Source organism: Pseudoflavonifractor sp. HNCC25GI2, assembly GCF_058136395.1.
Genome location: NZ_JBYUOW010000004.1, coordinates 110380 through 317629 on the forward strand (window position 1 = coordinate 110380; position 207250 = coordinate 317629).

At 59.0% G+C, this 207250-nt stretch carries 207 protein-coding genes, 1 other RNA gene, 3 pseudogenes and 2 riboswitches (1 of these 213 cut by a window edge); of the genes and pseudogenes, 168 read left to right on the plus strand and 43 right to left on the minus strand.

The annotated features are described in order from the left end of the window. Positions 1–14: the 5' portion of a helix-turn-helix domain-containing protein gene (locus AC3YUO_RS07125; protein WP_489962338.1), read on the minus strand. It extends 361 nt beyond the left edge of the window; 14 of the gene's 375 nt are visible here — the first part of the coding sequence; its start codon is at positions 12–14; the stop codon falls past the left edge of the window. A 245-nt stretch (positions 15–259) separates the two neighbouring features. On the opposite strand from AC3YUO_RS07125, the gene AC3YUO_RS07130 reads away from it, so the two are divergent. After that, positions 260–1198, plus strand: a complete 939-nt coding sequence (locus AC3YUO_RS07130) for a LysR family transcriptional regulator (RefSeq protein ID WP_489962339.1) — start codon at positions 260–262, stop codon at positions 1196–1198. Between the two features lie 38 nt (positions 1199–1236). Continuing rightward, the gene (locus AC3YUO_RS07135; protein WP_489962340.1) at positions 1237–2067 is read left to right on the plus strand and encodes a formate/nitrite transporter family protein; all 831 of its coding nucleotides are present in this window, start codon (positions 1237–1239) and stop codon (positions 2065–2067) included. 42 nt (positions 2068–2109) lie between these two features. Here AC3YUO_RS07135 and AC3YUO_RS07140 read toward each other — a convergent pair whose 3' ends face one another. Continuing rightward, entirely contained in the window at positions 2110–2466 is a 357-nt protein-coding gene (locus tag AC3YUO_RS07140) for a hypothetical protein (protein WP_489962341.1), read from the minus strand. A gap of 11 nt (positions 2467–2477) precedes the next feature. After that, complete coding sequence (locus AC3YUO_RS07145; protein ID WP_489962342.1) at positions 2478–3191, minus strand: helix-turn-helix domain-containing protein; 714 nt, start codon at positions 3189–3191, stop codon at positions 2478–2480. A 476-nt stretch (positions 3192–3667) separates the two neighbouring features. On the opposite strand from AC3YUO_RS07145, the gene epsC reads away from it, so the two are divergent. Beyond that, positions 3668–4357: a serine O-acetyltransferase EpsC gene (gene epsC / locus AC3YUO_RS07150; RefSeq protein ID WP_489962343.1), complete on the plus strand. Its 690-nt coding sequence runs from the start codon at positions 3668–3670 to the stop codon at positions 4355–4357. A gap of 27 nt (positions 4358–4384) precedes the next feature. Beyond that, on the plus strand, positions 4385–5833 hold the full coding sequence (gene cysS, locus AC3YUO_RS07155) for a cysteine--tRNA ligase (protein ID WP_489962344.1): 1449 nt from the start codon (positions 4385–4387) through the stop codon (positions 5831–5833). 82 nt (positions 5834–5915) lie between these two features. Here cysS and AC3YUO_RS07160 read toward each other — a convergent pair whose 3' ends face one another. Beyond that, positions 5916–7310, minus strand: a complete 1395-nt coding sequence (locus tag AC3YUO_RS07160) for an S-layer homology domain-containing protein (protein ID WP_489962345.1) — start codon at positions 7308–7310, stop codon at positions 5916–5918. 170 nt (positions 7311–7480) lie between these two features. Here AC3YUO_RS07160 and AC3YUO_RS07165 point away from each other — a divergent pair, with 170 nt between their 5' ends. Both AC3YUO_RS07165 and rbr read left to right on the plus strand, forming a co-directional pair. After that, entirely contained in the window at positions 7481–9055 is a 1575-nt protein-coding gene (locus tag AC3YUO_RS07165) for a M15 family metallopeptidase (protein WP_489962346.1), read from the plus strand. Between the two features lie 147 nt (positions 9056–9202). Next, positions 9203–9739 carry a rubrerythrin gene (rbr, locus tag AC3YUO_RS07170; protein WP_489962347.1) on the plus strand — a complete coding sequence of 179 codons (537 nt, stop codon included), beginning with the start codon at positions 9203–9205 and terminating at the stop codon, positions 9737–9739. A 188-nt stretch (positions 9740–9927) separates the two neighbouring features. Here the strand turns inward: rbr and AC3YUO_RS07175 are convergent, their stop codons facing one another. The 8 genes from AC3YUO_RS07175 to AC3YUO_RS07210 all read right to left on the minus strand — a co-directional run bounded on the left by AC3YUO_RS07175 (position 9928) and on the right by AC3YUO_RS07210 (position 17730). After that, on the minus strand, positions 9928–11376 hold the full coding sequence (locus AC3YUO_RS07175; protein WP_489962348.1) for an OmpA family protein: 1449 nt from the start codon (positions 11374–11376) through the stop codon (positions 9928–9930). Positions 11377–11397: 21 nt separating this feature from the next. Then, positions 11398–12330, minus strand: coding sequence for a hypothetical protein (locus tag AC3YUO_RS07180; RefSeq protein WP_489962349.1), 933 nt, complete (start codon positions 12328–12330; stop codon positions 11398–11400). A gap of 58 nt (positions 12331–12388) precedes the next feature. Continuing rightward, on the minus strand, positions 12389–12889 hold the full coding sequence (locus tag AC3YUO_RS07185; protein WP_489962350.1) for a hypothetical protein: 501 nt from the start codon (positions 12887–12889) through the stop codon (positions 12389–12391). Positions 12890–12902: 13 nt separating this feature from the next. Continuing rightward, positions 12903–14879 carry an RNA polymerase sigma factor gene (locus tag AC3YUO_RS07190; protein WP_489962351.1) on the minus strand — a complete coding sequence of 659 codons (1977 nt, stop codon included), beginning with the start codon at positions 14877–14879 and terminating at the stop codon, positions 12903–12905. Further along, complete coding sequence (locus AC3YUO_RS07195) at positions 14869–15135, minus strand: hypothetical protein (protein ID WP_489962352.1); 267 nt, start codon at positions 15133–15135, stop codon at positions 14869–14871. The genes AC3YUO_RS07190 and AC3YUO_RS07195 overlap by 11 nt, the downstream gene beginning before the upstream one ends. 190 nt (positions 15136–15325) lie before the next feature. Beyond that, positions 15326–16048: an amino acid ABC transporter ATP-binding protein gene (locus AC3YUO_RS07200; protein ID WP_489962353.1), complete on the minus strand. Its 723-nt coding sequence runs from the start codon at positions 16046–16048 to the stop codon at positions 15326–15328. Continuing rightward, complete coding sequence (locus tag AC3YUO_RS07205; protein ID WP_489962354.1) at positions 16035–16796, minus strand: amino acid ABC transporter permease; 762 nt, start codon at positions 16794–16796, stop codon at positions 16035–16037. Before AC3YUO_RS07205 ends, AC3YUO_RS07200 begins: the two co-directional genes overlap by 14 nt. Positions 16797–16890: 94 nt before the next feature. After that, a complete protein-coding gene (locus AC3YUO_RS07210) occupies positions 16891–17730 on the minus strand; it encodes an ABC transporter substrate-binding protein (protein WP_489962355.1) in 840 nt (279 codons plus the stop codon). A 390-nt stretch (positions 17731–18120) separates the two neighbouring features. On the opposite strand from AC3YUO_RS07210, the gene AC3YUO_RS07215 reads away from it, so the two are divergent. The 3 genes from AC3YUO_RS07215 to AC3YUO_RS07225 all read left to right on the plus strand — a co-directional run bounded on the left by AC3YUO_RS07215 (position 18121) and on the right by AC3YUO_RS07225 (position 22353). After that, positions 18121–19959, plus strand: coding sequence for an LTA synthase family protein (locus tag AC3YUO_RS07215; RefSeq protein WP_489962356.1), 1839 nt, complete (start codon positions 18121–18123; stop codon positions 19957–19959). A gap of 136 nt (positions 19960–20095) precedes the next feature. Next, a complete protein-coding gene (locus AC3YUO_RS07220) occupies positions 20096–20653 on the plus strand; it encodes an RNA polymerase sigma factor (protein WP_489962357.1) in 558 nt (185 codons plus the stop codon). Next, positions 20650–22353: a hypothetical protein gene (locus AC3YUO_RS07225; RefSeq protein WP_489962358.1), complete on the plus strand. Its 1704-nt coding sequence runs from the start codon at positions 20650–20652 to the stop codon at positions 22351–22353. The genes AC3YUO_RS07220 and AC3YUO_RS07225 overlap by 4 nt, the downstream gene beginning before the upstream one ends. Positions 22354–22399: 46 nt before the next feature. Here the strand turns inward: AC3YUO_RS07225 and spoVAE are convergent, their stop codons facing one another. Both spoVAE and spoVAD read right to left on the minus strand, forming a co-directional pair. After that, on the minus strand, positions 22400–22756 hold the full coding sequence (gene spoVAE, locus AC3YUO_RS07230) for a stage V sporulation protein AE (RefSeq protein ID WP_489962359.1): 357 nt from the start codon (positions 22754–22756) through the stop codon (positions 22400–22402). A 27-nt stretch (positions 22757–22783) separates the two neighbouring features. After that, positions 22784–23794, minus strand: coding sequence for a stage V sporulation protein AD (gene spoVAD / locus AC3YUO_RS07235; RefSeq protein WP_489962360.1), 1011 nt, complete (start codon positions 23792–23794; stop codon positions 22784–22786). A gap of 153 nt (positions 23795–23947) precedes the next feature. On the opposite strand from spoVAD, the gene AC3YUO_RS07240 reads away from it, so the two are divergent. The 3 genes from AC3YUO_RS07240 (at position 23948) to recO (ending at position 26619) form a co-directional block, all read left to right on the plus strand. Beyond that, positions 23948–25576 carry a gamma-glutamyltransferase family protein gene (locus AC3YUO_RS07240; RefSeq protein WP_489962361.1) on the plus strand — a complete coding sequence of 543 codons (1629 nt, stop codon included), beginning with the start codon at positions 23948–23950 and terminating at the stop codon, positions 25574–25576. An 85-nt stretch (positions 25577–25661) separates the two neighbouring features. After that, on the plus strand, positions 25662–25820 hold the full coding sequence (locus AC3YUO_RS07245) for a hypothetical protein (RefSeq protein ID WP_489962362.1): 159 nt from the start codon (positions 25662–25664) through the stop codon (positions 25818–25820). A gap of 40 nt (positions 25821–25860) precedes the next feature. After that, entirely contained in the window at positions 25861–26619 is a 759-nt protein-coding gene (recO, locus tag AC3YUO_RS07250; protein WP_489962363.1) for a DNA repair protein RecO, read from the plus strand. A gap of 62 nt (positions 26620–26681) precedes the next feature. On the opposite strand, the gene rpmF is transcribed toward recO, so the two are convergent. Both rpmF and AC3YUO_RS07260 read right to left on the minus strand, forming a co-directional pair. Beyond that, entirely contained in the window at positions 26682–26870 is a 189-nt protein-coding gene (gene rpmF / locus AC3YUO_RS07255; protein WP_118641420.1) for a 50S ribosomal protein L32, read from the minus strand. A gap of 48 nt (positions 26871–26918) precedes the next feature. Continuing rightward, a complete protein-coding gene (locus AC3YUO_RS07260) occupies positions 26919–27422 on the minus strand; it encodes a YceD family protein (RefSeq protein ID WP_489962364.1) in 504 nt (167 codons plus the stop codon). A gap of 168 nt (positions 27423–27590) precedes the next feature. Between AC3YUO_RS07260 and AC3YUO_RS07265 the strand changes: the two genes are divergently transcribed. The 12 genes from AC3YUO_RS07265 to ispF all read left to right on the plus strand — a co-directional run bounded on the left by AC3YUO_RS07265 (position 27591) and on the right by ispF (position 38018). Next, positions 27591–28592 (plus strand): RluA family pseudouridine synthase, encoded by a 1002-nt coding sequence (locus AC3YUO_RS07265; RefSeq protein WP_489962365.1) that lies wholly within the window; start codon positions 27591–27593, stop codon positions 28590–28592. Positions 28593–28706: 114 nt separating this feature from the next. After that, positions 28707–29663: a hypothetical protein gene (locus AC3YUO_RS07270; protein ID WP_489962366.1), complete on the plus strand. Its 957-nt coding sequence runs from the start codon at positions 28707–28709 to the stop codon at positions 29661–29663. Between the two features lie 12 nt (positions 29664–29675). After that, positions 29676–29906 (plus strand): helix-turn-helix domain-containing protein, encoded by a 231-nt coding sequence (locus AC3YUO_RS07275; RefSeq protein WP_489962367.1) that lies wholly within the window; start codon positions 29676–29678, stop codon positions 29904–29906. Further along, positions 29893–30867: a hypothetical protein gene (locus AC3YUO_RS07280; RefSeq protein WP_489962368.1), complete on the plus strand. Its 975-nt coding sequence runs from the start codon at positions 29893–29895 to the stop codon at positions 30865–30867. Before AC3YUO_RS07275 ends, AC3YUO_RS07280 begins: the two co-directional genes overlap by 14 nt. Positions 30868–31127: 260 nt before the next feature. Beyond that, on the plus strand, positions 31128–32333 hold the full coding sequence (locus AC3YUO_RS07285) for an ABC transporter ATP-binding protein (protein ID WP_489962369.1): 1206 nt from the start codon (positions 31128–31130) through the stop codon (positions 32331–32333). Next, a complete protein-coding gene (locus AC3YUO_RS07290; protein WP_489962370.1) occupies positions 32323–33195 on the plus strand; it encodes an ABC transporter permease in 873 nt (290 codons plus the stop codon). The genes AC3YUO_RS07285 and AC3YUO_RS07290 overlap by 11 nt, the downstream gene beginning before the upstream one ends. Beyond that, positions 33192–34112, plus strand: a complete 921-nt coding sequence (locus AC3YUO_RS07295; protein ID WP_489962371.1) for an ABC transporter permease — start codon at positions 33192–33194, stop codon at positions 34110–34112. Before AC3YUO_RS07290 ends, AC3YUO_RS07295 begins: the two co-directional genes overlap by 4 nt. A 26-nt stretch (positions 34113–34138) precedes the next feature. After that, positions 34139–35275 (plus strand): ABC transporter substrate-binding protein, encoded by a 1137-nt coding sequence (locus AC3YUO_RS07300; protein WP_489962372.1) that lies wholly within the window; start codon positions 34139–34141, stop codon positions 35273–35275. 227 nt (positions 35276–35502) lie between these two features. Then, entirely contained in the window at positions 35503–35661 is a 159-nt protein-coding gene (locus tag AC3YUO_RS07305; protein ID WP_489962373.1) for a hypothetical protein, read from the plus strand. A 594-nt stretch (positions 35662–36255) separates the two neighbouring features. Beyond that, positions 36256–36735 carry a CarD family transcriptional regulator gene (locus AC3YUO_RS07310; protein ID WP_489962374.1) on the plus strand — a complete coding sequence of 160 codons (480 nt, stop codon included), beginning with the start codon at positions 36256–36258 and terminating at the stop codon, positions 36733–36735. 60 nt (positions 36736–36795) lie between these two features. Continuing rightward, a complete protein-coding gene (gene ispD / locus AC3YUO_RS07315) occupies positions 36796–37536 on the plus strand; it encodes a 2-C-methyl-D-erythritol 4-phosphate cytidylyltransferase (RefSeq protein ID WP_489962375.1) in 741 nt (246 codons plus the stop codon). Further along, complete coding sequence (gene ispF / locus AC3YUO_RS07320) at positions 37536–38018, plus strand: 2-C-methyl-D-erythritol 2,4-cyclodiphosphate synthase (protein WP_489962534.1); 483 nt, start codon at positions 37536–37538, stop codon at positions 38016–38018. Before ispD ends, ispF begins: the two co-directional genes overlap by 1 nt. A 61-nt stretch (positions 38019–38079) precedes the next feature. On the opposite strand, the gene AC3YUO_RS07325 is transcribed toward ispF, so the two are convergent. Beyond that, positions 38080–38697 (minus strand): NUDIX hydrolase N-terminal domain-containing protein, encoded by a 618-nt coding sequence (locus AC3YUO_RS07325; protein ID WP_489962376.1) that lies wholly within the window; start codon positions 38695–38697, stop codon positions 38080–38082. Between the two features lie 179 nt (positions 38698–38876). Between AC3YUO_RS07325 and AC3YUO_RS07330 the strand changes: the two genes are divergently transcribed. The 25 genes from AC3YUO_RS07330 (at position 38877) to spoIVA (ending at position 62099) form a co-directional block, all read left to right on the plus strand. Next, the gene (locus tag AC3YUO_RS07330; RefSeq protein ID WP_489962377.1) at positions 38877–39131 is read left to right on the plus strand and encodes a putative Se/S carrier protein; all 255 of its coding nucleotides are present in this window, start codon (positions 38877–38879) and stop codon (positions 39129–39131) included. Next, positions 39128–40252, plus strand: a complete 1125-nt coding sequence (locus tag AC3YUO_RS07335) for an aminotransferase class V-fold PLP-dependent enzyme (protein ID WP_489962378.1) — start codon at positions 39128–39130, stop codon at positions 40250–40252. The genes AC3YUO_RS07330 and AC3YUO_RS07335 overlap by 4 nt, the downstream gene beginning before the upstream one ends. A 29-nt stretch (positions 40253–40281) precedes the next feature. Beyond that, the gene (locus tag AC3YUO_RS07340; protein WP_489962379.1) at positions 40282–40473 is read left to right on the plus strand and encodes a hypothetical protein; all 192 of its coding nucleotides are present in this window, start codon (positions 40282–40284) and stop codon (positions 40471–40473) included. Between the two features lie 100 nt (positions 40474–40573). Further along, a complete protein-coding gene (gene cdaA, locus AC3YUO_RS07345) occupies positions 40574–41464 on the plus strand; it encodes a diadenylate cyclase CdaA (RefSeq protein ID WP_489962380.1) in 891 nt (296 codons plus the stop codon). After that, entirely contained in the window at positions 41461–42702 is a 1242-nt protein-coding gene (locus AC3YUO_RS07350; protein WP_489962381.1) for a CdaR family protein, read from the plus strand. Before cdaA ends, AC3YUO_RS07350 begins: the two co-directional genes overlap by 4 nt. A 23-nt stretch (positions 42703–42725) precedes the next feature. After that, entirely contained in the window at positions 42726–43148 is a 423-nt protein-coding gene (locus AC3YUO_RS07355) for a SoxR reducing system RseC family protein (protein WP_489962382.1), read from the plus strand. A 10-nt stretch (positions 43149–43158) separates the two neighbouring features. After that, positions 43159–44025 (plus strand): DUF5685 family protein, encoded by an 867-nt coding sequence (locus AC3YUO_RS07360; protein ID WP_489962383.1) that lies wholly within the window; start codon positions 43159–43161, stop codon positions 44023–44025. After that, entirely contained in the window at positions 44022–44642 is a 621-nt protein-coding gene (locus AC3YUO_RS07365; protein WP_489962384.1) for a J domain-containing protein, read from the plus strand. Before AC3YUO_RS07360 ends, AC3YUO_RS07365 begins: the two co-directional genes overlap by 4 nt. Position 44643: 1 nt before the next feature. Further along, entirely contained in the window at positions 44644–45174 is a 531-nt protein-coding gene (locus AC3YUO_RS07370) for a hypothetical protein (protein WP_489962385.1), read from the plus strand. 31 nt (positions 45175–45205) lie between these two features. Further along, on the plus strand, positions 45206–46084 hold the full coding sequence (locus tag AC3YUO_RS07375; RefSeq protein WP_489962386.1) for a YicC/YloC family endoribonuclease: 879 nt from the start codon (positions 45206–45208) through the stop codon (positions 46082–46084). A gap of 12 nt (positions 46085–46096) precedes the next feature. After that, complete coding sequence (remA, locus tag AC3YUO_RS07380) at positions 46097–46366, plus strand: extracellular matrix/biofilm regulator RemA (protein ID WP_489962387.1); 270 nt, start codon at positions 46097–46099, stop codon at positions 46364–46366. After that, a complete protein-coding gene (gene gmk / locus AC3YUO_RS07385; RefSeq protein ID WP_489962388.1) occupies positions 46357–46971 on the plus strand; it encodes a guanylate kinase in 615 nt (204 codons plus the stop codon). Before remA ends, gmk begins: the two co-directional genes overlap by 10 nt. A 52-nt stretch (positions 46972–47023) precedes the next feature. After that, the gene (gene rpoZ / locus AC3YUO_RS07390) at positions 47024–47212 is read left to right on the plus strand and encodes a DNA-directed RNA polymerase subunit omega (protein ID WP_489962535.1); all 189 of its coding nucleotides are present in this window, start codon (positions 47024–47026) and stop codon (positions 47210–47212) included. 71 nt (positions 47213–47283) lie between these two features. After that, a complete protein-coding gene (priA, locus tag AC3YUO_RS07395; RefSeq protein WP_489962389.1) occupies positions 47284–49749 on the plus strand; it encodes a replication restart helicase PriA in 2466 nt (821 codons plus the stop codon). A 27-nt stretch (positions 49750–49776) separates the two neighbouring features. Continuing rightward, positions 49777–50274 (plus strand): peptide deformylase, encoded by a 498-nt coding sequence (gene def, locus AC3YUO_RS07400; protein ID WP_118641446.1) that lies wholly within the window; start codon positions 49777–49779, stop codon positions 50272–50274. Continuing rightward, positions 50271–51194 (plus strand): methionyl-tRNA formyltransferase, encoded by a 924-nt coding sequence (gene fmt / locus AC3YUO_RS07405; RefSeq protein WP_489962390.1) that lies wholly within the window; start codon positions 50271–50273, stop codon positions 51192–51194. The genes def and fmt overlap by 4 nt, the downstream gene beginning before the upstream one ends. Positions 51195–51245: 51 nt before the next feature. Next, positions 51246–52586: a 16S rRNA (cytosine(967)-C(5))-methyltransferase RsmB gene (gene rsmB, locus AC3YUO_RS07410; RefSeq protein WP_489962391.1), complete on the plus strand. Its 1341-nt coding sequence runs from the start codon at positions 51246–51248 to the stop codon at positions 52584–52586. Beyond that, positions 52579–53610, plus strand: a complete 1032-nt coding sequence (gene rlmN, locus AC3YUO_RS07415) for a dual-specificity RNA methyltransferase RlmN (RefSeq protein WP_489962392.1) — start codon at positions 52579–52581, stop codon at positions 53608–53610. The genes rsmB and rlmN overlap by 8 nt, the downstream gene beginning before the upstream one ends. A 47-nt stretch (positions 53611–53657) precedes the next feature. Continuing rightward, on the plus strand, positions 53658–54383 hold the full coding sequence (locus AC3YUO_RS07420) for a Stp1/IreP family PP2C-type Ser/Thr phosphatase (protein ID WP_489962393.1): 726 nt from the start codon (positions 53658–53660) through the stop codon (positions 54381–54383). A gap of 39 nt (positions 54384–54422) precedes the next feature. Beyond that, positions 54423–56417: a Stk1 family PASTA domain-containing Ser/Thr kinase gene (gene pknB, locus AC3YUO_RS07425; RefSeq protein ID WP_489962394.1), complete on the plus strand. Its 1995-nt coding sequence runs from the start codon at positions 54423–54425 to the stop codon at positions 56415–56417. Further along, the gene (gene rsgA, locus AC3YUO_RS07430) at positions 56417–57307 is read left to right on the plus strand and encodes a ribosome small subunit-dependent GTPase A (protein ID WP_489962395.1); all 891 of its coding nucleotides are present in this window, start codon (positions 56417–56419) and stop codon (positions 57305–57307) included. Before pknB ends, rsgA begins: the two co-directional genes overlap by 1 nt. A gap of 288 nt (positions 57308–57595) precedes the next feature. Continuing rightward, positions 57596–59122, plus strand: coding sequence for a DUF3794 and LysM peptidoglycan-binding domain-containing protein (locus tag AC3YUO_RS07435; protein WP_489962396.1), 1527 nt, complete (start codon positions 57596–57598; stop codon positions 59120–59122). Positions 59123–59381: 259 nt separating this feature from the next. Further along, positions 59382–60155, plus strand: coding sequence for an SDR family oxidoreductase (locus AC3YUO_RS07440; protein ID WP_489962397.1), 774 nt, complete (start codon positions 59382–59384; stop codon positions 60153–60155). A 15-nt stretch (positions 60156–60170) separates the two neighbouring features. Next, positions 60171–60509 (plus strand): nuclear transport factor 2 family protein, encoded by a 339-nt coding sequence (locus AC3YUO_RS07445; protein WP_489962398.1) that lies wholly within the window; start codon positions 60171–60173, stop codon positions 60507–60509. A 111-nt stretch (positions 60510–60620) separates the two neighbouring features. Next, entirely contained in the window at positions 60621–62099 is a 1479-nt protein-coding gene (gene spoIVA, locus AC3YUO_RS07450) for a stage IV sporulation protein A (RefSeq protein ID WP_489962399.1), read from the plus strand. Positions 62100–62160: 61 nt separating this feature from the next. Here the strand turns inward: spoIVA and AC3YUO_RS07455 are convergent, their stop codons facing one another. Beyond that, complete coding sequence (locus AC3YUO_RS07455) at positions 62161–63402, minus strand: 6-phosphofructokinase (RefSeq protein ID WP_489962400.1); 1242 nt, start codon at positions 63400–63402, stop codon at positions 62161–62163. 145 nt (positions 63403–63547) lie between these two features. On the opposite strand from AC3YUO_RS07455, the gene fba reads away from it, so the two are divergent. The 6 genes from fba (at position 63548) to tyrS (ending at position 68875) form a co-directional block, all read left to right on the plus strand. Further along, positions 63548–64516, plus strand: coding sequence for a class II fructose-1,6-bisphosphate aldolase (fba, locus tag AC3YUO_RS07460; protein ID WP_489962401.1), 969 nt, complete (start codon positions 63548–63550; stop codon positions 64514–64516). A gap of 148 nt (positions 64517–64664) precedes the next feature. After that, on the plus strand, positions 64665–64961 hold the full coding sequence (locus AC3YUO_RS07465) for an ArsR/SmtB family transcription factor (RefSeq protein WP_489962402.1): 297 nt from the start codon (positions 64665–64667) through the stop codon (positions 64959–64961). Positions 64962–65042: 81 nt separating this feature from the next. Continuing rightward, a complete protein-coding gene (locus AC3YUO_RS07470; RefSeq protein WP_489962403.1) occupies positions 65043–66059 on the plus strand; it encodes a permease in 1017 nt (338 codons plus the stop codon). Positions 66060–66075: 16 nt separating this feature from the next. Then, complete coding sequence (locus tag AC3YUO_RS07475) at positions 66076–66444, plus strand: thioredoxin family protein (protein WP_489962404.1); 369 nt, start codon at positions 66076–66078, stop codon at positions 66442–66444. Between the two features lie 301 nt (positions 66445–66745). After that, positions 66746–67597 carry a DMT family transporter gene (locus AC3YUO_RS07480; RefSeq protein WP_489962405.1) on the plus strand — a complete coding sequence of 284 codons (852 nt, stop codon included), beginning with the start codon at positions 66746–66748 and terminating at the stop codon, positions 67595–67597. Positions 67598–67651: 54 nt separating this feature from the next. Then, on the plus strand, positions 67652–68875 hold the full coding sequence (gene tyrS / locus AC3YUO_RS07485; protein WP_489962406.1) for a tyrosine--tRNA ligase: 1224 nt from the start codon (positions 67652–67654) through the stop codon (positions 68873–68875). A gap of 90 nt (positions 68876–68965) precedes the next feature. Here tyrS and AC3YUO_RS07490 read toward each other — a convergent pair whose 3' ends face one another. Further along, positions 68966–70162, minus strand: a complete 1197-nt coding sequence (locus AC3YUO_RS07490) for an acetate/propionate family kinase (protein WP_489962407.1) — start codon at positions 70160–70162, stop codon at positions 68966–68968. Positions 70163–70324: 162 nt separating this feature from the next. Here AC3YUO_RS07490 and AC3YUO_RS07495 point away from each other — a divergent pair, with 162 nt between their 5' ends. Both AC3YUO_RS07495 and AC3YUO_RS07500 read left to right on the plus strand, forming a co-directional pair. Beyond that, positions 70325–71533 (plus strand): tRNA(Met) cytidine acetate ligase, encoded by a 1209-nt coding sequence (locus tag AC3YUO_RS07495; protein WP_489962408.1) that lies wholly within the window; start codon positions 70325–70327, stop codon positions 71531–71533. Positions 71534–71568: 35 nt separating this feature from the next. Then, complete coding sequence (locus tag AC3YUO_RS07500; protein WP_489962409.1) at positions 71569–72669, plus strand: DUF3810 domain-containing protein; 1101 nt, start codon at positions 71569–71571, stop codon at positions 72667–72669. 53 nt (positions 72670–72722) lie between these two features. Here AC3YUO_RS07500 and AC3YUO_RS07505 read toward each other — a convergent pair whose 3' ends face one another. Continuing rightward, positions 72723–74153: a sodium-dependent transporter gene (locus AC3YUO_RS07505; RefSeq protein ID WP_118641462.1), complete on the minus strand. Its 1431-nt coding sequence runs from the start codon at positions 74151–74153 to the stop codon at positions 72723–72725. A 274-nt stretch (positions 74154–74427) separates the two neighbouring features. Here AC3YUO_RS07505 and AC3YUO_RS07510 point away from each other — a divergent pair, with 274 nt between their 5' ends. Next, positions 74428–75600 carry an NAD(P)-dependent malic enzyme gene (locus AC3YUO_RS07510; protein WP_489962410.1) on the plus strand — a complete coding sequence of 391 codons (1173 nt, stop codon included), beginning with the start codon at positions 74428–74430 and terminating at the stop codon, positions 75598–75600. A gap of 66 nt (positions 75601–75666) precedes the next feature. Here the strand turns inward: AC3YUO_RS07510 and AC3YUO_RS07515 are convergent, their stop codons facing one another. From AC3YUO_RS07515 to AC3YUO_RS07525, 3 genes are all read right to left on the minus strand, one after another. Continuing rightward, entirely contained in the window at positions 75667–76215 is a 549-nt protein-coding gene (locus AC3YUO_RS07515; protein ID WP_489962411.1) for a nitroreductase family protein, read from the minus strand. 103 nt (positions 76216–76318) lie between these two features. Further along, positions 76319–77776 carry a hypothetical protein gene (locus AC3YUO_RS07520; protein WP_489962412.1) on the minus strand — a complete coding sequence of 486 codons (1458 nt, stop codon included), beginning with the start codon at positions 77774–77776 and terminating at the stop codon, positions 76319–76321. Further along, positions 77769–78272: an RNA polymerase sigma factor gene (locus AC3YUO_RS07525; protein ID WP_489962413.1), complete on the minus strand. Its 504-nt coding sequence runs from the start codon at positions 78270–78272 to the stop codon at positions 77769–77771. Before AC3YUO_RS07525 ends, AC3YUO_RS07520 begins: the two co-directional genes overlap by 8 nt. Before the next feature lie 137 nt (positions 78273–78409). Here AC3YUO_RS07525 and ruvC point away from each other — a divergent pair, with 137 nt between their 5' ends. The 13 genes from ruvC (at position 78410) to AC3YUO_RS07590 (ending at position 87184) form a co-directional block, all read left to right on the plus strand. After that, a complete protein-coding gene (gene ruvC / locus AC3YUO_RS07530) occupies positions 78410–78931 on the plus strand; it encodes a crossover junction endodeoxyribonuclease RuvC (RefSeq protein WP_489962414.1) in 522 nt (173 codons plus the stop codon). A 5-nt stretch (positions 78932–78936) separates the two neighbouring features. Continuing rightward, entirely contained in the window at positions 78937–79368 is a 432-nt protein-coding gene (locus tag AC3YUO_RS07535) for a hypothetical protein (protein ID WP_489962415.1), read from the plus strand. Positions 79369–79401: 33 nt separating this feature from the next. Further along, entirely contained in the window at positions 79402–80010 is a 609-nt protein-coding gene (ruvA, locus tag AC3YUO_RS07540; RefSeq protein ID WP_118641466.1) for a Holliday junction branch migration protein RuvA, read from the plus strand. 47 nt (positions 80011–80057) lie between these two features. Then, entirely contained in the window at positions 80058–80378 is a 321-nt protein-coding gene (locus AC3YUO_RS07545; protein ID WP_489962416.1) for a DUF3784 domain-containing protein, read from the plus strand. Between the two features lie 13 nt (positions 80379–80391). Next, positions 80392–80724, plus strand: coding sequence for a DUF6054 family protein (locus AC3YUO_RS07550; protein ID WP_489962417.1), 333 nt, complete (start codon positions 80392–80394; stop codon positions 80722–80724). Positions 80725–80742: 18 nt separating this feature from the next. Continuing rightward, entirely contained in the window at positions 80743–81813 is a 1071-nt protein-coding gene (gene ruvB / locus AC3YUO_RS07555; RefSeq protein ID WP_489962418.1) for a Holliday junction branch migration DNA helicase RuvB, read from the plus strand. Positions 81814–81828: 15 nt separating this feature from the next. Continuing rightward, the gene (locus tag AC3YUO_RS07560) at positions 81829–82251 is read left to right on the plus strand and encodes a YrvL family regulatory protein (protein WP_489962419.1); all 423 of its coding nucleotides are present in this window, start codon (positions 81829–81831) and stop codon (positions 82249–82251) included. Between the two features lie 56 nt (positions 82252–82307). Then, positions 82308–82658: an SdpI family protein gene (locus tag AC3YUO_RS07565; RefSeq protein ID WP_489962420.1), complete on the plus strand. Its 351-nt coding sequence runs from the start codon at positions 82308–82310 to the stop codon at positions 82656–82658. 5 nt (positions 82659–82663) lie between these two features. Beyond that, positions 82664–84022, plus strand: coding sequence for a phosphoglucosamine mutase (glmM, locus tag AC3YUO_RS07570; RefSeq protein WP_489962421.1), 1359 nt, complete (start codon positions 82664–82666; stop codon positions 84020–84022). 186 nt (positions 84023–84208) lie between these two features. Then, a complete protein-coding gene (locus AC3YUO_RS07575) occupies positions 84209–84874 on the plus strand; it encodes a sigma-70 family RNA polymerase sigma factor (protein WP_489962422.1) in 666 nt (221 codons plus the stop codon). Between the two features lie 64 nt (positions 84875–84938). Further along, positions 84939–85220: a zinc-ribbon domain containing protein gene (locus AC3YUO_RS07580; protein ID WP_489962423.1), complete on the plus strand. Its 282-nt coding sequence runs from the start codon at positions 84939–84941 to the stop codon at positions 85218–85220. A 159-nt stretch (positions 85221–85379) separates the two neighbouring features. Further along, positions 85380–85757 (plus strand): helix-turn-helix domain-containing protein, encoded by a 378-nt coding sequence (locus tag AC3YUO_RS07585; RefSeq protein WP_489962424.1) that lies wholly within the window; start codon positions 85380–85382, stop codon positions 85755–85757. 307 nt (positions 85758–86064) lie between these two features. Further along, a riboswitch (NiCo riboswitch) is annotated at positions 86065–86163 on the plus strand. Between the two features lie 100 nt (positions 86164–86263). Beyond that, a complete protein-coding gene (locus tag AC3YUO_RS07590; protein WP_489962426.1) occupies positions 86264–87184 on the plus strand; it encodes a cation diffusion facilitator family transporter in 921 nt (306 codons plus the stop codon). Between the two features lie 64 nt (positions 87185–87248). Here AC3YUO_RS07590 and AC3YUO_RS07595 read toward each other — a convergent pair whose 3' ends face one another. After that, entirely contained in the window at positions 87249–89381 is a 2133-nt protein-coding gene (locus AC3YUO_RS07595; protein WP_489962427.1) for an LTA synthase family protein, read from the minus strand. 342 nt (positions 89382–89723) lie between these two features. Between AC3YUO_RS07595 and AC3YUO_RS07600 the strand changes: the two genes are divergently transcribed. The 39 genes from AC3YUO_RS07600 (at position 89724) to AC3YUO_RS07790 (ending at position 127874) form a co-directional block, all read left to right on the plus strand. Further along, on the plus strand, positions 89724–90263 hold the full coding sequence (locus AC3YUO_RS07600; protein WP_489962428.1) for a DUF8052 family protein: 540 nt from the start codon (positions 89724–89726) through the stop codon (positions 90261–90263). After that, on the plus strand, positions 90260–91993 hold the full coding sequence (locus AC3YUO_RS07605; protein WP_489962429.1) for a carbon starvation CstA family protein: 1734 nt from the start codon (positions 90260–90262) through the stop codon (positions 91991–91993). The genes AC3YUO_RS07600 and AC3YUO_RS07605 overlap by 4 nt, the downstream gene beginning before the upstream one ends. 149 nt (positions 91994–92142) lie before the next feature. Beyond that, positions 92143–92835, plus strand: coding sequence for a hypothetical protein (locus AC3YUO_RS07610; protein ID WP_489962430.1), 693 nt, complete (start codon positions 92143–92145; stop codon positions 92833–92835). Positions 92836–93065: 230 nt separating this feature from the next. Beyond that, entirely contained in the window at positions 93066–93539 is a 474-nt protein-coding gene (greA, locus tag AC3YUO_RS07615) for a transcription elongation factor GreA (RefSeq protein WP_489962431.1), read from the plus strand. Positions 93540–93590: 51 nt separating this feature from the next. Then, positions 93591–95522: a lysine--tRNA ligase gene (lysS, locus tag AC3YUO_RS07620; RefSeq protein WP_489962432.1), complete on the plus strand. Its 1932-nt coding sequence runs from the start codon at positions 93591–93593 to the stop codon at positions 95520–95522. Between the two features lie 202 nt (positions 95523–95724). After that, positions 95725–96159 (plus strand): MarR family winged helix-turn-helix transcriptional regulator, encoded by a 435-nt coding sequence (locus AC3YUO_RS07625; RefSeq protein ID WP_489962433.1) that lies wholly within the window; start codon positions 95725–95727, stop codon positions 96157–96159. Continuing rightward, on the plus strand, positions 96156–96830 hold the full coding sequence (locus tag AC3YUO_RS07630; protein WP_489962434.1) for a YczE/YyaS/YitT family protein: 675 nt from the start codon (positions 96156–96158) through the stop codon (positions 96828–96830). Before AC3YUO_RS07625 ends, AC3YUO_RS07630 begins: the two co-directional genes overlap by 4 nt. A 102-nt stretch (positions 96831–96932) precedes the next feature. After that, positions 96933–97136 carry a DUF1858 domain-containing protein gene (locus tag AC3YUO_RS07635; protein ID WP_118643168.1) on the plus strand — a complete coding sequence of 68 codons (204 nt, stop codon included), beginning with the start codon at positions 96933–96935 and terminating at the stop codon, positions 97134–97136. Positions 97137–97214: 78 nt separating this feature from the next. Then, the gene (locus tag AC3YUO_RS07640) at positions 97215–97802 is read left to right on the plus strand and encodes a flavodoxin family protein (RefSeq protein WP_489962435.1); all 588 of its coding nucleotides are present in this window, start codon (positions 97215–97217) and stop codon (positions 97800–97802) included. Continuing rightward, positions 97799–98494, plus strand: coding sequence for a tRNA (adenine(22)-N(1))-methyltransferase (locus tag AC3YUO_RS07645; RefSeq protein ID WP_489962436.1), 696 nt, complete (start codon positions 97799–97801; stop codon positions 98492–98494). Before AC3YUO_RS07640 ends, AC3YUO_RS07645 begins: the two co-directional genes overlap by 4 nt. Further along, entirely contained in the window at positions 98485–99285 is an 801-nt protein-coding gene (locus tag AC3YUO_RS07650) for a Nif3-like dinuclear metal center hexameric protein (protein WP_489962437.1), read from the plus strand. Before AC3YUO_RS07645 ends, AC3YUO_RS07650 begins: the two co-directional genes overlap by 10 nt. Continuing rightward, a complete protein-coding gene (locus tag AC3YUO_RS07655) occupies positions 99278–100945 on the plus strand; it encodes a hypothetical protein (RefSeq protein ID WP_489962438.1) in 1668 nt (555 codons plus the stop codon). Before AC3YUO_RS07650 ends, AC3YUO_RS07655 begins: the two co-directional genes overlap by 8 nt. Positions 100946–101087: 142 nt before the next feature. After that, on the plus strand, positions 101088–101429 hold the full coding sequence (rplS, locus tag AC3YUO_RS07660; RefSeq protein WP_489962439.1) for a 50S ribosomal protein L19: 342 nt from the start codon (positions 101088–101090) through the stop codon (positions 101427–101429). A 65-nt stretch (positions 101430–101494) separates the two neighbouring features. Continuing rightward, positions 101495–102373, plus strand: a complete 879-nt coding sequence (gene ylqF, locus AC3YUO_RS07665; RefSeq protein WP_489962440.1) for a ribosome biogenesis GTPase YlqF — start codon at positions 101495–101497, stop codon at positions 102371–102373. Positions 102374–102387: 14 nt separating this feature from the next. Continuing rightward, entirely contained in the window at positions 102388–102993 is a 606-nt protein-coding gene (rnhB, locus tag AC3YUO_RS07670) for a ribonuclease HII (protein ID WP_489962441.1), read from the plus strand. 8 nt (positions 102994–103001) lie between these two features. Beyond that, positions 103002–103361: a YraN family protein gene (locus AC3YUO_RS07675; RefSeq protein ID WP_489962442.1), complete on the plus strand. Its 360-nt coding sequence runs from the start codon at positions 103002–103004 to the stop codon at positions 103359–103361. A 117-nt stretch (positions 103362–103478) separates the two neighbouring features. Further along, positions 103479–104963, plus strand: coding sequence for a threonine synthase (gene thrC, locus AC3YUO_RS07680; RefSeq protein ID WP_489962443.1), 1485 nt, complete (start codon positions 103479–103481; stop codon positions 104961–104963). A gap of 4 nt (positions 104964–104967) precedes the next feature. Then, positions 104968–105654: a metallophosphoesterase gene (locus AC3YUO_RS07685; protein ID WP_489962444.1), complete on the plus strand. Its 687-nt coding sequence runs from the start codon at positions 104968–104970 to the stop codon at positions 105652–105654. A gap of 141 nt (positions 105655–105795) precedes the next feature. Then, positions 105796–107151, plus strand: a complete 1356-nt coding sequence (gene tig / locus AC3YUO_RS07690) for a trigger factor (protein ID WP_489962445.1) — start codon at positions 105796–105798, stop codon at positions 107149–107151. A 172-nt stretch (positions 107152–107323) separates the two neighbouring features. Beyond that, positions 107324–107905, plus strand: coding sequence for an ATP-dependent Clp endopeptidase proteolytic subunit ClpP (gene clpP / locus AC3YUO_RS07695; protein ID WP_118642745.1), 582 nt, complete (start codon positions 107324–107326; stop codon positions 107903–107905). Between the two features lie 40 nt (positions 107906–107945). Further along, positions 107946–109262, plus strand: a complete 1317-nt coding sequence (gene clpX / locus AC3YUO_RS07700) for an ATP-dependent Clp protease ATP-binding subunit ClpX (RefSeq protein ID WP_489962446.1) — start codon at positions 107946–107948, stop codon at positions 109260–109262. A 145-nt stretch (positions 109263–109407) separates the two neighbouring features. Then, the gene (gene lon / locus AC3YUO_RS07705) at positions 109408–111801 is read left to right on the plus strand and encodes an endopeptidase La (RefSeq protein WP_489962536.1); all 2394 of its coding nucleotides are present in this window, start codon (positions 109408–109410) and stop codon (positions 111799–111801) included. A gap of 9 nt (positions 111802–111810) precedes the next feature. Next, a complete protein-coding gene (yihA, locus tag AC3YUO_RS07710; RefSeq protein WP_489962447.1) occupies positions 111811–112407 on the plus strand; it encodes a ribosome biogenesis GTP-binding protein YihA/YsxC in 597 nt (198 codons plus the stop codon). Positions 112408–112611: 204 nt separating this feature from the next. After that, positions 112612–113253, plus strand: coding sequence for a cytidylate kinase-like family protein (locus AC3YUO_RS07715; RefSeq protein ID WP_489962448.1), 642 nt, complete (start codon positions 112612–112614; stop codon positions 113251–113253). Further along, positions 113250–114596 (plus strand): MATE family efflux transporter, encoded by a 1347-nt coding sequence (locus AC3YUO_RS07720; RefSeq protein WP_489962449.1) that lies wholly within the window; start codon positions 113250–113252, stop codon positions 114594–114596. The genes AC3YUO_RS07715 and AC3YUO_RS07720 overlap by 4 nt, the downstream gene beginning before the upstream one ends. Positions 114597–114685: 89 nt before the next feature. Beyond that, the gene (locus tag AC3YUO_RS07725) at positions 114686–115486 is read left to right on the plus strand and encodes a segregation and condensation protein A (protein ID WP_489962450.1); all 801 of its coding nucleotides are present in this window, start codon (positions 114686–114688) and stop codon (positions 115484–115486) included. 19 nt (positions 115487–115505) lie between these two features. Beyond that, positions 115506–116138, plus strand: coding sequence for an SMC-Scp complex subunit ScpB (gene scpB / locus AC3YUO_RS07730; RefSeq protein ID WP_489962451.1), 633 nt, complete (start codon positions 115506–115508; stop codon positions 116136–116138). Beyond that, entirely contained in the window at positions 116135–116767 is a 633-nt protein-coding gene (locus tag AC3YUO_RS07735; RefSeq protein ID WP_489962452.1) for a DUF2953 domain-containing protein, read from the plus strand. Before scpB ends, AC3YUO_RS07735 begins: the two co-directional genes overlap by 4 nt. Before the next feature lie 2 nt (positions 116768–116769). After that, entirely contained in the window at positions 116770–117195 is a 426-nt protein-coding gene (gene ytfJ, locus AC3YUO_RS07740) for a GerW family sporulation protein (protein WP_489962453.1), read from the plus strand. A 97-nt stretch (positions 117196–117292) separates the two neighbouring features. Next, positions 117293–118393, plus strand: coding sequence for a D-alanyl-D-alanine carboxypeptidase family protein (locus tag AC3YUO_RS07745; protein ID WP_489962537.1), 1101 nt, complete (start codon positions 117293–117295; stop codon positions 118391–118393). A gap of 25 nt (positions 118394–118418) precedes the next feature. After that, a complete protein-coding gene (locus AC3YUO_RS07750) occupies positions 118419–119138 on the plus strand; it encodes a pseudouridine synthase (RefSeq protein WP_489962454.1) in 720 nt (239 codons plus the stop codon). 129 nt (positions 119139–119267) lie between these two features. Continuing rightward, entirely contained in the window at positions 119268–120131 is an 864-nt protein-coding gene (locus tag AC3YUO_RS07755; protein ID WP_489962455.1) for a MurR/RpiR family transcriptional regulator, read from the plus strand. An 11-nt stretch (positions 120132–120142) separates the two neighbouring features. Further along, positions 120143–121399 carry a BaiN/RdsA family NAD(P)/FAD-dependent oxidoreductase gene (locus AC3YUO_RS07760; RefSeq protein ID WP_489962538.1) on the plus strand — a complete coding sequence of 419 codons (1257 nt, stop codon included), beginning with the start codon at positions 120143–120145 and terminating at the stop codon, positions 121397–121399. A 21-nt stretch (positions 121400–121420) separates the two neighbouring features. Beyond that, on the plus strand, positions 121421–122098 hold the full coding sequence (gene cmk / locus AC3YUO_RS07765) for a (d)CMP kinase (protein WP_489962456.1): 678 nt from the start codon (positions 121421–121423) through the stop codon (positions 122096–122098). After that, entirely contained in the window at positions 122095–122742 is a 648-nt protein-coding gene (locus tag AC3YUO_RS07770; protein WP_489962457.1) for a lysophospholipid acyltransferase family protein, read from the plus strand. Before cmk ends, AC3YUO_RS07770 begins: the two co-directional genes overlap by 4 nt. Beyond that, positions 122739–124700, plus strand: a complete 1962-nt coding sequence (locus AC3YUO_RS07775) for a bifunctional 4-hydroxy-3-methylbut-2-enyl diphosphate reductase/30S ribosomal protein S1 (protein ID WP_489962458.1) — start codon at positions 122739–122741, stop codon at positions 124698–124700. Before AC3YUO_RS07770 ends, AC3YUO_RS07775 begins: the two co-directional genes overlap by 4 nt. Before the next feature lie 436 nt (positions 124701–125136). Continuing rightward, entirely contained in the window at positions 125137–126438 is a 1302-nt protein-coding gene (locus tag AC3YUO_RS07780; RefSeq protein ID WP_489962459.1) for a TrkH family potassium uptake protein, read from the plus strand. A gap of 30 nt (positions 126439–126468) precedes the next feature. After that, complete coding sequence (locus AC3YUO_RS07785) at positions 126469–127119, plus strand: potassium channel family protein (protein ID WP_489962460.1); 651 nt, start codon at positions 126469–126471, stop codon at positions 127117–127119. Beyond that, positions 127119–127874, plus strand: coding sequence for a TrmH family RNA methyltransferase (locus tag AC3YUO_RS07790; protein ID WP_489962539.1), 756 nt, complete (start codon positions 127119–127121; stop codon positions 127872–127874). Before AC3YUO_RS07785 ends, AC3YUO_RS07790 begins: the two co-directional genes overlap by 1 nt. On the opposite strand, the gene AC3YUO_RS07795 is transcribed toward AC3YUO_RS07790, so the two are convergent. Next, complete coding sequence (locus AC3YUO_RS07795) at positions 127871–129109, minus strand: MFS transporter (protein ID WP_489962461.1); 1239 nt, start codon at positions 129107–129109, stop codon at positions 127871–127873. The genes AC3YUO_RS07790 and AC3YUO_RS07795 overlap by 4 nt on opposite strands. An 86-nt stretch (positions 129110–129195) precedes the next feature. On the opposite strand from AC3YUO_RS07795, the gene dprA reads away from it, so the two are divergent. From dprA to recN, 20 genes are all read left to right on the plus strand, one after another. Next, complete coding sequence (dprA, locus tag AC3YUO_RS07800; protein ID WP_489962462.1) at positions 129196–130416, plus strand: DNA-processing protein DprA; 1221 nt, start codon at positions 129196–129198, stop codon at positions 130414–130416. 93 nt (positions 130417–130509) lie between these two features. Further along, positions 130510–132846, plus strand: coding sequence for a type I DNA topoisomerase (gene topA / locus AC3YUO_RS07805; protein WP_489962463.1), 2337 nt, complete (start codon positions 130510–130512; stop codon positions 132844–132846). Positions 132847–132969: 123 nt separating this feature from the next. Further along, positions 132970–134274: a methylenetetrahydrofolate--tRNA-(uracil(54)-C(5))-methyltransferase (FADH(2)-oxidizing) TrmFO gene (trmFO, locus tag AC3YUO_RS07810; RefSeq protein WP_489962464.1), complete on the plus strand. Its 1305-nt coding sequence runs from the start codon at positions 132970–132972 to the stop codon at positions 134272–134274. Positions 134275–134325: 51 nt separating this feature from the next. Then, positions 134326–135369, plus strand: coding sequence for a phosphate acyltransferase PlsX (gene plsX, locus AC3YUO_RS07815; protein ID WP_489962466.1), 1044 nt, complete (start codon positions 134326–134328; stop codon positions 135367–135369). A gap of 141 nt (positions 135370–135510) precedes the next feature. Then, positions 135511–135996, plus strand: a complete 486-nt coding sequence (locus tag AC3YUO_RS07820) for an RNA polymerase sigma factor (protein WP_489962467.1) — start codon at positions 135511–135513, stop codon at positions 135994–135996. Continuing rightward, on the plus strand, positions 135989–137005 hold the full coding sequence (locus tag AC3YUO_RS07825) for a DUF4179 domain-containing protein (RefSeq protein ID WP_489962468.1): 1017 nt from the start codon (positions 135989–135991) through the stop codon (positions 137003–137005). The genes AC3YUO_RS07820 and AC3YUO_RS07825 overlap by 8 nt, the downstream gene beginning before the upstream one ends. 120 nt (positions 137006–137125) lie before the next feature. Further along, complete coding sequence (locus AC3YUO_RS07830; RefSeq protein ID WP_489962469.1) at positions 137126–137323, plus strand: DUF951 domain-containing protein; 198 nt, start codon at positions 137126–137128, stop codon at positions 137321–137323. A gap of 18 nt (positions 137324–137341) precedes the next feature. Then, complete coding sequence (locus AC3YUO_RS07835; protein WP_489962470.1) at positions 137342–138220, plus strand: B12-binding domain-containing radical SAM protein; 879 nt, start codon at positions 137342–137344, stop codon at positions 138218–138220. Positions 138221–138602: 382 nt separating this feature from the next. After that, on the plus strand, positions 138603–139568 hold the full coding sequence (locus AC3YUO_RS07840; protein ID WP_489962471.1) for a cell wall hydrolase: 966 nt from the start codon (positions 138603–138605) through the stop codon (positions 139566–139568). Between the two features lie 163 nt (positions 139569–139731). After that, positions 139732–140232 carry a transcription antitermination factor NusB gene (nusB, locus tag AC3YUO_RS07845; RefSeq protein WP_489962472.1) on the plus strand — a complete coding sequence of 167 codons (501 nt, stop codon included), beginning with the start codon at positions 139732–139734 and terminating at the stop codon, positions 140230–140232. Then, a complete protein-coding gene (locus AC3YUO_RS07850) occupies positions 140229–141173 on the plus strand; it encodes a tRNA (adenosine(37)-N6)-threonylcarbamoyltransferase complex transferase subunit TsaD (protein ID WP_489962473.1) in 945 nt (314 codons plus the stop codon). Before nusB ends, AC3YUO_RS07850 begins: the two co-directional genes overlap by 4 nt. Further along, complete coding sequence (xseA, locus tag AC3YUO_RS07855; protein ID WP_489962474.1) at positions 141170–142405, plus strand: exodeoxyribonuclease VII large subunit; 1236 nt, start codon at positions 141170–141172, stop codon at positions 142403–142405. The genes AC3YUO_RS07850 and xseA overlap by 4 nt, the downstream gene beginning before the upstream one ends. A gap of 18 nt (positions 142406–142423) precedes the next feature. After that, the gene (locus AC3YUO_RS07860) at positions 142424–142660 is read left to right on the plus strand and encodes an exodeoxyribonuclease VII small subunit (RefSeq protein WP_489962475.1); all 237 of its coding nucleotides are present in this window, start codon (positions 142424–142426) and stop codon (positions 142658–142660) included. A 1-nt stretch (position 142661) separates the two neighbouring features. Next, positions 142662–143540, plus strand: coding sequence for a polyprenyl synthetase family protein (locus tag AC3YUO_RS07865; protein ID WP_489962476.1), 879 nt, complete (start codon positions 142662–142664; stop codon positions 143538–143540). Between the two features lie 20 nt (positions 143541–143560). Next, positions 143561–144019: a divergent PAP2 family protein gene (locus tag AC3YUO_RS07870; protein ID WP_489962477.1), complete on the plus strand. Its 459-nt coding sequence runs from the start codon at positions 143561–143563 to the stop codon at positions 144017–144019. 39 nt (positions 144020–144058) lie between these two features. Beyond that, positions 144059–145915, plus strand: coding sequence for a 1-deoxy-D-xylulose-5-phosphate synthase (gene dxs, locus AC3YUO_RS07875; protein ID WP_489962478.1), 1857 nt, complete (start codon positions 144059–144061; stop codon positions 145913–145915). Beyond that, positions 145908–146717 carry a TlyA family RNA methyltransferase gene (locus tag AC3YUO_RS07880; RefSeq protein WP_489962479.1) on the plus strand — a complete coding sequence of 270 codons (810 nt, stop codon included), beginning with the start codon at positions 145908–145910 and terminating at the stop codon, positions 146715–146717. The genes dxs and AC3YUO_RS07880 overlap by 8 nt, the downstream gene beginning before the upstream one ends. Further along, positions 146714–147586, plus strand: a complete 873-nt coding sequence (locus AC3YUO_RS07885; protein WP_489962480.1) for an NAD(+)/NADH kinase — start codon at positions 146714–146716, stop codon at positions 147584–147586. Before AC3YUO_RS07880 ends, AC3YUO_RS07885 begins: the two co-directional genes overlap by 4 nt. After that, positions 147583–148035, plus strand: coding sequence for an arginine repressor (locus tag AC3YUO_RS07890; protein WP_489962481.1), 453 nt, complete (start codon positions 147583–147585; stop codon positions 148033–148035). The genes AC3YUO_RS07885 and AC3YUO_RS07890 overlap by 4 nt, the downstream gene beginning before the upstream one ends. Before the next feature lie 17 nt (positions 148036–148052). Next, entirely contained in the window at positions 148053–149750 is a 1698-nt protein-coding gene (gene recN, locus AC3YUO_RS07895) for a DNA repair protein RecN (RefSeq protein WP_489962482.1), read from the plus strand. Between the two features lie 84 nt (positions 149751–149834). Here recN and queA read toward each other — a convergent pair whose 3' ends face one another. Together queA and AC3YUO_RS07905 are read right to left on the minus strand one after the other, a co-directional pair. Further along, entirely contained in the window at positions 149835–150857 is a 1023-nt protein-coding gene (queA, locus tag AC3YUO_RS07900) for a tRNA preQ1(34) S-adenosylmethionine ribosyltransferase-isomerase QueA (protein WP_489962483.1), read from the minus strand. A 19-nt stretch (positions 150858–150876) separates the two neighbouring features. Continuing rightward, entirely contained in the window at positions 150877–152643 is a 1767-nt protein-coding gene (locus AC3YUO_RS07905; protein ID WP_489962484.1) for a SpoIID/LytB domain-containing protein, read from the minus strand. A 93-nt stretch (positions 152644–152736) separates the two neighbouring features. Then, positions 152737–152915: riboswitch (Lysine riboswitch) on the plus strand. A 176-nt stretch (positions 152916–153091) separates the two neighbouring features. Between AC3YUO_RS07905 and asd the strand changes: the two genes are divergently transcribed. The 4 genes from asd (at position 153092) to AC3YUO_RS07925 (ending at position 156591) form a co-directional block, all read left to right on the plus strand. Then, positions 153092–154177, plus strand: a complete 1086-nt coding sequence (gene asd / locus AC3YUO_RS07910; RefSeq protein WP_489962485.1) for an aspartate-semialdehyde dehydrogenase — start codon at positions 153092–153094, stop codon at positions 154175–154177. Positions 154178–154213: 36 nt separating this feature from the next. After that, positions 154214–155104 carry a 4-hydroxy-tetrahydrodipicolinate synthase gene (dapA, locus tag AC3YUO_RS07915; RefSeq protein ID WP_489962486.1) on the plus strand — a complete coding sequence of 297 codons (891 nt, stop codon included), beginning with the start codon at positions 154214–154216 and terminating at the stop codon, positions 155102–155104. Between the two features lie 11 nt (positions 155105–155115). Then, positions 155116–155871 carry a 4-hydroxy-tetrahydrodipicolinate reductase gene (dapB, locus tag AC3YUO_RS07920; RefSeq protein WP_489962487.1) on the plus strand — a complete coding sequence of 252 codons (756 nt, stop codon included), beginning with the start codon at positions 155116–155118 and terminating at the stop codon, positions 155869–155871. A gap of 105 nt (positions 155872–155976) precedes the next feature. Beyond that, positions 155977–156591 carry an amidase domain-containing protein gene (locus AC3YUO_RS07925; RefSeq protein ID WP_489962488.1) on the plus strand — a complete coding sequence of 205 codons (615 nt, stop codon included), beginning with the start codon at positions 155977–155979 and terminating at the stop codon, positions 156589–156591. A gap of 48 nt (positions 156592–156639) precedes the next feature. Here AC3YUO_RS07925 and AC3YUO_RS07930 read toward each other — a convergent pair. Further along, positions 156640–157092, minus strand: a pseudogene (locus tag AC3YUO_RS07930) (manganese catalase family protein); the annotation flags it as partial. Positions 157093–157216: 124 nt separating this feature from the next. Between AC3YUO_RS07930 and AC3YUO_RS07935 the strand changes: the two are divergent. The 6 genes from AC3YUO_RS07935 (at position 157217) to AC3YUO_RS07960 (ending at position 164395) form a co-directional block, all read left to right on the plus strand. Beyond that, on the plus strand, positions 157217–158257 hold the full coding sequence (locus tag AC3YUO_RS07935) for an alcohol dehydrogenase (RefSeq protein ID WP_489962489.1): 1041 nt from the start codon (positions 157217–157219) through the stop codon (positions 158255–158257). 22 nt (positions 158258–158279) lie between these two features. Continuing rightward, positions 158280–158741, plus strand: coding sequence for a thioredoxin-dependent thiol peroxidase (gene bcp, locus AC3YUO_RS07940; protein ID WP_489962540.1), 462 nt, complete (start codon positions 158280–158282; stop codon positions 158739–158741). Between the two features lie 70 nt (positions 158742–158811). Continuing rightward, on the plus strand, positions 158812–159567 hold the full coding sequence (gene yaaA, locus AC3YUO_RS07945; RefSeq protein ID WP_489962490.1) for a peroxide stress protein YaaA: 756 nt from the start codon (positions 158812–158814) through the stop codon (positions 159565–159567). Positions 159568–159570: 3 nt separating this feature from the next. Beyond that, positions 159571–160401, plus strand: coding sequence for a TrmH family RNA methyltransferase (locus AC3YUO_RS07950; protein ID WP_489962491.1), 831 nt, complete (start codon positions 159571–159573; stop codon positions 160399–160401). 22 nt (positions 160402–160423) lie between these two features. After that, complete coding sequence (locus AC3YUO_RS07955; RefSeq protein ID WP_489962492.1) at positions 160424–162526, plus strand: ATP-dependent helicase; 2103 nt, start codon at positions 160424–160426, stop codon at positions 162524–162526. A 318-nt stretch (positions 162527–162844) separates the two neighbouring features. Then, positions 162845–164395, plus strand: a complete 1551-nt coding sequence (locus AC3YUO_RS07960; RefSeq protein ID WP_489962493.1) for a recombinase family protein — start codon at positions 162845–162847, stop codon at positions 164393–164395. A 44-nt stretch (positions 164396–164439) separates the two neighbouring features. On the opposite strand, the pseudogene AC3YUO_RS07965 reads toward AC3YUO_RS07960, so the two are convergent. Together AC3YUO_RS07965 and AC3YUO_RS07970 are read right to left on the minus strand one after the other, a co-directional pair. Continuing rightward, positions 164440–164628 (minus strand): annotated as a pseudogene (locus AC3YUO_RS07965) (manganese catalase family protein); the annotation flags it as partial. Then, entirely contained in the window at positions 164629–165093 is a 465-nt protein-coding gene (locus tag AC3YUO_RS07970) for a spore coat protein CotJB (RefSeq protein ID WP_489962494.1), read from the minus strand. Positions 165094–165323: 230 nt separating this feature from the next. On the opposite strand from AC3YUO_RS07970, the gene AC3YUO_RS07975 reads away from it, so the two are divergent. The 11 genes from AC3YUO_RS07975 (at position 165324) to abc-f (ending at position 175998) form a co-directional block, all read left to right on the plus strand. Further along, a complete protein-coding gene (locus AC3YUO_RS07975; RefSeq protein ID WP_489962495.1) occupies positions 165324–166025 on the plus strand; it encodes an N-acetylmuramoyl-L-alanine amidase in 702 nt (233 codons plus the stop codon). A gap of 71 nt (positions 166026–166096) precedes the next feature. Continuing rightward, positions 166097–167470: a DNA repair protein RadA gene (gene radA, locus AC3YUO_RS07980; RefSeq protein ID WP_489962496.1), complete on the plus strand. Its 1374-nt coding sequence runs from the start codon at positions 166097–166099 to the stop codon at positions 167468–167470. 309 nt (positions 167471–167779) lie between these two features. Continuing rightward, the gene (locus tag AC3YUO_RS07985) at positions 167780–168520 is read left to right on the plus strand and encodes a tRNA threonylcarbamoyladenosine dehydratase (RefSeq protein WP_489962497.1); all 741 of its coding nucleotides are present in this window, start codon (positions 167780–167782) and stop codon (positions 168518–168520) included. A gap of 63 nt (positions 168521–168583) precedes the next feature. Then, positions 168584–169729 carry a tRNA guanosine(34) transglycosylase Tgt gene (gene tgt, locus AC3YUO_RS07990; RefSeq protein WP_489962498.1) on the plus strand — a complete coding sequence of 382 codons (1146 nt, stop codon included), beginning with the start codon at positions 168584–168586 and terminating at the stop codon, positions 169727–169729. A gap of 112 nt (positions 169730–169841) precedes the next feature. Continuing rightward, positions 169842–170111 (plus strand): preprotein translocase subunit YajC, encoded by a 270-nt coding sequence (yajC, locus tag AC3YUO_RS07995; protein WP_489962499.1) that lies wholly within the window; start codon positions 169842–169844, stop codon positions 170109–170111. 73 nt (positions 170112–170184) lie between these two features. Further along, on the plus strand, positions 170185–170607 hold the full coding sequence (locus AC3YUO_RS08000) for a TIGR04086 family membrane protein (RefSeq protein ID WP_489962500.1): 423 nt from the start codon (positions 170185–170187) through the stop codon (positions 170605–170607). 83 nt (positions 170608–170690) lie between these two features. Beyond that, entirely contained in the window at positions 170691–170831 is a 141-nt protein-coding gene (gene scfA / locus AC3YUO_RS08005; protein WP_489962501.1) for a six-cysteine ranthipeptide SCIFF, read from the plus strand. A gap of 113 nt (positions 170832–170944) precedes the next feature. Then, positions 170945–172366 carry a thioether cross-link-forming SCIFF peptide maturase gene (gene scfB / locus AC3YUO_RS08010; protein ID WP_489962502.1) on the plus strand — a complete coding sequence of 474 codons (1422 nt, stop codon included), beginning with the start codon at positions 170945–170947 and terminating at the stop codon, positions 172364–172366. A 364-nt stretch (positions 172367–172730) separates the two neighbouring features. Next, a complete protein-coding gene (locus AC3YUO_RS08015) occupies positions 172731–173273 on the plus strand; it encodes a stage II sporulation protein M (protein WP_489962503.1) in 543 nt (180 codons plus the stop codon). A 24-nt stretch (positions 173274–173297) separates the two neighbouring features. Then, positions 173298–174179, plus strand: coding sequence for a site-specific tyrosine recombinase XerD (gene xerD / locus AC3YUO_RS08020; RefSeq protein ID WP_489962504.1), 882 nt, complete (start codon positions 173298–173300; stop codon positions 174177–174179). A gap of 334 nt (positions 174180–174513) precedes the next feature. Further along, on the plus strand, positions 174514–175998 hold the full coding sequence (abc-f, locus tag AC3YUO_RS08025) for a ribosomal protection-like ABC-F family protein (protein ID WP_489962505.1): 1485 nt from the start codon (positions 174514–174516) through the stop codon (positions 175996–175998). A gap of 51 nt (positions 175999–176049) precedes the next feature. On the opposite strand, the gene AC3YUO_RS08030 is transcribed toward abc-f, so the two are convergent. The 5 genes from AC3YUO_RS08030 to nrdR form a co-directional block, all read right to left on the minus strand. Continuing rightward, entirely contained in the window at positions 176050–176526 is a 477-nt protein-coding gene (locus tag AC3YUO_RS08030) for a YbaK/EbsC family protein (protein ID WP_489962506.1), read from the minus strand. Positions 176527–176529: 3 nt separating this feature from the next. Further along, positions 176530–176922, minus strand: coding sequence for a thioesterase family protein (locus AC3YUO_RS08035; RefSeq protein ID WP_489962507.1), 393 nt, complete (start codon positions 176920–176922; stop codon positions 176530–176532). Between the two features lie 71 nt (positions 176923–176993). Then, entirely contained in the window at positions 176994–178274 is a 1281-nt protein-coding gene (locus tag AC3YUO_RS08040; protein ID WP_489962508.1) for a LysM peptidoglycan-binding domain-containing protein, read from the minus strand. Between the two features lie 12 nt (positions 178275–178286). Then, the gene (locus AC3YUO_RS08045) at positions 178287–179027 is read right to left on the minus strand and encodes an N-acetylmuramoyl-L-alanine amidase (protein ID WP_489962509.1); all 741 of its coding nucleotides are present in this window, start codon (positions 179025–179027) and stop codon (positions 178287–178289) included. A gap of 164 nt (positions 179028–179191) precedes the next feature. After that, positions 179192–179647 carry a transcriptional regulator NrdR gene (gene nrdR, locus AC3YUO_RS08050; protein WP_489962510.1) on the minus strand — a complete coding sequence of 152 codons (456 nt, stop codon included), beginning with the start codon at positions 179645–179647 and terminating at the stop codon, positions 179192–179194. Positions 179648–179913: 266 nt separating this feature from the next. On the opposite strand from nrdR, the gene purF reads away from it, so the two are divergent. Further along, positions 179914–181314 (plus strand): amidophosphoribosyltransferase, encoded by a 1401-nt coding sequence (gene purF / locus AC3YUO_RS08055; RefSeq protein ID WP_489962511.1) that lies wholly within the window; start codon positions 179914–179916, stop codon positions 181312–181314. Positions 181315–181356: 42 nt separating this feature from the next. Here the strand turns inward: purF and AC3YUO_RS08060 are convergent, their stop codons facing one another. The 3 genes from AC3YUO_RS08060 to AC3YUO_RS08070 form a co-directional block, all read right to left on the minus strand. Further along, the gene (locus AC3YUO_RS08060) at positions 181357–183120 is read right to left on the minus strand and encodes an Rqc2 family fibronectin-binding protein (protein ID WP_489962512.1); all 1764 of its coding nucleotides are present in this window, start codon (positions 183118–183120) and stop codon (positions 181357–181359) included. A gap of 45 nt (positions 183121–183165) precedes the next feature. Next, complete coding sequence (locus tag AC3YUO_RS08065; RefSeq protein ID WP_489962513.1) at positions 183166–183576, minus strand: Mini-ribonuclease 3; 411 nt, start codon at positions 183574–183576, stop codon at positions 183166–183168. Between the two features lie 81 nt (positions 183577–183657). Continuing rightward, positions 183658–184290 carry a Crp/Fnr family transcriptional regulator gene (locus AC3YUO_RS08070; RefSeq protein ID WP_489962514.1) on the minus strand — a complete coding sequence of 211 codons (633 nt, stop codon included), beginning with the start codon at positions 184288–184290 and terminating at the stop codon, positions 183658–183660. Positions 184291–184404: 114 nt separating this feature from the next. On the opposite strand from AC3YUO_RS08070, the gene leuC reads away from it, so the two are divergent. From leuC to AC3YUO_RS08100, 6 genes are all read left to right on the plus strand, one after another. Further along, the gene (leuC, locus tag AC3YUO_RS08075; RefSeq protein ID WP_489962515.1) at positions 184405–185667 is read left to right on the plus strand and encodes a 3-isopropylmalate dehydratase large subunit; all 1263 of its coding nucleotides are present in this window, start codon (positions 184405–184407) and stop codon (positions 185665–185667) included. A 125-nt stretch (positions 185668–185792) separates the two neighbouring features. Next, entirely contained in the window at positions 185793–186278 is a 486-nt protein-coding gene (locus AC3YUO_RS08080; RefSeq protein ID WP_489962516.1) for a 3-isopropylmalate dehydratase small subunit, read from the plus strand. Further along, entirely contained in the window at positions 186275–187351 is a 1077-nt protein-coding gene (gene leuB, locus AC3YUO_RS08085; RefSeq protein ID WP_489962517.1) for a 3-isopropylmalate dehydrogenase, read from the plus strand. The genes AC3YUO_RS08080 and leuB overlap by 4 nt, the downstream gene beginning before the upstream one ends. Before the next feature lie 176 nt (positions 187352–187527). Further along, positions 187528–188727, plus strand: coding sequence for a pyridoxal phosphate-dependent aminotransferase (locus AC3YUO_RS08090; protein ID WP_489962518.1), 1200 nt, complete (start codon positions 187528–187530; stop codon positions 188725–188727). 212 nt (positions 188728–188939) lie between these two features. Further along, positions 188940–190376: an adenylosuccinate lyase gene (gene purB, locus AC3YUO_RS08095; protein ID WP_489962519.1), complete on the plus strand. Its 1437-nt coding sequence runs from the start codon at positions 188940–188942 to the stop codon at positions 190374–190376. Positions 190377–190449: 73 nt separating this feature from the next. Next, a complete protein-coding gene (locus AC3YUO_RS08100; RefSeq protein WP_489962541.1) occupies positions 190450–191688 on the plus strand; it encodes an AI-2E family transporter in 1239 nt (412 codons plus the stop codon). Positions 191689–191737: 49 nt separating this feature from the next. On the opposite strand, the gene AC3YUO_RS08105 is transcribed toward AC3YUO_RS08100, so the two are convergent. Both AC3YUO_RS08105 and rnpB read right to left on the minus strand, forming a co-directional pair. After that, entirely contained in the window at positions 191738–193498 is a 1761-nt protein-coding gene (locus AC3YUO_RS08105) for a carbohydrate-binding domain-containing protein (protein ID WP_489962520.1), read from the minus strand. A 135-nt stretch (positions 193499–193633) separates the two neighbouring features. Continuing rightward, positions 193634–193990: RNase P RNA component class A (rnpB, locus tag AC3YUO_RS08110), an RNA gene on the minus strand. A gap of 154 nt (positions 193991–194144) precedes the next feature. On the opposite strand from rnpB, the gene murD reads away from it, so the two are divergent. From murD to AC3YUO_RS08160, 10 genes are all read left to right on the plus strand, one after another. Beyond that, positions 194145–195530, plus strand: coding sequence for a UDP-N-acetylmuramoyl-L-alanine--D-glutamate ligase (murD, locus tag AC3YUO_RS08115; RefSeq protein ID WP_489962521.1), 1386 nt, complete (start codon positions 194145–194147; stop codon positions 195528–195530). Positions 195531–195543: 13 nt separating this feature from the next. Beyond that, entirely contained in the window at positions 195544–196584 is a 1041-nt protein-coding gene (locus AC3YUO_RS08120; RefSeq protein WP_489962522.1) for a M42 family metallopeptidase, read from the plus strand. After that, positions 196577–197608, plus strand: a complete 1032-nt coding sequence (locus AC3YUO_RS08125) for a M42 family metallopeptidase (RefSeq protein ID WP_489962523.1) — start codon at positions 196577–196579, stop codon at positions 197606–197608. Before AC3YUO_RS08120 ends, AC3YUO_RS08125 begins: the two co-directional genes overlap by 8 nt. Further along, positions 197605–198075 (plus strand): hypothetical protein, encoded by a 471-nt coding sequence (locus tag AC3YUO_RS08130; protein ID WP_489962524.1) that lies wholly within the window; start codon positions 197605–197607, stop codon positions 198073–198075. The genes AC3YUO_RS08125 and AC3YUO_RS08130 overlap by 4 nt, the downstream gene beginning before the upstream one ends. Before the next feature lie 11 nt (positions 198076–198086). Next, positions 198087–199088 (plus strand): M42 family metallopeptidase, encoded by a 1002-nt coding sequence (locus tag AC3YUO_RS08135; protein WP_489962525.1) that lies wholly within the window; start codon positions 198087–198089, stop codon positions 199086–199088. Between the two features lie 55 nt (positions 199089–199143). Continuing rightward, the gene (locus AC3YUO_RS08140) at positions 199144–200400 is read left to right on the plus strand and encodes a methionine gamma-lyase family protein (protein ID WP_489962526.1); all 1257 of its coding nucleotides are present in this window, start codon (positions 199144–199146) and stop codon (positions 200398–200400) included. A gap of 107 nt (positions 200401–200507) precedes the next feature. After that, the gene (gene yunB, locus AC3YUO_RS08145; protein ID WP_489962527.1) at positions 200508–201161 is read left to right on the plus strand and encodes a sporulation protein YunB; all 654 of its coding nucleotides are present in this window, start codon (positions 200508–200510) and stop codon (positions 201159–201161) included. Positions 201162–201185: 24 nt separating this feature from the next. After that, entirely contained in the window at positions 201186–201917 is a 732-nt protein-coding gene (locus AC3YUO_RS08150) for a VanZ family protein (RefSeq protein ID WP_489962528.1), read from the plus strand. Continuing rightward, positions 201880–203853 (plus strand): NAD-dependent DNA ligase LigA, encoded by a 1974-nt coding sequence (ligA, locus tag AC3YUO_RS08155; RefSeq protein WP_489962529.1) that lies wholly within the window; start codon positions 201880–201882, stop codon positions 203851–203853. Before AC3YUO_RS08150 ends, ligA begins: the two co-directional genes overlap by 38 nt. A 52-nt stretch (positions 203854–203905) precedes the next feature. Then, positions 203906–205036 carry a DUF362 domain-containing protein gene (locus AC3YUO_RS08160; RefSeq protein ID WP_489962530.1) on the plus strand — a complete coding sequence of 377 codons (1131 nt, stop codon included), beginning with the start codon at positions 203906–203908 and terminating at the stop codon, positions 205034–205036. A 36-nt stretch (positions 205037–205072) separates the two neighbouring features. Here the strand turns inward: AC3YUO_RS08160 and AC3YUO_RS08165 are convergent, their stop codons facing one another. From AC3YUO_RS08165 to AC3YUO_RS08175, 3 genes and pseudogenes are all read right to left on the minus strand, one after another. Continuing rightward, positions 205073–205429 (minus strand): SdpI family protein, encoded by a 357-nt coding sequence (locus AC3YUO_RS08165; protein WP_489962531.1) that lies wholly within the window; start codon positions 205427–205429, stop codon positions 205073–205075. An 8-nt stretch (positions 205430–205437) separates the two neighbouring features. Continuing rightward, positions 205438–206448, minus strand: coding sequence for a tyrosine recombinase XerC (locus AC3YUO_RS08170; RefSeq protein WP_489962532.1), 1011 nt, complete (start codon positions 206446–206448; stop codon positions 205438–205440). 612 nt (positions 206449–207060) lie between these two features. Beyond that, positions 207061–207144: pseudogene (locus AC3YUO_RS08175) on the minus strand (YebC/PmpR family DNA-binding transcriptional regulator); the annotation flags it as partial. Between the last annotated feature and the right edge of the window lie 106 nt (positions 207145–207250).

Below are 207250 nucleotides of genomic sequence, written 5' to 3' on the forward strand. Positions count from 1 at the left end.
TCTGTGGCTCCCATGATAAGCGCCCCTTTCCGTTTGAGCATAGCACAGGGCGCGTGCGAAATTTGTCGAATTATGGGGAAGAAAAACAATTTATAGGGAAAGAGGACGGAGTTTGGGGAAGCAGCGCAAAATGTTTGACATTTGGGAAAAAAGTTTGTTTTTTAAAGCGGAAAAGGGCGAGGAGGGAGATCAGCCACTGTTTTCCATTCTGAAATTATGATATAATCATTATAATCAATTGGTTATGGGGGTGTTCTCCATGTTTGTAAAGAACCCGGAATATTTCCTGACCATCGTCAAGGAACGGAGTATCTCCCGGGCGGCGGAGCACCTGTATCTCTCCCAGCCTTACCTCAGTCAGTATCTGGCCAAGCTGGAGTCCAATCTGGGCGTGGTGCTGCTGGACCGCTCCCACACCCCGCTGCGCCTCACCCCGGCGGGCGAGGTCTTCCACGCGTACCTGGAGCGGCAGGACTATTTGGATCGGCAACTGGTCAGTGACCTGCGGGATCTGCAGAACAAGAAGCGGCCCATGCTCCACATCGGCGTGTCTCCCTGGCGGGGGTCCACGCTGCTGCCGGATGTGCTGCCTAGGTTTACCAAGGAGTACCCGGATGTGCAGGTGGTGCTGCATGAGGCGCCGGTGCCCGACCTGGCGGATCTGGCGGCGGGCAGCGTCACCGACTTCTGTATCATGCACATTCCCGGTGACCTGACGGACCTGACCTATGAGCTGGTCATGCGGGAGCATGTATTTCTCATTGGAAGCCGGATGCACCCCTTAGTGCGGGAGAGCCACAGCAGCTACGAAGACCCGCAGCCCTTCCCGGATCTGCGCCTTCTGGAGCATGAGCGGATCATCATGCTGCCGCCGGATTGGCGGCTGAGCAAACTGCTGCGCAACACCTTTTCCGTCCATAACGTGGAGCCCCAGAACATTCTCATCACCACCAACAACACCACGGCCATTAACCTGGTGGCCGAAAACATGGGCTTTGCCTTCCTCCAGGAGAGCGGTATTTCCCGTACGCCCTATCTGGACCGGCTGGCCTGCTTTACCATCGGCGACCCGCCGCTTACCTGTCCCATGGCGGTGGTTTATAAAAAGAACGGATTCTTGTCTCCGGCCGCCCGCACCTTTATTGACCTGACCAAGGAATATTACAGTCGCTTTGACCGCAAGGACTGGGACATCTGAACCGAGAAACTATTTGGAGAGGAAAGAGGAAGGATATCATGAATCAGAATCAGTTTTATTCTCCTGCTGAAGTGACCGCCGCATACGCTGCGGCTGGAGCGGACAAAACCAGAAAGCCCACGGTTGTCCTGGTGCTGCTGGGTATTCTGGCCGGTGCGCTTATCGCTCTGGGCAGTGCAGCCACCAACACCGCCATCTACGGCATCGCGGACACCTGGACGGCCCGGACCATTTGCGGCCTGCTGTTTCCCTTCGGCCTGGGCATGGTGGTTATGACCGGAACGGAGCTCTTTACCGGCAACAGCCTCATCACCATTTCGGTTCTGGACCGGCGCTGCTCTGTTCTGGGGATGCTGCGCAACTGGGTGATTGTTTACCTGGCGAACTTTGTTGGTTCTTTTCTGGTGGCTGCGGGCTGTGCCTTCTTCGGCCAGATGAACTACTCCAATGGGCAGCTGGCTGTGTTCACCATGAAGCTGGCTGCGGGCAAGTGTGCGCTGCCTTTCCAGAACGCCCTGGTGCTGGGCTTCTTCTGTAACCTCCTGGTGTGCCTGGGCGTTATGCTGGCTATGTCGGGCAAGGACAACGCCAGCCGGATTATGGGCGCGTTCCTGCCGGTCTGCTACTTCGTCATCTGCGGCTTTGAGCACTGTGTGGCCAACATGTACTACATCCCCGCCGGTCTGCTGGCCAAGAGCGTGCCTGCCTACGCTCAGCTGGCTGCTGAGATGGGTGTGGACCTGTCCGCCCTCACCTGGGGCAATTTCCTGGTGAAAAACCTGGTGCCTGTTACCATCGGCAACGTGCTGGGCGGCGCGGCCCTGGGTGCGCTCATGTGGTTCTGCTACCGGCCCAAAAAGACGGCTTAAGGTTACATAAAAAATCCTCTCTTCTTTGGAAGAGAGGATTTTTTATGTTCCGGCCAGCCTGCGGCGGACCCACAGGTAGCCCAGCGCGCCTGCCTGATAAGCCAGAAAATCCCAGGGGTCAAAGATGGCTCCCGCCTTCCACAGAGGTGCCAGTATCTCCCACACAAAGCCGCAGGCCAGCAGCAGGGGAACCGTCTGCCTCCAGGAGCGGATGGGGGGAAGACGGCCCAGCCGCAGCAGCAGATCCGCCCAGGCGGCCAGAAAGAGTCCGGCAAAGAGGTCGTTGGCGTAGCACACCAGAAACCACTGGACGAAACCAGCGGTCACGTGGCGCAGCCAGAGGCGGTTGACGATGTAAAATCCTGCGGTCCCTGCACACAGCAGAAGGTCCGTCCACAAAGCCCGGCGCCTCACAGGAGGGACAAAACCAGGACGGTGAGGATAATGCCCACCACCACAGCTCCCACCATGCCCCAGAAGGAGAGAGGCTTGCGGTCCGAGGTAAGCTTTAGCTGGCGATGGGAAAGAGAGGTCTGTTCCAGCAGCTCCTCCGGCGTGTCCCCAGCCACGTCCGGATAAAAGAAGAAGTAGCCTTCATAGGAGCCGGCGATCGCCTCCAGAATCTTGTCCACCTGGTGGGGCGATAGCCCATGACCCAGGATGATGGGAGCTTCGTCCGTCAAAGCCTCCGCCTCCAGGGTGTTGAGGGGGTGTGCCAGGGGAGAGTCCTCATCAAAATAGCCGGTGCGGGAGAGCTTCTTCAGCTCGTCCACAGGGCGGACCCACTCGCAGGGCGTGAGCAGGAGCGTATAGCCGCACTCCGATTTGCCCTGCAGGTTAAATCCGCAGGCGGGACAGAATTTGTCCATTGGGGTGACGATTCCGCCGCAGCTGGGGCACAGGGCAGGTGGCCGTTCGTCGGCGTGTTCCTCCCCCAGCAGCAGCCAGTCGGCAGAGACGCCGAACAGCCGGCACATCTCGGTGATGTAGGCCACGTCCGGGTTGGTCTGGCCGCTTTCCCATTTACTTACCGCCTGGCGGGATACGCCCAGCTTTTCTCCCAGCTGCTCCTGGGACAGTCCGGCCTTCTTCCGGGCCAGAGAAATGCGCTCATATAATTCCATGGGCAGCCTCCTTATGGAAGCGCAGCCGCTTCCTTTTTCTGTCACCAAGATACCAAAGATGGGGTCCAAACACAAGAAAAAGAAGCTGGAAGTTTGTCAACCTCAGGTTGACAGGGGCAGATCCGGGCAAAAAAGCCGGGGAAAGGGGGCTTGGACTTGACACCTGGGCCGGGGGATGATAATATAATGTCCTGTAAGCGCGAGGAACGGAAGAGTAGCATCCACGTCAAAGAACAGAGAGGGCCCTTCACCGGCTGAAAGGGGGCCTGCGGCGGCGGGATGTGAAGTGCGTCCGGGAGCGCGGCGGGTAATGCCGCCCGGTTCGGCCCCGATATTGGCCGGATGAGTGAAAAATGAGAGTGGAACCGCGATTTTGTCGCCTCTTATGCCTGTGCCGGGCATGGGAGGTTTTTTTGATCCCCTTCAAACCGGTGCAGGGCCTTGTCAACCCAGTCTGACCGGAAGAAGGAGGAGCCATGTTCAAATCACTCAGCGAGCTGTTGGGGGCCTACCAGCGCCGGGATCCGGCGGCCCGCTCCAAGCTGGAAATCTTTTTGCTGTACCAGGGTGTCCACGCCGTGCTGTATCACCGGCTGGCCCACTGGCTATACTGTCACCACTGCAAGTTTTTGGCCCGGTTTGTCTCCCAGTGGAGCCGCTTCTGGACGGGAATTGAGATTCACCCCGGAGCCAAAATCGGCCGCCGCCTGGTCATTGACCACGGCATGGGCATTGTCATCGGCGAGACCGCCGAGGTGGGAGATGACTGCCTCATCTACCATGGCGTCACCCTGGGCGGCACGGGCAAGGACCACGGCAAGCGCCACCCCACCATTGGCAACAACGTGCTGCTGAGTTGCGGAGCCAAGGTGCTGGGCCCCTTTAAAGTGGGGGACAACGCCCGCATTGCCGCCAACGCGGTGGTGCTCACCGAGGTGCCCCCCGATGCCACCGCCGTGGGCATTCCCGCCCAGATTGTCCGCATTGCCGGACGCACCACCCACTACGCCGACGACGTGGACCAGACCAGCGTGGAAAACCCCACGCTGGAGAAGCTCTCCGCTCTGTCCGCCCGGCTGGAGCTGGTGGAGCGCCTGCTGGATGAGCAGTTCATGGCCGGGAAAGGCCTGTCTGCCTCAGAACGTCCCATACAAACAGAAGAATAAAATGTTCAAATAAGGGAGAAGAACACTATGCTGCTTTATAATTCCGCTACCCATAAGAAGGAAGAGTTCCAGACCCATACCCCCGGCCACGTGGAGATGTATACCTGCGGCCCCACGGTGTATCATTTTGCTCACATCGGTAACCTCCGCTCCTACATCATGGAGGACGTGCTGGAGAAATTCCTGCGCTATGTGGGCTATGACGTCAACCGGGTCATGAACATCACCGACGTGGGCCATCTGGCTTCCGACGCGGACACCGGCGAGGATAAGATGCTCAAGGGTGCCAAGCGGGAGCACAAGACGGTAATGGAGATCGCCCAGTTCTATACCGACGCCTTTTTTGAGGACTGCCGCAAGCTGAACATCCGCCGCCCCGACACCGTCCAGCCCGCCACCGGCTGCATCGACGAGTATATCAAGATCGTCACCGGCCTGCTGGACAAGGGCTACGCCTATGTGGCCGGAGGAAACGTGTATTTCGACTCCTCCAAGCTGGATCGTTACTATGTCTTTAATGACCACGACGAGGAGGATCTGGCCGTGGGCGTCCGGGAGGGCGTAGAGGAGGACACCAACAAGCGCAACAAGAACGACTTTGTCCTCTGGTTCACCAAGTCCAAGTTTGAGGACCAGGCTCTGAAGTGGGATTCTCCCTGGGGCGTGGGCTATCCCGGCTGGCACATTGAGTGCTCCGGTATTTCCCTGAAGTACAACGGAGAGTACCTGGACCTCCACTGCGGCGGCATTGACAACGCTTTCCCCCACCACACCAACGAGATTGCCCAGTCGGAGTCCTATCTGGGCCACCCCTGGTGCAAGCAGTGGTTCCATGTCCACCACCTGAATACCACCACGGGCAAGATGTCCAAGTCCAAGGGTGAATTCCTCACTGTCTCCCTGCTGGAGGAGAAGGGCTACGATCCCCTGGCTTACCGTTTCTTCTGCCTGCAGAGCCACTACCGCAAGGGTCTGGTCTTTTCCTGGGAGAACCTGGACAACGCCGCGGGCGCCTATCAGAAGCTGATTGCCAAGATTGCCGCGCTGAACCCCGAGGACGGGGAGGTGGACCAGGCTGTGCTGGAGGAGTACAAGGCCAAGTTCACCCAGCAGGTGGGTAATGACCTGAACACCTCCATGGGCGTGACCGCCCTCTATGATGCCCTGAAGGCCAAGACCAACGGGGCCACCAAGCTGGCCATTCTGGACAGCTTTGACCAGGTTCTGTCCCTCTCTCTGCTGGACAAGGCGGCCCAGCTCCGCCAGGAGCAGGCCAAGGCCAAGACCGCTCAGTCTGCCGGAGGCTACACTGTGATCGGCGAGGGCGATGCTGCCATCGACGCCCTGGTTCTGGCCAGAGGCGAGGCCAAGAAGGCCAAGAACTTTGCCGAGGCCGACCGTATCCGCGACGAGCTGAAGCAGCAGGGCATTGAGGTGACCGACGTGCCCGGCGGCGCGGTGTGGAAGCGTGTGTAAAGGTGAATAACCTGTCATCTATGAATGGATAAAAAGGAGGCGTCTCTCACAGAGACGCCTCCTTTTTGCTTTTGAGTTACACTTACAATAAATCAAGAACCTGACAGAAGACGGCGGCCGCCTCTCCCCGGGTGAGCTGTCCGCCGGGATGAAGGAGACCGGCGTTGTCACCAGCAAAGAGCCCCAGAGCAGTGATGTTGTCCACAGCCTGCTGTGCCCAGGGAGAGATGTTGGCACTGTCCGCAAAGGCGGGCCCCTCTGCCTCGGGCAGCTGGAGGGCATAATTCAGCATGACCATGGCCTGTTCCCGGCTGATGGGGGCATCCGGGGTAAACCTGTCTTCCCCAGTACCGGCAACGATGCCCAGCGAGGCGGCCCGGAGGATTTCAGCCTGGGCCCAGCAGTCCTCCAAATCGGTGAAAGCAGGGGTTTCGCCCAACGACAGTTCATCCAGCGCCCCTCTGGGTCCCAGGGCAGAGACCAGCATAGCGGTGAATTCCGCCCGGGTGATGGGGGTGTTGGGGCGGAAGTCGCCGCCGCGGGTGTGAAGGGCTACTCCGCTGTCGGCCAGCCGTTCAATGCTGGGTCTGGCCCAGTGACCGGCGATGTCGTCAAAGTAAAAGGAGTTCTGATCCAGCCACTGGAATCCGTAATCCAGGATGGCGGCAGCATCAGTATGGCGGTGAGTGTCGTTATCCGACTTCATGATAACTGCGATGATCCGCCGTCCATCTCGGACCGCAGTGGCAGACAGACAATAGCCAGCCTCGGGAATGGTTCCGGTCTTGAAGCCGTCACAGCCCTCGTAGGCGTAGTCGGTGAGCAGCTTGTTGGTGTTGGCGTAGGTTTTACCGTTGAATTTGACGGAGGGGAGGGAAGTATACTCCAGAATCTGGGGGAACCGGTCGATGAATTCACGGATCAGGATGGCCACCGAGCGGGCGGTGAGGTAGTGGGGAAAGGCACCGTGGCAGTTTTCGTACTCGCCCACCATACCCAGACGCTGAGCGGTCTGGTTCATCCGGGCTACAAAGGCCTCCTCACTGCCGGAGATAAACTCGGCCATGACGATGCAACTGGCGCTGGCGGAGGGGATAAGAATGAGCTTCAACAGTGTCTCCACGCTGACCTGTCCGCCGGAGGGAAGGGCTACCATGGCGGGGTAGCTGGGATCCCGGGACTTTTTGGCGTTTTCGGCGCTGATAGGTACCATGGTATCCAGAGTGAAGCTGCCCGCCTCCAGTTCTTCAAAGATGATGTAGGCAGTCATAATCTTGGTCATGGAGGCGGGGACACGCAGGGAATCGGCGTCCTTGGCGTAGATGGTTTCACCTGTGTCATAGTCGATGACAATGGCGCTTTCAGCGTGGATATTGGGTTCCTGGGGCTGGGCTGCGGAGGCGGGGAAGGTGCTCAGAAGAAGCAGCAGGGCGAGCAGAGCGGAAGTGAGCTTGACGTTCGCGGAGGCTGATTTCACAATAACCCATCTCCTTTTTATAAATCTCCTTACCTTAAATGAAATCGCAAATAGGGAAAAAAGTCAAGTCCTGGGAAAAGAAAGAAAAGCGCTTGCCGACGGAATTGGGGCAAGTTATAATGGAGGGCGATGAGAGGTGTCCACCGCTGCTGTGAAACGGAGGTAGACCAATGACACGGAATCTGACCGCCCTTCTGCTGGCGGGAGCCATGCTGTTTGCTCTGTGCTCCTGCGGACCGGGCAGCCAGCCTGGAGAAGATGTGTCCTCCGGCGGGCTGCCGGGAAGTGCTTCCGCACCGCCCGATCCCGCGCCTGATGGTTCCAAGGAAGAGGAGTCCCCACCTGAGATGGACCCGACACCGGAGAAGCAGCCTCAGACACCTGCGGATACCCTGGTGTGGGAGTCTGATCATGAGCTGGACACGGAGTTTCGGCCGGAGAACCACGGAGGACTGGAGCTTCCGGTGCGGGGGGCCACGGGGTACACTTCGGTGGAATTGGGCTTGTGGGAAATTCGCCCCGATTTGATGCCGAAGCCGGAACCGGAGCCTACACCGGAACCGGAGCCTGCGCTGGGGGAGAATGCCGGTGGCTCTGCCCAGCCAGAGGAAAGCGAACCTGACGGAACCGCTCCGAACGAGCAGACAGGGGAGGAGGGCGCAGAAGTTGGTCCCTCTGAAACGTCTTCTGGACAGGAGGGCACGGCATCGGAGGGAGCCCGACCGGAGCAGAATCCATCCGGATCCGGGGAGGCAAACCAGGAGAGCACGGCAGTACAGGCCGGCGCATCCCAGAGCGGGGGAGCGGCTCAGCCCCAGACCCAGCCTCCCCAGCCGGAACCGGCGCCCGACCCCTTTGCCGGGGCCATGGCCGTGCTGGAACCGGGCACACCCTTTACTATTTTGGAGGAGCAGAAGGACTGGTGGCGTGTACGGTGTGAGCAGGGGACCGGCTGGGTGGAGCACCGGTACTGCATGATCAATCTGCCCGATGTCATTCCCTCCATGGTGTACCACGCCACCAACAGCTTCAGCTCTCTCTACCGTACCAGCGGGAAAACCATTCCCGGCATTACGGGGAAAGCCTTCTATTCCGGCAAAAGCTATAACGAGCGGCTGGGGCGGGAGGAGTACAAAATGCCGGTGCTCTACTCCATGGCGCAGAAAATTGCCCAGGCCCAGCGGGCGGCCCTGGAGGAGGGAAATACCCTGGTGCTCTATGAGGGCTACCGGCCGTACAGCACCCAGAAGGCAGTGCGGGATGCAGTGAGCAAGATGGCGGAGAAGGACCCGGAGGTGAAGGCAGGGGTGAGCGATCCGCCCTGGAGCCGGACCTGGTTTATTTCCAACGGCTACTCCAACCACCAAAAGGGCTTTGCCATCGACGTGAGCCTGGGCAAGGTGTGGGAGACGGAGGTAAAGCAGTGTGGGAGCTGCTCCTATCTGCAGGTGACAGACTATTCCCTCTATGAAATGCCCACCCAGATGCACGAGCTGAGTATGGCAGCAGCTACCTTTACTGCGCCGGTGTCTGTCAATTCCAACACCGCGTGGAAGTCGGCAAAGCTGGCTTCAGGTATGAACGAACCGGCGCTTGGCCTGCAGCGCTATTGTACCGGCGCGGGACTGACGCCCCTCTCCTCAGAGTGGTGGCACTTCAATGATCTGGAGACCAGAAGCCGCGTGCAAAATCGGCCCGGAACGGGCGGCTTTGAAATCAAGGTATGCTTGAGTACTGCACCATAAAAATGAGAAGATTTGCGTGTTTGGAGTTCAAAAAAACTTAAGAAAAGAAAGGAAGAAAATGATTGACAAAGCGATAAAGCTATGATATCCTTTAAATACAGTTAATGATAATTATTACTATTTAATACAAATGAGGAGGACTAAATTATGCCTGAACTGAAGGGAAGCAAGACCGAAGCCAATCTGTGGACCGCGTTTGCCGGCGAGTCCCAGGCCCGCAACAAGTACACCTACTTTGCCTCCAAGGCCAAGAAGGACGGCTATGTCCAGATCTCCAAGATTTTTGAGGAGACTGCCGCCAACGAGAAGGAGCACGCTGAGATTTGGTTCAAGCTGCTGAACGGCATCGGCACCACCGCCGAGAACCTGAAGGCTGCCGCCGAGGGCGAGAACTACGAGTGGACCGACATGTACTCCACCATGGCCAAGGAGGCCAAGGAGGAGGGCTTTGACCACATCGCCTTCCTGTTCGAGGAAGTGGCCAAGATCGAGAAGGAGCACGAGGAGCGCTACCTGAAGCTGCTGGCCAATGTGGAGGGCGGCCTTGTGTTCTCCCGCGACGGCGACATGATCTGGCAGTGCAGCAACTGCGGCCACATCCACGTGGGCAAGCAGGCCCCCGAGGTGTGCCCTGTGTGCGCCCACCCCAAGGATTACTTCCAGCTCAAGGCTGAGAACTACTAATTCGCATCCTTCGGATTTAAAAGAAGGCCGGCATCCACAGGCTGGGCCCTGCAGGATAAGCCCCATAGGTACACAATGTGTACCTATGGGGCTTAATGTTATAGATGGAGATTTGGAGCGGGATGAAACAGCGGCAAGCCATATTTTAAATGGCTTGCCGCTGTAGTTCTATCTGGTTTTGATTTCTGTTACGCGTTCAGCAGTTCCTGCGCAATGGGATCGTTGGCGTCCATGACGATGACCCGCCGGTTTTTGGCACCCTCGCTCTCCACAAATTTGCCGTTGGCATCCCGATCCTGGCCCCGGACAAAGGGATCGGCTTCAAAGCCAAGGCCGATGGTGGTCAGCTGGTTCTCGGGAACACCGAAGGCGCTGACCAGAAGGTTTTTGACCGCCGCAGCCCGGCGGTTGGACAGATCCACTCGATCCTGCTGATCTCCGTCAGTGGCTGTGGTACCGGCCAGCAGAATGGGATGGTCCGGATGGGCAAGGATGACTTCGGCCACGGGCTTAAGTGCCTCCTTGGCAGCCGCCTCATCCAGGAAGACGTCGCTTTCCGCCTTGAACATTACCTGAGTAGAGTTGAGCTCAAAGGGGGTCTCAAAAACCAGAGGCTCCTCCTCCACCGTAACCGATCCGGCGGTACTCTGTTCCTCTGGACCGTGGATTTTGAGGGTATACTGAATGGTGTCCTTTTTATCTGCCCAGACGTAGATGAAATAGGTGGTGTCGGGGGACAGCGCCAGACTCTCTGTGGCCGCCTCTCCGCTCTGATTTGCATTCAGTGTGTAAGCGTGCATCGTTTCACCGTACACATCATAAACACGCAGACAGAAATCTCCGGTTCCAGGGGTTTTATTTACTGTGGTAACCTCGTAGGTGGCGTTCTCCACCGAGTTGGTGGTAAAGGCGTACCACTGGCCCTGGCCGTCGCTCACCTTGCCGGAGAGCTCGGTTTCCAGAGGGATCATGCCTCCGTCGTCCTGGTTAGTGCCGGCGAGGATCTCCTGTCCAGCCACGGCGCCCACCGACTCAGACACGCTGCCGGCGGTGGAATAGCCGGACTTCTGCTCCTCAGGGTCCCGAATGATGAGAGAATAGGAGATGAGGTCCCCCTTATCGGCCCAGATGTAAATGTAATAGGTAGTGCTGGCGGGCAGGTCCAGATCCAGAGTGGAGGCACGTCCCGCCTGATTTGCGTTCAGAGTATACGAGTGCATGACCTCACCATAGGCATCGTAAACGTTCAGGCAGAGGTCGCCGGTATCCAATGTTTTATTTACGGTGGTGATCCGGTAGGTAGCGTTCTCTGTGGTGCTGGTGGTAAAGGCGTACCACAGGCCGCCATCCTGAGTGGTCTTTCCGGTAAGCTTGGTGTTCAGGGGCAGCAGCACCGCGTCATTCTGATTGGTGCCGCCCCGGAGCACCTCAGCGGCTTCACCCATGGACGCAAGACCGTCGGTTACCACAGTCAGCGAGCCGTTGTCCGGCTTACTTACCTCCTGAGAGGAAACGTCCTGTGTAGACTGGGAGCTGTCCGTTCCCTGGGACGAAGTATCTGGTGTAGTTTCCCCACCGCAGGCAGTCAGGGACAAAACCAGCGCTAAGGCCAGCATCCATGCAGCAGTCTTTTTCATGTTTTTTCTCTCCCTTCCCGGTTATCTCTGTACGCCCTCTTCGGGAGCGTGGATTGTCAGAGAGTATTGGATGGTATCGCCCTTATCCGCAGCGAGACGGACGTAGTAGGTGGTTTCAGGGGGCAACTCCAGGTTCAGGGTGGCCGCCCTTCCGCTTTGACTGGCGTCCAGGGTATACTGGTGCATCATATCTCCGTACTGGTCTACCACCGTCAGAATCAGATCGCTGGTCCCACGGGTCATGTTGACGGTGGTCAGGCGGTAGGTGGCGTTCTCAGCGGAATTGGTGGAGAAGGCGTACCACTGGCGCGCTCCCCGGCTCACCTTGCCATCCAGCCGGGCGTTGAGGGGGACGAGCTGGGCATCGTCTTGGTTGGTGGCGGCGAAGATCTCAAGTCCCTCTGCAGCCTCAGGCCCAGGCTGGGCTATGTTGTTTTCCGGCTCCTGACCATCGGGAGTGCGGAGAATGAGAGAATAGGAGATGACATCACCCTTGTCGGCCCAGACCTTCACGTAATAGGTGGTCTCAGGCTGCAGGTCCAGATGCAAGGTAGCAGCCCGTCCTCCCTGGCTGGCGTCCAGCGGGTACTGGTTGAGCTGATTTTCCTCTTCATCATAGACGCTCAGTCTCAAATCGCTGGTTTCCAGTGTCTGATTGACGGAAGTAATGGCGTAGGTAGCATTTTCTGTCTCATCGGTGGTAAAGGAGAACCACTGAGTCTCCTCCTGGGCAGTTTTGCCCTTCAGCTTCGTGTCCAGGGGGATGTCCTGGGCGCTGTCCCGGTCGCTTCCTCCTGTCAGCTCCACCACCTGAGGCTGCTGAGTCTGGGAGCCGGAGGCCGACGTGCTCCCGGACCCCGAGCCGCTGCTGCTTGGTGCTTTCTCCCCGCAGGCGGCCAGCGTCAGCAGCAGCGCAGACGCCAGCGCCAGGGATAACAGGTTCTTTTTTCTCATGTGGTATTTCTCCCTTCTGATATTCCCTCTCTTGTTTTGAGCCTATGGCGGGCAGCGGTCAGGAGTGTTTGGCATCCTCTCTGGCCTGCTTGGCCCGGTTGGAGGCTACGTAACCATCATAGGTGCCTTGATACCGGTTTGCCTGATAGGTGTAAAAAGCTTCTCTCTTTTCAGCCTGATGACGGTTCCAGGCCCGCTTGTTCTGGATCTCCCAAGGAGTCGGACCGGGGGATGGCTTGGGGGCGTTGCTTCCCAAGAGCCAATCGCCTACCGCCTTGCCGGTACTGTCCGCAAAGCGCTCCACCACACCGCCCTGTCTCCGCGGGGCCTGCCGCTGCTGTGGGGTAAGATTCGCCCCGGCGAAGAAGACCAAAAAGCGCTCTCCCAAGGGGACCAGAAATTTGTAGACCAGGTACAGCATGGCCAGCGTGGCAAACAGCTCCAGCAGGCTGCCCTGGCCCTGAAAAAAGGCGTCCACACTATTTAGCCCTAACAGGAACAGGCCGAGCAGCATGAGGTACCGAAAAAACTTTCCCATCAATTTCCCAATGAAGTTCATAAAGAAGCCCTCCTTACTCCAGAATGTGGACGTCCCGCGTGGCAGGCTGTCCCACAGGCATGGAGGTGTCACTGGGCCAATAGGTGGCCGTGGGGTCGATACTGAAGGTCAGGTGCTGTCCGTCATATTGATCCAGTCCCTCTGCATAGGCAACTGAGATGAGGCTTACGGTGCCGCTTCTGGGAGGACTTACCGGGTCGCTGGATTGCAATTCCATCTCCTGGGGGGTATCCAGCACAATGAGGCGGAAGGTCTGGCTGGAGTCGGACCAGGGGGCATTGGGATCGGGACAGCCCTGAAGGGCAATGACTTCTTCGTAGCTGTAAGTGTCAACGGTGCCGGTAAAGACGATGCGGTCTCCATCGGTGGGAAGTTCATTCTCTATACTGCTGTCGGCAGACGAGCCGCCCGGCTGGGACGTTCCCGCTTCTGGCGTCCAACTGTCCAGAGCGGAGAGATCACTGATGTCGTGCCAGGGGATATCGACGAAATCCGGTTTCTCGGGGGCGGAGGCATCCATGCGCCCGGACCACTGTTTCTCCCGCACCAAAGAGCCGTCCTGGAGGGTGATGCGGGTCATATCGGTACTTCCGGTTCCCCCTGCGATCTCCGATAGTCCCAGTCCCGTCCCATCTCCTTGAAGGGATAGCCCGGAGGCGTAGCCGCCGCCTCCGCTGTACTCCTCCAGCGCCTCCTCCGGCTGGATGACCAGGTCGGATTCGGGGTCATACTGGAACAGCCGCACCCGGTTGCTGTAGTCGTCCCCCTCCTGGGAGAGAAGCAGCGTGGGCACCGGGTCGTCAGTCTCCAGCTGGACTAGAGCATAGTGGTAGTGGCCGGTGGGGGTCACAGGATAGGGTGAATAGGAATAGCGGTCCGCCTGGGAGACAATGAGACGGTATTGCTCCAGAGCTTGCTCCAGGGACTGGTCCGCCGGATCCTTCTCCTCAGTCGGAAGGGAAGCGGAGTTATCCGAGATACTCACAGATGAACTGGTACTCTCGCTTGCTCCGACGGAGGGGGCAGACAGGTGGCTGACGCCGTACACTCCGGCGCCGATCACCGCTACAGCGGCAACAGCAACGAGCCCCAGCTTGGCCGCCCCAAGGCCGCCGGTAGCTGCCTTGGCCCCAGTGGCCGCAGCTGCTCCGCCATGGGACGTTGTCCCGGTACTGGCCGCAGAGGAAATTCCGGTGCCAGCCGCTCCGGATGAACCGGCGCTTGCCAGCACATTCTGGAGAATCTGCCCATTGGGCAGCTGGGCCGCCTGGGCCTCCTGCGTACCCATAAGCCACAGCAGGAAAGGAATGGGAGCCAAACCGTAGAGCTTGGTGCCTTTCTTCTCCAGGTCCCGGACCTGGGCCTCAATCTTCCGTCGGCCGTACAGCAGGCGGCTCTTCACGGCGCTCTCCGACGCCCCCAGGGCAGCGGCAATGTCCTTGACCGGCATCTCCTGATAATAGTACATGCCGATGACCGCCCGCTGATCCTCGGGCAATCCGTCAATGATCTCCCGGACCAGCCGAGTTGTCTCTGCCTGGTCCAGCACCTCATCGGGGAGGTTTCCAGCGTCAAAATCTGCAAAGCGTTCCTCAATGGGCGCGTCCGGTTCCTCGCCGGAGGTCAAGTCGGTAAAGAGTAGGGGCTTTTTCTTTTTTAAGTAGTCCCGGGCCGTGTTGGCACCAATCTGCCGCACCCAGGGTGAAAACTTTGTGTCGCCCTGAAAACGGTCCAAATGAGTAAAGGCCTTGACGTAGGTATCCTGAAGAATATCCAGGACGGTATCATCGTCCCGAATCATGGACTTGATGGTGTAGAACACGCCGTTGTAAGTTTTCTCATATAGGGCGGACAGGGCATCCTGATTTCCTTCCCGGGCCAGGGTCACCAGACTGGCCAGTCCGTCGCTCTCTTTTTCTCTTCCAGCCGCACAGAAGGGGCAAGCTTCGCTTCCCTTTGGAATAGGCTTTCCGCACCGGTCACAGTTCATGATGTTCACCTCCGTGTGTTTTTCCTTTTATGAGCCAATTCAGAAGCTCTGCTTTTTTCTTAGGGTCAATAGGAAAGGATTCTACCGCCGTTCGGATGAGTCGACGTATAATCTGGTCCATGTTCGCTTCCTCCATTTCACGAAAGAATTCCAGTTGGTTGTGGCCTGGACACTCATGAAACGAATTGGAAAGCTGCTTGGTTGCACATATTTTAATTTTGGACAAAAAAATTTTGTGCCCTACAAATCTGCTCACAACAGATAAAGGTGCATTCTTAATTTTAACTTTATTTTAGCACATACCGCCAGAGGGCTCAAGAGGAGCGAACAACGCAGGAGAGGTGCTTCGCTGTTGGAAGAAAGGGCGGGGGAGAAAATGTATAAGAATATGCAAAATCCCCGGGCGCGGCTGCGCCCGGGGATTTCAAATGAAATCAATCGGTTGCTTAAAGTACCTTGGACAAAAATTCTCTGGTACGGGCCTCTTTGGGATTGGCAAAGAAGGCGTGGGGCTCATTCTGCTCCAGAATGTGGCCGCCGTCCATGAAGAGAACGCGGCTGCCCACTTCCCGGGCAAAGCCCATCTCGTGGGTGACCACCACCATGGTCATACCCTCCTCGGCCAGCTGCTTCATAACTTCCAGAACCTCGCCAACCATCTCAGGGTCAAGCGCGGAGGTGGGCTCGTCAAAGAGCAGGACCTTGGGCTTCATGGCCAGGGCGCGGACAATGGCGATACGCTGCTTCTGACCGCCGGAGAGCTGGGCGGGGTAGGAATCCGCCTTGTCTGCCAGCCCCACCCGCTTGAGCAGGGTGACGGCAGTCTCATCCGCCTCCTCCTGGCTCATGAGCTTGGTACGCACAGGGGCCAGCGTAATGTTGCGGCGGATGGTCATGTTGGGGAAGAGGTTGAAGTGCTGGAACACCATGCCCATCTGACGGCGAATGAGATCAATGTTGGTCTTGGGGGAGGTGATCTCGGTTCCCTCAAAGGTAATGGAACCCTTAGTGGGGGTTTCCAACAGATTCAGGCAGCGCAGGAAGGTGGATTTACCCGAGCCGGAGGGCCCGATCACCACCACTTTTTCCCCGGGATAAATGTGCTCGGAGATGTCATCCAGGACCAGGTGGTCGCCAAAGGATTTGCTCAGATGCTTAACGTCGATCACTTTGACGCAGCCTCCTTTCCAGTTTGCCCAGCAGCCAGGTGAAGATCATGACCAACACCAGATAGATGATGGCGGCGCCCACCAGGGGGAACATCTGCTCATAAGTACGGTTGGCAACGCCGCGGGCGGCATAGAGCAGCTCCTTGCCGGCGATGACGCTCAAAAGCGAGGTGTCCTTCAGCAGGACAATGAACTCGTTGCCCAGAGCGGGCAGAATGGCTTTGAAGGCCTGGGGAATCACGATGAAACGCATGGTATCAAAATAATTCAGACCCAGGCTCCGCCCGGCTTCCATCTGGCCGCCGTCCACTGCCATCAAGCCGCCGCGTACAATCTCGGAGACGTAGGCGCCCGAGTTAATGCCAAGGCCGAAGATACCAACGGCAGTGGCGTTGCGGCTCCAGGTGAAGACTACAAACATCCAGATCATCAGCTGGAGCACCATAGGAGTGCCGCGGATGATGGTGACGTAGATCTTCATAATCAGGTTGACAAAGCCCAGGAAGAAATTCCGCTGGCCGGGACGCTGTTGATCGTGAGCGGTACGGACAACGGCCACCAGGATACCAAGGGCCACGCCCAGCAGCAGAGCCAGGGCGGTGGCCAGCAGGGTTGTGCCCACACCGTCCAGATACTGCATCCAGCGGTCCTCGTAGACGAAGGCCCGATAGAACTTCATAAAGAAGTCCTGCCAGAATGTCAGTTCGGCGGGATCCAGGGCGGAAAGCTGCGTAAAGAGCTGCTCCATGTATGCTCTCCTTCTTCTCTCTCAAACTCGGAAAACAGCCGGAAAGGGCGGCTTGCGCCGCCCGTTCCGAATGTTTTATTGTGGGAAGGAAAAATTACTCCGCGGAGATGTAGCTGTCCAGGATGGACTGGATGGTGCCGTCAGCAGTCAGCTCGGCGAGAGCGTTGTTGATGGCGTCCAGCAGAGCGGTATTGCCCTTGTTCACGCCGATGGCGTAGTCCTCGTTGGCGTACTCAGTCTCCAGAATGGTCAGGCCGGGGTTGGCGGCCACAAACTCCAGAGCGGGAGCCTGGTCGATGACCACGCAGTCGACCTGGTCGTTCATCAGAGCCTGCACGGCGCTGATACCATTGTCGTAAGCGGCGACGTGGTCGGCGCCGTAATCATCGGTGCAGTAGATCTCGCCGGTGGTGCCGCGCTGGGTGCCGATGAGCTGCTCGCCCAGGTTGTCCAGGGTCACATCGGAGCCCTCTTTGACAATAACAACCTGCACGCCGGTGGCATAGCTGGTGGAGAAGTCCATAACGGCCTCACGCTCAGGATCCACGGAAACGCCAGCCATCACCATGTCGCTCTTGCCCTGCTGAACAGCCAGAAGAGCGGCGTCAAAGTCCATGTCGTCAATGACCAGCTCCAGGCCCAGCTTCTCAGCAATGGCGGCAGCGATGTCGGCGTCAATGCCCACAACGTCGCCGTTGTCGTCGGTCATCTCATAGGGAGGGAAAGCGGCGTTGGTGCTCATGATGAGCTTGCCTTCCTGAATGGTGGTCAGCTCGCCGGTGCTGCTGGTGTCGCCGCTGGAGGAGGCGTCACTCTGAGAGGCGGAGGAATTGTTGCTGGAAGAAGTGCCGGCAGAGCTGGAAGAGCCGTTGCCGCAGGCGGCCAGGCTCATTACCATAGCCAGAGCCATAGCCAAAGCAAGAAACTTTTTCATTGTAAAATCTCCTTTTCAATGGGCCCCAACAGGATTGGGACGTTATTCTGAGTATAACCCAGCGATATATGCATCGTCAATAGATAGATATGCGAAATTTTCACAAGGAGCAAAACTTTTTTTCGGCAGAAGGGCGGAAAATTGTTTTTTAGAAGCGGGAAGAACCGGGGTGAAAGGAAAGAAAAAATTAAAAGTGGACATACGGGGACAAAAGTGGATATGCATTAAAAAATGAATATTTTGAAAGGGTGCAACCTTTGCGGAATTTTTACGTCTGAGGTTAAGAGGGAAAATCTAAAAAATTTATGAACTTCTGTGAGAGGCCCTTGCATTTTTTTCTGGCTACGCTATTCTAATAAAGACGGCGTGTGCCGTGTTGGAGGATAGAAGATGAAGCGACTGCTATATGGGGACACCTTCCCGAGGCTGGTGTCCGACATCAGGGAGCACCCGGGGAAATGGGGCTCCCGTCTTGTGTTTCTGTTGGGACCCTGGGTCTGCCTGTGGATGGTGGAAATCTTAAACCAGAACGATGTGTTTGAGGATTTGTACGGCTGGCAGATTCTGATGAACATGGTGTGGTATTACATCCTGTTCGTGTTTCTTCGCCTGGTGCTGGGGCGCAACCGCCGCGCGGCGGCCCTTGGTGTGACCCTGGCGTTCCTGGTGGGCCTGATTAACCACTACGTTCTGCGCTTCCGGGGGCGGATTCTCTTCCCGGCGGATGTGACTGCCTGGCGTACGGCTGCCAACGTGGCGGAGGGTTTTGATTACTCCATGGACCTCTATATGGTCCAGGCGCTCATTCTGCTGGTGGCCTACCTCTCTCTGGTGTGTATGTGTCCGCCTCAGAAAAAACGGGCCCGGCTGCCCCTGCCGGTGAGCGGTCTGTCCGCCCTGTTCATTGTGGGCTACTGCTACGCCTTCTTCTGCACGGGGATGCTCCCGGCTCTGGGTATTTTCACCCAGCAGTGGGTGACCCAGCGCAACGGGTTTCTGCTGAACTTTACCGTAGCCTTGCGTTATAGCTCCGTGGAGAAGCCGGAGGACTACTCAGAGGAGACGGTACTGGAGCTGATGGAGGAGTACCCGGGGGTGGAGACCGACGAGAGTGTGACCCGTCCTACCAACCTGGTGATCATTATGAATGAGTCCTTTGCGGACTTCTCCATTTTTGACAGCTTTGAAGCCTCGGAGGATCCCACACCTTTCCTTCACTCCCTGGAGGAGAACACCGTCAAGGGCTGGATGTACTCCCCGGTAACCGGCGGCGGAACGGCCACGGTAGAATTTGAGTATCTCACTGGCTTTACCAGCCTCTTCCAACCACCTCATACTGTGGCCTATCAGCTGTATGTGGAGGAGGACATGCCCTCCCTGGCGGCTCTGGCCGGGACCCAGGGCTACGAGACGACGGCCTTCCATCCTTATAAATCCTCCGGCTGGAACCGGGTGGTGGTCTACGACTATATGAACTTTGACCACCAGCTCTATCAGGAGGATGTGATCAACCCCTGGTATGTGCGGGGCTATATCTCCGACCTGTCTGACTATGAGATGCTGTTCCGGACCACGGAGGAACAAGGTACGACCTTTATTTTCAATGTGACCATGCAGAACCACAGCGGCTACGCCCAGGGCTGGAACAATCTGGAGCGCACCATTGACCTGCCCACAGAGCTGTCCGCGGCCGACGGTACGGCGGAGCAGTACTTCGCCCTGGCTAAGGAGAGCGACGAGGCCCTGAAGGAGCTCATTACCTATTATCAGAACCTGGATGAGCCCACTATGGTGGTCTTCTTCGGCGACCACCAGCCGCCGCTGAAAAACGCCTTCTATGAGGAGCTCTACGGCAAGAAGCTCTCCGAGCGCACCACGCAGGAGGTGCTGCAGCAGTACGCGGTCCCCTTCTTCATCTGGGCCAACTACGACATTGAGGAGCAGCAGGATGTGGTCATCAGCCCCAACTATCTGGGTGTACTCACCGCTCAGATGGCGGGATTGCCCATGACCGGATTTATGAACTTCCTCTCCCAGATGTATGAGGAACTGCCTGCCATCACCCCGGTGGGCTTTGTCACCGCCGACGGGCAGTACCTGGAGGAAGAGGAGCTGAGCGAGGAGCAGCAGGAGTGGCTCGATACTTACGAGATTCTCAACTACTGCGGCATGGTGGACCTCTTTGAGGAGGCCCGGCCCATGTTCTGCCTCCACGGAGAAGGAGAATAACAAGGGTACCACCCGGAGCCTATGGCTCCGGGTGGTTTTTTTCTGCCCTCCATGATAAAATGAGTGCAATATTGCAGGCTTAATTTCGTCTGAAAGGGTGAAGGGACCTTCAAGGACGAGAAAGGGGGAGGCACCAGTGGAGGACGGCGCCATTGTGGAGCTCTATTGGCAGCGGGACGAGCGGGCCATCACAGTTTCTGACGAAAAATACGGCGGACTGTGCCGCAGTCTGTCCCAGAATATTCTGGACAGCGTCCAGGACGCGGAGGAGTGTGTCAACGACACCTGGCACCGGGCCTGGAATACCATGCCGCCTCAGCGGCCGGGCTCCCTCCGGGCCTATCTGGCCCGGATTGTGCGCAACCTGTCCATTGACCGCTGGCGGGCTAAACGAAGCCAGAAACGGGGTGAGGGCATGGAGGCGCTGGTGCTGGAGCTGGAGGACTGCGTCCCGGCCGTTCAGAGCGCTGAGGCAGAGTTTGAGGCCAAGGAGACCGCCGCCGCCATCGACCGCTGGCTGGACACCCTGAGCCGGGAGGACCGGGTGGCCTTTGTCCGCCGCTACTGGTACGGGGAGCGGGTGGATGCTCTGGCCGGGCAGTGCGGGTGCACCCCAAAGCAGATGGCCGGACGGCTGTTCCGATTGCGGGGCGGGCTGCGCCGGGCCCTGGAGCGGGAAGGAGTGAGCCTGTGAGTGACAAGAGTGAGCGCCTCTTTGAGGCCATGAGCGAACTGAGCGACGAAAAAATCGACGAGGGGGCCACATACAGACCCAAAAAGAAATCCCACTGGAAGCGGTGGACGGCTCTGGCCGCCTGCCTGGCCATCCTGGTGGTTGGGGTGGGGAGCATTACCGGACTCATTCCCATCTTTCGGATAGGGGCTAACGCCGGAGGCAGCGGCCATGACGAGGCATCCATTTTCATGTCTTATGCCGGGCCGGTGTTTCCCCTGACCCTGAGGGAGGCCAACGACAGCATTACCGCTCAGCGTGACATTACTCTGGATTTTTCCCCCTGGGTGCCCCAGTGGGAGAGCAATGAGGAGCAGCTTTCGGACCGGACCTGGCTGACGGAGGAGGAGCGGCAGGAGGCGCTGGAGCAGTACAACGAGTGGTTCCCGGAGGGCGGGCAGTACCAGTATGACAGCCATATTCTGGTTACTGACGCCTATACCCTGACTAATACCTCGGAGGAGGACCAGACCATTACCCTTCTCTATCCCTTTGCCTCCTCCCTGAACGAACTGGGCTGGAACCGCCCCACCCTGACGGTGGACGGACAGAAGCTGGAGGATAAAATCCATGTAGGGGCCTACTCCGGTTCCTTCGAGGGAGCCTGGAACGGCACCTTGATGGAAGGAGAGGAGGGGGGCAGTTCCAACCTGGACTACGCCGAAAGCTGGGAGGACTACAAGGCCCTCCTCGGCGACGGTAGCTACCTGCAAAACGCCCTGGGTCCGGCCCCTGACGTGAGCAGTGTTCCTGTGGTGGTCTATGAATTTACCGACCCCTACGGTCCGGCACAGGATGAGGAGGCTGGAATCCCCAACCCCTTCCTACGGGTAGGCTTTGACCTGGACTACGACAAAACCACTGTGCTGGCCTACGGCTTCCACGGCGGGCGGTATGACCGGGAGAACGGCACCATGATTCAGGGCTTCTCCATCCCACAGGAGGGTGAGCCCCGGTACGGCCAGACCTTCTATCTGCTGGTAGTAGGGGAGGACGTGTCCAACATGACCGTGGGAGGCTATGTCACCGGAGGAACCGACCCGGACACTGAGGAGCTGGAGGGCTGCGGAGTCACCGTGGAGTGGTACGAGAGCGATTTGGACACCATGCTCCGGGAGATCCTGACCCCGGTGTGGGAGGAGGAAAGCCAGAAGACCTACGAGCAGGACGGCAGCGAGCTTTCCGTAGACTTTGATACCTGGTACCGGGCGTTTCTGGAGCACCTGCTGGCCTATGGGGTTCTGTCCCCCACGGCCATGGAGCGGTACGGTACCGGCTGGCTGGAGGAGCTGGCCAGTGATGTAAACACCATTGATCGGGTGTGCTGGCTGGAGGCGGAGGTTACCGTCCCCGCCGGAGGCAGCGTCACGGTGAGCGCCCAGATGAACAAGGAGGAGAGCGCCGACTTCTACTGCGCCCACACGGAGAATCAGGGTGTGAGCGGCTACGATCTGGTAACTTCCCTGGGATCCAACCTCACTTGTACCGGGCAGACCACCACCCTGGAGGACCGGGGACAGATTGCGATCGTGCGGCAGAACTTCGGCTTTGACCTGGAAAACCGAGTGAAAACCGTGGCCCTGGACCCCGGTACCGAGCACTATTACCTAGAAGTGAAGCGCCTTGCGGGAACGATCCCAGAGGAGCCTCCAGAGTCTTGAACGAACAGAAGGAAAGGGAGACCGCTTAGGCGGTCTCCCTTCTCGTTTATGGTTTCGGTTTGGGCTTACAGACCAGCGCCACCAGAAAACCGAAAAAGATGGCAGCGGTAATTCCTCCCGCCGCGGCGGTGGCCCCTCCAGTGAGGGCGCCCAACAAGCCATTCTCCGCCACTGCTTTCCGAACGCCCTTGGCCAGCAGGTGCCCAAAGCCGGTGAGGGGAACGGTGGCGCCGCAGCCGCCCCAGTCCACCAGGTACTGATATACCCCCAGACCGCTGAGGATTACCCCAGCGGTGACGTAGCAGACCAGGATCCGAGCGGGGGTGAGCTTGGTCTTGTCAATGAGCAGCTGGCCGATGACGCACAGAATGCCGCCGCATAGAAAGGCATTGAAGTATTCCATAAGAACCTCCCAAAGGAACGAGCGGGCTTAGCCCGCGGAAATGGCGATGGCGTGGCAGATGCCGGGGATGGATTCCCCCTGGAAGGAGGAGGTGGGGGAGTGGAGAGCTCCGGTGGGGCAGAAGAGGATGTGCTTCCAGGTCCCTTCCTCCAGCTGCCGCAGCAGGTAGCCCGCCAGCACTGAGGCGCAGCACCCGCAGCCCGACCCGCCGCAGTGGACGTCCTGCTGTTCCAGATCAAAAATGAGCGCGCCGCAGTCCAGATGATTGTTCAGGGAGATGCTCTCCTCCTCCAGCAGCCGCAGCAGCAGGGTGCTGCCCAGGACCCCCAGGTCGCCGGTGATAATTTTGTCATAGAAATCCGGGCTCCGTCCAGTGTCCCGCAGGTGGGCGGCGATGGTCTGGGCGGCGGCCGGAGCCATGGCGGCCCCCATGTTGTTGGTGTCCTTGATGCCCTTGTCCACGATTTTACCGGGGGTGACATGGGTAATCCGGGGGCCTGTCCCTTCCCGGGCCAGCACAATTGCCCCGGAGCCGGTCACCGTCCACTGAGCGGTGGGTGTGCGCTGGCTGCCGTACTCCAGGGGAGTGCGGTACTGCCGCTCGGCGGAGCAGAAGTGGGAGGACACCACCACCGCCGCCCGCTCCCCAAAGCCGCCGTCCAACGTCATGGAGGCCAGAGCCAGCCCTTCTCCCATGGTGGAGCAGGCCCCGTACAGGCCGAAGAAGGGGAGGTCCTGTTCCCGGGCGGCGTAGGAGGAGCCGATGCACTGGTTCAGAAGGTCGCCGGCAAACAGCCAGTCCAGATTGGAGGCCGCCAGTCCCGCCTTCTCCAAAGCCAGGGAGAGAGCCTGCTTCTGCATGGTGCTCTCCGCTTTCTCCCAGGAGGACTGTCCAAAGGCGTCATCCTCGGCAATGGAATCAAAATAGCTTGCCAGCGGCCCCTGGCCCTCCTTCTGACCCACCACGCAGGCCCGGCTGATGAGGAAGGGGGGATTGGCCAGAGCCGCCGTCTGGCCGCCCAGTTTTTTTGTGTTCATATCGCATATCGCTCCGCTTTCTTCAATCTGGAGGATAGTTTGTCCGGCGGCGCAAAAACTATCCTCGCAAGGGAAAAAGAAACTGGATGGCGGGGTGGTCAAGAAAGAGAGATTTTAGTATAATGGACCCAACGACAAAAGGAGTTGATTGCTTTGCCTCAGTTTGATCCCCAGAAGTATGCCTATCCCTCCCGGCGGAATGTGGTCTACGGCCGCCATGCCATGGCCTGCACCTCCGTGCCCCTGGGCGCTCAGATCGGCCTGGATGTGATGAAGGCGGGTGGCAACGCCATGGATGCCGCGGTTGCCATGGCTGCCGCCATGCCGCTGATGGAGCCTACGGGCAACGGCCTGGGCTCAGACTGCTTCGCCCTGGTGTGGGTGGAGAAAGAGAAAAAGCTTTACGGTCTGAATGCCAGCGGGAAGGCTCCTATGGCTCTGTCAGCAAAGCTTGTGAAGGAAAAAGGCTTTGCGGAGATGCCTGAGGCCGGCTGGCTGCCCACCATGGTTCCGGGCGCTCCGGCGGGGTGGGCGGAGCTGAACCGCCGCTTCGGGACCAAGTCCCTGGAGGAGCTTTTTGCCCCCGCTGTGTCTTACGCCCGGGAGGGCTGTCCAGTGGCGGTGAATGTGGAGCCCCAGTGGGAGCAGGACTCCCGGCGCATTGCCAAGGCCATGGAATCCGACCCGGCGCCTCACGCCTACTGGTGGAAGACCTTTATGAAGGAGGACGGTAGCCCCTACAAGGCGGGGGACATCTTCCGCTGGGAGGAGTATGCCCAGACTCTGGAGGAGCTGGCCGCCACGGGCTGTGAGAGCTACTACCGGGGCCCAATCATGGAGAAGATAGTAGCCTTCAGCCGGGAGACCGGGGGCTACTTCTCGGAGGAGGATTTTAGAAGCTACTACCCGGAGTGGGTAGAGCCCATCACCGCCGACTACAAGGGCTATACCGTCTGTGAGATTCCCCCCAACGGCCACGGCATCACCGTGCTTATGGCTCTGAATCTTCTGAAGGGCCTTCCCCTGTCGGAGGAGCGGGACTGTGCCGATACCTATCATAAAATTCTGGAATGTATCAAGCTGGCCTTTGCCGACACCAAGACCTATGTGGCCGATCCCCGGTACATGAGGACCAGGGTGGAGGACCTGCTCTTTGAGGAATATGCCCACCGCCGCCGGGCCCTCATCGGGGACCGGGCCCTGCTGCCGGAGGCGGGAGACCCCTCCTGCGGCGGCACCATCTACTTATGTACCGCCGACCCCTTCGGCAACATGGTGTCCTTTATCCAGAGCAACTACACCACCTTCGGGGCGGGCGTGGCCATCCCCGGCACCGGCATTTCCCTGCAGAACCGGGGGGCCAACTTCTCTCTGGACGAGAACAGCGACAACTGTCTGGCGGGAGGCAAGAAGTCCTACCACACCATCATTCCCGGCTTCCTTATGAAGGACGGGGAGGCGGTGGGCCCCTTCGGAGTCATGGGCGCCTTTATGCAGCCCCAGGGCCACGTGCAGGTGGTGGTGAACACAGTGGACTACCACATGAATCCCCAGGAAGCCCTGGATGCCCCCCGGATGCAGTGGATTGGCGGGCGGCACATCCAGCTGGAGCGGGAGGTGCCCGCCCACATCGGAAAGAAATTGGCGGAAATGGGTCACGAGGTGGAAATTGTAAATACAAACATTTCCATGGGCCGGGGCGAAATCATCTGGCGTACGGAAAACGGTCTTCTTGTGGGCGGAACAGAGCCCAGGTGTGATGGAACCGTGGCCGCCTGGTAAACAGCCGCCGAAATTTACCGCTCATAGGATACGGAAAACTTGCCAGCCTAACCGACAGAAAGAAAAACAGGAGGGCAAGCGAACCGTGGATGAGGAGAGATTGTGGGCGCTGTTTTTTGCCACCGGACTGCCCCAGGCCTACCTGGCTATCCGGGGTGTGGAGAAGGAGCGGGAGGCGCAGACCCTCCTGCCGGAGGCGCGAACCGCCTTTCGGGCCGGGCCGCTGTCCGCCCGGGAAATTTAAGAGCGAAGCCCAGGCTTCGCTACATAGTCGAGGGATTTATATGCATGTTGCCACCAAGGCGCTGGTTCTGCGGGGCGTGGACTATAAGGAATCGGATAAAATTTTGACCCTGCTGACCCAGGACCAGGGCAAGCTTACCGCCTCTGCCCGGGGCTGCCGGAAGAAGGGCAGCCCGCTGGCGGCGGGGTGCCAGCTGCTGAGCTGGGGGGAGTTGGTGCTCTATGACTACCAGGGCCGGTGGACGGTGAAGGAGGCTGCGCCGGAACGGCTGTTCCAAGGAGTGCGGGACGACCTGGATAAGCTGGCCCTGGCCTGCTACTTCGCTGAGGTCATCGAGCTTCTGGCGGTGGAGGGGGAGCCCAATCCACAGCTGCTCTCGCTGATTCTCAACAGCCTTCATGCCCTGGACAAGCTCCATAAGCCTCTGGCCCTGGTGAAGGCGGCCTTCGAGCTGAAGGCTATGTGTCTGGCGGGGTACGAGCCGCTGCTGGAGGGCTGCGCCGTGTGCGGCGCAGAGCAGCCGGAGGAGCCCCGGTTCCACCTGCGGGAGGGGGTGCTCCACTGCGCCCGCTGCCGGGACCAGGTGGGGGAGGGGATCTCCATGCCCATCAACAACCAGGCCCTCCAGGCTATGGAGCACATTGCCTACGGGGACCCCAAGCGGCTCTTTTCCTTCCAGGCGGAGGGGGAGGGCCTGCGGCAGCTGGGGGATTTGACAGAGGCTTACCTCCACACCCAGTTGGAGCGGGGGTTCCGTACGTTGGATTTTTATAAACAGCTGCAGATGGGAACGCCCTAGCATGGAAAAAGGCCTCTGCGTCCATTGGACGCAGAGGCCTTTTCACTACGTTGTCTTTGTGCTTACTGCTGAGCCTCGACCTGGCCAAAGGTGTGGCCGTTGTAGGTCAGACAATTTTTGCACATCCGGTGGGGCAGCCGGTAAGCCCCGCACTTGGGGCAGGTCACGATACCGGGAGTCTCCAGCTTCCAAACGGAGCTGCGCCGCTTATCGCGCCGGGCCTTGGACACTTTTCTCTTAGGAACCGCCATGTTTGACACCTCCTTCGGTTTTCGTGCCAATCGAGGCACTTCGACTACTCACTCAGCATCATTATCCAGCAGCTGCGCAAGGGCCGCCAATCTTGGATCTACTTCAGGTTTGCACCCGCAGGGGCCAAGGTTCAGGTTGGCTCCGCACTTGGCGCACAGCCCTTTGCAGTCGTCTGAGCAAAGGTTTTTGGTATCCATCGCGAGGACAAAGGCCTCAGAAGCCGCCTGGTCCAAATCCAGTTCGGTGCCTTCCAGCAGAAGGATGTCGTCGTTTTCCTCATCCTCCAGCTCCTGAGCCACCAAGCTGTCCAGCTTGACCACCTTTTCCCGGGAAAAGGCTTTCCCGCAGCGGTCGCAGACCAGATCCAGCTGGGTTTCCATGGTCCCCTCCAGCACCAGAGCGCCCGCGTGGTTGGTCACGCTGCCCTGTACCAGAACGGGGTGGGTAATGGGCTTGTATCCATAGAAATCCAGGTCAGACAGGTCCAACTGGAATTGGAACGTTTTTTGCGCGTCGGGCGTATAGATAATCTCACGTAAATCCAGACGCATGACGTTCCTCCCAGGTGCTTGACCTTCTACTCGCATAATGGTACGGAGAGTATTATAAAGAAAATGGCTCAACTTGTCAAACCTTTTTTTGTGATTGACAAAACTATTTTTTTGTGGTCCAATCTTGAGAGAATCCCACATGTTGTACAAAAGGAGTCGTACCGGTCCATGAAGGAGTTTGTCATCGGGAAAAACGACGCCGGACAGCGGCTGGACCGTTGGCTGGCCAAGACGCTGCCCCTGCTGCCCGCGCCCCTGGCCCAGAAGTACATCCGCCTCAAGCGGGTGAAGGTAAACGGAAAAGGGTCCAAACGGGACGTGCGGCTGAATGTGGGGGACGTGCTGCAATTATACATCAACGACGAGTTTTTTGAAAGACCTACCCCGGAAAATGCCTTCTTGTCCCTGTATCAGCCCAAGCTGAATATCCTCTATGAGGACGAGCACATTATGCTGCTGGACAAACGGCCGGGGCTGGTGGTCCACCCGGATGAGAACGAGCGGGTGAACACCCTTCTCACCCACATTCAGGCCTACCTCTACCAGAAGAAGGAGTGGTCCCCCTACTGGGAGAACTCCTTTGCCCCTGCTCTCTGCAACCGCATTGACCGGAACACCGGCGGTATTGTCATTGCCGCCAAGACCGCCGAGGGTCTGCGGGTGATGAACCAGAAGATCAAGGACCGGGAGCTGAGCAAGTACTACCTGTGTGTGGTCCAGGGCCGGATGGAGCCCAGAGAGGGCAAGCTGGAGGGCTACCTCTTCAAGGACGAGGTGAAAAAACAGGTCTACGTCAAGAGCCGTCCTCAGCCCGGGGCCAAGACCGCCATTACCTTATATAAGACGCTGGCGGTGGAGCACGGGCTCTCCCTGGTGGAGTGTGACCTCATCACCGGCCGGACCCACCAGATCCGTGCCCAGTTCGCCGCGGCGGGCCACCCGCTGCTGGGGGACGGGAAGTACGGCAGCGAGCGGGAGAACCGGAAGTACGGCCGTCACGGCCAGGCTCTCTACTCCTACAAGCTGGAGTTCCGCTTTACCACCGACGCCGGGCCGCTGGAGCACCTCAACGGCCGCACCTTCCAGGTGGAGGACGTGGACTTTGTGGCGGAGTATTTCCCCCGTTATCAGTGGAAAGAGACGGACCGGGAACAAGAGAAGAACGTCTGAACCAAGCGGGGCCGCAGGCCCCGCTTTTTCTCGCTAAGAAATTATTGACAAACGATAATTCTTGTGTTATATCTGAATTAGAAATTATCGCAAAACAATAATTGGAGGTGCGCCATGAACCGAAGAAATCTGTTCTTAGTGGCTGGAGCCGCCCTGCTGGGGGCCGCTCTGGCGGTGCTGAGCGGGATGCTGGGCAGTACGGAAGCGGCAGACGCCCTTTCTGCCCCGGCCAGATGGATTGGTTCCGGGCTGCGGGCGCTGTCCCTGTCCGGCTTCTGGGGGAACCTGGCGGCCTGGTTTGTGACCTTTTTGGTGTGTGCTCTGCCGGTGCTGCTGGTTTTGTGGTGCGGCCGGTGGGAGGAGAGCCGGGGGACGGAGGACTGGCTGGCGGGGCTGATGGTGCCCGTCCTCTTTGCCGCTCTCTTTTATGCCGTCAATCCCACCCTGCTCTCCAAGCCCATGGAAGTGATATTCCCTCTGGCGGCGGGCGGATGCCTTCTCTCCCTGCTGGTTGCCTGGCTGGTGCTGAAGCTGCTGCGGGGGATGGAGGACTGTTCCCAGCAACGGCTTCTGGGGGCGCTTCAGCCGCTGCTGGTGGGCGGAGCCATACTGCTGGCCTTCGGCGCGGCCGCAGGTCAGCTGGCGGCCTTCATGACCCGGAGTCAAGAGATCTTCCAGGGCAACACCGGAGACCGGGAGGGGGCCTTCTTTACCAGCGCCGTGCTGCTGGTGTTGGTCCTGCTGGAGCTCACGCCCTATATTATGGGGGCATTCACCCTCCTGTGGGGAGCGGAGCTGGCCCGGACCATGGAGGAGGAGCTGTTCGGCGAGGCGGCGGTGGAGCTGTGCGGACGGACGGCCCTGGGGTGCCGGGTTGTGGTGCAGGCTACGGTGCTCATTTCCGTGTTCACCAACCTGCTCCAGCTCTGTCTGATGGGTGTGATGAAGAGCACCAACGTCTCCGCCTACATTCCCCTCTTTCCCCTGATTCTGGCCGGGGCGCTGTTCCTGCTGTGCCGACTGATGGAGAAGGGCCGGGCACTGCAGGAGGACAGCGATTCCATCATCTGAGGGGGCGGAGCCATGGCGATTGAGGTACATCTCAGTGACGTGCTGAAAGAGCGGGGGATGACTGCCAAGGAGCTGTGCACCAAGGTGGGCATCACCGAGGCCAACCTGTCCATTCTGCGCTCCGGGAAGGCCAGCGGTGTGCGCTTTCATACCATCAATAAAATCTGCTATTACCTGGACTGCGATGTGGGGGACATCCTCCGCTTCGACGGGAGATTGGAGGACGGCGATGAAGAAGTATAAGCGGACAATCCTGGTGACCCTGGCCGCCCTGCTGGTGCTGGCAGGTGTGGTGGATGCAGCCGGGGGCAAGCTGGCCCAACCGGAATATCAGGGGCCGGAAAATGATACGTGGATAGGCTATTTCCTGTCCTGGGAGTACTTCCCGGGAGAGGGAGAGGTGATCTATCAGGATCGGACAGACTGGGTGGAGTACGGAAGTCAGAATTTGAATGTGAGCGGCCTGGGCAGCGTCCGTATTCCCCGGGAAATTCTGATTGGACAGTATCAGGACGGGAAGGGATTTACTTTCCCAGGCCTGGAAGGGTATTGCGCATTCCTGGCCCAGGTGGAGCAGGAAGACGGCAGCGTTGTTCTGTCGGGCAACCAGCTCATGGACGCAAAGACCAATGTGGGAGATACCAAAAACTCCGTCAGTGGCACCATCTACTACGGACTTCCCCTGGGGAAGACAGAATGGACGGAAAGTGGGTCGGAATATATCTGGACCGCCTACGATGTCTATCAGATGCCGGACGGCACCGTCTATCTGGACGGCGGCGGCAACAGCTATGGCGGCGCGGGGGGCATGACCATCAAAGGCGAACAGACCAGTACGGAAACTATAAATGGAGAAACAAATTCGGTCACCATGTCTGCCGAGGTGCGTTTTGAGACAGTCAGCCGCCTTCAGGAGGTACGGGTCAAGCAGTTTGATGCCTCCGACCAGGTGATTGAGGAGACGGTGCTTCCGGCCGATATTCTGGAAGATGAAACCACGGTCACCTTGGCAAAGGACACCCAGTGGCTTGTGGTGGAGGAGCACTGCACGGACGGTACGGTGACGCGCACGGTCTATGATGCCCAGCAGATTACCTGGATGGAAGAGCTATATCACTCCCTGGTGGTGCTGGATGACGAGGGCATGGGAAGCAGTCGTACCCTGAGTCTGAAAAGCGGAACGCAGGGGACTGCGGCGGCGTAAAATAAGGTGGTAATGGGCCCTTCGGCAGCATTTTGCCGGAGGGCCCATTTTCGTGCCGGAAGAAGGCTGCAGAGGCGTGTAAAAAACAGGGAAAATTTCAGGAAAATGATTGACAATTAAGGGGTAAACAGATATAGTGTATCTCGCTATCCGTGAAAGCCCGGCCCCCCGGATGTCCCACTGAGGAGCGCCGAACCGGGCGAATAAATCGAGGGAGCTGACAGTGTCATTTACACACAAGATTGTTAGGGGGGAGCCATATGTCCAAAGAGCTGATCCGCCTGTCTGACTGCACCATGAAGTTTGACGACGAGGTGATCCTGGACAAGATTAATTTGTATATCAGGGACAAGGAGTTCCTCACGCTGCTCGGACCCAGTGGGTGCGGCAAGACGACCACCCTTCGGATTATCGGTGGTTTTCAGACGCCCACCTCGGGAGATGTATTGTTCGACGGTGTGAGGATAAATTCTGTCCCGCCCCATAAACGGGCCATCAACACCGTGTTCCAGAAATACGCCCTGTTTCCGCACTTGAATGTCTATGAGAACATCGCCTTCGGCCTGCGGGTTCCCAAGGTGGAGGAGCAGCGGGACGAGAAGGGAAAGGTCATTTCCCGGCGGAAGGTGAAGCTCAGCGAGAAGGAGATTGACCAGCGGGTGATGGAGATGCTGGAGGTGGTGAACCTCCGTGGCTTTGAAAAGCGCCATGTCACCCAGCTGTCCGGCGGCCAGCAGCAGCGGGTGGCCATCGCCCGGGCCCTGGTGAACAAGCCCAAGGTGCTGCTGCTGGACGAGCCTCTGGGCGCTCTGGACCTGAAGCTGCGCAAGGACATGCAGAACGAGCTCAAGCGCATCCAGAAGGCCATGGAGATCACCTTTATCTACGTCACCCACGACCAGGAGGAGGCTCTGGCCATGTCCGACACCGTGGTGGTGATGGACGGGGGCAAGATCCAGCAGATCGGCACCCCGGAGGACATCTACAACGAGCCCAAGAATGCCTTTGTGGCCGACTTCATCGGCGAGTCCAACATTCTGGACGGCATTATGCGCGCCGACGGCGTAGTGGAGATCTTCAACCGCCGCTTTGCCTGTCTGGACAGCGGCTTTGAGAAGGACGAGCCGGTGGACGTGGTCATCCGCCCGGAGGACGTGGACATCGTTCCCGAGAACGAGGGGCAGCTGAAGGGCACCGTCACCAACGTTACCTTCAAGGGGATGCAGTACGACATCATCGTGGACTTCTACGGCTTTAAGTGGCTCATCCAGACCACCGACCTGTCCCCGGTAGGCTCCAGCATCGGCATTAAGATTGATCCCGATGGCATCCACGTCATGAAGAAGAGCCAGTATTCCGGCCTGTTCGGCGACTACTCCTCCTACTCCGAGGAGTACGAGGAGATCAGCGACGCCGACTACGAGCCCGAGGAGCTGGACGGGCAGGAGGACGGAGATGAAAAATAGCCGTTCTCTGCTGGCCGCCCCCTATGTGTTGTGGATGGCTCTTTTTGTGGTCGCCCCGATTGTTGTGGTGGTGATCTACGCCTTTACCTCTGCGGGTGTGACTGCGGCAGAGGTGGGGGATTTCACCTGGAGCAACTTTACCGGCATGGGTATCTATCTGCCCATTTTCAGCCGTTCGTTTCAGCTGGCCCTGATTGCCACGGTGATCTGTCTGCTGATTGGCTACCCTCTGGCGTATGCCATGGCAAAGGAGGGGCCCGGCTTTCAGCGTACCGCCACCGTGCTCATCATGCTTCCCATGTGGGTGAACTTCCTGCTGCGCACTTACGCCTGGATGGCCATCCTGGAGAACAATGGCCTGCTCAATCAGTTCTTCCAGAGCGTGGGGTTGATTGACTTGGTCAACCACATTCTGGGGACCGACATGGCCTATTTCCGTATGATCCGCACCCAGGGCGCGGTGGTGCTGGGCATGGTGTATAACTACCTGCCCTTTATGGTCCTGCCCATCTATTCCGTCATCATCAAGTTGGACCACTCCCTGCTGGAGGCCGCACGGGATCTGGGGGCCGACTCCACCGGTGTGTTCCGCCGTGTGATCTTCCCCCTGTCTCTGCCGGGTATTCTGTCCGGCGTAACGATGGTGTTTGTTCCCTCCGTATCCACCTTTGCCATCTCTCAGCTGTTGGGAGGAGGCACGCACATGCTGCTGGGCAATCTCATTGAGCTGCAGTTCCTGGGCGGGGCTTACAGTCCCCATCTGGGCAGTGCCATTGCGCTGGTGATGATGGTGATTGTCATTATTTGCATGTGGATTATGAATCGCTTCGGTGAGGGCGAGGAACAGGCGGTGGTCCTATGAAAAAAGAACGCCGTTTGGGCAGCCGGATCTTCATGGGGCTGATTTTCCTGTTCCTGTATGCCCCGATCCTGCTGATGATCGTATTTTCCTTCAACGCCGGCAACAGCAACGTGGTGTGGCAGGGCTTCTCCCTGCGCTGGTATGAGCAGCTCTTCCACGACCGGGCCATCATCCAGAGCGTCTACACCACTCTGCTGGTGTCTGTCTTGGCGACCGCTATCGCCACCGCTGCGGGCACCTTCGCCGCTGTTGGCTTCTACTCCATGCGCCGGCGTACCCGGACCATGCTGATGAATGTGAACAATATCCCCATGATGAATGCGGATATTGTCACCGGAGTATCCCTGTGCATGCTGTTTGTGGCGGTATTTGGCCTGTGGAACGAATTTGCCGTCAACTACCGGGTGATTATCAATTTCTTCGGTACCAAGTACCGCATTACCTTTCCGGAGCTCTCCCTGGGGTTCGGCACCATGCTCATTGCCCACATTACGTTTAATATCCCCTATGTGATTCTGTCCGTGGGCCCCAAACTGCGGCAGATGGACCACAACCTGGTGGATGCGGCCCGTGATCTGGGCTGCACCTGGATGGGGGCCTTCTTCAAGGTGATTTTGCCTGAGATCAAGTCGGGCATTGTTTCCGGCGCCCTCATTGCCTTTACCATGAGTGTGGACGATTTCGTCATCTCCTATTTTACAGCTGGATCCTCGGTGTCCACCCTGGCCATGGAGATCTACTCCATGGCGCGGAAGAAGGTCACTCCGGAGATCAACGCCGTATCCACCCTTCTGTTTGTAGTGGTGCTGCTTCTGCTGGTGGCGGTCAACCTCCGGGAGGCGAGACAGGCCAAAACGGAAGCCCGGCGAAAGTACGGAACCATGCCGCACAGCGCGGGCACCCGAGCCCACACCTGACCCCATAAAACTGGAGGAATGTTCTCTTGAAAAAAATCACTGCTCTCATCTTGGCTCTTGCGCTGGCACTGTCCGTCTCCGCCTGCACCATTGAGCGGGTGGACGAGAACGACGGCAACGGCAATGCCGCCGGCTCCGGAGGAAGCGGCAAGCCTGCCGCAAACCGGCAGGTCACCGTTTACAGCTGGGGCGAGTATATTGACGAGTCCCTGATTGATGAGTTTGAGGCTCAGACCGGTATTACGGTTAATTACCGTACCGTCCCCAGCAATGAGGAGCTCTACTCCCAGCTTCAGCAGGGAGCCATTTCTCCCGATGTCATTGTCCCTTCCGACTATATGATCTCCCAGCTCATTGAGGAGGGGTGGCTCCAGCCGCTGGACTACTCCAAGATTCCCAACTTTGACAAGATCGCTGACCGGTTCAAAAACTTGTCCTACGATCCGGAAAACCAGTATACCGTTCCCTATACCTGGGGTACTCTGGGCATCATCTACAACATGACTATGGTGGACGAGCCCATCACCAGCTGGAGTGCCATGTTCGATGACACCGCTGCCGGCAACGTTATCCTGATCGATAACTCCCGGGACGCCTTTGGTATGGCACTGCGCTATCTGGGCTACTCGGTCAACACCACGGATGAAAATGAGATCCGGGAGGCCGCAGCCCTGGTGGCAGACGCCTGGTCCAAGGGGGTCTATCAGGGCAAGACCATGGACGGAATTTTCCAGATTATGGAGGGCGGAAACGCCGCCATCGGCACCTATTATGCCGGCGACTTCCTGTCCATGCACGAGAACAATCCTGACCTGGCCTATGTGATCCCGGAGGAGGGCTCCAACTGGTTTGTGGACGCTATGTGTATCCTGAAAAACGCCAAGAATGTGGACGAGGCCCACGAGTGGATTAACTTCATTGCCTCCACCGATGCCAACCTGCGGAACATGGACTATATCTGGTACGCCTCTCCCAACGAGGAGGCTCTGGAGGAATACCCTGATTGGTATGAAGAGCAGTACGGCGAGCCTCTTGACCAGGAGCTGTATGAGATTATGGCCGCCCCTCAGGAGGTGCTGGACCGGTGCGAGTCCTATCTGGTTCTGCCTCAGGAGATCCGACAGCTTTATAATGAACTGTGGATCGAACTGGGTGCGGCATAAGAACGTTAAAAGCGTCAGCGCCCCGGGCTTGGAACTTGTTCCAAGCCCGGGGCGCTTCGTTTGTGGAAAATGCCCCCTGAAATGGCAGTTGTATGTTTGGTCACGTGAGCGTTCCAAGGCGGAAGAGTGTCCGGGAGGGGACGACCTTCCCCGCAGGGTCAAAAGAGGCGTATATCCGGCTCCCATTCCGGACATTCTGAGCATATCTCAACAAGGAGGTGCTTTCCATGAAGCAGGAGAAGCAGCCTAAAAGCCGAAAAGGCCGGAGCCTGAAGGGCTCATCCCCCATCGCCGGGCAGAACCGGACGGATCCTGAGACCAACGCCCAGGACCCCATGGCGGATCCGCTGGAGATGCGGATGAAACGGGAAGGGCATGATATGTAAAAAAGATAGAAACCATTCACAAACTGTTCACGGTTTATTCGCTGTTTTTTGAAATATTCGGCAATGAACTGTGCTATCCTGTGTGTGGAACAAGGATCCAATGTTTTCCCTCTTGTTTGGCAAGCCAACAGGCTGCCGGGGCCGGTTTGCCCGCGAAGAGCCGGTCCAACGGTGGACTGATGTGAGAATCCTCGTATCAGGAAGCCGATCGCCTGGCGCCGATATGCGCCTCACTGCCGCCCTGTGGCAGCGCCCCGGGGCGGCAGACCACAAGCAGCCGCTGCAGCGGTTTTCATATATAGAACCAACACACCTCTCCTCTCGAATGCAGTGCCGGCTCCACCGGCAGCGGAAAAGACAGACTTGTCTGTGCAGTAAGGCACAGCGGGTCTGTCTTTTCTTTGTGCAGAGAAGGGGAGACAGGACGAAAGCCGGGTGGAGGAGGGGAATCCCTTAAAAAAGAGGAGTTTTTTTAAATTTTTATAGAATTCTGGTAAGAATTGGCCTTTTTGCTTGCAACAAAGCGTTTAGATTGCTATAATTAAGACTAGAATACTGGTAGGAAAAGGATGGTTGAGGGACGGGAGGTTGGGGATGTCATTTCAGATTGGTGATAAGGTAGTCCACCCGATGTACGGGGCCGGCATTTTGGAGAGTGTAGTGCAGCGAAAGGTTGGCGGAGTGGTTCGGGACTATTACATCATGAAGCTCCCCGAACGGTCCATGGTCGTGATGATCCCCACAGAGAACAGCGAGGAGATCGGAGTTCGCCCGGTCATCGACTGCGAGCAGGCGGATCGGATCCTGGCCTCCATACCCAACATTCAGGTGGAGATGACATCCAACTGGAACCACCGCTACCGGGAGAATCTGGAGCGGCTGAAAAGCGGCGACCTGCTGGAGGTGGCCTGGGTGGTCAAGGGGCTCACCCAGCGGGAGACAAGCCGTGGCCTGTCCACCGGGGAGCGGAAAATGCTCCATTCCGCCCGTCAGATTCTGATTTCCGAGCTGGTGCTGTCCAAGAGCATCAGCTATGAGGGCGCCGAGCAGGCGCTGGATACCGCTTTGGCCTGAGGCCGATTTGGCGAGATAAAAAAGAGCCGGCAGGCTCTTTTTTTACAGGGAGGATGGAAGATGGAAGGACTGTTGTCGCGCTGGCAGAGAAACCGGCGGGAGCGGAACCCAATCTGCTCTGTGGTTGTGGTGGCTGCGGGCTCGGCCCGGCGGATGGAGGGAATTGATAAAATCCTGACGCCGCTGGGCGAACTGCCTGTGCTGGTCCACACCCTGGGGGTGTTTCAGGACTGCCCCAGAGTGGAGGAGATTGTGGTGGTCACCCGGGAGGATCTGCTGGTGGAGATCAGCCGTCTGTGCCGGGACTACGGCATGGACAAGGTGACCAAGGTGATTGTGGGAGGCGCGGAACGGATTCATTCCGTTCGGGCCGGGCTGAGAGAAGTGCGGCCCGACGCGGAGCTCATTGCTATTCACGACGGGGCACGGCCTCTGGTGACGGGAGAGCTCGTGTTGGAGACCATTGCACGGGCCGGGGAGACAGGAGCGGCGGCTCCGGCCATTCCTATTACCGATACCATCAAGCGGGCGGAGGGGGACCTGGCGGTGGAAACGGTGGACCGCGCAGACCTGCGGGCCATCCAGACGCCCCAGATCTTTCAGGCCGACCTCATCCGGGCCGCCATTCAGAAGGCGCTGGAGGACGGCGAGGTGCTCACCGACGACTGTGCGGCGGTGGAGCGGCTGGGTATGAAGGTTTCGCTCACCCGGGGCAGCCGGGAGAATATTAAAATTACCACGCCCTTTGATTTGCTGCTGGGAGAAGCCATCCTGGAGCATCGGGCAGGAGGTGTGTTGTGATGCGGATTGGACACGGATACGACGTACATAAACTGGTGCCGGAGCGGCCGCTGATCCTGGGCGGCGTGACGGTGCCCTATGAGAAAGGCCTGCTGGGCCACTCCGACGCCGATGTGCTGACCCATGCGGTGATGGACGCCCTGCTGGGGGCGGCTGCCCTGGGGGATATCGGCCGGCATTTCCCGGACAGCGATCCCTCTTACAGCGGAGCGGACAGCCTGAAGCTGTTGGATCATGTGATGGTGCTGCTGCGGGAGAACGGCTGGAAGGTGGGGAATGTGGATGCCACCATTCTGGCCCAGCGGCCCAAGCTGGCCGCCTATATCCCTCAGATGCGGGACAATCTGGCGGTCCGTATGGGCGTGGAGCCGGAGCGGGTGAATGTGAAGGCCACCACGGAGGAGGGCCTGGGCTTCACCGGCGCAGGAGAAGGGATTGCCGCCCATGCGCTGTGCCTTCTGGAGCAGCGCGGCGACGTATAAAACGAGCAGAATAGAGGAGGGCTCCGGTGGTGATGCACCGGAGCCCTTTTTCTTTTTGAAGTTACTCCACCAACGTCTTCCAGTTGGGGTCGTCCTTGGCATGGAAGCACAGGCGGATCTGTTCCTCCGTACACTTGTCCCGGCACAGGGGCGGAAGACTATCCAGGGGGAAATAGCCGCTGGCCGTGGTCTCGATGTTGGAAACAAAGGAACCGCCCAAAACAGTGCAAAGGAAAAAGACCTTACAGATTCCGTAGGCGTAGGGCGGCAGGTTGTGTTTGTTCCGATCCTGGAGAGCGATGACCCGGTCAATGGTCACCTCCAGCCCGGCCTCCTCCCGAACCTCTTTGACGGCGTTTTCTCCCACCGAGAGGTTCACATCCGCCCAGCCGCCGGGCAGGGCCCAGAGGCCGTTGTTTTCCTGCACCAGGAGGATTTTGTCCCCCTGGAAAATGGCCGCCCGGGTGTCCAGCTTGGGGGTCTGATAGCCAGTCTCGCAGCAGAAGAGCTCCTCCACCTTTTCCAGAGATACATCGGAGATCTGGCTGACCATTTCCGCCGCGATTTCCCGGATGCGGGTAAAGCGTTCAATGTCATAAACGTCCTTGCCGTAAAACAGTCCGGCCTGAGCCAGGCTTTGCAGCTCCACGGCCCAATCCAGCAGCTGACTGCGCTCCATAGTTCTGCCTCCATTCACGGTTGTCCAGGTAAGACCATTATAGATCGGCTGGCGGCTGAGGCGCAAGGGGAGCGGAAGGGAGGGCGGCGGCATACAATACATCAGGGAGAGAATCCCCGGTCTGGCTGCCGGCATTTTGCCTGCCGGGGCCAGTCTGTCATGGGGGAAAGGAACGTATTATGCTCTATTATCTGATTGTATGCCGCTCCCTGACCTATGCCCAGCGGACCGCCGCGGCGCTGGAGCGGGCGGGCATTACCACCCGCATCCTGCGCTCGCCCAAGAGCATTGCCGGGGAAGGGTGCAGCCACAGTGTAAAAATTTCGCAGCGAAATCTGCCCGATGCCCTGCGGGTCCTGGAGCGGGTCCAGCTGCAGCCAAAGCGTATCTTCATTACTGCGGGGGATGGAAGCTACCAGGAGGTGGAGCTGTGATCTACCTGGACAGCGCCGCCACCACCCTGCAGAAGCCTCCTGCCGTGGCCCAGGCGGTGGCCCGGGCAGTTAACCGCATGGCCAGCCCTGGCCGGGGAGGACACCGCCCCGCCATGCTGGCTGCCCGGACGGCCTACGCCTGCCGGGAGGAGGCGGCCGCGCTCTTTCATGTGCCGTCGCCGGAGCAGGTGGTGTTTACCTTCAATGCCACCCACGGACTAAATCTCGCCATCTATTCCCTGGTGAAGCCGGGCATGCGGGTGCTGATTTCCGGTTATGAGCACAACGCCGTCACCCGGCCGCTCCATACCATTCCGGACGTGGAGATCCAGGTGGCGGACGGGCCGCTGTTTCAGCCCGGAGAGATGCTCCGGCGTTTTCAGGCCATCCTGAACGAAGGACGCATAGATGTGGTGGTCTGCACCCATGTGTCCAACGTGTTTGGCTATGTGCTGCCCATCCTGGACATCGCGGCGCTGTGCCGGGAGCGGAAGGTACCGCTCATCGTGGACGCCTCCCAGTCTGCCGGCTGTCTCCCGGTGGACTTTCAAGCGCTGGGCGCGGCGTTTGTGGCCATGCCCGGGCACAAAGGGCTCTACGGCCCCCAGGGAACGGGGCTTCTGCTGTGCGGACAGCCAGGAGAGGCCCTGGTGCAAGGCGGAACAGGCAGCGAATCCATCCGCCAGACCATGCCGGAATTCCTGCCCGACCACCTGGAGGCCGGCACCCATAACATTGCTGGGCTGGCCGGACTGCTGGAAGGGCTGCGGTATGTACGCAGGGTGGGCACCCCGTCCATTGCCGCCCGGGAACGCCGCCTTATCCGGCAGCTTGGTACGCAGCTGAAAAAGCTGCCGGGGCTGGAGGTCTGGCTGGCACCGGACCCGGAGGCCCAGAGCGGAGTGCTGTCCTTCCGGGCCGCCGGAGTGGACTGCGAGGAGCTGGGCGAACGGCTGGGAGACCGGGGGATTGCCCTCCGGGCCGGGCTGCACTGTGCTCCGCTGGCCCATCAGACGGCGGGGACGCTGGAGATAGGCACCCTTCGGGCCAGCGTATCCGCATTCAACACGGAGCGGGAAATTCAGCAGGCTGCCTCGGTTGTGGGCCGCCTGTTGGCCTGAAAAAAGCCGCTTTCGGGCCGTGGAAACGAGTGCCTGACGGCCCAAATGCGGCCGGAAAACAGGAAAAATACAAAGGCTATTTTTTGAACGGGCGCTGGAACGCACAGCCGTTTTTTGAGCAAGCGGCTATGGCTTCCGGCGCCTTTTCTGCTTGGGATAGAAGCAGGAATTTCTGCCGTCCAATACAAAATTCCCGCGAAAAATTCATGAAATTTTCATAAGGAAGAAGCCCTTTCGTGTTGCCATCCAAGCAGGAATATCGTATAATAACAAAATAGGAAAATTGTGTCCAGGGATTTTCCCGGATGCCTGGAGAAAGGAGTGGTCTTCTTGCTGGAAGCGGTTCAGACCTTTTTACAAATGTCGCTGCCGTTAAGTCTGAGGCTGTCCGACCTGCTGGATATTGCCATTCTTTCCTTTGTTATTTATAAAATCCTGTGGATCCTGCGGAAAACCAGTTCCGGCCGGGTCCTGTGGGGAATTCTGATTCTGCTCTTTGCCATGGCGCTCTTTTCCCAGATGGAGCTGATTGCCACCAGCTTCCTGCTGGGAAAGCTGGTGGAATGGGGCGTCGTGGTCCTTGTGGTTCTGTTCCAGCCGGAGATCCGCCGCTTTTTGGAGCGGGTGGGCAGCAGCCGGTTGGGGCTGGTTTTCTCGTCTAATAAATCGTCCCCTATGGATTTGGAATTTGCCATTGCCCAGACCACGGCCGCTTATACGGACATGTCCCGGGACAAGGTAGGGGCGCTGATGGTATTTGAGCGGCAGAACCTGCTGGATGATGTGATTAAGACGGGTACCGCCCTGGACTGCGCAGTGTCCAGTGAGCTTTTGAAAAATATCTTCTGGAATAAGGCGCCCCTTCACGACGGCGCGGTCATCGTCCGCGACGGCCGGATTGTGGGGGCGGGCTGTATGCTGCCCCTGTCGGGCAACGTGAATCTCAGCCGGGATTTGGGAATGCGTCACCGGGCCGGTATCGGCATGAGTGAGCACTCCGACGCTGTGGTGGTGATTGTCTCGGAGGAGACCGGATCCATCTCCGCGGCTGTGGGCGGCATGCTCAAGCGCCATCTGGCGCCGGAGACGCTGGAGCGCCTTCTGCGCAACGAATTGCTCAACGATGACAAACAGGAGGAGAAAAAAGGCACTCAGATCCCCCTGCTGAACCAGATTTTAGGCTGGAGCAGAAAGGAGGGCGACCGGTCATGATAAATCGTCTTCGTGAAAGCCGGTGGGCCTATATTCTGCTGTCCATTCTTCTTGCCTTTGTGTTCTGGTATTATGTGCGGGCCGAGCTGGACCCGTCGCAGCCCACTTGGTTCCGGGACGTGGAGGTAGAAATCGTCAACGGCAGTGTGCTGACCCGCCAGGGTCTCACTGTATCCGAACTGTCTCAGGACACCGTGGATCTCTATATTGAAGCGCCCGCCAGCATCCGGGAGGCCCTGATCCGAAACCGCGCGGAGATTACCGTGACGGTGGACGTCTCCCGCTGCGTGGAGGGGGAAAATAAGCTCTCCTATGACATCAGCTGGCCGGAGAGCGTCAATGTTGAGAACAACAACAACGTCGCCGTGTTGGAGCGGGATCCCAGTGTCATCACGGTAACGGTGGATAAGCTGTATACCCAGACCTTTGATGTGGAGTTCCAGCTGAAGGGCTCGGTGGCCAAGGGCTACCAGGCCGGAACAGCAGTGCTCAGTCCGGAGACGGTAACCGTCAGCGGATCGGTGGATCAGGTAAGTCAGGTTGCCAAGGTCGTAGCCGTTCTGGAAGAGGAGGAGCTGGACGAGCGCTTTGCCGGCGATCTGCCTCTGACTCTGCTGGATGGAGACGGTAACGTGCTGACGGATCTGGAGGTCACGCTGGACACCGAGTCGGTGTACGTGGTACTGCCCATCGTAGTCGTGAAGGAAATTCCGTTGACAGTCAATGTGATTCCCGGCGGCGGTGCTACCGAGGATGATGTAAAGATTAAGATTGAGCCCAAGACGATTACGGTGTCCGGAGCGGAGGAAGATCTGGAGAATCTGACCGAGATCTCCCTGGGCAGTGTGGATTTGTCCAAGGTGATGGGTACCACCAGCATTACCAAGGAGGTGGCGCTGGATCCCAGCCTGGAGAACGTCAGCGGCATTACGTCCGCCGTGGTGACGGTGACCGTGGAGGGACTTGCCACCCGGAATATTGACGTGGACAACATTTCACCCTCCTCGGATATTCCCAGCGGCTATACCGTGACCTTCGCCACGCAGGTTAAGACCGTCACCGTGCGGGGAAAGCAGGAGGCTGTGGATGCGCTGGACGCCAGCCAAATCCGTATTGTAGCGGACCTGTCGGACATCGCCTCGGTGGGTACCTATCCGGTGCCGGTGAAGGTGTATGTGGACGCAGAAGGCGTGGGCGTAGTGGGCGAATACAGCATTGTGGTCAATGTAAGCAGATAGTTTGCTGGGAGGCAGCAGAAATCATGGTTCAAAACGCAATTGTCAAACGAATTGTCCAGCCCGGTGTGGCGGAGGTATCCCTGCTCCGGCAGATGGAGTGTGGGCTGCACTGCGACGGAGCCTGTGCTGGGTGCAGCCAGAAGCCCAAGGAGGAGATTCTGGCCCTGGCCAGCAACTCCATCGGAGCTCAGCCGGGGGACCACGTGGAGGTGGAACCCACTTCCCGACACAACATCGGCATCTCTGTGGTAGCCTTTGTGGTTCCCTGTGTGGGACTGGGTGCGGGCTATGCCCTGGGACAGTCCCTGCTGGGACTGGGGGAGGGGACGGCCCTCCTCACGGCGCTGGTGGGACTGGCGGTAGGATGTCTGCCCGCAATTCTGATGAATCGTGCCATGGTCCGGAGCAAGGCACCTGAGTTTTCCATCTTAAAGTTCCTGCGCTGAGGGAGTTTCCATGTTTGGCTATGTGAGGCCCCTGCGCCCGGAGCTGAAGTGCCGGGACTTCGACCTGTATCGGGCCACCTACTGCGGACTGTGCCGGTGCCTGCGACGGCGGTACGGTCTGGTGGCCCCTATGCTGCTCAACTTCGATTTCACCTTTCTGGCGCTGCTGCTGTGGGAGGCGGAGCCCTCCTTTACCCCCTGCCGGGGGCGGTGCCACGCCAACCCGCTGGTGAAGAAGCCCATGTGCCCCGACAGTCCCGCATTGGAACTGGCGGCGGATGCCACCATCCTTTTGACTTGGTGGAAGGTGAAGGACTCGGTGGCGGATGAGAGTCTGTGGCGGGGAATCCCGGCACGGCTGCTGGAAGTGATTCTGTACCCCGCCTATTGCAAGGCGGCCCGTCAGCGTCCGGACTTTGACCGGACAACCCGGACCTGTCTGGAGGAGCTTGCCGCCTTAGAGCGGGAGGGCTGTCCCTCCATCGACCGCACGGCGGACACCTTTGCCCGCATTCTCCAGGCGGCAGCACCGGAGGAGGGCGAGCAGGGACGGGTTTTGAGACAGCTTCTCTACCACCTGGGACGGTGGATTTACCTTGTTGATGCCAGAGATGACCTGGCGGAGGACCGGCTGGCGGAGCGTTATAATCCCATTGCGCTGCGCTACGGACCGGAGGGGGATGACCCGTCTCTCAAGCAGACCCTGGACCACTCCCTGGAGCTGATAGGCGCCGCCTTTCAGCTGGGGGAATTTGGGTGCCGGACACCCCTACTGGAAAATATCGTATACCTGGGCCTTCCGCTGGTGCAGCGGGCCGTCTTTGACGGCAGCTGGGCTCAAATTAAAAAACAAAAGATATGGAGTAACCGAGAATGAGAGACCCATACAGCGTCCTTGGCGTAAGCCAGAATGCCAGCGATGAGGAGATCAAAAAGGCGTACCGTGAGCTGGCCCGTAAGTACCATCCGGACAACTACCAGAACAATCCTCTGGCCGACCTGGCGGAGGAGAAGATGAAGGAGATCAACGAGGCCTACGAGGCGATCACCAAACAGCGTGCCGGCGGTGGCGGCGGCTATCAGGGGTCTTCCGGCTATTCAGGCGGTTACTCCGGCGGCTATTCCGGCCAGCAGGGAGGGTATTCCTCCGCGTCTTCCAATCCCACCTACGCCCGTGTGCGGAGCATGATCAATGCCGGGGATCTGGGCACGGCAGAGCGCCTGTTGAACGAGGTGCCCAACCGGGACGGAGAGTGGTACTTCCTCAGCGGAAGCATCGCCTACCGCAAGGGATGGCTGGATGAGGCCTCCCAGAACTATATGCGTGCCGTGCAGATGGAGCCCAATAACATGGAGTACCGCCAGGCCTACGCCATGATGCAGCAGCGGGCAGGCGGCTACCGGCCCTACGGCAACGCAGGTACTGTGGACGCGCTGGACTGCTGTACCACCATGATGTGTCTGAACTGTCTGTGCGGGGGAGGGCAGTGCTGATATGCCCGGACCATTTTCTACCAAAAGCCGTTCTATTGCTGTGGCCGGCGTGCTGGCGGCCGGAAGCCTGGCTATTTTGTGGCTGGCCTGCGTAGTTCCCTCCGGGCGCCTGGGCGTGACGGCGGCGGCCGGTCTGTTTCCTGTGGCCGGTGTGCTGGCAGCAGGGCGGATGGCCGGTTACCTGTGCTGGGCGGCAGGGGGCATTCTGGGCCTCATCCTGCTGCCGGACAAGGGCGTGGCCCTGTTGTATCTGGCCTTCCTGGGGCTCTATCCGGTGGTGAAGAGCCGCATTGAGTCCCTGCGCCGTTTGAGCATAGAGTGGGTGTTGAAGCTGGCGTTTTTCAACGCGGTGCTGACCCTTTTTTGGTTTGTGTTCCGGAGCATGTTTTTGCCCCAGCCGCCCCAGTGGCTGGGTGACAACAGCCTTCTGCTCTATGGGGCGGGCAACCTGGTCTTTATCGTCTATGATATAGGCCTGTCCCGCCTGATTGGCCTGTTCCAGGCCCGGTTGGGCCCGGGGCGGCGTCGCTGAAGTACCAATTCACAAGAGGAGAGTGACAGTCTTGGTCAAGAGTATGACCGGCTATGGCCGGGCGGAGGAGACAGTAAACGGCTGTACCATCACCGTTGAGCTGCGGTCGGTGAACAACCGCTATCTGGATTGCAATGTCCGTATTCCCCGGCTCTATCTGTTTGCGGAGGATGCCATCAAGACCCGGGTGCAGAACACCATTTCCCGGGGAAAGGTGGATGTCTTTGTTACATTGGACAATGCGGGGGCGGAAAAGGTCCAGGTGTCGGTGAACCGGCCTGTGGCCGACGGTTACTACGCCGCCCTGCGGCAGCTGTCTGAGATCTACGGCCTGGAGGGAGAGATTTCCGTTTCCCTGCTGTCCCGGTTCCCTGAGGTCCTTCTGGCTGAGAAGGCGGAGGAGGACGTGGAGCAGATGGCCAAGGACATCTGCTCGGTGCTGGACCGGGCGCTTGCTGACTTTGACCAGATGCGTACCCGGGAGGGCGAGCGCCTGCGGGAGGATGTCCTCAGCCGGGCCGCTGCCATCGAGGAGAAGGTGGGCCTGGTGGAGGAGCGCTCCCCCCAGACCGTGTCGGAGTACCGCGCCAAGCTGGAGGCCCGCATGGATGAGGTGCTGGCCAATACCCAGATTGACCCCGCCCGCATCCTCACCGAGGCGGCTATCTTTGCCGACAAGGTGGCGGTGGACGAGGAGACCGTCCGCCTGCGCAGCCACATCGGCCAGCTCCGGGAGATGCTGGACAAGGGCGGCGCCACCGGACGAAAGCTGGACTTCCTCATTCAGGAGTTCAACCGGGAGGCCAACACCATCGGCTCCAAGTGCAGCGACATTGAGATTGCCCGCCATGTGGTGGACATCAAGGCGGAGATTGAAAAGATCCGGGAGCAGGTCCAGAACATCGAGTAAGGAGGCGGCCTTGTGCGGCTTATTAACATTGGATTCGGCAACCTGGTGTCCGCCAACCGCCTGATTGCCATTGTCAGTCCGGACTCCGCCCCCATCAAGCGTATGGTACAGGAGGCCAGAGACCGGGGTGAGCTCATCGACGCCACCTACGGCCGGCGTACCAAGGCGGTGATTATGATGGATAACGACCATCTGGTTCTGTCGGCGCTTCAGCCGGAGACCATAGCCAACCGCCTGTCCGGAGAAAAGGACGGAGCAGAGGAGGAAGCAGAATGGCAGTAAGAAAGAAAGAGAAAGGCCAGCTCATTGTACTCTCCGGCCCCTCCGGGGTGGGAAAGAGCACGGTGATTGCCGAGCTGCTGGGCCAGCGGGACAACATCTATTTCTCCGTTTCCTACACCACCCGGAAGCCCCGGGTTGGGGAACAGGACGGAGTCAACTACAACTTTGTCTCCCGGGCCGAGTTTGAGCGGATGATCGCAGACGATGAGCTGCTGGAGTATGCGGAGTACGTGGACAACTACTACGGCACCTCGCTGAAGGCTATCCGGGAGCGCTTGGATGCCGGAATTGACGTGCTGCTGGACATTGAGGTCCAGGGCGCGGCCAAGGTGAAGAAGCGCTGTCCCGACGCGCTGTTTATCTTCATTATGCCGCCCTCCTTTGAGGAGCTGTCCCGGCGGCTTCACAAGCGCAATACCGACAGTGAGGATGTCATTGCCGGCCGGCTGGAAAAGGCCCGTACCGAGTTCCGGGAGGTGCCCAACTACGACTACCTGGTCATCAACGACAAGGTATCCGGTGCGGTGCACGAAATTGAGGCCATTCTCACCGCGGCGGAGTGCCGGGTGGAAAACCGGAGACAGATGCTGTCTCAGTTTACCTGATTTTGGTTAAAACCTATTTGGTGTGATATTGGAAAGGAAGTTTTGTGTTATGATGCTCTATCCTGCAATGAAAGATCTGCTGGCCAAGGTGCCCAGCCGCTATAAGCTGGTGAATGTGGTGGCCCACAAGGCCCGTCAGATTGCCCTTGAGGCTGAGATGACCGGCGAGCCCCTGGAGGATAAGCCGGTAAGCATTGCCATCCGGATGGTTGCGGAAGGCGAAGTAGACGACGAGGAGTAAGGGAGTGAGGAAAGCAAGCGATGGGGGAGCCCTCGCTTGCTTTCCTTTCCGCAAGCGGGGAGGTGAGGCATATGGGACGTCTGGTGGCCAAGGTGGCGGTGTCCAAAGCCGTCTACGCCATCGACAAGCCCTATGACTACCTGGTCCCCGCTGCTCTGGAGGAGACTCTGCGCCCCGGAATGCGTGTGCTGGTCCCGTTTGGGGCGGGCAACCGGGGCAGTGAAGGGATTATCCTCTCTTTGGGAGAGGAGCCCATGCCCGGCCCATCCCTGAAGGCAGTTCACGCCCAGCTGGACCCGGAGCCGGTGCTGGACCACGAGGGCATTCAGCTGGCCCTGTGGATGCGGGAGCGGTACTTTTGTACGGTTTACGACTGCGTCAAGGCCATGCTGCCCGCCGGGCTCTACTTTGCCCTGAAGGACCAGGTGGTGCTGCGGGAGGACCTGGACCGGGAACAGGCCTATGAGGCGGTGGAGGGCTCCGGCAGCGCCAAACAGCTGCTGGAGATGCTGCTGAGCTGGGGCGGCGGAGGCGACATGGAGCAAATCCGCCTGGCCTTCGGCAGCAAAGACCCCAACCCAGCCATTCATACCCTCACTCAGCTGGGACTGGCGCGTGTGGAGACCAGCGCCCAGCGGGGCGTCGGAGACAAGACGGAGAAGCTGGCGGTGCTGGCCATTCCGGCAGAGGACGCTATGGCCATGGTCACCCCCCGGCGGAAGTCGGCCCCTCTGCGCTACTCGGTGACCCAGCTGCTGTGTACCCTGGGAGCAGCCTCCGTGAAGGAGCTGTGCTACTTCACGGGATCCTCTATGCCCACCATCAAATCTTTGGAAAAAAGCGGAATCCTCACGGTGGAAAAGCAGGAGGTGTTCCGGCGTATTTCCGTCCAGGACGTGGAGCCGGCAGGGGAGCTGGTGCTCAATGAAGAGCAGCAGGTGGCCTTTTCCGGGCTGGATGCCTTGGCGGAGACGGGAAAGCCGGAGGCGGCGCTGCTGTACGGCGTCACCGGCAGCGGCAAGACCCAGGTCTATATCCGGCTTATTCAGAAGACCCTGGAGCGGGGGAAAGGGGCCCTGGTGCTGGTCCCGGAGATTGTTCTGACTCCCCAGCTCCTTCGAATTTTTACATCCTACTTTGGAGAACAAATTGCAGTGCTTCACAGCTCCCTGCGGGCGGGAGAGCGCTACGACGAGTGGAAACGGGTGCGCAGGGGCGAGGCCCGAGTGGTCATTGGAACCCGGTCGGCCGTCTTTGCTCCGGTGCAGGAGCTTGGGCTCATCGTGCTGGATGAGGAGCAGGAGAGCAGCTATAAGTCGGAGAACGTCCCCCGCTACCACGCCCGGGATGTGGCCAAGTACCGCTGTGTGCAGAACCGGGCCCTGCTGGTGCTGGGCTCGGCCACCCCTTCGGTGGAGACCATGTACCAGGCCAGGCAGGGCGTTTTAAAGCTGTTTACCCTGAAAAAGCGCTACAACCAGAAGGCGCTGCCCCAGGTGATCCTGGCCGACATGAAGGAGGAGCTGCGCAGCGGAAACGCCGGTGCCATCAGCAGTGTGCTCCGCCGGGAGCTGGAGGCCAACCTGGAGCGGGGGGAGCAGTCTATTTTGTTCCTCAACCGCCGGGGAGCCAACCGGATGGTGTCCTGCGGGGAGTGCGGCCAGGTGCCCGAGTGCCCCCGCTGCTCCGTCAAGCTGACCTACCACTCGGCCAACGGGCGGCTCATGTGTCACCACTGTGGCCACTCCCAGCCGCTGCCGGCCGCCTGCCCCTCCTGCGGCGGGAAGCTGAACTTCATCGGCATTGGCACCCAGAAGGTGCAGGAGGAGCTGGAGGAGCTGTTTCCCGGGACGGAGATTCTGCGCATGGACACGGATACCGTCTCGGCCGCCCATCCACACGAGGAGCTGCTGGAGCGTTTTCGAAAAAAGAAGGTGCCCATCCTGGTGGGGACCCAGATGGTGGCCAAGGGACTGGACTTTGAAAACGTCACGCTGGTTGGCGTGGTGGCCCCGGACCTCGCCCTGTATGTGGATGATTTTCGAGCGGCGGAGCGCACCTTCTCCCTGCTTACCCAGGTGGTAGGCCGGGCCGGGCGGGGTGAGAAGCAGGGCCGGGCGGTGATCCAGACCTATACCCCCGACAACGATGTGATTTCCTTTGCCGCCCGTCAGGACTATGCAAATTTTTACCGCGAGGAGATTGCGCTGCGGCGAATGCGCCGCTATCCACCCTTTTCCGACCTTGTGGTGATAACGGCCTCCGGGCTGGAGGAGGGGGCGGTTCTGCGCTGCTGTGTCCGCCTGCGCCAGGGGCTGGAGGCTTATCCGGCAGGAGAACAGGCCTGGCAGATTCTGGGGCCTGCGCCTGCGGCGGTGGCCAAGGTGAACAACCGCTACCGCTATCGGCTGACGCTGGTGGGGCGGCAGGACAAAGCCGCGCGGCAGCGTATCGCGGCCCTGCTTCGGGCTGCACAGCAGGACAAAGAAAACCGAGGCATTTCCGTCTATGCGGATTTGGACCCCTATAACAGCTGAGTGTAATCAGAATAAGGAGACGATACCATGGCAATCCGTACCATTTTGACCAAGGGTGAGCCTGCGCTGAACAAGGTGTGCCACCCGGTCACCAAGTTTGACGATAAGCTGGCCGACCTCTTGGACGATCTGAAGGAGACCCTGGCCCAGGCCAACGGACTGGGTCTGGCGGCGCCCCAGGTGGGCATTCTGCGCCGGGCGGTCATCGTGGTCAATGAAGAAGGAGAGATGCTGGAGCTGGTCAACCCCGAGATCATTGCCCGGGAGGGGGAGCAGGACGGCCTGGAGGGCTGCCTGTCCGTGCCTGGCATGTGGGGCTATGTGAAGCGGCCCGCCTGGGTTCGGGTAAAGGCCCAGGACCGCAAGGGAAACTGGTTTGAGGTGGAGGGCAGCGACATCACCGCCCGCTGCTTCTGCCATGAGCTCAGCCATCTGGACGGCCATCTGTATACGGAGCTGTGCGACAAGCTCTATACCAACGAGGACCTGGACCGGATGATGGAGGAGCAGGAGGACCAGGAATGAGAATTGTGTTCATGGGCACGCCGGACTTCGCGGTTCCCTCGCTGGAGGCCCTGCTGGCCGCCGGCCATGAGGTGTGCGGCGTGTTCACCCAGCCGGACAAGCCCAAAAACCGGGGAATGAAGCTGCTTCCGCCTCCGGTGAAAGTAACGGCCCAGAGCCATGACATCCCGGTGTTCCAGCCCACTCAACTGCGGGACGGCAGCGCCCTTGAGGAGCTCCGCGCCCTGGCTCCGGAGCTTATTGTGGTGGCGGCCTACGGCCGCATTCTGCCCCAGGAGATTCTGGACCTGCCTCCCAAGGGCTGCATCAATGTCCACTCCTCTCTGCTGCCCCGCTACCGGGGAGCCGCCCCTATTAACTGGGCGGTGGTGAACGGAGACAAGGAGACGGGTGTGACCATTATGAAGGTGGCGCCCGAGCTGGACGCGGGTGATATTCTGGGCCAGGTCTCTACCCCTATTGACCCGGAGGAGACGGTAGAGACCGTTCACGACCGGTTGGCCGGGCTGGGAGGAGAACTGCTGGTGAAGGTGGTGGAGGAAATTGCCGCCGGAACGGTGCAGGCGGTTCCCCAGGATCCTCAGCTGGTGACCTACGCCCCCATGCTGTCCCGGGCCCTGGCCCCCATCGACTGGAGCCAGAGCGCCAATTCCATTCACAACAAGGTTCGTGGCCTGGTGCCCTGGCCTGCCACTTCCACCGATGTCTTTTCCAAGGAGCCGGTGAAGGTGTTTGCCGTAGCCGAGACAGGGGAGCACACCGGAAAGGCGCCCGGCACAGTGCTTGCCGCCCGGCCGGAGGGCATTGACGTGGCCTGCGGCGACGGCATGGTTCTGCGTATCCTGGAGCTGCAGGCTCCGGGCAGCCGGAGAATGGCGGCGGCGGACTATCTCCGCGGCCACCCCATCACCATCGCGTAACAGAGCGGGACCAAGTCCCGCAGCTTATCAATCGGAAGGAGGCGGAGCGGTATGGACGCCAGGGAAGCGGCTCTTTTGACCTTAAATGCCTGCCATCGGCAGGGAGGCTGGTCGGACGGTGTGCTGAAAAAGCAACTGGCCGCCGCCAAGCTGGACAGCCGGGATGCCGCCCTGGCCACCCAGCTGTGCTTCGGCGTGCTCCAGAACCAGCTGCTGCTGGATTTCTATCTGTCCCAGTTTTCCAACATTGCCCTGAGCCGCATGGAGGGAAAGGTGCTCCAGGCCCTGCGCCTGGGGGCCTACCAGATGCTGTTTCTGGACCGCATCCCCCACAGTGCGGCGGTGAACTGCTCGGTGGAGATGACCAAGCGGCTGTGCAAAAACCCCAGGGCCGCGGGAATGGTCAACGGAATTCTGCGGAGCGTGGAACGAAATCTCGACCATCTGCCTGCCATCCCCAACACCGACCCGGTGTCCTATCTGTCCATCCTTTACTCCCACCCGGAGTGGCTTGTAAAGGAATTTTGCATGACACTGGGGACGGAGGAAGGGGCCAAGCTTCTGGCCGCCGACAACCACCAGCCCTCCATGACGGTGATGGTGAACACGCTGCGTGGGACCGCGGAGCAGGTGGCTCAGCAGCTGATGGAGCAGAGGGTGGAGGTCACGCCCCACCCCTGGCTTGACGACTGCCTTGTTCTGTCTAAAACGGGGGACCTGGAGGGACTGGAGGCCTTCCGGGAGGGCCTGTTTTACGTTCAGGACCCCGCCTCCCGTCTGGCTGTGGAGGCAGCAGAGGTGCGCCCCGGCATGCGGGTGCTGGACTGCTGCGCCGCCCCGGGCGGCAAGTCCTTTGCCGCCGGGATTGCCATGAAAAATGAGGGGGAACTCATCTCCTGTGACATTCATCCCCACAAAAAGAAGCTGCTGCAGGCGGGGGCCGACCGCCTGGGCCTGTCTCTGCTTCACCCCATGACGGCGGATGGAAAGGTGTTCCGCCCGGAGTGGGAGGGGGCCTTTGACCGGGTGCTGGTAGACGCCCCATGCTCCGGCCTGGGAGTCATCCGGAAGAAGCCGGACATCCGCTACAAGGACCCGGAGCCCCTGAAGGGGCTTCCGGAGGTGCAGCGGGCCATTCTCGCCAACGCATCCCGGTATGTGCGTCCCGGCGGAATTTTGCTCTATTCCACCTGTACGCTGCTGCCCCGGGAGAACGAGGAGGTTGTCCGGTGGTTCCTGGAGGAACACAAAGACTTCAAGGCAGAAGCCTTTACACTGCCTGGACCGGTTGGAACTGCGGCTGACGGTCTGGTGACGCTGCTGCCCCACCGCCACGGGACGGACGGCTTCTTTATCTGCCGCATGAGAAGGGAGGGGCGCGCGGATGGTTGACATCAAATCCATGACCCTGGAGGAGCTGACCGCCTGGTTCAAGGAACAGGGGGAGCCCGCGTTCCGGGCCAAACAGGTGTTTCGTTGGCTCTATCGCGGGGTAAACTCCTTTGAGGAGATGAGCGATCTGTCCAAGGCGTTACGGCAGAAGCTGAGCGAGACCTGCTTCATCACCCACCCGGTTGTGGCCCGGAAGCAGAAGTCCGCCCTGGACGGGACCATCAAATACCTGTGGGAACTGGGCGACGGCAACTGCATTGAGACGGTGTTCATGCGCTACAAGCATGGCAACACCGTGTGCATCTCCAGCCAGGTGGGCTGCCGCATGGGCTGTGCCTTCTGTGCCTCCACCATTGCGGGCAAGGTGCGCAACCTCACCCCTGCGGAGATGGTGGACCAGGTGCTCTTTACCCAGCTGGACAGCGGGGAGCCCATTTCCAACATCGTGCTCATGGGTATTGGAGAGCCTCTGGATAACTTTGACACGGTGATGCAGTTTCTCCGCCTGGTCAACCATCCCGACGGACTAAACATCGGCATGCGCCATATCTCCCTGTCCACCTGCGGACTGGTGGACCAAATTGACAAACTGGCTCAGTATGGGTTACAATTAACCCTGTCCGTGTCCCTCCACGCCCCGGATGATGAGACTCGGTCCAAAATTATGCCTGTCAACCGGGCGGTGGGCGTGAAGACGCTGATGGACACCTGCCGGCGGTATTTTCAGACCACCGGACGGCGGATTTCCTATGAGTACGCCATGATCGACGGGGTAAACGATTCTGACTGGCAGGCCGACCTGCTGGCGGATCTGCTGAAAGGGATGCCCGGCCATGTGAATCTCATCCCCCTCAACGAGGTGGAGGAGAGTCCCCTGAAGCCCAGCCGCCGGGTGGCCGCGTTCCAAAAGCGGCTGGAGCAGCGGGGCGTCACCGTGACGGTGCGCCGCAAGCTGGGCGGCGACATTGACGCCTCCTGCGGCCAGCTGCGCCGCAAGGCAATGAAAGAGCATCAGCCGCAGTAGTGCGGCTTCGGTCTGGAAGCGCCGGAACTCCGGCAGAAAAGAGGAAGATGAACATGCAGGTATGGGGTGTCACCCATCAGGGTATGGTTCGACAACAGAATCAGGATACCTTTGACGCGAGGACGCTGGAGGACGGCCGGATTATAGCCTTGGTGTGCGACGGCATGGGCGGAGCCCGGGCGGGCAACGTGGCCAGCACCATGGCGGTGGACCTGTTCATGCGGAACTTCCTGGAGGCCGGAGATGTGGCCGACGGGGAGGCCCGGATGCGCCAGGCTGCGGCGGCTGCCAACCACGAGGTATTTCAGCGGGCCACCACCGATCAGGAGTGCGTGGGCATGGGTACCACGCTGGTGGCTGCTCTGGCGGGTCCGGAGGAGGCGGTGGTCCTCAACGAGGGGGACAGCCGGGCCTACTACGTGACCCAGGACGGCATCTCGCTGGTGACCCGGGACCACTCCCTGGTGGAAGATATGGTGGCGCGGGGAGAGCTGACCCGGGACGAAGCCCGCAACCATCCCCACAAAAACCTGATTACCCGGGCCCTGGGGGCTGAGCCGGTGCTGATGGCCGACTGCTTCCGCCAGAGGCTGGAGGAGGGCAGCTGCCTTCTGCTGTGCAGCGACGGACTGAGCAATGTGGTCTCCGAACAGGAGATGCTCTACGAGGTCATTCACGGCGGAGACAATGAGAGCTGCTGTCAGCGGCTTTTGGAAATTGCGCTGCATCGCGGAGCTCCTGACAATGTCACCGCGGTGCTGATCTGCCGCTGAGAATCCCTGTATGAAGCTGAATAGAGGAGGATATTTACCATGGATCAATACATAGGTAAATTACTCGACAACCGATATGAGATTCTGGAAATCATTGGAACGGGCGGCATGGCCCGGGTTTATAAGGCCCGGTGCCACCGGCTGAACCGTCTGGTGGCCATCAAAATCCTGCGGGAGGACCTGGCCCAGGACGCCGAGTTCCGCCGTCGGTTCCACGACGAGTCTCAGGCTGTCGCCATGCTGTCTCACCCCAACATTGTGGCTGTGTACGATGTAAGCCGCTCCTCGGAGCTGGAGTATATCGTCATGGAGCTCATTGACGGCATTACCCTGAAGCAGTATATGCAGAAGAAGGGGAACAAGCTGAACTGGCGGGAGGCCCTGCACTTCATCACCCAGATTGTCAAGGCGCTGGGCCATGCTCACAGCCGGGGCATCATCCACCGGGACATCAAGCCCCACAATGTGATGGTGCTGCGGGACGGCAGCGTGAAGGTGGCTGACTTTGGTATCGCCCGGGTGGCTTCCGGCGGCCACAGTACCCTGACCCAGGAGGCACTGGGCTCGGTGCACTATATTTCCCCCGAGCAGGCCCGGGGCAGCCACATTGACGCCCGATCTGACCTCTATTCCGCCGGTGTGGTTCTCTACGAGATGATCACCGGGCGGCTGCCCTTCGAGGGGGACACTCCGGTCTCTGTGGCTATCCAGCATATCAACTCCATCCCGCTCTCGCCCCGGGAGATTGACCCCACCATTCCCGAGGCTTTGGAGGCCATCACCATGAAGGCCATGGCTCCCAACCCGGACAACCGGTACAGCTCCGCTGACGAGATGCTGGCTGACTTGGAGGAGTTCCGCAAGAACCCCAACATCAACTTTGATTATAATGTCAGCGACTTCATGCCGGAAGAGGAGCCGGATGACGATAAGACCCGGATCCGTACAACTGGTTCCGCCGTCAGTCGGGAGTCCAGGCCTCGCACCCACAGACAGCCCCAGCACAGCAGCGGGCGGCGTTCCCGGCGCTACGAGGAGGACGAAGAAGAGGAGGAGCGGCATTCCAACTCTTCGCCCTGGATGATTGTGGGTATTGTTGCAGCGATTGTAGTATTTTTGGTGGGTGTGGTATTTTTCATGACCCGGGTGCTCTCCTCCACCTTCACACCTGCCACCCTGTATGAGGTGCCCAAGGTAGTTGGAGAGAACTATGAGTCCGCGGCCCAGGATACGGAGCTTCTGGGACGATTTACCCTGGTGGTGGGAGAAACCGTAGCCGATGAGGAAGTGGAAGCTGGGACCATCCTTCGCCAGTCGCCGGAGGCAGGAAGCCAGGTGGGCGAGGATGTGACCGAGATCACCGTCACCATCAGCGGCGGCCCGGACCTCATCGAAATGGTGGATGTGACCAACATGGAGTACCGGGAGGCATATCTGAAGCTGAGTGGTATGGGACTGAAGGTAGCGAGTCCTACCTATGAACCCAGTGAGGACGTGGCCAAGGACCACGTCATCTCCTATAATCCGCCGGAAGGGGCGAAGCTCTCTCCGGGGGATGAGGTCCAGCTGGTGGTCAGCTCTGGCCCTGAAGAAAAGACGGTAGTGGTCCCCAACCTGGAGACCCTGACCGAGGAAAAAGCACAAAGCGACATCCGGCTGTCCAACCTGACGGTGGGCGAGACTGAGCGGGTCTATGATGATACTGTGCCCGAGGGGTACGTGGTGGGACAGTATCCTGCCGCAGGAACTGAAGTGCCGGAGGGCACCACGGTGAATCTTCAGGTGAGCAAGGGCCCCGACCCGGATAAGCAGCCCCAGGAGGTGGAGAAGACTATCACCGTGGACCTCCCGGACAGCGAGAGTCCCGTTAACGTCCAGGCTATGGTGGACGGACAGGTGATTTTCAGTGAGACCAAGGATCCCACCATGGACCTCAGCGTGGATATTCCCGTGAAGGGCAAGGCGGGGGAGACCAAGACGGTAACCATCTACTTTGATGGCGTGCAGGCGGATACCAGGGAGGTAACCTTCTGATGGCGGAAGGGGTCATCATGAAGGCCCTCAGCGGCTTCTACTACGTGGATGACGGAAGTACCACCACCGCCTGCCGGGGCCGGGGAAAGCTCCGGCTGGAAAACACCGCTCCGCTGGTGGGGGACCGGGTCCGCTTTACCCCTCTGGGGGATGGCAGCGGTGCGCTGGAAGAAATTTTGCCCCGCAAAAACCAGTTTTACCGCCCGGCCGTGGCCAACATTGACCAGCTGGTCATTATGGCCTCCGAGGCCATCCCAGTGACCGATCCCTTCCTCATTGACCGGGTGGCCGCCATTGCCGAGCACAAGGGTTGTGAGTGCGTCATCTGCATCAACAAGTGCGACCTGGCTTCCGGTGAGGAGCTGGAGAAGATTTATGCGGCGGCGGGCTTTCCCACCCTGCGGGTCAGCGCCAAGACCGGCGAAGGTCTGGAGGCGCTGAAGGAGCTGATTTCCGGCAAGGTTTCCTGCTTTACAGGAAACTCCGGCGTAGGGAAATCCAGTATCCTCAATGGCTTGGATCCCAACTTTGCCCTGGCCACCGGAGACGTGAGTCAAAAGCTGGGCCGCGGCAAGCACACCACCCGCCATGTGGAGCTGTTTCGGCTGTCCTGCGGGGCGGTTGTGGCGGATACGCCGGGCTTCTCCTCGTTCGATGTGGATCGTATGGAGCTGTGTCAGAAGGAGGAGCTGCAGGACTGTTTCCGGGAGTTCCGGCCCTACCTGGGCAAGTGCCGTTTTCTGGACTGCGCCCATGGAAAGGAGCAGGGGTGTGCCGTGCTCCAGGCGGTGGAGAAGGGGATCATTCCCCGTACCCGGCATGAGAGCTATGTGCGGCTCTATCAGCAGCTCCAGGCGGTGCCGGACTGGAAACGAAAAAAGAAATCCTGATTGTCCCCGTGAGAGGCGCTTTTGGGCGCCTCTCACTTTTTTGTCACGTGGACCGGTCCTCCTCCGTATAATGGGATAGCCGAAGATGGCAAATGAAAGGGAGAGAGGAGGCGTTTTCATGGGTATCGTGGTGGTGCGTTCTCCCAAATGTCTGCGGAGACTGCTGCGCAAGGTGTTCGGGCTGAAGTAAAAAGGAGACATACATTCCGCTCCGGGGTCATATGGTGTTACAAAGCCGGGGCCGCGTTCCGCCGGCCTGACACCATGATGAGGGAGAGGACAACAACCATGGAACTGGAATTTGATCGTGACATGATCTGCGGCTATGACACGGTAGCCGAAGTAACGCTGTGCCAGGAGGAGACGCTGGAGTCCATCGTGCCGGATGCGTGCCCGGATATTGAGCGCATTGTGGATGTGTGCGGCCAGGCGACGCTCAGCGGCAAGCAGGCGGGCAGCGGCATGGCCACCGTCAGCGGCATGGTGCGGGTATCGGTGCTGTACCAGCCTGAGGGAGCCAGCGGCCTGCGCCGCATTGAGCTGGGGCTGCCCTTTACCTGCCAGGTGGAGGCCCCGGGCCTGACGGAACAGGGAGTGGTGCTGGCCGCGCCCCGCCTGCGCTGCGCCGAGGCCCGGGCGCTGAACCCCAGAAAGGTTTTGCTGCGGGTGGATCTGGCGGTGGACGTCACAGCCTGCCAGCCGGTGCAGCGGCCGGTCTGCTGCGGCATTCTGGAGGGAGAGCAGGCGGGTATCTGCCAGCGGCAGTACCACGGTGAGAGCTATGAATTGGCTGCTGTGCAGGAGAAGCCCTTTACATTCTCGGATCAGATTCGCCTCCAGGGCGGCCAGAGCGAGACCCCGCAGCTGCTGGCTGTTCAGGCCACACCCATCTGCGCGGAGAGCAAGCTCATTGGCAGCAAGCTGATTTTCAAGGGGCTGGTAGAGGTCTCCATGCTGCTCCAGGAGACGGGCGGCGGCCTCACCTCCGCCCGGGAATCCCTGCCCTTCTCCCAGGTGATGGAAATTCCCCAGGGCGGTGAGGACGGTGATTGTCAGGTTCGGGTAGAGCTGACCGACCTGCGCTGTGAGCCGGAGCAGGGAGATGCCCGGAATCTGGAAGTGGTACTGGAGCTGCTGGCACAGGCTCAGGTGCACTGCCGCCGACCGGTGACGCTGCTCCAGGATGTTTACAGCACCTCCTGTCAGATGGAGGTGGGCAGCAAGGCGCAGACCCTGTGTCAGTTCGGCGAGCAGTCCATGCGCACCCAGACGGTGCGGGAACTGCTGGAGACAGGTGAGATGGTGCGGGGTATCGCCGCCAGCCGGTTAAGTCTGGGACAGGTGACCCAGAGCCGGGAAGGGGCGCAGCTGCTGCTGACGGCTGAGAGCTGGCTGACCATCCTCTATCTGGATGAGGGAGAGCAGGTACAGTGCCTGCGGAAAATGATGCCGGTGACCTGTCGGCTGGACTGTCCGGAGGGCTATCACTGTACCTGCACCTGTACCTGCCCGGGAGAGGTGTTTGCCGCCCCGGCGGCGGGAGGAATTGAGGTGCGATTCTCCCTGGATTTCCACTGTCTCACGGTGTCCACATTCCAGGTGGCGGCGGTGGAGCAGGCCAAGCTGGGAGAACCCCGTACAGCGGGGGAGGGCAGCCGCCCCTCGGTGGTGCTGCGCCTGCCCGTCCAGGGCGAGGGGATCTGGGAGATCGCCAAAGCGTACGGCACCACCATGGAAGAAATTATTCAGGCCAATGAGCTGGAAGGGGAGGAGCTGCCCCTGGGGAAAATGCTCCTGATTCCGGGCGTTCGATAACATAAAATCCTGTCCGCGCAAGAAGAGTGCGGACAGGATTTTTTATTGTGGGGTAGAACTACAAATTTCTTTTGACGGAAATGAGACGTTCTCTGGACATAAAATTGACGTAATTGTTTTAAAATTAACGTTAAAAAATAAATTATCAATTAAAATAGAAGAAAATAGTTGACAAATTGGAAAAGACCATTTATCATGACGCCATACCTGAAAATGAAGGAAACGAAAAAATAAAATTCATTTTGGAGGCGAATGCAGGATGGGTGCTTATGTCATTACAGGCGGTTCCACGGGAATCGGCGCCGCCACGCGGCAGCTTTTGACGGATGAGGGCCATGAGGTATTCAACATCGACTATAAGGGCGGTGACTTTCAGGCGGACCTGTCCCGGGAGGAGGGGGTCTCCGCAGCCATTCAGGAGGTGTTTAACCGCTATCCCGATGGAATTGACGGCCTGATCAGCAATGCGGGGGTAGGCCCCACCGCCATGCCGGAGACTATTTTTGCGCTGAACTTCTATGCGGGAATTGAGCTGGCCGATGGCCTGCGGCCTCTGCTGAAGAAGAAGCGGGGAAGCTGCGTCATGACTTCCTCCAATTCCATCACCAACGCCACCGTCCGTCTGGACTGGGTGGAACTGCTGACCAATCTCCGCAACAAGGAGCGGGGACTGGAGCTGGCCCGGATGCTCCCCAGGGAGCAGGCGGTGTCCTGCTACAGCTCCTCCAAATTCGCTCTGGCCCGCTGGGTCAGGCGGGTGTCACCGGCCTGGGCGGTGGACGGGCTGCGCATCAATGCCGTGGCCCCGGGCAACACCACGACGCCCATGACCCAGGGCCTGACGGAAGCACAGCGGGAGGCCGCGCTGCTCATTCCCATTCCAACGCGCTATGGAACCAAGGAATTCCTGGACGCGGAGGAGATTGCCAACGCAATCTCGTTTTTGGGCTCCCGAAAGGCCAGCGGAATCAACGGGGTCATTCTCTTTGTAGACGGCGGCATTGACGCGCTCATGCGCTCGGAGCGATTTTAAGGGGGAGGAACCATCATGACATTGCTGGAACAGTATTTTGATTGTATGCGCCGGGGGGATCCGGTGGCCCTGGCCGACTTATTCCACAAGGACGGCGTGCTGCACGACGCCTCCTGGACCCGGGTGGGGGAGGACACCATCCACCTCTCAGGAAAGATGGCCATTGAGATGATGTTCCACCACAAATTTGGGGTGAATCGGGGGCCGTATCCCATCAGCGGGGTGAAATTCATGGAGGAAAACGTGGCCTGGTACTTTATCATCTATCGCGGCAAGGTAGTGCCGGCGGTGGCCTACCTCTCCTCTGTGGACGAGGAGGGAAAGATTGACCGGCTGAATATCCTGCCCATGTAAAGTTTGGAAAATTCGGAAAGCGTACCGGCCGAACTGTTATATTCCACAGCTTATCCTCATAGATTGTAAGGAAACTACCGGCTGACCAAAGAGGCCGAAGGAGGAGTTGCAGTGGAAGATCGCAAAATCTACGAGGATATCGCCCTTCGCACAGAGGGCGACATCTACATCGGCATTGTGGGGCCGGTTCGTACGGGAAAATCCACCTTTATCAAGCGGTTTATGGAGACGCTGGTCATTCCCAATATTGACAACGTGTACCGCCGGGAGCGGGCCCGGGATGAACTGCCCCAGTGCGGGTCAGGGCGGACCATCATGACCGCGGAGCCCAAGTTTGTGCCGGAGGAGGCAGTCACCGTCTCGGTGGACGGGGGAGCGGCCTTCCAGGTGCGGCTTATTGACTGTGTGGGCTACATGGTCAAGGGGGCCGTGGGCCAGATGGAGGGGGAGACCGAGCGCATGGTCACCACCCCCTGGTTTGACCACGAGATTCCTATGACGGAGGCGGCGGAAATCGGTACCCGGAAGGTCATCTCCGACCACTCCACCATCGCCATCGCAGTGGTCACCGACGGGACCATCACCGACATCCCCCGGGAGGACTATCTGGAGCCGGAGGAACGGGTGATCTCCGAACTGAAGGAGCTGGGCAAACCCTTTGTGGTGCTGCTCAACTCGGCCTACCCCGGTTCGGAGCGGGCTCAGGCCATCCGGGCGGACATTGCTCAGCGCTACGACGTGACCTGTGTGGCCGCCAACTGCCTGGAGCTGAGCCGGGAGGAGATCAACCACATTCTGAAAAGCGTCCTCTATGAGTTTCCTCTGAAAGAGCTGGATCTGTTTCTGCCCCCCTGGGTGGACGCCCTGCCCCAGACCCACCCCATCAAAGCGGCCCTGTACGCCGCCATCCGGGGTGGGACGGAGCAGCTGCACCGCATCCGGGATGTGGAACAGACCGTCACCTCCTTCCAGAACTGCGAGGTGGTCAGCGGTGCCCGCATTACCTCCATTGACCTGGGGACCGGCGTTTCGGCGGCCACGCTGGAGCTGCCACGGGCCCTGTTCTACGATACCCTGTCCCAGCAGTCCGGGTTCCAGATTGGAGACGACGGGGACCTCATGGAGCTGCTCACCCAGCTGGCCCATGTGAAGGCATCCTACGACAAGGTGGCCGACGCCCTGGAGCAGGTGGAACAGACGGGCTATGGCATTGTGGTCCCGTCCATTGACTCCCTGGTGCTGGAGGAGCCGGAGATTGTGAAGCAGGGAGGACGGTACGGCGTACGGCTGCGGGCCAGCGCACCCTCCATCCACATGATCCGGGCGGATATCGAGACGGAGGTCTCTCCCATTGTGGGAGGCGAAAAGCAGAGCGAGGATATGGTCTCTTACCTGCTCAAAGAGTTTGAGGGGGATACCTCCAAGATTTGGGAGGCCAATATCTTTGGGAAATCCCTGCACGAGCTGGTGGGCGAGGATCTGAACACCAAGCTCAAACGGATGCCCGACGATGCCCGGGCCAAGCTGCGGGAGACGCTGGAGCGGATTATCAACGAGGGATCCGGCGGACTCATCTGCATCATATTATGAAAAAAGCCCCCGGAAGCGTTATGCTTCCGGGGGCTGCATGTTTGAGGAAGAAGAGGAAGAATTACATCTCAGTGGTGAGAACCTTCTTCAGGCGGGCAAAGCGGGGCAGGGAGTTCTCCTTGGGAGCATTGGCCTCGCCCTGGATGAGGGGCAGCACGTAGTCGATGAAGGGCTGCTCGATGCCGTTGCCGGCCTCGTTGATCCACTCACGGGGCACCTTCTTCTCGAAGTTGGCCACGATGTCCAGGGGCTCCAGAGAGGTCTCGCACTTGTAGCCGCCCTCGCGGGTGCACTTGAAGGCCACCATCTTGTCGGTGATGCCGGACACAGCGGCCTCAACGGCAGCGGCGCCAGCCTGCCAGGCCTCCTCCACGTCGGTCTTGGAGGCGCAGTGGGAAGCGCAGCGCTGCAGCAGGGACAGCTCGATGCCGCGGACCTTGGCGCCGGTCTTCTGCTTGATGATGTCGGCCAGCTTGACAGCCAGACCGCCCAGCTGGGCGTGACCGAAGCCGTCGGTGGCGGAGGTCTCAGCCTCGGAGACGAAGCGGCCGTCAGCATAGTGAATGCCCTCGGACACGGCCACCATGCACTTGCCGGTCTTGTTGTAGATAGCGGTGACGTCATTCACGAACTGGTCCATGTCGAAGTCGGTCTCGGGCAGGTACACCAGGTCAGGGCCGCAGCCGGTGAGGGAAGCCAGGGCAGCGGAGCCGGCCAGCCAGCCGGCGTGACGGCCCATGATCTCAATGACGGTGACCATGCCGGTGTCATAGACGTGGGCGTCCTGCCACACCTCGGCGCAGGAGGTGGCGATATACTTGGCGGCGGAAGCGAAGCCGGGGCAGTGGTCGGTGCCGTTCAGGTCGTTGTCGATGGTCTTGGGCACGCCCATGATGCGGCACTCATAGCCCACCTTCTGCATATACTTGGAGATCTTGTTGCAGGTGTCCATGGAGTCGTTGCCGCCGTTGTAGAAGAAGTAGCGTACGTTGTACTTCTTGAAAATCTCCAGGATGCGCTTGTAATCGGTGTCGTCCTTGTCGGGGTCGGCCAGCTTGTAGCGGCAGGAACCCAGAGCGGAAGAGGGGGTGAACTTCAGCAGATCCAGCTCAGCGGGATCCTCCTGACCCATGTCGTAGAGCTTGTCATCCAGAACACCCTTGATGCCGTGGGCAGCGCCCAGTACCCGGGTAATGCAGTCAGCCTTCAAAGCGGTCTGAATTACACCCTGAGCGCTGGCGTTAATGACCGAAGTGGGGCCTCCGGACTGGCCAATAATGCACGCTCCCGTCAATTTCTCCATGTTTGCGTCCTCCTTAATTTGTTATCAAATGGCAAAAATAGATTTAACACGGATTTTCTCCAGTAAATGATAACATAAACACTTGTATTTATCAATTGTTAATGGTACAATAAGAACCGCCAAATAAGAAAAGGAGATGGTAATTATGCCATTGGTCACTACTACTGAGATGTTTAAGAAGGCCTATGACGGCGGTTACGCCATCGGCGCCTTCAATGTCAACAATATGGAGATCGTCCAGGGCATCACCGAGGCTGCCCGCGAGGTCAACGCTCCCCTGATCCTCCAGGTTTCCAAGGGTGCCCGCGCCTATGCCAACCACACCTATCTGGTGAAGCTGGTGGAGGCTGCTGTCATCGAGTGCCCCAACATCCCCATCGCTCTGCACCTGGACCACGGCCCCGACTTTGAGACCTGCAAGAGCTGCATCGACGGCGGCTTCACCTCCGTCATGATTGACGCTTCCTCCAAGCCCTTCGAGGAGAACATCGAGATCACCAAGAAGGTTGTGGAGTACGCTCACGACCACGGCGTGGTGGTTGAGGCTGAGCTGGGCACTCTGGCCGGCATCGAGGATGACGTTAAGGTGGCCGCTCACGCCGCTTCCTATACCCGCCCCGAAGAGGTGGAGGAGTTCGTCTCCAAGACTGGCTGTGACTCCCTGGCCATCGCCATCGGCACCAGCCACGGCGCCTACAAGTTCACTGCCGACCAGTGCACCCGCAATGAGAAGGGCATCCTGGTTCCCCCGCCCCTGCGCTTCGACGTGCTGGAGGAGGTCTCCAAGCGTCTGCCCGGCTTCCCCATCGTGCTCCACGGCTCCTCTTCCGTGCCCCAGGAGTATGTAAAGATGATCAACGACAACGGCGGCAAGATGCCCGACGCTGTCGGCATCCCCGAGGAGCAGCTGCGTAAGGCCGCTTCCATGGCTGTTTGTAAGATCAACATTGACTCCGATCTGCGTCTGGCCATGACCGGCACCATCCGTCAGTTCTTCAACGAGCATCCCGACAAGTTCGATCCTCGTGAGTATCTCAAGCCCGCCCGCGCCAACATCAAGGAGCTGGTCAAGCACAAGATCATCGACGTGCTGGGCTGCGACAATAAGGCCTGATCAGACAGGACCTTTGACAAAAAGCCAATCTCTCTGTGCCGCTGCGGTTTTCCCGCAGCGGCACATTTTTATGCCCGGTTCCCCTTGACAAACCAAAAAGGTTCTGCTATATATATCATATCAAAAAAAGTTGATTTGAGGTGCGAACATGGACAGCGTCTACCAGCAGCAGGCCAAGGTATTCAAAGCCCTGTGTGATCCCAAGCGTCTGGCCATCCTCCAGCTGCTGCGGGAGGGGGAGAAGTGTGCCTGCGTCCTGATGGAGCGGCTGGATATGGGGCAGTCGGCGGTCTCGTACCACATGAAAATTCTGTGCCAGTCGGGGATTGTGCTCAGCCGGCAGGAGGGAAAGTGGACCTATTACTGGCTGAGTCCCACAGGGGGCAAAGAGGCTGCGGCACTTCTGCTGCGGTTGACCACGCCAAATACACAGAATGTAGATTGAGGCGGCGGAAAAGACCATCGGAACGATGGTCTTTTCTCTGCTCAAAACATCAAAAAATTTTGATATGAGAGAGGGAAGAACATGAATGGAATTCAGTGGATAGGAACGGTTCTTCAGGAACAGGTCCTGGGAATGAAGTGGCTCAATGAGGCCATCGGTGCGCTGCTCTCTGGGCTGGGTGTGGATGTTTCTGCTCGTCTGGGTGGGAGCCTGCAATTTTTTCTGTACGATGTCATTAAAATCACGGTGCTGCTGTGCGTTATGATTTTTGTGATTTCCTATATCCAGAGCTATTTCCCGCCGGAGCGGAGCCGGAGTATACTGGGGCGGTTTCACGGCATTGGAGCTAATTTGATTGCGGCGTTGCTGGGGACGGTCACACCCTTTTGCTCCTGTTCCTCTATTCCGCTGTTCATTGGCTTCAGCAGCGCGGGGCTTCCTCTGGGCGTCACTTTTTCCTTTTTAATCTCTTCGCCCATGGTGGATTTGGCCAGCCTTGTGCTTTTGACCAGTGTGTTCGGTGCCCGGGTCGCGGTCCTCTATGTGGTTGTGGGACTTTGCGTGGCGGTAGTTGGCGGTACACTTCTGGAGCGTATGAAAATGGAGAACTATGTGGAGGACTTTGTCTGCCAGGGCTGCGGAGCCGAGCAGAAGCCGGAGGCCCTGAGCGTGCGGGCCCGGCTGGGCCTGGCCAGGGAGCAGACCGGAGCCACCTTCCGGCAGGTGTTTCCCTATATTTTGGTGGGGGTAGGCATCGGAGCGCTGATTCACAACTGGATTCCCCAGAGTTGGGTTGAGGCGGTGCTGGGCAGCGGAAACCCCTTGGGTGTGGTGCTGGCTACCCTCATCGGTGTGCCGGTTTATGCAGATATTTTCGGCACCATCCCTGTGGCTGAGGCGCTGCTGGCCAAGGGGGCGCAGCTGGGCGCTATTTTGGCCTTCATGATGGCGGTGACCACCCTGAGCCTGCCCTCCATGATTATGCTGCGCAAGGCACTTAAGCCCCGTCTTCTGGCGGCTTTTGTGGGCATCTGTACGGTTGGAATTATCCTGGTGGGCTATCTGTTCAATTTCATCCAGCCATGGCTGGTGGTTTAAAAAGGAGGAAACGGAAATGGGACTGTTTGGGAAAAAGAAGAACGCAGAAGTAATTGGAGCAGAGGGGACGGAGCCCAAGGTCTGCTCCGGCGGTATGGAGGCCGGAACGGTTAAGGTCCTGGGCAGTGGTTGCGCCAAGTGTCAGAGCCTGGAGCGGGCCGCTGTGGAGGCATTGAAGGAGCTGGGAATGAATCCTGCTGTGGAACATGTGACCGATTTTGGCGTGATCGCCGCTTACGGCGTGATGCGTACTCCGGCGCTGGTGGTGGGAGAGAAGGTGGTTTCTTCCGGTCGGGTGCTGAGCAAGGAGGAGGTTAAGCGCCTGCTCCTGGAAGAGAGTGCAGCTGCTTTTCCGGATGGGATTGACAAAGAGAAAAATTTGTGATAGTGTTGGGACACTGCGAGGAAAAGGAGCAGTAACCGGACCACGCCCTGCCCAGAGAGCCCCCAGAACGGTGAAATGGGGGAGAGGGAGCCCGGCGAATACACCTTGGAGCAGCCGCCCCAACCGCCGCATGGCGCAGTAGGGAATGGTCGGGCGCGCCCGTTACCGCGCAGGAGTCCAGAACTCCGTGAGGCCTTTGCCGCGAGGCAAGGGTAAGCCAGAGGTGGTACCGCATTTTATGCCCTCTGTCCCTGATTGGGGACAGAGGGCTTTTTCATTCCGGAAAGTGAGGGAGCATTTTATGATGGCGGAGAAGCGAGGAACGCTGTTTGTCTTTGCCGCGGCGGTGCTTTACAGCATCGGCGGATTGTGCATCAAAGTGATTCCCTGGAACGGCATGTCCATCAACGGCGGCCGAACGGCGATCGCGGTGGTGGTCATAGGCGCCTATCTGGCCCTGGCCCGACATCCGCTGAAAATGAACCGATGGGTTTTTCTCGGGGCGGTGCTGGTATTTGGGACAAACGCTCTGTTTTCTGTGGCCAATAAGCTGACTACGGCAGCAAACACCATCGTGCTGCAGTTTACCGCACCGGTGTTTGTGATGCTGTTCTCATTGGTTTTGTTCCGGCGTCGTCCCCAAAAGCTGGATGTAATCACCTGCGCGGTGGTATTCGGCGGGATTTTGTTCTTCTTTGTGGACAGTCTGGAGATGGGAGGGCAGTTGGGGAACGTCCTGGCCTTGATTTCCGGAATTTCTTATGCGGGTGTGTTCTGCTTGAACGAGATGCCAGAGGGCGATCCGATTTCATCGGTCTTCTGGGGAGACGTGATTTCCGCTCTGGCTGGCCTGCCATTCCTGCTCGGAGAGACAGAGTTTCCACCAGAGGCGCTGGTTAGTCTGGTTGTTTTGGGTACGTTCCAGGTGGCACTGGCCTATATCTTCCTGTGTATGGGCCTGAAAACCACTCCGCCGGTGACGGCCAGTCTGGTTTCCGGCATTGAGCCGGTGCTCAACCCCATTCTGGTGGCAGTATTTTATGGGGAAACGGTGGGACGGTTTGCCCTGGTGGGTGCGGCCATTGTGATTGGCGGCGTAGTGACCTACAATGTACTGCGGGTTCGGGTCCATGAGGAGAAAAGCCCGGCCTGAGGACATAACAGAAGCATAAACAAGCAAGATGATAAAATAGAAGGAGTAATGAACATGACCTGTTACGAGGAACTGAAGGCCCGGGGCCTTATCGCCCAGGTGACCAACGAGGAGGAAATCTCCAAGATGATCAACGAGGGAAAGGCGGTCTTTTATATCGGCTTTGACCCCACCGCCGACTCCCTCCACGTGGGCCATTTCATGGCCCTGTGCCTGATGAAGCGCCTGCAGATGGCGGGCAACCGGCCCATCGCCCTCATCGGCGGCGGCACCGGCATGGTGGGCGACCCCTCCGGCCGTACTGACATGCGCTCCATGATGACCGTGGAGACCATCCAGCACAACTGCGATTGCTTCAAAAAGCAGATGGAGCGCTTCATTGAGTTCGGCGAGGGCAAGGCCATGATGCTCAACAACGCCGACTGGCTGATGAAGCTCAATTATATCGAAGTGCTGCGGGATGTGGGCGCCTGCTTCAGCGTCAACAACATGCTCCGGGCCAAGTGCTACGAGCAGCGCATGGAGAAGGGCCTCTCCTTCCTGGAGTTCAACTATATGATCATGCAGTCCTACGACTTCTACTACCTGTTCCAGCACTACGGCTGCAACATGCAGTTCGGCGGCGACGACCAGTGGTCCAACATGCTGGGCGGCACCGAGCTCATCCGCCGCAAGCTGGGCAAGGACGCCCACGCCATGACCATCACCCTGCTGCTGAACTCCGAGGGCAAGAAGATGGGTAAAACCGCCAAGGGTGCTGTGTGGCTGGACCCCAACAAGACCAGCCCCTATGAGTTCTATCAGTACTGGCGCAACGTGGGCGATGACGATGTGCTCAAGTGCCTGCGCATGCTCACCTTCCTGCCTCTGGAGCAGATTGATGAGATGGACAAGTGGGAGGGCAGCCAGCTGAACACCGCCAAGGAGATTCTGGCCTTTGAACTGACCAAGCTGGTCCACGGCGAGGAGGAGGCCAAGAAGGCACAGGATGCCGCCAAGGCTCTCTTTGTGGGCGGCGGCGATATGTCCAACGTGCCTGCCACCAAGCTGACCGAGGAGAACCTCACCGATGGATCCATCGGCATTCTGGACCTGATGGTGGCCTGTAAGCTGGCCCCCTCCAAGAAGGAGGCCCGCCGTCTGGTGGAACAGGGCGGTGTGGAAGTCAACGGTGAGAAGGTGCCTGCCGCCACCGTCAGCTACACGGCCGCCGACCTGGCGGGTGACGGTCTGATGGTGAAGAAGGGCAAGAAGGTCTTCCACCGGGTACAGATGTAAAAATAGCAGTGCAGAACAGAAAAGAGGTGCGGGACCAAAGGTCCCGCACCTCTTCTTTTTCTTTTTTCGTTGCGCTTGGTCAGCAGGCAATCAGCCCTTGACGATGGCGGCGGTGTCCACAGCGATCATCAGTTCCTCGTTGGTGGGAATGACCAGCACACGCACCTTGGCGTCGTCGGCGGAGACGTCCATCTCCTGGCCGCGGACCTTGTTCTTCTCAGGGTCCAGCTTCACGCCCATGTACTCCAGGCCGGACACGCTGTCTGCACGGGTCTCGGGGCCGTTCTCGCCTACACCGGCGGTGAAGATGATGGCATCCACGCCGCCCATAGCGGCAGCATAGGCGCCAATGTACTTCTTCACGCTGTAGCAGAACACATCCAGAGCCAGCTGAGCCTGAACGTTGCCCTTGGGGGCGGCATCCTCCAGATCACGGAAGTCGGAGGACACACCGGAGATGCCCAGCACGCCGGACTTCTTGTTGAGCACATTCAGAGCCTCGTCAATGTTCCAGCCGTGCTTGTGCATCAGGTACTCCAGAATGCCGGCGTCGATGTCGCCGCAGCGGGTGCCCATGGGCAGACCGGCCAGGGGAGTGAAGCCCATGGAGGTGTCCACGCTCTTGCCGCCGTCAATGGCGGTGATGGAGGAGCCGTTGCCCAGGTGGCAGGAGATGATCTTCAACTCCTCAATGGGCTTGCCCAGCATGGCGGCGGCCCGCTGGGAGACATACTTGTGGGAGGTGCCGTGGAAGCCGTAGCGGCGCACCTTGTCCTCCTTGTAGTACTCGTAGGGCAGAGCGTAGGTATAGGCCACGGGGGGCATGGTCTGATGGAAGGCGGTGTCGAACACGGCCACCATGGGGGTGTCGGGCATGAGCGCCTGGCAGGCCTTGATGCCGATGATGTTGGCGGGGTTGTGCAGAGGAGCCAGGGGATTGCACTCCTCGATGGTGGCCATCACCTCATCGGTGATGAGCACGGACTTGGCAAACTTCTCGCCGCCGTGCACCACACGGTGACCCACCGCGTCGATCTCCTTCATGGAGCCGATCACGCCCTTCTCGGGATCCACCAGAGCGTTCAGAACAGCCTGGATGGCCTCGGAGTGGGTGGGCATGGCCACGTCGGCAGCCTTGATGGGGTCCTTGCCGGTGGGCTTGTAGGTAAACTTGCCGTCAATGCCAATACGCTCGCACAGACCCTTTGCCAGCACTTCCTGGGTGTCAGGATTGAGCAGCTGGTACTTCAGAGAAGAGCTGCCGGCGTTGATAACCAGAATATTCATGGGAATCGAACTCCTTCACAAATCAGATTTACAAGGTTTTGGTTGCCTTGCGTTCCGGGATGCATTACAATAAAACAGCACCCATGTATGGTACTATTCTAATCCTTTTCCCGGGGAAGGACAACCGGTTTTTTGAAAAATTTTGGAGCAGGAGGAGAACCCGTGGCAGTTGCAGGAATTGTAGCGGAATATAATCCCTTTCACACCGGGCACGCCTACCAGCTGACACAGACCCGCCGGATGGTGGGCTGGGAGTCGGCAGTAGTGGCGGTGATGAGCGGAAACTGGGTCCAGCAAGCCGACTGCGCCGTGGCAGACAAGTGGGTGCGGACCCGTCTGGCCCTGATGAGCGGCGTGGATTTGGTGCTGGAGCTGCCAACGGTGTGGGCTACCGCCTCGGCGGAGGCCTTTGCACGGGGAGCGGTGGCCATCCTGGAGGGCTGCGGCGTGGTGGACGTGCTGTCCTTCGGCAGCGAGTGCGGCCAGATCCCACCCCTGATTCAAAATGCCGAGTGCCTGGACAGCCCGGCCTACCGCTGGGAGCTGGCCCGCTGTCTGGCGGAGGGGCGCTCCTTTGCCGCCGCCCGGCAGGAGGCGGTGGGGGTGCTCCTGGGGGAGGAGACGGCGGAACTCCTGTCCACCCCCAATAACAACCTGGGGGTGGAGTATATCCGGGCTCTTCGGGCACTGGGAAGCCATATCCGCCCGGTCACCGTCCAGCGGGAGGGCGATCCCCACGGAAGCCTGCGGCAGGAAGGGGCGCGGTCCCGTTTCCTCTCCGCCACCCAGCTTCGGGCCTTTTTAAAGGAAGAGCGGTGGGGACTGGCCCGCCCCTATCTCATGCCGGGGACGGTGGAGGTGCTGAAGGAATCCTGGGATGGATTTCCCAGCCTGTCCCACCTGGAACGGGCCATGCTGGCAAAGGTGCGTACCATGGAGGGGGAGGACTGGGCGGCTCTGCCGGACAGCGGAGCGTCGGAGGGTCTGCCCCGGCGGCTGGTGACGGCGGGGCGCCAGGCCCGCTCCATGGAGGAGTTTTTCTCCCTGGCCAAGACCAAGCGCTACTCCCACGCCCGCCTGCGGAGGCTGGCCCTGTGGGCGCTGTTGGGCATCCGGCGGGAGGACCTGCCATACAGCCCGCCCTATGTGCGGGTGCTGGGGTTTAACAGCAGGGGACAGGCCCTTTTGCGGGAGATGCGGGAGCGGGCCAGCCTTCCGGTTCTGACCAAGCCGGCCCACGCCCACCGGCTGGATCCGGTGGGGCGGCAGCTCTTTGAGCTGGAGGCCCGGTGTACCGACCTGTACGACCTCTGCCTGGAGGCCATCCAGACCCCGGGACGGGAGTGGACCACCGGGCCGGTTCGGCTGTGAGGGCGGCAGAGACCACAGTGAAACAGGAGCAAACCATGAAGACAAAGAAGGAACGACTGATTGGGCCGGGGCTGCTGGCAGCGCTGCTGCTTCCGCTAGTGCTGGTGGGCCTCTTTTACCTGGTGATCCAAAACCAAGCTTGGATCAACGGCTGGGTGTTTGGGGTGATGGCCCCGCTGGAACAGGCGCTGGGGCGTTTTTGGTCGCTGCTGCCCTTTTCGGTGGCGGAGGTACTGACCGCCCTGTTCCTGGCGGGCAGCGTGGTGTGGATTATATGGACCGCGGTGGATGGAATCCGCCGGCGGAGCGGGCGGCGGACGCTGCGCCGGGCGCTGGCCCTTGCCTCCGCCTGGCTCTGGCTGTGGTGCGGCCTGTGCTGGCTCTGGAACGGGGCCTATTACGGCGATACCTTTGCCCAGCGCGCCGGGCTGGAGACGTCGCCCTATTCGGTGGATGAGCTGGCTTCCGTCACGGCTTATTTTGCCCGGCAGGCGGCCGCCCTGTCCGACCAGGTGGCCCGGGACGGCGAGGGACACTTCAACGAGGACCTGGCGGACTGCTTTGCGGCGGGACCGGAGGTATATGAAAACTTGTCAAGGGAATTTCCTTGCCTTGATATAACGGCTGTCCGCGCCAAACCATTGGTGTTTTCCCGGCTTCAGAGCATTCTGGGCTTTACCGGCATCTACTTTCCTTTTACCGGAGAGGCCAATGTGAACGTGGATGCCCCCGCCTGTCTCGTTCCGGCTACCATCGCCCATGAGATGGCCCACCAGCGTATGGTGGCCTCTGAGCTGGAGGCCAACTTCGTGGGCATTGCCGCCTGTGTCACCAGCGACAATGTGGTCTTTCAGTATTCCGGCTACCTCATGGGGCTCATTCAGCTGTGCAACGCCCTCTATCCGGTGGATGCCCAGGCCTGGCAGACCATCGTGCAGGAGTGCTTTAGCCCTGAGCTGGCCACGGACTGGAACGACAACAACGCCTACTGGGACGCGCTGGAGTCCCCGGTGGAAGATGCGGCAGAACAGGCCTATGACTCTTTCCTGAAAGGAAACGGTCAGGAACTGGGTATGCGGTCCTACGGGGCCTGTGTGGACCTGCTGGTGGCCTACTTTGCTCCGCTGGCTGAATAGAAGACGAAAAAATCCCCGGACCAGAAGGTCCGGGGATTTTGTTGTGTCAGGTGTCACACGGGGGTAAAGAAGGTGGCCAGCTGTCCCAGGAGAATCATCAGCATTCCGGCGGGGGCCACGAAGCGGATGCAGAAGGAGTAGAAGGCGAAGAGCCGGTTGCCGAAGCGGTTGCCCTCCACACAGACCTCCTCACGGACCAGCTTGGGGCCGATGACCCAGCCCACCAGAATGGACATAATAAGGGCACCCAGGGGCATGGCCACGCCCTCGGAGATGAAGTCCATGAAGTCCAGCCAGGAAGAGGAGAGGCTCAGCCCGGCCTCGTGGAAGGGAATCCACAGGCCGTTGGAGCCCAGGCCGTCTGCCGCCACCAGAGTGGCTTCCACCATGACCGCCAGACACACCAGGCCCACAATTTTGCCCCGGCTGCCGTGGCGGCCCTTGATGGCGGCCCGATCCAGGAAGAAGGTGACCAGCACCTCCACCAGAGCAATGGCCGAGGTAATGGCGGCCAGGGAGACCAGCAGATAGAAGAGGATGCCGAACAGCGGTCCCAGGGGGCCCATGGCGTTGAACACATCCTGGAGGGTGATGAACAGCAGCTTGGGGCCGGACAGCTCCGCGCCGGAACCGCCCAGAGCGAAGGAGGCGGGGAGAACGGCCACGCCGGCCATGATGGCCACCAGGGTGTCGGAGACAATGACGAGGACCGAGTTTTTAATGAGGCTCTCCTTCTTGCTCAGGTAGGAGCCGTAGGTGACGGTGATGCCCATGGCCAGGGAGAGGGAGAAGAACATCTGCCCGCCGGCAGCGGAGAGCACGCTGAGGAAGTTCTCCTTGAGCGGGGCGAAGTTGGGAGCGAACATGAACTTCAGTCCCTCCACGGCTCCGGGCAGGGTGACCGAACGGAGGATGACAATGACCAGCATAATAAACAGCGCGGGCATTCCAACCTTGTTGAAGCGCTCAATGCCGTCCTTGATGCCGCCCCGGATGATAAAGTAGCAGGCGGCAATGAAGAGGAAGGTGAAGAGAATGGAGACAGGCTGGTTGGTGAGCATATCCTGGAAGGACTCAGCACCGGAGAGATGGGAAATCTGCGTCAGTCCCACCAGCTCCGAGAAATTGAGTACCATGTACTGCACGCAGTAGCCGCCCAGCACGGTGTAGAAGCTGAGGATCAGGAAGGGGGAGAGCATGGCCAGCCATCCGATGAAGGTGCCCCAGCGGCCGCAGACACTCTGGTAGCTGACCAGAACACTCCGACCAACCTTGCGGCCAATGGCCAGCTCAGAGAGCATGATGACAAAGCCAATGGTAGCGGCTAAAATGAGGTAAATAACCAGAAAGGCGAAGCCGCCGTTTTTTCCCATTTTGTTGGGAAAGGCCCAGATGTTGCCCAAGCCCACTGCGGCGCCTACGGTGGCCATTAAGAAGCCAAGGTTGCTGCCCCACTGGCCGCGGTGATGGTGGTGGTGTTCCATAAAAACAGACCTCCTGCGTGATTCATTCCTTTACCTTGCCCCAAGTCGAGCGGAATAGCCAATATTTTAGCAGGAAGCGGAAGATAAGTCAACATAGAACGGAAGAAAATTGTCGAAACTGCACAAGATTTGGCCGCAAATACAGGGCGTGCAGAGACGGGAAAGATTTCACGCTTTGTTGGACGGAAGTCTTGCGGCCTGGGCCGGTCCATATTATAATGGGAACGAAATGTTGCGCGTGTCAGGCCAACAGAAAGAAAGCGAGGTTGTATTGATGGATTACGCAAAAGAGAGCCTTCGGCTCCACGGGGAGTGGAAGGGAAAAATTGAGGTGGTTGCCACCGTGCCCGCCGACAGCAAGGACGCCCTGTCCCTGGCCTATACGCCGGGCGTGGCTCAGCCCTGCCTGGCCATCCAGGAGGACCCGGAAAAGAGCTATGAGCTGACCCGGCGGCACAACCTCTGTGCCGTCATTACGGATGGATCCGCCGTGCTGGGTCTGGGCGATATCGGACCGGAGGCCGGTATGCCGGTCATGGAGGGCAAGTGCGTGCTCTTCAAGGCCTTCGGCGGCGTGGACGCCTTCCCTCTGTGCGTGAAGACCAAGGACGTGGACGAGTTTGTCCAGACGGTTTACAACATCTCCGGCTCCTTCGGGGGCATCAACCTGGAGGACATTGCCGCCCCCCGATGTTTTGAGATTGAGCGCAAGCTGAAGGAGAAGTGCGACATCCCCATCTTCCATGATGACCAGCACGGAACCGCCATCATCACCCTGGCAGGCCTGACCAACGCTTTGAAGGTGGTAGGGAAGAAGAAGGAGGAGGTCAAGGTGGTGACCTCCGGCGCCGGCGCTGCCGCCATCTCCATTGTGAAGCTGCTGCTGTCCGCCGGCTACAAGCACATCACCATGTGTGATCGGAAGGGCGCCATCTATGCCGGCCGGGAGGGCCTGAACTGGATCAAGGAGGAGATGGCTCAGGTCACCAACCTGGAGAAGAAGGCGGGCTCTCTGGCCGATATGCTGGTGGGCGCCGATGTGTTTATCGGCGTGTCCGCCCCCGGCACGGTCACCACGGATATGGTGAAGACCATGAATAAGGACGCCATCGTCTTTGCCTGCGCCAACCCCACCCCCGAGATCTTCCCCGACGACGCCAAGGCAGGCGGTGCCCGTGTGGTGTCCACCGGCCGCAGCGACTACCCCAACCAGATCAACAACGTGCTGGCCTTCCCGGGCGTGTTCCGGGGCGCCTTCGATGTGCGTGCCAGCGACATCAATGAGGAGATGAAGATGGCCGCCGCCCGGGCTCTGGCCGAGCTGATCTCCGACGAGGAACTCAGCGAGGATTACATCATTCCCCAGGCCTTCGACAAGCGGGTGGGTCCCGCCGTGGCTGCCGCCGTGGCCCAGGCTGCCCGGGACACCGGTGTCAACCGCATTTGAACCCCATCATAGTGGAATAAAAAACACGCGCCGTGGGGCGCGTGTTTTTTTCTATTATGAGAGCATTTAACGCCAGGAGAGAAGCACATCCGTCTCCTTGCGCTTGGGGGCGGTGAGGGTGACCGAGGGATCGGGATGTCCCACCGCGATGAGAGCCATCAGCTCCTGCCCTTCGGGCAACTGCAGGTACTCCTCCAGACCCTTCCGGTCAAAGACGCCCATGATGACGGTGCCCAGTCCCAGATCGTGGGCGGCCAGACAGAAGGTCTGGGCGGCGATGCCGCAGTCATAGTACTGCCAGCCCTCGCCCCGGTCGGTGGTGTAGGTGCCGTCCCGCTCAAAGCCGCAGCGGGCCTTCACAAAGGTCTGAGCCACCAGCAGGGGGGCGCTGGCAATGATGGCAGGATTGTTGGAGCCGGGCAGACAGAAGCGGTCGATGATGGCCTGCTGCACGGCGGGGTCCTCAATGGCGATATAGCGGCTAATCTGGGTGTTTTTCCAGCTGGGAGCGTAGGCGGCAAGGGAAATTACTTGCTCCAGCAGGGCGTGGTCCACCGGCTCCTGGGTGAACTTGCGTACGCTGCGCCGGGTGAGAATACAGGTCTGGGCGTCCATAAGACAGCACCCTCCTTTAAGTGAATTTGGATGGACCTATGGTAGCCCGGATGGAGAAAATTGTCAAGGGAGGCCGTCCCGCTCCCCGGCATGGGAGTGGGGCTCAATCCGAGACAGGAAACTCGGGAACATGGGCGGCAGCAGGAGTGGACGGCTCCGGGGCCACAGGCTCCACAGCGATGGGCTCCTCAACGGACTGCCCGACTGGCTGGGGATGGTTTGATGTGCTGCTCACGGACTCCTCGCCGGTGAACACATCGTAGGTGGCGATATCTTCCTCAGCGTCCGTGGAGACCCGCTCGCCCAGAACGACCAGAATGGCGTCCCCTGCCGGGTCCAGCTCCGCCAGAATAGCCAGCAGGTGGGGATTTTCCGCGGTAATGGTCAGGTCGATGCGGTTATCTATCTCATTGAGGGCCCAGACGGCCATCACAGCCCCGCACTCCGGGTCGGCTGTGGCCAGTTCATTAAGCTGGTCCATGAGCCCGCTGAGATGGGCATAGGAGTAAGTGCCGGTGACAAAGGCGGCGTCTCCAAAGTCCAGCTCCGGTACCGCCTTACCTTCCACGGTGACAATCACATACCGTCCGGCGGCGTTGTCGTAGTAGTACCCGCCGAACCAGGGCTGGCTCTGCCAGCCGGACACCCCGGCCAGGGGCTCGGGAGCGAAAGCTTCACCCGTCCCGGCAGAACTGGACCCATAATCGTCAGGCTCGGGGGAGAGGGCCTGGGGATATAGGCTGTCCTCCACCACCGCCACCTGCACCAGCCGGGAGAGCAGCTCCTCGGTCTGCTCTGCGGTTGGGGTGCTCACGGAGTAAAAGACGCTGTATCCGCTGTCCAGGGTGAAGGACACCTCACCGTAGGCCGTGCCGTCCCAGTCGGTAAACCGGGCGGCCCGGATCTCCACGCCGTCAATCTGGGTATAGGCGTCTCCGGGGTAGTCCTCCGGACGGCCAATGGCGTCGGGGGAGACGGTGGTGCCCAGTCCACCCACCATCAGGGTCAGGTCCCCCCAGTCGCAGCTGGCATAGAAGTGGCCGTAGAACAGCTCGTCCAGGGGGCGCTGGGCGGCCTGCGACGCCCCCTTCGGAGGGCCGAAGGCCAGCATGCCGGAGAGCTCAGAAAATCCCTCCCAGGCCAGCGCCTCGGGGATAGAGCCGCCCAGCAGGGTCTCCAGGTCGGCTTGGGTGACCTCCCGGTTTACTCCCTCGCCAGCGGCGTAGCTGTGGGCACTGCCTTCCGAGGGCGGGGCGGTGACCCAGAAATTGAGCTTGGGCAGGGCATCCGCGCCTTCTGTGATGGCGACGCTGTCCTCCTGATAGCCTTGCGCGGTGTTCCCCTGTCCCTGCACAACGGTGTGGAGGTTGGGGTTAAATTGCCGCCAGAGGGGGACGGCGGCCACGGCCAGCAGCAGGCAGGCGGCCGCAGCTCCGTATTGCCAGCGGAAGGCGGGACGCTTTTTGGGGGACACTCCTGTCAGCCGCTCCTCCAGCTCCGCCCGGGCCTGGGGGCTTGGGGTGAGCTGGCGCTGCATGGAGGAAAAAAGCTCCTTATTCATCAAAATAATCTCCTTTCAGCAGGCCCCGGAGCTGCTCCCGGCCACGGGACAGGCGCATGCGCACCGCACCCGGGCGGATGGACAGCACCCGGGCAATCTCCTGGGTGGACAGCTCCTGGAAGTAGAAAAGGTAGATGGGCAGGCGGTAGGTCTCCTCCAGCTGGGTGAGGGCCTGCCACACCTGGTTTTCCTCCGGCTCCCGGAAGGGGACGGGCGTGTCCGCATCGCCGGTGAGGGGGACGGTCTTCTTCCGCCAGGAGGACTGGGTTACCCGCCGGCACAGGTTGATAGTGGTGCGCAGCAGCCAGGCCTTGCGGTGCTCCTCCTCCCCAAAAACCTTCCCGGACTGGAAGTAGGCCAGGAAGACCTCCTGAAACACGTCCTCTGCGTCGCTCCGGGAGCCGGTTTTGGCCAGGGCCAGGCCGTAGACCTGGCTTTGATAGCGGTCTATGATTTCGCTGAGCTCGCCGCCCGCGCGCAGCGGCTGTATCTCCATAGGCTCCGCCTCCTTTCACCTCTAACTCAAAGCAAAGCGGGAAATTGTCACAGCGGGGAAACAAATTTATTCTGCTTTTCATTTTAACAAAACCGTGATAAAATAAAAACCGTATGTATTGCGGCAGGAGGGCGCTCATGATTATCCTAGGCATCGACCCCGGAGTAGCCACCATCGGCTTTGGTGTGCTGTCGGCGGAGCGGGGCAAAAACCGTCTCATTCAGTACGGGGTCATCACCACCCCGCCGGGCATCCCCCTGTCCAACCGGCTTCTGCAGATCTCTAACGATATGGAGGAGCTCATTCATACCTTCCACCCGGATGAGATGGCGGTGGAGGAGCTGTTTTTTACCAAAAACATCACCACCGGCATCGCCGTGGCCCATGGACGAGGCGTGATCCTTCTGGCGGCGGAAAAGCTGGGGGTGCCCATCTTCGAGTACACCCCCATGCAGGTGAAGCAGGCGGTGGTGGGCTACGGCGGGGCGGAAAAGCGCCAGGTCATGCTCATGACTCAGCGGCTGCTCAATATGAAGGAGATCCCCCGGCCTGATGACGCCGCGGATGCCCTGGCCATCGCCATCTGCCACAGCCGGGCGGCCACGTCCCTGCTGAACACCGAGCGGGTCTTTGACCCCAAGCGATACGACACGAGGTAAAAGCGATGAAGATCACCGTGAAAAAGCCCAACCCCGACCCGCCTTACAGCCTCCACGACGCCCATATTATGGAATTGCAGGCGGAGGGGGACACCCTGCGCCTGCTGACCCAGTACGGCTATGTGCGTACGGAGGAGCCCTTTGGACAAGTGGATGGGGACGTGGAGCTCACCGGGGTGGACTGGGAGTCCTCTTACGTCTACGTAATGGAGTACCAGGACGTCCTGTGCGGCAACTGCGGATCCTTTATCGGTCGGAAAATGACCCTGGACACCTTCCTGCGGGAGTATTCCAACGGCACCCTGGACATTATGGACGAGAGCTACGGCTTTCGGCTGGCCGTGCTGAGCGGCTTTTTGAGCCTGCGGGACCGCATCCTGGAATTTAAACTGGAGATCTACTATACCGGGGAAGTCCGGTATTTGGTAAAAGAATAAACGCCGCCCCAAAGGCGGTATGCGGAGGAATTTATGTTTTACTATCTCAGCGGCACGGTGGCTCACATCGAGCCCTACCTGGCCGTCATTGACTGCGGCGGGGTGGGCTACGCCTGCCGCACCACCAGCTACACCCTGTCCGCCCTGAAGAAGGGCGACAAGGGAAAACTCTTTACACATCTTAACGTCCGGGAGGACGCCATGGAGCTCTATGGCTTTGCAACCCAGGAGGAGCTGAACCTCTTTCAGCAGCTCATTTCGGTCTCCGGCGTAGGGCCCAAGGCGGCTCTGTCCATCCTGTCGGCCAGCACCCCCGCCAATTTGGCCCTCAGCATCATCACCGGAGATGAGAAGGCCCTCACCTGCGCCCAGGGCGTCGGCAAGAAGATTGCCCAGCGGGTGATTCTGGAGCTGAAGGATAAGCTGGCCAAGGGCCAGACCATCGGCGGGGCAGGGGAGAGCTATGGCGGCACTGGCGTCACGGTGATTCCCGAAAACAAACTCTCCGAGGCATCTGCCGCCCTGGCCGTCCTGGGCTATACCCAGGGGGAGATCAACCTGGCCCTCAAGGGTATCGATCTGGACAGCCTGACCCTGGAGCAGATCATCAAGCAGGCCTTGAAGAAAATGATGAAGCCTTAAGACGGGCGAAACGTAGACAATCTCCGGATAAAAGAAGGAGGATTGCGATGCTGCTGGCCGTTCACTGTGGCATGATGTTGGTGTTCCTGCTCCTGGGACTGGTCTTCTCCCGAGGGAAGGGGGCCTTCCTCATTGCCGGGTACAACACCGCCCCCAAGCAGGAGAAGGAGAAGTACGACGAGAAGGCCCTGTGCCGCTTTATGGGCAAGCTGATGTTTGCCCTGGCGGCGGCCTGGGTGCCCATCGCCCTCAGTGCCCTGCTGGACCAGATGTGGCTGCTGCGGCTGGGCCTGGGACTGTTTTTGGCGGTGTGCATCGGCGGGGTGGTTTATATGAATACCGGCCATCGCTTTGAGAAAAAGAAATAGAGGAGGCGGTCTTGTGGCCAAGTATGAGCGTGAGCTCCGTGGGGACTTTGACCAGGTCCTGGAGTATTTCCATAACGGCATCCTGAACGGCAGCATGTCCGCCAGCTATGAGGACGAGAGCTACTGCCAGCGGGCGGGCGTGCGCTGCTGTGTGCGTGTGTACGAGCGGTACAGCATGTCCGGCGGCAACCGTCTCTCCATGACCCTTACCCTGGTGGGGGACGGGGAAGACCTGTTTTTGTCTGCCATCACCGCCGGGGGCAGCCAGGGCCTGCTGTTCAAGTTCAACACCTGGGGGGAGGAGGCCTTTCTGGACACCCTCCGGGAGCTTGCAGAGAATCTATAACGATTGGGATGTGAACCCATGGCAATCGATTTTTCCAATACCGAATTTGACCCCGAGGAGCTCAGCGAGCCCCTGGTGACCACCTCCCTCACCCGGGAGGATGAGAACGAGTACTCCCTGCGGCCCAAGACGCTGCGGGAGTACATCGGCCAGGAGAAGGCCAAGGGCAACCTGGAGGTCTTTATCCAGGCGGCCAAGATGCGCCATGAGCCGTTGGACCACGTGCTGCTCCACGGCCCGCCCGGCCTGGGCAAGACCACCCTCAGCGGCATTATCGCCAACGAGATGGGGGTCAATGTGCGGGTGACCTCCGGTCCGGCCATTGAAAAGGCCGGGGACCTGGCCGCCCTGCTTACCAATTTAAACGAAAACGACATCCTCTTTGTGGATGAGATTCACCGCCTCAACCGCCAGGTGGAGGAGGTACTCTACCCAGCCATGGAGGACTACGCCATTGATATCATCATCGGCAAGGGGCCTTCGGCCAACTCCATCCGGCTGGACCTCCCCCGGTTTACCCTCATCGGGGCCACCACCCGGGCGGGACAGCTGTCCGCCCCGCTGCGGGACCGGTTTGGTGTGACGCTGCGGCTGGAGCTCTACACCCCAGAGGAGCTGGCCATGATCGTCACCCGGTCGGCGGGCATCCTGGAGGTGCCCATTGAGCCGGAGGGCGCTATGGAGATCGCCCGCCGCAGCCGTGGTACGCCCCGGATTGCCAACCGGATGCTGCGCCGGGTGCGGGACTTTGCCCAGGTGAAGGCGGGGGGCGTCATCACCAAGAAGGTGGCCGACGAGGCCCTCACCGCCCTGGAAATTGACCACCTGGGCCTGGATGCCATCGACCACCGGATGCTCCGGAGCATCATTGAAAACTACCGGGGCGGCCCGGTGGGTCTGGAGACTCTGGCCGCCACCATCAACGAGGAATCGGTCACCCTGGAGGACGTGTACGAGCCCTATCTCATGCAGCTGGGCTTCCTCACCCGTACTCCCAGAGGACGCTGTGTCACCCCCAAGGCCTACCAGCATCTGGGTTTGCCCGCGCCGGGCGTTCCGGATGGAGGAATGGAGCAGCTGAGCTTTTAGGGCAGGACGGTGAACATGAAAGAGAAAATCAAGCAGCTGCTGGGCACGCTGCTGGGAAGCGGAGTTCTCCTCCTGATTGTGTTTGCAGTGTTTGCGGCTGTCTCGTTCCTGGGGGGCAATTTCATGGCCCTCTTTGGATTTTCCTATGAGAGCGTGGGGAGCCTGCTGCTGTATTTTGTGGCAGGTGAGCTCATCAGCCTGCCGCTGGAGCTGGTTGTCGTCGGGATGTCACAGACCCTGTATCGGCAGGGGCATGGCAGCAGGTGGCAGGTTAATTTACTTTATATCCCGCTGGATACCTTGGTTACCATCTTTGCCTTTTGGATGGCGGACCAGCTCATGTCCAGTGTCGCGGCCAGCGGTCTGTCGCTGTGGATGCTGGGATTTTGTGCCGCTGTGATCACGGTCCCCATCAAGAAAGAGCCCTCTGCAAAATAGTGGGACCAATGGGCGCGGAGAGGAGGAGCGCTGTGTTCTGGCTGTTCTGTACGGGGATGAATCTGCTGATTCCCCTCGTTATGCTGTACTTCGGGTGGCGGTTTCAAAAGCATCCGCCCAAGAACATCAACTCCTTTTACGGTTATCGTACCAGCCGCTCCATGAAAAACCAGCAGACCTGGGACTTTGCTCACCAGGTGTGCGGGAAGCTCTGGTTTCGGTTGGGGCTCATTTTGCTGCCAGTGACCCTGGTGCCCATGGTATTTCTCTGGGGCCGGAGCATGGACGAGATTGGAATGGGATGCATTCCGGTCATGGCCGTTCAGCTTGTGGTGCTGCTGGGCAGCATTGTTCCCGTAGAGCGGGCATTGAAACGTAATTTTGACCAATTTGGAAGAAAGAGGTAATACACATGGGTAAATTATTTGGAACCGACGGAATTCGCGGCGTGGTCAACGCCGGTTTGGACGCAGATCTGGCTTACAAGGTCGGACTGGCTGCGGCACAGGTGCTGGCCAAGAACAAGAAGCCGGGGGAGAAGCCGGTGGTCACCATCGGCAAGGATACCCGTATCTCCGGCGATCTGCTGAAAGGCTCCCTGATTGCCGGACTGTGCACCGCCGGCGCCGACGTGCTGGATTTGGGCACCCTGCCCACTCCCGGTGTGGCCTGGGTGACGGTGGACGAGGGCGCGGACGCCGGTATCGTCATTTCCGCCAGCCACAATCCCTTTGAGCATAACGGCATCAAGATCTTCAACGGCAAGGGCTTCAAGCTCTCCGATGAGCTGGAGGAGAAGATTGAGGACATCGTCCTCTTTGGCCACAACGATGTAGCACGCAAGACCCACGGGGAGATCGGCAAGGTGAGCTATGTGGCGGAGAAGGCTGTGGCCGATTACATTGACCACCTCCAGTCCACCATCACCAGCGACCTGGCCGGCCTGCGCATCCTGGTGGACTGCGCCAACGGCGCCTCCTATACCACCGCGGCCCGGCTCTTTGACCAGTTCCCCAAGCTGCGTACCGACGTCATCAACGCCGACCCCGACGGCATCAACATCAACGACAAGTGCGGCTCCACCCATATCGACTCCCTTGCTGCTATGGTGAAGGCGGGCGGCTACGACATCGGTATTGCCTTCGACGGCGATGCGGACCGGTGCCTGGCTGTGGATGAGAACGGCGTGCTCATTGACGGCGACCAGGTGATGGCTGCCTGCGGCCTGGACCTGAAGGGCAAAGGCAAGCTGCCCGGCGATGCGGTGGTGGCCACAGTCATGTCCAACCTGGGCCTGCATGTGTTTGCTAAGGAGAACGGCCTGAAGGTGGAGTGCACCGACGTGGGCGACCGGAATGTGCTGGAGCGCATGGTGGAGAAGGGCTACGTTCTGGGCGGCGAGCAGTCCGGTCATATGATTTTCCTGGACTACGCCACCACTGGAGACGGCCAGCTCACCGCTCTGCAGATTCTGGCTCTGCTGAAGGAGAGCGGAAAGAAGGCCTCTGAGGTGTTTGGCTCCTGCGTCCGCTATCCCCAGGTGCTCATTAACATCCCCGTGGCCGACAACGACGTGAAGAAGGCCGTTATGGCCAGTCCTCTGCTGGCCCAGGCCATTCAGCAGGAGGAGGCTGCCCTGGGCGACGACGGCCGTGTCCTGGTGCGTCCCTCCGGCACGGAGGCTCTGATGCGGGTAATGGTGGAAGCCAAGACCCAGGCAGTGGCGCAGGAGACCGCTCAGCGCCTGGCGGATCTGATTGCCGGACTGTAAGCATAGAATGGAGCGTCAAGGGGACTCCAACTCGGCAAAACGTTGAAAAAACAGGGATAGCAAAGAAAAATTCAACGGATTTTCGGAGAAAAACCGACCGCCCCTCAAAAAAGTGGAATACTTTCCCTTTTAAAGGAAAAAATTGGAAGCATATGGAGAAATGAACAAAATCTTTTGGTCAGCCCCTTGACAAATCCGTTCATTTTGTTTATTATGTCTAATAGTCGTAACATCAATATGCAATCGAATTTCGTTCAACCAATCTCTGATGAGGAGTTGTGCAGCAGAGCAGCTCAAGGTGATTCCCAGGCGGAGACCGAGCTGGTACGCCGGTACGGCCAGTTGGTTCGGGCGTGTGCCCGGCCCTTGTTTCTGGCAGGCGGAGACAGTGAGGACCTGATCCAGGAGGGAATGCTGGGGCTGTTGACGGCCATCCGCGGATTTGACCCCGGACGGGATGCCGCATTCCGCACCTATGCGGAAATCTGTGTGCGCAGCCGCCTGCTCAGCGCAGTTCGCGCGGCGCAGGGCGGCAAACACTCTCCCTTAAATCGCAGCATCTCTTTTGAACCCCCTCTTTTTGATGGAACCAGTGTGCACCCGTTCTCCAATCTGGAGAGCCCGGAGGACGTCATCATCGGCAGGGAGGAACTGAAAGAGCGGCTTGACGCTCTGAAGGGCCAGTTATCTGAGCTTGAGGCGAGCATTTTGCCCCTTTATTTGAATGGTCTCTCCTGTGGAGAGATTGCGGGGCGGGTGGGCAGATCCCAAAAGTCGGTGGACAACGCAGTCCAACGGATTCGGCGCAAGGTGGCGCGGCAATTTTCTTCCGGCGTATCCAGCGAGAGCTGATCGCAAATATTCGCCCGAACAAGAGTTTTTTGGTTGGGCAACAATCAAAGAGAGGGAAAATCCAATGTACGAAGACAAGATCCTGGTATGTAAAGAGTGTGGCAAGGAGTTCACCTTCACCGCTGGTGAGCAGGAGTTCTACGCCGAGCGCGGCTTCCAGAACGAGCCCCAGCGCTGCAAGGCCTGCCGTGACGCTCGCAAGAACGCTGCCCGTGGCCCCCGTGAGTACTTCACTGCTGTGTGTGCTGCCTGCGGCGGCGAGGCTAAGGTTCCCTTCGAGCCCAAGTCTGACCGTCCTGTCTACTGCAGCGACTGCTTCGCCAAGATGCGTGAGCAGCAGGGCTAATTTTTAAGATTTGCCAGGAAAAAGGGGCGCCCGTCGGGCGCCCCTTTTCTGATGTTCGGAATATTTGAGGTGTGCAACCGGTGGTTGCAGCGATGCGAATGCCGCTTGGTAGCAGCGCAACCGTCCGTTTGGTAGGATAGGGGGGAAAGGAGAATGCGTATGACATTTGGAGAAGTCATTCAGGTGCGCCGCGCCGCGCTGGGCCTTTCCCAGGAGCGGCTGGCCGAGCTGGTGGGAGTGTCGCGCCAGGCGGTAAGCAAGTGGGAGGTGGGGGATGCCCTGCCGGATACCGATCGGCTGCTCCCGCTGGCACGGTCGCTGGAGATTACAGTGGATGAGCTGCTCAGCGGAGAGCTAGGAAGTCAGGCGCCGGTGTCGGAGCCCAAACTGGAACCGACGGTGCAGCACAGGTCCCAGGAACCGGGCTGGTTTACGCTGCACTGGTACTGGCTGAGGCTGATTCCCGTGGCCTGGGGCTGCTATATGCTGCTGAATCTGTTGGTGGGGCTGATCTCAATCGGTCTGTTTATCCGTTAGGAGGGGTGGACGTGTCGTATACGGTATCTGGACTTCCGATAGGAGTTGTTGCCTTTTTCCTTCTTTACGCCCTGATTCCCCTGCTGGCCATCGCGTTGGGATTGGCCATTTTTTTCCTTGGCCGCCGGTATGTGCGGAACAAATATGGGAAACACTGAAGAAAATGGCCGCGTATGCGGCCATTTTTCAGGGCACGGAAAAAGGTTACATAAAACGGAAAAAGAGCATTGACAGGCGGCGGGGCATATGCTATCATGTGAACATTCTCTTTGCACTGCATCCTACCCCAAACAAAGCAGGGGCAACTACAGTACAAACTGAACAGGCCGCGGATTCAGAATTGAATTTGGGAGCCGGGCTGCGCAATGCGGCAGCAGATGGATTTTCATGCATCTGTGGGACAGTAAGTATGTTCCATGGGTGTATTTTTTTATCCTCGGGGCATACAAGGCTGGAAGGAAATGATGGGTGCCATAGAGCTATCTTTCCGTTTAGGAGGTAACATTATGGTGAAGGAACAACATGAAAATTTGGCGATGCGGGTATCTGTCGTCACAATCCTGGGGAATTTGATTCTGACAGTTTTCAAGCTGGCGGCAGGAATGCTCGCCCACTCCGGGGCAATGATTTCGGACGCAGTTCATTCCGCCTCAGACGTGCTGAGTACCTTTGTGGTGATTGCGGGGGTAAAGCTATCCGGGAAGGAGTCGGATAAGGAGCACCCCTACGGACATGAGCGGCTGGAGTGCGTGGCGGCAGTGATTTTGTCCGTCATGCTGGCGATTACCGGAGCCGGCATTGGCTGGGCAGGGATTCAGAATATTTTCGGAGACGCTGCTGAGCTGGTGATTCCGGGACGGCTGGCGCTGGCGGCCGCCGTGATCTCCATCGTGTCCAAGGAGGCTATGTATTGGTACACACGGAACGCAGCAAAGAAGCTGGATTCCTCGGCGCTGATGGCCGATGCGTGGCATCATCGGTCGGATGCTCTCTCCTCCGTGGGCAGCTTTGTGGGTATCCTGGGGGCGCGGCTGGGCGTTCCCGTGTTGGATCCGGTGGCCAGCGTGGTCATCTGCCTCTTCATTCTGAAAGCGGCGTTGGACATTTTCAAGGATGCCATTTCCAAAATGATTGATACCTCCTGCCCCGAGAAGGTGGAGGAGGAGATGCGGGAGGTTGTGAAGGCTCAGGACGGTGTTCTTGGAATTGACCGCCTCCAGACCCGCCTTTTTGGGGACCGGGTTTATGTGGAACTGGACATTGCGGCAGATGCAAACGCTACCCTGACCAAGGCGCACGACGTGGCGGTCCGGGTTCACGATGCCATTGAGGGGACCTTCCCCAAGGTGAAGCACTGTATGGTCCATGTCAATCCCTTCGACCCGGGACAGAAGGAATGTCCCTGTGAGAATCAGGGCACGTGCTGAGAAACTGTATGAACCGCTGAATAAGAGAAAAACCGGCCGCGTACGCGGCCGGTTTTTTGATCCCTCAGGGCAAGATGCTGTTTTCCGGGCGGCTTCCACTGTCCCAGGGAGGAACAAAGTTGAAATCGAAGATTGAGTTGTCTTCTCTGGGAGGGCCGTTGAGCACAATGCGGTAATAGTCCCGGTCCAGAATGGCGGCGGAATAGGCCACCCGGTTTTGTACCTCTGCCACCATTTCCGCCACAGCTCCATAGTCCGGCTCGCTGCCGTCCCAGCAGGTGAATTGGTCGGTGGTGGAATTGTAGTAGCCGTGGGAGGTGATGAAGCTGTAATTGGAGAAGATGACCAGTCCTCCGGAGTCGGAGAGAATGTCCTCACCCATAATGAGGCGGGAATCGTATTCCAGACCAAAGAGGTTGGAGAGGGTGGGCATCACGTCCAGGCTGGAGCAGTACTTGTCCACGTAGACTGGCTCCGTCATGTCGGCGCTCCAGAGGATCAGCGTATTCTCGTAGAGCTCGAACACGGGGTCCACCTCGTGGCCCAGCAGCTCGCTGTACTCCTCATCGGTGAGCCCGTAGGGATAGTGGTCGGCGGAGAGGACAATAACGGTGTCCTCCAGCTTGCCTGCCGCCTCCAGCTGTTCCATCAGGCTTTCCATAGCCAGCTCCAGCTCCATCTGGCTAGCCAGGTAGCACTTGACGGTGTCGCTGTACGGCAGATCCTTTACCTCGTCCCAGTGGCGTCGGGACATGGCATTTTCCTCCAGCGTGTAGTTCAGGTGTCCGCTGACCGTCAGACAGTAGACCATAAAGTGGTCCTCATTGACAAACATGGGGACGATTTTTTCCATCATCATCTCGTCGGAGGGAGGGAAGGTGTTGCCGCTTTCCAAATCTTCGGCCGGGATGATGTCCTCCTCTTCCAGACCCTGGCCCAGAGCTATGTATTCATACCCCATGTTGGGGTGGGAGAGGTTGCGGTCGTAGTATTCGTAGAGGTAGTCGTGAAATGCCATGGTGCGGTAGCCCTGTTTGGAAAACTGGTTACCCAGGGCAAAGGGCATGTAATTGCCGGAAGACTGGGAGTAGCTCCAGACGCCGGACTTGGGGATGAGGCCGGTGGTGGTGACATACTCGCCGTCTGAGGTGGAGACGCCCCACAGGGGAGTGTAAAAATGCTCAAAGATAAAGCCCTGGTGGGAGAGCTTCCACAGCGTGGGTGTACGGTAGGGGTCCATAGCCAGGGTGGAGAAGCCCTCGGCGACAATCCAAATCAGATTTTTCCCTTCAAAGGCTCCTGTCCACTCATTTTCCGGGGTGGCCTCCCTCTGGGAGAACCACTGGTGCATCTGCAGCAGGTCCTGGTCATCCGTTTCCGCCATGAGCTGCTCGAAGTCGATGTCCATCTGATGAAGACCATAGGTTTGCCCCGAGGAATCGGAGGAGCCGTCAGAAATTTGAGAGGAGTTCCCGGAAACCTGGGAGCTGTCCGGGTCATCCTGGGGGCGGTCAGGGTCAATACCGAACAGGACGCGCCGAATTTCCAGCTGAGTTTGGGTGAGCATGCCGAAGTACTGGGTTTCCAGCTCCGGGACAGCCGCCTGGGTATAGATATAGCGGAGGGAGAGCACGCCGCTGCCGCACATCATGACAATTCCTATGCCCACCAGCTGGATCACGGCAGCTATGGCCGCCCAGCGCAGCCGAACTCCCTTAACCTGGGGCCGGGCGAGGATTACCCGCTTGCGCAGGAGAATGGATAGTACAGCGGGAATTGCCATCAGTACAATGGGGAACCAATTCACCACAATTTCCCAGACGGCCATGTCGCCGAAGGCACCGGCCACCATGGCCATTTTGGTCATGGAGAAGATGGTCAAAAAGGTTTTGAACAGCCGGTAATAAATGGCCTGTGCTCCCAGCCAAACAGACAGCAAGATGGTGCATATGGGCAGCAGCACCTGACCATATTTGGCGGGGACCCCTCCGCACAGAAGCCCCAGCAGCAGGGCGGGAGGGATGGTAAATAAAAAGGTAAAGAGCACACCGGAGATGGTTAGGCCCTGGAAACAAATCAGTTTTAAGACGAGCTCTTCATAATAGATGACTGCGAGGAAGAAGAGAGATGGCACGGCAAGCGGACGCCAGGCGTCAAGGGAGAGGCGTCTTTTGGGTCCGGAGAGGAGATGATTCATGGTTTAGCCTCCGTGGGAGTGAGAATAGCAGTCATGCGCTTCCATTTTATCCGATTCGTATCTAAGTGTCAATTTAAAAGGGGAAAGCCAAATGTTTGATGTGAATTACACAAAAGAAGACGGGAAAAGAGGGTGGAATTTGGCGATTAAATGAGAATTTTTTCTTGAAAAAAAGGGGGTAATCTGCTATGATAACCCTGGAATTAATAATTTGTTCATAAATATTACCTGGCGTTGGGAACGTTTCCACTCCAGTGAAGGAAGGTTGAGCAGCCTGAAAGCAAGCGGGGCTGCTTTCCGTTTTGTCCAGAGCCGGGGGACAAGAGAAAGCGAGGTATCCCCATGTCTCAGCTGCGTCAGGCAATAGTTGAGCAATTGAAGAGCGTCTATACCACCTATTATGACGTAACACCTGTGGAGGATGGAAGCGCGCTGAAGGCACTTTGCGCCTATCATTTGCGGGACAGCCAGTATGTTCTGGTCAAAAAGGCGGAGCTGTGGGCGGCTGAGAGCCATGAGTACCTCTATTTGTGGTCTCTGGACACCCTGGATGACGCGGCACTACATGAAATTTTTGCCCATGTGCTGGAGGATGGAGAGGGGAGAGTCCGCCCCCATCTGCAGCACATGTATACCTATTTGACGGCGGTGGTGCTCTATGACAGCGCCCAGCCGGAAACCCTGGCCCAGCTGAAAAAGCTGAAGAAGCGCAGGGAGTATAAGCTATCGCTCCATGGATGGATGGAGTTTCGAATAGCAGCCGTGGATGTTTCCACGGGGGAGATGACCGTCAACCGCAGCGGGAAACGGATGGAAAAGAACCTGAAGCGGCTGATGGATCGCATCATCTCCAAACACAAAGGAGAGGAGAAAACTCAATGAATGCAATGCTAGTTGTCATCGTTGGCATTATCATTCTGATCGTAGGCTATGTTTTCTACGGCGGATGGCTTGCCAAGCAGTGGGGCGTTGACGATTCCAAGGTCACCCCTGCCCATGAGTTGGAGGACGGCATGGACTATGTTCCTGCCAAGGCCCCCGTTCTGATGGGCCACCACTTTTCCTCGATCGCCGGTGCCGGCCCCATCAACGGCCCCATTCAGGCTGCTGTGTTCGGCTGGGTGCCTGTGGTTCTGTGGGTACTCATCGGCGGTATCTTCTTCGGCGCTGTCCATGACTACGGTGCTCTGTTCGCCTCCATCCGCCACAAGGGTCAGTCCCTGGGCGAGGTTGTGGCTCTGAACATCGGCGATCGCGCCAAGAAGCTGTTCCTGATCTTTTCTTACCTGACCCTGGTGCTGGTGGTGGCCGCTTTCGCCTCCATCGTGGCCAGCACCTTCGTGGGCATCAATGCGGACGGCTCCCTGAATGAGACCAACGCCTCCGTGGCTATGATCTCCCTGCTGTTCATCGTGATGGCCATTCTGTTTGGCTTCTTTGTCTACCGCAAGGGCGCTTCTCTGGCCATTGCCACCATCGCCGGCTGTGTGGGCATCGTGGTCTGCCTGGCCCTGGGCCTGGTTTGGCACCCCATCTACCTGTCCAGCACCACCTGGATGTGGATCATCGGCGCTTACATCCTGATTGCCTCCGTGGCTCCCGTGTGGATCCTGCTGCAGCCCCGTGACTACCTCAGCTCCTTCCTGCTGTACGCCATGATGGTCATCGCCGCTGTGGGCGTGATCGGTGCCGGCCTCACCGGTGCGGACGCCGCCCACATGGATATGCCCGCCTTCACCGGCTGGTATGACGAGCTGGCCCCCACCGGCACTTCTCTGGGCTATGTGTTCCCCGCCCTGTTCGTGACCATCGCCTGCGGCGCCATTTCCGGCTTCCACTCCCTGGTGGGCTCCGGTACCACTGCCAAGCAGCTGGACCACGAGCGCGATGCTAAGCCCATCGCTTACGGCGGCATGCTCATCGAGTGTGCTCTGGCCCTCATCTCCCTGAGCGCTGTGTCCTTCATCTGGACTGAGTACGCCTCCGGCGAGATTGTCACCCCCACTCAGGTGTTTGCTACCGGTATTTCCCGCATGGTCGCCTCCATCCCCGGCCTGGCCGGCGCTCAGGAGACCATCGCCTCCCTGCTGGTTCTGACCGTCTCCGTGTTCTGCCTGACCTCTCTGGATACCGCCACCCGTCTGGCCCGGTATATGTTCCAGGAGTTCTGGCTGAAGCCCGGTGAGACCTACAAGGATGCCACTGGCTTCAAGGCTGTGCTGTGCAACCCCGTGGTGGCCACTGCCATCACCGTGGTGGCCGGCGTTGGCCTGGGCATGACCGGCTACTCCAAGATTTGGCCTCTGTTCGGCGCTGCCAACCAGCTGCTGGCCGCTCTGGCCCTGCTGACTGTGTGTGCCTGGCTGGGCAACATCGGCCGGAACAACAAGATGTTCTACATCCCCATGCTGTTCATGCTGGTTGTCACCCTGACCTCTCTGGCTCAGACCGTTACCAGCAAGGTGGCTGCCATCTCTGCCGGCAAGGCCGCTGGTGACTGGGGCCCCTACGCTCAGGCCATCCTGGGCACCCTGCTCTTCGTGCTGGCCCTGGTGCTGGCTTGGGAGGGCATCCAGACCATCTTCTTCAAGAAGAAGGCTGCCAACAAGTAAAATTCCATCCGACCGAGAGGACCTGGAGAATTCCAGGTCCTCTTTGTTTTACGGCACATAGAGAAAGGGCCTCCGGCATAAGGTAAGAGGAAAGGAAGCGGCAGGGAATGCAGGCCGCAAACGACTACACGGGAGGGAGGCGGACAGCGATGCTGGGACAGCTGATTTTCGAAGGCCGGGGCGGAGGAAAAGCGGAGCGGGCCCAGCTGTACGGGCTGACCGTGCTCCGGGCCAGGGCGGATCCGGAGGGGTGGCTGGGGCAGCGAAGACTACGGAAGGCGGGCAGGGCGCTGCGCCGGGGAGGGGCACTGCGTACCCTGGCCCCTGCGGGCTTTCAGCAGTGGGAGCTGCTTGAGACCTGCGGTTTGACCTCCGTCAGTCCTTTGTCCTTTCTCCGGGCCCAGGGAGCTCCGCTGGCGCTGGGGGCGCTGGAGCGGCAGGGGTTTGCTCCGGACCGGGCGGCGGTGATGCTGCAGGGGGAGCGGGTGGACCGGGAACTGGTCCGGGCGGCGGTGACCCTGTGTCCCCAGGTGCGGCATCTGGTCATTGACGCTCCCAGAGGGGGGAGGGAGCTGGCCGCCTGGCTGCGGCGGGAGTTTGGAATTCCGGTGCTGCCGGCGGAGGAGCCGGCGCAAGTCGCTCTGGGCTTTGGCCCCAGGGGAGAGCCCAAGGAGAACTGGGGAAAGGGCATGCGCCTGGCACTCTATGGGGCGTCACCCGACCTGGCCGGGCTGTCGGTTACCGCTCCCTCCCTGGCCGCGGAGGATCAGGGCCAGCTGCCGCTGCTGGCTGCTCTGTGGGAAGAGGGGCGGCTGCCGCCTGAGAGGATAAAAATTACCTGACTACTTGACAGAATGGGTGGGAAAACCTATAATAATTGCTACTGAACAAAGCAGCCAGCCTTGAAAGGAAGCCTTTCAGGGCAGATTTGCTTTGTTCAAATGCAGATCTGCGGCAAAATTTGCCGGTGTCGGTCTGTGGATGACGGCACGGCTGACAGAGAGCCGTATTCAATGGAATAGAGTGCCTGGGCAGGGCCCGGGCATATTTTTGGAAAGGTGTGCAGGCAATCATGGCGAAGGAGTATAAATTGAGTCCTCAGCGTCTGAAGGAGCTGCAGGACGAGATGAATTACCTGAAGACGGTCCGGGAGAAGGAAGTGGCCGAGCTCATTAAGGAGGCCCGTTCCTTCGGCGACCTGAGCGAGAACAGCGAGTACGATGAGGCCAAGAACGAGCAGGGCAAGCTCTACTCCCGCATGGCCGAGCTGGAGGAGATTCTCTCCAACTATGTAGTCATTGATGAGGAGGAGCAGACGGGGGACTATGTCCGTCTGGGTTCCACCGTTACCGTGCTGGACAAGGAGTTTGACGAGGAGCAGACCTACAAGATTGTGGGCTCTCAGGAGGCCGACCCCATGAACGGAGCCATCTCTGAGGATTCCCCCTTCGGCAAGGCCCTGCTGGGCAAGAATCCCGGCGAGAACGTCACCGTAGATGCTCCTGCCGGTCCCATCGAATACAAGATCCTCAAGGTGGAGCGCTGATTCGAACAAAAGATTACGGCCATGCGGCCGAGAGAGATAGGAGTGGTTAACATGGCCGAGAAGAATCAACAGGGGGCGGCTCCGGAGCAGAATCTGTCCCAGCTGCTGCAGATTCGCCGGGATAAGCTGAAGGAGCTGCAGGAGAGCGGCAACGATCCCTTCCAGATTACCCGCTATGTGGTGGACAACGATTCCGCCAATATCAAGGAGAATTTTGACCAGCTGGAGGGCAGCTCGGTCTCCATGGCCGGCCGCCTCATGTCCAAGCGCGGCATGGGCAAGGTGTCCTTCTGCGACCTGCAGGACAAGACGGGCCGCATCCAGCTCTACGCCCGGAAGGACGAGATGGACGAGGAGGAGTATGCCCGCTTTAAGAAGTATGACATCGGCGACATCGTGGGTGTCCAGGGCGTGGTGTTCCGCACCCAGCGGGGCGAGATGTCTGTGCGGGTGGAGAAGGTGACCCTGCTCTCCAAGTCCCTGCTGCCCCTGCCTGAGAAGTTCCACGGTCTGACCAACACTGAGCTTCGCTACCGTCAGCGGTACGTGGACCTCATTGTCAATCCGGAGGTAAAGCGCAACTTTATCATCCGTTCCCAGTTTATCAAGCACGTTCGGGACTTCATGGACGGCCGCGGCTTTATGGAGGTGGAGACTCCGGTCCTGAACACCATCTCCGGCGGCGCCACCGCCCGGCCCTTCATCACCCACCACAACACCCTGGACATCGACATGTATATGCGCATCGCCACCGAGCTGCCCCTGAAGCGGCTCATCGTGGGCGGCATGGACCGGGTGTATGAGATTGGCCGTATCTTCCGCAACGAAGGTATGGACCCCAAGCATAACCCTGAGTTTACCACCATCGAGCTCTACCAGGCCTACGCCGACTTTAACGACATGATGGACCTCTTCGAGGACCTGCTGTCCTCTGCCGCCATGAAGATCCTGGGCACCTACCAGGTGGAGTGGCAGGGCGAGAAGATCGACCTGACCCCCGGCTGGCCCCGTATGCCCATGCACGAGGCCGTGAAGAAGTACTGCGGCATTGACTTCATGGCCATCACCTCCGACGAGGAGGCCGTGGCCGCCGCCAAGTCCATCGGCGTGGAACTGCCCGAGACCGCCGACAAGACCTGGGGCAACGCCCTCTACGAGTGCTTTGACCAGAAAGTGGAGGAGAAGCTTATTCAGCCCACTTTCATCACCATGCACCCCGTGGACGTGTCCCCCCTGGCCAAGCGCTCTCCCAAGGATCCCCGGCTCACTGAGCGCTTTGAGCTGTTCATCTGCCACAGCGAGATGGGCAACGCCTTCTCTGAGCTCAACGATCCCATTGACCAGCGCCAGCGCTTCCAGAAGCAGGTGGAGTTGCGGGACAAGGGTGACGACGAGGCCGGCATGATGGATGAGGACTTCCTCACCGCTCTGGAGTATGGTATGCCTCCCACGGGCGGCCTGGGTATCGGTATTGACCGCTGCGTCATGCTGCTGACCAACTCTGACTCCATCCGGGAGGTCATTCTGTTCCCCACCATGAAGCCTGAGGGTGTGAAGAAAGAGGAGAAGACTGTGTCTGCTCCCGCCCAGGCTCCTGTGGAGAAGATTGACTTCTCCAAGGTGAAGATTGAGCCTCTGTTTGCGGACATGGTGGATTTCGAGACCTTCAGCAAGTCGGATTTCCGTGTGGTAAAGATCAAGGAATGCCAGGCTGTGCCCAAGAGCAAGAAGCTTTTGAAGTTTGTCCTGGATGACGGCACGGGCGAGGACCGGGTCATTTTGAGCGGCATACACGAGTACTATGAGCCCGAGGAACTGGTTGGGAAGACCGCCGTGGCCATTACCAATCTGCCCCCCCGGAAGATGATGGGCATCGACTCCTGCGGCATGCTGATTTCTGCCGTCTACGAGAACGACGGCCGTGAGGGTCTTAACCTGCTGATGCTGGATGATCGGATTCCGGCCGGCGCGAAGCTTTACTAAGCATCCCTATCGTTTTGTTTGCCGGATGCGGTGAGCGAGACAGGATTATATTGATGTTGCAGAAAAACACCTTTGCAGATGCAAAGGTGTTTTTCTTATATTACGCTTTCGGATACCGGGAGGGGGGCCTTGACAACCGAGTTCTCCCGACTATAATAAGGAAGAATATAATAAGCGTGCTTAGTAATAAGAAGGGACAACTATGGAATCACTGCACTATCTGCTTATGAAGGCCCATGCCAATTTGAACCGCTGGATTCTCAACGAGGCGGCGGAGCTGGGGTTGTCACCCGGCCAGCCCAAGGTGCTGGAATGTCTTATGGAGCGGGGAGAGAGCAATCAGAAAGCCATCGCGGACTACTGTGAAATTGAACAGGCCACGGTGGGCAGCATTCTCACCCGCATGGAGCGGGACGGGCTGGTTGCCCGGAACCAGCGGGAGGGCAACCGCCGCTCCCTCTATGTATCTCTGACGCCCAAAGGAAGGGAGATGGGGGAACGGATGGCGGAGGTGTTCCGAAGGGCGGACGCCCTGGCGGCCGCCGGGTTGTCTGAAGAGGAGCGGACCCTGCTGCCCGCCCTGCTGGAAAAGGTGTACTGCGCAGCCGCCGGGGAGAAGGAGGCGGGAGCGCAATGATGGGATCCAAAGGAATCACACTTTTGAAGCGGTACGTATTTTTTTGTGTGGGCCTGACCATTATGGCCTTTGGAGTGGGCTTTTCCATTAAGGCAGGGCTGGGAACCTCGCCCATCTCCAGCGTCCCCTATGCCATGAGCCGGATTGCCCCCCTCACGGTGGGGACAGCTACCATCGCGATGCACTGTGTCCTGATTGTGCTGCAGATCCTGATCCTGCGCCGCCGGTACGACCCCATTCAGCTTATGCAACTGCCGGTGGCCCTGGTGTTCGGCGTGCTCACAGACGGGGCGCTGTGGGTGCTGCAGGGGGTGTCCGTGTCCAGCTATCCGATGCGCTGGGTGCTGTGCGCCCTGGGCATTCTCCTGGTGGGCATCGGGGTGAGGTTCGAGGTGACAGCAAATGTGGTTACCTTGGCGGGCGAGGGGATGGTGCTGGCGGTGTGCAAAGCCTGTTCCACCCAGTTTGCCAAGACAAAGGTGGGCTTTGATGTGACGCTGGTGCTGGTGTCCTGCCTGCTGTCCCTGTGTTTTCTGGGACATCTGGAGGGTGTCCGGGAGGGCACCGTGGCTGCGGCGATTCTCGTTGGGCCCACCTCCAAACTGGTGAGCGGAGGCGTGCAGCGGCTGGCACAGCCGTTCTTGGGAAAGGAGGAAAGCAGTCCTGCTTGAGAAATGGGATGAAACAGGGGGATTTTTTTGACTTTTGCCATTGAAAAAGGGTGTTGGATCGGATATACTATCCCTATCCCAAGAAAATGGAGGAATCCTGCTATGACGATTACAAAAGACACCATCATCGGTGATATTCTGACCATTGCTCCTCAGACCGCCCCCCTGTTCATGGGGATCGGCATGCACTGCCTGGGCTGCCCCGCTTCCCGGGGTGAGACCGTGGAGGAGGCCTGCATGGTCCACGGCGTGGAGGTTGAGGACCTGCTGGCGAAGGTCAACGCCATGATCGCCGCTGGAGAGTAACAGAGACACGGGGGCGGAATCTTCCGCCCCCTGTTTTTTTGTGAAAAAAGGAGGACAGACCCGGTGAAATTGACTGTTTTGATGGGAAGTCCCCGGCCGAATGGCAATACAGCCGCACTGCTGAAGCCTTTTTTGGACGAGTGCGGCCGGATGGGGGCGGAGACCTGCTGCTTCCAGCTGGACGGGATGAAGCTTGCACCCTGCCGGAGCTGTATGGCCTGCCAGGAGGTGCCGGACAGACCGGGATGCGTACAGGAGGACGACTTTCAGACGGTGTTTCAGGTCATGGAGGACTGCGATGTGGTGATTTTGGCCACTCCCATCTATTCCTGGTACTGTACGCCCCCCATGAAAGCGCTGATGGACCGGGCCATTTACGCCGGAAATAAATATTACGGCCGGGAAAAGGGGCCTTCTCTGCTGGTGGGTAAGCGGGTGGCATCGCTGGTCACCTGCGGCTACCGCCCGCAGGAGGGGGCTGACCTGTGGGAGCAGGGGCTCAAGCGCTGGTGTGCCCACGGGAAAATGGAGTACATGGGGATGCTCTGCCGCCGGGATATGGGGCGGAAGATCCCCTTTATGGATGACGAGAAGGAGCAGGCCGCCCGGGACTTTGCCCGGGCCATTGGCCTTGCGGTAAAAGCGGAGGAGCTATGTGCCCGATGATTGAACTGTCCCCAAGACTGGCCATGGTGGCCGACCTGATCCCCTGCGGGGCGAAGCTGGCGGATGTAGGAACCGACCACGCCTATCTGCCTGCGGCGCTGATGGAGAGGGGACACCTCTCCGGTGCTATTGCAGCGGATCTGCGGAGCGGGCCCCTGGATCGGGCCAGGCAGACCGTGGTGGAGCAGGGGCTGGCTGATAAGATTGAGCTTCGCCTCTGTGACGGCCTGAGCGGGATTCGCCCGGATGAGGCTGACACAGTGGTTATCGCTGGCATGGGCGGCGAGACCATTGCCGCCATTCTTGCGGCGGCTCCCTGGACCCGGGAACGGAATACCCGGCTGATTCTCCAGCCCATGTCCTCCATGGACGATTTGCGCCGCTGGCTGGAGGAAAACGGCTATGCCATTGAGCGGGAGGAGCTGGTCCGAGAGGGAGAAACCCTTTACACAGCCTGGAGCGTCCAGGCTGGCAGGATGGAGCCTCAGACTCCGGCCCAGTTGGTGGCAGGGCGCAACCAAAACCATCCCCTGCGGGGCGCGTGGCTGGATCTGTGGATTGGCAAGGTACGGCGGGCGCTGGACGGGCTGGAGCGCTCCAGCCGGGAGCAGTCCGCGGCCCGCAGGCAGGAGCTGAGCGAGGTCTATGAGGAGCTTGTGCAGATGAAGAAGGAGTTGGAACAATGGCAGTGACAATGCAGCAGGTGTATGAGCGCCTGAATGAGTGGGCCCCCTTTGCGACCCAGATGGATTTTGACAACGCCGGCCTTCTGGTGGGGCGGCGGAGCCGTCCGGTTACCCGGATTTTGACCGCCCTGGACATTACCCGGGAGGTAATTCTGGAGGCTTCCCAGCAAGGCTGCCAGCTGATTGTGTCCCACCATCCGGTGATTTTCCATCCGGTGAAGTCCGTGACGGACGGGGATCCGGTGGGGGAGAAGCTGCTGCTTCTGGCGGAGCAGGGCATCGGGGCCATCTGTGCCCACACCAACCTGGACGTAGCCCAGGGGGGCGTGAATGACTGCCTGGCCCATGCCCTGGGTCTGACCGCCGTGGAGCAGCTCCACCAGGACGGTGAGGATGAACAGGGCCGCCCTTACGGCATTGGCCGGGTGGGTTTGGCCCATCAGAGCGGCATGACCGCCAAGGAGTATGCCGCCTATGTGAAGGAACAGCTGGGCGCTGCCTCGGTGCGGTTTGCCGACGGCGGAAAGCCGGTACACAAGGTGGCGGTGGGCGGCGGCTCCTGCGGCTCCATGCTTCTGGATGCCCTGGAGAAGGGCTGTGACACCTTTGTCACCGCCGATGTGAAGTACGACCAGTATCTGGAGGCCAAGGCCCTTGGCATTACTCTGATGGATGCGGGCCATTTCCCCACGGAACATGTGGTGGTGCCCCCGCTGGCCCAATTTCTGAAGGACAGCTTCCCGGAGCTGGAGGTGGCTGTCTCTGAGGTGCATCGTGAGGTGTATGAAGGTGTCTGAGCACAATAAGGACCGGCGGATCGACTGGGCGCTGGGCGGACTGATTTTCCTGATGCTGATGCTGCGGGCCTGCGCCTTTGGGGCGCAGTACTGGTATCAGCTGGATGACTATATCCAGTACCACAACTACGCCGCCGGCAATGATTTTTGGGGCCTGGTAGAGGCGGTGGGACTGCTGGCTTCCCGGCCTCTGGCGGGGATTGCGGACTACTTTGTCTGGTCGCCTCTGTTTGACCACATGATTGTGGGTGTGGCCATTATTTCCGTCCTGTATGCGGTGTCGGCTGTACTGATGAAGCGGCTCATTTCCCGTTATTTTTCCCTCAGCCCCCTGTTTTTGCTGGTGATGGCCATGCTGCCCCTTGGGGTGGAGGGGACCTACTGGATGTCGGCCTCCACCCGGATTGTGGTGGGACTGCTGTTCGCCTGCCTGACCGGCTGGAGCTTTGCCTGGTGGCTGGACCGGGGCGGTTGGTATCGGGGCCTGCTGTTTATGGTGGTAATCCTGCTGCCCTTCGGATTTTACGAGCAGTCGGCGGTGCTGGCCATGACGCTGGCGCTGGGCATGGGTCTGCTGGAGTTCCGAACGCACAGAGGCCGGGCATTCCTGGCACTGTGGAGCCTGCCGGCCGCGGGAATCTATCTGAAGCTCACCTCCATGCTGGCGGGCAGCGGCGTGTATGGAAGCCGTATGGATGTGGTGCTGCCTGTGTCCAACTATTACTGGGACACCTTCCTGCCCGATATGCTGGGGCAGATTAAAACTGTGTTTACCGAGGGCCTCTTTTATACCCTGGTCAAGGGCTTTGTCCGGGGCATGCGGCAGGTGTTCTCCGGTGAGCTGCTGCTCTGGTTCCTGCTGGCGGTTCTGGTCTGTGTCCTGTACGGCTGGCTGGCCGGGCGGAGTGAGGGAGAGCGGACCCGGTCCGTCCCTCTGGCTCTGGTGACGGGCATTCTGCTTACCATCGCTCCTGTGACGCCCTTCCTGATCCTGGGCGGGACCTGGTTCTCCTTCCGGGGAGCCGTGACTTCCTTTGCGGGTATGGCCCTGGTGTGTGATACGATTTTTCTCCTGCTGCGGGAGCGGATTCCCCATGGTCGCTGGGTGGGAGCTGCCTTTGTGGGCGTAACCGCCCTGGTGCTCTGCGTGGCCGGAGCCTCCGAGGTGGGGGATTACCGGGAGACCTATCTGGACGATCAGCAGGCGGCACAGGTGATTGTCCAGGACCTGCCGAAGGATTATCCCACCGCCGAGAGCATTCAGGGGGTGGAAGTGGGCATCCTGGGCCTGGAGGCCTCCATGCTGGACAACGTGAATTTCAGCTGGCATGAGCATTTCCGCGGCTGCACCGAGAGCAGCTGGGCACTCACCGGCCTTCTCTCCTGCCAGTATCAGGGAGTAGTCCTGCCGTCCATTACTCCGCTGCCTACCGATCCCATCTATAAGGCCTGGAACCGGGAGACCAACCGGATCGATCGCTTTGACGCCATTTATTACTACGACGGTGAGAGCCTGGAGCGGGTCACTTTGGAGCAGACCGGCGAGATGGACTATGAGGTCTACGGCGAGAATGGCCGGTGGATGGGCCGGATCTGGGAAGAGGATATGATTGGCTATTTCCGCACTGCGGAGCAGCTAGGTGGACAGGAAAATGGCTGAAAAAAGGGAAAAATATCTTGCAATCACAGAAAATGTGTGATATAATCCCTTAGTCTGAAAACGGGCGGTCCTCTGCGGTGTCTTCGGAAGGAAGAAGACAGCTGAGCCGGCATGAACGCCTATATAACAGGAGGAAAATAAAATGGATTTACTGCAGGCTTTTACCGAGAAGTACAAGAAGGCTGAGCCCCCCGTTGTTGAGGTGGGCGACACCATCCGTGTTCACCTGAAGGTAAAGGAAGGTAACCGCGAGCGTATCCAGGTCTTTGAGGGCACCGTCATTGCCAAGAAGCACGGCGGCATTGAGGAGACCTTCACCGTCCGTCGTATCTCCTACGGCATCGGCGTGGAGAAGGTGTTCCCCGTTCACGCTCCCTCCATCGAGAAGATCGAGGTCGTGCGTCACGGTAAGGTCCGCCGCGCCAAGCTGTATTACCTGCGCAGCCGCGTGGGCAAGGCGGCCAAGGTCAAAGAGGCCCTGTAATCCGGAGAAAAAGGAGCGGTGTTTACCGCTCCTTTTTTCGTAGGCTTAGAAAAGGAGGCCGCATTATGAACATTCAGTGGTATCCGGGTCATATGACCAAGACCCGGCGGCAGATTGAGGCCGATTTAAAGAACGTAGATATTGTGGTGGAGATTATGGATGCCCGCATCCCCGTCTCCAGCCGGAACCCGGACATTGACTCCATCTGTGCCGGAAAGCCCCGGCTCATTGTGCTCAACCGGGCGGACCAGGCGGATCCGGAACTGAACCGGAAGTGGGCGGAGCGGTTCCGGGCCCAGGGCCATTCGGTGCTGGAGACCGACGCCAAGACCGGACGGGGGGTCAACCAGTTCTCCGCGCTCATTCAGCAGTCCCTGAAGGACCAGATCGCCCGCTGGCGGGAGAAGGGCCAGGTGGGCCGTCCGGTGCGTGCCATGGTGGTGGGGGTGCCCAACGTGGGCAAGTCCACCTTCATCAATAAGGTGGCCCGGAAAAAGTCCGCCAAGGCAGGGGACCGGCCCGGCGTCACCCGGGGCAAGCAGTGGGTCAATGTGGACAATACGCTGGACCTGCTGGATACGCCGGGGATCCTATGGCCCAAGTTTGAGGATGAAAAGACTGGCATGTATTTAGCCTTTACAGGCGCAGTCAAGGACGACATCATGGATGTAGAGACCCTGGGTTGTCACCTGATGGCGCTGCTGGCCCAGCGCTATCCCCAGTCGCTGATGGACGGCTACAAGCTGACCCAGCTGCCCCAGCGCCAGGAGGAGGAAAACGACGTGGCCTACGGCTACCGCCTGTTGGAGACCTGTGCCCAGAAGCGGGGTATGCGCATCTCGGGCGGGGAATTTGACACAGAGCGCATGGCACGCACCCTGCTGGACGAGTACCGGGGAAGCAAGCTGGGGCGGTTCACTCTGGAAGTGCCGGACGAGGCGTGAGAGGAGCGGAAGCCATGGATCTCTGGACCTATGAGCGGGAGGCGGAGGCCAGTGGCCGCCTGCCGGTCTGCGGCTGTGACGAGGCGGGAGCCGGTCCCCTGGCCGGCCCGGTGTACGCCGCGGCGGTGATTCTTCCCCTGGGGGAGGACATCCCCGGCCTCAACGACTCCAAAAAGCTGACCGAGAAGAGGCGGGAGACGCTGTTCCCGGTCATTCAGCAGCGGGCGGTGTGCTGGTCGGTGGCCAGCGTGTCAGCGGAGGAGATTGACCGCACGGACATCCTCAGTGCCCGGATGAAGGCCATGCAGCTGGCCATTGACGGCCTGGCGCAGACCCCCGCCTTTGCCCTCATCGACGGAAACCGGGACCACGGGAAGCAGGGGGCCATTACCACGGATCATTTGTGTATTGTAAAGGGAGATAGCCTGTCGGCTTCCATAGCTGCCGCCTCCATCCTGGCCAAGGTGAGCCGGGATCACTACATGCTGGAGATGGCCCGGGAGTACCCGCAATATCAATTTGAGCGCCATAAGGGTTACGGCACCAAGCTGCATTATGAGCTGCTGCGTGCCTATGGCCCCAGTCCCATCCACCGCCGGACCTTTTTGAAGAACCTGTGAGCGGGGAGATGAGCCGGCTGCTGGGCCGGTGGGGAGAGGAGCAGGCGGCGGACTATCTGCGCAGGCAGGGGTACCGGATTGTGGCCTGCAACTGGCGGTGCCGTCTGGGAGAGCTGGACATTGTGGCCAGAGACAGGGGTACGCTGTGCTTTGTGGAGGTCAAGCTGCGGCGCAGCGAGCGCTACGGCCGGGCGGCGGAGCAGGTGGACGGGCGCAAGCAGCAGAAGCTGCGGCAGGCGGCCCAGGCCTATCTGCTCCAGCATCCCGAGGACTGCCCCATGCGGTTTGACGTCATTGAAGTCTACGCCCCCGGGGGGCGGATGGACCGGCCGCCGCAGCTCTTTCACTGGAAGGCGGCCTTTGTCTAGCGGTGGTTTTTCGGCGGAATTACTTGACCTTCCCCGGGGAAGCTGGCATAATATAATATCAAGTGTATGCGCTGCCCAAGGCAGCTTCAGTTTGACACAGATGGGAATGATTTTACGATGCAATATACCAGCACAAGAGATGCATCCGTCCGCTGCACTGCCTCCCAGGCCATTGCCCAGGGGCTTGCGGCGGATGGCGGACTGCTGACGCCCTGTTACATCCCCAAGCTTGCGGGCAGCGCCCTGGAGGATTTGAAGGGCATGTCTTATCAGCAGCGGGCCATCTACATCATGAAGCACTTCCTGGAGGAGTTTTCCGTCAAGGAGCTCACTGACTTTGCCAGTGCCGCTTACGGCCCGGAAAAGTTTGATACGCCCGCGGTAGCTCCGGTGCGGACCCTGAACGACACCACCCACTGTCTGGAGCTGTGGCACGGCCCCACCTGTGCCTTCAAGGACATGGCGCTGCAGATGCTGCCCCACCTGCTCACCGCCTCCCTCACCAAGACGGAGGAGTTCAAGACGGTATTCATTCTGGTGGCCACCTCCGGTGACACAGGCAAGGGCGCCCTGGCCGGCTTCCAGGACGTGCCCCGGACCAAGATTCTGGTCTTCTATCCCAAGGACGGCGTGTCCCAGGTTCAGCAGCTGCAGATGATCACCCAGGAGGGTGAGAATGTGGGCGTGGCCGCGGTGCAGGGCAACTTTGACGACGCGCAGACCGGCGTCAAGCGCCTCTTCTCCGACGAGAAGCTGCGCCAGACCCTGGCGGAGAAGGGCTATTTCTTCTCCTCGGCCAACTCCATCAACTGGGGCCGGGTGCTGCCTCAGATTGTGTACTACGTCTCCGCCTACTGCGATCTGCTGCGGGATGAGAAGATTTCCGCCGGCCAGCCCATCAACGTCTGCGTCCCCACCGGAAACTTCGGCAACATCCTGGCCGCCTACTACGCCCGGGAGATGGGCGTGCCCATTGCCAAGCTCATCTGTGCCTCCAACAGCAACAACGTCCTCACCGACTTCATCCGGACCGGCACCTATGACCGGAACCGTACCTTCTATAATACCATGTCCCCCTCCATGGACATCCTCATCTCCTCCAACCTGGAGCGGCTGCTGCTGGCGCTCACCCAGGATGTGGACGAGGTAAAGGGATACATGGAGCAGCTGAACGCCGCCGGGCGCTACCAGGTGCGGGACGCTGTCCGGGAGAAGATTCAGAAGCTGTTCTGCGGCTACTGCTGCGACGATAAGGAGACCCAGCGGGTTATCGACGAGGTGTACGAGAAGTACGAGTACCTCATCGATCCCCATACGGCTGTGGCTGTGTCCGCTCTGGAGCAGTACCGGGCCGAGACGGGAGACAACACCCCCTGCGTGGTGGTGTCCACCGCCAGTCCCTTCAAGTTCTGCGACAACGTGCTGGGTGCCCTGGGGGAGAAGGAGATTGCCCCCGGTCTGGACGCCCTGGATCAGCTCTCGGAAAAGACCGGCCTGCCCGCTCCCACGCCTCTGGCCTCTCTGCGGAACAAGCCCGTCCGCTTCACCCAGGAGGTAGCCAAGGAGCACATGGAGGACGCGGTGCTGTCCATGCTGGAGTAAGCCTATGGCCCTGTATGCCATTGGAGACACCCACCTTTCCCTGGGCAGCAACAAGCCCATGGATGTGTTCGGCGGCGGCTGGACCGGCTATGTGGACAAGCTGCGCCGGGGCTTTGAGGTTGTAGAGCCGGAGGACACGGTGGTGCTGTGCGGGGACATCTCCTGGGGCATGAGCCTGGAGGAGGCCCGGGAGGACTTCGCCTTTCTGGACGGGCTGCCGGGGCGGAAGCTGCTGATGAAGGGCAACCACGACTACTGGTGGACCACCGCCCAGAAGATGCGCCGCTTTTTCCAGGAGAACGAATTTTCCACTCTGGAGCTGCTCCACAACAACTGCCATGTTTACGGTGACGTGGCCCTGTGCGGGACCCGGGGCTGGTTCTACGAAGAGGACCGGGGCGAGCACAGCGCGAAAATTTTCAACCGGGAGCTCATTCGGCTGGAGGCCTCTCTGAAGGCAGGGGGGGAGCGGGAGAAGTTCTGCTTTCTCCACTATCCGCCCCTCTACCAGGGCTACCGCTGCCAGGAGATCATTGACCTCATGGAGCGGTACGGTGTGACACGCTGCTATTACGGCCATCTCCACGGCGGAAGCCACCGTCTGGCGGTGTCCGGATTGCGGGGAAAGGTGGAATATCACCTGGTCGCGGCGGACTATTTGGGCTTTCAACCGGAAAAAATCCTGCCATGAAGAAAAATTCATGGAAATTTCTTAAAAATGCTCTGGTCAAACAGGCATAGATCTGATAAAATATCGTGGCGAAAGTAAAAAGAAGCGGCGGCTGGCTGCCTCAGTGGCAGGCGGACGGCGCCGACAGGAGGAAATTAACAAATGAAGGTCACCAGTGTTGAGAAGAAAGAAAAGAGCACGGTCGAGCTGACCATCGAGGTTGGAGCCGAGGAGTTCGAGGCTGCTGTTCAGCAGGCCTACCTGAAGAACCGCGGCCGCATCTCCGTTCCCGGCTTCCGTAAGGGCAAGGCTCCCCGGAAGATCATTGAGGGAATGTACGGCGCCGGCGTGTTTTATGAAGATGCTATCAATGCCGTCTATCCCGGCGCCTATGAGGAGGCCGTAAAGGAGCAGAACCTGGACGACGTGGGTTACCCCAAGATGGAGGTCGTTGAGGTGGGCAAGGACGGCTTCACCTTCAAGGCTCTGGTCTCCGTCCGTCCCGAGGTTAAGCTGGGCACCTACAAGGGCCTGACCGCTCCCAAGGAGGAGGCCAAGGTCACCGAGAAGGACATTGACAACGAGCTGAAGCCCTACATCGAGCGGGCTACCCGCCTGGTGAGCGTCAAGCGCAAGGCCAAGAAGGGCGACACCGCTGTCATTGACTTTGAGGGCTTTGACAACGGCACTCCCTTCGAGGGCGGCAAGGGCGAGAACTACGAGCTGAAGCTGGGTTCCGGCACCTTTGTTCCCGGCTTTGAGGAGCAGGTCATCGGCATGAAGGCCGGTGAGGAGAAGGACCTGGACATCACCTTCCCCGAGGACTATCACGCTGACCTGGCCGGCAAGGCCGTGGTCTTCCATGTGAAGGTCAACGAGGTCAAGGAGCCCCAGGCTCCCGAGGTGGACGACGAGTTTGCCAAGGACGTGTCCGAGTTTGAGACCCTGGAGGCCTTCCGCAAGGACCTGGGTGCGAAGCTGGCCGAGCGCCGCAGCAATCAGGCTCAGGCCGACTTTGAGAACGGCGTCATGGAGCAGCTGATTGCCAACATGGAGTGCGAGATTCCCGACGGCATGGTGGAGGTCCAGCTGGATAAGCTGATGGACGACTACGCTATGCGGCTGCAGAGCCAGGGCATCTCCATGGACGACTATATGAAGATGATGAACATGAACGGCGACATGGTCCGGGCCTCCGCCCGTCCCTCCGCGCTGCGTCAGGTTCAGATGGAGCTGGCCCTCACCGCTGTGGCGGACGCCGAGAACCTGGAGGTCTCCCAGGAGGAGATTGACACCGAGATCAAGCGTCTGGCCGAGCAGTACGGCCTGGACGAGGAGCGGGTGAAGGCCGCTGTTCCCGCCGAGGATCTGAAGCGGGATCTGCGCCTGAAGAAGGCCAACGACCTGGTCCTGGCCGAGGCCAAGCCCGGCAAGGCCAAGAAGGCCGCCGCCAAGAAGACCAAGAAGAAGGAAGAGGCTGCTGAGGAGCCTCAGGCCGAGGAAACCAAAGCCGAGTAACTTCATTACGTCCCGGGGCGGCAAAAGCCGCCCCGGGCGCCTGTATCTTGACGGAGAGGGAGATACCGGAGCCGGAGCGGGTTTTTGTGTGTGACCGGAATCCGGACCGGAGGAATGATTTTCGGCGGTTCGGGTATAATTTGGTATCACGTCTCGAAAAGGAGTATTGATCATGAGTTTAGTTCCCTATGTAGTAGAGCAGACCAACCGGGGCGAGCGCTCCTACGACATCTTCTCCCGTCTGCTGAACGACCGTATTATCATGCTGTCCGAGGAGGTCAACGACACTACCGCCTCTCTGGTAGTGGCTCAGCTTCTGTATCTGGAGGCTCAGGACCCCGACAAGGACATTCAGTTCTACATCAACAGCCCCGGCGGCTCGGTCACTGCCGGTATGGCCATCTATGACACCATGCAGTACGTCAAGTGCGACGTATCCACCATCTGCATCGGTCTGGCCGCCTCCATGGGAGCCTTCCTGCTCTCCTCCGGAGCCAAGGGCAAGCGCTTCGCCTTGCCCAATGCGGAGATTATGATTCACCAGCCTTCCGCCGGCACCCAGGGCCAGATTACCGACATGGCCATCCATCTCAAACGGCTGGAGGTCGTGAAGAAGCGCATGAACCGCATCCTGTCTGAGAATACGGGCAAGTCCATTGAGGTGGTTACCGCCGACTGCGAGCGGGACAACTTCATGACCGCCCAGGAGGCTGTGGAGTACGGCCTCATCGACCGGGTGATTGATAAGCGCTGAGAAATTCCGTTGTTCTCAACGTATTCTATGAGGTGTATCCATGGCAAGAAATGACGACAAGAAGACCATCCGCTGTTCCTTCTGCGGCAAGCACCAGGACCAGGTGCGCCGGCTGATCGCCGGCCCCGGGGCCTATATCTGCAATGAGTGTGTGCAGCTGTGCATGGGAATCCTGGATGAGGGCTATGACCAGGTGGAGGAGCCCGTTGCGGACAACATCCCCGACGTCATCCCCACGCCCAAGGAGATCCACGCCGTACTGGACCAGTATATCATCGGCCAGGAGAAGGCTAAAATGGCCCTGTCCGTGGCGGTCTATAATCACTATAAGCGCATCTATTTCGGCGGCGGCGAGGATGTGGAGCTGCAGAAGAGCAACATCCTGCTCATGGGTCCCACCGGCTGCGGCAAGACCCTCTTTGCCCAGACCCTGGCCCGGGTGCTGAAGGTGCCCTTCGCCATCGCCGACGCCACCACCCTCACCGAGGCCGGCTACGTGGGCGACGACGTGGAGAATATCCTGCTGCGCCTGGTGCAGGCCGCCGACTACGACGTGGAGCTGGCGGAGCGGGGCATTATCTATATTGATGAGATGGACAAAATCGCCCGGAAGAGCGAGAATACCTCCATCACCCGTGATGTGTCCGGCGAGGGTGTGCAGCAGGCTCTGCTGAAGATTCTGGAGGGCACCGTGGCCAACGTGCCGCCTCAGGGCGGCCGGAAGCACCCCCACCAGGAGTTTATCCAGGTGGACACCAAGAACATCCTGTTCATCTGCGGCGGCGCCTTTGACGGAATTGATAAGATCATCGAAAACCGTCTGGATAAGCGGTCCATGGGCTTCGGGGCGGAGGTCCAGAGCCGCAAGGAGCGCAATGTGGGCCAGTTGATGGCGGAAATTCAGCCCCAGGACCTGCTGAAGTTTGGCATCATTCCCGAGCTGGTGGGCCGTCTGCCGGTGATTACCACTTTGGAGTCCCTGGACCGGGATCAGATGGTGCAGATTCTCACCGAGCCCAAGAATGCTCTGGTCAAGCAGTACCAGAAGCTGATGGAGTACGACCAGGTGGAGCTGGACTTCACCCGGGAGGCTCTGGAGGCGGTGGCCGACCGGGCTGTGGAGCGGGGCATCGGCGCCCGCGGTCTGCGGGCCGTGCTGGAGGAGGTCATGAACGGCATCATGTACGACGTGCCCTCCGATCCCACCATTGTGAAGGTGGAAATTACCGGGGATTCCATTGTGAATCACACCCAGCCGGAGCTGATCCGGGACCCGGAGCGGACGCAGCGGGTGTGCCTGGGAAAGGCGTCCCTGCGGGCGGAGCGGGGCGGACTGCCCGGCACCAATGTGGGTTAAAATCGCCCCTGAAATGAATCAAAATTTATACGGACGCCCCGCGGTGCCCCCGGAACGGCGGGCTCTGGGGGCGTCCCTGTCATTTATCCCTGAGAGGAAGTGAGTTTTTGTGAGCAAAGAGAAGAATGAGACGGCCGCCAGCACCATGCCGGTGATTGCCCTGCGGGGACTGACGGTATTTCCCAATGTCTTGATCCATTTTGAAGTGGCCCGGGATGCCTCGGTGAAAGCGCTGGAGGAAGCCATTACAGCAGGAAGCTCCGTGTTTCTGGTGGGGCAGAAGGACATCTCCATAGAAGCCCCGGAGCAGAAGGACTTGTATACCGTAGGCACCATCTCCAATATCCGCCAGATTCTCCGGATGCCCGGGGATAACGTGCGGGTCATGGTGGAGGGCCAGAAGCGGGGACGGCTAGTGCAGATTCTGCAGAAGGAGCCCTACCTGGAGGCCGAGGTGCAGGAGATTGAGGAGGGGGCCGCTCCGCGCAGCACCCCCCGGGTGGAGGCCCTGATGCGCTCCACCTATGAGCTGTTCCAGCACTATACCGAGCTGGCGCCCAAGATTTCCCCCGACCTGCTGGTCCATGTGCTGGCCAGCCAGGACCCGGGCTACATCGCCGACTACATTGCCCAGAACATCGCCATGCGCAACAGCGATAAGCAGGCAGTGCTGGAGGAGCTGCGCCCGGTCCGCCGCCTGGAGAAGCTGCACCGTCTGCTGGAGCGGGAGGTGGAAATTCTCTCTCTGGACATGGAAATTCAGAACAAGGCCAGGGAGCAGATCTCCGACCACCAGCGGGACTATTACCTGCGGGAGCAGATGAAGGCCATCCAGAACGAGCTGGGGGAGGGGGACTCCGACGACGAGATCGGGGAGTACCGGAAGAAGATTGCCCAGCTCACGCTGCCTGACCCGGTGCGGGAGAAGCTCAACAAGGAGCTGGACCGCCTGGGTAAGCAGCCCTTTGGATCCTCGGAGGCCACTGTGCTGCGCAGCTACCTGGATGTGTGCCTGGAGCTGCCCTGGGGCAAGACCACCAAGGAGAAGGTTAGCGTGGCCGCCGTGCGCAAGGCACTGGACCACGACCACTTCGGTCTGGAGAAGGTCAAGGAGCGGATTCTGGAGTTTGTGGCGGTGAAGCAGCTGGCTCCTGAACTGAAGGGGCAAGTGCTTTGCCTTGTCGGTCCTCCTGGCGTGGGCAAGACCTCCATTGCCATGTCCATGGCCCGGGCCATGAACCGGAAGCTGGCCCGTATCTCCCTGGGCGGCGTCAGCGATGAGGCGGAAATCCGTGGCCACCGCAAGACTTATGTGGGGGCCATGCCGGGCCGCATCATCAACGCCATCAGCCAGGCGGGCAGCTGCAATCCGCTTGTGCTGCTGGACGAGATCGATAAGCTGGGCCACGACCACCGGGGCGATCCCGCCTCCGCGCTGCTGGAGGTGCTGGACGGGGAGCAGAACGCCACCTTCCGGGACAACTTCCTGGAGGTGCCCTTTGACCTGTCCCAGGTCCTCTTTGTCACCACAGCCAACACCACAGACACCATTCCCCGTCCTCTGCTGGACCGGATGGAGGTCATTGAGCTGTCCAGCTACACCGACGAAGAGAAGCTGCAGATTGCCAAGCGGCACCTGCTGCCCAAGGAGCTGGAGCGCCACGGCCTGAAGCGGACTCAGCTGAAGCTGACGGACAACGCCATCCGGGAGGTCATTGCCTCCTATACCCGGGAGTCGGGCGTGCGTGTGCTGGAGCGCAAGCTGGCTGCAATCTGCCGCAAGACGGCCATGAAAGTGGTATCAGAGGATGTAAAGTCTGTCCGCATTACAGAAAAAGATCTGGAGGAATATCTGGGTGTGCCCCGCTATTACCCCGAGCGCCAGGCGCTGGAGGAACGGATCGGCGTAGTCAACGGCCTGGCCTGGACCTCCGTGGGCGGCGAGCTGCTGGAGGTGGAGGTCAATGTCGTGCCCGGCTCCGGCAAGGTGGAGTTGACAGGTAACCTGGGCGACGTGATGAAGGAGTCTGCTCAGACCGCCCTCACCTATATCCGCAGCCAGGCGGACCGGCTGGGCATCGCTTCCAACTTCTACAAGGAGAAGGACATCCACGTCCACTTCCCTGAGGGCGCTGTGCCCAAGGACGGACCTTCTGCGGGCATCGCCATCACCACGGCCATGGTGTCCGCGCTTACGGGAACCCCGGTGCGCCGGGGGCTGGCCATGACCGGCGAGGTCACCCTGCGGGGCCGGGTGCTGCCCATCGGCGGTCTGAAGGAGAAGACCATGGCCGCCTTCCGAAACGGCATCAAGACGGTGATTATCCCCGCCGACAACAACAAGGACCTGGAGGAGATTGACCAGACCGTGCGGAAAGCCCTCCAGTTTGTGCTGGTGGAGCGGGCGGACCAGGTGCTGTCCACCGCGCTGCTGCCCCATGCCGCGCCTGTAGCGGAACGGCCGGAGCCCAACCACAGTCCCAGTGTTCCGGTACTTCCTCCGGTGGAGGGACGTCCCTCCGCCCGAGTGAGCCAGTGAGGTGGAGTGATGGCAATCAATCTTCATCAGGCCGAGTTTATTCTCTCGGCGGCCTCGGAGAAGGACTTTGTGCGGGACGGGCTGCCCCAGGTGGCCTTTGCCGGACGTTCCAACGTGGGTAAGTCCTCCTCCATCAACCGGCTGCTCAATCGGAAGAATTTCGCCCGGGTGGGCGCGGCGCCGGGAAAGACCATTCATATTAACTATTTTTCCATTGACCGGACCTTTTATCTGGTGGACCTGCCCGGCTACGGCTATGCCAAGGTGTCCAAAAGCGAACGGGACCGCTGGGGCCGCCTGATGGAGCGCTACTTTGCCCATCCGGAGCTGCTGACCCTGGGGGTACTCATCGTGGACGCCCGCCACAAGCCTACGGCGGACGACCGCACCATGGCCGACTGGTTCAAGGCCTCCGGCCGCCCCCTGGTGGTGGCTGCCAACAAGCTGGACAAGCTGAAGAAAAGTGAGATTGAACCCAATCTCCAGCAGATCCGGGAGGTCCTGGAGCTGGGGGAGGAGGTACCGGTGATTCCCTTCTCTGCCGAGAAGGGGACAGGGCGGGAGGAGCTTTTGGGAGCCATCCTGTCCGGAATCGGCGCACAGTAAAAAGCCTTTGGCGCGGCTGCGCCGGGAAGGCTTGCCTGGGAGCGCCGGGAGCGATAGGGCTCCGGTGCTTTACAAGGAAGATGGGGTGTGCTATAATGACAGCGCTTCATCGGAGGGCAAATAACACGTAAGTTATGAGCCGGATAAGATGGCGGGTGGAATTCCCGTTTTCTTATCCGGCTCATTTTTTAGGAGGTACAAAGGATGAATCTGATTACAGTCAGCCGTGAGTTCGGCAGCGGAGGCCGGGAGCTGGGAAAGCGCCTGGCGGAGCATTTGGGGTACGCATACTATGACCGGGAAATTCTGACCCTTCTGGCGGAGGAGACCGCGCTTAATGAGGAATACCTGGATCGGGTGCTGGAGCGGGGTGCGGGGATGCAGAGCTTTGCCATCTCCATCGGCCACACCTTTGCCGCGCAGCTGGGGGCGCCGCAGCTCTCCGCTAATCTGCTGGCCCGTCAGACGCAGCTGATTAAGGAGCTGGCACAGCGGGGAAACTGTGTCATTGTGGGCCGAAACGCCAATGTGATTTTGTCTGAGCTGGAGCCGCTGCGCCTGTTTGTCCACGCTGAGATGCCCGCCCGGATTGCCCGCTGCCGGGCGAGAGCCCCGGAGGGGGAGCAGCTGACCGACCGGCAGTATGAGAAAAACATCCGCCAGGTGGACCGGGAGCGGGCCAAGCTGCATGATATGCTCTGCTCCTATGACTGGAGCGACGTGCGCGGCTATGACCTGTGCATCAACACCAGTTACCGTAGAATCAAGGACCTGATTCCGGCACTTGGGATGTACGCGGAGGCCTGGTTTGCCGGGCAGGGAGAGAGAATGGAGCAGAAGGGATGAGGGAGCGGAACTTAACCCAGGGGAAAATTCTGAAATCTCTCATTACCTTTGCCTTTCCCGTGGTGCTGGCCCTGCTGCTGCAGGCTGCTTATGGAGCAGCGGATCTGATTATTGTAGGCCAGTTTGCCGGGACAGGAGAGCAATCCGGCGTGGCCTCAGGCAGTCAGTTTTTTCATTTGGTGACCATGATGATTACCGGACTGACCATGGGTGTCACTGTGTTTGTGGGAAACGCCATCGGCGCGGGTCAGACGGAGCGGGCCGGGCGGGGAATCGGAACGGGAATTGTCATTTTTGGAATTCTGGCTGTCCTGGTGACCGCATTGGTGGTGCCGGGCAGTGAGGTTTTGGCACGGTTTATGCACGCCCCCGAGGCTGCCTTTGCCCAGACCAGCGCCTATATCCGCATCTGCGGCATGGGTACTGTGTTCATTGTGGCCTATAACGTAATCGGCGCAGTCTTCCGCGGCATCGGAGATTCCAAGACACCGCTGTTCACAGTGGCCGTGGCCTGTGTCATCAACATTGTGGGCGATCTGGTGCTGGTGGCGGGATTCGGCATGGGGGCAGCGGGCGCCGCGCTGGCCACAGTCAGCGCCCAGGCGGTGAGCGTGGTGTGCTCCCTGTACCTCATCGGAAAAAAGAAGCTGCCCTTTGTCTTTACCAGAGCCTGCATCCGGCTGGAGGGATCCTGCGTCAAAGGAATTTTGCGGGTTGGCATTCCCATCGCCCTGCAGGAGATGCTGGTGCAGTTTTCCTTTCTGTTTATCCAGATCATCGTCAACGGAATGGGGGTCACGGAGTCTGCCGCCGTGGGCGTGGCGGAAAAGGTGTGCGTCTTCCTGATGCTGGTGGCCTCCGCTTATATGCAGTCCATTTCCGCGTTTGTGGCCCAGAACAATGGAGCGGGACTGCCTCAGCGCTCCAGAAAAGCCCTCTTTTATGGGATGGAAACGGCGCTGCTGGCGGGGGCGGTTATGGGAACGCTGGCCTTTTTCGGAGGTGCGGCTCTGTCCGCTGTATTTTCCAGAGAAGCGCTGGTGATTGCCGCTGCTCACCAGTACCTGAAGGCCTATGCCATTGACTGCCTTCTGACCGCCATCCTCTTCTGCTTTGTGGGCTACTTCAACGGCTGCGGCAGAACGGTGTTTGTGATGATACAGGGAGTGGTGGGTGCGTTCTGCGTGCGCATTCCCGCCGTCTATGTCATCAGCCATATGGAGAACATCAACCTGTTTCACATCGGCCTGGCCACACCGCTCTCCTCGGTGGTGCAGATTCTGCTCTGCATTGTGGCCTACCGCCTGTTCCGCCGCAGCGATCGGGAGCCGGCGGCAGCCTGACCGGGGGCCGGAAAGGGAATTGCGGCTTGTGTTTTACCCCCCAAACTGGTATAATATTCTGACGGAAACGCTGGAATGGGGGTGAATGATTGGAGAGTCCCATCTACCACCTGGCCGGAGTGGTGAAGGCCAGGGAGGAAAATATGGAGGACTTTGTAGGTCCTCTGGATTTAATCCTGCACTTATTGAGCAAAAATAAGATGGAGATTAAGGACATCCAGATTTCCCTCATCCTGGACCAGTACCTGGAGTGGATGAACAAGCGTAAGGAGCTGGATCTGGAGGTGGCCAGTGAGTTTATCACCATGGCCTCCCATCTCATTTATATTAAGACCCGGATGCTGCTGTCCATCCACGACGAGGAGGCCCTCTCTGAGATGGAGCAGCTCATTGCCACCCTGGAGGCCCACCAGCGCAACGAGAACTACCTGAAAATCAAGGAAATTATTCCGGCCCTGGACGACCGCTACCGCTACGGGCGGGACTATCTGACCAAGGGCCCCGAGCCCATTACGCCGGACAAGACCTACCGCTATGTCCACGACAAGGAGGACCTGCGCCGGGCCATCACCGCCGTGCTCAGCCGCTCGGACAACAAGCTGCCGCCCCCCATGGCGGCCTTCCAGGGCATTGTGGGCCGGGAGCCCTACCCGGTAACGGACAAGGCCGGGGAGATTCTGCGCCGGCTGGTGCAGTTTGGAGTGACCCGATTCCGGGCACTCTTTAAGGGGAACCGCAGCCGCTCTGAGGTGGTGGCCACGTTCCTGGCCGTGCTGGAGCTGTGCAAGGCCCGGCGGGTGCGTTTGGCGGGGACGGAGGAGGACTGTACCGTCACCTATACCCAGACGGAGTCGGAGGAGCCGACGGAGTTTACCACGGACCGCTATTGAGAGAGGGGAGACAGAGGACTTGGAAATCAAGGAATTGGAGTCTGCCCTGGAGGGCGTACTCTTTGCCGCAGGAGAGCCGGTGCCGGTGGAGCGGCTGTGCCTGGGGCTGGAGGTGGATCGGCCTACCCTGGACGCGGTGGCCCAGCAGCTGATGGACAAGTACAGCTATCAGCGCCGGGGCATCCGACTGCTGCGGCTGGAGACCAGCTACCAGCTGTGTTCCGCCCCGGAGTACGCGGACTATATCCGGAAAACCCTGGAGAGCCGTAAGCCCGCTCGCCTGTCCCAGCCCGCCCTGGAGGTGCTGGCGGTTATCGCCTATTACCAGCCAGTGACCCGGGCCTATGTGGACCAGGTGCGCGGGGTGGATAGCTCCTATACGGTGAGCCTGCTGCTGGAGCGGGAGCTCATTGAGGAGGCGGGCCGTCTGGCGGTGCCGGGCCGCCCGGTGCTGTTCCGGACCACTAAGAATTTTCTTCGTTCCTTCGGACTGTCCAGCCTGGAGGAGCTGCCTGAGCTGCCTGACTCCTCTCAGGAGGGCAGCCAGATGACCCTGGAGCTGGAGGCCGCGGTGGCCAAGCTCCGGCAGGAGGAAGAATCCCAAGGGGAGGAAGCTGACGCCCGGTCGGAGGCCGGGGAGGAGGCGCCATGAGAGGACTGCTGATCCTCGTTATTTTGCTGGCTGTTTTCTGGCTGCTGGGCCAGATTCGGCTGGGCGTGGGGGCGGAGTACCGGGCAGAGGGCCTTCGGGTCTGGCTGCGGGCTGCGGCCTGGAAGATCCAGGTGTACCCCCTGAAGAAGAAAAAAGCAAAAAAGCAGAGCCGTCCGCCTGAAACGCCGAAGGCAAAGGAAGAGCCCGACAAGCCCGATTTGGCGGAGCAGGCGGGGGGAGCTTTGGAGTATATCCAGGCACTGCTGCCCATCCTGCTGGAGGCGGCAGGGCAGGTACGGCGTAAAATCCGGGTGGACAGGCTGCGCCTGAAGGTGACGGTAGGGGCGGACGATCCGGCGGACGCCGCCATGCGGTACGGACGGGTCAACGGAGCGTTGGGCGCCCTGTGGGGGACCTTGAATGAGGCCTTTGACCTGCGGGACGGAAGAGCCTCGGCCGTGGTGGACTTTGATGCACGGACCATTACCGTGTATGCTCTGGCCTCCCTGTCCCTGAAGGTGGGACAGATGGTGTGGCTGGGCCTGTACTTTGGATGCAGGGCCCTGCGGGCCTTCCTCCGGGTGCGCGGCCGGAGAAAACAGGAACAACAGCAGAGAAAGGCGGCCTGATTATGGAAAAGAATAACCCCTTGAGCGAGCTGATGCGCACCACGCTGGAGAGCGTGCGGGCCATGGCGGACGCCAATGCCATTATTGGAACGGCCATCGAGACGGACGGGGTGACCCTGATTCCGGTCTCCCGGCTGTCCTTTGGAGTTGCGGGCGGCGGAACGGAGTTTTCCACCAAGAAGCAGCAGATGGGGGGCGATAACGCCTTCGGCGGCGGCAGCGGAGCCAGTGCCAAGCTGGAGCCGGTGGCCTTCCTGGTGATCCGGGACGGCGGCGTCAAGCTGCTGCCTGTGGCGCCTCCTCCTGCCACCACTGTGGACCGGGTCATTGACACCGTGCCCGAGGTGGTGGACAAGGTGACTGATTTTATCGCCAAGCAGCAGGAGAAGAAGGCAGAGCAGGCGGCCCAGGGCGAGTTTGCCGATTAACAACCGCTGAATTTCCGAAACCTTCCGGGAGAGTAGAGCTGGATTTTGTTTCATACTAAGGTTAGCTGAATTTGGAAGGTGACGGAAGTTGAAACGAGTGATTGCTGCGGCGGTGGCCGCACTGCTGATCCTACTCCCCGTATCTCCGGCCCAGGCGGCGGAGGTCTCTGCCTCCTGCGCCATTTTGATGGACGGGGACACCGGAACGGTGCTGTATGAAAAAAACGCCCATGAGCCACGGCTCATTGCCAGCATCACCAAGCTGATGACCGCCCTGGTGGTGCTGGAGTCGGGCCATGACCTGAAGGAGGAGATCACCGTTCCGGCGGACTGGACCGGGGTGGAGGGCTCCTCCATCTATCTGCGCCCCGGGGAGCAGGTGACGCTGGAGACGCTGCTGTACGGGATGCTGCTCCAGTCGGGCAACGACGCAGCCACCCTGGCGGCTCTGGTGTGCGCCGGGAGCGTGGAGGCATTTGCAGAGAACATGAATGCCAAGGCAACGGAACTTGGTATGAAGGATAGTCACTTTACAAACCCCACAGGACTAAATGAGGAGGGGCACTACTCTACCGCCTACGACATGGCACTGCTGGCCCGGGCCTGCCTGCAGAACGACACCCTGGCGGAGATCGCCTCTACCCGCTCCGTGGCCCTGGCCGGCCGGGTGTTCACCAATCACAATAAGCTCCTCTGGCGCTATGAGGGCTGTGTGGGGCTGAAGACCGGCTATACCGAAAAAGCGGGGCGCACCCTGGTGTCCGCGGCGGAGCGGGATGGGATGACCCTCATCTGCGTCACCCTCAATGACCCCAACGACTGGGCGGACCACACCGCCCTCTTTGACCAGGGCTTTGCCGGCTATGAGAGCCGGCTGCTGGCAGAGGCGGGGGAGACGCTGTGCCGGCTGCCCGTGTCGGGCGGCCTGACCTCCTTCTGTGGGGTTGCCGCCGGGGAGGACGCCCGGCTGTGCGTGGCCAGGGGCGAGGAGGTGGAGCGGGAGCTGGTGCTGGACCAGACCGCTCTCACCGCGCCGGTGGCGCAGGGGACCGTTCTGGGCGAGGCGGTGTACCGGGTGAACGGAGAGGAGAAGCTGCGGATTCCTCTGGTGGCCGGGACGGATGTGGACTGCTGTCTCCGTACCCCCAGCGGGTGGGAGCAGCTGTGGGAGAAGCTGACCGGACTGCTGCCCGGTTAAGGACAAGAGAAGGGAGGGGCCGAGCGTGGAAGAGCGGCTGCAAAAACTGATTTCCGCCTGCGGCCTGGCCTCCAGGCGGACGGCGGAGGAGTGGATTGCCGCCGGCCGGGTCACCGTCAACGGGGAGAAGGCCCACCTGGGGGACCGGGCTGACCTGGACCGGGACGATGTGCAGGTGGACGGACGGAGTCTGCGGCCGGGGGGAGAGCGGACCTATCTCATGCTCAACAAGCCCAGGGGCTATGTGACCACCCTGTCGGATGAGAAGGGGCGGAAGACGGTGGCCGACCTGGTGGCTGGCTGTCCGGCCCGGGTGTGGCCGGTGGGACGGCTGGATCTGGACTCTGAGGGACTGCTCCTGATGACGGATGACGGAGAGCTGACCAACCGTCTGCTCCATCCAAGCTACCGCATTGAAAAGGAGTATCTGGTGTGGGTGACCGGAGATGTGAAGCGGGGCCTGCCCATCTTGTCCGCCCCTATGGAGCTGGACGGAGAGAAATTGGCTCCGGCCCGGGTGCGCCGGGGAAAGACTACCGGAGGCGTGTCCCAGCTGTCCGTGGTCATCTGCCAGGGAAAGAACCGCCAGGTGCGCCGCATGTGCGCCCAGGCGGGGCTCAATGTGCTGCGGCTCAAGCGGATCCGGGAGGGAGAGCTGATGCTGGACCGTACCCTGTCTCCGGGACAGTGGCGGGAGCTCACCGGGCAGGAAATTCTGATGCTGCGCGGAGAATCAAATGGGTGAAGAAAGCGCTTTCTGCAAGAAATGATGAAATTCTTGCAGAAAGCGCTTGCATTTTTTGAGGGGACAAGGTATGATATACCAGTGAATTTCTTTGCCGCCGGGCAAATTTGTCTGGGAGATGATTGAAAGATGAATCGTGACATCCTCACGGTAATTCAGGAGAATATGGCCACCTTTTCCAAGGGCCAAAAGCGGATTGCCAATTATATTTTAAACTCTTATGACAAGGCGGCCTTTATGACGGCCAGCCGTCTGGGAAAGAAGGTCAACGTCAGCGAATCCACCGTTGTGCGCTTTGCCGCTGAGCTTGGCTATGACGGCTATCCGGATATGCAAAAATCCCTGCAAAAGATGATTCGGAACCGTCTGACCTCCGTGCAGCGCATTGAGGTGACCAACGATCGGATTGGGGATCAGGACCTGCTGTCCATGGTGCTGCAGTCGGATATTGAGAAGATTCGGCTGACCCTGGAGGAGCTGGACCGGGAGCACTTTGAGAAGGCAGTGGACGCCATTGTCTCCGCCCGGAAAATTTACATTATGGGCGTGCGCTCCTCCACGGCCATTGCCACCTTCCTTACCTTCTACCTGAATCTTATTTTGGATAATGTGGTGGAGGTAACCGCCAACACCACCAGCGAGGTGTTTGAGAGCCTGCTGCGGGTGGGCGAGGGCGACGTGGTATTGGGTGTCAGCTTCCCGCGGTACTCCAGCCGCACGGTGCAGGCCATGCGCTTTGCCCAGGACCGGGGGGCCACCACGGTAGCCATCACTGACAGCGACGCTTCGCCCCTGGTGCCCTGTTCCAAATATACGTTGAAGGCCCGGAGCGATATGGCGTCCTTTGTGGACTCCCTGGTGGCTCCGCTGTCTCTGGTGAACGCCCTTCTGGTGGCGGTGAGCCGAAAGAAAAATGATGATTTGACCCGAACCTTCCAGATGCTGGAGACGATCTGGGCGGAGTACGGCGTCTATGAGAAGGTGCAGGAGTGACAGAGGATAAGATGCCGGTGCTGGTGGTGGGTGGCGGCGCCGCGGGCATGATGGCGGCCATCACAGCAGCCCGGAAGGGAGCCCGGGTGGAGCTTCTGGAACGGAACCCCAAGGTGGGGCGGAAGCTCTATATCACCGGGAAAGGCCGGTGCAATGTGACCAACCACTGCTCTGCGGAGGAGGTGCTGGCCAATGTACCCCGCAACAGCCGCTTCTTATACAGTGCCATGAGCCGCACTGCACCGGAAGATGTGGAGCAGTTTTTTGCCCAGCTGGGCGTTTCGCTGAAGGTGGAGCGGGGAAACCGGGTGTTTCCCCAATCGGACCGGGCGGCGGATATTATTGATGCCCTGTTTGGGGAGCTCCGACGTCTTCGGGTCCCCATCCGGCAGGAGAGGGCGGTCTCCCTGTGCTGTCAGGACGGCGTGGTGACGGCGGTGGAGACCGAGAGCGGTACCAAAATTCCCTGTAAAGCGGTTATCCTTGCTACCGGAGGTGTCTCCTATCCCGGAACCGGATCCACCGGAGACGGGTACCGGATGGCGGAGGAGCTGGGCCATACCATCGTGGAGCCCTGTCCTTCGCTGGTGCCCCTGGAGTCGGAGGACGCCTTTTGCGGAGAAATGCAGGGCCTGGCCCTGAAAAATGTAGGCTTGACGGTACGAAACCGGAAAGGTAAAATCATATATCGGGACCAGGGTGAGCTGCTGTTCACCCATTTTGGACTGTCCGGACCGCTGATTCTGTCGGCCAGCGCTCATATGCGGGATTTCCGAAAGGACAGCTACACCTGCTCCATCGACCTGAAGCCGGCACTGGATGAGCCCACGCTGGACGCCCGCCTGGTGCGGGAATTGACGGAGAATGCCAACCGGAATATGGCTCATGTGCTGGAGGCACTGGCACCCCGGCTGCTCATTCCGGTGCTGCTGACCCGGGCGGAGATCCCGGCGGAGCAGAAGGCCCACGACGTGACCCGGGAGGAGCGGAGACGGCTGCTGGAGCTGTTCAAGCGCTTTTCGGTGTCGGTCAAAGGACCGCGGCCCGTGGCCGAGGCCATTGTGACCTCGGGAGGCGTAAAGGTGGGCGAGGTGGACCCCAAGACCATGGCCTCCAAAAAGGTGGAGGGCCTCTATCTGGCCGGAGAGCTTTTGGATGTGGACGCCTACACCGGCGGCTTCAATCTCCAGATCGCCTGGGCAACCGGCCGGGCGGCGGGAGAGAGCGCGGCGGAATATTGGAACGGACCGGAGGTCCCGGAATCATAAGAAATGGGAGCGGCAGAAGGAATGGAATATAAAAGTATAGCCATTGACGGGCCGGCAGGGGCAGGGAAAAGTACTCTGGCCCGGCGGGCGGCCCAGGCCCTTGGCTTTTTGTATGTGGACACGGGGGCGATTTACCGCACCGTGGCCCTGAAGGCGCTGCGCGCCGGCGTTGACCCGGAACAGGCGGAGCAGGTGGTCCCCCTTCTGGAGGGGCTGGACATCCGCATGAGCTATGGGCAGGACGGGGAGCAGAAGATGTATCTGGACGGGGAGGACGTGACCCAGGCCATCCGGGAGCATAAGGTCTCGGGCGCGGCCTCCAAGGTTTCGGCCATTCCCCAGGTGCGGGCCTTTCTGCTGGACTTCCAGCGCAGGCAGGCCAGAGAGCACAATGTGCTCATGGACGGCCGGGACATCGGCACGGTGGTGCTGCCCCAGGCAGATGTGAAAATTTTCCTCACGGCTGCGGCGGAGCTGCGGGCCAAGCGCCGGCTTCTGGAGCTGGAGCAGCGGGGACAGCAGGGGACCTATGAGGAGATCCTGCGGGATATCATCAAGCGGGATGAGCAGGATCGAACCCGTGCCATCTCCCCTCTGCGGCAGGCAGAGGATGCAGTGTGTCTGGACACCTCCAATTTGGATTTGGAGCAAAGCCTCCAGGCCCTGCTTTCTATCATAAAGGAGAAGATTGATCTGTGAGTGTTGAGCAACGCGAGGCCACCGGCCAGACGGAAGAGCAGCAGGATCGGAGACGGGACCGGTGGTTCCACTTCCTGTATGCGGTCATCTGGCCTTTTTTTAATCTGTTTCGGCCGGTGCGCGCCATTGGACGCGAAAATATTCCCGAGGGCGCAGCGGTGCTGTGCCCGAATCACACCACCATCGGGGACCCCTTCTATGTGGTCTTTGCCTTTGGAAGAAAGTATCCCATGCGGGCCATGGCAAAAATCCAGGTGATGCAGGTGCCTGTGATCGGATGGGTGCTGGGCAAGGCAGGCGTGTTTGGAGTTGACCGAGGACACGCCGATATGAAAGCCGTGAAGACGGCGCTGAAATTTCTGAAAAACGGAAATAAGCTGCTGATGTTCCCCGAGGGAACCCGAGTCCATGAGGGCGAGGACGTGGCGGCCAAGACGGGCGCGGCCATGTTTGCAACCCGGACCGGTGTGCCCCTGGTACCGATTTATGTTCCGGCCAAGAAGCGGCTCTTTCGCCCCAACCTGGTGGTCATCGGCGAGCCCTTTTATCCCACGTTCCAGGGCAGAAAGCCCACGGCAGGGGAGCTGGATGAGATTACCGAGGAGCTGATGCGGCGGATTCACAGCCTGGAGGTGAAGGAATGAAGCTGGAACTGGCCCAGTCGGCCGGCTTTTGCTACGGCGTGCGCCGGGCGGTGGAGCTGGCGGAGGACTGCGCGGCCCGGGCGGAGCGTCCGTGCGTGATGCTGGGTTCCATCATTCATAACCAGGATGTGATTCACCGCCTGGAGGAGCAGGGACTGCGGGTTGTGGAGCGGCCGGAGGACGTGCCGGAGGGCAGCTGCGTGATCATCCGTTCCCATGGCGAGAGCCGCGGGGTCTATCAGGCACTGGAAAGCCGGAATGTCCGGATCCTGGATGCTACATGTCCCAATGTAAAGCGGATTCACGAGATTGTGGCTCAGGCAGAGGCCCAGGGACGCCAGCCCGTTATCGTGGGGACCCCCGACCATCCGGAGGTGACTGCCATTGCCGGCTGGTGCACCCATGCGGTGGTTGTGTCCGGAGAAGAGGACCTGGAGGCATGGCTTTCTGAGGACCCAAAACGGCGTGATTTGCCTCTGACCTTCGTGTCTCAAACCACGTCTACGCGGAAAATTTGGGAAGGGTGCCTAAAAAAAGCAAAAAAAGAGTGTACAAACTCCGAGTTTTTTGATACAATATGTGGAGCGACGTCCAAACGCCAGAATGAGGCACGTCAACTGGCCCAGCGGTGCGGGATGATGGTGGTCATCGGCGACCGGAAAAGCTCCAATACAAAGCGTCTGGCGGAGCTTTGCAGGGAGGCATGTCCCCACGTTCAATTGATTGAACGGGCGGCGGATTTGGATCTGAGCCAAATGCCGCAGGCTGAAATGGTCGGCATCACGGCGGGTGCGTCCACACCCGCGTGGATAATAAAGGAGGTCTATGACAAAATGAGCGATGAAATCATGGAGATCGAAAAGTCCTTTGCGGAGCTGCTGGAGGAGTCGATCAAAACTTTAAATACGGGGGATAAGGTTACTGGTACTGTAGTTGACATCACGCCCACCGAGATTCAGGTGGAGCTGGGCATCAAGTATCCCGGCTACATTCCTCTGTCTGAGCTGAGCAACGACCCCACCGTCAAGCCCGAGGATGTGGTCAAGGTCGGCGACGAGATCGAGACCTACGTCATGCTGGTCAGCGATCGTGACTGCCTGGTCAAGCTGTCCAAGAAGCGTCTGGACACTGTGAAGGGCTGGGAGGAGATCGAGGAGGCCAAGGAGAACGAGACCGTTATGGAAGGTTTCGTGACCGAGGACAACAAGGGCGGCGTTGTGGTGTCCATCAAGGGCATCCCTGTCTTTGTTCCCGCTTCTCAGACCGGTCTGCCCCGTGAGACTCCCATGAGCGAGCTGCTGAAGAAGAAGGTTCGCCTGGTCATCACCGAGGTCAACCGTGCCCGCCGCCGTGTGGTGGGTTCCATCAGCAAGGTGACCCGTGCCGAGCGGGCTGCTGCTGCTGAGAAGGTCTGGGCTGAGATTGAGGACGGCAAGCGCTACACCGGCACCGTCAAGTCCCTGACTTCTTACGGCGCTTTCGTGGACATCGGCGGCGTGGACGGCATGGTCCACATCTCCGAGCTGTCCTGGAGCCGCATCAAGCACCCCTCTGAGGTGGTGAAGGTGGGCGACACCGTGGAGGTGTACGTCATTTCCGCCGACAAGGAGAAGAAGAAGATCTCCCTGGGCATGAAGGATCACAGCCAGGATCCCTGGACCGTGTTCACCAGCACCTATCAGGTGGGCGATGTGGCCAACGTGCGCATTGTCAAGCTGATGACCTTCGGCGCCTTCGCCGAGGTTGTGCCCGGCGTGGACGGCCTGATTCACATTTCCCAGATTGCCGATCACCGTATCGACAAGCCCAGCGACGTGCTGGCTGAGGGCGATAAGGTGGACGTGAAGATCACCGACGTGGATATGGAGAACAAGAAGATCTCCCTGTCCATCCGTGCCCTGCTGGAGGCCCCCGCTGAGGAGGCCGAGCCTGAGGCTCAGGACGAGCCCGAGGCCTAAATAGGACATCCAAGCGGTCCGGCTGCCACGCGGCAGCCGGACCGTTCCCGTCTCAGGCGGATGAATACCAAACGAAGAAATAGTCAAAAATGCAGAAAACTGCCAGTGGAGCCGGGTGAAATTCGCCTGGAATTGGAAAGAAAACCGTTGACTTAACCATTGGCGGAGGGTATGCTATACTTACTTTACCTACCGTTCCGCATACCGGGCTGTTTGGAGGCTGAATCCTGTGCCGCGGTTCCATCGGAACGTCAAGTGCGGCATACCGAGGGGGAAACGGTTCCATCGGTATGCCATTTGTGTGCGTGAAGGAGCTTTCGGTTTAGCCCGGTCCCGGACCGGCATGCCGGAATAAAACAAGAGGAGCGAAAACACCTTGAATTTGCCCTTTTTTTCCCGCGGAGGCAGGCGGCTAAACCCAACCCGCCTGATTGTTGTGGGGTTTGGTACGATTATCCTGCTGGGTACTTTGCTGCTGCATTTGCCTGTGGCGGCACGGGACGGACAGCCTACCTCGTGGCTTGTCTGTCTGTTTACCGCCACTTCGGCCACCTGTGTCACAGGACTGGCACAGGCCGATACCTTTTTACATTGGAGCGGCTTTGGCCAGGGCGTGATTTTGGTCATGCTCCAGCTGGGCGGCCTGGGCTTTGTGTCTCTGGTTACGCTGTTGTTTTTGGCGCTGAAGCGGCGCATCGGTATGACCCAGCGGGTGGTGATGGCCTCGGCGCTGAATATGACCCGGACCGCTGGCGTGGTGCGTGCCACACGGCATGCCCTCATGGGTACCTTCCTGATGGAAGGAATTGGGACGCTGATTCTGGCCACCCGGTTTGTACCGAAGTTCGGATGGGGACAGGGCATTTGGTTCTCCATCTTCCACAGCGTATCCGCCTTCTGCAACGGCGGGTTTGACCTGATGGGAGAGTACTCCGGTGAATACTCCAGTCTGGTGGCCTATACCCGGGATCCTGTGGTGCTTGGGGTTATCATGACCCTCATTGTGGTGGGCGGCATCGGCTTTTTTGTATGGGAGGATATCGCCGAGCATCGGAACTGGCGTGGCCTTACCCTATACTCCAAGCTGGCTCTGTCCATTACCGGTGGTCTGATTCTCTTCGGCTGGCTGTTCTTCCTGCTGGCAGAATGGAATAACCCGGACACCTTTGGAACCATGGGACCGGGGGAGAAGGTGCTCAATGCTCTCTTCCAGTCGGTTACCCTCCGCACCGCCGGCTTTTCCACCATTGACCAGGGAGCGCTGACGGAGAGTTCTGCCGCCATGTCCGCCCTGCTGATGCTCATCGGCGGATCCTCCGGATCCACTGCCGGCGGCATTAAGACTGTGACGGCAGGTGTGCTGCTGTTGACCCTGTGGGACAGCCTTCGGGGCCGGGAGCAGGTCATTATCCGGGGCCGGACCATCCCGCAGCGGCGTGTGCTGGACGCCCTGACCCTGGTCATGGCGGTGCTGCTGCTGTTTGTGGCGGGCTCCATCGCGCTGTCCATGCTGGATGGACTACCCATCCTGGATGCGTGTTATGAGACGGCTTCGGCTTTGGGAACGGTGGGCTTGTCCATGGGGGTCACGCCTCAGCTTAGCCCGGCCAGCTCTCTCATCCTGATTTTGTATATGTATTTGGGACGGGTGGGGATTCTGTCCTTCTCCATCGCATTTTTGATTCGGCCGGCGGAGAGCAAGCTGCGCTATCCCACAGCGGATATGCTGATTGGATAAGCCACGGGTTGGAAAGGAGCGTTATACGCAATGAAAAGCTTTGTTGTCATTGGACTGGGACGATTTGGAATTTCATTGGCCAGAGAGCTGTGTGATCAGGGCCATGAGGTGCTGGCCATCGACGTGCTGGAGGAGCAGGTACAGGCGGTGGCCGACGTGGTGACCCAGGCGGTGGCCGCCGATGCCCGGGACCCCGAAGCACTGCGGGCACTGGGGGTGCGGAACTACGACTGCGCCGTGGTGGCGTTTTCCGCGGATGTGGGAGACAGCGCCCTGATTACCTTAAATTTAAAGGAACTGGGTGTGCCCAGAGTGGTCAGTAAGGCCAGCAGCGCCGTACATCGCAAGGTGCTGGAGAAAATCGGGGCTGATCAGGTGGTTTTCCCGGAGCAGGAGATGGCCATCCACCTGGCGCGTAATCTCAGTGATGTAGACGTGCTGAATTTTATCGAGCTGTCCAAGGACTTTTCCGTGGTGGAGCGCCGCTGTCCCAAGCCCTGGCAGGGCGGAAGCCTGCGTGGGCTGAACATCCGGGCAAAGTATCACCTGAATGTGGTGGCAATCCGTCAGGAGAGCGGGGAGATGATTATTTCTCCCGAGGGCGACTACGCCTTTCAGGCCGGAGACTGCCTGGTGGTACTGGGCAGCAATCAGGACATTGAGAGGATGGAAAAGCTGTGATGGAGCGGATTACCAGCCGGAAGAACCCCAGGTTGGCCGAACTGCGCAAGCTGGCTGCGCAGCGCAGCTTCCGGCGTGAGCTGGGACTCTTTGTGGGAGATGGTACCAAGCTGTTGGAGGAGGCCGTGCGTTGGCACGCGCCTCTGGACACCGTGGTGCTGACCCCAGACGTGCCGGTGCCCGCGCTTCCGGATTCGGTAACGGTGCTCCAGGTGCCGGGGGACGTGATGGAGTCCATTTCTCCCATGCGTTCCCCACAAGGGGCACTCTTTTCCTGCCAAATTCCGGAGCAGTCCATCCCGGAGGTGCTTCCGGGCAGCCGGTATTTGGTGCTGGACGGCCTCCAGGATCCCGGCAATGTGGGCACCATCTGGCGCACCGCTGACGCCCTGGGGGCGGATGGAATTCTGTTGGTCAATGCCTGTGCCGACCCCTGGAATCCAAAGACCGTGCGGGCCACCATGGGGGCCTGCTTCCGGCTGCCGGTCTACGAGATGGAGACGGAGACGTTGGGGGAGCTGCTGGAGCGGTCCGGCCTGCCTCTGTATGCCACCGCCCTTCGGGAGGACACGGTAGATATCAGAACAGCGGACCTGAGCAGGTCCGCTGTGGTCATCGGAAATGAGGGGAAGGGCGTCTGTCCCCAGGTGCTGGAGATGAGCCGCCGGACCCTGAAAATCCCCATGCGTGCCCGGTGCGAGTCTCTGAACGCGGCGGCCGCAGCAACCGTGGTGCTGTGGGAGATGGGGCGTTAAACGGGCGTGGACGCCTTGGGACGTCCGCCCAGCCCCAGACGGAGGTACAGCGCCTGGAGAATCGCCAGTGACGCTGCGCCCAGAGCCACAAACAGGGCATAGGCGGGCACATAGCTGCCGAACCGGTCTGCCAGCATCCCCGGGATGGGGCCGAAGACCAGGACTCCCACCATATAGGAGACGGTGGTGGCCTGGACGGCCCGGGCATAGCCCTCGTCTCCGTACAGGTCGGAGGCCCAGACAGAAGGGGATAGGGAGGATATGGGCAGTCCCAGTCCCACCAATGTAACGGCCAGGAAGGGGAGCCAAAGGCTCTGCAGCGGGGCCAGGCAGCACAACAGCAATCCCAATATGGTTGCCCCAAAGGAGCAGCAGTTGCCCCAGCGGCTGCCCAGCCGGTCGTACACCTGACCGCAGATAATCTTGCCAAGGAAGATCACAAAGCCGGCATAGGACATGAGAACAGCCAGCAGACCGCTGTCGTAGCCCTCCTGGGTGTAAAGCACGGTCAGGTGGGAAAAGCCGGGGCCGCCCGGTCCGCCCACCAGAAAAGCGATCAGGAGCAGAAGAGCGGAATAAAACGGAGTCATGCCCGCGGGGGCCTGCCTGGGCGGCGGAACCGGAGTCTGGGTTCCACCCAGGTGGTAAGGCTCCAGTCCCAGCTCAGAAGGGGCGTTCCGGATCAGAGCCCAGGCCAGCAGCGCGGTGATCAGAATCACTCCGCCTTCCCAGAGAAATGCGGCGCGAAGCCCCTGCTGCTGGATAAGCCGGGAGATGAGGGTTGGGGCGAAAATGGTGGAAATTCCGCTGCCCGCCGAGGCCAGCCCCAGAGCCAACCCGCGCCGGTCCCGAAACCAAGCGCTGATGACCAGAGATAGGGGGACCATCCCGCCGTAGCAATAGCCCATCCCGGACAGAACGGCGGCGCAGCTATAGACAAAGAAGCGGGAGGCCATGGCAAAACACAGGCAGGAGAGGGCCATCAGCAGGGTGCCCAAGGTCATGGTTCGCCGAAGCCCTAGCCGGGTGCACAGGCGGTTGACCGTGAACAGGGAAATCAGGATCGCCAGACTTCGAATCGTGGTGATCCAGGAGCCCTGGGCATTGCTGAAGTGGTTGACCCGGATGATCTCCGGCTGATAGATGGTAAATACGTTGACCCCCAGCCCCACCGTGGAAAACAAAACCAGTGCGCCTCCCAGACAGACCAGCCAGGCGTAATGCGGACGTTTCATACAAACGCTCCCTTCTCTGCCTTTAACGATACGGTCTGCGGAGGAAATTGTAAAGGGAAATTTGGCCGAGAAAGGGAGGCAGAGGAATGTCCGGATTGAAATATTGGCTGTGGCTGACCACCCGTCAGGGCCTGGATGCCGCCGGTGTACTCACCGTCCTGGACTATTTTGTCACGCCCGAACGGGCCTACTATGCCGACCGGGAGGAGTATGACCAGCTGCCCCTTGCACCCAAGGCGCGGAGCGGGCTGTATAGCAAAGAGCTTGACAGCGCCGACCGGATTCTGGGCGACTGCCAGCGGCTGTCCCTGCGGATTATGACCCTGCGGGACGGGGACTACCCCGAGCGCCTGCGCCAGATCAGCGCGCCTCCCGCTGTGCTGTATGTGCGGGGAAAGCTGTTTGATTTTGATGAGGAGGCGGCCATCGCCGTGGTTGGCAGCCGGAGGCCGTCTCAGTATGGAGAGATGGCTGCCGCCAAGCTGGGGATGGAGCTGGCAGCCGGCGGCGCGCTGGTGCTGTCAGGCATTGCGGAGGGACTGGACACCTGTGCCCTCAAGGGAGCGCTGAAAGCGGGCGGGCCGGTGGTCAGCGTGCTGGGCGGAGGCATTGACGTGCCCTATCCGGCAGTGAATCGGTACTTATATGAGGATGTGGCGGCGGCCGGGGCTCTGATTTCCGAATATCCTCCGGGGACGGAGCCCAAGGGCTTTCACTTCCCCCGGCGCAACCGGATTCTCAGCGGCCTGGCATTGGGCGTGCTGGCGGTGGAGTGTAAGCTGCACAGCGGCACCATGAGCACCGTGCGCCACGCCATGGACCAGGACCGGGACATTTTCGCCATTCCCGGGGCCATCGATGCGCCCATGAGCGAGGGGACTAACTGGCTCATTCAGCAGGGAGCCAAGCTGGTCACCCGGGGTGAAGACATTCTGGAGGAATACCGCAGCTGTTTTCCGGGCAGGCTTGGCCGGAGAGAACCGCTCTCCCCGCAGGCGGTCCAGCAGCGGCTGGAGGATGTGGAGCGGGAGACTGTGGCCTCTGTCAAGCAGGAGATGCCCGATGAGGAGCAAAAGCCCCATTTGGAGCGGGTGCCCCGCGCTGAGCAGGCCGACCGCTTCACCGACGACCAGCTGGCCATTCTCCGGGCCCTGGGGGAGGAGAGCTGTTCGGCGGACGAGCTGGTGGAACGAACCGGCATTCCCGCCCGGCGGATTTTGTCCGCGCTCACCATGCTCCAGGTGGAACGGGTGGTGGAAGAGAGCACCGGAAGGCGTTTTTCCGCTCTTTTACGGCTGGAGACATAAAAAACACTTGAAATTTTCTGCGTTTTAATATATTGTCATAAGTCGGCACGATGAAAACAACGACGGCCTGTGCCGGCGAGGAGGTTTCACCAAGTGGCAAATAAGACAGACCTGGTAATTGTAGAGTCTCCGTCCAAGGCGAAGACGATTGGAAAATATCTTGGTCCCGGCTATGAGGTAAAGGCGTCCATGGGGCATGTGCGGGACCTGCCCAAGAGCAAGATCGGCGTAGACATTGAGCAGGGCTTTGTGCCCGACTACCAGCCCATCAAGGGGAAGGAGGATGTCATCGCCGATTTGAAAAAGGCGGCCAAGAAGAGCGGGAAAGTCTATCTGGCCACCGACCCTGACCGCGAGGGGGAAGCCATCTCCTGGCATTTGAAGGAGCTTTTGAATATTCCCGATGACAAGACCTATCGGGTTACCTTTAATGAGATCACCAAGAACGTGGTCAACCAGTCCATTGCCGCCCCCCGGGCCATCGACCAGAATCTGGTCAATGCCCAGCAGGCCCGGCGGATTCTGGACCGTATCGTGGGCTACCAGCTCTCGCCCCTGCTGTGGCGTAAAATCCGCCGTGGACTGTCCGCCGGACGGGTACAGTCGGTGGCTACCCGCCTGGTGGTGGAGCGGGAAGAGGAAATCAGTGCCTTCCAGCCCCAGGAGTACTGGACTATCGAGGCCGATCTGGCCCGCATTTCTCCCAACCAGGGCTCCTTCCAGGCTCAGTTCTACGGCCGGGAGAAGAAGATGGAGCTGCACACCAAGGAGGAGGCGGAGGCCATCATCGCCCAGGTGCAGCAGGGGAGCTTTGCCGTCTCCAAGGTGAAACGGCAGGAGAAGAGCCGCCAGCCCGCGCCCCCCTTCACCACCTCCACCCTCCAGCAGGAGGCCTCCCGCAAGCTGAACATGACCCCCGCCCGCACCATGGCCATTGCCCAGCAGCTCTATGAGGGCGTGGACATCTCCGGCGAGGGCACCGTGGGTCTCATCACCTATATGCGTACCGACTCGCTGCGCCTGTCGGAGGAGGCTCTGGCCGCTGCCAAGGACTTTATCCAGCAGCGCTACGGCGCGGAGTACTACCCCGCCCAGACCCGCCACTTCAAGGCCAAGGGAAACGCCCAGGACGCCCATGAAGCCATCCGGCCCTCCGACGTGAACCTAGTACCTGATGAGATTAAAAAGGATCTTACCGGGGAGCAGTATCGGCTCTATAAGCTTATCTGGAGCCGATTCCTGGCCTGCCAGATGGCTCCCGCCCTCTATGACAGCCTGTCCATTGAGGTGGAAAACTCCGGCTACACCTTCCGGGCCAGCCACTCCTCTCTGAAGTTCTCCGGCTTCACTGCCGTGTACGAGGAGGGCAAGGATGAGGAAGAGGAGGAGAAGAGCTCCCCGCTGCCTGACCTGAAGGAGGGGGAGAGCCTCAACTGCCAGGGCCTGAAGCAGGACCAGCACTTTACTCAGCCCCCGGCCCGCTACTCTGAGGCCAGCCTCATCCGGGCCCTGGAGGAAAAAGGAATTGGACGACCCTCCACCTATGCCCCCACTATTTCTACCATTCTCAACCGGATGTATGTGGTGAAAGAGGGAAGAGCGCTGCGTCCCACAGCTTTGGGCAAAACGGTAACCTCCATGATGGAGGATAATTTTGCCGACATCGTGGACTATGGCTTCACCGCCCAGATGGAAGCGGAGCTGGATAAGGTGGAGGAGGGCAGTGCCGACTGGAAGCAGGTGCTGGGAGAATTTTACCAGGACTTTGACCAGGAGATGAAAAAGGCGGAGGACTGCCCCCGCTATCCGGTTCCCGAGGAGCTCACCGATGAAATTTGTCCCCAGTGCGGCCATCGGCTGGCCGTCAAGATGGGACGGTTTGGCCCCTTCCTGGCCTGTTCCGGCTGGAAGGAGAATCAGTGCGACTTCACCATGCCTCTGGTGGTGGAGATGCCGGGCAAGTGCCCCAAGTGCGGCGGCCGGCTTCTCAAGCGCACCGGCAAGAGCAAGAAAACGGGCAAGCAGTACACCTACTACTGCTGCGAGAATCTGACCAGCAAGGACGAGAGCCGGAAGTGCGACTTCATGACCTGGGATGTGCCGGTGAAGGACAACTGCCCGGTCTGCGGCCACACGATGTTCAAGAAGGCGGGCCGTGGAGCCAAGAAGGCCTTCTGCATCAACGAAGAATGCTCCAACTTCACCCCTGAGGAGAAGCGGGGCGGCTGGCGGAAGAAGCCGGAGACCGCTGAGGGCCAGACAGAGCCGGAGGAGGTCCAGGACGCCCCGGCAGAGGCTGCGGAGGAGAAGAAGACGGCCAAAAAGACCGCCTCCAAGAAAGCAACAGCCAAGAAGGCGGATACGAAAAAGACGGCTGCAAAGAAGACTGCCACCAAAAAGAGTACGGCCAAGAAGAAGGAAGAGGCGTAACCAGGCACCCTTTGTGTGCAGGTGAAAGCCTGTTCGCCGTTGAACGAAGAAACAACAGAATGTGGAAAGGGGAGCGGGGAGAATCCCGCTCTGCTTCCCACACTGGGACCTGAGGAGAGAACTATGGAACCTGTGATTGTGATTGGGGCGGGCCTTGCGGGCAGCGAGGCGGCCTGGCAGCTGGCCCGGCGGGGCATTCCCGTGGAGCTGCGGGAGATGAAGCCGGAGAAGATGACCCCCGCCCACCACAGCCCCAGCTTTGGAGAGCTGGTGTGTTCCAACTCCCTGCGCTCCGATCAGCTGGAGAATGCGGTGGGCCTTTTGAAGGAGGAGCTGCGCCGCTGCGGCTCGCTGATCATGGCCTGCGCCGACGCACACCGGGTAGAGGCCGGCGGCGCTCTGGCCGTGGACCGTGAGGCCTTTGCCGCCGCCATTACCAAGCAGATCCGAAATCATCCCAACATCACGGTGAAGGAGGGGGAGGTCACGGAGATTCCCCCGGAGGGCCAGGTGATCATCGCTACCGGTCCCCTCACCTCCGAGCCCCTGTCCCAGGCCATCGGGAACCTGTTCCCCGACAGCAAGTACCTCAATTTCTTTGACGCCGCCGCCCCGCTGGTCACCTTTGAGAGCGTGGACATGGACAGCGCCTGGTTTGCTTCCCGGTATGACCGGGGCACTCCGGACTACATCAACTGCCCCCTCAGTCAGGAGGAGTATGAGGCCTTCTGGCAGGCCCTGACCACCGCCCAGGAGGCGGAGGTCCACGGCTTTGAGGACTCCGGAGTGTTCGAGGGCTGCATGCCCGTGGAGGTGATGGCCCGCCGGGGTGTGGACACCCTGCGCTACGGTCCCCTGAAGCCTGTGGGCCTGAAGGACCCCAAGACGGGGAAGGAGCCCTATGCCGTGGTGCAGCTGCGCCGGGACAACGCCCAGGGGTCCATCTACAACATCGTAGGCTTCCAGACCCACCTGCGCTGGCCGGAGCAGAAGCGGGTCTTCTCCATGATTCCCGCCCTGAAGGACGCCCAGTACGTGCGCTACGGCGTCATGCACCGCAATACCTTCCTGGATTCCCCCCGCCTGCTGGACCGGTACTACCGGGTGCGGGGCCAGGAGCGGCTGATGTTTGCCGGGCAGATCACCGGCGTGGAGGGCTATGTGGAGTCCACTGCTTCCGGCTGCCTGGCTGCCATGGAGCTGGCCCGGCGGCTCAGCGGCCGGGAACCCGTCAATTTCCCCAGAGAGACGGCCATTGGAGCCATGGCTCTTTACATTAGTGACGAAAGTGTGGTAAACTTTCAACCGATGAATGTGAATTTTGGCCTCATTCCCCAGCTGGGCTATCGGGTCAAAGGCAAGCGGAACAAGAACGCCGAAATTTCCAAGCGTGCATTGGAGAAGCTGGGTGAACTGGACTTAACCTGAACGCGGAATATTCGGCAGGCTCCGAGGGTACGGAAGGGAAGGATTGTAAGTATGAAAATTATTGTAGACGCCATGGGCGGGGATAACGCTCCTCAGGCACCCGTTATGGGCGCCATTCAGGCCAGCCAGGAGTATGGCGTGGACATCATTCTGGTGGGCCGTGGGGAGGAGATTCTGAAGGTGCTGGAGCAGAACGGCATCCAGGATCTGCCCGCTGGTGTGGAGATTGCCCATGCCAGTGAGGTGGTGGAGATGTGCGACAATCCCGCCACTGCCTTCCGGGAGAAGAAGGACTCCTCCCTGACGGTGGGCCTGAACCTGCTGAAAAACGGGGCAGGGGATGCCTTTGTGTCTGCCGGATCCACCGGCGCTCTGCTCTCCGGCGCCACTCTGGTGGTCAAGCGCATCCGGGGCATCCGCCGTGCCGCTCTGGCCCCTGTGGTGCCCACCGGCGGCGGAGGAGCCGTGCTCATTGACTGCGGCGCCAACGCTGAGTGTCCTCCGGAGTACCTGCTGCAGTTTGCCTACATGGGTTCCTACTACGCCGAGCATGTGCTGGGCCGCCCGGAGCCCAAGGTGGGCCTTCTGAACATCGGCGTGGAGCCCACCAAGGGCACCAGCCTCCAGACCACCGTCTACGGCATGCTCAAGGAGGCCGGCGAGGCCGGCCGCATCAACTTTGTGGGCAACGTGGAGGCCCGGGAGGCCGTGGAGGGTGCGGTGGACGTCATTGTCTCCGACGGCTACTCCGGCAACATCTTCCTGAAGACTATGGAGGGCACCGGCCTGTTCCTGGCACGGGAGATCAAGAAACTCTTTATGAAGAACCTTCTGACCAAGCTGGCTGCCGTGCTGGTGTCTGGCGGGCTGAAGGAGTTCAAGAAGCTGATGAGCGCCGACGAGGTGGGCGGTACCGCCCTGGTGGGTATCTCCAAGCCGGTTATCAAGGCCCACGGCTCCTCGGACGCCTATGCCATCAAGAACGCTGTGCGTCAGGCCAAGCAGTATGTGTCCTCCGGCATCATTGAGAGCATTGCGGAGAACATCGACGTCATGCGCCTGGACGCTCCCTCCCACGCCGCGGAGGAGAACTAAGCCAGTCGGAACTGAAATCAGAACCCAAAGGGGCGGGACCTGTGGTCCCGCCCCTTTTTGCAAAAAATGTCTGGTCCGGTGAGATATTCCGCCTATCTGCCGGGTATAGAGGGTGAAAGGCCTTTCAAAGGGAGTGAAGCTATGCTGACAAACCGGGAGTTTTCCGCCCTGGCGGAGCGGTATCTGAATCTGGTCTACCGGGTGGCCCTCAACTGCGTGGGCAGCCCGGCGGACGCGGACGACGTGACCCAGAATACTATGCTGCGGCTGCTGCGGCAGAAGGAGGGGTTCCAAAGCGAGGAGCATGCCAAACGGTGGCTTATCCGTGTGGCAGTGAATGAATCCAAACGGCTGCTCACCGCCCCCTGGCGGCGGCACACCGTGACATTGGAGGAGCTGGCTGCCGTCCTGCCCGCGGAGGACCGGGAGGGACAGGAACTGCTGGAGGCGGTGCTGAGCCTGCCGGGGAAGTATCGGCTTCCGCTGTACCTTTATTATTATGAGGGGTACCAGGTGGGGGAGATTGGAGAGCTGCTGAACCGCCGTCCCTCCACCGTGCAGACCCAACTGGCCCGGGGACGGGAGCTTCTGAAAAAACAGCTGACGGAGGTGAACGGACGTGGATGAGCGTAGGGTATATGAGCGGGCCTTTGACGGAGTGGAGGCCCCGGACCGGCTGAGAGAGCGGATTATGAAAATGGGCGAGGGACAGACAAGAACGCCGCACTTTGTGCGGAGGCTGTCCACGGTGGCGGCCGCGGCGGTGCTGCTGCTGTTCCTGCTGGGCTGCGCCGTGGTGGGTACAGTGTACGGCCAGAGCATCCAGAGCTGGTTTGCCCACTACTGGCAGGCGGTGAACCACCAGGCGATGAGCGAGGGCCAGACCGCCATGATTGACCATCTGACCCAGGAGATTCACCAGAGCCAGACCGTGGACGGAGTGACCGTGACCGTGGATTCGGCCACGGTGGGGGACGACAACTTCTTCCTTCTCCTTCGGGTGGAGGGGGCGGACTTCTACAAACGATGGGGATACCGCTTCGAGGAGATGACCATGGAGCTTTCCCCCGACCCCACAGAGTCAGATGAGGGCCTGGGAGGCTACGGCTTCCAATATCAAGGGCTAGATGGAGACGGCTCAGCGCTGATGCTGATGGATATGGGCTATGCCTCTGCCCAGGGGTTCCAGGCGGACACCAGCCCTCTGGAGGTCACCCTGATCCTCACCGATCTGGTGGAGAGCGGCGGAAGCCATGAGGAACTGCTGACCCAAGGGACCTGGAGCTTTGCCTTTACCTTGGACCGCAGTCAGATTCCCGCCCCGGTCCTTCTGCCAGACACCACCATTGAGGTGAGGGACCAAAGCAGAGAACATACCATCCAGGTGGAGCTGACCAACCTCCAGGTGACCAATACGGGGGTGCGGTTCCAGTACAGCCCCTCCCGGGCGGCGATGGATGAGCTCCGTGTGACGCTGATTCTGGAAAATGGCACAGAAATCCGGGACGGCGGGAGCTTCGGTACGGGAATGGAGGATGGCGATGGCATGTTCGTCTCCTATCAGTGGTCTGTTCCGGCAGATTTGGAGGAGGCCGTAGCGCTGCGTATCGGAGACGTTGAAATTCCCATTCCGTGACAAGAAGATTGAAAATGGGAGGCGGCTTTTGGGCCGCCTCCCTTCGCGTTGACATTCCATCGGGGGGAATTTATAATGAAAGCCATAGGATTCGAAGAAACGCCGGATTTGGAGGCTGCTATGGATATCCACGTAAACGATGTATTAAAGATGAAAAAGCCCCACCCCTGCGGCAGCCAGGACTGGCTGGTTCTGCGGGTTGGAATGGATTTTAAGATGCGCTGCCAGGGCTGCGGCCACGAGGTGATGCTCCCCCGGAGCAAGGCGGAGAAGAATATCCGCAAGGTGTTCCGGGAGGGGCAGGAGATACAGGCGTAAGGAAAGGACTGAAGTGTCATGCGTTACGACAGTGATTTGTTATACCGTCCCCCGGGAGAGTGGAGGAGCTATCTGCTCCAGTGTACCATCGGCTGTTCCCACAACAAGTGTACCTTCTGCGGGATGTATAAGGAGAAAACATTCCGTATCCGCCCGGTGGAGGACATTCTGGAGGACATCGATATGGCCCTGGACTATTACGGACCCAGGGTGGAACGAGTGTTTCTCATGGACGGGGACGCCATTATCATGAAGACGGAGGATTTGCTGAAAATTCTCCATAAGCTCTACGCTACCTTCCCCAAGCTGGAGAAGGTAACCCTCTACGCCGGCCCACGGAGCACTCTGACCAAGTCCATGGATGAGCTGAAGGAGCTGCACCGGGCGGGCCTGTCCCGGGCCTATCTGGGCGTGGAGAGCGGCAGCCAGGCAGTGCTGGACTTCATCCACAAGGGTTGCACCACCCAGCAGATGCTCCAGGCGGGGCAAAATCTGGTGGCGGCGGGCATCGACCTGTGGGTGACAGTGATATTGGGCATCACCGGGCAGGGGGGAGACTGGGAGGAGCACATTCTCTCCACCGCCAAAATGATCAATGAGATGCGTCCCCGGCACCTGTCCGCCATGACCTTCGCACCCGCCAAGGGCACGCCCCTGGGGGATGAGGTGCTGGCCGGCCGGTTTCAGGTCTGTACTCCCGACCAGGTGCTGGAGGAGTGCCGGCTGCTCATTGAAAATTTAGATGTAAACCCCTTACACTTTACAAGTAATCACGCCTCCAACTACCTGCCTCTGAAGGGCGGGCTGCCGGAGGACCGGGAGAAATTCCTGGCGCTCATCGACCAGGCGCTGGAGGGAAAAATCCGTCTTCGTAAAACGCTCAACCGCGGAATTTAAGGTGTGCGCGGAACGCGATTTTGAAAAAAGGAAACCCGATCATTGCTTGAATACCGGAGGCTGTGTCCGCGGAATGTTTCGCTGGACATGGCCTCCGGTTTGTTTCTGATTTCAGGTTTCTGTAAGAAAATCCTGGAAAGAACTGTAAGAGGCGGAAAAGAGCATTTGACTTCGAAAAGGGTAGAAAATCGCCTCAAAGCTTCAAAAAACCAAAAAATATTTCATGAAACGGACAAAATACACAAGAATCACATAATAGGTCTGTGCAGTTTTGCCCTTGATTCTCTGTGGTGAATTGGTTACAATGTGGTAACAAAAGTAACAGCCAGTTGCTTTTGGTTGTCATAATTATGACAAAAATTTCATCATAGGAGTGTAGACAATGATACGCAAGCTGTTTTCCACGCTGCTGTGTGCCTTTGCCTTACTCCTCCTGATGGGTGCCGGCACAGCTCCTCAGCAGCCGGTGACTGTCTTGGCAGAGGAGGAGAGCACCACCGAAACCGACGGGGTGCTTGGGACTGAAGTTCAGTCCGTTTATGAGGTGAGCAGTCAGGCTATTCCCGCCGCTGCCGCCGCCAATCCCATTGAATTGGCGGAACGCACAGAGAGCAGACTTCTGGTTGACGGAATCGCTGCTCCTGCAGAAGTGGAAATGACCCAGAAGGACGGGGTGACCTATGTGGCTCTGGCCAACATGGCCCTGTGTCTGGACGAGACCGCCGCGGCCAACTGGAACGTTGAGTCTCAGGTACTCACCGTTACTACCTCCAAGCTGAGCCTGACTGCCAAAGTGGGCCAGCTGTATCTGGAGGCCAACGGCCGTTATCTGTATTTACCCGAAGGGGTGCAGATGGTCAATGGCAAGGTTGTGGTTCCCCTGTGGGCCGTCACCGAAGCCTTTGGCGCGAAGCTGGGTTGGGAGAGCTCCACCGGAATCGTGACGGTGACCCGCGGCAGCGGTGCCATTCAGTCGGGCGATTCCTACTATGACCAGAACGACCTGTTTTGGCTGTCCCGGATCATCTACGCCGAGAGCGGCAATCAGCCGCTGGAGGGCCAGATGGCTGTGGGCATCGTGGTCATGAACCGTGTGAAGAGCCCCATTTACCCCAACACGGTGGAGGGTGTTCTGGCTCAGAAGAACCAGTTCTCCACCTATCAGTCGGGCCGACTGGCCAACCGCACCCCCAACGCGTCCAGCGTGATTGCTGCCAAGCTGGTGCTGGACGGCGGTGTGGTGACCGAGGTAAAGGACGCCCTTTACTTTGATTCCAGCTCCAACAGCTGGGCCTCCCGCAATAAGGAGTGCGTGGCTGTGATTGGAAATCACAAATTCTACGCCTGACGAAAAGGCCGCCCAAAGGGGCGGCTTTTTTGCTGCCTGTTGGAAAAATAACTCCCATTTTTTGGCTTGCTGAAGAAATTGGGGGTTTTCTTTTTGCATATTCATGTATATAATAGAGTCACTGTATTATGCTCATTTACGAACTGTGGGAGGAAACAGATCCATGACGAGAAGCAACGCCAGAGAGATTGCGGTGCATTTGATTTATGAGCTCAGCTTTGGGGATGGAAACGCGCAGGAGCTGCTGGACAGCCAGCTGACGCCGGAGCGGTTCCGGGAGCTTTCCGAAGAGATGCCTTTGTACGCCCAGTTTCCCAATGAGAAGCAGGAGAAGTACATAAGGGAGCTGGTCCAGGGGGTATTCTCCCACGGACCGGAGCTGGACGACTACATTGGCCGCTATGCGGTGGGCTGGAACTTTGCCCGGATTCCCCGGATGGCTGCTGCCATTATGCGCACCGCCATGTATGAAGTGCTGTATATGCCCGACGTGCCCAACGCTGCCGCCATCAACGAGGCGGTGGAGATTGCCAAGAGCTATGAGCCTGTGGAGGTCGTGTCCTTCGTCAACGGAATTTTGGGATCCTTTGTTCGGGCCGAATTTTCGGACACCCCGCCCAAGCCGGAGAAGGCAGCTCAGGACGGGGAGGAGAGCCAGGCGTGACGGGGGCGGCGCTGGGGCTGGACACCAGCAACTACACCACCTCCGCCGCCGTCTTTGACGGCCGCGACGGCAGCAATGCGGGCCGGCTTCTGGACGTGCGCCCTGGAGAGCTGGGGCTGCGTCAGAGCGACGCGCTCTTTCAGCATACCAAGCGCCTGCCCCAGATGCTGGAGCAGCTGGCTGAGCAAGGGCTTTTGCAAAATCTGGCCGCAGTGGGTGCCAGTACGGCTCCGCGGCGGGTAGAGGGGTCCTATATGCCCTGTTTTTTGGTAGGTTCCTCGCAGGGACAGAGCCTGTCGGCCGCCCTGGGGGTGCCTTTTTATGCCTTTTCCCACCAAGAGGGGCATCTGGCTGCCGCCGCCTGGTCGGCGGGGCATATGGAGCTCCTGGAGCAGCCCTTCCTGGCCTGGCACCTGTCCGGCGGCACCACAGAGCTTCTGCACGTGGAGCCGGAAGGGGAGGCCTGGAAGTGCGAAATTCTGGGAGGCACCAGTGACATCTCCGCCGGGCAGCTGATTGACCGCACCGGCGTTTTGCTGGGACTGCCCTTTCCTGCCGGGAAAGCGCTGGACGAGCTTTATGACCCGGAGGGAGGCGCGCGCCCCTTCCGGGTAAAGCTGCAGGAGCTGACCTTTTCTCTGTCCGGCATGGAAAATCAGGTCAAGGCCATGGCCCAGCGGGGAGAGCCCCAGGGGCGGATTGCCCAGTTCACCCTGGATACCGTGACGGACGTGGTGCTGCGGGCCACGCAGGAGGCCCAGCGGCGCTTCCCTGGCCTGCCAGTCCTTTGCTCCGGGGGAGTGGCCTCCAACCGCCGCCTGCGCGGCGCGCTGCAGGAGGCATGCGGAGCCTGGTTTGCTCTGCCCAAGTACTCCACGGACAATGCACTGGGCATTGCGCTTTTGACCTGGCGTGCCATGGAGCGGAGGGAGCACCCATGAGAGAAGCCCCTTCCATCCTTACCCCAAGCCAGGTCGGGCAGTATATCAAGGGCTTCATGGACCGGGACCGGGTGTTGTCCGGTCTGCTGGTACGGGGGGAGATTTCCAACTATAAGCTCTACCCCTCGGGACACCACTATTTCACCCTGAAGGACGGGGAGGGCGCGCTGCGGTGCGTCATGTTCCGGGGAGACGCGGCCTCGCTGCGTTTCCGGCCCCAGAACGGGATGCAGGTCATTGCGGCCGGGCGTGTGACCGTCTTCCCACGGGATGGTCAATACCAGCTCTACTGTGCCAGGCTGACCCCGGAGGGAGCCGGAGATCTACATGTGGCCTTCGAGCAGCTGAAGGAGAAGCTGCTGCGGGAGGGCCTCTTTGACCGCAGCCGAAAGAAACCAATTCCCCGCTTTCCGGGGCGAATTGCCCTGGTGACCTCTCCGGCGGGTGCCGCAGTGCGGGATATGCTGCGGATTTTGAAGGCCCGCTGGCCCATGGCGCAGGTCCGGGTTCTGCCGGTTCGGGTGCAGGGAGAAGGGGCCGCGGAGGAGATTGCCGGAGCCATCCGGTGGTGCTGCCAGACCGGTTCGGCCGACCTGATTATTACGGGCCGGGGCGGCGGCTCCATGGAGGACCTGTGGGCATTCAATGAGGAGGTCGTGGCCCGGGCCATCTATGAGGCGGATATTCCCGTTATTTCTGCCGTGGGACATGAGCCGGACGTGACCATTGCGGATTTTGTGGCCGACCTGCGGGCGGCCACCCCCTCCAATGCTGCTGAGCTGGCCGTGCCGGACCAAAATGAGATTCGTGCCTGGCTGCTTCAGACGGAAAAACGGCTGGAGCAGGGGATTGTGCGGCTGCTGGCCCTGCGCCGGGAGCAGCTGAGCCGATTGGGAAAGAGTCGGGTTATGACGGACCCGGGCGCCTATATCCGGGACAAGCGTCTGCTGCTGGACTACCAGAGCCGCCGCCTCACCCACGGGCTGGAGCGGAGTGTGTCGGGACAGCGGGAGCGTCTGGCCCGCCTGGCGGCCGCTCTGGATGCCATGAGCCCGCTGAAGGTGCTGGGGCGGGGTTACTCCATTGCCCAGAAGGAGAATGGGGCTGTGATTGCCTCGGTGGAGGATGCGGAGCCTGGAGAGCACTTTGCCCTGCGCCTGAGTGACGGAAGTCTGCGCTGCCGGGTCGAGGCACAAGAAGAGAAAAACGGGCCGGACAGGTCCAAACTATAAGAAAAGGAAGTGCCCTGGATGGCAGCAAAGAAAAAACTGGACTTTGAGGGCTCCATGACCCGGCTGGAGGAAATTGTGACTCTGCTGGAGCGGGGAGACGCGCCCCTGGAGCAGGCTATGGCCCTGTTTGAAGAGGGGGCCAAGCTGCTGCGGGAGTGCACTGCGCAGCTGGACCAGGCGGAGCAAAAGGTCAGCCTGCTGACGGCTGGGGAAACGGGGCTGCCCGAGGAGCGCCCTTTTGAGGGAGATGAGTGAGATGGAACCGAATTATTCCGAGCACATGGATCAGGACCTGGTTCTGGTTGAGGACTATCTGTCTCACCTTTGCCGGGAAGGGGAGCGGTATGCGGATCTGCAGGAGGCCATGGAGTACTCTCTGATGGCCGGTGGGAAACGCATTCGTCCCGTACTGGTGCTGGAGACCTGCCGTATGTGCGGGGGAGATCCCCAGCAGGCGCTGCCCTTTGCGGCCGCTGTGGAGATGGTGCATACCTATTCCCTCATCCACGACGATTTGCCTGCCATGGATGACGACCAGCTGCGCCGGGGCCGGCCCACCAACCACGTGGTGTACGGCGAGGCCACAGCCATTCTGGCGGGAGATGGCCTTCTGACGGCTGCTTTCGGTCAGCTGGCGTCGGCCCAGCTGCCTGCCCAGCAGATTGTGGAGGCGGTGCGCTGCCTGTCGGAAGCGGCTGGCCCGGAGGGCATGGTAGGCGGACAGGCCCTGGATATGGCAGGGGAGGGCCGGGCCATGACACGGCGTGAGCTGGAGCAGCTCCAGAGTCTAAAAACCGGGGCATTGATCGCCGCTGCGGCACAGCTGGGCTGTATTGCCGCGGGCGGGAACGAGGAGCAGCTGCAGAAGGTAAAGCGCTATGCTCAGGCCCTGGGCCGTGCGTTCCAGGTGCGGGACGATATGCTGGATGTGACCAGCTCGGACACGGAGCTGGGAAAACCGGTTGGATCGGACCGGGTAAACGAGAAAAACACCTTTGTAACCGCGCTGGGCCTGTCCGGCTGCAGCCAGCTGATGGAGCAGCTGACCCAGGAAGCGGTGGATGCGCTGGAGGGATTTGAAGAGGCAGGATTTTTGTCCTGGCTGGCATGGGAGATGTCCGTACGGAATAAGTGACCCGGACAAGGAGAAATACCATGGAATTTTACCGCGGCTATGTAACTGGAAACCTGATGCTGGATCTGGCGCTGCTGGCCTGGCTGGCAGCCCAGGTGCTGAAAGTGCTGCTGCACTATGCGTTTCAGGGAAAGTCGGACTTCAGTCTGCTTCTGAAAAGCGGAGGGATGCCCAGTTCCCACTCCGCCTTTGTCTGCGCGCTGGCAGTGTCGGTGGGCATTTTGTACGGCTGGTCCGGGCCGCTGTTTGCATTGGCGGCCGGTATGGCCGTTGTGGTGATGTATGACGCCTGCAATGTGCGCTGGTCGACCGGAGAACAGGCCAAGGCACTGAATGAACTGCTCTCCGGTATGGAGCAGATTCCACCGCAGCTGCGGGGCAGGCGGCTGAAGGAAGCGCTGGGACACACCCCGTTCCAGGTCTTTATGGGGGCCCTACTGGGCATCGCAGTGGGCTGCCTGGCTCTGCTGCAGCGCTGACTGGGGGCGACAGGCCCCACAAAAAGGAGTCGGTCAAGTTTGGATAGCAAGACACAAGAGCATATACAAGGCCCGCTGCTGGCAGGATACAGCGACCGGGAGTGCGCACAGCTGTGCGCGGAGCTCCGCCGGGAGCTGGTGGAGGATGTGGCCCAAACCGGCGGCCACCTGGCCTCAAATCTGGGCGCTGTGGAGCTGACCGTGGCCATTCACCGGGTGTTTGATACCAGCCGGGACCGTCTGGTATTTGACGTGGGGCACCAGTGTTACCCCCATAAGATGCTGACCGGGCGGCGGGAACAGATGGCTACTCTGCGGCAGTATGGCGGTATTGCGGGCTTTCCCAAGCCGAAGGAGAGCATACACGATGCGTTTATTGCGGGCCACGCCTCCAACTCGGTGGCTGTGGCACTGGGCATGGCACGGGCCAGAACCCTGATGGGGGAGGACTATAAGGTACTGGCCCTCATTGGCGATGGAGCGCTTACCGGCGGGCTTGCCTATGAGGGCTTGTCCAACGCTGGGGACTGCGGGCAGCAGCTGCTGGTTATCCTCAATGACAACGGCATGTCCATCACGCCCAATGTGGGTGCAGTGGCCGATCATCTGGCCAAGCAGCGGCTCAAGCCCCAGTATCTGACCTTCAAGCGCCACTATCGCCGCATTATGAATGCCACCTGGATTGGCCGCAAGGTTTATGGCTTTACACATAAGATGAAACAGGCCTTGAAGCAGAGCCTGCTTCCTTGCAACATGTTTGAGAATATGGGCTTCAACTATATGGGGCCGGTGGATGGGCACGACCTGCACCATCTGACCCAGATTCTGCGCTATGCCCGGGATGTGAATGAGCCGGTGCTGCTCCATGTCAAGACCAAGAAGGGAAAGGGGTATCTCCCCGCGGAGGAGAACCCGGACGCCTTTCATGGTGTCTCTCCCTTTGATCCCCTGACTGGAAAGGCGAAGAAGGCATCGGGAGAGAACTTTTCTTCTGTGTTTGGCCGCACGTTGGACCGGCTGGGGCAGGAGGATAAGCGCATCTGTGCCATTACGGCGGCCATGATGAGCGGAACGGGGCTGGAGCATTTCCAGGCGGCCTGCCCGGAGCGCTTCTTTGATGTGGGAATTGCAGAAGGGTGTGCTGTCTCTATGGCGGCCGGTATGGCCAAGGAAGGAGCCATCCCCGTCTTTGCAGTGTATTCCACTTTTCTGCAGCGTGCCTATGATATGATTCTCCACGATGTAGCTCTGGATCATCTCCATGTTGTCCTGGGGGTGGATCGGGCCGGATTGGTGGGAGAAGATGGGGAGACCCACCATGGTGTCTTTGATGTGGCTTACCTGGACAGCGTGCCGGGAATGACGGTGTTGGCGCCTTCCAGCTATGCGGAACTGGAGCGGATGCTGGAGCAGGCGGTACTCCACATGGACGGCCCGGTGGCCGTTCGCTACCCCAGAGGCGGCGAGGGGGCCTATACGGCCGACAGTGGTGCAGAGGCCTCCGTGGTACTGCGCAGCGGCGGAGATATTACTCTGGCCGGCTACGGAATCCAGATTAACGATCTGCTGGAAGCCGCCCAAATTCTGAGCGAAAAAGGTGTGGAGGCAGAAGTTGTAAAGTTAAATGTCCTTACACCTTTGAAAACGGATGGAGTGGCCGCTTCTGTGAAAAAGACCGGGGCGCTGCTGGTCGCAGAGGACTGTATGGCAGAGGGCTGTATCGGTCAGCGTTTAGCAGCCGCGCTGGAGGAGCAGCATGTGGGAGCAAGGGTTTGTCTCATAAACTGCGGTGCACAGTTTATCGCCCACGGCGCGCTGAAGTATTTGAAGAAAGAACGAAATCTGGACGGAGAAGGAATTGCGCGTAAGGCGCTGGAGGTGCTGGGGCGTGGCTAAGAAGCGGTTGGATGTGGCGATGACAGAGCAGGGGCTGGCGGAGAGCCGGCAGAAAGCTCAGGCGATTATTATGGCCGGACAGGTCTATGTAGATGGACAGAAGGTGGACAAGGCCGGAGCTCCGGTCACGCCGGAAAGCCATATCGAGGTGCGGGGTAAGACCCTGCGCTATGTCAGCCGGGGCGGGCTGAAGCTGGAAAAGGCCATGACCTGCTGGCCCATCCACCTTGAGGGAGCCGTGTGCGGCGACATCGGCGCATCCACCGGTGGATTTACCGACTGTATGCTGCAAAATGGTGCGGCCAAGGTGTATGCCGTGGATGTGGGCTATAATCAGTTGGATTGGAAGCTGCGTACCCACCCGCAGGTGGTGTGTATGGAGCGGACCAATGCCCGTTATCTGACCCGGGAACAGATCCCCGACCCTCTGGACTTTTTTTCGGTGGATGTCTCCTTTATTTCCCTCAACCTGATTCTGCCGGCCATCCGGCCGCTGATGAAGGAGGGGGGAAGCGGTGTCTGCCTGGTCAAGCCCCAGTTTGAGGCGGGCCGGGAGAAGGTGGGCAAAAAAGGCGTGGTCCGGGATCCCCAGGTGCATCTGGAGGTGCTGGAGCAATTTCTGGTCCATGCGGCCAATGCGGGCTTTTCCGTCCGGGATCTCACCTTTTCCCCCATTAAGGGGCCGGAAGGAAACATTGAGTATTTGGGTTATCTCTTTGCGGGTCCGGGACCGGCTTACGAGGGAGATTTGAAGGCGCTGGTGGAGCAGTCCCACGGAGCCTGGAAGGAGGAACAGGGATGAAGATTATCCTCAGCGCAAACCCATATCGGGACCGTGGGCTGCGTGCCACCATGGAGGCACAGCGCATTTTGCGCAAAGCGGGCGCCGAGGTTGTAATCTGTCTTCCCTTTACGCCAAAGAAAGGGGACCGGCTGGACCTGCCCGGCCAGGTGGAGCTGTCCACGCTGGAGCAGGAACTGCCGGGAGCGGATTTGCTCATCTGCTTTGGAGGAGACGGAACCATTCTCCATGCGGCCCGGGATGCGACCTTGCACGGGGTGCCGGTTATGGGCGTGAATATGGGGAGCGTCGGCTTCATGGCGGAGCTGGAGCGCGGAGAGCTGTCCCAGCTGGCGGCGCTGCCCAAGGGGCAGTACACCACGGAAAAGCGGATGATGCTGGATGTGCGTGTGCTCCGGGGCGAGAAGGTGGTCAGCCAGGATCTGGCTCTGAATGACGCGGTCATTTCCAAGGGTTCCATGGCCAGGGTCGCGGAAATGGAGGTGCTGGCTGACGATGTGCAGGCGGCGGCTATCATGGGGGACGGAGTCATTGTGGCTACCCCCACCGGGTCCACAGCCTATTCCATGTCGGCGGGCGGTCCTATTGTGGAGCCCACCTCCAAATGTATCATTGTGACCCCTGTGTGTGCCCATCAGCTTGCGGCGAGGGCCATGGTGCTCTCCCATGAGCGAGTGGTGACGGTACGCCTGCCAAAGGGCGGGCGCAAGCATTTGTACTTGTCAATCGATGGCGGCAAGGCACTGCGGCTGACCGGAGGAGACCGGGTGGAGATTCGTCAGTCCCGGTATTGTACGGAGCTTGTGACACTTTCCAAGCGCAGCTTTTATCAGGTGATTAGCCAGAAGTTAGGAGGATTTGCCCCATGAAAAATGCCCGTCAGTCCGAGATCCTCAGCATCATTCAGGAGGTGGAGGTGGAAACCCAGGAGCAGCTGTTGGAACAGCTGCGTGCCCGGGGCTATAACGCTACTCAGGCGACCATTTCCCGGGACATCAAGGAGCTGCGTCTGGTCAAGGAGCTGTCCGGGCGGGGAGGGTACCGCTACACCCTGTCCGATCGCAAAAATTCCACCGGCGTGGACCTGCGCCTTCGCAACATCTTTAAGGAAGGGGTCACATCCGTCGAGGTGGCCCAGAACATTGTGGTGGTGAAGACCATGCCCGGCCTGGCCTCGGCAGCCTGTTCTGCGCTGGACAACATGCAGATTCCCAATATGGTGGGCAGCCTGGCGGGGGATGACACGGGTATTCTGATTATGCGGGATAATGCTTCGGCCCAGCTTTTTGAGGCCGAGGTGCATAATTTGCTGAAATAAAAAGGAGGGAGGGGGCTATGCTCTCACTGCTCCACATTGAAAATATTGCCATTATTGAGTCGGCGGACATCGCCTTTGAGCCGGGCTTCAACGTGCTCACCGGTGAGACGGGCGCGGGCAAGTCCATTGTCATCGATGCCATCAGCGCGGTGCTGGGCCAGCGTACCAGCCGGGAGCTCATCCGCACCGGAGCCAAGTCTGCCTTAGTGACGGCGGTGTTTACCGGCCTGCCCAAGCTGCGCTGGCTGGAGGATGCAGGTTTCCCTCAGGGTGAGGAGCTGCTTTTGCAGCGGGAGATTTCCGGAGATGGGCGGAACGTGTGCCGGCTGGATGGGCGTCCGCTGACCGTGGCTCAGCTGCGGGAGCTGGGGCGGCAGCTGCTGGATATCCACGGCCAGCACGACGGACAGCAGCTGCTGGACCCGGCCTGTCACCTGAGCTATCTGGACAGCTTTGGCCGAACGGGGAAGCTGTTGGAGGACTACCGCAAGGCCTACGAGGCGGTCCAGGCACGCAAGAAGCAGATTTCCGCTCTGGAGATGGATGAGGCAGAACGCTCCCGCCGGGTGGACACCTTGACCTATCAGATTGGAGAGCTGGAACGGGCCGACCTGAAAGAAGGGGAGGACGAGGAGCTGGACGAGCGGCGCAAGCTCCTGCGCAGCGCCGGAAAGCTGATGGATGCGGTGCAGGAGGCGGAGTACGCCCTCTCCGGAAGTGAAGACAGCCAGGGAGCCTGCGATCTCATTGCCCAGGCAGAGGGGGCGGTGAGCCGAGTGGCCCGACTGACCGACCCGCTGGCCGCTTTGGCAGAAAAGCTGTCCGCCCTTCGCTGCGCGGCGGACGATGCGGCGGAATGTCTGCGGGATATGAGCCGGGAGCTGGATTTTTCTCCCGGTGAGCTGGACCAGATTGAGGGACGGCTGGATATCATTTACCGCCTGAAAAAGAAATACGGCTCCACGGTGGCGGAGATGTTGGACTATCTGGAGCGCAGCCGCCGGGAGCTGGATCAGATCCAGTATGCCGATGACACCATTGTCCGGCTGACTGCTGAGTTGGAGAAGGAGCGCGCCTGCGCCCGGGAGAAGGGAGCGGCGCTGACCGCCGCGCGGAAAAAGGCGGCGCTGAAGCTGCAGAAGCGGGTGCAGGAGGAGCTGCGCCAGCTGGACATGCCCAAGGTGCGCTTTGAGACAGAGTTCCTTCCCAGCGAAGGGGAAGACGGGATGGATGCCTCTGGCATGGATAAGGTGCAGTTCCTCATGTCGGCCAACGTGGGAGAGGCGCTCAAGCCCATTCAGAAGGTAGCCTCCGGCGGCGAGCTGGCCCGGATTATGCTGGCACTGAAAAATGTGCTGGCGGAGGACGACGGCATCGGCAGTCTGGTGTTTGACGAGGTGGACACCGGTGTGTCCGGCCGGGCGGCCCAGAAGGTTGCCGAGAAAATGGCCGATGTGGCCCGGCACAAACAGGTGTTGTGCGTCACCCATCTGCCCCAGATTGCCGCCATGGCAGACGCCCACTTCTCTGTGGAAAAGGGAGAACGGAATGGCCGTACCTATACAAAGGTGGAACGGCTCAGCAAGGAGGGGCGGGAGGAAGAACTGTCCCGGCTTATTGGCGGCGCACAGGTGAGCGAGGCTCTGCGCCGCAGCGCGGCCGAGCTCTTGGAGCATGCCCGGGAGTACCGGGAGGCCCGGAAGACAACCAAATAAAAGCGTTCAAAAAAACTCTCCCGATGCGGTGCCATTTCCGGCACCGCATCGGGAGAGTTTTTTTGTTTCATAGCAAAGGGGAGCTCAATAGATAAACATGGCATCACCAAAGGAGAAGAAGCGGTAGCGCTCCCGCACTGCCTCATCATAGGCGGCCAGGACATGTTCCCGACCGGCCAGGGCGGACACCAGCATAATAAGGGTGGACTGGGGGAGATGGAAGTTGGTGATGAGGGCGTCCAGCACCTTGAAGCGGTATCCGGGGTAGATGAAGATGTTGGTCCAGCCCGAGCGCTCCGTCATAGTGCCGTCCTCGGAGGCGAAGCTTTCAATGGTACGGCAGGAGGTGGTACCCACACAGATCACCCGCCCGCCGGCGGCCTTGGTCTCGTTGATAATGTCCGCGGTCTCCTGGCTGATCATGCAGAACTCCGAGTGCATCTCGTGGTCCTGAATATCCTCCGCCTTCACCGGACGGAAGGTGCCAAGACCCACGTGAAGGGTAACGTAGCAGACCTTTACACCCATTGCCTGTACCTGATCCAAAAGCTCGGGAGTGAAGTGGAGACCAGCGGTGGGGGCAGCAGCCGAGCCCATCACCTTGGAGTAGACGGTCTGATACCGCTCGTTGTCCTGCAGCTCCGCCTTGATATAGGGGGGGAGGGGCATTTTGCCCAGCGCTTCCAAGATTTCCAGGAAAATACCCTGGTAATGAAAACGCACCAGCCGCTTGCCGTCGTCCAGCTCCGCCTCAATGGTGGCGGTCAGCTGTCCGTCGCCGAAGCTGACCTGGGCGCCCGGCTTAAGCTTGCGCCCGGGACGGACCAGGCATTCCCATTGGTTGTCTCCCTTGTCGGTGAGCAAAAGAACCTCGCAGACGCCGCCGGTGGGGCGGTGGCCGATGAGGCGGGCGGGGAGGACCCGGGAGTTGTTCAGAACCAGGCAGTCTCCGGGACGGAGAAACTGAGGCAGGTCATAAAAATGGTGGTGACCGGTTTGACCGGTGTGCTTGTCCAGGGTGAGAAGCCGGGAAGCGTCCCGGCGTTCCAGAGGAGTCTGAGCAATCAGCTCCTCCGGCAGGTAAAAATTAAAGTCCGAGGTTTTCAACGATTACGCCATCCTAACGTTATTTTTGATAGGGCCCGACCTGGGTGCCCGGGTAATAGAATTCACAGATTTCTTCGTAGGTAAATCCAAGCTGAGACATGGCATAGGCGCCATACTGGCTCATGCCAATCTGATGGCCCCAGCCTCCGCCGTTAAAGACATAGGAGTTGCCGGAGACCGTGACGGTACCGCCGCCCTGATTGGAGCCGCCGGAGCCCGTTCCGGGCTCCAGAGCCGAGGTGGTGCCGCTGCCCGAGATGACATAGAGGTCATCACCCAGAGCAGCTGTGGTACCGGCACCTGAAATGGCATACAGTCCATCCAGAGAGGAGAGGGACCCGGAGCCATTGACGGCGTAGCTTCCGTCCGAACCGGAGGTGCTTCCCGACCCGCCTGTTACGGTCTGCCCGTTGATGGTAAAACGGATGGAGTTCACGCCGAACACGCTGCGGATGCTGGTGGGCTTAAATTCGCTGGTCTGATTGTTGTCCCAGTGTACGGTGAGCTTAATCACATTGCCCAGTTCTGAGTAGAGAAGCTCCAGATAGTCGATGGAATGTCCGGTGCCGTAGTATTTGCTGTGGAGGCGGTCCTCCAGCTGAGCGGCGGTGTAGGTAACTGTCCAGTTGGCACGGGCGTTGATGCTGGCCGCTTTCTCCTCATAGGGATCCACTACGCCGCTTAAGTATGGGTAGGTGTTGACGGTGTCTGTGCCCCAGACATATTTGGCGTTTTCACTGGCACCTCCGAAGCTGGAGGAGTAAACTGTTTCAGCCAGAGAATTTTTGTACCACACCACCTGGCCGGCGGTTTCTTCCACCGCCTGGTCGCTGACCGCAGAGGGCCCCCAGGTTGTGCTCTTGCTGCCCGCTCCGTTGTAGACCTGGCAGTGGTCGCTGTTGCACAGGTCAAAGTCCAGACTGTTGTGGCTGTTTAAGCGGCGCAGAGCATAGGTGCGGGCGCAGGTGGCTTGGGTCTTCAGAGCCTCCAGGGGCCAGGTCCGACCCATCTCATAGGGAGCAACGCCTTTTACATAATTCTCCAAATCGATAATATTGGCTACGGTAATGTTGCCGCCGTCAATGCGCTGATAGGTAAATCCGCCCCGGTACTTGATGTCCCAGAACCAGGTGCGCACATCGGAAGCTCCGGTGACGTCAGGCATAATGCCAAGGCTCTGTGAAGCGCCTCCATCAAACTGGAAGAGAATCTGGCTGGTTCCGGTGGCTACCACATTGACGCCGTAAGAGCTGGTTCCCACAACCGTCCCGTAACCCAGAGAGGAGCAGGCGGCGGCAGCGGCTTCTTTTGTGGTGTAAGCGCCGACGCGAACCTGATAGGAACCATTGATCCAAGCAACAAAGCCGCCCAGAGACTTGGCATCGGCAGAGGCGTCCCGATAGGAGGAGTAGCTGCCGGGAACCTGGATGTGGTAGCAGCCGACCACCACGCTGCTGCCATTATCCGAGTTGGAATAGGAGCTGCGGCTGCCGCTGCTGTCAAACCAGGTGTTTTGCGTTTTGATGACGCTGACTTGCTCCACACTGGCGTCCGTGCGGGCCAGCTCCACAAAGTTCAGGTTCTTATCGAAGTATCCGAACCGGTAGCCGGCGCCGTATCCGGTGTTGTTCCACAAATTGGCGCCAATGAGTTCGCCGATCTCATTGTAGCTGGAGGAGGAGGCGAGGCCGATACGCAGCATGACCTCCCCATCGCTGTTGACCGTGGCGGCCCAGCTTGCCGGAACAGACAGGAATAGTGCAAGCAGAACAGCGACAAGTTGCATAAATCTTTTGGTCATAACGGACTCCATTTCTCTGTTTTCCATGATACGTGCTATTGACACTCACTTCCAAACATGGTAGGATAAACACAAATTCTGCAAGATAGAGGCGCGGCTACATTAGTACGCATGGTCAGGGTTCCGGTTCCCGTTTCAGCCATGCGGAAAGGGGACGCCGCCGAAGGGTTTCCTTCGCCGGAGGGAGAAGCCCTGGTCGCTTGGTTAAGAGCCTGGCGACTGTCATCAGAGTGAGCTGATGGAGCGCTGTCTGCTTTTGTGAATATTTTGCCGGCTGTCTGCGAAGAAGTATCACAGTCGACATTATAGTACAAAATCAGCCGCTTGAAAAGCCGCTGATTTATTTTTTCTCTTTTGCAGAAGACAAAAGCGGGAATAACTTATTTCCAGCCAAATCATAGCATATTATAAAGTTGATGCGGAGGTAATCGAGATGGAAAAGTATAAGGTAGGAATTATCGGCGGAACGGGCATGGTGGGCCAGCGTTTTGTCACGCTGATGGAGAATCACCCCTGGTTCCAGCTGACAGCGATTGCGGCCAGCCCCCGCTCCGCCGGCAAGACCTATGAGGAGGCTGTTTCCGGCCGTTGGGCCATGAAGACCCCCATTCCTGAGGAGGCCAAGGGTCTGGTGGTGATGAACGCCCAGGACGACGTGGAGAAGATTGCCGGTCTGGTGGACTTTGTCTTCTGCGCGGTGGATATGAAGAAGGAAGAGATTCGCGCTCTGGAGGAGAAGTACGCCAAGGCCGAGTGCCCGGTGGTTTCCAACAACTCCGCCAACCGTTGGACCGACGACGTGCCCATGGTCGTGCCCGAAATCAACCCCCAGCACCTGGAGGTCATCCCCTTCCAGCGCAAGCGTCTGGGCACCAAGCGCGGCTTCATCGCCGTCAAGTCCAACTGCTCCATCCAGTCCTACGCCCCTGTGCTGCACCCCCTGATGAAGTACGGCATTGAGAAGGTGCTGGTCTGCACCTACCAGGCCATTTCCGGCGCCGGCAAGACCTTCGAGCGCTGGCCCGAGATGGTGGATAACCTCATCCCCTACATCGGCGGGGAAGAGGAGAAGAGCGAGCAGGAGCCTCTGAAGGTTTGGGGCACCATCCAGGATGGCAAGATTGTGAAGGCCTCCAGCCCGGAGATCACCGCCCAGTGCCTGCGTGTGCCCGTGTCTGACGGCCACACCGCCGCCGCCTTCGTTACCTTCCGCAACAAGCCCACTGAGGAGCAGATCAAGGCTGATTGGGCCGCTTACAAGGGCCGTCCCCAGGAGCTGAATCTGCCCTCCGCCCCCAAGCAGTTCATCCACTATTTTGAGGAGCCCGACCGTCCCCAGGCCAAGCTGGACCGGGAGCTGGAGGGCGGCATGGCCATCTCTGTGGGCCGTCTGCGTCCTGACACCCAGTACGACTATAAGTTTGTGGGTCTGAGCCACAACACCCTGCGGGGCGCTGCCGGCGGCGCGGTTCTGCTGGCTGAGCTGCTGTGTGCCGAGGGCTATATTGACCACAAGTAATTCGGTTTGTTTGATTGAGGAAAGGGTTGTAATTGTATGAGAACTCCTGTATTTACCGGTGCCTGCCCGGCTCTGGCCACCCCTTTTGACCAGAACGGAAACATCAATTTCGACGCTTTCGGAAGACTGATTGACGCGCAGATTGCGGCGGGCGTGGACGCGGTGTGCGTCTGCGGCACCACCGGCGAATCCGCCACCATGTCCATCCGGGAGCACATCGCGGCCGTGGAATTCTGTGTCAAGCGGGTGGACCACCGGGTCAAGGTTATTGCCGGCGCGGGATCCAACGACACCTCCGCCGCCGTCTACCTGTCCCAGCACGCCCAGGACTCCGGAGCCGACGCTCTGCTCCATGTGACACCTTATTATAATAAGGCCAGCCAGAAGGGCCTCATCAAGCACTACGAGTACATTGCCGACCGGGTGGACCTGCCCATCATTCTCTACAATGTGCCCGGCCGTACCGGCGTCTCCTTCACGGCCGAGACCTACAAGGTGCTCTCCAAGAACCCCAAGATCAACGGTGTCAAGGAGGCCAGCGGCAACTTCTCTCTGCTGGCCCACACCCGTTATCTGTGCCCCGATGACTTTTACATCTGGTCGGGCAACGACGACCAGGTGGTGCCCATGATGAGCCTGGGCGCCAAGGGTGTCATCTCCGTGGTGTCCAACATCGCCCCCGAGGTGATGGTGAAGATGAGCCATCTGTGCCTGGAGGGCAACTTCCAGGAGGCGGCCAAGCTGCAGATCCAGTATATGGACCTCATTGATGCCCTCTTCTGCGAGGTGAACCCCATTCCCGTCAAGACTGCCATGAATCTGATGGGCATGGAGGCCGGTCCCCTGCGTCTGCCCCTGTGCGAGATGTCGGAGAAGAATCTGGCCACTCTGCGTGCCTCTATGGAGCGTATGGGCCTGCTGAAGTAAGGGGGAGCCTGATGCTGAAGATAATCATTTCCGGCTGCAACGGCCATATGGGCCGGGTGGTGGCCGATCTGTGCGCCGCCGACCCCAAGGTGGAGGTCGTGGCTGGCTTTGATGTGCTGGGCAGCAGTGACCGGGAGTTTCCCGTATTCACTTCGCCGGCTCAGTTTACCGGAGAGGCGGACGCGGTGATTGACTTTTCCTCACCCGCCGCCTTGGACGGCCTTCTGACGTTTGCCAAAGCCACCAAGACCGCCCTGGTGCTGGCTACCACCGGCTATACCCCGGAGCAGGTGGCCCAAATCGGCGCGGCGGCCTGTGAGGTGCCTATTTTCCGTTCGGCCAACATGTCCCTGGGCATCAATGTCCTGCTGGAGCTGGTAAAGAAGGCGGCCTCCATTCTGGGGGACAGCTACGACATTGAGATTGTGGAGCGGCACCACCGCCGCAAGGTGGATGCTCCCAGCGGCACTGCCCTGATGATTGCCGATGCCGCCGCTTCCAGCTGCGGACATGAGACAGAGTACGTCTACTCCCGGCATGAGGTCCGCCAGCCCCGGGACAAGAAGGAGATCGGCATCTCCGCCGTCCGTGGCGGAACCATCGTGGGAGAGCATGAGATTATCTTTGCCGGACACGACGAGGTGATGGAGATCAAGCACACCGCCCTGTCCCGGGAAATCTTTGCTCAGGGCGCCATTGAAGCGGCGAAGTTCATGGCCGGTGTGACCGAGCCTGGTCTGTACGACATGAGCCAGCTGGTAAAATAAAAGCCTGTTTGGTTGACATTAAAATCCCGTCCCAGCCTTTTGAAGGCAGGGACGGGATATTTTTTGCCCGGGAGAATAGAATGGGAGGGAAAAGGAGTGATGGCAATGCCGGAGATTATTCCCTACGACCGGGCTGCGGCGGTGCGCTATGCCCACCGCTGGGCCTATGGACGGAATCCGCGCTTTTATAATTTTGACGAGCTGGGTGGAGATTGCACCAATTTTGCCTCCCAATGTCTGTACGCTGGAACGGGAATCATGAATTATATGCCTACCTACGGCTGGTATTATCTCAGTGCCAACGATCGGGCTCCGGCCTGGACGGGCGTGCCCTACTTTTATAATTTCCTGACCCGGACAGAGAAAAGCGCTGGCCCGTTTGGAATCCAGGCCAATCTCAGAATGCTGATGCCGGGAGATTTTGCTCAGCTCCGGTTCTCCTATGACGTATTCGGGCATACACCAGTGATTGTAGAGGTGGGGAATCCTCCGTCTCTGGATAATATTCTGGTGGCAGCCCACAGCCAGGACGCGGACTATCGGCCTCTAAGTACCTACGTCTATCAGGAAATCCGGTTTATCCATATTTTAGGCGCACGACGGCAGCAGGAGGAACAGGAGCTTGCCGCCCCCTCAGAGGAGGAACTCATATTGGATGCGCTTCCGGAAGAACAGGAGGAGCTGCTGAGCTCGGAGCCGGAGGCCGAACTTCAACTCTAAAGAAACGGTGCGCCCGCAGGGACGCACCGTTTCTCTTGTTTGGAATGGTCAGCCCTGGGCCTTGGGCCGGGCGGTAACCGCTTTGTCAAAGGCGGGGTTGGTGAGATAGACGTTCTTGGAGTCCATTTTTTCCTTGCACAGGCGCAGACACTCGCCGAAGCGCTGGAAGTGGACAATCTCCCGCTCCCGCAGGAAGCGGATGGCGTTGTTGACGTCCGGGTCATCGGACAGCCGGAGAATGTTGTCATAGGTAAGGCGGGCTTTCTGTTCCGCGGCCAGATCCTCTGTGAGGTCGGCAATGACGTCACCGGTGGACTGCATGGAACCGGCGCTCCAGGGGAAGCCGGAGGCAGCGGTGGGATAGATTCCGGTGGTGTGGTCCACAAAGTAGGCGGCGAAGGGCGTACCCTCAATTTCCTCCGCCTTCAGGTTTCGGGTCAGCTGGTGGACGATGGCTGCGATCATCTCCATGTGGCCCAACTCCTCGGTACCGACGGAGGAACTGCCATGAGCCTTTGGACAGATGGAACAGCAGGTATCGGGGGGATGGCGTTGACGGCCTTTCCGGGGGCGATTATAATGGAGAGGAAACGCAGTACCAAATCACACGGGGGAGGAACCGCCTATGCTGGCCTATACCTACATCAAACAGGGGGAGTTTCAACTGCTGGACAAGCCCAGGCCCACACTGCTGCATCCCCGGGACGCCATTGTGAGAGTGACCTTGGGCAGTATTTGTACCAGTGACCTGCACATCAAGCACGGCTCTGTGCCCCGTGCGGTGCCCGGCATCACCGTTGGTCACGAGATGGTGGGCGTGGTAACGGAGGTGGGGGAGGCGGTCACCAATGTCCAACCCGGTGACCGGGTGACGGTGAATGTGGAGACTTTCTGTGGGGACTGCTTCTTCTGCCAGCATGGCTGGGTCAACAACTGCACGGACCCGGACGGCGGCTGGGCCCTGGGCTGTCGGATTGACGGGGGACAGGCGGAGTATGTCCGAGTGCCCTATGCCGACCAGGGGCTCAATAAAATTCCGGATTCTGTCACCGATCTCCAGGCATTGCTGGTGGGAGATGTGTTGGCCACCGGCTATTGGGCCGCTAAAATCTCGGAGATTGGGCCGGAGGATACCGTGCTCATTCTCGGCGCTGGTCCCACCGGCATTTGTACGCTGCAGTGCGTGCGGCTGTATGGCCCTAAAACCATCCTGGTCTGTGACAAAGACACCAGCCGCCTGGAATTTGTCCGGTCCCACTATCCGGAGGTGCTCACTGTTGGCCCGGATCAAGTGGAGGAACTGGTCCGCCGAAGCAGCAGCCACGGCGGAGCGGATGTGGTTCTGGAGGTAGCGGGCAGTCCGGATACCTTCCGCATGGCCTGGCAGTGTGCCAGACCCAATGCAGTGGTTACGGTGGTGGCCCTGTACGACGAACCTCAGACGCTACCTCTGCCGGATATGTACGGAAAGAACCTGACCTTTAAAACCGGCGGGGTGGATGGCTGCAACTGTGAGGAGACGTTGGCGCTGATTGCCCAGGGCAAGCTGGACACCACGCCACTGATTACCCACACGTGCCCCCTGAGCCGCATTCAGGAGGCCTACGACCTCTTTGAGAATCGCCGGGACGGCGTCATCAAAGTGGCCATTACCCCCGATCATTAAGTTTTAAAAAGGAGAATGTATGATGCTGGACGTTGGAAGCAAAGCACCGGAGTTTACCCTGCCGGACAAGGCGGGAAACCTTGTCAGCCTGTCTGATTTTTTAGGCAAAAAGGTGATTTTATATTTTTACCCCAAGGACAATACCCCCGGCTGTACCCGTCAGGCCTGTGCCTTTGCCCGGAATTACGGGGCGTTTCAGGAGAAAAATGCCGTGGTAATCGGCATCAGCAAGGACTCCACGGCCTCCCACCTGAAATTTGCCCAGAAATATGAGCTGCCCTTTGTGCTCCTCTCCGACCCGGAGCTTCAGGCGATTCAGGCCTACGGCGTCTGGCAGGAGAAGAAGCTCTACGGCAAGGTGAGCATGGGCGTGGTACGCTCTACCTACCTCATTAACGAGGAGGGCATCATTGAAAAGGTAATGCCCAAGGTGAAGCCGGATACCAACGCAGACGAAATCCTGGCTTACCTGGCGGGAGAATGACCAGCCAGACCGGAAAGCTGCGCCGCGGACGCACCTGCCCGAAACCCAATGACGTGGAAGGAACGAATCAATGCGTATCATCATCTCACCGGCCAAGAAAATGAGGACAGATACCGATACGTTGGCCTGGAAAGACTTGCCCTGCTTTCTGGATAAAGCAGAAGCACTTTACAGAAAACTTCGGACCATGCCCCCGGAGGAACTGAAAAAGCTTTGGAAGTGCAACGACTCCATTGCCGCCCTAAATGTGGAGCGGCTGAGAACTTCCGAACTGCGCAGTCGGCTGACACCTGCCATTCTGGCTTATGAGGGCATTCAGTATCAGTATATGGCTCCCGGAGTGTTTACCCAGGAGGAGTTTGACTATGTCCAGGAACATCTGCGGATCCTGTCCGGCCTTTATGGGGTGCTTCGCCCCTTTGACGGAGTGACGCCCTATCGCCTGGAGATGCAGGCCAAGCTGAAACTATGTAATGCAAAAGACCTTTACGAATATTGGGGCGCAGACATTGCAGAACGGATTTATGGCGAGACGGACTGCGTCATCAATCTGGCCTCCAAGGAGTACAGCCTCTGCGTATCCCGGTATCTGAAACCGGGGAGAACATTTCTTACCTGCGTGTTTGGGGAGGAAATAAACGGCCGGGTGGTGGAGATAGGGACCCTTTGTAAAATGGCCCGGGGGGAGATGGTGCGCTATCTGGCACAGACTGGGGCGGAGGAGCCAGAGGCGCTGAAGGAGTTCTCACGGCTCAATTACGTCTTTTCTCCTGCCCACTCAGATTCACAGCACTATGTCTTTCTCCAGACCGGGAAGGGGGAGTAGTCCATGGCCAACGTCATTGAAATTACCGACCTTGCAGCGCCGGAGCTGGCGGTCTATACCCAGTTGACACATGCCCAGCTGCGCAGCCGCCGTGCCCCGGAGAAGGGACTGTTCATTGCGGAGAGCGCCAAGGTCATCTCCTGTGCTCTGGCGGCGGGGTGCCGCCCGGTCTCGTTTCTGATGGAGCGACGGCAGCTTCCGGCGCTGGAGCACTCCATGCTGGAATCATATGGGGATGTGCCTGTCTATACCGCGGACCGGGAGGTACTGGCCCGTCTGACGGGCTATGAGTTGACCCGGGGCGTGCTGTGCGCCATGATGCGCCCGGTCCTGCCCAGCGTGGAGGAGCTGTGCCGCACGGCCCGGCGCATTGCGGTGTTGGAAAATCTGGCCGACCCCACCAATGTGGGCGCGCTGTTTCGCTCCGCCGCCGCTCTGGGTATGGATGGAATCTTGGTAACCCCGTCCTGCTGTGACCCCCTGTACCGCCGGGCGGTACGAGTGAGCATGGGGACGGTTTTTCAGATTCCCTGGACCCAGATCGGGGAGGACCCCTCTCAGTGGCCCCAGCCGGGCCTCTCACGCCTGCGTGACATGGGCTTTCAGACCGTGGCCATGGCCCTGAGCGACCGCTCTGTCTCCATTGACGATCCGGTACTGGCCCGGGTGGAAAAGCTGGCCGTGATTCTGGGGACGGAGGGGGACGGCCTTTCTCCCCATACCATAGCGGAGTGCGATTATACTGCCCGCATCCCCATGTGCCACGGTGTGGATTCCCTCAATGTGGCCGCCGCCGGAGCGGTCATTTTTTGGCAGCTGCGTCCCCGGCCTTGAAATGGTTAGATTGGAGCGAACCATGGATTTTTCCCAATTAAAAGCACAGATTTCCCTCGCTCTGGATCCTCAGCAGGAGGCGGCGGTCCAGACGGTGGATGGACCAATTCTGCTGCTGGCGGTGCCGGGCAGCGGAAAGACCACGGTTCTGGTGACCCGGCTGGGGTACATGCGCTATGTGCGCGGGATTCCGCCGGAGAACATTCTCACCATGACCTATACCGTGGCGGCCGCCCGGGATATGCGGGCACGCTTTGCCGCCCTCTTTGGGGAAGAGGAGGCCCAGCGGCTGGAGTTCCGCACCATTAACGGTGTGTGCAGCCGCATTATCCGGTACTACGAGCGGGTGTGTGGCCGTACCGCCTTTCGCCTGCTGGAGGACGGCGGAGAAAAAAGTGCGCTGATTGCCCAGCTCTATCGGGCGCAGAGCAATGAGTTTGCTACAGAAAACACCGTAAAGGCGCTCCAGACCGCCATTACCTACACAAAGAACCAGATGCTCAAGGCGGAGGAGCTGGAGCAGGTGGAGGTGGAGGGTGTGGATTTTCCCGCCTTCTACCGCAGCTACGGGCAGGCGCTGCGGGAACGGCAGCAGATGGACTACGATGACCAGATGGTCTATGCCCTCCGAATTCTGCGCCAGTATCCCGATATTCTTCGGGCTATGCAGGCACGGTACCAATATCTCTGTGTGGATGAGGCCCAGGATACCTCAAAGATCCAACATACCATCATTCAGCTGTTGGCCGGGCCCAGAGGAAATCTGTTCATGGTGGGCGATGAGGACCAGAGCATCTACGGGTTTCGGGCCGCCTGGCCACAGGTGCTTACCCGATTTGACACCATCTATCCCAATGCCCGGGTTCTTTATATGGAGCAGAATTACCGTTCAACCCAGCAGATTGTGACGGCGGCAGACCGGTTTATCCAGAACAATCACAACCGCCGTCCCAAGCATATGAGGGCGGTCCGGGGCAGCGGGCCGGAAGTGCGGGAAATTTCCCTTTTCGATCGGCAAAAGCAGTACAGCTACCTCTGCAAGCTGGCAAAGCACTGCGACGTGGAGACCGCAGTCCTGTACCGGGATAACGACAGCGCTCTGCCGCTGATTGACCGCCTGGATCGGGAGGGGATCCCTTATCGCTGCCGCCAGGTGGAGAGTCTCTTTTTTACCAATCGGGTGGTGCGGGACATTACGGACATCATCCGATTTGCCCTGGATCCCAGCGACGGAGCGGTGTTTTTGAACATCTATTATAAACTGGGCGCCGGCATCAGCCGGGCGCTGGCCCAAGAGGCAGTCGACCAGGCAGAGAGAATGGACTGTTCCATCCTGGAATATGTGTCTGCCTGCTCCGACGCCTCGCCGTGGACCAAGAAGCAGTGCCGGGCCCTCCAGACCCACATGCAGAATCTGCTGAGTGAACAGGCCGACCGGGCCGTTTACCGCATCGTACATTTTATGGGATATGGGGACTATCTGGAGGAGCGGGGCGGCGATTTAAGCAAGGCGGATATTCTGGAGGCGCTGGGAGCCCAGGAGCCCACGCCGCTGCGGCTTCTGGAGCGGCTGGAGGAGCTGCGGGAGGTGGTTCAGTCGGGTTCCCCCGACCCGGACTGCCCCTTTATGCTCTCCACCATCCACTCCAGCAAGGGATTGGAATATGAGCGGGTCTTTCTGCTGGATGTAGCGGATGGCCTGTTTCCAAAGACTGTGCCGGGAAACGATGCCTCGCAGGAGGAACTGGACGCCTATGAGGAGGAGCGGAGACTCTTTTATGTGGGCATGACGCGAGCCAAGCAAGAGCTGAGTATCTTCACGTTCCGAAAGACTGGCGCAGAGTCCACCTTTTCCCGGGAAATTTTCCCACCAAAAGAGACGCCGGCCCCCCGAAGCTCCAAACCGAAATCGCTTCCGGTACGCTTGGGGATGGACAAGGGGCAGGCTGCGTCGTTGGCCGAGGGCTATGTCCCCGGGACCCGGCTGGTACACAAGGCCTTTGGCCCCGGAACATTGGTCAGCCGCAGCGGAGACATAGCGGTCATTTCCTTTGACCGCGGGGAGACAAAGAAAATTGCCCTTGCCACTGCGCTGCGGGCCCAGCAGCTTCATATGGAGGAATAACATCTCAAGCCGCCGACAGAGAATGATATCTCTGCCGGCGGCTTTTTTCTGCCCAGCCTACACCGGAAAATTGGGGCTCCCTTCCGCATATGGTAGACGGAGGGGAGGGAGCAACATGAAGAAGGTGCCAAATGAAATGCGTCAGGAGGGCAGCGTGCTTCCAGGCCCAGAGTTTGTTCGGGTATGTGAAAAAGCAGTATTGTGTTCTTTGGTGGAGCGGGGGCTGTTAAGCCTGTCCCAAATGGAGTGCTGCTTGGAACGGCTGGAGAAGAGACGTCCAAAGAGCACAGCTCCTCGGCAGTATGACTAGGTGGGGGGATGTCTGTGATTCGCGTGGCAGCCTATTGCCGGGTGTCCACCGACCAGGGGGACCAGGCAAACTCCTTTGAGAGTCAGAAACGCTATTTCCAAGATTGTATCCGGCGAAATCCAGACTGGGAGCTCCAGGGCATTTATGCCGATGAGGGGATATCCGGAACCGGAACCAAAAAGCGCCGGCAGTTTAATGCCATGATTGCGGCCGCCCGGGCAGGCCAGCTTGACCTTATTATCACCAAAGAGGTCAGCCGGTTTGCCCGCAATACGCTGGATGCTTTGGCGTATACCCGGCAGCTGCACCGCTGGGGGGTGGGTGTATTCTTTCTCCTGGACAATATCGATACTCGGAACCAGGAGGGGGAGCTGCGGCTGACCCTCATGTCCTCCATCGCCCAGGAGGAGAGCCGCAAGACCTCGGAGCGGGTCAAGTGGGGGCAGACCCGGAGAATGGAGCGGGGCGTGGTGTTTGGCGGTTCCCTGCTGGGGTACGACGTTTCGGAAGGCGTGATGACCATCAACCCGGAGGGGGCGGAGACCGTGCGCCGTATCTTCCATGAATATCTCCGGGAGCGCAAAGGAACCACAGTGATTGCCAGAGAGCTGCGGCAAGAGGGGGTATTGTCCAGTCGGGGGAACTGCAGGTGGTCGTCTGCCACGGTGCTGAAGATTTTGAAAAATGAGAAGTACTGCGGAGACCTGGTTCAGAAAAAGACCTACACCCCGGACTATCTGACCCATGAGAAAAAGTACAACCGGGGGCAGGAAAAGCTAATTATCCTTCGAGACCACCATGAACCCATTCTGGACCGGGAGACCTGGGAGGAGGTGCAGCGGGAAATAAAACGGCGCAGCCGGGAGAGTCAGGGGAAATGTCGGGGAAACCGCTATTTGCTCTCGGGAAAAATCCGATGTGGTCTGTGTTCCGGAAGCTTTGTGGCCCGAACAAAGAAAACCAGAGCAGGGGTGGTGTATCGGGTCTGGCGCTGCAGCCGAGCGGTCCGGGAGGGCGTGCCGCCCGTCAGCACGGGAGAGAGCCTTGCGGGCTGCAGTGTAGGACGGCAGATTCGGGAGGATACCGCCATGGAGCTGCTGCGCCGGTGCGTTCGGGCGGTGCCCATGGATTGGACCGAGTTTGCCCACCATTTGGCCGGTGTTGTGAGAGAGATCCTTCAGGAGGAACAGGACGGCACAGAGGGGGAGAGACGGTGTCTGGAGCGGGACATGGAGGAAACCCGGCGGAAGAAGGAGCGGGTACTGGAGGCCTACCTGGATGGGAAACTCAGCGAAGCGGATGCCCTGTTCCTCAATGGGAGCTGTGACCGAAAGCTGGAACAGTTGGAGCGGGAACAGTCCGCGGCCGGGCAGACCGAAGGGGGAATAGGCATCCCAACGGAGGAGGAGATCTGTGCCGCTGTTTTGGAGATTGTCCGGGGAGAAGCGGAGGATGGACGTTTTTTCGGACGCCTGTTGGACCATATGACTGTCTGGCCGGACGGAAGGGTGGAGGTGCTGCTGTGCCGGCTTTCGGCCCGATGGATTTTTAGCGGATAAGGAAATGCGGGAGCCGAGGGGCAGCTGGTGCATGGTGCATCCACGGTACCGATGTCGGTCAATACCCCCTTGGCCTCGGCAAAGGGCATAGCGTAGCGTTGGGACAGATACCGCATGGCAGCGCCCACTTCGCCGTCCGGTCCGCCATACTGAGTAATAATGAAGGCGGCCAGCTTGGGGTTGGGAGTGGCAATTTTGACGGGGAACTGCAGCTTCTTTTCATAGAAAAACATTTACTTCACCTCGTTTTGCTCGTAGTTCCAGGGCCATGGCTCCTGAAGCCAGTTGTATCGCTCGCCGGAGGCGGCGGAGGACTTGGTCAGCGGACCGAACTTGGACTCATAGGCGGCCTTGGCGGCCTTCTCCATGGCGGCGTACTGCTTGAACAGGGTGAAAGCCTCGGTGTCATCAGGATGGGTGTCCAGATACATGCCCAGCTCCAGGACCACAAACTCCAGGGCCTGGAGTTCGGACAGAGGCGTGGATGGGACCGAGCTTCCCTCTGTCTTCAGGTGGAAGGGCAGGTTCAGGCCGGGGAACAGGGTGCCGTTGCTCAGCGCCTCAGCCTGGTCATACTTTTTGGGGGCGTTCTGTTGAAAGGGAACATAAGGAACGGCCAGGCCCGCGCAGGACGGCATGGTTCCGTAGTGATCCGGACAGCTTGGCATGGAATTGCTGTTGCCGTTTTCGTTATTCAAAGGGGATTCCCTCCTTGGCGGAAATTTGGGACGAAGCGTCCCTCATGCCATACTATGTGTCCGGGCGAGACGGGGACCCGGGAGCCGAAGCGGAGGAAGAGCGGCAGCGGCGCAATCGAACAGAAAAACGAAAGAAGTCTAGGGGAGAGCGCTGCAAAACGCGGGAAAAAACTTTTTCAGGGAATAGCCGGCCCGTCCCCATCCATAGAATAGGGCGGAGGTGGTGGCGGGTGCGTCGCGGCATTGGATTGTTGGCCATGTTTGCTCTGTTGGTGATTTTGATGGCGCAGACCCTGAGCTGGTATGCGGGACAGAGTACACCGGTGGTGGAGCCGGTGATCATCGGTCGGGCGGAGACCTTGATTCTGGACGCCGGACATGGGGGCGAGGACGGGGGAGCGGTCTCCCTGTCCGGGGTGCCGGAGAGCCAAATCAATTTGGCCATTGTATTGAAGATGAATGATCTGTTTGGACTTTATGGAATTGCTCCCGTCCTGCTGCGGGAGGAGGATGTGTCTCTCCATGATGACAGCGCAGTGACGCTGCGGGAGAAAAAGGTGTCCGACTTGAAAAATCGGGTGGAGGCCATTGAGTCGCTGGAACGGGCGGTGCTGCTCAGCATTCATCAGAACACATTTTCCGACCAGAAGTACCACGGGGCGCAGGCGTTCTACGCTCCCACCGAGGGGTCTCAGCAGCTGGCGGCCAGTATTCAGAATGCCGTACGTATGACGATTCAGCCCGATAACAGCCGACAGGAGAAGAAAATCCCGGACAGTGTCTATCTGATGAATCACATTTCCTGCCCGGCTGTGTTGGTGGAATGCGGCTTTCTTACCAATCCGGGGGAGGAGGCACAACTGCTGGACAGCGGCTACCAAAAGAAAATGGCCGCCGTGCTGGTGTCCGCATGGCTGAATTATGGGGGGTGAGGGCGGATATTTACTTTTGGGCCGGACTCTGGTACAATAACAGCAATCTTTTTGCCAACGAGGAAGGAAACATGAAGGCGAAAACGTTGTTTTATTGTACGCAGTGCGGCAACGAACTGCCGAAATGGCAGGGGAAATGCCCGGCGTGCGGAGCCTGGAATACCATTGTGGAACAGCCCCAGGAGCGAAGCGTAAAGAAGACCGCCTCCCCGGCGGGGCGGGGCTCCACTCTTGGGGTTGCGGTCAACCGGCCCAAGGCCATGAGTGAGATTGAGACCACGGACGAGTTGCGCTTTTCCACCGGCATGGGCGAACTGGACCGGGTGCTGGGCGGCGGCGCGGTCAAGGGCTCTCTGGTGCTGGTGGGCGGCGCCCCCGGTATTGGAAAATCCACGCTGATGCTTCAGATTTGTGATAATCTGTGCCGGTTTGCCAAGGTTTTATATGTATCCGGTGAGGAGTCGGAGCGACAGATTAAGCTGCGTGCTGAGCGGCTGAAGGTGAGCGGCCAGGGACTTTACCTGCTGGCGGAGACCAATCTGGAGAATCTGGTGGATGCGGTACATGAGCAGCAGCCGGATGTGCTGATTGTGGACTCCATCCAGACCCTTTACCATCCGGACAGCACCTCGCCCCCGGGGAGCATCAGCCAGGTGAAGGAGTGTACCATGACTCTCATGCAGCTGGCCAAGGGGGAGGGCGTCACCGTCTTTGTCATTGGACACGTGAACAAAGAGGGCTCTATTGCCGGCCCCAAGGTGCTGGAGCATATGGTAGACTGTGTGCTGTACTTTGAAGGGGAACGGCACATGGCCTACCGGATTCTTCGGGCGGCGAAAAACCGGTTTGGCGCCACCAATGAGATTGGCGTCTTTGAGATGGCGGACGAGGGGCTGGCCGAGGTGCCAAACCCCTCGGAAGCCCTGCTGGCGGGGCGGCCCAAGGAGGCTCCGGGTACCTGCGTCACCTGTGTCATGGAGGGTGTGCGCCCTGTCCTGGCGGAGATTCAGGCCCTGGTGGTGCCCAGTAGTCTGGGCAATCCAAGACGGGTGAGCAACGGTTTTGATTACAGCCGCTCCATGCTTCTGATGGCTGTGCTGGAGAAGCGGGGCGGTCTGCTGGTGGGAAACTGCGACGCATACCTCAACGTCATCGGTGGACTCTACTTGGACGAGCCGGCCGCCGATTTGGCTGCCGTCCTGGCGCTGGCCTCCAGCTTCCGGGACAAGCCGGTGCCCCACGATTTGGCTGCCATCGGTGAGGTGGGCCTCACTGGGGAGCTGCGTACCGTCAACGCTCTTGGGCAGCGCCTGGGGGAGGTGCAGCGCCTGGGCTTTACCAAGTGCCTGATCCCCAAACGGGTGCAGGGCAAGCTGGCGGTACCGGAGGGGCTGGAGTTAATCCGCGTGTCCAACATCCGGGAGGCACTGGCTGCTTTGCTCTGAGACGGGATGCTGCTGGATGGGGACAAAATGGACGCAGCCGCTTGTTCCCGGACTGCCTGATGAGGCGGCGCGGGAGAGGGAACAGTAACCATCCTTCTGGTAGACGCAGGGGTCTGTGCAGGCGATCAAGCTCATGGTAGGATCCTCTCTGCCTTTCTGCTTTGCTTGCGGATTAGCATCTCCAGAAACGAGGCGTTCTATGTGTAATAGGAACCGGACAGGTGGCATGGAGAGTGCCCCCTGAAAATACTGAAAAGGTTAAATACTTTACAATGAAAATGAAGTGAATTTACCAGAGAAGGAGTGCGCATGGACCAATTTTCGAGGACCAGGCTCTTAATTGGGGACGAGCCCCTGGAACGTCTGGCCAGAGCCAAAGTGGCGGTGTTTGGCGTGGGAGGCGTAGGCGGATTTTGCGTTGAGGCACTTGCACGGGCAGGCGTCGGAACTTTACACCTATACGATGATGACACCGTATCGGAGAGCAACCTGAATCGGCAGATTGCTGCCCTTCATTCCACGTTGGGGCAGCCTAAGGTGGAAGTGATGGCCCGGCGGGTTCGGGATATTAACCCTGATTGTGATGTGCGGGCCATTCGGATGTTTTACCTCCCGGAAAACGGCGGGACGGTGGATTTGTCACAATACGACTATGTGGTGGATGCCATTGATACGGTGGCGGCCAAGCTGGACCTGGTCCAGCGGTGCACCGATTTACAGGTGAAGATAATCAGTGCGATGGGCTCGGGAAATAAGCTGGATCCGACCGCCTTTGTGGTGACCGATATCAGTAAGACCCAGGGCTGTCCGCTGGCCCGGGTGATGCGGAAGGAGCTTCGTCGCCGGGGGATCAACCACTTAAAGGTGGTCTATTCCACAGAAGAGCCCCGTCCTCTCTTGGGGGAGATACCGGCTGAGACACCGGCAGGGGAAAATACTCGACCGGGAGAACCGGGACGGCGGTCTACTCCGGGATCGGTGTCCTTTGTGCCGGCTGCGGCGGGCCTGGTGCTGGCCTCTGCGGTTATTCGGGAACTCGGGGGCTTTTGAGCACCCGAATTTAATGGAAGAATAAGCTAGAAAGATAAAGATAGAAAGAAAAGGAGTCTGCCTGTGTTTGAAGTAATCAAGCAAGAGGGAAAAGCGAGAAGAGGCGTATTTACCTGTGCCCATGGAACGGCACAGACCCCGGTCTTTATGAATGTAGGAACTCAGGGGGTCATCAAGGGGGCGGTGTCTGCCCACGACCTAAAGGAGATTGGTTGTCAGATTGAGCTGTCTAATACCTACCATCTCCATCTCCGGCCTGGAGATGAGACAGTACGGGAATTGGGTGGCCTGCACCGGTTTATGGACTGGGATGGTCCCATCCTCACCGACAGCGGAGGATTCCAGGTGTTTTCCTTGTCCGGCCTGCGGAAGATTAAGGAGGAAGGGGTCACCTTCGCTTCTCATATTGACGGCCGCCGAATCTTTATGGGGCCGGAGGAGTCCATGCGCATCCAGGCTAATCTGGGCAGCGACGTGGCCATGGCCTTCGACGAGTGCATTGAAAACCCGGCTCCGCTGCCTTACGTGCAGCAGTCCTGTGAGCGCACGGTCCGCTGGCTGGAGCGCTGTGTGGCGGAGCACCGCCGCCTGATGGAGCAGCCCGGCTGTGTCAATCCTGGGCAGATGCTCTTCGGCATCAACCAGGGGGGCACGTATCCCGAGGTGCGCGTGTGGCACATGCAGGAGATTGCCAAGCTGGACTGCGATGGCTACGCCATCGGCGGCCTGGCGGTGGGGGAGCCCACCCAGGTGATGTATGACATCATTGATGCCGTGGAGCCCTATATGCCCAAGGACAAGCCCAGATACCTGATGGGCGTCGGCACGCCCGGGAACATCATTGAAGGAGTTGCCCGGGGTGTGGACTTCTTTGACTGTGTGATGCCTGCACGAAATGCCCGCCACGGAAAGCTGTATACCTGGTCGGGGACCATCAACATTAAAAATGAGAAGTACAAGCTGGATCAGCGCCCCATTGACCCGGAGTGCACCTGTCCGGCCTGTGCTTCCTTTACCAGAGCCTACCTGCGCCACCTGTTTGTGGCGGGGGAGATGCTGGCCATGCGCCTTGCGGTTCTGCACAACCTACACTTCTACAATGAGCTGATGGTCCGTATCCGCGCTGCCCTGGACGAGGGAACCTTTGAAGAATTCCGTGCCAAATATGCACAGATGCTGGACCGTCCAGCCCGAGAAAATGAGAAATGACAGGAGTCTACCGCAGGGAAATTTGTAAAAACACTTGTCAAGGGAGAGAGAACCCGTTATAATAGACAAGACGTCGTGTGACGGCTGATAGATTACGTTGGAGGGAACAATTTTGGAAAGTCTTATTCTGCTCGTCCTTATGTTTGGCCTGCTTTACTTCTTTATGATCCGCCCGGAGAACAAGCGGAAGAAGGAAGCGGAGAACCTGAGAAATTCTCTGAGTGTTGGGGATGAGATTACCAGCATTGGCGGCATTACCGGAACTGTGTGTGCCGTGAAGGACAGCACCATTGTGATCGAGACCGGTGCCGACCGTGTCCGGATTGAGCTGACCAAGTGGGCTGTCTCCACCAAGAATGGCCAGGAAGCCGGCAAGAAATAAGCCAGAAAAAGATAGCATGACCAATACCCTTCCCGCATAGGTTTTTGTAGAAACCATCGGGGAGGGTATTGTCATGAAAAGGCGGGAGAAGCGGCGTCCGGAGTCGGAGAATCAGTGGGTCAATGCGATGTGCGAACTGCTCAAGGGCGGTGTGGTCGCGGGACTGGTGTCCATTTTGACCCTGCTTCTGTGTGCGGTGATGGTGTCGGCCGGGGTGTTGAGAGAGCGGTGGATGGAGGGAACTGTGCTGGCCTCCTGTGTGATCGGAGCATGGATGGGCGGCATGCTGGCGGTGCGGCGAATTGGGGTGCGGACGCTGCTGGTGGGGCTTGCGGTGGGGGGCATCCTGTTTTTGCTGCTTCTGACGGCGGGCTTTCTGGCCTTTGACACGGCCAGCATTGAGCACGGCGGGGTAGGAGTGCTGTGTGCCTGCCTGTGCGGCGGCGCGCTGGCCGGACTTCTGGGAAGAGCGCCAAAGAAAAAGCACAGAAGATGATTGAAATGGACGAAAAACTATGTTATAATAAATCAAACTTTTATGGGACGGCAAGTCCCGTGATTTCAGAAGGAGAGATACCCATGAAACACATTCAGATTCTGAGCGGTGCCACTCTGAAGGCCAGCGCTGCCAAGGGCGGCTGTGGCGAGTGCCAGACCTCCTGCCAGTCCGCTTGCAAGACTTCCTGCACTGTGGCCAACCAGAAGTGCGAGAATAAGTAAGCAAAAACTTCGGCATGTGAATGAGGGTGGGCGTGAGCCTGCCCTTTTTCATGTCTGCACACCTTGCCCCTCCGGGAGGGGTGAGAGGAACTAGAAAGGAATGGAAACGGAAGATGGTACATACCTTTACGGCGCTGGGCCAGTATCTGGCGGCCGATGTGAACAGCGGCGCGGTGCACGTGCTGGACAAGCTGAGCTATGATCTGCTGTCCGCGGCGGAGGGCCCGCTGGGGGAGAAGCTGCCGGAGGAGCTGGCCAAGAAGCTGTGCCAGTATGACCGGGGCGAGCTGGAGGAGGCCTGGCAGGAGCTGCGGGAGCTTCAGGAGCAGGGCCTGCTCTTTACCGATGACGATTATGTGGACGTGGAGAAGGCCATGGAGCTGCCTCGCCAGGCAGTGGTCAAGGCGCTCTGCCTCCACGTCTCCCATGACTGCAACCTGCGCTGCCGCTATTGCTTCGCCTCCACCGGCGATTTCGGTACCGGCTGCCGCATGACGATGGATGTGGAGACCGCCAAGCGAGCCATTGACTGGGTGATTGCCAAGTCCGGCAAGCGGCGCAATATTGAAGTGGACTTCTTCGGCGGTGAGCCGCTGATGGCCATGGACACGGTGAAGGCTACCGTGGAATATGCCCGGTCTCTGGAAGAAAAATATGACAAGCAGTTCCGCTTTACAATTACAACCAACGGCGTGCTGCTCAATGACGAGAACATTGAGTACATTAACCGGGAGATGTCCAATGTGGTGCTCTCTCTGGACGGTCGTCAGGAGGTCAATGACCACATGCGGCCCACGGTGAACGGCAAGGGCAGCTATGAGGTGATTGTTCCCAAGTTCCAGAAGCTGGTGGCCGGGCGCGGAACCAAGGACTACTATGTGCGCGGTACCTTTACCCGGGAAAACCTGGACTTCTCTGAGGATGTGATGCACATGGTCTCTTTGGGCTTCCGTCATGTCTCGGTGGAGCCTGCCAGCGGACCGCTGGACGATCCCTTTGCGATCAAGGAGGAGGATCTGCCCAGGGTAGAGGAGGAGTACGAGAAGCTGGCTGGAGAGCTGATGGGCCGGAAGGACATCAATTTCTTCCACTTCAATGTGGACCTGACCCAGGGGCCCTGCGTCATCAAGCGTCTGCGGGGCTGCGGCGCTGGATGTGAGTATGTGGCCATTACCCCGGACGGAGATATCTATCCCTGCCACCAGTTTGTGGGCAAGGAGGAATACCGGATGGGTAATGTCTTCCGGGGCGGCTTTGATATGGACATTTCCGGTGAATTTGCCAAGCAGAACATCTATACCCGTCCGGCCTGCCAGAAGTGCTGGGCTCGGTTCTACTGCAGCGGCGGCTGTTCTGCATCCAATCTGCTTGTCAACGGCGACATAACAAAGTCCAATGAAGTGGCCTGCGAGATGGAGCGCAAGCGGTTGGAATGTGCCATCGCGCTCAATGCCATTGCAGCGGGCATGGGGGAGCAGAAGGATACAAATCGTAATAATACGGACTGTAATCAGTGCGAGGGCTGCATTTCGTAATAAATTCAACATTTTGCATCTAATTGTTCGAGAGAATACAATATTTTGAGAAAAGAGAGCCCGCTTCTGCAGGCTCTCTTTTCTTTCGGTTTGCAAAGTTTACATAATTTAATTTACATAACAAATAATGAAAAAAGAAAAAAGTTAACAAATTTTTGAAAAAGGCTTGCGAAATATGTCGGATACGGCTATATTAAAACTAGACATTTTGACCTGCCGTAAAAGAGGTGGTGCATGTCTATTTTTTTCTCCCCACTCATAAGGTTGTTATGAGGTGACAGCCATGGGAAAGCGGGTAAGAAAAAAATGGACCATACTGTGGGGGCAAGGGGCCTCCGTAGTTGTATTGGGTGCAGCCTTCCTGTTGGGCGGCATCGCGGGAGGACTGTTTGCCGGCTTGGCGCAGGGAGAGGGCGCGCTGGAGCTGGGCAGTTATCTCAGCGATTATCTGACCTTGGCGGCAGAGGGAACTGTCATTCGCAGCTTCTGGCCCTTGCTTTGGGAGCAGATGCGGTACTTGCTGGCTGCGGTGATTTTGGGCGTAACAGCAATTGGTGTGGTTGGGCTTCCGGTGCTGTTTGGAGTGCGGGGGTTCTTCTTCTCCTTTTCAGTGGGCTGTTTTTTTCGGGTGTTTGGCGGGGCCGGTCTTCTGCCGGCGCTTGTGCTCTTTGGACTGCCGGCGCTTTTGTGGGCCCCCGGTTTTTTTGTGGCGGGGACGCAGGGGCTGTCCAATGCACAGGCGTTGCTTCGCCGTGGATTCGGGGAAGGACGATCTGAACTGCCCGTCTGCCAGATGACCTATTGGGTCCGGACGGGGCTTTGCTGTGTGTTGTTTGTTGTTTGCAGTGCGCTGGAATATGTGGTGGTGCCGGTTTTGTTGAAGGCGGCTGCCCATGTGGTGCTGTAATTTGTGATTCCGGGAGAGTTGGTTGTGTCTGATTTGTTTGAGGCCTATGAGGGGTACCTGAAAACAGAAAAACGAGCGTCGGAAAATACGGTGAGCTCCTATCTGCGGGATGTGCACCAGTTTGCCCATGCCATGGAGGAAAGCGGAATCGAGCTGCTGGATGTGGTGGCTCAGGATGTGGAGGAGTACACCCATCAGCTTTCCCGGCGGGGGAAATCGCCTGCCACCGTCACCCGATCCGTGGCCTCCATCAAATCCTTCTACAACTGCCTGATGGTGCTGGGAAAGACGGATCGGAATCCTGCCAAGGGTGTTACACCGGTAAAGGTGGAGCGGAAGCTGCCCCAGGTGCTCACCGGCAAAGAAGTGGAGCTGTTCCTGGAGCAGCCTGAGTGTACGGACCTGAAGGGGTACCGGGATCGGGCCATGCTGGAACTGCTGTACGCCACTGGAATCCGTGTCAGTGAGCTGATTGCGCTGGACGTGGATGACTTGAATCTGCCCGGCGGTGTTTTGAAGTGTTACAGCAAGGGGAAAGAACGGATTATCCCCCTTTATCCGGCTGCCATTCGGGCACTGAATGAATACGTCCACAATATCCGGCCCCAGTTGGTGGAGTCGGCGGATGAGACGGCACTGTTTCTCAATATGAGCGGAGAACGGATGAGCCGCCAGGGCTTCTGGAAGCTCATAAAGCACTACCAGGAGAAGGCGGGCATCAAGAAGGACATTACGCCTCATACCCTGCGCCACTCCTTTGCCGCGCACCTGCTGGAGAACGGGGCTGACCTTCGATCGATTCAGGAAATGCTGGGCCATGCCGACATCTCTTCCACTCAGATTTATTCTCGTTTGATGAACCAGAAAATCAAGGATGTCTATCGGAAAGCCCATCCTCGCGCATAATAAAAAAACACGCTTCGGAACACCGGAGCGTGTTTTTTATCAGAAGACGGGAGGATAGGCCGGCTTGACAGCGGAAGGATGACATGATATAGTCGTATCAATTCAAAGGAACCGGAGGCGAAAACATGCGCAAAACCGCTTGCTGAGTTGGTACGGAGAAACAGAAAGGACCGCAGTGTAGGGCCTGGTTTCGTCGTGCCGGCAGCAGGGGGAATTGCGCCCGCTTCCGGTTTTTTGATTGGATTGCGGCAGCCTGTGTGGTGCCGTCTTCTGTCTTGCCGCAAGAGGGATGTTCCTCCTGTGGCTATTTTTATGAAGACAGGAGGAATGGCATATGGCGCTTATCACCATAACAAATCTTACGTTTTCTTATGAGGGAGCTGTGCTCCCGGTATTTGAAGATCTAAATTTGCAGCTGGACACCAACTGGAAGCTGGGGGTGGTGGGGCGGAACGGACGGGGCAAGACCACTTTGCTTGGCCTGCTGGAGGGCAGGCTGCAGGGAAAGGGGACGATTTCCTGCCCGGAGCCCTGCCGCTGTGTGCCGCAGCCGGTCCTGGATCCAACGCTTTCCACCGGCATAGTGCTGGAGGAACTGTCACAGGGTGAAGAGTCGTGGCGGCTGCGGCGGGAACTGAGCCGGCTGGGGTTGGAGGAGGCAGTTCTTGAACGGCCCTTCCAGAGCCTGAGCGGTGGGGAACAGACCCGGGCGCTTTTGGCGGCCTTGTTTCTGGGGCAGGGGAATTACCTGATGCTGGATGAGCCCACCAACCATCTGGATGGTCCGGGCCGGCAGATGGTGGCCCGCTACCTTTCCAGGCTGAAACGAGGCTTTCTGCTGGTGTCCCACGACCGGGACTTTCTGGATGGCTGTGTGGATCACATTTTGGCGTTGAACAAGACGGGACCGGAGGTTATGCGGGGAGACTGCTCCTCCTGGCTGCGGGAAAAGCAGGCCAGAGATCAGGGGGAACTGGCCCGGAACCAGGAACTAAGAGGGGAGATTCGCCGCCTGGAGCAGGCTGTCCGCCGCACCGGAGATTGGTCTGAACGGGTGGAGCGGACCAAGTACGGAAGCAAGAACTCGGGCCTGCGTCCTGACCGTGGCTACGTAGGCCATAAAGCAGCCAAGCTGATGAAACGGTCCAAAAACCTGGAAAGCCGGCAGAAGCAGGCTATCGTGGAAAAACAGGGCTTGCTGCGGGATGTGGAGCGATATGATGCACTGAAGCTGGTCACCGCTCCCGACCTTCGCAGCCGCTACCGTCTCCAGGCGAGAGAGGTATCCATCACCTTGGGAGGGAAGCCTGTTCTTCAGGACGTGAACTTTGAGATAGGACCGGGAGAGCGGGTCTGCCTGGCGGGCGGGAATGGCTGCGGGAAAACCAGCCTTCTGCGTCTGCTGCTGGGTGAGGCCGAGCCCTGCACAGGAACCATACAGCAGGCCTCCGGACTGGAAATCTCCTATGTGCCCCAGAACACCGGATTTTTGCAAGGGAATCTTATGGAGTGGGCCGGAGCACAGGGAATAGAGGTTCCTCTGCTGCTGGGCGTGCTGAGAAAGCTGGATTTTCCGCGGGAGCTTTTTTCCATGGATATGGCCTTTTACAGTGCCGGACAGAAAAAGAAGCTGCTGTTGGCGGCCAGTCTGAGCCGGCGTGCCCATCTGTACGTGTGGGATGAGCCGCTGAACTACATTGATCTCTATGCCCGGATGCAGCTGGAAGAGCTGATTGCGCGGGAACAGCCCACGCTGCTTTTTGTGGAGCACGACCAGGCCTTTTGCCGGGCAGTAGCCACGCGGACGGTAAACCTTTGAAAGGAGCCGGATTTCCAGGCGTTTTGCCCGGAAATCCGGCTCCTTTTGTGATTATTCAGTCTGCCAGCCTTTGCATACATCGATCCATCCGGCGCTGTGAGCGTATTCCGCCAGCTCCGGGCAGGTCAGCTCGATGGCAGAGTTGGAGCTGCCTGCGGCGGGGAAGACGGTGTCAAAGCGCTGTAGTGAGACATCCAGATAGGTGGTGACGCCCTCCGGATTGGCAAAGGGACATACACCGCCCACGGCATGGCCCGTCATTTCCAGAGCCTGTTCCGCGGTGAGCATCTTTGCCTTGGTGTGGAACTGGGCCTTGTATTTGGGGTTGTCGATTTTGGCGTCTCCGGCGGCCACAATGAGTACGCACTTGTCCTCCACCAGGAAGGAGAGCGTCTTGGCGATTCGGGCAGGAATCACACCCACTGCCTGGGCAGCCAGCTCCACAGTGGCGCTGGATACAGAAAACTCAAGAATATCCTGTTCCCGGCCCAGCTGGCGGAAATAGGCGCGAACCCGTTCAATGGACACGGTTCAGCCCTCCTTTTTGCTTTGAGCCTTGGCCAGGAAGCGCTGGTCCGTGACCACAAACCGCTCGTGGGTACCAGAGCCGATAAGCCCCTTCTCGTCGTAGGCGCTGACGGTAAACTCAATGCGCTTGCCGTCCACCAGAGTGACCTCGCTCTCCGCCCAGACCTTCAATCCCACCGGGGTAGCGGAGACATGGGAGATGCTCAGCTTAGTGCCAACGGTGCTCTCGCCCTCTCCGAGGCCGGGAGCCACGGCGGTCCAGGCGGCCTTTTCCATCAGGGCGCACATCCAGGGGGTGGCGAAGACGGGCAAAGTACCGGAGCCGGCGGCCTGCGCGGTTAAGCTGTCGTCCACAGTGGCCTCACAGCGGCCCTTCATTCCAACAGAAACAGACATGGTGATGTCCTCCTTTGTGCAGTTTCGAGGAGAATTTTACACCATGCACGAGAAAAAATCCAGCCCCGGACTTAAAGTTCTTCCCGAATGCGGTACAGGGCATTGAGTACTGCCCAGTTTTGGGGGAAGGGCCGCATCAAGTTCCAGTAGCTTACGCCCCGCAGACCATAGGTGCGGGCCAGGTCCAGCTTGGCGCGAATGCTTCTGGCATCCTCGAACCACACCTCATGCTCCTGGCCGCTGTCATCCACATAGCGGAACCAGGGCGATTGCGCCGCTTCGTCAAAGCGGATGGCAGCGTAGTGGTCGGCGGCGATGGTGACCGCCTCTGGGTTGGAGATGGAGCGGGCACGGCTGCCCTGGCGGAAGGGGAGCGTCCAGTCGTAGCCGTAATTGGGAATTCCAAGATAGATTTTTTCCGGTGCCATTTCGGTTAGGGCGTAATCCACCACCTGGCGTACATTCCGAATGGGGGCCACTGCCATGGGCGGTCCATAGGTATAACCCCACTCATAGGTCATCAGAAGCACAAAATCAGCCGCCTGACTGAGGGCAGCATAATCGTGCCCTTCGTAGAGGTCTCCCTGCTGCTGGGCAAAGACCTTGGGTGCCAGCGCCACAATGACCGGAATTCCCATAGGACTTAGATTGATGCGCAGGCGGTCAATAAATTGAGCATAGGCCTGGGCGTCTTCTCCATAGACAAATTCAAAGTCAATGTCCACACCGCGGTAGCCTCGCTGATCCACGGCGCGCAGAAGCTCGGAAATGAGCCTGGTCTGGACCGCCATATCGGTCAGGGCAATGTGGGAGAGTTCGTTGGAGAAAGTCCCGTCCCGGGTAAGCGTGGACAGATGCAGGACCGGACGTACTTCCGTCTGAAGAGCAGACTCGATCAGTGCGGTGTCCTCCAGCGGAATGAGTGCGCCGCGCGGGGTAAACCCGTAGGTGAATGGGGTCAGGTCGGACAAGTAGGGGAGTGTGCGACGGAGAAGAGCGGGAGCTATGGTGGGCTCTGCATACCCGTTGACCGAGAGAGTGCCCAGCGGTTCCTGGCGGAACGAGACGGTGAGTACCTGACCGGGGGTGAGCTGCTCGTCGCCGCCCAGAATCGGGTTGTTGCGAAGCAGCTGGCGCACCGTGGTGCCGTGGGAGGCGGCGATGGAATACAATGTGTCGCCAGAATGCACTGTATGGGTGAGCAGGGGATATTGAATGACCAGAGTCTGCCCAACCACCAGACGGGATGGGTCGGTGAGCTGATTGTCATTTATGAGCTGAGACATGGGGACTCCATACCGGAGCGCCACAGAATAGAGGGTTTCACCCGGCCTTACCACATGAATCTCCATTGCGGCGCCTCCTCAGTTGATGGTGATGAAGTCACCGCTGGCATAGCCAATGGTACCGTTGTAATTGACAAGGTACCATCCATTGGAGCGATTGAGAATGGTGAGAGGGGCACCGTCAGGGGCCTGGGCCAGAATCGCTGCATTTAAATTGGGCTGTGCCCGAATGTTCAGTACGCCCCAGGACACATCCACGGTGCCGGAGCGGTTGATCTCGGCCTCATAGAAGGGAATTCCAAAGTATTCGGTCAACGAGATGACCAGGTTCCGGGCGATGGCATCCAGATTGTCTTTGATCCAATTGGCGTCAGCTACGTTGTCGTGAAAAGCCAGCTCCAGAAAAACGGATGGAGCGCGGACCCGGCGCACCTCTCCGATGGCAGTGGTGCCCTCTGCGCGGACCAGATTGGGATCCGGATAGATGTCCCTCAAGCCATCGGCAATGATTTCCGCCGCACGCCGCCCCTTGGAGCTGTTGGGGTAATAGAACACGATGGAGCCCCGCGCGGTGCCGTACTTGGATTCCGGAGCTGCATTGGAATGAAGGGCAAGGTGCAGGTCGTAGTTCCCGGCGTTGGACGCGGCGATGGAGGAGGCGGCTGTCATGCTGGGGGTGTTGCGCACATAGCGGATGCCGGAAGCATCCAGATAGGGAATCATTTTATCTGCCAGCAGATTCATGTACTGTTCCTCGGTGCCGCCGTTGACAAAGTAATTGTTCTCCTGAGTGGAAGGGGAGAGATAAATAATAGGCATAGAAATACCTCCGTTTTTTCCCCATCCTATGAGAAAACGGAGTGCATGGTGCGGAGCACTGCCGGATATTTTTCGTCTGCCACAACTGAGTCAGGAGGAAGGAGCAACAAAAAATCCGGCCCGGAAAGCTCCGGGCCGGAAACGATAACGGAAAGCAAACGGACTTATTTGTCCTCCAGCAGCTTGTTCAATTCATGCATAAAGGTGTTGATGTCCTTGAACTGGCGGTAGACGGAGGCAAAGCGGACGTAGGCCACCTCGTCAATCTTTTTCAGACGCTCCATCACCAGTTCACCGATTTCGGTGGAAGGAACCTCACGCTCCATTTTGTTCTGGAGGACCTGCTCGATTTCATTGACCATATTCTCCAGGGTGTTGTAGGGCACGGGGCGCTTCTCGCAGGCGCGGATCAAACCGGCCATCACTTTGTTGCGGTCAAAGCTCTGGCGGCTGCCGTCCTTTTTGACCACTACCAGAGGAAGACTTTCCATGGTCTCATAGGTGGTAAAGCGCTTATGGCAGGACAGGCATTCCCGTCGTCTCCGGATACTGGCGCCCTCATCGGCGGGACGGGAATCGACAACCTTACTCTCTAAATGGGAACAGAAGGGGCATTTCATAAACGTACCTCCTAAGGATTCTCACTGGTATGAATGTATCATAACATAATTTCCAAAATTTGAATAGTCCTTTTTGAAACTGTGGCCATCTGGATTAAAATTGTGTAGGTTGCATTGGACGGACCGGGAAAGCAAAAAAATATCGTGTGTTTTTTCGGACGTTTTTTCTTGAAATAGGAAAAACTGATCTTTTATAATGAAGGTACAGACAACGGTGCCTGAAGTGGGCACCGTTGTCTTTTTTTCGAAAGGGGATGCGGCACAACATGGAACCAGAGACGCAGACAAAGCAAGAGGGGTGGGGACTGCACGAGGAGTGCGGCGTATTTGGAATCTGGGATTCCAAAGGCGGCTGTGCTCAGACGACCTATTATGGGCTCTATGCCCTCCAACACCGGGGACAGGAGGCCTGTGGGATTGCGGCAATGAACAACCGGGAGCAGTCCTGTTATAAGGATGTAGGGCTGGTCAGCGAGGTGTTCAACCGGGAGCGGCTGGAGCGTTTGAACGGGACCATGGCAGTGGGCCATGTACGCTACGCCACCACTGGGGCAGGAGAGCGGGAAAACGCCCAGCCGCTGACCATCAAATATGTGAAGGGAACGCTGGCTGTGGTTCACAACGGCAATCTGGTTGGGGTGGACAAGCTGCGCCAGGAGTTTGAATATAAGGGAGCTATCTTCCATACCAGCAGCGACTCGGAGCTGATTGCCTACGCCATTGCCCAGGAGCGGCTGCACTGCGGCAGCGTGGAGGAGGCGGTATGCCGGGCGGCCTCCAAGCTGCGGGGAGCATTCTCCTTATTGGTCATGTCCCCGGAGAAACTGATCGCCTGTCGGGACCCCTGGGGCTTCCGGCCGCTGTGCATGGGGCGGAAAGGGGAGACGATTCTCTTTGCCTCGGAATCCTGCGCCATTGAGGCGGTGGGCGGACAGGTGGAGCGCGAACTGGACCCGGGTGAAATTGTGGTGGTCCGGGACGGAAAGGTGACCTCCATCCGGGACAACTGCCGCGGGCTGTCCCATATGTGTATCTTTGAGTATATCTATTTTGCTCGTCCTGATTCGGTCATTGCCGGGCAGTCAGTGCACCAGGCCCGGCTGAACGCCGGCCGCCTGCTGGCCCGGCAGAAGCCGGTGAAAGCGGACCTGGTGGTTGGAGTGCCGGACTCCGGCCTGGATGCGGCCCGGGGCTATGCCTTGGAGAGCGGAATTCCCCTGGGCATGGGGTTCGTGAAAAACCGGTATGTGGGCCGTACCTTCATTACGCCGGACCAGACCAGCCGGGAGCAGGCTGTGCGCATTAAGCTGTCTGCCCTGCGCAGCGAGGTGGAGGGGAAGCGTGTGGTGATGGTGGACGATTCCATTGTCCGCGGTACCACCTGCAGCCAGATTATTAATCTGCTCCGGGAGGCGGGAGCGACCCAGGTCCATATGCGGGTGTCGGCGCCGCCCTTCATTTCTCCCTGCTATTTCGGCACCGATATTCCCGACAAGGAAAAGCTGATTGCCTGTCACCACTCCCTGGAGGAAATTGAAGCAATGACCGGGGCGGACAGTCTGGAGTACCTTTCTATTGAGAACCTTCGTCACCTGGCGCCCGATGCCCAGTGCGGTTTTTGCGAGGGCTGTTTTACGGAGCACTATCCCATTTCAGTGGAAGAATAAAAAATGAGCCTGACCACGAAGGTCAGGCTCATTTTTACTCTCTTATCGGTGCTTCAGCTGTTTGACCAGCTCTTCACTGGGGGTGACATAGGCGGTCTCGTAGGTGGTGTAAACCACCATGCCGGGCCGGGCGCCTCCGGGCTTCTTCACAAATTTCACCGGCGTGTAATCCACCGCCACCTTGCTGGACTCCCGGCCCTGGGAGAACCAGGCGGCTAGACAGGCGGCCTCGTGGAGACTTTGTAGGTCAGGTTGAGTTCCCTCCGTCCAGAGAATGACGTGGGAGCCGTGAATTTTTTGAGTGTGGAACCAGATGTCCTGCTTGGAGGCCAGCTTACAGGTGAGCAGATCGTTTTGGGTGTTATTCTTTCCCACAGAGATGCGAAGCCTGGCAGAGGAGCGAAACTCCATGGGCTTGGAGGTCACCCGCTTGTCCCGCCCCTTGGCCTTGGAGGGGCGGCGGAGATAGCCGGTGTCAGTGAGCTCCTGACGAATCTCCTGGAGATCCTTTTCGCCCTCGGCCAGGGAGATGGATTCCAGCACGCTGTTTAAATAATCCAGCTCCTTTTTTCCCTTCTCAATCTGGATGGTAAGCATAGCCTGGGCGGTCTTGGCCTTGTTGTACTCCTTATAGTACTTGGCGGCGTTCTGCTGGGGCGTGAGGAGGGTGTCTAGGGGGATGTCCACCTCCGCGCCTTCCGGGTCATAGTAGTTGGAGGTGCGCAGGGAGGACATGCCCTTTTTCATGGCGTACAGGTTGGAGGTAATGAGGTCGCCAAACTGGCGCAGTCGGTCCCGGTCCAGGGTAGCGGCAACCTCCTTTTCCTGGTTGGCCAGCTTGCGGGCGGTGCGGTCCCGGGCGTTGGTCACCGACCGGATGAGATCCTGGCCCCGCTGGCGGATACGCTCCATGCTCTCCCGCTGCTCATAAAACTGGTCCATCAGGGCGGAAAAGGTGGGGAAAGCGGTCAGCTGGGCGGCTGCGCCATATTGACCGATGAAGCGGAAGGTGAAATCCTTTGGCTTTCCATCCATTGAAATCAGAGTAGGTGTAAAGGAATATTCCGATATGGAATGAAGGAGGTCTTCCAGTCCATCCAGCAGCCGCTGGCGGCCTTCCTCGCCCAGAACGTTCAGCCGCACATCCGTGCTGCCGCCGGCCTGAAAGGCTAGCTCCCGACAAATGAGGGGGGAGAGACCTCCAAAGGTGTCCAGCAGCCACTGGTCGGCCTGTGTCTCCTCCGGGGCGCTGTCCAGCAGCCGCTGCAGCTCCTCGCGACTGAGACCCAGCGGGCTGCGCTTGGTCTGGGCAGGGGGGAGGCGGTAGAACATGCCGGGCAACACCTGGCGTTTGGCGGACATGTCGCTGTCCACCCGGCGCAGGCAGTCCGTGATACGGCCCTCCCCGTCCAGCAAAATCAGGTTGGAATGGCGGCCCATAGCCTCCAGTACAAGGGAACGCTCCACCCGATCTCCCAGCTCATCCAAAGTCTCCAGACAGAACTCCACCACCCGCTCCAGCGGGGGCTGCTTGATGTCCAGAATCCGTCCCCCGGTGAGGTGCTTGCGCAGCAGCATGCAGAACATGGGAGGGACGTCGGGGTTTTCCCGGGAAAGCTCGGTCAGCTGGGGGCGGGGATGGTTGGGGTTGGCAGAGAGCAGCAGCCTCCGGTTGCCCGAGGGAGTACGCAGGGCCAAAATCACCTCATCCCGGCCGGGCTGATAGATTTTATCAATTTTTCCGCCTACCAGAGCGGTATTCAGTTCGTGCACCAGCCCGGACAGACACAGGGCGTCCAATGGCATGGGGAATCACCTCGCAATTTGGGATAGTGAAAAAGAATGGGGGAGTTATTCCGTAGGCTCTTCCATCATCAGGGCAAACAGCTCGTTGAGCCGATCAGTCCGTCCCTGGAGATAGAGCCAGCCAAACAGGGCCTCCAGCCCGGTGGCAGTCTGATATTCCCCGCGGCTGGCCGCCTTGGGAACCGAGTGGGGGGCGGTGTTGCGGCCCCGACGGAACACATCCTGTTCCTCCTGGGTGAGGATAGGCAGAATGCGCTCGGTCCGCTTGGCCTGGGCTGGGGCGGCTACATAGCTCACTGTGGCCCGGTGAAGGTCCTTCACCTTGGCAGCGCCGTGCAGACACAGCCAGGAGCGCACCATGACCTCATATACGCTGTCTCCAAGATGAGCAAGTCCAAGACTTGACAAGGATAATAGCTTGTCACGTTCGATGTTCAGATGAAAGTAGTTTGTCATGGTATACCGCTCCGCTCTCTTCAAATTTTCCATCTATTTTACCATGGTTTACCGGGGTTGACAAGGGACGGGAGAAGATACTCAGTCCCGGCACAGCGCTTCCAGGGCGGGGCGGTTCAGAATCCGGACGCAGCGATAGCCGAGCTCCAAAATCCCCTCTTTGGCCAGCTCATTTAGAATCCGGCTTACCGTAATCCGGCTGACAGAGACACAGGCGGCAATCTCCTCCTGGGTGCAGGAGATGTCAGGCTGTTCCGAGGCCAGGGAGAGGAGGTACCACGCCACCCGCCAACGGGCAGGACGAAAGGCCATCTGGTCCACCTGGCGGGAGAGCAGACGGACGGTGCGGGCCAGGTATTTCATCATGGCCAAAGCCAGCTCCGGATCCCGGGAGAAAGCCTGGGTAACAAGCTCCCTGTCAATGGGAATCAGTTGACAGGGTGTAAGGGCGACGGCAGAGGACACTCTGGGCAGTTCATCAAAAAAGGAGGCCTCACCAAAGAGACTGCCCGCCGTGTAGAGATTTAAAACCCGTTCGCCACCGTCCTCCGACTGCATAAAGCTTTTGACGCGCCCCTCTTTTAAATAGTAAAAGCAGGTGGCCTCCGTCCCCTGGAGATAAATGAGAAAGCCGGGGGAGCAGTGAATAGGAGCCCGATGCTCTGCAAAGGGGCGCCAGATGTTTGGGGGGATATCCAGATGGAAGAGTTCCATGCCGATCACCTGATTTTCATTCTTTTGATAGATTGTATCATAGTTTACATTCTTTTGGCAAGGGATCTGTCATACTGGACCCATCCAGAAAAAAACAGTGAGGAGGAATGTGAAATGGGTATGACCATGACACAGAAAATTTTGGCCAAGGCAGCGGGCCTGGATCGGGTGGTGCCCGGTCAGCTGATTGAGGCCCGGGTTAATATGGTGCTGGGCAACGATATCACCACGCCGGTAGCCATCACGGAGTTTGAAAAGGCCGGCTTCACGCAGGTCTTTGACAAGGATAAGATTTCCATTGTTTTGGACCACTACACCCCCTGCAAGGACATTAAGTCCGCTGAGCTCTGTCTCCAGGCGCGGAATTTCGCCCACAAGCACAACATTACCAATTTCTTTGATGTGGGCCACATGGGAGTGGAGCACGCCCTGCTGCCCGAGAAGGGACTGTGCGCCCCGGGCGAGGTCATCGTAGGCGCTGACTCCCATACTTGTACCTATGGCGCCCTGGGCGCCTTCTCCACCGGCATTGGCTCCACCGATATGGCCGCGGCCATGGCCACCGGACTTCTGTGGTTCAAGGTGCCCTCTGCCATTAAGGTTACTTTGAAGGGGAAGCTGCAGCCCCACGTGTCCGGCAAGGATGTAATTCTGCACCTCATCGGTGCCATCGGCGTGGACGGCGCCCTCTATAAGTCGCTGGAGTTTGCGGGAGAAGGCGTGGCCTCCCTGTCCATGGACGACCGCTTTACCATCTCCAACATGGCCATTGAGGCCGGCGGCAAGAACGGCATTTTCCCCGTGGATGAGAAGACCATGGAGTACATCAACGGCCGTGTGAACCGCCCATGCGAGGCCTTTGCCGCCGATGAGGACGCGGAGTACGACAGCGAGATCATCATTGATCTCGATAAGCTTGAGCCCACCGTTGCCATGCCTCACCTGCCGGAGAACACCAAGGTGGTCAGCGAGGTGGCGGGACTGCCCATCAACCAGGTGGTCATCGGCTCCTGCACCAATGGCCGCATCAGTGACCTGCGGGCCGCTGCCGCTGTGATGAGGGGCAAAAAGGTGGCGGATAACGTGCGCTGCATCGTCATTCCCGCCACCCAGGAGATTGTGCTCCAGGCCATGAAGGAGGGGCTCATCCAGATCTTCATCGAGGCCGGTGCTGCCGTCTCCACCCCCACCTGTGGGCCCTGCCTGGGCGGACACATGGGCGTGATGGCTGAGGGGGAGCGCACCGTCTCCACCACCAACCGCAACTTTGTGGGCCGCATGGGCCACGTGACCTCCGAGGTCATTTTGGCCTCTCCTGATGTGGCGGCCGCCTCCGCCATTGCCGGCTGTGTGGCCGACCCCCGCAAGCTTTCTTAAAAGAAAGCTTGGCAAAGAATTTTGTGCGAAACTTCGTTTCGCCTCTGGGCGGTTCAAAAGGGGAGTGGCTCGCTTCTTCTTTAACGAACGTCCGATTCCTGATTTTCAGAAAGGATTGACACCCAATGAAGGTTTATAAATACGGCGCCAATGTGGACACTGACGTCATCATCCCTGCCCGGCATTTGAATGACCCCTCGCCCGCGGCCCTGGCCTCCCACTGCATGGAGGACATTGATGCGAATTTTGCCTCTACGGTGGAAGAGGGCGACATCATTGTGGCTGGTCCCAACTTCGGCTGTGGCTCCTCCCGGGAGCATGCCCCCCTGGCCATCAAGTCCTGCGGCGTAAAGTGCGTCATCGCTCCGTCCTTTGCCCGTATCTTCTACCGCAACTCCATCAACATTGGTCTGCCCATTGTGGAGTGCGCTCAGGCGGCGGAGGAGATCCAGGCCGGGGACCAGGTGGAGGTGGATTTCGCCACCGGCATCATCACCGATTCTACCCAGGGCAAGACCTGGCAGGCTGCGCCCTTCCCCGAGTTTATTGACGGCATCATCAAGAGCGGCGGCCTGCTCAATTCTCTGAAGGCCCGGGGGGTGGCGAAATGAATTACAAAATTGCGCTGATCCGCGGTGATGGTATCGGCCCCGAGGTAGTGGGCGAGGCGGTAAAGGTCATGGAAGCCGTGGGGGAGAAGTTCGGCCACACCTTTACTTATACGGATGTACTGATGGGCGGCTGTGCCATTGACGCTGTGGGCAAAAGCTATCCTGACGGTACGGCCGAGGCCTGCAAGGCCTGTGACGCAGTTCTGCTGGGCGCGGTGGGCGGTCCCAAGTGGGGACACTCCACCGACCCGGAGAAGCGGCCGGAGACCGCTCTGCTGTCCATTCGAAAGGACCTGGGGCTCTATGCCAACCTGCGTCCCGCCGCCCTGCGTCCCGCACTGGCGGATGCCTGCCCCCTGAAGAAGGAGACGGCAGACAAGGGCATCGACCTGATGATCGTCCGGGAGCTCACCGGCGGCATTTACTTCGGAAAGCGCGAGAGCTATCAGACGGAGGACAGAGGGGAGGAGGCCGCTGACCGGATGGCCTACTCCGAGATGGAGATTGAGCGCATCGGCCGCCGGGCTTTTGAGCTGGCCCGCCTGCGCGGGAAGAAGCTGGCCAGTGTGGACAAGGCCAATGTGCTGGAGACCAGCCGTCTGTGGCGCAAGGTCATGCACCGCCTGGCGGAGGAGTACTCCGACGTAGAGTATTCTGATGTGCTGGTGGACAACGCCGCCATGCAGCTGGTGCGGGATCCGGGGCAGTTTGACGTGGTAGTCACCGAGAATATGTTCGGTGACATTCTCTCCGACGAGGCCTCCATGATTACTGGGTCCATCGGCCTGCTGCCTTCCGCCTCCATCGGCGATACAGCCCCCGGCCTCTACGAGCCCATCCACGGCTCTGCCCCCGACATCGCCGGGCAGGATAAGGCCAACCCCATCGCCACCATCTTGTCCGTGGCCATGATGTTCCGCTATTCCTTCCACTTGCCCGAGGAGGCCGCCGCCATCGAAAAGGCGGTGGATTCCGTCCTCAACGCCGGCTGGCGTACGGCTGATATTGCCGCTCCGGGTGAGCAGGCAATTGGTACGGTTCGGATGGGAGAATTGATTCGCGCTGCGTTGTAAACTGCATTTCTCATAAAGAGGCCCCGCTTACCGGGGCCTCTTTCTGTATATTTGGTAGGAAGAAACGGAATTTTTGCAAATTTGGAAATTCCCTCTTGCATTTCTAAGGACCAGCGAATATAATATGCCATGCGAAACACACTGTTTATCAGCAGATATAAGAAGGAGGACGCAGCATGAAGGAGTTGTCTAAGATCGCCCTGGCGGTGGAGCCCTCTACCACTTTGGCCATTGACTCCATGTTTAAGCAGATGAAGGCGGAAGGGTTGGATGTTATCGGATTCGGCGCTGGTGAGCCGGATTTCCCCACGCCCGACCACATCAAGCAGGCCGGTATTCAGGCCATTGAGAACAATGAAACCCGTTATACCCCTGCAGCCGGTACTGTGGAGCTTCGAAAGGCCATCTGCCAGCGGCTGAAGGACGACTGCGGGCTGGAGTATGAGCCTGCCCAGATTGCAGTGTCCAACGGCGCCAAGACCTGTGTGTATGTGGCTCTGCGCGCCCTGGTGAACCCCGGGGACGAGGTGATTCTGCCCGCGCCCTACTGGGTCAGCTATCTGGAGCTGATTCAGATGGTGGGCGCCACCCCTGTGGTGGTGAATGCCTCTGAGGCGGAGCACTTCAAGCTGACGGCGGAGAAGCTGGCTGCGGCTATCACCCCCAAGACCAAGTGCATCATTTTGAACAATCCCTCCAACCCCACCGGCATGATGTATAGCCGTGAGGAGCTGGAGGCCATTGCCAAGGTGTGCGTGGAGAAGGACATCTACGTCATCTCCGATGAGATCTATTACCGTTTGGCCTATGACAACCGGGAGTTTGTCAGCTTCGCTGCCCTGAGCGAGGAGGCCAAGGAGCGTACCCTGCTCATTAACGGTGTCTCCAAGTCCTACGCCATGACCGGCTGGCGGATTGGTTATGTGGCGGCCAACCCCAAGGTTGCCAAGGTGATTTCCAACTTCCTGAGCCACTGCGCCGGCTCCGCCTGCTCCATTTCCCAGAAGGCCTCTGCCGCGGCTCTGTCTGCCTCTCAGGAGACGGTGGATGAGATGCGCCGTGCCTTTGAGGAGCGCCGCAACTATATGGTTGAGCGCATGAATTCCATTGATGGGGTCAGCTGCATCAAGCCTGAGGGTGCCTTCTATGTCATGATGAACATTGAGAAGCTCATCGGCAAAGAGCTCCACGGCACCGTGATTCGGGACGCCGACGATTTCGGCAACCTGTTCCTGAAGTACGGCAAGGTGGCTGTGGTGCCCGGCACCGGCTTTGGCGCGCCCAATTTTGTGCGCTGGTCCTACGCTACCTCCATGGAGAACATCAAAGAGGGTCTGAACCGCCTGGAGAAGTTCCTGGCCGGCGAGACCATTTAATCCGATAAAATCAGAAGGGGAAGCGGTACTCTTACGGGTGCCGCTTCCCTTGTTCTGCCTTTTTGAGCCCTGACTTGGACCGGAAATACGCCTCCATACAAAAATTTTGTAAAACTTTTGGAAAGGGGTGGTATCTGCCGGGACGGTCAGGTATAATGAAACTAAATTCCCAATACTTCAGACAGATATAAGGAAGAAGAGGTTAAAACGATATGGCAACCAATACGTATGAGAGCCCCTTGTCCTCCCGCTACGCCAGCGATGAGATGCTGTATATCTTTTCTGCGGATAAAAAATTCTCTACCTGGCGTCGGCTTTGGGTCGCGCTGGCACGCGCGGAGATGGAGCTGGGGCTTCCGGTTACCCAGGAGCAGGTGGACGAGCTGGAGGCTCATATCACCGATATTGACTATGAGCGGGCAGCCCAGTGGGAGAAGAAGCTGCGCCATGACGTGATGGCGCATGTTCACACCTACGGCGAGCTCTGCCCCAAGGCGATGCCCATCATTCACCTGGGCGCTACCAGCTGCTACGTGGGCGACAACACCGATGTGATTTTGATGCGGGAAGGTCTGGAGCTGGTTCGGACCAAGCTGGTGCAGGTAATTGCCCATCTGGCCTCCTTTGCCGACCAGTATAAGGCTATGCCCACCCTGGGCTTTACCCATTTCCAGGCGGCCCAGTTGGTCACCGTTGGCAAGCGGGCTACCCTTTGGATGAATGATCTTCTTATGGACCTGGAGGAGGTGGAGTACCGTATCTCCACTCTGAAGCTTCTGGGCTCCAAGGGCACCACCGGTACTCAGGCCTCCTTCCTGGAGCTGTTCGAGGGCGACCACGAGAAGGTCAAGCAGCTGGAGGAGAAGATTGCCAAGGAAATGGGCTTTACAGGCGTTGTGCCCGTTAGCGGACAGACCTACTCCCGGAAGATGGACTACAATGTGGTTTCCACCCTGGCGGGGATTGCCCAGAGCGCCAGTAAATTTGCCACAGACATGCGCCTGCTGTGCCACCTAAAGGAGGTGGAGGAGCCCTTCGAGAAGAACCAGATTGGCTCTTCCGCCATGCCCTATAAGCGAAATCCCATGCGCTGTGAGCGGATCTGCTCCCTGGCCCGGTATGTGATCGTGGACGTGGGCAATCCGGCCATTACCACCGCTACCCAGTGGTTTGAGCGGACCCTGGACGACTCGGCCAACAAGCGCATCTCGGTGCCTGAGGCGTTCCTGGCCGTGGATGCGATTTTGAACATCTATATGAATGTGGCATCCGGTCTGGTGGTGCATCCCAAGGTAATTGAGAAGCACGTGCTGGAGGAGCTGCCCTTTATGGCCAGCGAGAACATCATGATGGATGCCGTTAAGCGGGGCGGAAACCGTCAGGAGCTCCACGAGCGGATTCGTGTCCATTCCATTGAGGCGGGCAAGAACGTCAAAGACCGTGGCCTGGCCAACAACCTCATTGACCTCATCGCGGAGGATCCCTCCTTCGGCATGACCAAGGAGGAGCTGACTGCCCATCTGGAGCCCAGCCGTTATATTGGCCGGTGCCCCCAGCAGGTGGAGGAGTTCCTTGCTCAGCTGGTTGCTCCGGTGCTGAAGCGCTATGAGAGCGTGCTCAATGCCAAGGAGACAGAGCTGAAAGTTTAATGGAAAAGCAGGTGCGGCGGTGAAGCAAAGCAAATATCAATCTTATGTGGCGTTGGGCGTAACAGCATTTTGTGTGATTGCAGGTGCGATTTTCCTCTTTTTCCTGCTGTTTCATGCCGGCGATGTATATGCTGTGTTCAGCACAATAGCTCATATTCTGCGCCCCATTTTTATGGGGATGGTCCTGGCGTTTCTGCTGCTGCCTATCCATCGGCATATTTTGCGTTTTCTGACCGCAATGACGCCTAATGCCACCTTGGCAGATTCCAAAAACCTGCGTTTTTTGAATGTTCTGGCCATTATTTTCAGCATGCTGTTTGCGGCACTTCTGATTTACATTCTTCTGGCTATGGTGCTGCCTCAGGTCTATTTGAGCGTGGTGGGACTGGTCAATGCCTTTCCCGGCTATATTGAAGGGGTGCAAACGTGGCTCCAGAAGTTTTTGGAGGATAACCCCGGGGTGGAGGAGGCCATTATGCCTTATTACACCTCCGCCGCAGACTCGCTGGAGGCGTGGCTGCGCACCGATATTCTTCCCAATCTGGAGTCTGTCACCTCCAGCATGCGCTGGCTGAAGGAGACGGTTCTGCCTAATGTGACAGGCGTGGTCTCCAATGTTTCTGCCCTGGTGATTGCGCTGCTTGTCCTGCTGAAGGATCTGCTGATTGCCATTATTGTTTCGGTCTATCTGCTGGCCCGGAAGGATATCTTTTCGGCCCAGAGCAAGAAAATCGTATATAGCATTTTTAAAACAAAGCATGCCGATTTTATTGTGGAAGAGGTCCGGAACGCCTATCGGATTCTCAGCGGATTTATCAACGGAAAGCTGTTGGACTCCCTGATTATCGGGATCATCGCGCTGGTGTTCTGCAACATTCTCCATTTTCCCTATCCGGCGCTGTTGGCCACCATTATCGGAGTGACCAATGTGATTCCGTTTTTTGGTCCGTTTATCGGAGCCATCCCCTGTGCGCTGCTCATTCTGCTGGTCAGCCCCCTGCAGTGCCTCTATTTTGTGATTTTCATCCTGGTGCTTCAGCAGTTTGACGGAAACATTCTGGGTCCGAAGATTCTGGGCGATTCCACGGGACTTGCCTCCTTCTGGGTCTTGTTCTCCATTCTGCTGTTTGGCGGCCTGTTTGGCTTTGCAGGCATGGTACTGGGTGTGCCGGTATTTGCCATGCTGTATAATGCGCTGCGGAGACTGGTCAATGCCGGCCTGCGCAGACGGAACCTTCCGGTTCAGACAAAGTTTTATCTGGGGCCTACCCCCGGCTTAGCAGGGGAGAGGAACGAGCACGAGGAGCCGTAATAGAAATCATAAAAAACAGGCGTCCATCCATGGATGGACGCCTGTTTTTTTATGCCTGAGGAATGGTGAAATCAAATTGCCGGACTCCGGTGTATCCTGCGTCATTGAATACTGCGATGGTTAGCTGATAGCTGCCTGGCTCCGAGGGCAGAATATCTTCCAGGGCCTCGGCTCCATCGGACAGGAGACAGGATGCGGCATAATTCTCGGATGGAACATCCATGATGGAAATCTGAACATGAGAGGGATCCAGTTCCTGAGTGGATTGGATGTCAGATACTGTGACACTGCCGTCCTCAGAGACAACGACATTTGCCGAGAAGGTCACCTGTGTTTTGCCGCTGTCCTGGGCATCGGAGGAGATGCCGGAGAAGGTGTGCACGCGGTCAGAAAGGATAAACTCTGTGGGATTGGATTCCTGGTTGCCGGATTCTGTGGAGTTCTGGGAAGTGTCCGGCTGCTGAGCTTGCGGATCGTCGGCGGAAGACTCTTCGTTTGCACTATCTTCGGAAGAGAGAACGTCGCTTTCACCTCCGGAAATCGTTCCGGCATATTGCTGCACAACTCCGTCAACTCTCAAAGTATAGGTGGTGTCTGCGGCCAAATCCGGGGAAGAGAAGGTGAGACTCTGAGCAGCTTTCTCCAGGGTAAACTGAAGCAGATCCACACCCTGCGCATCAGAGAGCTGAATAATGGTGCCCGCCGGCAGGGTAGAGGCAAAGAAGAATTCTCCGTATTGCTGTTTGGACTGCGGGGAGACAGCGTCATTCCGGGTCCCAAGTGCGACTACATATCCGCCATTGATGGTAATATCCTTATCGGCATCAATGCCGCCGTCCGGGCTCTCTTCATTGGCCATGGTGTAGACATTGCCGCCGTTGATGAGCAGATAGCCGTTGGAGTCGATTCCGTCCCCTTCTGTGCCGAGACCGGCATTAATCTGAAGGGTTCCGCCGTTGATGGTAACTACCGAAACGCCGTCTTCCTTGACGTTGATTCCATCGCTTTGAGCCTGGATATTGATAGTACCGCCATTGACGGTCAGGTGCAGCTCGCTGTCCAGCCCCTCGTTGTCGGCCGTAATATCAAGAATACCGGTTCCTTCTGCCTCACCGCCGATGTTCATAGACATTCTGGAGTAGAGCGCCCCGTCGTACTCATGGAGCGTTTCCGTGGAGTCCTCCTGATAGATCCGGGCCACATGGGAACCTTGAATGGTGTTCGCGCTGTCGTCGGCCAAAATGATATTGGCGCCGGCGGAAGATGTATCCACCGCAGAGGGAGCATTATATTCATCCTCCGTACCGTTTTCCTGACAGGAGACCCACTGGGTATCGCATTCGTAGACATTGTAAAAGAGAATGGCGGGGGCCACGGTGCAGGTAATGTTCACGCCATCCAGGATCAGGGTGACCACCGCGTCAGGGTCCGTTCGGGCATCTTCGCCTAAATCAATGGCCAGCTGTCCGGCGGACAAAACACCGGAGACACGGTAAGTTCCGGGCTGCCGTATGGTAACAACAGTATGAGCCTGAGCCTCTTCCTCAGAGTGGGCATCTTCCTCCGAGCCATCCCCGTAGTTTGAACCCATGCCCGACTGGTAATAGACAATGTCATGGCTGACTGTGACGGAGGACTCGCTGTCTTCGGTGAGAGTCTGCCCATCCAGGGTAATACCCTCGTCAGAGAGGACGAGGGCTTGCTCCTGTGCCGAGCTGGTTTGAGACGAGGCGCCTGCCGATTGACAGGCCGTCAGATTGAGCAGCAGTGTCAATGCTGTGCCAAGTACAGCAAATTTCTGCAGATTCATTTGAAATTTCCTCCTTTCGAAGATCGATGCTATCCTATCACAGATGGCTGAAGGAAATTTGAAATTCTCGTGACCAGGGTTTGACGGATTTGTAAAAAAACGGTGAAGACGAACTGTCTTCACCGCTTTTTCACAAATACAAGTAAGTCTGTAAGCCGGGTTCTGTCGTTTAAGACAGTCATCTATCTCGACGTACCGTTGCCGATACGCTCAAGCCGCCTCCCCGGGACGGCCGGGCCAGCCACATGTCCCTCCACGGCGTTGCTCCGGATAGAGTTTACAGCGATGGACGCTTGGCACGCCATCGGGTGAGCTCTTACCTCGCCTTTCCACCCTTACCTCAGGCCGAACGGTCTAAGGCGGTATATCTCTGTTGCACTTTTCCTAGGGTCGCCCCCGGCGGGTGTTACCCGTTATCCTTGCCCTACGGAGCCCGGACTTTCCTCACGACCGGACCTTTCGCCCCGGCCGCGCGACTGTCCAACTTACTTGTTCCAATATCATATCGGAAAATGGGCGTCCTGTCAAATGGCAAATTCCATTTTGGGGAAAGTAGGGGGGAGGTATGAGGGGTTTTCGATTGAATTTTCAGGGGATATATGGTAGAATACAAAAGTTATGAAGAATAAAGGAAGGAGGACACATCATGTCCACCATCGCCGAATATTTGGAAGGTTTAAAGGGAAAATCCGTAGCAGTTATCGGAATGGGCGTTAGCAACACTCCGCTGATTCGGATGCTGCTGCGCTCGGGTGTGAAGGTTACCGTGTGCGATAAGTCCCCCCGGGAACGGGTGGAGGAGCTGGCTTCGGAGCTGGAGAGCTTGGGGGCCAAGTTCCAGCTTGGCCCGGATTATCTCAGCAAGCTGTACCGGTTTGACCTGATCTTCCGCACCCCTGGTCTGAGCCCCAATACACCGGAACTGGTGCAGGCGGCGGAGAAGGGAAGCGAGATTACCTCTGAGATGGAGCTGTTTTTCCAGCTGTGCCCCTGTAAGATTATTGGGGTGACGGGAAGCGACGGAAAGACCACTACCACCACGCTCATCAGCGAGTTTCTTCGGGAGGCGGGGCGCAACGTCTATCTGGGCGGCAACATCGGACGGCCTCTGCTGCCGGACGTAGCCAGCATGGTGCCTGAGGACGTGGTTGTGGTAGAGCTGTCCTCCTTCCAGCTGATGACCATGAAGAAGAGCCCCAACGTGGCGGTGTTCACCAACCTGTCTCCCAACCATCTGGATTATCACCACACCATGGAGGAGTACACCGCTGCCAAGCTGAACATCTTTACCCACCAGGGGAAGGATGACCGGGCTGTTTTCAACTTTGACAATGACATTACCCGCTCCCTGTCCAAGCAGGCGCCGGGCAAGGTAATGCTGTTCAGCCGGAAGAAGCCTCTGGAAGAGGGCGTGTACCTCCGGGACGATACCATTTGGCTGACCAATGAGATGGGAAGCCGGGAGGTGCTCCCCCTGTCCATGATCCACATTCCCGGCGTACACAACATCGAAAACTATATGGCAGCCATCGCTGCCGTGGACGGACTGGTACCGGACAAATGCGTCCGGGCCGTGGCGCAGCGCTTTACGGGCGTGGAGCACCGCATTGAGCTGGTGCGGGAGTTGGACGGGGTCAAGTACTACAACGACTCCATCGGCACCAGCCCCACCCGCACCATGGCCTGCCTGGACTCCTTTGATCAGAAGCTGATCCTGATCGCCGGCGGATATGACAAGGGTGTTCCCTTTACTCAGCTTGGCGTGGAGATTACCAAGAAGGTAAAGCTTCTCATCCTCACCGGTGCCACCGCTGAAGCCATCAAGGCCAGCGTGGAGCAGGCGCCTGAATATGCTGAGCATACTCCGGACATCATTGTAACCGACAACCTGAGCCAGGCGGTGGACGCTGCCCGGTCTGCCGCCGTGGCGGGCGATGTGGTGGTGCTGTCTCCCGCCTGCGCTGCCTTTGACAAGTTTAAAAACTTCATGGAGCGCGGCAAGGTATTTAAAGATTTGGTCAACGCCCTGTAAGGGAGGAGCGGCATTGGATTACAAAGAGACATTGGAACAGCTCTGCGCCCTGCCGGGTCCCAGCGGCTTTGAACGCCCGGTAGCCTCGGCAGCGGCTGAGTTGCTGCGCCCCTATATGGATGAGGTTCAAATAGACCGCATGGGCAGTGTGGTGGGTGTGCGCCGCTGCGGACGCCCGGGGGCGCCCCGGCTGATGCTGGATGCCCATTTGGACGAAATCGGCCTCATTGTCACGGGGCATGAAAAGGGATTTCTGCGCTTTGCCCCACTGGGTGGCGTGGATCCCCGGATGCTGCCGGATCGGGAGGTGTTGGTGCTCAGCCAGCCTCCTGTACCCGGGGTGGTGGCCTGCCTGCCGCCCCACATTCAGTCCAGTGAGGATATGGACAAGGCCCGGACCATCCGGGAGCTGACCATCGACGTGGGCCTCTCCCAGGAGGAGGCCCAGCGCCGCATTCCCATTGGAACGCCCATCGTGTACCGCACCGGGTGCCAGCCCATTGGGGACAAGCTTCTGTGCGGAAAGGCATTGGATGACCGGAGCTGCTTTGCGGTGCTGCTGGACACCGTCCGACGGCTTGCCCACGAGGAACTGGACGTGGACCTCTATGTAGTGGGCTCGGTGCAGGAGGAGACCCACAGCACCGGGGCTATTACGGCCGCCTTCGGAATTGTGCCGCAGCTTTGCGTGGCAGTGGATGTGACCCACGGGGACAGCCCGGATGTTTCCAAGGATAAGACGTTCGCCCTGGGCGGCGGGCCGGTCATTGGCGTGGGGCCCAACTGTACTCGCTGGATGTCTCAGCGCATGGAGCAAATTGCCAAGGACCTGGAGCTGGACTACCAGGTGGAGGTGATGGCAGGGCACAGCGGAACCAACGCCTGGCCGCTGCAGATCAGCGGTGAGGGTGTTGCCACAGCGGTGCTGTCCGTCCCGCTGCGGTATATGCATGCCCCGGTGGAGGCCGTTCACATGGACGACTTGGAGAACACCGCCTGTCTGCTGGCCGCCTTTGTACGGAACCTGGGGAAGGAGGTGCCCGGCTGTGATTGAATGCCTGAAAACCTTGTGCGCCATGGACGGAGTGTCCGGTGATGAGGACCGGGTGCGGGCCTGGATTCGGACCCAGGCGGAGCCCTGGGCGGACGAAATCCGCACGGACCCCCTGGGCAATCTGATTGTGTTCAAAAAGGGAGCCAAATCCGCCAAAAACCGGCTGCTGGTGTGTGCCCACATGGACGAGGTGGGTCTCATTGTGACTAAGGTGACGGAGGAAGGCTTTTTAAAGTTTGACTTTGTAGGCGGCGTGGACCGCCGGGTGGCCATTGGAAAGCCTGTGGTTCTGGGGCCAGACCGGGTCCCCGGCATCATCGGCCTGAAAGCAATTCATCTGGTCAGCCGGGAGGAACGGAAAAAGACGCCCAAGACGGAGTCTCTGTACGTGGACATCGGCGCTTCGGACAAGGAGGCGGCCCTGAAGCTGGTTCAGCCCGGAACCTATGGCTCCTTTGTCACCCAGCCGGAACTCTTTGGCGATGGACTTTTCAAAGCAAAGGCCATTGACGACCGGGTGGGCTGCGCCGTGATGCTTTCCCTTCTGCGGGAGGAGCTGCCGATGGACGTGACCTTTGCCTTTACCGCCCAGGAGGAGGTGGGCACCCGCGGGGCCTTCGGCGCGGCTTTTTCCGTGACGCCTGAGGTAGCTCTGGTGCTGGAGACCACCACCGCAGCCGACCTGCCCGAGGTACCCGACCACCAGCAGGTGTGTGCCCCGGGAAAGGGGCCGGTCATCTCCTATATGGACGGCGGGACCATCTACGACCGTGGACTGTTTGAACTGCTGCGGGACCTGGCAGAGGAGCATCAGATTCCCTGGCAGACTAAGGAATATATTGCCGGCGGCAACGACGCCCGGGCCATCCAGCGCACCAAGGCGGGCGTCCGAGTGGCTGCCGTTTCCGCTGCGGTGCGGTATCTCCATGCCCCGGCCAGTGTAGGCAGTGTGGCGGACTTTGAGAATATGCTGAAGCTCACCCGGCTGTTTTTGCAGCGTATGGCCCAGGAGGTTGGGGAATGAAATCAAAGCTGTTGCTGAACACCTATGACGGCAACCTCACAGCCTGTACGATTCGGCCTCAGAGTGAGGACACACAGGTGGAGTTTTCCATCCAGTACTATCGCCATGAGAACGGGGAAGAGCAGAGTGTTTCCGCAATTCTCCGGTTTTCTCAGGTGGCCAGTGTGGATATGGAGATCAACTTCTTTGACAATCCCGTCGGGGCTGAATTGGGTGGATTTTATGAAATTCTGGACGAGAACTTCAAAAAGCAGATGCTGGAGAAGGTGTTTCAGAACCGGAAGGACGGCTATCTGTTCCACGGGGATTATGACTATGACCCGGAGGAGCCTGGGGATATCCTGAATTTCCGCCCGCCCATCGAGGGTGTACTGGGGGAACTGGCGCAGTACCGCCTCTTTCAGCAGCAGACCCAGGGTGGTATTTACCACATTTTATGCAAGCGCTATGAACTCATTGAGGGTTAGGAGCCTGATCTATGGAATTGTTTGAACGGATTAAAAAGCTGAATGCCGCTTACGGTCCCTCCGGGGATGAGGGCGGGATCCGGGCGGTCATTGAAGAGATGGCCGCCCCTTATGCCGATGAGGTAATTACCGACACCATGGGGAACCTCATTGTCCACAAGGCGGGCCGCGGGCCCAAGGTGATGTTTGCTGCCCATATGGACTCCATTGGCTTTATTGTGACCCACATCGAGGAGGAAGGCTTCCTCCGGGTGGGCAAGCTGGGAGGGATCAGCCCCAAGGAGGCCGTTTATACACCTGTCCGGTTTAAAAACGGGGTTCGGGGCTGCTTCCTACCGGAGGAAAAGGCAGAATTCGGCAAGCTGAAGCTGGATGAGTGCTACCTGGACATCGGTGCCAAGAACGAGGCGGAGGCCAAGAAACTGACCCGGGTAGGGGATACGGCGGTGTATGACACCCCGGCATTTCAGTCGGGGGATAACGTAACCTCGCCTTATCTGGATAACCGGATCTCCTGTGCCATCCTGCTGGACGCCCTGGAGCGCATTCAGAACAGCCTCAACGACCTGTACTTTGTTTTTACCGTCCAGGAGGAGGTAGGCCTGCGGGGCTCTAAAACCGCCGCCTGGGCTATCCAGCCCGATTACGCCGTGGCCGTGGATGTCACCGACGTAGACGATACCCCCGGCTCGGAGAAGTCCGGCACGGTTCAACTGGGGAAGGGGGCGGCCATCAAGGTGATGGACTCCTCCGTCATTTGCCACCCGACTATGGTGGAGCTTTTGGACCAGACCGCCCGGGAGAGGGATATTCCCACCCAGCGGGACATTTTGCGGGCAGGCGGTACCGATGCCGGCGCCATTCACACCACCGGAGCCGGTGTACTCACCGGCGGTATTTCTGTGCCCTGCCGCTATATCCATACACCGGTGGAGACGGCCAGTCTGGAGGACTGCGAAGCCTGTATTCGTCTGATGGTGGCCTTTGCCCAGCGGCCGCTCAAGACCCTGTAAAGGAAAACACATTATAACGTCAAAATAATAGAAACAGATAGGAATGACAAGGGATATGACCTTACAGTTAAGCCGGCGCGTCCTGGACCTGGGAAACCAGGCGGAGGGACGGCTGAGAGAGCAGTTTGACCGCATTGACACCATTGCCAAGGAGAATACCGCCCGTGTTCTGGCGGCATTCCAGAAGCACCGGGTGGCGGAGGCCTATTTTGCCGGAACCACTGGCTACGGATACGACGATCTGGGGCGGGACAAGCTGGATGAGATTTACGCCGACCTCTTTGGATCGGAGGCGGCGCTGGTCCGCCTGCAGTTTGTCAACGGAACTCACGCCATTACCGCCGCCCTTTTTGGCGCGTTAAAGGCGGGGGATGTGCTGGTGTCCGCAGTGGGTGCACCCTATGATACCCTGCTGGGGGCTATCGGTGTGGTAAACAAAGGGCCGGGGTCTCTGAAAGACTACGGTGTGGAGTACCGACAAGTGGATCTCCTTGACGATAAGCCTGACCTGGAGGGCATGGCTCGGGCAGTTGCGGATCCCAAAGTGAAGGCCGTGCTGATTCAGCGCTCCAAGGGCTATTCCACCCGAAGCTCCCTGTCCGTGGCGGAGATTGGGGAGATGTGCCGGATCATCAAGCAGGCCAATCCAAACGTGTCCATTTTGGTGGACAACTGCTACGGCGAGTTTGTGGAGACTTTGGAGCCCACTCATGTGGGAGCTGACCTGTGTGTGGGCTCTCTCATCAAGAATCCCGGCGGGGGACTGGCTCCCACCGGCGGATATATCGCCGGCCGAAAGGACCTGGTGGAGGGCGCGGCCATGCGGCTTACGGCCCCCGGCATCGGCGGGGAGTGCGGATGTACCCTGGGTCAGAACCGACTGCTGTATCAGGGGCTGTTTCTGGCTCCCCATACAGTGGCCCAGGCGGTCAAGACCGCCGTGTTTGCTGCCGGCGTCATGGAGCTTCTGGGCTATGAAACGGAACCCAATTCCCGTGACGTCCGTCATGACATCATTCAGATGATTCACATGCGGGAGCCGGAGGCGCTGAAGCGCTTCTGCAAAGGCATTCAGTTTGGCGCTCCGGTCGATTCCTATGTGACGCCGGAGCCCTGGGACATGCCGGGCTATGATAGCCAGGTGATTATGGCAGCGGGCGCGTTTATTCAGGGCGCCTCCATCGAGTTGTCCGCCGACGCGCCCATGCGGGAGCCCTATACGGTCTATCTCCAGGGTGGATTGACCTTCGAGTCCGGCCGTCTGGGTGTGCTGCTGGCAGTTCAGGAGCTGCTGGGCGGCGGGGAGGCATAGGCCAAGCCGGAGTTGGAATATCCTGCCTCTGAGGAGGTGGGAGTATGCCTGTGGCGCCGTGGCGCAGGGAGCTGTGCCGTTCTTGGAAAAAACGTGCCTCCCGTCGCATGAATCGACGGGAAGAGCGAGGGAGAGGTCGGTTTCCGGCGGCGTTGGTCACCCTCTTTGTCGCAGTCGCGCTGGCTTTTGGGGGTATCCGGGCACTTGAGGCCCGTCTGCGGCCGGTTTTGGAGGATATCGCACGCACCCAGGTGGTCAATCAAATGACCGGGGTGCTGGAACACGCAGCCCAAGAGGCGCTGTCGCAGCAGCCGTCAGAGAATACGGCACTTGTGACCATTGAACGGGACGCGGACGGTGCCATTACTGCACTGACCACCGATACGTCCAAGCTCAATTCCTTGCGCACGCAGATTGTCACACAGGTGCTTCAGGCCTTGGAAAGCGTGGATGTATCTGCCATCCAGATTCCGCTGGGAAGTCTGTTGGACTCCGAGCTGATCTGGGCCCGGGGCCCTGCTATCCAGGCCAGAGCCATGACGGTGGGCACTATTTCCGCTGAATTTGAGAGCGATTTTACAGCTGCCGGCGTGAATCAGACACTCCATCGGATTTGGCTGGAGCTGTCTGTTCCGCTGTCGGTGATGCTGCCGGGCGGCGAGGTTCAGGCGGAGCTGAACAGTCGGCTTTGTGTGGCGGAAACCGTCATTGTAGGGAATGTACCCAGCACATATTTACAGATGGACTCGTACCTTCCCTGAGAGCCGGACACGAAAGGAATATCAATGATTCTTCTGGATACATTAAGCTGGTATTTGGGCAGCATAGGGGGTTATGTAATTCAGATGCTGCCCTGTATGCTGGTGGGGTTGGCCGTTTTTTTCTGCCTGGGTCCAGTGCGCAAGAAGCGGCTCAATCAACTGGGGCTGTCCAGTGGTCCGCTGCGGGAGACAGGATTGGCACTGTTTGTGGCCTTCTGCGCCGGTCTGGCAGCCCTTACCCTGTTTCCGGCCGATTTCTGGGACTATGTGCTCCGATATCTTCTGATGCCCGAGGTTCGGGCAGGGGGATTCCGCTGGGAAGCGTTCTATTTGACCCGGCAGGAACTGGCGTTCCGGATGATGGGGCTTGCCGATGTGCTGGCTCCTCTTCAGGAAATTCGACGGGCATTGAGAACCGGCTATCCATGGCTCATGTTTATGTTGTGGGGAAACATAGGAATGTTTCTTCCTATTGGCTTCTGTACCGCGCTCCTGTGGCGGAAGCACCACTGGTGGAAGTCGGTGTTGGTGGGCTTTGGATGCTCTGTGACCATTGAGTTTATTCAGTTTTTTATAGGTCGAAGCACCGACATTGACGATGTGATTCTGAATACAGCAGGGGCACTGCTTGGATACTGGCTATTCCTGACGTTGTATGCCGTTCTGCCGGATCTTCTGAAAAAATTTCGCTGCCAGGACAGAGAGGAGGAGCTGCGAAATGGATTATTTGATGGAAATACAAGCCCTGCGCCGTGAGCTGGAGCAGGCTGGCTATGAATACTATGTGTTGGACAATCCTACCATGTCCGACTATGACTATGACCACAAGCTTCGTCGGCTGGAAGAGCTGGAGGAGGCCCACCCGGAGACCATTACGCCCGATTCGCCCACCCAGCGAGTGGGGGGGAAGGCCCTGGAGGCCTTTACGCAGGTGCAGCACAAGGTGCCGTTGGAGTCCCTGCAGGACGTTTTTGACTTTGACGAGCTTCGGGCCTTTGACCAGCGGGTAAGAGGTGTGGTCGCAGAGCCTAATTATGTTGTGGAGCCGAAGGTGGACGGGCTGTCTGTGGCTCTGGAGTATGAGGATGGCCTGTTTGTGCGGGGCGCGACCCGCGGCGATGGACAGGTAGGGGAGGACGTGACAGAAAATCTGCGTACCATTCGGTCCATTCCCCTGCGCATCCCGGACGCACCTCATCAGCTGATTGTCCGTGGCGAGGTGTTCATGCCGAAGAAGGTATTCCACGCCTTAAATCAGGAACGAGAGAAACGGGGAGAGGCGCTGTTCGCAAATCCACGCAACGCAGCGGCCGGGTCCCTGCGCCAGCTGGATTCCAAGATTGCCGCCTCCCGAAAGTTGGATATCCTGGTTTTCAACGTCCAGTGGATGGAGCCCGGTCAGTTTAAAACCCATGTTGAGACGCTGGATTACTTGAAAAATAAAGGATTTAAAGTGATTCCACATTACAGCTGCGATCAGGTGGAGCAGGCTATTACCTATGTGACTCAGGTGGGTGAAAACCGCGATCAGTACCAGTTTGACATCGATGGAGCAGTTATCAAGGTAAATTCCTTGTCACAGCGGGAGGAGTTGGGGTCTACAGCAAAATTCCCCCGTTGGGCTGCTGCCTATAAGTATCCCCCTGAGGTAAAACCCTCCCAGGTGGTGGATATTGTGGTGCAGGTGGGGCGCACAGGAGTGTTGACGCCCAAGGCTGTGCTGACTCCGGTGCGGTTGGCGGGTACTACGGTAACCAATGCCACGCTGCACAATCAGGATTTTATTCAGGAAAAGGATATTCGCATCGGAGATACGGTGCTGGTGCGCAAGGCAGGCGAAATCATCCCGGAGGTTCTGTCCGTGGTGATGGAGAAACGTCCCGAGGGCACAGTGCCCTATCAGCTTCCCAACTGCTGTCCCGTGTGCGGAGCACCCGTACGCCGGGATGAGGACGGTGCTCATGTCCGCTGTACGGGTGCGGAGTGTCCGGCTCAGATTCTGCGGACGCTGGCCCATTTTGCCAGCCGGGATGCCATGGATATCGAGGGCCTTGGCATCGCAGTGGTAGAAAACCTGGTGAACGCCGGGCTGGTTAAGACGCCTGGTGACCTCTATTTTCTCAAGGCCGAGGATGTGGCCAAGCTGGATCGCATGGGGGAGAAGTCGGCACAGAATTTGATTGATGCCATTGCAAAATCCAAGCAGCAGGATTTGTCCCGCCTGATTTACGCCTTTGGAATCCGCCAGGTAGGGCAGAAGGCGGGCAAGATTCTGGCGGCCCGGTTCCGCAGCCTGGATGCACTGGAGCACGCCACCATGGAGCAGCTGGTGGAGGTGGAAGACATTGGCGCCATCACGGCTCAAAGTATTTTGGACTGGATGGCCAGTCCCCAAAGTCAGCATTTGATGGCCCGCCTGCGGGCGGCCGGCGTCAATACCCTGGCGGAGGAACAGGGGAGTGATCAGCGCTTTGCCGGGATGACTTTTGTGCTGACTGGCGGTCTGGAGCACTTCACCAGGGAAGAGGCGGCGGAGCTCATTGAGAAACGAGGGGGAAAGGCCGCCGGCTCCGTGTCAAAAAAGACCACCTATGTGGTGGCCGGAGAGGGGGCAGGCTCCAAGCTTCGCAAAGCCCAGGAACTGGGGGTGCCGGTGCTCACAGAGGACGAATTTCTTACTATGCTTCAGTAAGTTTTTTGCGTTACAACGTTCGAACTTAGAAATTAGGAAGGAAGAAAGAATTATGGCAGTTTCAAAGGTGTATTTTACCGATTTTCATACACAGGCGTTTGGGGATGGCCTGCCCACGAAGCTGAAAAAGCTGATTCGGAAGGCCGGTATCCAGGAGCTGGATCTGGATGGTAAATTTGTGGCCATTAAGATGCATTTTGGCGAGCTGGGAAATATCAGCTACCTTCGCCCCAACTACGCCCGCGCTGTGGTGGATGTGGTCAAGGAGCTGGGCGGTAAGCCCTTCCTGACGGACTGCAATACTATGTACCCCGGCAGCAGAAAAAACGCTCTGGAGCACCTGGAGTGCGCTTGGGAGAATGGATTTACCCCTCTGACCGTTGGCTGCCCCATCCTGATTGGAGACGGTCTGAAGGGGACCGATGACGTAGAGGTCCCGGTAGTTGGTGGGGAGTACGTAGAGTATGCTAAAATCGGCCGCGCGGTGATGGATGCGGACGTCTTTATCTCCTTGACCCACTTCAAGGGCCACGAGATGACCGGATTCGGAGGTACCATTAAAAATATTGGTATGGGCTGCGGCTCCCGTGCCGGCAAGAAGGAGCAGCACGCCAGCGGCAAACCCCAGATCAATCCCGAGGCTTGCCGTGGCTGTATGCGGTGCCAGAAGGAGTGTGCCAACCATGGTCTGGTCTTTGACACGGCGGCAAAAAAGATGACTGTGGATGAGCAGAACTGCGTGGGCTGCGGCCGCTGCCTGGGAGCCTGCAATTTTGACGCCATCTACTTCACCAATGATAACGCTCAGGAAGCTTTGAATTGCCGGATGGCGGAATATACCAAGGCTGTGTTGGACGGGCGTCCCAACTTCCATATTTCTCTGGTGGTGGATGTGTCTCCCAACTGCGACTGCCACGGCGAAAACGATGTGCCCATTCTGCCCAACATCGGTATGTTTGCATCCTTCGACCCCCTGGCTTTGGATCAGGCCTGCGTGGATGCCTGCTTGGCGGCCACGCCTATGCCTGGAAGCCAGCTGGCCCGCAACTTGGCCGATCCCAATTTCCATGACCATCATGACCACTTCCGCAACTCCACTCCGGAATCCGAATGGTGTTCCTGCCTGGAGCATGCTGAGAAAATTGGCCTGGGTTCCCGCGAATATGAGCTGATTTCCATGTAATAGAATAAAAAGCAGGGCACAACGTGCCCTGCTTTTTTATTCTTTCTTCTCTCCGCCGTATTGTGTTTTAAGCAGTAAATCAACCATAAAGACGGAGACGCAGAACAGTGCCATCTGTCCTACGATAAGCCACAGCCAAAAGGACGCCACTGAGGCCGAAAACAGCTTCAGCAGGATACCGCTGACGCAGCCGCTGATGATGCCGATGCGGATCCATAGCTTGCTGCAATGGCGATGTGCCGTCTCCCACGCCTCCGGATTGCTTCGGGTCAGCTCCGTATTATAGGAGAGTCCGCTTTTTTGAAAGGGGGGAGGCGTTATTTTCCAAAGAATACCCATCAAAAGCATGCCGACCGGCGCTAAAAAGCAGAGAACACCATAAAGAATATTCATAAGAAACCTCATTTCTGTTCTGATTTACTATTGTTTGAGGGAGCCTTTTTTGTTTGCCTTATTTTACCTAAGGGATTGGCCTGTGCCGCAACGCGCAAATCCTCGCTGTCGACATGGGTATAGATCTGCGTTGTATTCAGATGATCGTGGCCCAAAACCTCCTGGAGGGTTCGCACATCCACGCCATTTTGCAGCATCAGCGTGGCCGCCGTGTGGCGCAGCTTATGGGAGGAATATTGGGTGCTGTCCAGACCCGCGGCAGACAAGTGCTTTTTCACCAGCTTATGAACGGCGGCAGTGGTGATACGCTTCCGGTTTTGCAGCGTCACAAACAGGGCGTTCTGGTCAACCAGGGTCATAGCATCCCGTTCTGTCAGCCAGTCCTGAAGAGCCTGCTGGCAGGCTTCATTTAAATAGAGAATCCGTTCCTTGTTGCCTTTGCCAAGCACACGGAGTTGATTTCCTCGAACATCTGTTTTGTTCAGGCCGACCAGTTCAGAAATACGCAGACCGCAATTTAAAAACAGCGTCAGAATACAGTAATCGCGGACGGAGTTTTTTCCGTCGACACTGGCCAGAAGCTGGACGCTTTCATCCAGATTCAGATACTTGGGCAAGGATTTTTTTTGACGGGGAGAATCCAGTTCCTGAACTGGATTTTGCTCCAACAGTTTGGCCTTGTTGGTCAGATATTTATAGAAGGAACGAATGGTCGCAACCTTACGGGCTCTGGAAGCGGCATTTAAACCACGGTCACGAGACAGGTAATTCATGTAGGCGTAGACATCAGTCAAAGTAATGGACTGGACCAAATGGATGTCCACATCATCAATGGAAATGGAGTCAAACGGCTGGTGGTCCGGAACTAAGTGTTTATCCTGCTTGATAAAACGAAAGAAGCTCCGGAGATCAAGATAGTATTCATCTACGGTGCGTCGGGAATGTCCTTGAATGGTCTCATGATAGACCAAGAAGTCCCGGATCAGCGGCGGAGCCTCGGTACGGTAGTCAGGATGCATGAAATGCGTGTTTCACCTCCACTAGGGTCAACAAAATTTTTATTTTGTTGACCTAAAACAATACTCTTATCAGAGGAGGATAAACACCTCCCTGCTGAGAACGATTTAAATTCTATAACAATATAGCACGCTTGTTTTGGCGGGTCAATAAAAGGAACAAGAGAACGCGTTCCGCTCTCCTGTTCCTCCTTGAGCAAACTGAGTGTGGGCTGCCCTTAAAGCTCACTGCATTTTATACCGTCAGAATACGGCCCGCTATGGTTGCCGCGACATGCGGCGCACCAGCTTTGGATTCCCGTGGGATTCTTTGCGGTGACGCGCCGCTCCGTCCAACCAAACTTTGCTTTCGGGTAAAAGATGTGCTCATCGCTGTTTTGGGAACAGTGAGGACAGGATTTATAGTCTCCCCGCTCCTGAGCCTCGTCCAGAGGTCGACCGCAGTGCTTGCAGTTCATAACTTGACCGCTCCCCTTTCCATATCATTTTCTTCATCATAGCAGATAAAACGGCCTGCCGTCAATCTGTTTCAGGGAGCTTGGACAGTATAAAAAGCGGGTCTGGAAACGTCCAAACCCGCTTTTACGCCGTTACAAAAAATGATGAGGTGCAGTCTCAGTCCTGCTCCCAGTTGTGGTACACGTTCTGGACGTCGTCGTTGTCCTCCAGCATATCGATGAGCTTCTCCATGTTCTTGATGTATAAATCAAGAGAATTTGGAGAAATTCATAACTTTTTGAGCTAGTTTACTTCCTTGGATGTACTGCACAATTCATCATGTATATCATAACTAAATTAGGCAGAT

Coding starts and splice junctions, on each gene's coding strand:
- AC3YUO_RS08150 (WP_489962528.1), top strand. CDS start 201,186: ATGATTCTTCTGGATACATTAAGCTGGTATTTGGGCAGCATAGGGGGT.
- ytfJ (WP_489962453.1), top strand. CDS start 116,770: ATGGAAAAGAATAACCCCTTGAGCGAGCTGATGCGCACCACGCTGGAG.
- AC3YUO_RS07840 (WP_489962471.1), top strand. CDS start 138,603: ATGATACGCAAGCTGTTTTCCACGCTGCTGTGTGCCTTTGCCTTACTC.
- scfB (WP_489962502.1), top strand. CDS start 170,945: ATGGTACATACCTTTACGGCGCTGGGCCAGTATCTGGCGGCCGATGTG.
- glmM (WP_489962421.1), top strand. CDS start 82,664: ATGGGTAAATTATTTGGAACCGACGGAATTCGCGGCGTGGTCAACGCC.
- AC3YUO_RS07445 (WP_489962398.1), top strand. CDS start 60,171: ATGACATTGCTGGAACAGTATTTTGATTGTATGCGCCGGGGGGATCCG.
- rbr (WP_489962347.1), top strand. CDS start 9,203: ATGCCTGAACTGAAGGGAAGCAAGACCGAAGCCAATCTGTGGACCGCG.
- AC3YUO_RS07585 (WP_489962424.1), top strand. CDS start 85,380: ATGACATTTGGAGAAGTCATTCAGGTGCGCCGCGCCGCGCTGGGCCTT.
- AC3YUO_RS07870 (WP_489962477.1), top strand. CDS start 143,561: ATGGAATTTTACCGCGGCTATGTAACTGGAAACCTGATGCTGGATCTG.
- AC3YUO_RS07130 (WP_489962339.1), top strand. CDS start 260: ATGTTTGTAAAGAACCCGGAATATTTCCTGACCATCGTCAAGGAACGG.
- AC3YUO_RS08090 (WP_489962518.1), top strand. CDS start 187,528: ATGAAGGAGTTGTCTAAGATCGCCCTGGCGGTGGAGCCCTCTACCACT.
- purF (WP_489962511.1), top strand. CDS start 179,914: ATGGAACCAGAGACGCAGACAAAGCAAGAGGGGTGGGGACTGCACGAG.
- AC3YUO_RS07925 (WP_489962488.1), top strand. CDS start 155,977: ATGCCGGAGATTATTCCCTACGACCGGGCTGCGGCGGTGCGCTATGCC.
- AC3YUO_RS07205 (WP_489962354.1), bottom strand. CDS start 16,796: ATGGAGCAGCTCTTTACGCAGCTTTCCGCCCTGGATCCCGCCGAACTG.
- AC3YUO_RS07755 (WP_489962455.1), top strand. CDS start 119,268: ATGAATCGTGACATCCTCACGGTAATTCAGGAGAATATGGCCACCTTT.
- ylqF (WP_489962440.1), top strand. CDS start 101,495: ATGAACATTCAGTGGTATCCGGGTCATATGACCAAGACCCGGCGGCAG.
- AC3YUO_RS08135 (WP_489962525.1), top strand. CDS start 198,087: ATGGAATTGTTTGAACGGATTAAAAAGCTGAATGCCGCTTACGGTCCC.
- greA (WP_489962431.1), top strand. CDS start 93,066: ATGGCGAAGGAGTATAAATTGAGTCCTCAGCGTCTGAAGGAGCTGCAG.
- AC3YUO_RS07465 (WP_489962402.1), top strand. CDS start 64,665: ATGGACAGCGTCTACCAGCAGCAGGCCAAGGTATTCAAAGCCCTGTGT.
- yaaA (WP_489962490.1), top strand. CDS start 158,812: ATGCGTATCATCATCTCACCGGCCAAGAAAATGAGGACAGATACCGAT.
- AC3YUO_RS07180 (WP_489962349.1), bottom strand. CDS start 12,330: ATGAGAAAAAAGAACCTGTTATCCCTGGCGCTGGCGTCTGCGCTGCTG.
- AC3YUO_RS07305 (WP_489962373.1), top strand. CDS start 35,503: ATGAAGCAGGAGAAGCAGCCTAAAAGCCGAAAAGGCCGGAGCCTGAAG.
- AC3YUO_RS07715 (WP_489962448.1), top strand. CDS start 112,612: ATGAATCTGATTACAGTCAGCCGTGAGTTCGGCAGCGGAGGCCGGGAG.
- AC3YUO_RS07480 (WP_489962405.1), top strand. CDS start 66,746: ATGATGGCGGAGAAGCGAGGAACGCTGTTTGTCTTTGCCGCGGCGGTG.
- AC3YUO_RS08045 (WP_489962509.1), bottom strand. CDS start 179,027: ATGCCTATTATTTATCTCTCCCCTTCCACTCAGGAGAACAATTACTTT.
- recN (WP_489962482.1), top strand. CDS start 148,053: ATGCTCTCACTGCTCCACATTGAAAATATTGCCATTATTGAGTCGGCG.
- AC3YUO_RS07365 (WP_489962384.1), top strand. CDS start 44,022: ATGAGAGACCCATACAGCGTCCTTGGCGTAAGCCAGAATGCCAGCGAT.
- AC3YUO_RS07435 (WP_489962396.1), top strand. CDS start 57,596: ATGGAACTGGAATTTGATCGTGACATGATCTGCGGCTATGACACGGTA.
- AC3YUO_RS07210 (WP_489962355.1), bottom strand. CDS start 17,730: ATGAAAAAGTTTCTTGCTTTGGCTATGGCTCTGGCTATGGTAATGAGC.
- AC3YUO_RS07520 (WP_489962412.1), bottom strand. CDS start 77,776: ATGAATAAGGAGCTTTTTTCCTCCATGCAGCGCCAGCTCACCCCAAGC.
- rnhB (WP_489962441.1), top strand. CDS start 102,388: ATGGATCTCTGGACCTATGAGCGGGAGGCGGAGGCCAGTGGCCGCCTG.
- ispF (WP_489962534.1), top strand. CDS start 37,536: ATGCGGATTGGACACGGATACGACGTACATAAACTGGTGCCGGAGCGG.
- AC3YUO_RS07545 (WP_489962416.1), top strand. CDS start 80,058: ATGCTGCTGGCCGTTCACTGTGGCATGATGTTGGTGTTCCTGCTCCTG.
- AC3YUO_RS07355 (WP_489962382.1), top strand. CDS start 42,726: ATGGTTCAAAACGCAATTGTCAAACGAATTGTCCAGCCCGGTGTGGCG.
- AC3YUO_RS08065 (WP_489962513.1), bottom strand. CDS start 183,576: ATGACAAACTACTTTCATCTGAACATCGAACGTGACAAGCTATTATCC.
- AC3YUO_RS07285 (WP_489962369.1), top strand. CDS start 31,128: ATGTCCAAAGAGCTGATCCGCCTGTCTGACTGCACCATGAAGTTTGAC.
- AC3YUO_RS07935 (WP_489962489.1), top strand. CDS start 157,217: ATGCTGGCCTATACCTACATCAAACAGGGGGAGTTTCAACTGCTGGAC.
- bcp (WP_489962540.1), top strand. CDS start 158,280: ATGCTGGACGTTGGAAGCAAAGCACCGGAGTTTACCCTGCCGGACAAG.
- AC3YUO_RS07330 (WP_489962377.1), top strand. CDS start 38,877: ATGCTCTATTATCTGATTGTATGCCGCTCCCTGACCTATGCCCAGCGG.
- recO (WP_489962363.1), top strand. CDS start 25,861: ATGCATGTTGCCACCAAGGCGCTGGTTCTGCGGGGCGTGGACTATAAG.
- AC3YUO_RS08000 (WP_489962500.1), top strand. CDS start 170,185: ATGAAAAGGCGGGAGAAGCGGCGTCCGGAGTCGGAGAATCAGTGGGTC.
- AC3YUO_RS07510 (WP_489962410.1), top strand. CDS start 74,428: ATGGATTACGCAAAAGAGAGCCTTCGGCTCCACGGGGAGTGGAAGGGA.
- rlmN (WP_489962392.1), top strand. CDS start 52,579: ATGGTTGACATCAAATCCATGACCCTGGAGGAGCTGACCGCCTGGTTC.
- priA (WP_489962389.1), top strand. CDS start 47,284: ATGGGACGTCTGGTGGCCAAGGTGGCGGTGTCCAAAGCCGTCTACGCC.
- ligA (WP_489962529.1), top strand. CDS start 201,880: ATGGATTATTTGATGGAAATACAAGCCCTGCGCCGTGAGCTGGAGCAG.
- xseA (WP_489962474.1), top strand. CDS start 141,170: ATGAGAGAAGCCCCTTCCATCCTTACCCCAAGCCAGGTCGGGCAGTAT.
- leuB (WP_489962517.1), top strand. CDS start 186,275: ATGAATTACAAAATTGCGCTGATCCGCGGTGATGGTATCGGCCCCGAG.
- AC3YUO_RS07265 (WP_489962365.1), top strand. CDS start 27,591: ATGAAGGAGTTTGTCATCGGGAAAAACGACGCCGGACAGCGGCTGGAC.
- tig (WP_489962445.1), top strand. CDS start 105,796: ATGAAGGTCACCAGTGTTGAGAAGAAAGAAAAGAGCACGGTCGAGCTG.
- AC3YUO_RS07590 (WP_489962426.1), top strand. CDS start 86,264: ATGGTGAAGGAACAACATGAAAATTTGGCGATGCGGGTATCTGTCGTC.
- ruvC (WP_489962414.1), top strand. CDS start 78,410: ATGATTATCCTAGGCATCGACCCCGGAGTAGCCACCATCGGCTTTGGT.
- purB (WP_489962519.1), top strand. CDS start 188,940: ATGGCAACCAATACGTATGAGAGCCCCTTGTCCTCCCGCTACGCCAGC.
- AC3YUO_RS07735 (WP_489962452.1), top strand. CDS start 116,135: ATGAGAGGACTGCTGATCCTCGTTATTTTGCTGGCTGTTTTCTGGCTG.
- AC3YUO_RS08130 (WP_489962524.1), top strand. CDS start 197,605: ATGAAATCAAAGCTGTTGCTGAACACCTATGACGGCAACCTCACAGCC.
- trmFO (WP_489962464.1), top strand. CDS start 132,970: ATGGAACCTGTGATTGTGATTGGGGCGGGCCTTGCGGGCAGCGAGGCG.
- gmk (WP_489962388.1), top strand. CDS start 46,357: ATGGCAGTAAGAAAGAAAGAGAAAGGCCAGCTCATTGTACTCTCCGGC.
- AC3YUO_RS07475 (WP_489962404.1), top strand. CDS start 66,076: ATGGGACTGTTTGGGAAAAAGAAGAACGCAGAAGTAATTGGAGCAGAG.
- AC3YUO_RS07905 (WP_489962484.1), bottom strand. CDS start 152,643: ATGCAACTTGTCGCTGTTCTGCTTGCACTATTCCTGTCTGTTCCGGCA.
- AC3YUO_RS07820 (WP_489962467.1), top strand. CDS start 135,511: ATGCTGACAAACCGGGAGTTTTCCGCCCTGGCGGAGCGGTATCTGAAT.
- AC3YUO_RS07835 (WP_489962470.1), top strand. CDS start 137,342: ATGCGTTACGACAGTGATTTGTTATACCGTCCCCCGGGAGAGTGGAGG.
- AC3YUO_RS07595 (WP_489962427.1), bottom strand. CDS start 89,381: ATGAATCATCTCCTCTCCGGACCCAAAAGACGCCTCTCCCTTGACGCC.
- AC3YUO_RS07505 (WP_118641462.1), bottom strand. CDS start 74,153: ATGGAACACCACCACCATCACCGCGGCCAGTGGGGCAGCAACCTTGGC.
- leuC (WP_489962515.1), top strand. CDS start 184,405: ATGGGTATGACCATGACACAGAAAATTTTGGCCAAGGCAGCGGGCCTG.
- AC3YUO_RS08160 (WP_489962530.1), top strand. CDS start 203,906: ATGGCAGTTTCAAAGGTGTATTTTACCGATTTTCATACACAGGCGTTT.
- AC3YUO_RS07960 (WP_489962493.1), top strand. CDS start 162,845: ATGTCTGTGATTCGCGTGGCAGCCTATTGCCGGGTGTCCACCGACCAG.
- AC3YUO_RS07165 (WP_489962346.1), top strand. CDS start 7,481: ATGACACGGAATCTGACCGCCCTTCTGCTGGCGGGAGCCATGCTGTTT.
- AC3YUO_RS07760 (WP_489962538.1), top strand. CDS start 120,143: ATGCCGGTGCTGGTGGTGGGTGGCGGCGCCGCGGGCATGATGGCGGCC.
- AC3YUO_RS08040 (WP_489962508.1), bottom strand. CDS start 178,274: ATGGAGATTCATGTGGTAAGGCCGGGTGAAACCCTCTATTCTGTGGCG.
- AC3YUO_RS07955 (WP_489962492.1), top strand. CDS start 160,424: ATGGATTTTTCCCAATTAAAAGCACAGATTTCCCTCGCTCTGGATCCT.
- dapB (WP_489962487.1), top strand. CDS start 155,116: ATGCTGAAGATAATCATTTCCGGCTGCAACGGCCATATGGGCCGGGTG.
- lysS (WP_489962432.1), top strand. CDS start 93,591: ATGGCCGAGAAGAATCAACAGGGGGCGGCTCCGGAGCAGAATCTGTCC.
- AC3YUO_RS07785 (WP_489962460.1), top strand. CDS start 126,469: ATGAAAAGCTTTGTTGTCATTGGACTGGGACGATTTGGAATTTCATTG.
- AC3YUO_RS07175 (WP_489962348.1), bottom strand. CDS start 11,376: ATGAAAAAGACTGCTGCATGGATGCTGGCCTTAGCGCTGGTTTTGTCC.
- AC3YUO_RS07775 (WP_489962458.1), top strand. CDS start 122,739: ATGAAGCTGGAACTGGCCCAGTCGGCCGGCTTTTGCTACGGCGTGCGC.
- AC3YUO_RS07500 (WP_489962409.1), top strand. CDS start 71,569: ATGAAGACAAAGAAGGAACGACTGATTGGGCCGGGGCTGCTGGCAGCG.
- AC3YUO_RS07605 (WP_489962429.1), top strand. CDS start 90,260: ATGAATGCAATGCTAGTTGTCATCGTTGGCATTATCATTCTGATCGTA.
- radA (WP_489962496.1), top strand. CDS start 166,097: ATGAAGGCGAAAACGTTGTTTTATTGTACGCAGTGCGGCAACGAACTG.
- cysS (WP_489962344.1), top strand. CDS start 4,385: ATGCTGCTTTATAATTCCGCTACCCATAAGAAGGAAGAGTTCCAGACC.
- AC3YUO_RS07630 (WP_489962434.1), top strand. CDS start 96,156: ATGATGGGATCCAAAGGAATCACACTTTTGAAGCGGTACGTATTTTTT.
- AC3YUO_RS07790 (WP_489962539.1), top strand. CDS start 127,119: ATGGAGCGGATTACCAGCCGGAAGAACCCCAGGTTGGCCGAACTGCGC.
- tyrS (WP_489962406.1), top strand. CDS start 67,652: ATGACCTGTTACGAGGAACTGAAGGCCCGGGGCCTTATCGCCCAGGTG.
- AC3YUO_RS08170 (WP_489962532.1), bottom strand. CDS start 206,448: ATGCATCCTGACTACCGTACCGAGGCTCCGCCGCTGATCCGGGACTTC.
- AC3YUO_RS07560 (WP_489962419.1), top strand. CDS start 81,829: ATGAAAGAGAAAATCAAGCAGCTGCTGGGCACGCTGCTGGGAAGCGGA.
- spoVAE (WP_489962359.1), bottom strand. CDS start 22,756: ATGGAATACTTCAATGCCTTTCTATGCGGCGGCATTCTGTGCGTCATC.
- AC3YUO_RS07270 (WP_489962366.1), top strand. CDS start 28,707: ATGAACCGAAGAAATCTGTTCTTAGTGGCTGGAGCCGCCCTGCTGGGG.
- asd (WP_489962485.1), top strand. CDS start 153,092: ATGGAAAAGTATAAGGTAGGAATTATCGGCGGAACGGGCATGGTGGGC.
- AC3YUO_RS07865 (WP_489962476.1), top strand. CDS start 142,662: ATGGAACCGAATTATTCCGAGCACATGGATCAGGACCTGGTTCTGGTT.
- AC3YUO_RS07275 (WP_489962367.1), top strand. CDS start 29,676: ATGGCGATTGAGGTACATCTCAGTGACGTGCTGAAAGAGCGGGGGATG.
- AC3YUO_RS07985 (WP_489962497.1), top strand. CDS start 167,780: ATGGACCAATTTTCGAGGACCAGGCTCTTAATTGGGGACGAGCCCCTG.
- AC3YUO_RS07490 (WP_489962407.1), bottom strand. CDS start 70,162: ATGAATATTCTGGTTATCAACGCCGGCAGCTCTTCTCTGAAGTACCAG.
- AC3YUO_RS07295 (WP_489962371.1), top strand. CDS start 33,192: ATGAAAAAAGAACGCCGTTTGGGCAGCCGGATCTTCATGGGGCTGATT.
- AC3YUO_RS08105 (WP_489962520.1), bottom strand. CDS start 193,498: ATGAATCTGCAGAAATTTGCTGTACTTGGCACAGCATTGACACTGCTG.
- AC3YUO_RS07950 (WP_489962491.1), top strand. CDS start 159,571: ATGGCCAACGTCATTGAAATTACCGACCTTGCAGCGCCGGAGCTGGCG.
- rsgA (WP_489962395.1), top strand. CDS start 56,417: ATGGCGGAAGGGGTCATCATGAAGGCCCTCAGCGGCTTCTACTACGTG.
- AC3YUO_RS08070 (WP_489962514.1), bottom strand. CDS start 184,290: ATGGAACTCTTCCATCTGGATATCCCCCCAAACATCTGGCGCCCCTTT.
- AC3YUO_RS08060 (WP_489962512.1), bottom strand. CDS start 183,120: ATGCCATTGGACGCCCTGTGTCTGTCCGGGCTGGTGCACGAACTGAAT.
- rpmF (WP_118641420.1), bottom strand. CDS start 26,870: ATGGCGGTTCCTAAGAGAAAAGTGTCCAAGGCCCGGCGCGATAAGCGG.
- AC3YUO_RS07360 (WP_489962383.1), top strand. CDS start 43,159: ATGTTTGGCTATGTGAGGCCCCTGCGCCCGGAGCTGAAGTGCCGGGAC.
- AC3YUO_RS07600 (WP_489962428.1), top strand. CDS start 89,724: ATGTCTCAGCTGCGTCAGGCAATAGTTGAGCAATTGAAGAGCGTCTAT.
- AC3YUO_RS07290 (WP_489962370.1), top strand. CDS start 32,323: ATGAAAAATAGCCGTTCTCTGCTGGCCGCCCCCTATGTGTTGTGGATG.
- dprA (WP_489962462.1), top strand. CDS start 129,196: ATGTCCGGATTGAAATATTGGCTGTGGCTGACCACCCGTCAGGGCCTG.
- AC3YUO_RS07420 (WP_489962393.1), top strand. CDS start 53,658: ATGAACATGCAGGTATGGGGTGTCACCCATCAGGGTATGGTTCGACAA.
- epsC (WP_489962343.1), top strand. CDS start 3,668: ATGTTCAAATCACTCAGCGAGCTGTTGGGGGCCTACCAGCGCCGGGAT.
- AC3YUO_RS07830 (WP_489962469.1), top strand. CDS start 137,126: ATGGATATCCACGTAAACGATGTATTAAAGATGAAAAAGCCCCACCCC.
- AC3YUO_RS07535 (WP_489962415.1), top strand. CDS start 78,937: ATGAAGATCACCGTGAAAAAGCCCAACCCCGACCCGCCTTACAGCCTC.
- AC3YUO_RS07185 (WP_489962350.1), bottom strand. CDS start 12,889: ATGAACTTCATTGGGAAATTGATGGGAAAGTTTTTTCGGTACCTCATG.
- nusB (WP_489962472.1), top strand. CDS start 139,732: ATGACGAGAAGCAACGCCAGAGAGATTGCGGTGCATTTGATTTATGAG.
- AC3YUO_RS07310 (WP_489962374.1), top strand. CDS start 36,256: ATGTCATTTCAGATTGGTGATAAGGTAGTCCACCCGATGTACGGGGCC.
- AC3YUO_RS07260 (WP_489962364.1), bottom strand. CDS start 27,422: ATGCGTCTGGATTTACGTGAGATTATCTATACGCCCGACGCGCAAAAA.
- AC3YUO_RS07440 (WP_489962397.1), top strand. CDS start 59,382: ATGGGTGCTTATGTCATTACAGGCGGTTCCACGGGAATCGGCGCCGCC.
- AC3YUO_RS07515 (WP_489962411.1), bottom strand. CDS start 76,215: ATGGACGCCCAGACCTGTATTCTCACCCGGCGCAGCGTACGCAAGTTC.
- yunB (WP_489962527.1), top strand. CDS start 200,508: ATGAATCGACGGGAAGAGCGAGGGAGAGGTCGGTTTCCGGCGGCGTTG.
- clpP (WP_118642745.1), top strand. CDS start 107,324: ATGAGTTTAGTTCCCTATGTAGTAGAGCAGACCAACCGGGGCGAGCGC.
- plsX (WP_489962466.1), top strand. CDS start 134,326: ATGAAAATTATTGTAGACGCCATGGGCGGGGATAACGCTCCTCAGGCA.
- AC3YUO_RS07565 (WP_489962420.1), top strand. CDS start 82,308: ATGAATCTGCTGATTCCCCTCGTTATGCTGTACTTCGGGTGGCGGTTT.
- AC3YUO_RS07885 (WP_489962480.1), top strand. CDS start 146,714: ATGAAGATTATCCTCAGCGCAAACCCATATCGGGACCGTGGGCTGCGT.
- thrC (WP_489962443.1), top strand. CDS start 103,479: ATGCAATATACCAGCACAAGAGATGCATCCGTCCGCTGCACTGCCTCC.
- cmk (WP_489962456.1), top strand. CDS start 121,421: ATGGAATATAAAAGTATAGCCATTGACGGGCCGGCAGGGGCAGGGAAA.
- AC3YUO_RS08080 (WP_489962516.1), top strand. CDS start 185,793: ATGAAGGTTTATAAATACGGCGCCAATGTGGACACTGACGTCATCATC.
- AC3YUO_RS07350 (WP_489962381.1), top strand. CDS start 41,461: ATGATAAATCGTCTTCGTGAAAGCCGGTGGGCCTATATTCTGCTGTCC.
- AC3YUO_RS07470 (WP_489962403.1), top strand. CDS start 65,043: ATGAATGGAATTCAGTGGATAGGAACGGTTCTTCAGGAACAGGTCCTG.
- fmt (WP_489962390.1), top strand. CDS start 50,271: ATGAGAATTGTGTTCATGGGCACGCCGGACTTCGCGGTTCCCTCGCTG.
- dapA (WP_489962486.1), top strand. CDS start 154,214: ATGAGAACTCCTGTATTTACCGGTGCCTGCCCGGCTCTGGCCACCCCT.
- pknB (WP_489962394.1), top strand. CDS start 54,423: ATGGATCAATACATAGGTAAATTACTCGACAACCGATATGAGATTCTG.
- AC3YUO_RS07145 (WP_489962342.1), bottom strand. CDS start 3,191: ATGGAATTATATGAGCGCATTTCTCTGGCCCGGAAGAAGGCCGGACTG.
- nrdR (WP_489962510.1), bottom strand. CDS start 179,647: ATGAAATGCCCCTTCTGTTCCCATTTAGAGAGTAAGGTTGTCGATTCC.
- yihA (WP_489962447.1), top strand. CDS start 111,811: ATGGCAATCAATCTTCATCAGGCCGAGTTTATTCTCTCGGCGGCCTCG.
- ruvB (WP_489962418.1), top strand. CDS start 80,743: ATGGCAATCGATTTTTCCAATACCGAATTTGACCCCGAGGAGCTCAGC.
- AC3YUO_RS07135 (WP_489962340.1), top strand. CDS start 1,237: ATGAATCAGAATCAGTTTTATTCTCCTGCTGAAGTGACCGCCGCATAC.
- AC3YUO_RS07370 (WP_489962385.1), top strand. CDS start 44,644: ATGCCCGGACCATTTTCTACCAAAAGCCGTTCTATTGCTGTGGCCGGC.
- ispD (WP_489962375.1), top strand. CDS start 36,796: ATGGAAGGACTGTTGTCGCGCTGGCAGAGAAACCGGCGGGAGCGGAAC.
- clpX (WP_489962446.1), top strand. CDS start 107,946: ATGGCAAGAAATGACGACAAGAAGACCATCCGCTGTTCCTTCTGCGGC.
- rpoZ (WP_489962535.1), top strand. CDS start 47,024: ATGCTCTATCCTGCAATGAAAGATCTGCTGGCCAAGGTGCCCAGCCGC.
- AC3YUO_RS07625 (WP_489962433.1), top strand. CDS start 95,725: ATGGAATCACTGCACTATCTGCTTATGAAGGCCCATGCCAATTTGAAC.
- AC3YUO_RS07650 (WP_489962437.1), top strand. CDS start 98,485: ATGGCAGTGACAATGCAGCAGGTGTATGAGCGCCTGAATGAGTGGGCC.
- AC3YUO_RS07610 (WP_489962430.1), top strand. CDS start 92,143: ATGCTGGGACAGCTGATTTTCGAAGGCCGGGGCGGAGGAAAAGCGGAG.
- rsmB (WP_489962391.1), top strand. CDS start 51,246: ATGGACGCCAGGGAAGCGGCTCTTTTGACCTTAAATGCCTGCCATCGG.
- abc-f (WP_489962505.1), top strand. CDS start 174,514: ATGGCGCTTATCACCATAACAAATCTTACGTTTTCTTATGAGGGAGCT.
- AC3YUO_RS07525 (WP_489962413.1), bottom strand. CDS start 78,272: ATGGAGATACAGCCGCTGCGCGCGGGCGGCGAGCTCAGCGAAATCATA.
- murD (WP_489962521.1), top strand. CDS start 194,145: ATGTCCACCATCGCCGAATATTTGGAAGGTTTAAAGGGAAAATCCGTA.
- AC3YUO_RS07860 (WP_489962475.1), top strand. CDS start 142,424: ATGGCAGCAAAGAAAAAACTGGACTTTGAGGGCTCCATGACCCGGCTG.
- AC3YUO_RS07635 (WP_118643168.1), top strand. CDS start 96,933: ATGACGATTACAAAAGACACCATCATCGGTGATATTCTGACCATTGCT.
- ruvA (WP_118641466.1), top strand. CDS start 79,402: ATGTTTTACTATCTCAGCGGCACGGTGGCTCACATCGAGCCCTACCTG.
- scfA (WP_489962501.1), top strand. CDS start 170,691: ATGAAACACATTCAGATTCTGAGCGGTGCCACTCTGAAGGCCAGCGCT.
- AC3YUO_RS08035 (WP_489962507.1), bottom strand. CDS start 176,922: ATGTCTGTTTCTGTTGGAATGAAGGGCCGCTGTGAGGCCACTGTGGAC.
- AC3YUO_RS07795 (WP_489962461.1), bottom strand. CDS start 129,109: ATGAAACGTCCGCATTACGCCTGGCTGGTCTGTCTGGGAGGCGCACTG.
- AC3YUO_RS07280 (WP_489962368.1), top strand. CDS start 29,893: ATGAAGAAGTATAAGCGGACAATCCTGGTGACCCTGGCCGCCCTGCTG.
- AC3YUO_RS07890 (WP_489962481.1), top strand. CDS start 147,583: ATGAAAAATGCCCGTCAGTCCGAGATCCTCAGCATCATTCAGGAGGTG.
- spoVAD (WP_489962360.1), bottom strand. CDS start 23,794: ATGAACACAAAAAAACTGGGCGGCCAGACGGCGGCTCTGGCCAATCCC.
- AC3YUO_RS07720 (WP_489962449.1), top strand. CDS start 113,250: ATGAGGGAGCGGAACTTAACCCAGGGGAAAATTCTGAAATCTCTCATT.
- fba (WP_489962401.1), top strand. CDS start 63,548: ATGCCATTGGTCACTACTACTGAGATGTTTAAGAAGGCCTATGACGGC.
- AC3YUO_RS07685 (WP_489962444.1), top strand. CDS start 104,968: ATGGCCCTGTATGCCATTGGAGACACCCACCTTTCCCTGGGCAGCAAC.
- AC3YUO_RS07190 (WP_489962351.1), bottom strand. CDS start 14,879: ATGAACTGTGACCGGTGCGGAAAGCCTATTCCAAAGGGAAGCGAAGCT.
- rplS (WP_489962439.1), top strand. CDS start 101,088: ATGGATTTACTGCAGGCTTTTACCGAGAAGTACAAGAAGGCTGAGCCC.
- AC3YUO_RS07455 (WP_489962400.1), bottom strand. CDS start 63,402: ATGGAGAAATTGACGGGAGCGTGCATTATTGGCCAGTCCGGAGGCCCC.
- AC3YUO_RS07215 (WP_489962356.1), top strand. CDS start 18,121: ATGAAGCGACTGCTATATGGGGACACCTTCCCGAGGCTGGTGTCCGAC.
- AC3YUO_RS07325 (WP_489962376.1), bottom strand. CDS start 38,697: ATGGAGCGCAGTCAGCTGCTGGATTGGGCCGTGGAGCTGCAAAGCCTG.
- lon (WP_489962536.1), top strand. CDS start 109,408: ATGCCGGTGATTGCCCTGCGGGGACTGACGGTATTTCCCAATGTCTTG.
- def (WP_118641446.1), top strand. CDS start 49,777: ATGGCAATCCGTACCATTTTGACCAAGGGTGAGCCTGCGCTGAACAAG.
- AC3YUO_RS07580 (WP_489962423.1), top strand. CDS start 84,939: ATGTACGAAGACAAGATCCTGGTATGTAAAGAGTGTGGCAAGGAGTTC.
- AC3YUO_RS08165 (WP_489962531.1), bottom strand. CDS start 205,429: ATGAATATTCTTTATGGTGTTCTCTGCTTTTTAGCGCCGGTCGGCATG.
- AC3YUO_RS07675 (WP_489962442.1), top strand. CDS start 103,002: ATGAGCCGGCTGCTGGGCCGGTGGGGAGAGGAGCAGGCGGCGGACTAT.
- AC3YUO_RS07645 (WP_489962436.1), top strand. CDS start 97,799: ATGATTGAACTGTCCCCAAGACTGGCCATGGTGGCCGACCTGATCCCC.
- AC3YUO_RS08140 (WP_489962526.1), top strand. CDS start 199,144: ATGACCTTACAGTTAAGCCGGCGCGTCCTGGACCTGGGAAACCAGGCG.